A 179840-nucleotide genomic window follows, 5' to 3' on the forward strand; every position below is an offset into this window, starting at 1 on the left:
GCGGCGTCGACGACGACGGCCTCCACGTCGTAGACGGAGAGCAGGTCGAGCCCGTCGGCGGACTCGACGGTCGAGCCGGTGCCGACGAGTAAGAAGAGCGGGAGCTTCTCGTCGTGGCGGTCGCGGTCCTGGAGCATTCGCGTGACGTCGTTCGTCGCCGCGTCCATGTCGTACACCGGCTCCTCCGTCGGCCGGCGGGTGAAGTAGTGGTACTCCGCGTCGCTCTTAGCGTGCTCGTCGCGGATCAGCGGGAGCACGGCGCGCTCGACCGCCGCGCCGGCGACGTAGCCGTCCGCGGTGGCCGGGTGACGAACCACGATGGGGCGCGACTCGAGAACCGCGCGCCGGACGGCCTCGGCGGCGTCGAGCAGGCCCTCGCCGAGCCCGGCGACCGCCTCGTCGCCCGCGAGCGGCTGGAGCCCCTCGGGGCGGGCCTTCGCGGTGAGCGCCTCGGCGAGTCGGCGGCGGACCGCCTCGGCGTCCTCGCCCTCGAGCACCGCGAGCGCCTCCGTCTCGACCTGGATGTCGCCGCGACGGCGTTCGACTTCCCCGTCGATCCGGATCGCGTCGCCGACCTCGACCTCGGGGTACGCTCGGACGCCGGGCTCGACGAACGCGGCCGCGTCGACGACGCCGGTCGCGTCACGGAGCTCGAAGATCGTCGGTCCGCCCGTCTGGTGCGTGCTCACGACCTCGCCCTCCAGTCGGACCGTCTCGCCGACGGCGTCGGCGAGCGTTTCGACGTCGACGCGGTCGTACTCCGCGTCCGCCGTCGACACCGCCTCGGTCTCCGCCTCCTCGTTCTCGTTGCTCTCGTCGCTCCCGTCGCTGGCGTTCTCATCGCTCTCGTCGCTGGCGGTCTCGTCCGCGGCCGTTCCGGTCTCGGCGTTCGCGTCGTCGCTCGCGTCCGACGCGCCGGATGGCCCGTCTCCCGCGGTCTCCTCGGTCGCCTTAGACGTCTGCGCTGCGTCCTCGTCTTCCGAATCCACGTCCTCCGAATCCGTGGCATCCGCGTCCTCAGCGCCCTCGTCCTCATCGGGCACGTACTCGGTGTCGCCGTCCTGAACGAGCACCCCGCGGAACTCGCGATCGGTCTGGCGGATCGACCACGAGAGGTCGATGTTCCCGTTGTCCCGGACGCCTTTCACCTGGACGAACACGTCGTCGCCCGGCTCCCACTCGAGGCTGTCGAGCCGCCTGTCCAGCTCCGAGCGGTGGAGCAGTCCCGTGACGCCGGGCGCGAGGTCGATGAACACGCCGAACTCGGCGTAGCCGTCGACGACGCCGCGGTAGAATCGGTTCGCGACGAGCTGGTCCGGGCTGTCGCCGCGGAAGTCGAAGACCACGTCCTCCTGGTGTGAGCGGCAGATGCGGCCGTCGACGTCGACGCCACAGATGATACAGGATCCCATTTGCGTGTCTCGAGTGTCTCACGCCTAAAACGGTTGTCGAAAGCCGTCCGGACGGGGGCCGTTGGCACCCGTCACACCGGCGAGTCGGCCGGGAAGTGCTCGAAGAGTCAGCCGACGGGTGCGGCGTCGAGGAGCGACCGCACCGCGGACACGACCCGATACCCGACACCGTATCCGAAGGCCGCCGCCGGAAGCCCCGCCAGGAGCGTCCGGGCCGGCGTCGTTTCGTGGACGACGCGGAACCCCCACAACAGCAGAAGCGTCGCGTATCCGCCGCAAGCGACCCTGAGGACCGGAATGGGCGGCCCGGCGAGCGCCATGGGTGCGCTCGCGTACGCGACCACCTGTACGGTCTCGCTCACGCCGCCGCGCTCGCGAAACGAGATCCCGCCGTCGAACTCCAAGCTGGCGACCACGAGCGACACCGTCGCGACCGCGGCGGTCAAGTGGAGCCCCACGGGGGCCGCGAGCGCAGTGACGACCAACACGACGACGGCCGCCGAGAGCGCGGGGCTCCCGGCGATCCCCGGCACCGCGGTCGGGTCGGTTGCGACCCAGCCAAGCGTGAAGGCGGCGGCGACGGCCGCAGCGAACGTCAGTCCCGGCGCCTGGTCCCCGGGAGCGATGCCGTTCGCGAAGAAGCGTCCCGGTCTGACCAGCACCTCGACCCACGCGCGCGCCAGCCCCCGAAGGCCACGATCTCGCCCGCCCTCCGGGTTCTCGATCCACGAGTTCACGCGCGGTGGTACGGGGTCCCCGAATAACCGGGTTCCGGTTCGATCGCTCCCGACCCGTCGTTATCCGGACTGATAGCCGGCGGGTAAACGCTTATACCGTCCCCGGCGGAGCGGGAGACGAATGAGGGGGTATCGGGACGACGAGCGAGGGTTCGCACCGATGGCGGGGACCGGCGTGCTCGTCGGCATCGTGGTGTTGGTGCTGGCGGTCGTCGGTGCCGCGGTTTTCGGGCTCATCGACGGGGTCGCCCCGCCGGACGCCGAGTTCGAGGTCGAACGAGAGAACGGAAGCCTCGTCGTCACCGCGGTCGGCCCCGAGCCGATCCCGGCCGAGGAACTGTACGTCCGCGGCGAGGACCCCGACGACTCGGTGACGTTCGGAAACTGGCCCGGGGAGGGAGTCGTCCGTCCCAACGATCGAGTGTCGGTTCCCAATGCCACCGGCGACGAGTCCGTCGAAGTCGTCTGGGAGCCGGTGGCGTTCGACCGGAGCGAGACGCTCGGCAGCTACGAGCCCGAGGAGGACTCCGAGATCGACGAGTGGGCGGAGGAGAACGGCCCGTCGGCCGCTCCGGTCGCGGCGTGACGGACCGGCTCGTCGGATCGGGTCGGGGCGGTGTCACCTTCGGTTCAAGGCGGAGGCCCCTTCCTCAAGGAACGAGCGAAGCGAGTGAGTAGGGAGGGGAGGAGCCGACACATCCCAATCCAATCACACATCTTATAAATGTTACTTCGTATGTGAAGTTGTAATGGAGGTTGACCGAACAGTTCCCGTCAAACTCGACGTTCCCGACGACCGGCGGGACGACCTCCATCAGACCATCGAACAGTTCAACCACGCAGTCAACTACACCGTCCAGAACGGCAGGGACGAGTCAGGGTACTTCGTTCTCAACAAGTCCAAAATACACGACAAAGTGTACTACGACCTCAGAGACGAAACCGACCTTCCTGCCAACCTCTGTGTTCGCGCCTACTCGAAAGCCGTTGAAATGCTCAAGAGTACCGTCGCAGACTGGAAGAAAGGCAACAGTCGCCCCGTCCCTCAGTACACCCAACCATCAGCGGTGTATGACAAGCGAACGCTGACTATCAAGGACAGGTCGGCCACACTCTCAACCGTCAACGGTCGAGTCGCCGTGGACTACGTTCTCGGAGACTACCAGAAATCCTACCTCGATGACGACGACTATGAGAAGCGAATGGGGACGCTCCACTACCGCGAGGACGAGGATGCGTTCTACCTCCACATCGTCGTTCGGAAAGAGGTGGAATCGGCAGAGAGCGACAGCGTGTTGGGGGTGGACTTGAACCTGAAGAACGTCGCCGTCACAAGCACGGGACGCTTTTTCGATGGCGGCGACTTGTTGTGGGGTCAGAATCACTACTTCCGCGTTCGGAGAGCCTTACAGCACAAAGGCACTCGCTCCGCCAAACGGACACTCGAAGGAGTGTCGGGGCGAGAAAACCGCTTCGTGCTGAACCAACTCCACACGATTTCTCGCGGAGTAGTCGAAGAAGCCCTCGAACACGACTGCGGATACATCGCTGTCGAACGCCTCACCAACATCCGTGAGCACATGTCGAATCGGAATCGACAAGTGAAGCGTCAGATGCACAACTGGGCGTTCCGCCTCCTACAAGAACAAATCGAGTACAAAGCCCAAGAATACGGCATCGAGCTCGTCGCGGTGAATCCGGCGTTTACAAGCCAAACGTGTTCTCGGTGCGGTCATCAGTCGAGTACAAACCGCGATAGCAAGACTGGTTGGTTCGAGTGCAACGATTGCGGGCAGGAGTACGACGGTGATTACAACGCGGCGAAGAACATCGGAATGCGATTAGTAACTTTACCAGAGGGCAAACGCCCCTCTGGGTTGGGCCACGGTCAACTGGCCCTGAAGTCTGGGACGTTGAACGCGAGTGGCGAGTACACCGCCCACCGAGCTTCGGTCAGAGCGGGAGTCCACGGACAAGCCCCGTCCTCAAACGCGAGCGCAAGCGAGCGTTAGGGCGGGGTAGTTGACTCGGTCAGCTCATCGATCAGCGTGTCGAGATCGTAGGTCGCCGGCGCGCGCGACTCGTCGCGGAGGGTGGAGATGGTGAACGTCGAATTGGTTCGCTCGACGCCGTCTATCGCCTCGAACTCGCTGATGAGTCGTTCGACGGTGTCCGACGAGGAGAGCCGCGCGATGACGACGAAGTCGGTCTCGCCCATCGTGAAGAACGCCTCGGTGACCCCTTCGATGTCGAGGAGCCGTTCGGCGAACTCCTCGTGGGAGTCGTCGTAGTCGGCGAGCACCTCGACGATGACGGTGACGCCGAGCCCGAGCGCCTCGTGATCGAAGTCGTAGAGGTCGTTCTCTATCACCCCCGACTCTCGGAGGTTGTTCAGCCGGTAGTGGATCGTCGACACAGGGATGCCCGTGGCCTCGTGAAGCGCCTCCGGGCTCCCGGTTCCCAGATCCGCGATCGCCTTCAACAGTCGCACGTCGCGCTCGTCCATGTTCGGCGTTCGAGTTACGGATCCGTATATATTCCGACCGACATACTCGGAGTATAATTCAACATCGGCCGATCAATTCGGATCGATGTTGGAGATGCCTCATATGTATGTTTATTCATTCAAAATATCGTCCTCTGTAAGAGATTAGTTTAAATATATCCTCGTAAGTGGTTGTAGTATCCAATGTACTCGAAAGACCTCCTTTCATCTCCCACCGTCGCCGTCGGCGCGTTCCTGCTGCTCGCGACGCTGTGGGGCAGTTCGTTCGTCGCGATCGAGGCCGGATTGGCGTACTTTCCGCCACTGCTCTTCGCGGGGATTCGATACGCGCTCGCCGGAATCGCCGTGCTGGCGTACGCGACCGTCGTCTCCGACCGCTGGGTCCCACGTGGTCGCGACGAGTGGCTCGGCGTCGGCATCGCCGGCGGGTTCGTGATAGCGGCGTACCACGGCCTCCTGTACGTGGGCGAACTTCACGTCTCGGGGGCGATCGCCGCCGTGATCGTCAGTCTCTCGCCGGTGTTGACCGCCGCGTTCGCCGCGCTCCTGTTGCCCAACGAGCGGATCGGAGCCCTCGAGATAGCCGGGTTCGTCCTCGGCGTGGTCGGCGTCGCCGTGATCGCCGACCCCGGTGGAGCGGGGCTCGCGACCGCCGGCGGAGCGGGTTTCCTCGGCTTTCTCTCCCCGGAGTTTCTGGGCGTCGCGCTGGTGTTCCTCTCCGCGGTCTCCTTTTCGGTGGGAGCCGTCCTCCTGCGTCCGCTTCGAACGGACCTCCCGATCGCCGCGCTCCAGGGGTGGGCGATGGTCACCGGCGCGGGACTGCTCTTCGGCGGGGCGGCCGTCACCGGCGAGTCGCCCGCGTCGATCGTGTGGAACGCGACCTCGATGGTCTCGTTGGCGTATCTCACCGTCCTCTCGGGGATCGTCGGGTTCCTCCTCTACTTCGCGCTCCTCGACGCGGTCGGCCCGACCCAGCTCCACCTCGTGAGCTACGTCGAGCCGCTCGTCGCCGCCGTCGGGAGCTGGGTCGTGCTCGGACACCTGATCGGCGGGGAGGCGATCCTCGGGTTCGTCGCCATTCTCGCCGGCTTCGCCGCACTGGAGCGCCGCGAGATCGCCGCCTACCTCGCGACGCACCGCGATTTCGGGCCGATCCGGTCGTAGCGGCTCGGAGGACGCACTTGCCGTCGAAGCGCGTGGATCGACGCGACACGGACCTGCCGGTGTCGCCCTGCGAGGAATGCTCGGCGCCGGTCACCGCGTCCGATCCCGAGTACCCGATCTCACTCCGGGAGATCGCCCGTGATCCCCGTCCGGAGGTCACGACCGAGATAGTGGCCGACGAGTCCACAGAGGAGTCCGACTCCGCCGCCGACCGCGAGAAGCGGGAGCCCCCACTGGCCGAGGTAGTCGATTCCGATCGGGAGGAACCCGATTCCGAGCACGCTCGAGACGGCAGTTCCGGCCCCCGCGAGCGCCCCGGCGAGACCCGTTTCCACGTAGTTTGACGAGGAGAACGCCAGCCCGACGAGAAACGTCCCGAGCAGTACGCCTGCGACGGCGCCGATCGTCCCGCCGACGAGCGGAACCAGCCCGGCGAGGACGGTACCGACGGCGACGGCGACGACGGCGACGCCGAACGCCTTCAACGAGAACCAGCGACCGTCGACGCCGACCCGACCGCCTCCGCTCGACCCGGACACGGAACCCGCGTCCGCGGGGGCGGTCGAGTCCGTGGAAGCACCGGATCTACCTCCTGAGAGGTCGTCGTCGAGGAGGTCGTCGAGGTCGTCGAGCGGATCGCCCTCTCCGGCGTCGACCGCCTCTTCGGCGTCCCGCTCCTTGGAGGGTTGCATGTCTCCGGATCCGGTACGTGAGGTCTTGTGTCTTGTGCCGAGAGGGATCGCGCCGATTCACCGGAAATCAGGTGTCGACGGCGGCCCACGGTCGGGCCGTCCCCTCATATCGTGTCTTTCACACCCAGAACCCGCTCTTCCGCCTCGCGGCCGGGGTCCCACTCGCTGCCGTCACGGTCGGACTCGCGGTGGTCGGCGACGCTCCGCGCCATCGCCTCCTCGACGGGCGTCGACTCCCAGCCGAGGTCGGCGAGCGCGCACGTGTCGAGCAGGTGCGGGTACTCCCGGTACAGCGTGAAGTCGGATGGCTCGAGCCCGCCCGCCGCGAGGGCGTCCGCGCTCGCTGGCACGACCGTACACGTCGTGTCGGCGACCGCGGCTATCGTCTCCAGCGTCTCCTCGAGGGTGAGCGCTCGACGGTCACCGACGTTGTACGCCGCGCCGGGATCGCCCCGTTCGGCGACGACCCGGAGCGCTCGCGCCACGTCCTCGACGTACGCCCGGTGCCAGAGGTTCTGGCCGTCGCCGGGGACGACCACGCGGTCGCACGTGAGGACGCGGTCGATCCAGTAGTCGAGTCGCTCGGTGTGATCGTGGGGACCGTACACGATACACGGCCTGACGGCCATGGCGTTGACCCCGTCCTCGGCGGCGGCGAAGACCCCCCGGTCTCCCGCGGCCTTCCGGTTGCCGTAGGTCGCGTCGCTATCGTCGGTCGCCTGTTCGGACGTACACTCCTCGAGAGGCGTCTCGCCCTCGCGTTTCGGGACGTGCTCGGCCCCGTAGGCCGCCCCGGAGGAGACGTACACGTAGGCGTCGACGTCGGCGAAGAGATCGGTCGCGGCCTCGACGTCGGCGGGGTGGTACGCCACGCAGTCGATCACGACGTCGGGATCCGCCGACAGCTTCGCGGCCTCCAGGTCGCGGTCGTTCGTCCGGTCGCCGTCGACGTGCGAGACTCGATCGTCGTCCGCGAACGGGTCCTCGCGGTTCCCGCGGGTCAGCGTCGTAACTCGGTAGTCGTTCTCGATGAGATCCTCGACCGCGTGTCGGCCGATGAATCGCGTGCCGCCGATGACGAGCGCCGTGTCGGTCATACCGGTCCTCCGGCGGGCGACGGCAAAAGCGTGGCCGAAGCGGAAGCGAGGGTCGTTCCCGCGATCTCGCGGGCCGCGTCGAGGCTAGTCGTCCGCCTCGCCGTCGGTGTCGCGCGGGCCGTCGCCGCGCCACCGCCTGTACAGGAGGTACGCCACCACGAACCCGCCGCCCCAGTAGGCGACAGCGAGGAGGGCGATCCGGAGCCCCGTGAGGAGCTCCGTCGTCGGGATCCCTGCCATACGCCGACTCGGCGCCTCGGAGGGATAAACGCACCGAGAGAGGGACAACTACAGGGTACCGGAGTCCGTACCGCCGAGACATGAGCGAGATCCGTCGACGGCGACCGTGGCTCGCCGTGCTGTTAGCGCTGTTGATATCCGGGCTCGGCCACGCGTACCTCCGGCGGTGGGCCCGCGCGTTCGGCTGGTACGCCGTGATCACGGCGACGCTCGTCTTCCTCGTGCCGGACGCGGCCGTCGACCAGCTGCTGGCGCGGGAAACGCCGCCTGCCGTCGACATCGCGCCCGGTCTGCTCGCGGTGCTCGCCAGCGTCGTTGACGCGTACGTCCTCGCGATCCGGAACAACCGTCGCTACGACCGCCGACGGGGAGCCGCCGGCGCGCCCACGGGCGCGAATGGAGGTGAAGGGACCGGGACGGGAACCGGCACGGTCGAGCGGTCCGGAACGGACGGTGACGCGGCCGACGTCTCCGACACCGGATCCGGGGGGCACGAAAGAGGTGCGAGACGAACCGGCTCCGACGCCGGAACGAAGTCGCCGGGGGCGGTCCCGTCGACGATCGAGTGTCCCCACTGTGGCCGCGACACCGACGCGGATCTCGACTTCTGTCACTGGTGTACCGAGCCGATCGACGTCTCGGGTGGAGCGGCGGAGTAGCGCGGGGACCGCCGTCACTCTCTCACCGAAGCCGCGCCTCGACGAACGCGACCACGTCGGCGAGCTCCGCCTGCCCGATCCCGTGGCCGGTCGCGTACGTCTCGTAGGTCACGTCCGCACCGATCTCGGCGAGCCGGTCGGCTGCCGCCTCGGCCCTCGAATCGGGGATCACGCGATCGCCCGTGCCGGCACCGACGAAGACCGGTTTCCCCTCGATCCCCTCGGGAGTCAGATCGAGGTGCGAGTCGGGCAGGTAGCCGTGGAGCCCGACGACCCAGTCGTAGGAATCGGGGGTCTCCAAGAGCAGCGAGAGGCTCGTGATCGCACCCTGACTGAACCCGAGCAGCCCGATCCGGTCGGCGTCGAGGCCGTAGGCGTCGGTCGCGGCCGACACGCTCTCGTCGATCAGATCGAGGCTCCGGCGGAAGTCCTCGACGTGCGGCTGGCTCTCGTGGAGTCCGCCGCCGGAGAGGTCGAGCTCGTACCACGTGTAGCCTCCTTGGAGCGGGTCGGGCGCGCGGAGACTGATCACGTGAAGGTCGTCCGGCAGCGACTCGGCGACCGGAAGGAGGTCCTCCTCGTCGGCGCCGCGGCCGTGGAGCACGAAGACCGCCGGGGCGGGGCCGGCGTCGTGGTCGGGAGCGACGTGGACGTGTTCCAGCGGAAGATCGGTCATGTGGAGAGGTTCGACCGCTCGGCGGTTGTATCCGTCGACCGCGGCAGCGGCCGGCGTGCGTGCGGTCGGGGCGGGGTCGGAGGCGGCGTGCGGTCGGGGCGGAGTCGGAGGCGGCGTACGGTCCGGGCGGATCCGGCGATCACTCCTGGTAAGCGACCCGCACCTGCTCCCACTTGCCGACCTGCTCGAGGTGCGCCTGAAGCTCCTCGGCGTACTCCTCGAGGAGCCGTTCAGCCGCCTCCAGCTCCTCGTCGCTCGTGCCGCCGCCTCCGCCGCCGAGGCCGAGTGCTCCCTTGATCGAGTCGACGATCCCGCCGCCGCCGTCGCCGGAGCCACCGGATCCGCCTCCCGCGCCGGCCCCGCCGCCCATCGCGGCGACCTGCGACCGGACGTTCTCCAGTTCCGGCATGATCGCGGGGAGGTTCGAGGTGTCGGCGACGATCCGCGCCGCCTCGGGGTCACCGGAGTCCTCGATCTCGAACTCCGCCGCGGTCATGATCAGTCCCCACTCCTGACTGGAGAACCGGGAGGCCATCACGCGGTCGTTGAACTCGTTGTCGACGGTCATTCGCTCGCCGACGATCGCGTCGGTCCACTCACTCATACGAACGCCTTCGGCGCTATCGGTGAAAAACCCGTTCCCATCGCCGGGGAGCGGCCGAGACGTTTTACCCGATCGGCGGCGTCCCCACCACATGGTCGAACGCAGCCGTCGCGCGCTCGTCGGGTCGTGTGGTGCCGCCTCGCTCGCCCTCCTCGCCGGATGTGCCGGGTTGACCGGCGGAACGGGCGGAGGCGGTGAGGACGCGGAGCCGGTCGATCGAACCGGGCGGGAGACGGTCGAGGTCGCCGTCGGGGCCGGAAACGGGCTCTCCTTTTCGCCGGCGAACGTTCGGATCGATCCCGGGACGACCGTCGTCTGGGAGTGGACCGGCGAGGGCGGCGGCCACAACGTCGTCGACGTCGACGGGGCCTTCGAGTCCGAGCTGACCGACGAGGCCGGCCACACCTTCGAGCACGCCTTCGAGGAGGCGGGCGTTCACGAGTACGTCTGTACCCCGCACCAGACGCAGGGGATGCGTGGGGTCGTCGAGGTCGTCGAGTGAGGATCGAAGCGGTGACCGGACGTCCCGTCGCTCTCGGCTGATCGGTTCTGCGGCGGGACGAACCGCCCCCACCGCTCGAACGGGAAGCGAAGCGATTAGTCGCGGCCGCCGCAAGGTCGCGTATGGAGACGACGGAGACGTTCCGCGGGCTGGAGAGTCGCGCGTCCGGTCGGGTGTACGAGACGGCCGACCCGACGGAACTCCCGGACGACGCGGACCACCTCGAGGCGACCTACGACTACGACGCGATCGACCCCGAGACCTTCCTCGATGGAAGTGGCGGAAGCGTCGTCGACGACGGCGAGCCAGCCGTGGCGGGCCACTGGCGGTACGACGCGCTCCTGCCGTTCCCCGCGTCGACCGGACTCTCCGCCAGCGAGGGGTCGACGCCGCTGGTTCCGACCGAGCGGCTGGCCGACGAACTCGGCGTCGCGAGCGTGTACGTCAAAGACGAGGGGCGAAACCCGACGGGAACCGTCCTCGACCGCGGGCTCTCCGTCGCGATGACCGCGGTCGCGGGAGTCGCCGCCGACCGCGAGGTGGAGCCGCTGGCGTGTGCGAGCCCCGGCAACGCCGGGCAGTCGATGGCGGCGTACGCGGGGCGGGCGGACCTGCGGTCATACGCGTTCGTCCCGTCGCGGTGCGCGTTCTCGAACAAGGCGATGACGAACGTCCACGGCGGCGACATGCGGGTGGTCGGCGGGCGCTATCCCGACGCGGCCGCCGCCGTCGACGACCAACTGGAGACCGACTACACCGACCTCAACGAGTTCGCGACTCCCTACCGCCACGAAGGGATCAAGACGGTCGCGTTCGAACTCGTCGCCGACCTCGGGGACGCGCCCGACGCCGTCGTCGTCCCGACGGGCACCGGCGAGGTGCTCGCGGGCGTGTACAAGGGTTTCGCCGAGCTGGCGCGGATCGGCGCGATCGACGCGGTTCCCCGGCTGGTCGCGGCTCAAGCGAGCGGCTGTGCCCCGATCGCGGCCGCGATCGAGCGCGGGCTCGACGAGCCTGAGCCGTGGTCCACGCCCGACACGATCTGCGGCGAACTGGAGATCCCCGATCCCGCCGGCGGCCGCGAGGCCCTGGAGGCGATCGAGGAGAGCGGCGGGACGGCGGTGACGGCCGACGACGAGGACGTCCTCGCGAGTGCGGTCGCCGTCGCCCAGAACGAGGTGATCGAGATGGGCGCGGCCGGCGGGGCCGCGCCGGCGGGTGCGTGGGAACTCGCCGAGGAGGACTACTTCGACGGCGACGAGACGGTCGTCCTGCTCAACACCGACGCCGGACTCAAGACGCCCGACGTGTTGCGCAGCCACCTGATGGGACAGGGGGTCTGAGACCCCCGGCAGGTGTGGCTCGCGGAGTCTGTTTCCACGATCGGTGAGCTCCCTACGGCCGGCGAGCCCCCCCTACGGCCGGCGGGTCACGCCGACGGCGAGCGTCGCGAGCACGGCCAGCACCGCGGCGACGACTCCGAATCCGGGAGCCGCCTCTCCCGTTCCCGACGAGCCGTCATCGGCGCTCTGATCGCCCTCCTCGCTGCTCGCGTCGTACTCCTCGACCGCGTCCGCGATGGTCGCGGTCGTCTCCATCACGCTGCGGGGTGCCGGCTGGTTCAGCCACTGGACTTCGACCACGACCGCGTTCCCCTCCCGGCCGGCGGTCGTGCTCGCGTACGGCTCCTCGTCCATGATCGGCGCGTCGGGATCGTTGACGAGGATGAGTTCGGGATCCAGCTCGAGGACGACCTCGGCCGAGAGCTGCGGGTACCCCTCGTGCTCGGCGGCGGCGACGTTCTCGACCCCGCCGATCGTCATCAGCTCGTCGATGAAGGTGTCGCCGGCGGCGACGAACCCGCTCCCCAGCGGGTAGAGCGCGGCCGGCCGATCGAGGTCAGCGGTCCGGTTCCGGACCTCCTCAACGGTGTCGTTCATCTCCGCGTTGGTCTCGGCGGCGGCGTCACACTCGCCGACGAGTCGGCCGACCGTCTCGGTCTTGTCGGCGATGTCGTCGACGTTAGTCGCCTCGGGGAAGTGGTACACCGTGAGTCCGGCGTTCCGGAGCGCCTCGACCTGGTCTGCGGAGGCGTTGGGTGCCAACACCAGGTCGGGATCGGTGTCGACGACCCGCTCGACGCTGACGCCGAGTCCCGCCGCGGAGACGTTCGCCTTCCCTCCCGCGCCGTCGAGGTACGCGGCGTACTGGGTCACGCCGACGACGCGGTCGCGCGCGCCGATCTCCCACAGCGTCTGTGCGGCCGAGGGGTTCGTCGTCGCGATCCGCTCCGGTCGCTCCTCGAGCGCGATCGTCTCGCCCGTCGCGTCGGTCGTCTCGAGCGGGAACGAACACGCGGCGTCGTCCGTCTGGTGAGTCCCCGTCTGATGGATCCCCGTCCCGCGAATCTCCGTGGCCTCTCCCGTCTCGATCGTCGGCTGTGCGCCCGCCGCCCCGCCCGCGACGCCGCCCAGGAGGGCCGTCGTCACGAGCAGGGCGACCGTGACCGCGAAGCTGTCTCGCATCGACGTATCGACACGGGCGGTCCAATAAGTATTTACCTACTACAAGTTTTGTTGCCTATCGAATGCGAGTCCGGCGTCGAGCCGTCGCGTGGTCGACCGCGTTAGCGGCCGCGCTGGCCGTTGTCGTCGTCGTCAGCGCCGGTATCGGTCCGGTTCGGATCCCGCCCGCGGAGGTGCTGAAGATCGTCTTGAACGCGGCGGTCGTGCCCGCGGGCGTGGAGTTCGGCACGGCGGGCGTCGGGCCGCTCGCGCTCCCCGGTGTCGAGTTCGCCTACCGGTCGCCGTTCGCGTTCCCGGTCGACGACGTCCACCGCCGGATCGTGCTGCTCGTCAGGCTCCCGCGGATCCTGCTCGCGGCGCTCGTCGGGTTCTCGCTCGCGGCCGCGGGCACCGTGATGCAGGGGTTCTTCCGGAACCCGATGGCCGACCCGTCGATCATCGGCGTCTCCTCGGGCGCGGCCGTCGGCGCGGTGTCGTTCATCGTCTTCCCGGTCGCGCTGTCGACGACGCTGACGCTCCCGCTTCTCGGCGCGGTCGACGTGGGCGTCTCCTACGGGGCCGGCGTGAGCCTGTTCGCGTTCGTCGGCGCGCTGGTCGCGGCGTTCGGCGTGTACGCCATCGCGACCCGGCACGGCCGGACTCCGGTCGCGACGCTGCTCTTGGCGGGCGTGGCCGTCCAGACGTTCCTCGGCGCGGTCATCTCGTACCTCCAACTGCGCGCCGGCGAGTCGCTCCGACGGATCGTCGCGTGGCTGATGGGCCACCTCTCGGGGGCAGCCTGGAGCGAGGTCGCGGTCGCGGCGCTCGTCGTCCCGCCGCTTTTCGCGGTGCTTCTCGCGTACGCTCGCGATCTCAACGTCCTGCTGCTCGGCGAGGAGGAGGCCCGTGGACTCGGCATAGCGGTCGAGCGCACGAAGCGGATCCTGCTCGCGACGAGCGCGCTGATCACGGCCGCGGGCGTCGCGTTCGCGGGGATCATCGGGTTCGTCGGCCTGATCGTCCCGCACATGCTCCGGCTCGTCGTCGGTCCCGATCACCGAATACTGCTCCCGACCGCGGCGCTCTCGGGCGGGGCGTTCCTCGTCGCCGCCGACACCGCCGCCCGCTCCGGTACCGCCGAGTTGCCGGTCGGCGTCGTCACTGCCGCCGTCGGCGCGCCCTTCTTCGTCTACCTGCTGATGAACCGCGAGGTGTACGAGCTGTGAGCGGGGACGTCGGTCCCGCGGACGACGCCACCGCCGGCGTCGCCGCCGCGGACGACACCGGCGATGGCGACGCCGCGGACCGCCCCTCCGCCGGCGGTCCGCTCGTCGCCGTCCGCGATCTGACCGTCTCCTTCGGTGACATCGAGGCGGTCTCCGGGGTCGACCTGACCGTCGAGCGGGGAACGCTCGTCGGTCTCGTCGGTCCGAATGGCGCGGGAAAGACGACCGCGCTCCGAGCGATCACGGGGGCGCTCGAGGCCGACGAGGGCGACGTGCGTCTCGACGGCGACCCGACGTCGGAGCTGTCGGCCCGCGAGGTCGCTCGCCGGGTGGCGAGCGTGCCGCAGGAGACCGGGCTCTCCTTCGACTTCCCGGTCCGCCACGTCGTCGAGATGGGTCGAACCCCGTACCTCGGGCGGTTCGACGGACACGACGCCGAGGACGCGGCCGCGGTCGACGAGGCGATGGCCGCCGCCGGTGTCGAACGGTTCGCCGACCGGTCCATAACCGAGGTGTCGGGGGGCGAGCGCCAGCGCGTCCTCCTCGCGCGGGCGCTGGCTCAGGAGACGCCGACGCTGCTGCTCGACGAGCCGACGGCGAGCCTCGACGTGAACCACGCCGTGGCGACGATGGAACTGGTCCGCGACATCGCCGACGACGGCCGCGCCGCGATCGCGGCGATCCACGACCTCGACATGGCGGCCCGCTACTGCGACCGGATCGTCGTCATCGCCGGCGGCCGGGTCCGCGCCGACGGCCCGCCGGCGGACGTGCTCGACGCCGCGGCGGTCCGCGACGCGTTCGACGCGGAAGCGTTCGTCGGCCGGAACCCGGCGACCGGGACGCCCGCGGTCACGGCCTTCCCGCGGTCCGAAGTCGACTCCCGTCGGGTCCACGTCGTCGGTACCGGCCCGGACGCGGCGCGGGTCGTGGCGCGGCTCGCGGCCGCCGGCCACGAGACCTCTCTCGGCGTCGTTCCCGAGGGCGACGCCGCCGCCGTGGCCGCCGCGGACGCGAGCGCGAGGGTAGTGACCGTCCCGCCCTTCGCCGGCGTCGACGACGAGTCGCTGGCGGCGGCGAGCGAACTGGCCGCCGACGCGGACGTCGCGGTCGTCGTCGGCGGAGACGGGGGGTACTCCGACGGGACGGACCCCTACCGAATGGACTCATGCGATCGGATCGCGGGCGCGGTGGAGCGCGTCGTCGAGGTCCCGAGCGACGTCGCCGGCGAGGACTTGCTGGCCGCGGTGGCGGACGCCACGGCGTAGTCCCTCCGCCCGCCGCATCCCGCCGCGTCCGTCCCCGCGAAGCGTCACGCTTTATCCGACCGCCCCCCTCCGTCCGCCAATGAGCGTCCCCTGCGTCGCCGTCGAGCGCGAGCGCGGCGAGGCCGTCCGCGCGCGGCTCGCCGAGGTCGACCTCCTCGACGGCGACCACGAGATCGCCGTCGACGACGGGACCATCTACGTCCCGGTCACCGATCCGTCGGCGGTCCCCGCCGACCTCGCCGACCGGATCGTCGAGCGTGACGCGGCCGAGCGCGACCGGCCGCGGACGCCCGCCGACCTGCTCGGCTACGAGCCGTCACTGGAGCGGCTCGGCGACATCGTGATCGTCGACGAGGACGACGACGAGCGCGCCCGCGAGATCGCCGACGCCGTGATGGCCTCTGACCTGCCGTGTGCGACCGTCCTCAACCGGGCGTCGCCGATCGAGGGGGAGCTACGCGTCCGCGAGTGGGACGTGCTCGCGGGGAACGGCACCGAGACCGTCCACCGCGAGTACGGCCACGAGTTCGCGCTCGACGTCGCCGAGGTGTACTTCTCCCCGCGGCTCGCGACGGAGCGCCACCGCGTGATCGAGCGGGTGGGTCCGGACGAACGAGTCGTCGACATGTTCGCGGGCGTCGGCCCGTACGCGGTCCCGATGGCCGCTCGCGGTGCCGACGTCGTCGCCTGCGATCTCAACGAGGCGGCGATCGCGTACCTCGAGGAGAACGCCGAGCGCAACGGCGTGGCCGACCGGGTGACGGCGATCGCCGGCGACGTGCGCGAGACGACCGCGGCGTACGCGGACTCGGCCGACCGGCTCGTGATGAACCTCCCGCACTCCGCCGACGAGTTCCTCGAGACCGCGGTGTCGCTCGCGGGCGACGACTGCGTCATTCACTACTACGACATCCAACACGAGGACGACCCGTTCGGCCCCGGCGAGCGGGCGATCCGCGCGGCCGCGGGCGACGAGTACGAGGTCGTCGTGGAGACCGAACGCGTCGTCCGGTCGTACGCGCCCCACGAGTACAACGTCTGTCTCGACGTCCGGCTAACCCGGTCGTGAGTGGTGGTCGAACCGACGGCTGACGACGCACCGCCCGCGGTCAGTACGCGATCAGCGCGACCGCGACGACGGCCGCGGCGATCCCCGCCAGGTCGCTTATCTCAGGGGCGTTGCCGAAGACGAGGAAGCCGAGCGCCGCGGCAACGACGAAGTACATCGCCGTGATCGTCGTCGCGATCCCCGCCGAGCCGACCTGGAGCGCCGCGTAGTAGGCGACCGCCCCGACGCCGGAGGCGACGCCGGCGAGGCCCGCGAACCAGAGCGCGGTCGGGTCGTTGCCGAGGAACGCCGTCCCGCGATACCAGACGTAGACCCCGGCGACGGCGATGGCGACCGAGTAGGAGATTATCATCGCGATCTCGGGAGGCATCGACCGGGTCGCCACGTCGGCGAACAGCGCCCAGAACCCCCACGCGATCGCGCCGACCAGCGCGAGGAGGACGACCTGGTTCATCGACGGTCCCTACCCCTCGCGTCCTCGCTTCGGACGTATCTCGGTCGCAGGCGGTCCTCGATCGCGGCCGACGCGGTCGGCGGTGTGAGACGCATACGCCGACTGGAACCGGCGTCGTGAAAAGCGAACCGCGATCCGGTCGGTACCGGACGCGTGCGGTTCCCGAATCGGACCGGATCAGACCGGATCGGATCGGGCCATGCTGGATCGAATCGACCGGGTTGGATCGGATCCGCGTGGAGAACGCCGTCGTCCCCGAGCGACGGTCGGGGCGGACGGCTACGGCCCGTCACATGACGAGATCCGCGGCCGGGGAGGCGGGGCCAGAGGCGATCTCGCGCTTGGCACGTCGAGGACGTGGATCACACGTTGGCCGCGGTCGTTGCTGACAGCCGATGACCGATCGCCGGCGATTCGTGGGGAACGTCGCCGGCGGGTCGTCGCCGCCCGATACGGGCTCCGATCGGGCAGACACCGATGGGGAGCCGATCTCGCCGCCGAGAGGCGGCCGGTGTCTTTCGGCATCCGATGAATGTTCAACGTTGTATTTATGCTTTTTCCTTATATACGTATCAAGAAACGGAATACTGTGAAACGATCGAGTACGTATTACGCCGATTAGATCGGATATCGAACATCACTGGCGCGATTCGATCGGAGACGGTTCGGGGATCGGCGATCCCGTCGACGGCTCCGTTTCGGAACCCTTATTTTCGTCATCGGGGTATGAACGGATGCGCGCCGGGGTAGCTCAGCTGGCAGAGCGATTCCTTCGTAAGGAATAGGTCGAGGGTTCAAATCCCTCCTCCGGCTCTCGCTTCACTTCGTCCACCACGGGATTGTGACCGATAGCGGCGCTGATGTTTGGTTTTTTTTGGGTTTGGCTAAAGATAGATGGTGTATCCGTTCCCTGCTCGCGCCCTCCCGTCGGTCGGCGTTCGCTGAGGGAGAGGTCCTAGCGCCTACTTTCAGCCACTCAGAACGCACTCTCTACTGACGATTCCTACGGAATCGAGAGGAAGGGAAGCGGCGGGCTACGCCGAGAGTTCCTCGACGACCTCGCCCACCCGATCGATCGCGTCCTCGACGTCCCCGTCGTCGATCCCGAGGTTCGTCGTGAACCGCGTCGTGTACGTGTCGAACTCGCCGCAGCCGACGCCGGCGTCCGTACAGGCCTCGACGAGGTCGCTCGCCTCGATCCCGGCCGCCTCGGTGTCGGCGACGACGATGTTCGTGTCGGGTTCGGGAACCGAGACGCCGGGAAGCGCGTCGAGCCCGGCCGCGAGGGCGGCGGCGTTTGCGTGGTCCTCCGCGAGACGCTCGACGTTCTCCAGCGCGAGCAGGCCGGGCGCGGCGATCATCCCCGCCTGACGCATCCCGCCGCCGAACAGCTTGCGGACCCGCCGGGCCTCGTCGATGAACGCCTCGTCGCCGGCGAGGATCGAGCCGACCGGCGCACCGAGTCCCTTCGAGAGACAGAAAGTGACGCTGTCGATCTCCTCGAGCAACGAGGGAACGGACGTACCGAGCGCGACGCTCGCGTTGAACACGCGTGCGCCGTCGAGGTGAACCGGCACGCCGGCGTCGTGCGCGGCGGTCGCGGCCGCGTCGAGCCGCGCTTTGGGAACCGCGACTCCCCCGCGGTAGTTGTGGGTGTTCTCGAGGCTCAAGAGACCGGTCCCCGGCCGGTGGAGGTCCTCCTCGACGACCTCCCGCTCGACCTCCTCGGCGGTCGGGACGCACCGATCGCCGGCGTCGATCGTCCGGGTCTGAAGCCCCGAGAGCGCCGACGCGCCCGCGAGCTCCCACCGGTAGACGTGCGACTCACGCTCGAGGAGGATCTCCTGTCCGGGCTCGGTGTGGACGCTGATCGCGATCTGGTTCGCCATCGTCCCGCTCGGCGTGTAGAGGGCGGCCTCCGTGCCGACGGCCTCGGCCGCGCGGCGCTCCAGCTCGTTGACCGTCGGGTCGTCGCGGTACACGTCGTCGCCGACCTCGGCGTCCCGCGCCGCGTCCCGCATCGCTTCCGAGGGCTTCGTGACGGTGTCGGATCGCATGTCGATGAAGTCGTCCGTGGACATTCTTGTGCCGCCGTTTCGCGGCCGGCATCAAATAGCCCGCGCTCTCGGAACCGCCTCGTTTCCGGGATTCCGCGAGCGCGTCCTTCTTAACGCGGCCGGCCGTGTCACGCGACATGGCAACGGAAGCCGCACCCGACGACGGGTCCGACGCCCCGGACGCGTACGACGCCCTCCTCGAGCGCGCGAAGCGCTGGAACGCGGTCGGCAGCGCCGCGGGCGTCCTCGGCTGGGACCAGCAGGTGATGATGCCCGAGGGCGGCACGCCCGCCCGCTCGAAACAGCTCTCCGCGCTCTCGTCGGTCCGCCACGACATGCTGACCGACGACGAGACCGCCGACCTCCTCGCGGAGCTCTCGGACGCCGACCTGACCGACGAGGAGTCCGCGGTCGTCCGCGAGATCCGCCGAGACCACGAGCGCGCCGACGCGGTCCCCGGCGAACTCGTCGAGCGGATCTCCGAGGCGAGTTCCGAGGCGCTCGCGGCTTGGGAGGAGGCGCGGGCCGAGGACGACTTCGAGGCGTTCGCGCCGCACCTGGAGCGCCAGGTCGAACTCAAACGCGAGTACGCCGACCACGTCGCCCCCGACCGCGATCCCTACGAGGTCCTCTTCGAGGAGTACGAGCCGTGCCTCTCCATCGAGCGTGCGGAGGAGATCCTCGAGGAGCTTCGGGAGACGCTCGTCCCCGTGATCGACGCGATCCGCGAGTCCGACCGCGACCTCGCCGTCGACACCTTCGAGGGGACCTTCCCGACCGACGACCAGGAGGCGCTCGCGCGCGACGCCCTGGAGACGGTGGGATACGACTTCGACCGCGGTCGGCTGGACGTCTCCTCGCACCCGTTCACCTCCGGCAACCAGTTCGACTGTCGGGTGACGACGCGGTTCGACGAGTCCGACCCGCTCGCCGCGGTGGGGTCGACGATCCACGAGTTCGGCCACGCCCAGTACAACCTCGGGTTGCCGCGGGAACACTGGGGGACGCCGCTCGGGGAGTCTCGCGACCTCTCGGTCCACGAGTCGCAGTCGCGGCTCTGGGAGAACCACGTCGGCCGGAGCCGGGCGTTCTGGGAGCTATTCCTCCCGGCGTTCAAGGAGCGCTTCCCCGACACTGCCGACGCGACCGTCGAGGACGCCTACGAGGCCGTAAACCAGGTGTACGAGGACAACCTCGTCCGCGTCGAGGCCGACGAGCTCACCTACCACCTCCACATCGTCGTCCGCTTCGAGATCGAGCGCGACCTGGTCCGCGGCGACCTCGCGATCGAGGACGTGCCCGAGGTCTGGAACGACAAGTACGAGGAGTACCTCGGGATCCGACCCGAGAGCGACGCGGAGGGCTGTCTCCAGGACATCCACTGGAGCCACGGCAACTTCGGCTACTTCCCGACGTACTCGCTCGGCTCCGTCATGGCCGCACAGCTGTACGCGGCCGCCGAGAGCGAGATCGACGACCTGGAGGGGTCGATCGCCGACGGCGACTTCGACCCGCTCCGCGAGTGGCTCGGCGAGAACGTCCACCGGCACGGCTCCCGCTACGAGACGAACGAGCTGGTGAGGCGGGCGACCGGCGAGGACTTCTCCGCGGACGCGTTCCTCGCTTACGTCGATGAGAAGTACGGCGAGCTGTACGACCTCTAGGGCGCGTCTAGGGTCGCGTCCCGAACTCACTCCTCCTCGGCGACCCGCTCGCCGACGTCGAGCCCGTTCGCGAGCGCGGCGTGGAGCCGTCCCTCGCCGGCGATCCAGTCGCCGAGGACGTACAGCCCCTCGCGCGCCGCGGCGTCGACCGGGTCCTCCCCGTCGACCGGATCGCGGTCGAGTTCACCCTCCGGGATCGCGTAGCGCCACCCCTGGTGGTCCGTCCAGTCGGGGTCCAGCAGGCGGTCGTCGCCCACGATCTCGGCGGCGTGACCGGCCAGTTCGGCGACGTTGTCGGCGGGGTCGGCGTCGTAGCGCTCGGCCGACCAGTCGCCGCCGGCCTGGACGACGAGCAGCGACTCGCCGTCGGGGACGTGCCCGGCCTTACACTCCTCGCGGGAGATCCAGCCGACCTCGTGTTGTTTGTCCGTGTTGACGAGCCCGTAGTACGGTCGGTCGAGCGCGAACGAGTAGTGGAGGACCGCGGTCCAGACGGTGCGGTAGGGCACGTCGGCGGCGGCCGCCCGAAGCGACTCTCGGGCCGGCGACTCCCACTCGGCGTCGGCGAGGAGATCGGCGGTCTGCGGGGCCGGCGGGTTCACGAGGAGCACGTCGAAGGGTCCCCACGAGTCGCCGTCGGTGTCGACGAGGGTCCACGCGTCGTCGCGGTCGCTCCCGCCACCCCCTGCCCGCCGGATCGTCTCGACGCGAGTCCGTCGGTGGACCGTCGCGTCGGTCTCGCCGAAGAGCCGCTTCGCGATCTGGGTCAGTCCCTTCCGATAGCTCCACTTGTGTCCGTCGGCGTCGCGGCCGGGAGACACCTCGCCCGACTCCTCGAAGGTGTAGATCGGCTCCGTCACCTCGACCATCCCCTCGTCGTCGAGCACCTCGGTCACGAGGTCGACGACCCGCTCGTCGTCGGATCTGAGGTAGTTCGCGCCGTAATCGTACACGAGGTCGCGGTCGTCGTTCCGTCGGGTCGCGGCCCGGCCGCAGAGCCCGCCCGACTTCTCGAGAACGGTCACCTCCGCGTCCGGGACGGCCGAGTCGAGGACGTGGGTCGCCGCCGCCGCGGCCGCGCCCGCGCCGACGATTCCGATGGTGGTCATGGACGTGTGAGCGTACGGCCGCCGAGGGATAACGGTTGCCGAGGTCAGAAGGCGATCTCGAAGCGCGCCCCGCCGCCGTCTCCCTCGGTCGCCGAGACCTCCCACCCGTGTCCCTCCGCGATCTGCGCCACGATCGAGAGCCCGTATCCGGTCCCCTCCTCGCTCGTCGAGTAGCCGTACTCGAACACCTCCCTACGCACGTCCTCGGGGATCCCCGGACCGTCGTCAGCGACGTACAGCGTTCCGCCGTCGGGCGTTCTCCCCACGCTGACGGTCGCGTCGTCGCCGCCGTGGTCGACCGCGTTTCGAAAGAGGTTCTCCAGGAGTTCGCGGAACCGGCTCTCGTCGGCGTCGATCTCGCCCAGATCGCCGTCGATCCGCAGCGTGGCCCCGTCCGTCTCCACGTTCCGCCACGACTCGCGAACGACCGCCTCGACGTCGACGGCCTCGGTCTCGCCGATCGACCGGCCGTCCTTCGAGAGCGCGAGCACGTCGTCGACGAGGTCGTCGATCCGCGAAAGCGACTCCGCGATGTTGTCCAGTTCGGGGGCGTCGTGCTCCTCTCGCGCGATGTCCGTGTAGCCGATCGCGACCGAGAGCGGGTTGCGGATGTCGTGTGCGAGGATGTCCGCGAACTCGTCGAGCCGCTCCTTCTGGTCGCGGAGCTGTTCCTCCCGGCGTTTCCGTTCGGTGATGTCACGGATGATCCCCGTGAAGTACTGCTCTCCGTCGTACTCGTGTTCCCGGAGGCTGATGAGCGTCGGCACTTCGTGGCCCGCCTTGTGCTCGGCGGGCAGTTCGATCCCGTCCCAGTCGATGTTCCGATCGCCCGTCTCGACGTACGACGCGAGCGCGGCCATGTGGACCGGCTGGAGCCGCTCCGGGATGATCTTCATCTTCGAACTGCCGATCAGCTCCTCGGGCGCGTACCCGAGGATGTCCTCGACCGCCGCGTTGGCGTAGACGATCTCGCTCTCGGCGTCGATCGTCAACATTCCCTCCGAGGCGTTCTCGACGAGCGTCCGGTAGAAGTCGTCCGAGTCGGCGGGAGACGTGGAGGGATCCATTCGTCCTCTGGAAGTCCCTGAACCTCCCGACAGTTAACCTTTGATACCGGTCAGTTCGGGACGGCGGGACGAAGACGATCGGTTCGGGGCGGCGAGACGAACCGAATCACTCCGTGACGATCTCGAATCGGACCCCGGCCAGCTCCGCGGCCTCGTCGATCTCGATCTCCCAACCGTGTGCCAACACGATCTGGCGGACGCTCGCCATCCCCATCCCGATCCCCTCCTCGCCCGATTTCGTCGAGAATCCCGGCGTAAACACGTGATCGCGGTGTTCGGGGGCGATTCCGGGGCCGTCGTCCTCGTAGAAGATCCCGCGGTCGAACGCGCCGAACCGGACCTCGACGTCGTCGTTCCCGTGTTCGATCGAGTTGCGGACGACGTTCTCTAACAGCCGTCTCAAAGCGTCGACGTCCGCCTCGACGGACGCGTCGTCCACCGTGTACGAGGCGGACTCCGGCGGGTCGATCGCGGTCCAGACCGTCTCGAACAGGGCGTCGAGGTCGGCCGACTCGACGGTCGAGACGACCTCGCCGGTCCGGAGGGTGTCGACGAGGTCGCGCCGCAGGTGGTCGACCCGCTCCATCGCCCGCCGCGCGTGCTCGACGTGTTCCATCTCCCCGGTGTCGAGCGCCAGGTCCAGTCGACCGCGGACCGTCGAGACCGGTCCCTGGAGGTCGTGTGAAACGAAGCTGGCGAACTCGTCGAACCGCTCATTCCGACGTTTCAGCTCGCGCGTTCGCCGCTCGAGCTGTCTGGTTCGCCGCTCCCGTTCGCTCACGTCCTTCGCGGAGACGACGATCCGCGTCGCCGACCCGTCGGCGTCGGTGACGGGTCTAAACGTGCCCTCGACGGTCACCGACCCGCCGTCGTCCGTCGGGTGGACGGCGTCGTACTCCACGTACTCGCCGTCCGCGGCTCGGTCGATCCACCCCTCGACCGCCTCCCGATACTCGTCCGTCCACCACGGCGCCTCCGAGAAAGGTCGACCGACGAGGTCCTCGCGGTCGACGTCGACGTACCCGAGCGCCGTGTCGTTCACGTCGACGATGGTACCGTCGGGCTCGAGGAGACCGACGAGGAGGTTCGGGTCGTCGAAGATCGCCTCGAAGCGACGCTCCTTCCGTCGGAGCGCCGCTTTCCGGTCCTTCAGCTCGGTGATGTCCCTCCCCTCGGGGATGAGCAGGATCACCTCGCCCTCCTCGTTCGTGACGGGTCGGACCGAGAAGTCGACTATCGCCTCGCCGTCAACTCCGTGGATCGCGATCTCTTCGCGATAGAGGTCGCCGTTTCGGGCCGCCTCGACCCCTTCACGGGCCGATTCGCGGGCGTCCGGGGACGACTCGAACCACGGTCCCTCCCAGAGGGGATCGCCGACGACCGCGTCGCGTTCGGTGTCCGCGAACGAGAGCGCCGCCTCGTTGGCCTCGAGTATCGTCCCGTCGGGATCGAGCAGGCCCGTGAACTGGTAGGTGTTGTCGAAGATCGCCTCGAACCGACGCTTCCCGCGCTCGACCGCTCGCTGCGAGCGATATCGCTCGACGGCGTTCTCGATGCGGTTCGCCAACAGCGTGTACTGGTCCGTGCCGCCCTCCTTCTGGAGGTAGTCGGTCACGCCGGCGGAGACCGCCTCGCTCGCGATCTCCTCGCTTCCCTTCCCCGTGAACAACACGAAGGGGATCTCCGAACGTTCGTCGCGGACCGCCTCGAGGAGTTCGATCCCGTCCATCTCCGGCATGTCGTGATCCGAGACCACGCAGTCGACGTCGTCCTCCCGGACCGGCTCGAGGGCGTTCTCCGGGCTCGTCTCGGTTCGAACGTTCAGCCGGTCACCCTCGCGTTCGAGGAACTCCGCGGCGAGATCCGCGAACGCCGGATCGTCGTCGACGTGGAGCACCTGGATCGGACCGGTCACGACCGGCCGCTTGAGCGAGGATCCTAATAGGAGTTGTCAACTGATCGGGAGACGCGAGCCGCGTCACTTCTCGATGATGCTCTCCTCGACGGCCTCGCCGAAGTGCCGCGCGACGTCCTCGTAGTAGACGAGCGCCTCGTCGCCGACCTCGAGGTCGGTGACCGCCTTGCGCCCCTCGCTCGTGGCGACTTTCACGGTCTCGGCGTTCTGGATGAGCGTCTCGATCCGGTCGACCCCGTCGTCGGTCTCGACTTCCGCCTGGACCCGGAACATCGGCCGCTTCTCGATCTTCACGCGACCGACGATCGCCTCGCGGGTGTGCCCCTCCGTGTCGACGACCTGGACCTCGTCGCCGCTCGACAGCTCCGCGAGGTAGTTCGTGCCGCCCTCGGGGTTCCGCACGTAGGCGTGGACCGCGCCCGCATTCACGCGGAACGGGCGCGACTCGACGTACGGCGACTCCGCGGTCTCCGCGTGGACGAAGAAGAGCCCGCGCGACATCGACCCGACCAACATCCCCTCGGCGTCGTCCATCAGCGATCCGGTGTCGATACAGACCCGGTCGGCCATGCCGGTGGCCTCGACCGCGGTCACCTCGGCGTACCGGAGATCGAGCGTCTCGCGGTCGGCCGCGTCCCGGGCCTCGACCGCCCCGCGGATCTCGTCGGGCGAGTCCGAGTCGATGAGCACGCCGTCCGCGCCGATCTCGAGCGTCTCGAAGGCGGTCCGCGCCTCGGCGGCGGTCGTCGCGCCCGCGATCAGGTGGGTCTCCTCGCCGACGCGCGCGATCAGGTTCTCGAGGGGAATGATCGACCAGTCCTCGCCGACGATCACCGTGAAGTCGGCCGCCTCGGCCGCCTCCTCGGCGAACGCCTCGTACTCCGTGCCGAGCACGCGGACGTACGCGCCCTGCGCGCGGTCGTCGCGCCGCCGGAGCGTCGTGAGGTCGGCCGACCCGGAGAAGTCGTCGGGGAGGTCGATGGTGCCGTCGCCCTCGCCGCCCTTCCCGACGAAGCAGGCGTCCGCCTCCGCCTGCTCGTCGTCGCCGTCGACGACGTCGGCGTCCGCGAGGAACGCCGCCACGTTCACGTCGCCGAGCTCCCTGACGCGCGCGACGTCCGCCTCGTCGACGAGCACCCAGTCGGCTCCCGCCTCGATGGCGGCCGTGATCCGTCGCTTCCGCGCCTCCCAGTCGCCGACCGCGCCGTCGGCTTTGACCCAGACCGTGCGTGTCATTACCGGAACCTCACGGGGGCGATGCTTGAAAACTGCGGAAGGGACATGCGGGCGGTCGGATCGACGTTGCGTTCGATATCGTCACCGAAGCCGGATCTTCAGGCCTCGAGGAACCCGCCGGCCTCGAGCGCCTCCTCGACGGGGGCGTCGTCGTGGACGACCGCCGACACCGCGCTCGCGATCCCCTCTGGGTCGTCGTGCTGGAAGATCGACCGCCCCATCGAGACGCCGGCCGCGCCGCCGTCCATCGCGCCGCGCACCATCTCGACGGTCTCGCGGTCGGTCCCCTTCGAGCCGCCGGCGATGACGACGGGGAGTCGGGTGGACTCGGTGACGCGTCCGAAGGAGTCGCCGTCGCCGGAGTAGCCGGTCTTCACCACGTCCGCGCCGAGTTCCTCGGCGAGCCGCACCGCGTGCCCGAGCGACTCGGGATCCGTGCTGTCGACGCCCGGACCGCGCGCGTACGCCATCGCGAGCACGGGGAGTCCGAGCCGCGAGGCCTCGTCCGTGAGCTCCGCGAGCTCCTCTATCTGTTCGGGCTCGTGGTCAGAGCCGACGTTGATGTGGAACGAGACCGCGTCCGCGCCGGCGCGGACCGCCGCCTCCGCGCTCGCGGTGACGCGTTTGTCCTGTTCGTCCGGGCCGATCGTCGTCGAGGCGTTCACGTGGACGATGTAGCCCGCGCCGTTCTTGTTGTCGTGGACGCGCGGGGCGATCCCCCGCTGGGTGAGCACCGCGTCCGCGCCGCCGCTCGTGACGCCGTCTATCGTCGACTCGATGTCGACGAGGCCCTTCACGGCGCCCATCGTGATCCCGTGGTCCATGGGGACGATGAGGTATCGATCGTTCGTCGAGATCCGGTCGAGTCGTGCCGAGAGTCCTGCTGTCATTGTGGATCGGTCTTATGTGACCCTGTGTCAAAGGGAGGTAAGTCGGTTTCGTTCCGGGAGGAATTGGCTCCGATCCCGGCGGCGGGCCGGTCGCCGCCCGACACGGACCGCCACACCCGCCCCGCTCAGCGCGACTCCGCCGCCCCGGTGCGCGCCGCGTAGCCGCGCTCGGCGCCCGCCTTCAGCTCCCGCGAGAGCGACTCGAGCCGGTCGGCGACGGCCTCCGTCGACAGGTCCTCCTCGACGCCGTCGGCGACGATGTCCACGAGGGCGGAGCCGACGATGATCCCGTCCGCGCCGCCCGCGACGATGCGCTCCGCGTGTTCGCCGGTCGAGATGCCGAAGCCGACCGCCTTCGGCACGTCGTACTCGCGGAGCCGGTCGAGGCTCTCGGTCGTGCTGTCCGCCACGTCGCTCTTCGCGCCCGTCGTCCCGAGCCGAGCCTGGACGTAGACGTACCCCGAGACCCGACTCATGATGCGCTCGAGCCGCTCGCCCTTCGTGGTCGGGGCGACGATGAACACGAGGTCCAGCCCGAACTCGTCGCAGGCCTCCCGCAGCGGGTCGGCCTCCTCGGCGGGGAGGTCGGGGACGACGAACCCCTCCAGGCCGACCTCGGCGGCCTTCTCGACGAAGGCGCGGGGGCCGTCGCTGCTCGCGGCGTCGCCGCTCGTCTCCGAGGCGCTCCGCGCCTCGCTACCTCCGTACTGGTATATGAGGTTGTAGTAGGTCATACACACGAGCGGCGCGTCCACGTCGAGCTCCTCGACGAACGCGAAGAAGCGGTCGGGCGTCATCCCTCCCTCAAGCGAGCGCACGACCGCGCCCTGGATCGTCGGCCCCTCGGCGATCGGTTCGGAGAAGGGGAGCCCGAGCTCGATCACGTCGGCCCCGCCGCGGTCGAGCGCCTCGACGTACGCGAGCGACGACTCGTAGTCCGGGTCGCCGACAGCGAGGTAGGGGACGTAGGCCGGGCCGTCCGCGAACGCGGCGGCGATCGCCTCGCTGTTGCCGGTTCCGGGCGTTCGGTCCGCCATCTCAGATCCCCCCCGTGAACATCGACATGTCGGGTGCGCCTTCGATGTCGCGCTTGTCGGTCTCCTCGATGACGGACTCGAGGTCCTTGTCGCCGCGGCCGGAGACGGTCACGACCACCCGCTCGCCGAGGTCCTCGGCGTGCTCCTCGAGGTAGCCGAAGGCGTGGGCGGTCTCCAGCGCGGGAATGATCCCCTCGGTGTTCGAGAGCCGGTGGAACCCCTCGAGCGCGGCGTCGTCGTCGACCGCCACCGGCGTGACCCGTCCCTCGTCGACGAGGTACGCGAGTTCGGGGCCGACGCCGGCGTAATCGAGCCCTGAGGATACGGAGTGACTCTCCATGATCTGGCCGTGGGAGTCCTGGAGCAGCTTGGTTCGCGCGCCGTGGAGCACGCCCTCCTCGCCGGCGAAAAGCGACGCGGAGTTGGGTGCGACGCCGGCCTCCTCGTCGACCTCCAGCGTGGAGCCGCCCGCCTCGATCGCGTGGAGCGCGACAGACTCGTCGTCGACGAACCCCGCGAACGACCCCATCGTGTTGGAGCCGCCGCCCGCGCAGGCGACCACGTCGGTCGGTAGCTCGCCCGTCTTCTCGATCGACTGCGCGCGCGCCTCCTCGGAGATGACCGCCTGGAAGTCCCGGACCATCACCGGGAACGGGTGGGGACCGACCACCGACCCGATCACGTAGTGGGTGTTCTCGACGGTGGTCGCCCAGTCGCGCATCGTCTCCGAGATGGCCTCCTTCAGCGTGCCGCGGCCCGCGGTGACGGGATTTACCTCCGCGCCGTTGAGCTTCATCCGGAAGACGTTGGGGCGCTGGCGGTTGATGTCGCGCTCGCCCATGTAGATCTCACAGGGCATGTCGAGGTGGGCGGCCGCCATCGCGGTCGCGGTGCCGTGCTGGCCCGCGCCCGTCTCCGCGACGATGCGTTCCTTGCCCATGTACTTCGCGAGAAGCACCTGACCTAAGGCGTTGTTCAGCTTGTGTGCGCCGCCGTGGAGCAGGTCCTCGCGTTTGAGGTACACCTCCCGGTCGTAGCGCTCGGAGAGCCGCTCGGCGCGCTGAAGCGGCGTCGGTCGGCCGCCGAAGTCCGCGAGCCGCTCGCGGAACTCGTCCATGAAGCCGTCCTCGTTTCCGAGGACGTAGCGGTCGTAGGCGTCGGTCAGTTCCTCGATCGCGGGCATCAGCGCCTCAGGGACGTACTGGCCGCCGTAGCGGCCGAACTTCCCGTCGTCGCGGCCACGCTCGCGGCCCGGTCGCCGCGAGGGCTCCGGTGCGTCGGTCGTCGTGGGTTCCGTCTCGCTCATATACGTGTCTCCGGGGCGTCGTCGGTGGAGTGCGTGTCGGTTTCCGCTCGAGTCAGCTCTCGGGTATTCGCCTCGACGTCGCCGTCCATGATCGCGCTCCCGACGAGGAGCGCGTCCGCGCCGGCCGCCCGCATCCGGCGGACGTCCGCGGGGGAGGCGATCCCGCTCTCGGCGATCAGCGTCGCGTCGTCGGGGACTGCCGGCGCGACCGACTCAAAAGTCCCGAGGTCGACGACCAGTTCCGCGAGGTCGCGGTTGTTCACGCCGATGAGCTTCGCGCCCGCGTCGACGGCAGTCTCCAGCTCCTCGCGGTCGTGGACCTCCACGAGGACCTGGAACCCGCGGTCGCGCGCGGCAGCGAGCAGGTCGGGGAAGTCGTCGCCGACGAACCGGGCGATGAGCAGGACGACGTCGCTCTCGACGGCGTCGAGCTGCGACTCCGCCACGACGAAGTCCTTGCGGAGGACCGGCACGTCGACCGCCTCGCGCACGCGGTCGAGCGTCTCCGTGCTCCCGCCGAAGTGTTCGGGTTCCGTGAGTACGCTCAGCGCGGCCGCGCCGCCGGCGACCATCGACTCGGCCAGCTCCACCGGGTCGTCCTCGCGGGTACCTTCGGTGGTCGGACTGGTGGGTTTGACCTCCGCGATCACGGGGACGCGGTCGTCCGCCTCCGCGCGTTCGAAGGCGGCGCGCAGGTCGCGGGGGTCGACGGCGACGCGGTCCGAACCGGCCGGCTCGCCCGACTCGTCGCCTTCTCCCCCTCCGTCGTCGCCGCCTGCGCCCTCCTCGCCCTCTCGTGCCCTCTCGCGGGCCGCGGCGAGGATCGACCGTACCGCCGGATCCAACTCCGCTGTATCGTCCATTACTGTACACTAATGGACGTATTTGTACATAAGGCTTGTGGGGGCGGAGCCACCGACAGCGAGAAGTCCTCGGTCCGATCGGTTCCTCACTCCGTTTATCCGTCGCGGGGACCCACCGAAGCCCATGGCCACGAGCGGCACTTCCGGCGTCTTCGCGCGCGAGTACGACTTCGGACGAGCGGTCGAGATCGGGTTCGCCGGCGGGCGGGCGATCGCCGTCTCCTTCCCGGAGCGGGTTCCGGACGACGCGACCGGTGATCACGAACTCCTCGATCGGATCGGCGACGCCCTCGACGGCGACCCCGAACCGTTCGACGACGTCGAGATCGGGCTCACCGTTCCGACCGACCAGCGCCGGGTGCTCGAGGCGCTCCGCGAGCTTCCAGTCGGCGAGTCGTCGTCGCTGAGTCGACTCACGCGGCTCGCGGGGCTCGACGACAACGACGCCGAGGACCTCGAACTGGTGACGCGGGCCCTCCGCGAGAACCCGCTCCCGGTGATCCTCCCGGACCACCGCGTGGAGGGCGGCCCGTACGCGACCCCCGCTGACGTGCGCGAGCGACTCCGAGACGCGGAGGGGTTGTGACCCACGCGGAGGAATTGTGATCCGAGGCGCGGAGGGATCGTGACCGAACGCGCTCGGAGGCTGTAACGAGCGAGTACCGCCGGTCGGACAAAGTATACGGTCCTCCGGTCTGGAGTACACCCATGGACGACGCCGGGGCCGACGGCCGGCACGCGGGGGGCGCGTCCGGCGACGGGGAGGCGATCGATCCGCCGGAGACGTTCCGCGAGTCGGCCGCCGTCGCCGATCCGGACGTGTACGACTCGTTCGCGGCCGACTGGCCCGACGCGTGGCGGGCGGCTGCCGACCTCCTCGAGTGGGAGCGCTACCCGGAGACGGTGCTCGACGACGACGACCCACCCTTCTACGAGTGGTTCCCCGACGGCCGGCTCAACGCCGCGGCCAACTGTCTCGACCGGCACCTCGAGGACCGGCGCAACCGGCTCGCGATCCGGTGGTTCGGCAAGCGCGGCGAGCGTCGGTCGTACACCTACGCGGACCTCCACCGCGAGGTGAACGCCGCCGCGGCGGGCCTGCGGGATCTGGGCGTCGAGGAGGGCGACGTCGTCACGATCTACCTCCCGATGATCCCGGAGCTGCCGGTCGCGATGCTGGCGTGCGCGCGGATCGGCGCGCCCCACAACGTCGTCTTCGCCGGACTGTCGGCGGAGGCGCTCGCGACCCGGATCGACGCGGCCGACTCGGCGTATCTGATCACCTGCGACGGCTACTACCGCCGTGAGGACGCGTTCAACCAGAAGTCGCGCGCGGACAACGCCCGCCTCAAGGCCGACGCCGACCTCGAGGCGACGGTCGTCGTCGACCGCCTCGGCGACGCCCTCGAGACGCCCCTCGCCGCGGACGAACACGACTACGGGACGCTGGTGGACGCACACGACGGCGAGCGCGTCGACCCCGTCGCACGCGATGCGACCGACCTGCTGTTCGTGATGTACACCTCGGGGACCACCGGCCGGCCGAAGGGCGTCGAGCACGCGACGGGTGGGTACCTCGCACACGTCGCGTGGACGACCCGGAACGTCCTCGACGTGCGCCCCGACGACACTTACTGGTGTGCCGCCGACATCGGCTGGATCACCGGTCACTCCTACGGGGTGTACGGGCCGCTCGCGACCGGGACGACGACGGTGCTCTACGAGGGGTCGCCCGACTACCCTGACCGCGACCGCGTGTGGGACCTGATCGAGCGCAACGCGGTCAGCGTCTTCTACACCTCCCCCACCGCGATCCGCTCGTTCATGAAGTGGGGCGCGGAGTACCCGGACCGCCACGACCTCTCATCGATCCGCCTCCTGGGAACCGTCGGCGAGTCGATCACGCCGAAGGCGTGGCGCTGGTACCGCGAGCACGTCGGCGGGGGCGACGCGCCCGTCGTCGACACCTGGTGGCAGACGGAGACGGGCGCTATCGCCCTCGCGACGCTGCCGGGCGTCACGCCGATGAAGCCCGGGAAGGTCGGCCCGCCGCTGCCGGGGATCGACGCCCGCGTCGTCGACCGCGACGGCGACCCCGTCGAGCCGGGCGAGACCGGCTACCTGACGATCGGGTCGCCGTGGCCCGGCATGCTCCGCGGACTGCGCGAGGGCGAGGAGCGCTATCGGCGGGAGTACTGGACCGAGAGCGAGGACGGCTGGCACTACCGCACCGGCGACGGCGCGACCGTCGACGAGGACGGCTACGTGACGATCCTCGGTCGTGTCGACGACGTGATCAACGTCCGGGCCCACCGGTTCAACACTGCCGAGCTGGAGTCGGCCATCGTCTCGGTCGACGGCGTCACCGAGGCGGCCGTGGTCGGCGACGACGACGGCGGCGTCGTCGCGTACGTGACGACCCGCAGCGACGTCGATCCCGACGCCGCCCTCCGCGAGGCGATCACGACGGAGGTCGCCGGCGTCGTCGCCGAGGTCGCCCGACCCGACCGGATCGTCTTCACCCCCGAACTGCCGAAGACCCGCTCGGGGAAGATCATGCGCCGGCTCCTCGAGGACATCGCCCGCGGCGAGGAGTTCGGCGACGTGAGCGCGCTGCGGAACCCCGAGGTCGTCGGCGAGATCGAGTCGACGGTCCGCGAGGAATGAGTTTCGGTCTCAGACTGAAATACGAAACGAGACGAAGTTCTGAGGGGAGCATCAAAGGACGCAGAGGGCCAGAGGTCTCAGAAACTCTCTGGAACGGTCCGAGACGCCCCGGATAGGGAGGACACCACAAGAATTACCTTTCGCGTTTTCGAACAAACACGAAATCATGAGCGAGGCCCTCTCCGCCGACTCGTACGACGCGCTCGTGGCGGCGGCGGAGACGTATCGCGCCGCGGTCGTCGTCCGTCTGACGGGGGAGGCCGGCCTCCGGGCGGCCGAGATCCCGCGCGTCCGCCCCTGCGACCTCGGAGAGTCGCCGGCCGCCGAGGGGACGTTCCTCCTCGCGGTGCCGGCGGCTTCCGGGGCTATGAAAACCGAGGGCGTCGAGGCGTCGGACGACCCCGTCCCGATCGATCGCGAGACGGTCGTGCCCGCGTCGCTCGCGGCCGACCTTCGTCGGTACGCCGAGAGCGAGGGGCTCGCCGCGGAGGACCCCTTCGTCGGCGTCTCGACCCGCCGCGTCCAGATGTTGGTGCGCGAGACCGCCGATCGGGCTCGGGAGCGCCGCGACGACCCGGCGCTGTCGTCGGTCACGCCGCGGGACCTCCGGCGGACCTTCGCCCGGCGGCTCCTCGTCGACCGCGGCGTCGACCCGCACGTCGTCCGCGAGGCCGGCGGCTGGGAGACGATGGACGCGCTGGACGATCACCTCGATCCGCTCGACGGCGAGGCCGTCGCCACGGCCGTCGCCGGCGGCGGGCGCGACTCCCCGGACGTCGGCGGGGACGCGCGAGTCGACTGGACCGACCGCGGCGGCGACCGCGACGGCGACACGGACGACCGCCAGGGCGCGACGCTCACGCTCGTGCGCGCCTTCGAGGCGGTGGCCGAGGTTCCGGACCGAGAGGCCCTCTTCGAGACGGTCGTCGATCGGGCCTCCGAGACGGACCGGTGGCGAGAGGCGCGAATCCGCCGCGAGTCGTCCGCGTCGGAGTCGGAACCGGGCGACGAGAGAGCGGAGCGGAGCGTCGAGGACGACCGGTGGCTCTCCGTCCCGATCGGCCACTGGGAGACGACCTACGGGACGCTTCGGCTCCTCCCGGACGGCGCGCCGGCGGGCCCGGCGGAGCGTCGCGAGGCCGAGGCGCTCGGTCGGTGTCTCGGCTGGGCGGTCACGGCGGGGCGCTGGCGGGACCTCCTCCGCTCCGACGCGGTCACCGAGGTCGAGTTCCACACCGAAGCCGAGGCCGCGTTCCTCGCGTCGGCGAGCGCGGCGCTCAACTGCCGGATCGAGCTCGAGTCGACGGTCGCGGTGTCGGGATCGGCCTCGCGGTGGTACCTCTCCGTGACCGGTGCGGGGCCGCAGGCGGTCGCGGACGCGGTCGACGTCGCGGACGGTGTCTCCGAGCTTCGCGTGATCGAGACCCGCGAGGACGGCTGTGCGGTGTCGGCCCGCGCGACCGGCGGGTCGATCGTCCGCGCGCTGACGGGCCACGGCGCGGCCGTCCGGGAGGCGGTGGCCGAGGACGGCCGCGTACGGGTCGTCGCCGACCTCCCGGACGGGACCGACGTGCGGCCGATCGCCGACGACCTCCGGGAAGTCTTTCCCGACGCGCGGCTCGTGAGCAAGGAGTCGGTCGCGCGATCGCCACGGACGGAGTCGGCGCTCCGCGAGGAGGTGGTCGATCGGCTCACCGACCGCCAGTGGGCGACGCTGTCGGCGGCGTACCACAGCGGCTACTTCGACTGGCCGCGCGGCAGCACGGCCGAGGAGGTCGCGGACGCGATGGACGTCTCCTCGCCGACGTTCCACAACCACCTCCGGAAGGCGGAGCGGGCCCTCCTCGAGACGCTCTTCGAGGAACGCGACGCGCGGGATCGGCCGTGACTCCCCGGGAGGAGCCGCCTCGACCGTCGTATCCTTCACGATTTTTCCTATTTAGGGTGGTTGTTTATGTGGGGGTGTTCGGTGTATACGATCGTACCCATGACCGAGGACGACGGACAACTGGAAGCGCGGCTACAGGAACAGGAGGTGTTCGAGCCGTCCGATTCCTTCGTATCGGGGGCCAACGTGAACGACCCCGATATCTACGAGGAGTTCGAGGAGAACTGGCCGGAGTGTTGGGAGGGCGCGGCAGACCTCCTCGACTGGGAGACGGAGTACGACCGCGTGCTCGACGACGACGACCCGCCCTTCTACGAGTGGTTCACGGGCGGGGAGCTGAACGCCTCGGCGAACTGCCTCGACCGACACCTCGACGAGCGCGGCGACGAGGCCGCCATCGAGTGGGTCGGCGAGCCGGTCGACGAGGAGGACCGCACGTACACGTACGAGGAACTCCACCGCGAAGTCAACGAGTTCGCGGCCGCGCTGCGGGAGATGGGCGTCGAGGAGGACGACGTCGTCACCATGTACATGCCGATGATCCCGGAGCTGCCGGTCGCGATGCTGGCGTGCGCCCGCATCGGCGCGCCGCACAGCGTCGTCTTCGCGGGGTTCTCCGCGGACGCGCTCGCGACCCGGATGAACTCGGCGGACTCGGAGTTCCTCGTCACGTGTGACGGCTACTACCGCCGCGGCGACCCGCTCGACCACCTCGCAAAGGCCAACGAGGGTCTCGGAGACGTCGAACACGACACGGAGACGGTCGTCGTCGACCGACTCGGCCCCAACGGCGACGACTTCGGCCACGACCTGACCGACGACCAGTACGACTACGGCGACCTGGTGGCGGAGCACGCCGGCGCCGAGGTCGAGCCCGTGACGCGGGACGCCGAGGACATGCTCTTTTTGATGTACACCTCGGGGACGACGGGCAAGCCGAAAGGGGTGAAACACACCACCGGCGGCTACCTCTCGTGGGTGTCGTGGACCTCGCAGGCGGTGCTCGACATCAAGCCCGAGGACACCTACTTCTGTTCGGCCGACATCGGCTGGATCACGGGTCACTCCTACATCGTGTACGGGCCGCTCGCGCTCGGCACGACGACGATGATGTACGAGGGGACGCCGGATCACCCCGACCGCGACCGCCTCTGGGAGATAGTCGAGGAGTACGAGGCGACCCAGCTGTACACCGCGCCCACCGCGATCCGCGCGTTCATGAAGTGGGGCGAGGAGTACCCCGCCGCCCACGACCTCTCCTCGCTGCGGCTGCTCGGGACCGTCGGCGAGCCGATCAACCCGCGCGCCTGGAAGTGGTACTACAAGCACATCGGCGACGAGGAGTGTCCCGTCGTCGACACGTGGTGGCAGACGGAGACCGGCGGGATGATGATCACCACGCTGCCGGGCGTCAAGGACATGAAACCCGGCTCCGCCGGTCCGCCGCTCCCCGGCCTCGATGTCCAGATCCTCGACACGGCGGGCGAGGAGATCGAACCGGGACAGGCCGGCTACCTCACCGTCCAGAAGCCGTGGCCGGGGATGTTGCGGACCCTCTATAAGAACGACGAGCGGTTCATCGAGGAGTACTGGGCGGAGTACTCCGACACGGACAGCGACGACCCCGACGACTGGGTGTACTTCCCCGAGGACGGCGCGAAGATCGATGAGGACGGCTACATCACCGTGCTCGGCCGCGTCGACGACGTGATCAACGTATCCGGCCACCGGCTCGGGACGATGGAGATCGAGTCGGCGATCGTCGGCGTCGAGGGCGTCGCCGAGGCCGCCGTCGTCGGCGGCAACCACGACATCAAGGGCGAGGCCGTCTACGCGTACGTGATCACGGAGGACGGCTACGAGGGGAACGACGACCTCCGCGAGCGGATCGTCGCGGGCGTCGAGGACGCGATCGGCCCGATCGCCCGCCCCGAGCGGATCGTGTTCAGCCCCGATCTCCCGAAGACCCGGTCCGGGAAGATCATGCGACGCCTGCTCGAGAACATCGCCGACGGCGAGGCGATCGGCAACACCAGCACGCTCCGTAACCCCGAGATCGTCGAGGAGATCCAAGCCAAGGCGAACGACGACTGAGCCCGCCCTGCCCCGGCCCGGATCGTCCGGTCCGGCTCGCTATCGACGACGTGCGATTCGCGACTCTCGATTCACGATTCACGACGACCACCCGCGGAGACCGAACGGACCATACCATGACAGATAACGACACGCACGACCGAGCGAACGCCGTCGAGACCGACGGCGGCGTCGCGACCGGAGCCGCACAGGCACATCAGGAAACGAACTACCTCGACGCGGAGGTGAACCTCCTCGATCCGAGCACGCCGTACATGCGCGAACACCTCCGGATCGTCTGGACGGGGTTCGCCGTGTGGGTCCTCGCGGTGTGGGGCCCGGTGACGCTGACGCGACTCGCTCCCGGTCCGATGACGAGCCAGATGCCGATCCTGGGCTTCCCGCTCCACTACTTCCTCGTCGCGTTCGGGGCGCCGACCAGCGCGTTGATCCTCGCGTTCTGGTACTCGCGCAAGCGGGACGCGCTCGACGAGAAGTACGGTATCGATCACGCCACGACCGCGGAGGCCCCGAGCGGTGCTGAGGCCGCGGCGGCCGACGGGGGATCCGACGAATGACGGGGAGTTCCCTCCTCCTCCAGAGCGACCTCCTCCCGGAGGCCCTCGACATCTCGTTCAAGCTGGCACCGTCGATCCTCGTGATCGCGATGCTGGGGCTGTTCCTCACGATCGGGTTCGTCTTCCGCGTCGCCGACACCGAGAACATGTGGGTCGCCGGCCGGTCCATCGGGAACGTCGAGAACGGGATGGCGATCGGGGCGAACTGGATGTCCGCCGCCTCCTACCTCGGCATGGCGGCGTCGATCGCGCTCGCGGGGTTCTACGGGCTGGTGTACGTCGTCGGCTGGACGACGGGGTACTTCATCCTGCTCATCTTCCTCGCCGCGCAGCTGCGACGGTTCGGGAAGTACACCGCACCGGACTTCGTCGGCGACCGGTTCAACTCCGACACCGCGCGCGCCATCGCGGCGGTGACGACGTTCCTCATCGGCTTCGTCTACGCCATCGGGCAGGCGAAGGGGATGGCGCTCGTCGGCCTGTACATCTTCGGCGACTACGGGGGACTCATCCCCGGCCTGGACGGGTACCAGGTGATGGTCGTCGCGATGATGGTCGTCACCGTCGGCTACCTGACGCTATCCGGCATGCTGGGCGCGACGAAGAACCAGGCGGTCCAGTACGTCATCCTCATCCTCGCGTTCGTCGTCGGGCTGTTCGTCGTCGGCTACACGAACGGCTACTCGACGGTGCTGCCGCAGCTCGAGTACGGTATGTTGATCAGCGAACTCGGCAGCGAGTTCTCCGAACCGTTCGCCTCCTCGAGTTACTACCTCTGGGTCGCGACGACGTTCTCGCTCATCGTCGGCACCTGCGGGCTCCCGCACGTGCTCGTCCGGTTCTACACGGTCGAGAGCGAGCGGACGGCCCGCTGGTCAACCGTCTGGGGGCTCTTTTTCATCTGTATCCTGTACTGGAGCGCGCCCGCGTTCGCGGCGTTCGGGACCGACCTGTACACCCAGAACGTCGGTGCGACCTACGGCGACCCCGGCATGACGAGCGCGGCTAGCGAGGTCATCGTCGTATTGGCGGCACAGCTGTCCGGGCTCCCGGACTGGTTCGTCGGCATCGTCGCGGCGGGCGGTATCGCGGCGGCCATTGCGACGGTCGCCGGGCTGTTCATCGCCGGCTCGTCGGCGATCAGCCACGACATCTACACGAACATCATCAACGAGGACGCGACGCAGCGCCAGCAGATCCTCGTCGGCCGCCTCTCGATCGTCGCGCTGGGCGCGCTGACGACGCTGGCGGCGCTCAATCCCGCGTCGTCGATCGCCGCGCTCGTGGGGTACGCGTTCTCGCTCGCCGGCTCCGTCCTGTTCCCGATGTTCTTCCTCGGCATGTGGTGGGAGAACGCCAACCGGCAGGGCGCGCTCGCCGGCATGACGACCGGGCTGACGCTCTGGTCCATCCCGATGATCAACCAGATCGTCCCGACGTACATCGGCTCGCTCGAGGCGCCGCTGTCGGCGGGGCTGGCCCAGTGGATGCCAGCCATCGGCTCGGCGCTGATCACGCTCCCGGTCGTGTTCGCGGTCACCATCGTCGTCTCGATGGCGACCGACGAGCCGTCGCTCGAGACGAAGCGGATCGTCCGGCAGTGTCACAGCCCCGAGCCGATGGGCCAACAGGAGACCGCCGAGGACGTCGTCGCCGACGGCGGCGAGGAGATGGCGACGGACGGGGGCCGCGCAGCTGACGACGCGGCCGCCGACGCGGACCGCGCTGACGACGCGGCCACGGAGGAGTGATCCATGTACGAACGCATCCTGATCCCGACCGACGGCAGCGACGTCGCGGAGGCAGCAGTCGACCACGCGCTCGACCTCGCGGAGAAGTACGACGCCGAGGTCCACGCGCTGTACGTGGTCGACATCGACTCCGTGAACTACAGCCTTGGAACCGAACAGGTCGACCGGCTCAAACAGGGCCGGTTCGACGAGATGGAGGAGCTGAAAGAGAAGGCGGACGAGGCGACCGGCACCGTCGCCGAGCGCGGCGCGGAGCGCGACGTGGACGTCGTGGAACACGTCGCCGGCGGCCGCCCGCACAAGGTGATCGCCGACTACGCCGAGGACCACGAGATGGACCTCATCGTCATGGGAAGCCACGGGCGCGCCGGCGTCCGGCGCGCGCTCCTCGGGAGCGTCACCGAACGCACGCTGCGTTCGACGCACGTGCCCGTCCTCGTCGTGGACTACCTCGAGGAGGACTGAAACCGCGAGAGCGGGTCTCGCCCCGCGTCTGGGCGTCGATCCGTTTTCCGTCGCCGACGGGCTTCCCGCCGTCGACGCGTTTCTCACACCACCCCATCTCGCTTCCGGAACGCCGACGTACCCCGACCGACACGCTCACCCATGACCGAGACCGACCCGACCGATGACTCGGACGAGGAGCCCCTCGTCGACCGCCTCGGATCGCACGTCAGGGAGAACCGGACCGGCATGTTCCAGGACCTCGTGTTCGCGGTCGCGTGGGTGACGGTCGTCTCGCTGCTCTTCGATCACGTCTTCGTCGGCGCTCCGGAGTGGGCGTTCTACCTGGCGATGGTCGGCGGCGTTCCGGCGTACTTCGGCTTCTTCGCGTCGCTCGCGATCGCGAAACGGGGGAAGTGAGTCCCCGATCGCCCGATCAGTCGTCGGACGGCTCCGCGGAGGGGCCGTCGGCCGGCCCCTCGATGACTCCCTCCGTCCACGTTCCCCGTCGGAACCACGCGGCGCCGAGAAGGAAGGAGACGACGGCCGCCGTCGTGTACGCCCACCAGAGTCCCTCGACGCCCCAGCCGAGGCCCGTGTAGCCGACCTCGACGGCGGGGATGACGAGGGGACCGATCGTGAACCCGCCGAGCGTAACGCTCACGGCTCCGAACGCCAACAGCGCGGCGACGGGGATCCGGAAGATCCACCGCGAGAGAAGCGACAGGGCCATCGCGACCTTGGTGTGGCCCGCGCCGCGGAACCCGCCCTGGATCACCATCAGCCCGCCGAAGAAGGCCCACGAGAGCGCGACGATCCGCAGGAAGCCGATCCCCTCGGCGATCGTCGCCGGGTCGTCGACGAAGACGCCCATCGCGACGCCGGGGAAGGTCCAGACGAGCCCACCGGCGACCGCGAGCAGCCCCATCGTGCCCGCGGTGGCCGCGCGCGTGACGGCGGCCGCGCGCTCCGGGGTCCGCGCGCCGAGGTTCTGGCCCACGCCGGTCGCGGTCGCCTGCCCGACCGCACCGGCGACGCCCCACGAGATCGACATCAGCCGGACGCCGATGCCGTAGGCCGCGGTGGCGGCCGGCCCGAAGCGGGCGACGAGCGCCGCCATCGCGACCGCCGCGAACGACCGGGCCCAGCCGTCGAGCGTCCCCGGATAGCCCACGTCGATCAGCTTCCGGAGGATCTCCGGATTCGGGAGGAGGTCGCGGACGTACAGCTTCACGCCCCAGTCGCCGCGGATCAGGATCCAGATCCCGACCGCCGTCGCGAACAGTCGGGCGATGAACGTCGCGATCGCGGCCCCGCGGGTGCCGAGCGCGGGGACCGGCCCCCACCCGAGGATGAAGACGGGGTCGATGACGATGTTGAGCGCGGCGGAGATGGCGACGAGCCACATCGCGGTGCGGGTATCGCCCGCGCCCTGGAGCGACGCGCGGAACGCGAAGAAGAGGAAGGTGAGCGGCAGCGTGAGGAAGATCACCTCGATGTACGCGAGCGACTCCGTGAACACCGCGTCGCGCGCGCCGATCCAGTAGAGCAGCCGGTGGCGCGCGAGGAAGCCGACGACCGCCAGGACGATCGAGACGACGACCGCCAGCAGTACGGTCTGGCCGACGATCTCGTCCGCGCGCCGGTCCTCGCCCGCGCCGACGTGTTGGGAGACCAAGGCGATGGTCGCGGCGGTGAGTCCCATCGCGGTGGAGACGAACAGCCACGAGAGCGGGAACATGAGCGAGACGGCGGCGACGGCGTCGGTACTCACGCGACCCACCCAGAACATGTCCGCGAGGTTGTACAGCGTCTGGAGGAGGTTACCGAGCACCAGCGGCCACGCGAGGTCGAACAGCTTCGGGGAGATCGCTCCCGTCGTCATGTCGACCCGGGCGTCGTCGTTTCCCACGGGGTATCCTGTGCGCATTCTGGACCCCGTCGGACCTAACCTTTCGGGAGGCGGCGGGCGAGGCAAGCGAGGCCGAGGGAGCGAAGCGACCGAGGCCTCGTAGCGGAGCGGGGAGGAACGACCCGCGGAGCGTGGCGGTCCGGGAGGAGCGAAGCGACTGAGGCCTCGTAGCGGAGCGGGGAGGAACGACCCGCGAAGCAGGGCGGTTCGGAGAGGAAGCGAAGCGACGAGGCCTCGAAGCGGAGCGGGGAGGAACGACCCGCGAAGCAGGGCGGTTCATATGGACGAAGCGACCGAGGGTTCGTTCGCTTCGCTCACTCACTCTCGCTCACCTCCCGGAGACGGGTGCCGCGACCGCAAGGACGAGGACCCGCCCCGGCGTCGGGGTCGACATGGACGCGATCACCGCGACGATAGACGATCGGACCGAGGCGTATCGAGAGCGCCTGTTCGAGCTACTCTCACAGCCGAGCGTCTCGACGACCGGCGAGGGAATGGACGTCGCCGCCGACCTCGTGGTCGACGTACTCGAAGGGTCGGGACTCGACGCGGAACGGATCGAGACGGAGCGGTACCCCGTCGTCTACGCGGAGCGCGGCCCCGGAAGCGAGGGACGCGCTGGCGACGGCGAGAGAGGCGACGGAGGCGACGACGCGCCGACGATCCTGTTTTACGGTCACTACGACGTCCAGCCGCCGGGAGACGTGGACGCCTGGGAGTCGCCGGCGTTCGAGCCGACGGTCCGCGACGGCTCCATCTACGCCCGCGGCGCGGGCGACAACAAGGGTCAGTTCTCGGCCCACGCGTTCGCGGTCGACGCGCTCCTCGCGGCCGACGCGTTCCCGGACGTGACGGTGAAGCTGCTGATCGAAGGGGGCGAGGAGAGCGGCAGCGACGGCCTCCGTGAGTACCTCGAGGGGCAGCCCGCAGGTCTCTCCGACGTCGACCTCGTGTACGTCGCCGACGGGCCGCGCCACGCGGTCGCCGGTGAGGGCGGCGTCCGCTCGGGCGTCCCGACGCTGATGTACGGCAACCGCGGCGTCCTCTCGGTTCAGGTCGACCTGCGGACCGCGAACACCGACCTCCACTCCGGCAACTTCGGCGGACCGGTGCCTGGCGCGACGAACCGGCTCGTTGAGATCCTCGCGTCCATGCGCGCGGACGACGGCGACGGGATCGCCGTCGACGGCTTCCACGACGGGACCGCGATCACCGACGCGGACCGCGAGTTGGTGGCGCGGATTCCGGACGACAGCGAGGCGATCCGCGAGGAGCTGGACGTCGACCGCTTCGTCACCGAGGATCCCTACTACGAGCGGCTGTTGACCCGGCCGAGCATGACGGTGAACGGGCTCTCCGGCGGCTACCAGGGCGAGGGGATGAAGACCGTCCTCCCGGCGAGGGCGTCGGCGAAACTCGACTTCCGGCTCGTCCCGAACCAGGACCCGGACGCGGTCTTCGAGGCGGTCGCGGCCCACCTCCGAGAGCGCGAGCCGCGGGTCGAGGTGTCGAAACACGGCACGTTCCCGCCGATGAAGACGCCGGTCGACACGCCGATGGCGGAGCCGGTGTTGGACGCGTTGGAGACGGTGTGGGACGAGGGACCCGTCGAACTGCCCGTGCTGGGCGGGAGCCTGCCGGCCGCCTACTTCCGCGACGTGGAGGCGCTCGCGGACGTGCCCGTGCTCGTCGTTCCCTACGCCAATCACGACCAGGGGAACCACTCGCCGAACGAGCACCTCGACGTCGACTGCTTCGAGAACGGGATCCGGACGAGCGCGCGCGTCATCAGGTCGCTCGGCGACCGGAAGTGAGAAATCGGCGACGGCCGCCGATCAGCCGATCAGCCGACGGACCGTCCGCACCGGAAGGAACCGGTAGTCGTGATCGGGGGTAAAGCGGCGGAACGCCAGGCTGTTCGTCATCACCGAGACCGACGAGCCGGCCATCGCAAAGCCGGCGAGCGCGGGGTTCAACAGGCCGAGCGAGGCCACCGGGATCAGCGTCGCGTTGTACGCGAGCGCCCAGAACAGGTTCTGTCGGACCTTGGCGATCGTCGCCTCGGAGACCCGCAGCGCCTTGAGCACGTCACGGGGGTCGTCGCGCATCAGCGTCACGTCGGCCGCCTCGATCGCCACGTCGGTGCCGGACCCGATGGCGATCCCGACGTAGGCGGTCGTGAGCGCGGGCGCGTCGTTGACGCCGTCACCGACCATGGCGGCGCGGCTCCCGTCCGCCTGGATCGCCTCGACCGCGTCGGCTTTGTCCTCGGGGAGGACCTCGGCGCGGACCCGGTCGGGGTCGATACCCACCTGCTCGGCCACCGCGCGGGCGGTGCGCTCGTTGTCGCCGGTCAGCATCGACACCGCGATCCCGCGTTCCCGTAGCTCGCTCACGGTCTCGCGGGCGCTCTCGCGGACCGTGTCCGCGGTGGCGACGACCCCGAGGAGTTCGCCGGCCTCGTCGTCAGCGGCGTCTCCGTCGCGGGGCGACACCCGGGCCACGAGCATCGCGGTCTTCCCCTCGCGTTCCAGCCGTTCCATCGTCTCCTCGGCCGGCTCGGGATCGATACCGTTCTCGCGCAACAGCGCCCGGTTCCCGACGAGAACCGCTCCCTCGGGCGTTTCGGCGCGCACTCCGTGGCCGGGAACGTTCTCGAAGCCGTCGGGACCGTCGACCTCGATCCCGCGGTCGCGAGCGCCGGCGACGATCGCCTCGCCGAGGGGATGTTCGCTACCGGACTCGGCGGTCGCGGCCGCTCGAAGGAGCCGGGTCTCGGGGTCGCTCGCGGCGTGACCCGGGCTCGATTCGCGGTCGACGTCGGAATCGACGGCGACGCCGCCGTCCGGAGTCGCCGGAGGGTCGTCGTCACGGGTCGACGATGGACCACCGTCCCCGACCGGTCGCCCGTCGGCGAACGCGATCACGTCCGTGAGTTCCATCTCGCCGTGCGTGAGCGTCCCCGTCTTGTCGAAGACGACGGCGTCGACGTCGCGAACGCGCTCGAGGACGTCGCCGCCCTTGAACAGGACGCCGTTCGTCGCCGCGATGGTGGATCCGACCATCGTCGCGGCCGGAGTCGCGAGCCCGAGCGCACAGGGACACGCGATGATGACCGCGGAGGCGAAGACGACCATCGAGAACTCGAGGACGCTCACGCCGCCCGCCACGGGCCCGCCGCCGACCGGCCCCCACAGCGGGAGCCACTCGACGAACGCCGCGAGCGTCTCGGGGAACAGTCCCCACAGGACCGCCCAGACCAGCGCGTTGACGATGACGACCGGGACGAAGACGCTCGAGACCCGATCCACGAGCCGCTGGACGTCCGGCTGACGGGACTGTGCCTCCCGGACGCGCTCGACGATCTGACGGATCGCGGTGTCCTTTCCGACCTTCGTGGCCTCGACGAGCAGGACGCCGTTCTCGTTGACCGTCGAGCCGACCACCTCGTCGCCCGGCCCCTTCTCGACGGGGACCGACTCGCCGGTGAGCATCGACTCGTCGACCGCGGACTCGCCGTCGACGACCACGCCGTCGGTCGGCACCTTCTCCCCGGGGTGGACCTTCATCACGTCGCCGACCTCGATCTCCTCGACCGGGACGGTGCGTTCGGTCCCGTCGTCGTCGACGAGGGTCGCCTCGTCGGCGCTCATTCGGAGCAGCTCGCGCAGGGCGTCGCTCGCGCGGGCCTTGGAGCGCGCCTCCAGCCAGTTGCCGACGGTGATGAACCAGAGGATGAACGCGACCGCCTCGAAGTAGAGGTCGCCGACGAGCGCGACGCCCACGAGCGGTCCGACGAGCACGACCGTGCTGAACAGGTAGCCGGCCGAGGTGCCGATCGCGACCAGCGTGTCCATGTTCACGTCGCGGCCGTTCCGCCAGGCGCGCCACGCGCCGGAGAGGAACTCGCGGCCGAGCGTTCCCATCAGTACCGTCGCGATCGCGAACTGGACCCAACCGAGGTCGATCCCGGCGACCGTCTCGGGGACGCCGTAGAGTCCGAGCATCCCGCCCATCAGGTACCAGAACGGCAGCGTGAGAACGCCCCCGGCGAGCACGAGCCGGCGCTGGTGGGCGAGCTCGCGCTCCGCGGCGCTCTTCCGAGCGTCGTCGCCGGCGTCGCCGGACCCGCCGTCTCCCGACCCGCCGGCTCCGTCCCCCTCGCTCTCGCGGACCGGGTCGTATCCGGCGTCCTCGATCGCGGCGTACACGTCCTCCAAGTCGGCGTCGACCGGGTTGTACTCGACGCGTGCCTCGTCGGTGGCGGCGTTGACGTCGACGTCGACGACGCCCTCGACGCCGCCGATCGCCTCCTCGTTCGTCGCGGCGCAGGTCGAACAGCTCATTCCGCCGATCCCGACGGTGGCCGTCTCGGAGACCGGGTCGTAGCCCGCCTCGCGGATCGCTCCGTAGAGGTCCGCGAGGACGACACGATCGGGGTCGTACTCGACGGTCCCCTCGTCGGTCGCGAAGTTGACCGAGGCCGCCTCGACCCCGTCGAGGCCCTCCAACGCCTCCGTGACCGTCGACGAGCAGGTCGAACAGCTCATCCCTCCTATCTCGAGGTGCGCGGTGCGGGTGCTCATGTCGTGTGTACATACGTGGTCCCTACTCATGCGGATTGTGGTTACGATAGTGCCGATCTGACCCCCTCGTGACTTTCGAATGTGAAGCCAGACACGGGTTGCGGATCGGTCGATGAAACGACGGAGGGCATGGTGGACGCGTTCCGGCTCGCGGACCGAATTCACGGGCGGCTCCGAGGGGGTCACGGTTCACGTGCCGTTCCGAGGGGATCACGGACACGAACCCGGACGACGGTCCGGTCGGATCCGGTCCGGTCCGGTCCGGATCGCGACGCTCGGGGGCCGTATCCTCGATACACGGCGGATCGCGGGATACACACCAAACACTTATTGCCCGGTTCCGCCTCTGTAGGGTCGCGATGGCGACAGGCAAGGTCGACTTCTTCAACGACACCGGCGGTTACGGATTCATCGAGACTGACGACGCTGACGAGGACGTGTTCTTCCACATGGAAGACGTCGGCGGCCCGGACCTCGAGGAAGGCCAGGAGGTAGAGTTCGAGATCGAGGAGGCGGACAAGGGTCCACGCGCCAAGAACCTCACTCGACTGTAGCTCGCTCGGCAGCACCCGCTACCGACGACGTCGGACAGCTCTCGAAACGCGTCCCGCGTATATTACGAACCGTGAGCGGCCGCGCCGGCTCACGGATCGAGGGATTCCTCCGATCCGAACGGAAACGTCACCCCGGTCGCCTCGGTCGAGTACTCCCAGAGGCGGCGAGCGTCGGCGCGGTCGTAGGACGCGTCGTTCGACCGGCCGATCGTCGGATGCCCGCGCATGTTCATGAACCCGCCCGGCTCGACGTACGCACCGCCGTCGACGTCGGCGGTCGCGGCGTACAGCATGGGTTCGACACCCACCGCGGCGTCCTGGCCGAAGACGGCGTTCGCGAGCCGCATGCCGACCGTCATCAGGGGATTACCGCTCTCGCGAGCGGTGCGCATCTGGAGGTCGGTGTCGGCGTAGCCGGGGTGACACGCGACGCTTCGGACCCCGAGGTCGGCGGCGTCGATGCGACGCTGGAGCTCGTAGGCGAAGAGCAGGTTTGCGAGCTTGCTTCGACCGTACGCCTTCCACTTGCCGTACGACTCCTCCCAGTTGAGGTCGGCGAAGTCCATCTCGCCCTGCTCGTGTGCGCCCGAGGACTGGGTCACGATGCGGGCGGCGCCGGACCCCGTCCGGCTTGAAGCGGCGCTTCGCGCCGCGCTTTTCCCGTCGATCCCGTCAGCCGTGAGAAGGAGGTCGAACAGCCGGCCGGTCAGCGCGAAGTGACCGAGGTGGTTGACGCCGAACTGGGTCTCGAAGCCGTCCTCGGTCTCGCTCCGCGGGATCGCCATCACGCCCGCGTTGTTACAGAGCACGTCGACCGCGTCGTAATCCGCGGAGAGCCCCTCCGCGAACGACCGGATCGAGTCGAGCGAGGCGAGGTCACACTTGCGGACGTCGAGGTCGAGATCCGGGTCGGAGTCGGGATCGGCCGCCGCCGATTCCCGTATCTCCGTCGCTGCGTGTTCTCCACGGTCGACGCTTCTACACGCCATCACGACGGTCGCGCCCCTCCGGGCGAACGCTCGCGTTCCCTCGAAGCCGAGGCCGCTGTTGGCTCCGGTCACGACCACCGTCGTTCCCTCGAGGTCGGGCATATCCGCGGGGGTCCAGTCGGCCATGGGAGACGAAAGGGAGCCGGAAGGAGAAACCTGTCGCCGGTTCGATCGATCTCGGATGACCCGCGGCGACCGCGGACGACTGACGATTTAAGCCCCCGCGGCCCGGACACCCGACGTCCATGAGCTCCACCGACGCCGACGATCCGACGATCTACGTGGTCCGCAGCGAACCCGACCCGGACAGCGAGTACCACTGTAACGCCCTCGCGTCGTGGTTCCCCGAAGCGATCGAGATCGACTTCGTCGCCGGCGAGCGCGTCCCGGTCGAGGAGGCCGACGGCGTCGTCCTCACCGGGAGCACGGCCGGCGTCTACGAGGTCGAGGACCGCCCGTGGATCGCCGACCAGGAAGAACTCGTGTGCGACCTCGTCGATCGGGAGATCCCGACGCTCGGGGTCTGCTTCGGCCACCAGGTCGTGAACTCCGCGCTCGGCGGAACCGTCGAGAGGGTGGGAGAGACCACCGCACTCGTCGAGGCGGAACTCGACGACGACCCGATCTTCGAGGGCGTCTCCCCCGTCGTCGTCTCACTCCACGGCGACGCGGTGACCGAGTTGGGCGATGGTCTCGAGGTGATCGCCGCCGCCGACCACGCTCGGATCTTCGGAACTCGCCACCGAACCGCGCCGGTATGGACCGTCCAGTTCCACCCGGAGATCGAGGTCGAACACCGCGAACACCTCCGAGAGACGTTCGAGTGGGACGAACGCGAGTTCTCCTTCGCGGACCCGACCCCGGGACGTGTCTTCGAGAACTTCGAGCGGCTCGTGGCCGACGCGAATGAGGTTGGTGAAGCGGGGGGTGCGACCGAGGCGGCCGAGGTGGCCGATGCGGGTGAGGTGGCCGAAGCGGGCGAAACGAGGGAGTGAGCGGGCCACTCGGGATCGCTCGTGGATCCGTTCACGAGCGTATCGATCGCCGTTCGGTTTTCAGAACGCACGACGTGAAACGAGCGGGATGTCTTGAGAGCTTGTAGAACGGGTGTTTCGTGAATGATCACGGTGATGAAAACGGGATCGTTGCGGGCGCGGTGACTGTTTTCAAAGCCCCAGCCACGAGGACTCGCGTGACTCGCTGTGGTCCTCGTCGCTCGTTTCACTCGCTCCTGCGGTCCTTGCGTCGTCAGGCTTCGTCCTCGTGGCTGGGGCTTTGAGTCCCACCCGAATCACACAGCTCCGCACCTCACGCCTCCCCAACCTCCCGGCTCATTCCACTCGCCGCGTCCCTCGCGGGCTCCTCGTGCCCTCTCGGGCACTCGGAGGCGCGCCACCGCGATTGCTCTCTCCTTGGTCTCTACTGAACGATCGGAAGTGCGGAAAGCCATCGACTGCCGCGGATCTCGGCGGCGTCTCCCGCGGGGTTTTTGCCCGCCCGTCTCCCGGTAGCGGACATGCGCATCGAGAACAGCTTCATCCCGGTGGAGGGGGTCGGCGAGACGACGGAGCGCCGGCTTTGGGAGCGAGGCGTCCGGACCTGGGACGAGTTCGATCCCGCGGTCGACGTCGCCGGCGTCGGCTCCACCACGGCCGAGCGGATCGAGTCGTTCATCGCGGAGGCCCGGGCCCGCCTCGACGACGGCGACGCCGCGTACTTCGACCGACGCTTCCCGAGCGGCGAGCGCTGGCGGCTCTACGAGGACTTCCGCGAAGGGACCTGTTTCTTCGACATCGAGACCACCGGCCTCGACGAACACCGCGACCGGGTCACCACCGTCAGCTTCCACCAGGGCGGGGAGACGACGACCCTGGTGGCGGGCCGGGACCTCACCGCCGACCGCCTCCGCGAGCGGTTCCGGGAGGCCGACCTGCTGGCGACGTTCAACGGCGCGCGCTTCGACGTGCCCTTCCTCGAGGCGTCCTTCGGGATCGACGTCGACACGCCGCACCTGGATCTGATGTATCCGGCGAAGCGGATCGGGCTCTCGGGCGGGTTGAAACCGATCGAAAAGCAGATCGGCATCGACCGCGACCGCCCCGACATCTCCGGGCGCGACGCGGTCCGGCTCTGGCGCGAGTACGAGCGCGGCGACGACGAGGCCCTCCAGACGCTGATCTCGTACAATCGAGAGGACACGGAGAACCTACGGACGCTCGCTGATGCGGTCTGTGACTCGCTCCACCGAGACGTGTTCGCGCGGGCGATAGAAGGGTAGTCAGCTCGATTCGTTCGAGCCGTCCTCGGCGACCGCCGCGGCCGCCGCGTCGTCGCCCTCGACCCCCGCATCGCCGCCCTCGACCCCCGCGTCGTCGACTTCGGCGTTTGCGAGCGCCGTCTCGAGTCCCTCGATGCTCGATTCCGAGTCGTCTCGGGAGTCGCCGTCGCCAGCTTCCGGAGGTACGTCACCGTTCGCTTCGCTCCCGCTCGCAATGGGGTCGTCATCTATCGCTTCGGACTCGTCCTCGAGGTCGACGGCCGAGCCGATCTCGTCGTCGCTGTCCTCGTCCACGTTGTCCGTGGCGTCTTCGGCGTCTCCGTCCGCTTCCGCCTCTCCGTCCGACTCATCGTCCGCGATCGACTGAACCAACTTCATTTCGCCGCGAGCCCGCAGCGAGCCGTCGATCTCCGCGCCGTCGTGGATCACGAGATCGCCGGCGGAGACGTCACCGCGGACGTGAGCGTCCGCCTCGATCGTGACCGTCCCGCCGCGGGTCGTCACGTCGCCGTGGATCGTGGTCTCGGCACCGACGCTCACGTCCTCGCGGGCGCGCAGCGAGCCGAACACCTCGTTTCGCTCGCCGACGACGACCGACTCCGCACGGAGGTTGCCGTGGAGTCGGCAGTCGTCGCCGACGGTCGCGGGCGTCGAGACGCGCCAGGCGTCGTCGGAGATCTCCGCGCCGCGGGGGACGAGGAGCGGGTCGCGCACGTCGTCGCCGTCGGCGAGCGCCTCGGCCAGCTCGTCGGCCGCGTTCGTCTCGCCGACGCGCAACAGCTGAGAGAGCACGATGAAGTAGAAGACGAGCGTGGGGACGGGGTTCCGGATCACGATCCAGCCGTTGGCCTCGAATCCCTCCTCGATGTCCACGTCGTCGCCGATGTCGAGATCGCCGGAGACCATCAGCCGACCGGTGACCGTCACCCGCTCGCCGAGGTAGGCGTCCTCGCCGACGAGGACGTTCCCGTCGACGGAACACCAGGTGTCGAGCCGGCAGTCGCCGTCGGCCTCGATGTCGTCACCGACGTCGACGCGCTCGCCGATCGCGACGTTGCGGCCGCGGATCCCGAACTCGACCGTCGACTGCCCGCCCACGAGCACGTCGCCGTCGACGACCACGTCGTGCTCCTCGACGGTGGTCCCCGACGGGACCGAGAGCTCGTCTATCGGACCGCTCCCCCTCAGTGACACACCCGTGGGAAGTCCCCGCGGCGACATAAACGATAGGGGGGCGTCCGACGCCCGTCGGACGGCGGCGATGGGGGCGACCGCCCCGTGCGTGTGGATCGCTCTCGGGGCGACCCGCGGCCAGCGGGTTTTTCACTACGGGCCCGAAGTCCGAGACATGGGATTCGGATCGTACGACGAGAGCGAACAGGGGAGCCAGGACGTCGACACCGACGAGGACGGGGCCGTCAACGTCCACGAACACGACCACGACGGCGACGTGTCCGTCGAGGGCGGCGCGGACACCGACGCACTCGTCGACCGGCTCGGCGCGATGAAAGAGGACGAGGAGTAGGACGCGGATCCGGGGAGGTCGTACCGGTCTCCGCTCCGCATCGTTTTCGGATCGGAACGGATAGCTGTCCGTTCCATAGAGGTGCTTATAGAGCGGGTGTTTCGATGGAAATTGAGGTGAGTAGAACGGGATCGTTGCTGGCGCAGTGAACACCGCCAAAGCCCCAGCCGCGAGGACTCGCGCACCTCGTTGCGCGCTTCAGTCGTTCGCTCTGCTCTCTCCTTCCAGTGCTTACGTCGGTGAGCTTCGTCCTCGCGACTGCCCCTTTGAATCCCACTCCCACCCGACCGCACCGCAACCGTACCTCACGCCTCCCCAGCCTCGCTGCTCACTTCGTTCGCAGCGTCCCTCGCGGGCTCCTCGTGCCCTGTTGGGCACTCGGAGGCGCGCCACCGCGATCGCTCGTTGCTTCGTCTGTATTGAACAGTAGGGATCGAGCATCCGCGAGCGGAGCGAGCGGTTCACCGACGGAGCCGTCGAAGACGGCGGAGTCGGCTTTTTGCCTCCAGGGTTTTCGAGGAGCGGTTCCCGAAGCGAACGCAGTGAGCGAGGGTACCCGACGATGAAAAAGGTGGCTGTACTGAGCGAAACTGCCGCATGATCTCGTCGGTCGCGCCCCTTTTATCGGTCGACGGGATAGGACGACCATGAGCACGGACCTGACGTTCAACGAGGACGGCGTCGACGTCGTCTACGAGGGGATCGAGTTCGAACTCGAGAAGGACCTGATCGAGGAGGCCACGGGAAAGGGGTACCGCGACGTGACCGACCACGAGATAATCCAGATCGTCGCCGAGGAACCGGACCTCGACGGCGAGCCGGTCCGGGTCGGCGACGTGTTGTAGTCCTCGTCGGCCGCGTCGTCGATCCGGAGCGGTCGGATTTTATGCGCCCCGCGGTTCTCACGACGCGTGACGTCCGCCCTTCGTCCTCCCTCCCCGAGCGACCACGGCGATCGCGGCGGCCTCGCGGTCGTGCTCGCCGCCAACCTCCTGCCGTTGGCCGGCGTCGTCCTCCTGGGTTGGCGTGCGGCCGAGATCCTCGTCGTCTACTGGATCGAACTCGTCGTCACGGTCGCCGCCTACAGCGTCGTTGCCCTGTTCGCCGAGCGACCGATCGACCTCGAGGACCGCGAGTTCTACATCGTCGGCTTCTCCGAGAACTCCGAGATCGATTCGGACCGATGGAGCGGCGACCCCGAGCCGATCGGCGTCGTCGGCCGAGTCCTTCCCTCCGCGGTCGCCGACCGCGTGCCGCCGATCTACCGGCGGAACGTCCCCGTCGTCGCGCGCTCGCTCGGAATCGTCGGGTTCCTCGCGTTCGGGGCGATCGTCCTCGCCGACACGGTCGTCACCGATCCGGTCGCCGCGGCGTCGTCACCGGCGGTCATCGGCGCCGCGCTCGCGGTCTGCGTCTCGCAGGCGGCCGAGATCCGTCGGGAGTTCTTCGTCACCCCGCGCTACGAGGAGTGGTCGCCGTACATGGTCTTGGAGGCGGCACAGCGGGTCGTCACCTACTACCTCTGTATCGGCATGGTGGCGGTGCCGGTCTCGTTTCTCGGCCTCGTCCTCGTCGCGGGGGCGGTCGACGCGCTCGCCGTCGACCCGGCCGCTCTCGGACCGCTCGCCCCGGCCGACGTCGACCCGTTCGCGCTGGCGTACGTGATCCCCTTCGCGCTCGCGAAGGCCGCCGCGGACCGGTCGCGGCGGGTCGCGTTCGACGAGGTCGACCCCGGCGGGCTCGCGGGGTGGTTCGCGCCCGAGGACCCGCGGCCCGCGTGGCTGCGCGAGCAGGAGCGGGAGTGGTGAGGCGGGAGGATCGGCCCGCACCGACGCGGCCGCCCGGAAGCGCAACGCCGATACCGCGGGCCCCCGAACCGCGGGGCATGTACGAGGCGGTCCACGCGTATCCCGACGGCGACGCCACCGTCGCGCGACAGGCCATGACGGCGGCGCGGTACGGCTACGACGGGATCGTCGTCCGGACGCGATCCGCGCTGGAGCCGCCGGACGGCGCGGAGAGCGAAGCGGCCCCCACGTCCCCGGCGAGGGACCCGGACGCGATCGCCGACGAGTACGGGATCGACGTCGTCGACGCGGTCGAGGTCGACGCCGACGGCCCGAGAGAGGCCTCCGGCGCGGTCGGAAACCACCGCTCCGAGCACACGGTCGTCTGCGTCGTCGGGGGGGACGACCGACTGAACCGGTACGCGGTTGAGGAGCCGCGCGTCGACGTGCTCGCGCGACCGAACGCGGGATCGGGCGGATTCAACCACGTCCTCGCGAAGGCCGCCCGCGACAACGGCGTCCACGTGGAGTTCGACCTCGGCCCGGTCCTCGGGGAGACGGGCGGGAACCGCGTCCGGGCGCTCGCTGACCTCCGGAAGCTCCGCGAGATCGTGACCTACTACGACGCCCCGCACGTCGTCAGCGCGAACGCCGCCTCCCATCTCGAACTGCGCGCGCCCCGCGAGGTCGTCGCCGTCGCCGAGGAGGCCGGGTTCGATCCGGAGTGGGTCCGCGAGGGGCTGCGTGCGTGGGGTTCGATCGCGGAGCGGAACCGCGAGCGACTCTCCGGGAGGTTCATTGAGCCGGGGGTCCGACGTGGACGGTATGAAACGGAGCGTTGAGGATCACGCGGCCCGCTTCTCCGAGAAGGCCGCCGAGTACGACGACTCGAAGAGCGACGAGTACCACGCCTGTGCGGACCTCGTCGTCGACTACGCCGACCCTGACCCGGACGACGTGGTGGCCGACCTCGGCGCGGGGACCGGCGCGATCACGCTCGCGCTCGCGCCGGACGCGAAGTTCATCCTCGCTCGGGACGTCAGCGAGGGGATGATGGAGGAGGGGCGTCGGAAGGCCTCGGAGGCGCGGATCACGAACGTCGAGTTCGCCTACGGCGAGTTCCGGGAACCGAACCTCGACGGGCCGGACGGTCAGTCGGTGGACGTCGTCACCTCGAACTTCGCGCTGCATCACCTCGCGGACGACGAGAAGCGCGAGGCGATCCGCGTCATGGCCGCGACGGGCGCGCGCCGGATCGTTCTCGGCGACGTGATGTTCTTCGAGGAGCCGGACCCCGAGGAGCCGTACTACAGCCCCGAGGTCGACGACCCCGCGACGGTCGGGACGCTCGTCGAGGCGTTCACGTCGGTCGGCTTCGCGGTCGTGGCGGTCGAGCGCGTCCACGACCAGGTCGGCGTGATCGTCGCCGAGCGGATCGGCTCGGGCGACGAGGTGCCCGGTGCGGAGTGACCGGATGCGGAGCGATCGGATTCGAGGCGGCCGAATGCGGGGCGGCCGGGTGACGAAACCGTGAAACACCTCCCGAAACACCTCCGTCCGCGCTGGCGGTACCTCGCCGTCGGGATCGAGACGTGGCCGAACGCCGAGGTCGATCGCCGCGCGTTCCAGCGCGCGCTCTGGTACGGCGCCGGCAATCTGCTCGGCGACGCGGGCAGCGCCGACGCCGACCTGAAGCTGCTCTCCTTCTCGTTTTCGGGCGGTGCGGGCGAGGCAGTCGTCCGGGTCCGTCGCGGCCACGTCGAGGCGGCACGAGCCGCGATCGGCTGTGTGGGCATGATCGACGGCGACTCCGTCGGGATCCGCGTTCGAGGAGTCTCCGGGACGGTCCGTGCCTGTGAGGAAAGATATATGGGTCGTGCGGCCGCCAGTTCGACACAGCGAGACGTCGCGTTCGAGGACGCCGAGCGGTCCGCCGTCGTGCGTGGTGACGCGTGTGACGTACGGATCGAGTCTGGATACGTCGGCGCGGCGGCGTTCGACACCGAGTGATATCATGCAGGGCCAATCCCAACAACAGGCGTACGACCGAGGCATCACCATCTTCTCTCCCGACGGCAGGCTCTACCAGGTCGAGTACGCGCGGGAGGCGGTCAAACGCGGCACGGCGAGCGTCGGCATCCGCGCCGAGGACGGGGTCGTCCTCGCGGCCGACAAGCGCGCCCGTTCCCCGCTCATGGAACCCGCGAGCATCGAGAAGCTCCACAAGGCCGACGACCACGTCGGCGTCGCCAGCGCGGGCCACGTCGCCGACGCCCGCCAGCTCATCGACTTCGCACGCCGCCAGGCACAGGTGAACCGCCTGCGGTACGGCGAGGCGATGGGGATCGAGACGCTGACGAAGACGATCACCGACCACATCCAGCAGTACACCCAGATCGGCGGAGCGCGCCCCTTCGGCGTCGCGCTCATCGTCGGCGGGATCGAGAACGGCGAGCCGCGGCTCTTCGAGACCGATCCCTCCGGCACCCCCTACGAGTGGCAGGCGCTCTCCATCGGCTCGGACCGGAGCGATCTCCGGGACTACCTCGAGTCGGAGTACGAGGAGGGGATCTCCACGGACGAGGCGGTCGGGCTCGCGCTCGACACCCTCGCACAGACCAACGACGAGGGGCTCACCCCCGAGGGCGTCGGCGTCGCCACGATCACCGTCGACGACGAGCAGTACGCCGAGGTACCCGCCGAGGACCTCGAGTCGATCCTCGCCGATCGCGACCTGCTCGCGACCGACGAGGAGGACGGAGACGACGGCGAGTCGGCGGACGCTGACGAGGAGTAGGACGCCCCGAACCGACCGACTCCGACTCGGTCCGGTCGAAACGACCATTTTCCGGGACGCGAAACGGGACTCCATGAGCGACGGTGACGCGGTCGAAGCGGGCGGACCGGGACGAGGACGCGACGAGTCCCCGCTCCCGACCGGTTATGAATTGCGCGAGACGACGCCCTCGATCGACGCGTTCGTCCGTCTTCGCCGGGAGGCCGGCATGAGCGACCGGTCGCGCGAGGCGGTCGAGCGGGGGCTCCCGAACACGACGTACGGCGTCCACGTGGTCGAGACCGGATCGACGACCGAAACGACGGTCGGGATGGCGCGGATCGTCGGCGACGGCGGGTCGATCTTCCACCTCTCGGACATGGCCGTCGCGGAGTCCCACCAGGGACGGGGGATCGGGTCGGCGATGATGGACGCGCTCGTCGCGTGGCTCCGCGCAAACGCGCCCGACGGGGCGTACGTCGACCTCCTCGCCGACGTCGACGGCTTCTACGAGCGGTGGGGGTTCGAGCGGACCGCGCCCGCCTCGAAGGGGATGGGAATTCGGACCGAGGATCTGTGAGTGAGGACCGACCCGACGGGCCGTGAGGGAACCGCACTCGGGTCGGGAGAGTTATGCCGGCGGGGGCCGACCGACGACGCGTGCAGAAGACGGTACTCATCACCGGGTGTTCCTCGGGCATCGGCCGCGCGACCGCGCACGCGTTCAACGACGAGGGGTGGACGGTGTACGCCACCGCGCGGAACCCCGCGGACGTCGAGACGCTCGGCGAGGCGGGCTGTACGCTGGCGACGCTCGACGTCACCGATCAGGAGGACATCGACCGCGTCGTCGACCGCGTCCTCGACGAGGAGGGCGCGATCGACGCGCTCGTCAACAACGCCGGTTACGGCCAGTTCGGGCCGATAGAGGACGTCGAGACCGAGACGGTTCACGAGCAGTTCGACGTCAACGTGTACGGTCCCCACCGGTTGACGCGAGCCGTGTTGCCGGCGATGCGCCGCGAGCGTGACGGAACGATACTCAACGTCTCCTCGGTGGCGGGAAGGGTGTCGTTCCCCGGCGGCGGCGTCTACGCCGGATCGAAGTTCGCGCTCGAGGCGATGTCCGACGCGCTCCGAAACGAGGTCCGAGAGTTCGGCGTCGACGTCGTCGTCGTCGAGCCCGGTCCCGTCCGGACGGAGTTCTCGGACCGCGTCGCGCGTGAGGCCGACCCCGAGGAGAGCGACGGGATCGAGCGATCGGGAGCGTACGAGGACTTCTACGCGCTCTTCGAGGACGCGAAACTGATCGGCGGAGACGGGCCGGGAGCGGTCGAGCCGGAACTCGTCGCCGGGGAGATACTCAACGCCGCCAGCGCGACGAAACCGCCGGCGCGCGTCCAGCCCGGAACGCCCGCGCGCGTCGGCGTGCTCGCTCGATTCCTCCCCGACGCGATCCGCGACAAGGGGTTCGACCTGCTCCGGAGTTTCACCTCGTAGCCGGGTCGTCGCGGAGCCGTCTTCCAGTGTTCGTTCACACGGAGACTCGCCACCGTCCGGGAATTCGCGATCGTCCGGGGACTCACCGCTCGGGATCGATCGCGAACGGACTGTCTCCCTCCCGCCACTCCCAGCCGGGGAGCCGCGTCTGAAAGCCCGCGGCGAGCGCGGCGTCGAGGTCGTCCGCGCCCGCGGTTCCCGCGCCGGCTCCGTCCCTCTCGGCCGTGGCGTCCCGGTCGACGTGGACGTCCGCGAAGTGGAACGTCGCCTGCGCGAGCAGCGAGAGCGGCTGCCCGCCCGCGATGGCCGCCGCGAGCTCCCGGCCGAGGACCTCGTCGACGACGAATCCGGGGTAGTCGCCGGCGACGTCGAGGTCGCGGAGGAGCGCGGCGTACCCCGCCACGTTGACTCCGACCTCGCCGTCCGCGAAGACGGCATCGACCTCGCGGCGGTAGGTTCCTTCGTCGACTCGGTCGACCTCGGTGCCGAACAGCGTCCCGAGTCGATCGCGCGTGTCGTTGAGTATCGGGACGACGACGGGGGCTCGATCGCGGACGCGGGCGTGCTCCTCGCGGACCGTCTCGGGGGTGATGCGCATGAGCGGACCACGCCGGCAAGCGGTATCGGTTTTGCGAAGTCTTTTATAACGAAGGGAGTGTATTCCGAGACAAGCGGGTTTTCGCTGGCTGTTCCCGCAACGGTACATACGGACAGTACTTCCACTATGCCTCCCCCGTCACGGTCGAGCGCGAAGGCGACGTGCCGCGTATCGGTTCCATACGGCCCGGCGGCGGCGGCGATCTACGGCCCGCGGTGAGCTATGAGCCAAGTCGATAAGCAACTCGAGAACCTGAAGTCGACGATAGAACAGGAGGTCCCGAACGACGTGAGCGTCACGGACGTCAAATACGAGGGGCCGGAGCTAGTCGTGTACACCCGAGATCCGAAGCGGTTCGCGGGCGACGGCGACCTGATCCGGCGACTCGCCTCGAAGCTCCGCAAGCGGATCACGGTCCGCCCGGATCCCTCCGTCCTGTCCCCGCCGAAGCAGGCGGAAGGGGAGATCAGAGACGTCATCCCCGAGGACGCCGGCGTGACCGACCTCGATTTCCACGAGGACACCGGCGAGGTGGTGATCGAGGCCGAAAAGCCCGGCATGGTGATCGGCCGACGCGGCTCCACGCTGCGGGAGATCACCCAGGAGATCGGCTGGACCCCGGAGGTCGTCCGGACGCCGCCGATCGAGTCCTCGACCGTCTCGAACGTCCGCAACTTCCTGAAAAACGAGCGCGAGGAGCGCCGCGACATCTTAGAGCGCGTCGGCAGACAGATCCACCGCGAGGAGATGTCCGACGACGAATGGGTCCGGATCACGACGCTCGGCTGCTGTCGCGAGGTCGGTCGAGCCGCGTTCATCCTCTCGACGCCCGAGACGCGGATCCTGATCGACTGCGGGGACAAACCGGGCGCGGAGGGGGAGGTCCCGTACCTCCAGGTGCCCGAGGCGCTCGGCGCGGGCGCACACACGATCGACGCGGTCGTGTTGACGCACGCCCACCTCGACCACTCCGCGCTGTTGCCCCTGTTGTTCAAGTACGGCTACGACGGTCCGGTGTACACCACCGAGCCGACCCGGGACCTGATGGGGCTGCTCCAGCTCGACTACCTCGACGTGGCGGCCAAAGAGGGGCGCACGCCGCCGTACGAGTCCGCGCAGGTCCGTGAGACGATCAAGCACACGATCCCGCTGGAGTTCGGCGACGTGACGGACATCGCGCCCGACATCAAGCTCACCTTCCACAACGCGGGGCACATCCTCGGCAGCGCGGTGACGCACTTCCACATCGGCGACGGCCTCTACAACGTCGCCTTCTCCGGGGACATCCACTACGAGGACACCCGCCTCTTCAACGGCGCGGTCAACGATTTCCCGCGCGTCGAGACGCTGGTGTTAGAGTCCACCTACGGCGGCCGCAACGACTACCAGACCGACCAGGCGGACTCCGAGGAGGCGCTCAAACGCGTCATCAACGAGACGTACGAGGAGGGCGGCAAGGTCGTCATCCCCGCGTTCGCGGTCGGGCGGTCACAGGAGATCATGCTCGTCTTGGAGGAGGCGATGCGGGAAGGGGAGATCCCGGAGATGCCGGTCCACCTCGACGGGATGATCTGGGAGGCGACCGCGATCCACACCACCTACCCCGAGTATCTCCGCGACGACCTCCGGAACCGCATCTTCCATGAGGACGAGAACCCCTTCCTCGCCGAGCAGTTCAACCACATCGACGGCGGCGAGGACGAGCGCCAGGACGTCGCCGACGGCGAGGAGTGTATCATTCTCTCGACGTCGGGGATGATCGAGGGCGGTCCCATCATGTCGTGGCTCCGCCACATCGGGCCGGAGCCGGACTCGAACCTCGTGTTCGTCGGCTACCAGGCGCAGGGAACGCTCGGTCGTCGGATCCAGAACGGCTGGGACGAGATCCCCGTCTCCGACTGGGGCAACGGCGGCCGCGGCGACACCCTCTCGCTCGAGATGGGCGTCGAGACCGTCGACGGCTTCTCCGGACACGCCGACCGGCAGGGCCTGGAGAACTTCGTGAAGACGATGAACCCCCGCCCGGAGAAGGTGCTTTGCGTCCACGGCGACGAGCGGTCCGTCCAGGACCTCTCCTCGGCGCTGTATCACGACTACAACATGCGGACGTTCGCCCCGAAGAACCTGGAGACGTTCCGGTTCAAGTAGGGCGCCGGAGACGTGACGGGTCGGAACGTTCCGCGCCGTCACGTCGGCGCTCGCGGCTGGTATTTTAAGACCCGCCGAGCCGATGCCGATCCATGCGCATCGCGCTCATCGCTCACGACGAACTCAAAGACGAGATGGTGGCGTTCGTGGAGACGCACGCGGACGTGCTCGGCGAACACGAACTGGTCACGACGGGGACGACCGGGAAGCGGATCGGCGACGAGACCGGCCTGGCGGTGAACCGGCAGGCCTCCGGGCCGCTCGGCGGCGACCTCCAGATCGGGGCGATGGTGGCGAACGGCGAGATCGACGGGCTGGTCTTCCTGCGCGACCCGCTCACCGCGCAGCCGCACGAGCCGGACATCTCCGCGCTGTTGCGCGTCTGCGACGTGAAGGACGTGCCGGTGGCGACGAACCTCGCGTCGGCCGAACTGCTCGTTCGGGGGCTTCTCCTCGGGGAACACCCGATCGCCGAGGAGCTCTTAGACGAGGAGTCGCCGCTTCGCGACGACGGATCTCGAGAGTGATAACCGGGGGTGCGAGGTTTATGTCCGGGGCGTCGTAGCCGCGGTCGATGGAAGGCGATCCCGATCGGGCGACCACGAGCGAACCCGCCGCCGCGGGACCGGCGGACCCCCCCGTGACGCCGGCGTCCGCCGCCGTCCTCCTCGCGTGTCTCGTCACGGTCGCGGTCGTCCCCGGCGGGATCGTCGGGGCCGTCGGAGCGGCCGACGGGCCGGTCGCGGGAGGGGACGCGGATTCGCCCGAGGGAGCCGCCGAGCGCGAAGTGAGTCCGCTGACCGAGTGTTTCGCCGGCGAGGGGTACCCGCTGGCGATCGGCGACCCGCCGGCGACGATCGACGCGCTCGTTCACGTCTCCGTGCTCACCGACCCCGCCGCGGGCGACGAGTTCGGCGTCGAACTCGCCGGGACGCTCGAGGGCGACCCGGTCGTGACGCTCGCGGCGGGCGTCCGGCTGAACGCGCCCGGACTGATCGCCACCGGGATCGACCCGTTCGCGGCGTTCGACCTGTTGTACGCCTACGAGCTCCGGCTGCCGATGTTCGACGGGGGGATCGACGACACGACCTACGACGAGGACCGCCCGCCCGTCGGATCGGCCGCCGGAGCGGTTCCCTGTTGACCGCGGATCGGATCGTTCCGAGCCGCTCCGGGGCGATCGGCTCTCTCCCCCTTTCCTCCCCTCCCCTCCCCAACCGTCGACGACTTTATTTTCGTGACCGCGGGAACGTGGAACCGCATCATGTCCGACGAGGAGTTGGAGGACTTCACGATCCTGCGCGAGTTGGACGAACCGATCACCGAGGAGGAACTCGACGCCGCCGGCGAGCAGTCGGGCGAGGTGCTCGAACGGCTCCGCGAGGAGGGCGTCGGGATCGAGTGGGTCGATTCGGAGGTCATGACCGACGAGGACGGCGACGTGACCGGGACGTTCTGTCACTACCGCGCCGAGGACGCCGAGGCGATCCGCGAACACGCCGAACGGGCCGGGCTGCCGGCGACGCGTATCGACCGACGCGGGGAACCGCTCGAGGGCGAGTAATCCGCGACCGTTCCCCCGCGAGGACCGAGGCTGTCAGTCGGGGCGAACGCCGCGCACGAGCCCGACGAGCTCCCGTCTCGCGTCGTTCGCGTCCGTATCGAGTCGGTAGGCGCCGCCCGCGATCAGGTACGGCCCGGCCTCCCACACCGCGAGCAGCGCCTCGACCGGCACCGTTCCCTCGTCGAGCGCGCAACGACCGCGGAGGGTGACGAGTGTCGCCTCGGCAGCGTCGGGATCGTCGACCGCGATCGTCCGCTCGCCGCGGGGCTCGACGCCCTCGATGTCGCGCTCGGCGAGCCGGTCGCGGAAGCCCGCCTCGGCTCTGTTCTCGACGAGTCGCGTGAGCGCAGCGTTCGGCGACGTCTCGGGACGGATCCGGAGGCGACTCGCGAAGAAGAAGGGACGCGGTTCCGGCCGGTCGGCACGCTCGTACCGGACCGTGCTCGCGGTCACCGAGACGGGGCCGGCGGCGAACGGCCGGTCGGTCGTCTCGTCGACGCGTCGCCAACCGTCGAGGCGGTCGGCGGGGACGACCGGTGGCTCCATACCCCCTCTTTCGGCAGGAGTCAAGGTAAACGACGGGGGCGGTTCGGGACCGACCGGAGCGTTCGGGCCGCAGCGCGCTTCGGCTACGGAACCCCTCAGTGGTCGTCCTCGCGCCACTTGTGCTCGCACTCGGTACAGACGAAGAATCGCGTCTCGGACTCGTCGGCCGAGCGGATCTGTTGCATGTACCAGTACGCGCGGTCGTTGCCGCACTCCGGACAGTAGGCGGTCGTCTCCGGGAGCCCCTTGTCCTCGGCGTCGCTGACGTCGATGATCTCGGACTCCTCCTGTGACTGCGTCGTCCAGGCGTCCTCCTCGTTCTCCGCTTCGGCGCGATCAGTCTCGTAGCCGCACGCGTCACAGACCCAGTGGTCCTCGCCCTCGCCCGACTTCATCATCGAGCCGCACTCGTCGCAGAACTTCATGCCCGAATCAACGAGGGGCGACACATAAACGACGGGATTCCGCCGCGGGGGCCGACCGATCTCACTCGACGTGGTCGGCGAGGGCGAACCGGATCCGTTCCTCCTCGCTTCCCTTGGTCTCACGGCCGGTGACGACGATCTCGCCGATCTCGCCGGTCGATCCGACGTGGGTTCCCGCACAGGCCGTCCGATCGTAGGGATCGGCGGCGTCGGACGTGTCATCGACCTCACGGATTCCGCCGATCTCGACGATCCGCAGTTCGGAGATCGAGTCCGGAAGGAGGTCGATCCGAGTTCGGTCGGTGTCGAGCGTCGCCTCCGCTTCGACCCGATCCATCGCGTAACTCGTGACCCGGCGGTCGTCCTCCACGAGTTCATTGAGTCGCGTCTCGATCCGGGCGAGGTCGTCCGCGTCGAACCGGTCGTAGGCCGCATCGAGGTGGGCGCGGTCCGCGTACAGCTGGTTCCCGGTCGTGCGCGCGTCGTACTCCTCGAGGAGGAGCGCCGAGAGCAGGTGTTGTGCGGTGTGGTATCTCGCGTGCGCTCGACGGCGGTCCCAGTCGATCTCGCCGATCACGGTCGCGCCGGACTCGGGGAGCGGGACCGCCGAGCGATCGTCGTCTTCCGCGGTCCCGGCGGCGGGTTCGAGCGTGTGATAGACCGCGTCCGACTTCTCGACGTCGACGACCCGGAAGCGTCGATCGGGGTCGTCGGCGACTCGGAGCGTCCCGGTGTCGTGCGGCTGCCCGCCGCCGGTCGGGTAGAAGTGGGTTCCGTCGAGGGAGACCCGGTCCTCGAGGCTCCGTTCCACGGTCGCCTCGAACCGCCGGACCGTGTCGTCGGCGAGGTAGCGTTGCTCGGTCACGTGATCCGAGAGCGGTCGAGCGAGCATAAATCACCCTTTCAGACGGCCGATGCTAGATCGGCGGCGGGGAGCACACGATGATGGAGACCGATATCCGTCGCGACACACGAATCGCGCTCGAACCGCTCACCTCCCTCCCCCAACCGCCCACTTCCCACCTCTCGAAACAACTCCACAGCCACTCCACTGCCACCCCACAGCCACTCCACGCCACCCCACAGCCACTCCACCGCCACCCCACAGCCACTCCACTGCCACCCCACAGCGACCCCGCGACCGCACCTCACGCCTCCCCAACCTCGTCGCTCACGCTTTTCAAGCGTTCGCGACTCCCTCGCGCACGACTCGCGGCTTCGCCGCTCGCTTCGCGCACGCCACCGCGGTACTGCCTCGGATCCCTCGTCTCCGGTCGGTTTCTCGCCGTTCTCCGGGCGGTTCGTCGCGGCGGCTTCCGAAGCCCTCGTCGTAACGACTAAGAACGGAACGCCCCTCCGTTAGGCTAATGAATCACGAGTTTTTCGCCCGGGGTGGTCTCCGTGGGCGTCGAGATTAAGGAAACGGAGGTGGACGAAGCGGACTTCGAGGAGATGAAGCGATTCGTTCGGGATTACCTGGCGGCCAGCGTCGAGAGCGAGGACGACGGCGGCCGGATGCGGTGGTACCCGTGGCACTCGTCGGAGTACCGATTCAACCACATCCTCAACGTGGTCGACCTCGCCGGGGAGATCGCCGAGGCCGAGGGCGCGAACCTCGACGTGGTCAGAGTGGCGGCCGTGTTCCACGACGTGGCCAAACTCGAGGCCGACCAGGACGTCCACGCCGAGGCCGGCGCGCGCGTCACCCGCGAGTACCTCCGCAGCCGCGGAAACTACCCCGAATCGTTCATCGAGGAGGTGTGCGGGGCGGTCGTCGATCACTCCTACACCGGCGATCTGGCGGACGTCCCCTTGGAGAGTCGGTGTCTGATCGAGGCCGACGTGCTCGACAAGGTCGGCGCGAACGGCGCCGTGTTGATGCTGTTGCGGATGGGATACGAGTCCCGAACGCACATGGACGCCGCGAAGATGGTCGACCGGGTGCTCGACCGCGGCCGCGACCACACCGATCGGGTCGTCTCCGACACCGCGGAGAGCATCGCCCACCAGCGGATCAAACGCGTCCAGTGGATCCGCGAGTGGCTCGAGGAGGAGGTCAGCCGGATGGACGCGAACGGCGCCACCGAGCGCTGAGACGCTCCCTAACCGCCTCGAAGCGACCCCGTCGCTCCTAAGTCTCCGGATCCACCACGGGGAGCGTCCGCGAGAGGTACCGGCTCGCCTCCTCGCGGACCGCGCCGGTCCAGTCACGGTCCGTCGTCGTCGCCCAGCGCAGCATCGCGCCGGTCGCGAGCGTCTGGAGCGTCTCCGCGACGGCCGCCGGGTCGACGTCGCCGTCGGCTTCCCTCGAAGCGACGCCCTCGCTCGCGGCCGACTCGGCGGCGGCCTCGCGGACCGACCGCTCGAGGAACCGCCGGAACACGCGATCGCTCCGGTCGAAGTGCTCGCGGTACGCCTCGTCAGTCGCCGCCTGCGCGCGGAGTTCGACCATCGCGACGAGGAACCGCCCGTCGGGAGCGTGCTCGTCGTCGACGCCGCCGGGGTCGGTCATCGCTGCCACGTAGGCGTCGAGCCGCGCTCGGGGCGGGAGGTCGAAGGCGTCCCCCGCGACGGCCGCCTCGAAGCTGTCGAGCAGGAACTCGAGGAGGTCCACCAACAGCTCGTCCTTCCCGCCGTAGTGGTGGTACACGAGCGAGGGGCTCTTCTCGAACGCCTCGCCGATCCGCTTTATCGTGAGGTCGGCGTACCCGTGTTCACAGAGCGCACGGAACGCCGCGCCGAGGATGGCCTCCCGCGTGTCCGCCGGCTCCGCGAACGGGTCGTCCATGCGGAGTGTACCGCGGTGTGGTATATATCGGTCCTGATTGAACGTTCATTCAACACGCTTATGCCGCGGGCGTGAGAGACGAACCCATGACCCCACCACCGGCGATCGGAGCGCCGTCCCTCCGAAGTCGCGGCGTCGCGCTCGCGGCCTCCACCGCCACCGCCCTTCTCACGTCCCGTCTCCGCGTCTCGTTCGACGTTCGAGTTCCCGCCCTCCGGACACCGGTTTCCCGGCACTCGAGCGCCGGGGGTGAGCGGTGACGTCCCCGAGCGGACGCGCGGCCGTCGCGGTCGTCGTCGTCGCGGGCGCGCTCCTCGTCGCCGCGGTCGGGAGTTTCGCCGGCGTCGCCGCGCAGCCGGCGCCGACCCCCGAACCGATGACCTCCGCGGGGACGGCCTCCGTGGCCGCCGGTGACGCGGTCGATCAGTTCGGACAGGTCCGCGGCGAACCGGATCTCGAGGCGTACCTCCCGCAACCGACCGTCCCCACCGGCGGCGAGACGACGATCGAGGTCGACCTCCTCAACACCGGCGAGATGGACATCGGCAGCGACATCGACCCGCGCGTGACGACCGCGCGGAGCCTCACGCTCGAGGCGGAGGCCGAGGACGAAGACGACCCGATCGCGGTGACGACCGGTGAGGTCGCCGTCGGCGACGTGCCGCCCGGCACGCCCACCTCGGTCCCGATCGAACTCGCCGTCCCCGACGACGCGGCGGACGGCGAGTACGAACTCGACGTGACGGTCCGCTACAGTTACACCCGGACGATCGTCCCGAACGGGAGCACCAACTACGACTCCTCTCGGAGCGAGGAGCTCGACGTCACCGTCGTGGTCGACGACGGGGCGCGGTTCGCGATCGTCGACGCCGAGACCGACGCGCAGGTGGGCGGGACCGGCGAGGTCCGGACCACGCTGCGGAACGTCGGCGACGAGACCGCCCGCGACGCGATCGTCACCGGGAGCGCCTCGGGAAGCGGCGTCACCGTGGGCGCGAACGGCCCGCCGGACGTGTTCGTCGGTGACTGGGCTCCCGGGGAGAACCGAACCGTGACGTTCGACTCCTCGATCGCGCCCGACTTCGCCGGCGAGACCTACGTGTTGCGCTCGAGCGTCGAGTACCGCGACGGCGACGGGGGCGAACTCGCCTCGCCGTCCTCGCGCGTCGGCGTGACGCCGACCCCCGAACAGCGGTTCGCCGTCGACGGGGTCGACGGGAGTCTGGCGGTCGGCCACTCGGGGAACGTCACCGGGATGGTCGAGAACGACGGTCCGCTGGCGGTCGACGACGCCGTCCTCGTCGCCGAGTCGACGAGCCCCGGCGTGACGTTCCCCGAGAGCCGGTACGCGCTCCCGGACCTCGAACCCGGCGAGTCGGCCGAGTTCTCGCTCGACGCCGCCGTGACTCCGGAGGCCGACGCCGGCCCGCGACAGTTCCGATTCACCGTCGAACACGAGAGCGGCGACCGCGTCGCGACCGACGAGTCGACCGCCCGGATCGAGGTGGGTCCCGGCCAGTCGTTCGCGGTCGACGGCGTCGATTCGACCCTGGAGGTGGGCTACTCGGGGTCGATAGACGGGACGCTCACGAACGACGGACCGCGGACCGTCGACGAGGCGGTGCTGGTGGCCGAGCCGCAGAGCTCCCGCGTGACGCTCGGCGAGAGCCGGTACGCGCTTCCCGACCTCGCGCCCGGCGAGTCGACCGGTTTCTCGTTCGACGCCGACGTGAGCGGGCAGGCCGATCCGGGTCCCCGACAGGTCCGGTTCACCGTGGAGTACACGGGTGACGACGCGACGCTGACCGAGGAATCGACCGCCCGAATCGAGGTCGCCCCGCGGGAGCCGGAGTTCGCGATCGAGGCGGACGACCCGGTCGTGCCGGCCGGCGAGACGCGACGGATCACCTTCGAGATCACCAACCAGCGCCCCGAGACGCTCTCGTCGATCAACGCCGGGCTGTACGCCGACGATCCGATCTCGGCCGCGACCGACGAGGCGTTCGTCGACGAGCTCGAGCCCGGCGAGTCGAGGGAGATCTGGTTCGAGGTGTCCGCCGCCGGCAGCGCCGGCGTCCGGACGTATCCGGTCGAGTTGGACTTCCGGTACGACGACGAGCGCGGAAACGACCGGATCTCGGACGTGACCCAGTACCCGCTCGAGGTGACCGAACCCGTCGACGACGGCGGTGGCGGTCCCTCGATCGGCACCATCGTTTTCGGGCTCTTGGCCCTCGCCGTGCTCGTGGGCGGGGCGGTCTGGTACCGCGGGCGACAGTGACCCGATGACCGGACCCGAGCCGAGCCGATCTCCGGGAAGTCGACGTCCGCGGCGGCGGAGGCGACGGTGACCCTCGCCGATCGGGCCGTCGAGCGGGTCGACGAGCTCGCCACCGAGCGCCCGGTGACCGTCATCGTCGCGTTCCTGCTCGTGAGCGTCGTCGCGCTCGGGGGCGTCACGGCGATCTCGACGTCCGCGGGGGCCGACCAGTTCACCCAGGACATCCCGGCCCAGCAGGCGCTCGACGAGATCGACGAGGAGTTCGAGTCCTCGATCGGCGGCTCGGCCACCGCCGCACAGGTCATCGTCACCGAGGACAACGTCCTCTCTCGCGACGCGCTCGTGCGGATCCTCGAGACACAGGACAGACTGGAGTCGCGCTCGACGCTGCGCGTCGGATCGACGACCAGCCACGCGAACGCGATCGCCCGCCAGCTCGATCCGTCGGCCGAGACGTCCGGCGAACAGCGCGACGCGGTCGCGGCGGCGACGCCGACCGAACTCGCCGCGGCGATCGACGCCGCCGACGAGTCCGGCGCGGTGGCCGCGCAGGTGTCAACGGACTACAATCCGACCGCACAGCAGGCCGACAGCGCGATCGTCGGCGTCACCTACGACGTGCCCGACTCGGCGACGACCGCGCGGGTCGAGACGCTCCAGGTCCGGAGCGTCGAGGTCGTCGACTCCGTGCCGGGCATGGAGGCCGGCGAGAACGCGATCCTCTTCGGCGACGGGATCCTCCAAAGCGAGATCACCGCGCTCTTGACCGACACCGCGGTCATCGTCTTCCCCGCGGCGTTCGTGTTCATCCTCCTGTTCCTGCTTTTGGCCTACCGCGACCCGATCGACATGACGCTCGGACTCTCCGCGCTCGGGATGTCGGTGCTGTGGACGTTCGGGTTCATGGGGTACGCCGGGATCCCCTTCTCGGACTCGTTGATAACCGTCTTCCCGCTTCTCGTCGCGGTCGGGATCGACTTCGGGATCCACATCATCAACCGATATCGCGAGGAACGGTTGGACGGCCACGGGATCGGCGACTCCATGCGGACGACGACCGACCAGCTGTTCATCGCGTTCCTGCTCGTGACGATCACGACCGTCGTCAGCCTGATCGCCAACGTCGTGAGCCCGTTCGATCCGAACCGCGACTTCGGGATCGTCGCCGCCGTGGGGATGGTGTTCACGCTCGCCGTCTTCGGCGTCTACCTCCCCGCGGCGAAGGTGTTCGTCGACCGGTGGCGTGAGCGACTTCCCGTCCCCGACTTCGGATCGACGCCGCTCGGGACTGGGGGATCCCGGCTCGGGCGCGCGCTCCACGTCGGCGTCGACCTCTCGCGGGTCGCACCCGTCCTCGTCGTGGTCGTCGTGCTTCTCGGCGGGGCGCTCGGCGGCGCGTACGGGACCGGCGTCGACACCGAGTTCTCCGAGGAGGCGTTCTTCCCGGACGAACAGCGGCTGGAGACCTACAGCCAGCTTCCGGAGCCGCTCGCGCCGACCGACTACACGTTCCTCGACGTGCTCACCCTCTTCGAGGAGGACTTCGACCAGAGCTTCGTCGGCTCCGTGACGTTGTACATCGACCAGTCCGTCCGCGACGACGACTCGCTCGAGCTCATCGACCGGACCACCCGAAACCCGCCCGACACCTTCGCGACGACCGACGAGCGTCGCGCCCAGAGCACGAGCGTCGTCACGGTGATCGAAGAGCACGCCGAGAGCGACGCCGAGTTCCGCCGACTCGTCGAGCGGAACGACCGCCTCGGCACGGGCGTCCCCGACCGCAACGTCGACGAGGTGTACGACGCGCTGCTCGACTCCCCGGCGGAGGAGCGGGCGCGCGGGTACATCGCGGCCGACCGCGGGAGCGCCCGGATCGACTACACGGTCCGGCCGGGCGTCGAGAGCGCGCAGGCGGTCGGGGACGCGCGGGCGCTCGCGGAGCGGACGCCGCTGACCGCGGTCGCGACCGGGACGCTCGTCGTCAACGAGGCCGTGATCGACCTGCTCCTCGACTCGGCGGTTCGGAGCCTGATCGCGGCGTTCGTCTTCACGGCGGCGTTCCTGATGCTCTCGTACCGGTATCTGGAGGGGAAGGCGGTCTACGGGGTCCTCAACCTCGTCCCCGTCCTCGCGACCGTCGGGCTGCTCGCCGGGTCGATGTGGCTGCTGGACATCCCGCTGACGCCGATCAACGCGCCCATCCTCTCCGTCTCCATCGGGCTCGGAGTGGACTACACCGTCCACTTCGTCCACCGGTTCGTCGACGAGTACAAGGGTGGCGCGCCGCTTCAGGAGGCGCTCGACGTCACCATCGGCGGCACCGGCGGGGCACTCACCGGGAGCATGCTCACGACCGTCACCGGCCTCGGCGTGCTCTGGCTCGCCGTGATCCCGCTGATCCAGGAGTTCGGGGCCTTACTCGCGCTCGGCGTGTTCTACGCGTACCTCTGTTCGATCGTGTTGGTGCCGTCGCTGGTGGTTGTGTGGGACCGATACGGCTCACGCGTCGGGCTCGGGCTGGAGGCGACGCTTCGGGAGGAGGAATCGGAGCGCGAGACGGATCGGGACGGAACGTAGGGTCCGGAAGTCCCCTCGAACTCCCGTCGTTCGGATGCGAAATGGAACTGAACGGGCGGTCCCTTCGGGGCGCCTGTCGAGCGGAACGAACCGACCACATCCACTCGCCCACGTGTTTCAAGTCGGAGTACGGCCAATGTCCGGTATGGGTATCGTCCGGAACTCCGAACACAGCAACGGTGCGCCGACGATCGAGGGGACGGGAATCCGTGTGAAAGACATCGCCTCGGCGTACGAACACAGCGGCTACGACCCTGACGAGATCACGCAACTGTACCCTGACCTCACTCTCGGTGACGTCCATCGAGCACTCGCGTACTATTACGACCACATCGACGACTTCCGATCGGCATCGTCCGAACCAGCATCCGCATGACGCGGCCGCTGTACTGTGTATAGAACGTTACTGCTTATTTCGACGATGATCTGGATGATCGAGGCGAGATCGTTGTTGGCGCGGTGAACACGTCCAAAGCCCCGGTCGCGAGAACTCGCGCGGTTCGCTGCGGTCCTCAGTCGGTCGCTGGCGCTCCCTTCTTACGGTCCTTGCGTCGCCGTGCTTCGTTCTCGCGACCGCCCCTTTGAGCCCCACCCAACCGTCCCGCAACCGCACCTCACGCCTCCCCAACCTCGCTGCTCGCGGTTTCACCGCTCGCAGCGTCCCTCGCGGGCGGTTCGCGGGCCTCCGGCCCGCTCACCGGCGCGCCACCGCTTGAGGATCGCTCATTGCTTCGACTGTACTGACCGTGATGGAGCAACACGCATCAGCGACGGAGGACTCCGATGGATCCGATCCGGGATCCCGCTCAGTCGTCGGCGCGGGGCGTCGGCGGCGACCCGGAGAGCCGGTCGCGGTCGTGGGAGGCCTCGAAGTCGAGGTCCGGGCCGCGCGCGATGATGCCCGAGGGCGTCACGTCCGGATGGGTCGTGTAGTAGTGCTCCTTGATGTGGTCCATGTTCACCGTGTCGGCGACGCCCGGGGTGGTGTACAGATCGCGCAGGTACGGCCAGAGGTGCTCGTACTGGTGGATATACTGTCGGTTACACATGAAGTGGGTGTGGTACACCTGGTCGAACCGGACCAGCGTCGTGAACAGACAGAGGTCGGCCTCTGTCAGCGAGCCGCCGACGAGGTACCGCCGGTCCGAGAGGTGGTCGTCCCAGCGGTCGAGCGCGCCGAAGAGGTCGTCGATGGCGTCGTCGTACGCCTCCTGGGAGGTCGCGAAGCCGGCGCGGTAGACGCCGTTGTTGACGGGCTCGTAGATCTCGGTGATGGCCTCGTCGACCAGCTCGCGCGTCTCGTGGTCGTCGGGGAGAAGCGAGACGCCGTTAGCGAGGTCGTCGAAGGCGGTCGTCAGCATGCGGAGGACCTCGCGAGACTCGTTGTTGACGATCGTCTCCTCCTCGGTGTCCCAGAGCACGGGCACGGTCACCCGGCAGGTCGCGTCGGGGTCGGCCTCGACGTACAGCTCGCGGAGGGTGTCGCTTCCGTGGAGGTGGTCGGGCGTACACCCCTCCTTCTCGGGCGTGAACTGCCAGCCGTCCTCGCCGCGCCAGGGATCGACGACGCTGACGCCGACGCGTTCTCGAGCCCGAGCAGCGACCGCGCGAGCAACGTGCGGTGGGCCCACGGGCAGGCGTACGAGACGTACAGGTGATACCGCCCCGCCTCCGGCTGGAAGCGCTCGTCCGGCTCGGCGTCGACGTGCTCGGGCACCTCGCTGCCGGCGATCCAGCTCCGGAAGGTGCTCTCGCCGCGCTGGAACGCGCCCTCCTCGTCGGTCGATTCGTACGCGTCGGTTCGCCACTCACCGTCGACGAGCTGGTTCATACCCGAACGACGGGCTCGAGACCCATAACGAGGGCGGGGACGCACGCGTCACCGGGCGTGATCGTTGCCGCATGCCGACGGCTTTAACCCGGCCGGCGCGGTATACATCTCCGTCATGGCCGCACAGGCGATGGATCGCGTTCCGCGATCGTAACGAGGAGTTCTACGTGAGTACGGACAGTAACGGGCGAGCGACGGCCGCTCGCCGATCGACGGGGAGGGTACAGCGATGTTGACCGGCAGCGACGGCGAGGAAACCGAGCCGGACAGCGAGGTCCCGGCCGACGCGAACCCGATGGTCCGCGCAGGGATCGACGCGGCCGCGTTGAAGCCGGCCGAGTGCGAGGTCTCCCGAGCGGTCGATCTCCCGGTCGACCGCGTGGCGATCGACTACGAGGGTCGCGAGCACTTCCCGGACGCCGCGACGCTCGAGGCGATCGCCACCGAGAAGTCGCTGTACGTCACCACGCCCGTCCGCGCGGACGGGTTCGACCCGCTCGGCGACGACTCGCTGCTCGACCGGATCCCCGACCGGGCGCGCCGGCTGCTCGTCGCCGGTCACGGCGCGTACCTCGACGAGTCGGAGGCGTCGCGGGCGATCGCCCCGCGGTTCGGAGCCGCCCGTGAGGTCGCGCCGGACGCGTGGATCGGGACCGAGGGCGTCGAGCGGCTCGCGCTCGCAGCCGGCGGGACGCAGTACGAGCTGCTCTCGCGGTCGACGGAGCGGGACGCTCGGGCGCTCCGCGCCGCCGGGTTCGACGGCGAGATCGCCGTCTACGCCCCGACCGTGCTGACCGACGACGAGGACGCGGTCCTCGACGGGGTCGGCGCGTACGTCTCCCGGCGTCGGCCGGTCGCCCGGGCGCTCCCCGACGGAGGCGGCGAGGGGTCCGACGACGGGGGGAGCCCCCCGACGGACGCGACCGCCACGGGCCGGACCCGCGAGGTGCTCTCCGCGGCCGCGCGCGACTTCGCGCTCGTCGGCTCGCCGGAGACGGTCCGCGAGCGCGTCGACGAACTCCGGGACGTCGGCGTCGACCGCGTCGTCGGCTACCCCGCCCGCGGGATCGACGAGTTCCTGTCGTAGGGATCGCCCGCCGCCGGACCGTTTTTATCGCCGCTTCGAGAAGAGCCGTCCATGGCGGACTCGAACCCATCGAACGGTGTGGAGCCTTCGGATGCCACCGAGACGACGTCCGCGTCCGTGGCGGTCGTCGGCGGCGGCGCGGTCGGCGTCACCGCCGCACACGACCTCGCCGAGCGGGGCGCGACGGTGACGCTCTTCGAGCGCGACGACCTCGCGAGCGGCGCGTCCGGGCGGGCGGCCGGCGTCCTCTACGACGCCTACGCCGAGGACGTCGACGCCGCGGTCGGAGCCCGCGCGATGGAGCGGTTCCGCGCGTTCGACCGGACGCTGCCCGGATTCGACTTCTCGCCCTGTCCGTACGTCATCGCGGTCCGCGAGGGCGACGAGGACGCCGAGGCGGTGCCGGGGATGGTCGACCGCATGCGCGAGCACGGCCGCGACGTCTCGCTTCTCGAGCCCGCCGAACTCGGCGAGCGATTCCCGCTCTCGACCGACGACCTGGCGGTCGCCGCCGTCGGCGAGGGGGCGGGCTGGGCCGACCCCGGCAGCTACGTCGTCGCGCTCGGCGAGCGCGCGGCGCGGGAGGGCGTGACCGTCGAGACCGACGCTGCGGTCGAGCTCGTCGCGGGCGCTGGCGCGACGGTCCGCGTCGACGGGGAGGAGCGGGCGTACGACGCCGTCGTCGTCGCGGTCGGCGCGCACACCGAACGATTCCTCGAGGGCGGCGGGATCGCGGTGCCGGTGAAGCCGTACCGCGTCCAGGCGCTGACGAGCCGGGTCGCCTACGGCGGCCCGATGACGTACGACGCGACCGCCGGCGTCTACTTCCGGCCGCACCCGACCGGGCTGTTGGCCGGCGACGGGACCGAGCCGTTCGAGGCCGATCCCGACGCGTACGACCGCGAGGGCGACGACTGGTTCGTCGAGAGCGTCTCGGGGACGCTGCGCGAGCGCGCCGACCACGACCCCGAGGTCGAGCGAGCGTGGGCCGGGGTGTGTACGGCCACGCCCGACGGCGACCCGCTCCTCGGACCGGTCGCGGAGGACATCTTCGTCGCCGCGGGCTGGCAGGGACACGGGTTCATGCGCGCGCCGGCGACGGGGGAGATCCTCGCCGAAGGGACCCTCGCGTCGCTCTCGGGCGCGGCGGTAGACGATCCCGACTCGCCGTGGATCGAGGCGTTCGATCCGAACCGGTTCGAGGGCGACGAGACGTTCGAGATCGAGGAGGGGATGTCGGTGAGCAACCGGTAGTTACGCGTCGTCGTCGGTCTCGCTCTCCTCTCCTCCCTCGCCCTCCTCGATCACGTCGACCGACTCGGCCGCGCCGTCCTTCGGTATCTCGACCCGCAGCGTGCCGTTTCGGGTGAGCGTCGCGTTCGCGCCGTGGGGCGTCACGTCGGCGTCTGCGGGGAGTTCGGCGGTGCCGGAGAGGGTGAGCCCGCGGCCGGGGAACACCACGTCGAAGCCGTCGTAGAAGTCGCGGAAGCGGTCGAGCCGCACCTCGACCGTTCGGTCGAGGAACGTGACGTCCACGTCCTCGCCGCTCACGCCGGGAGCGTCGAAGACGACGAGGTAGGCGTCGTCGCTCTCGAGGAGGTCCGAGGAGAGGGGCCGTCGCTCCTGCATCCGGCTCCAGCCGCGGCCGACGCGCTCGAGCGCCTGCCGGAGGACCGACCGGCCGGTGTCGACGATGCGAGTCACGGGGCTACACCTCGATCTCCGATAAGTCGTCCCCGCCGCAGTACGGGCAGGTCAGGTCGGTGACGGCGTGGTCGTCAGGCACGTCGTAGGTGTAGTGGTTCTCGAACATGTCGAGCTCGCAGTCGTCGCTCTCGCATTTGACCTCCATCGTCGATGGCATTACCCGTCCGTTGGGTCGGCGAGGGCTTAAACGACGTGGCGGCGGCCGTCCGGTCGCGGGTGACCGCGCCGGCGGGAGGGTCGGCGTCGGCTCAGACGGCGAACCCTCTGAGTCGCTCGGGGACGACCGTGCGCTCGGCGAGGACGACGAGGGACGTCCCGACCGCGCCGCCGACGAGGAGGGCGTCGAGCCACCGGAGCAGCGGGAGCCCGAACGCGAGCGAGACCCCCACCAGCCACACGGGGAGCGCGAGCATCGCGAGAGTGATCCCGACGAGTGCGAGGGTCTCCCGACGGTCCTCGGGGAGCCGATCGCGGGCGAGCCACGTGGCCGGGCCGACGAGAAGCGCGCTCGCGAGCGCGACGACGAGGAGAACGGTCCACGGGACGTCGCCGGCCTCGAGGAGCCGGCCCGCGCTCAGGAGGGCCAAGAGCCCGACGGAGAAGTACGTGAGGAGGGTCGCGCGTCGAGGGGACATACACACCTGCTTGCTCTCGATCAGACATAAACGATCGGTGGTGATAGTACAGAAATACAATAATACATACATACATTTATACTGAAAGCCGAGCGATTAACGAAACATGCCCATCGGTATCGACGAGTTCGACTCGCGCGACCCGGAAGATCGCGACACGAACGCCGAGCGAGTCGTCCGGTTTCTGGTCCGCAACCGCGATAAGGCGTACAAGGCGGCCGAGATCGCCGAAGCAACCGAAGTCAGCGAGAACTCGATCCATCCGGTGTTGAACCGGCTCGCCGAGCGGGATCTGGTCCGGCATCGGGAGCCGTACTGGGCCATCGGCGACCTCGATGCGGTTCGTGAGGCGACGACGTTCGCCTCCACGGCGGGCTTCCTCGACGACGAACTCGGGCCGGAGAGCCGGGGGGAGTGGCTGGCGGCGGCGCGAGAGGAGAACGAAGAATAACGAACTGACAACCGGACCCTCTTCCCTCACGTTCCGCACGCGTTTTCCCTCTCGGCCGAGTACGGGGCTCCAACATGACCGACCCGGCCGATCTCTCCGTCACCGTCGTCGACGGCTACGTCGACGAGCCGGCGCACTTCGGGGTGCCGCCGTACATATCGACGTACCCGCGGTACGCGGCCGGCGCGCTCGTCGACGCGGGCGTTCCTGAGGACGCGATCACCTACCACACGATCGACGAACTCCGCGAGGATCGGAACAAACACGCCGACGTCGCCGACGCGGACCTCTTCGTCTACGTCGGCGGGATGACCGTCCCCGGCAGCTACGTCGGCGGCACGCCCGCCGAGCCGGACGAGGTGCGCGAACTCGGCTGGACCGCCGACGGCGTCACGCTGCTCGGCGGCCCCGTCCGATTCGGCGTCGGCGAGGAGAACGCCGGCGCACAGGACATGGAGCGCGACGACCTCGACTACGACTTCGTCGCCAAAGGGGACGTCGAGGCCGCCGCTCACGACCTCGTTGCGAACGGGCTCGAGGGGTTCAACAACCGTATGCGCGATAACGACGAGATCGACCGATGGGCCGAGAAGGGAGCGTTCGTCGTCGAACACCACCCCAACCACCCCGACTACCTCATCTGCGAGATGGAGACCTCCCGCGGCTGCGCGTACCGCTGTTCGTTCTGTACGGAGCCGCTCTACGGGAACCCGTCGTTCCGGGAGGCGCGCTCCGTCGTCGAGGAGGTGGACGCGCTCTCGGACCGGGGAGTCAAACACTTCCGGCTGGGCCGACAGGCCGACATCCTCGCGTTCGGCGGCGACGGCGAGGCCCCGAACCCCGACGCGTTGCGGGAGCTGTACGGCGGGATCCGCGAGGTCGCGCCCGACCTCGAGACGCTCCACCTCGACAACATGAACCCGGTGACGATCACCGACTACCCGGAGGCCTCCCGCGAGGCGATCCGGGTCATCGCCGAGCACAACACGCCGGGCGACACGGCGGCGTTCGGCCTCGAGTCCGCGGATCCGGTCGTCCAGGAGGAGAACAACCTGCTCGTCACCGCCGAGGAGTGTCTGGAGGCGGTCCGCGTCGTCAACGAGGAGGGCGGCTGGCGGCCGGGCGACCCGCCGGCCGGCGATCCCGGCGGGGTCGCGGGACCGGACCCTGACCGCCGGTACGGCCCCTCCACCGGCCCCGATGCCTCCCCGCGGCTGCCGAAGCTCCTGCCCGGAATCAACCTCGTTCACGGACTCGCGGGCGAGCGACCGGAGACGTACGAGCACAACAAGCGATTCCTCCAGTCGGTCTATGACGAGGGGCTCATGCTCCGGCGGATCAACGTCCGGCAGGTGATGGCGTTCGCGGGCACGGAGATGGCCGAGACCGGCGCGGAGATCGCTCAAGAGCACAGGGACAGCTTCCAAGCGTACAAACGCGAAGTGCGCGAGACGATCGACAACCCGATGCTCGACCGGGTGGTCCCGCCCGGCACCGTCCTCCCCGACGTCCACCTGGAGTACCACCAGGACGGGAAGACGTTCGGCCGCCAGCTCGGCACCTACGCCCTGCTCGTCGCGGTCCCCGGCGAGCGCGAGCTCGGGACCGCCATCGACGTGGCGGTCACCGACCACGGCTACCGATCCGTGACGGGCGTCCCCTACCCGCTCGACGTCAACGCGGCCTCGATGGACGAACTGACCGCGATCCCCGGGATCAACCGGAACACGGCGGGCGACGTCGTCGTCGGCCGACCCTACGAGAGCGTCGACGCGGTCGACGCCGGCGTCGCCGACCTCTCGCGGTTCGCGGTCGCCGGCGAAACGCGAGTCCCGATCCCCGGTCGCGATCGAGCCGGTTCCGGACCCGGACCGGCGTCCCGATCCTCGCTCGGTCGGGGAGACTGATGGCGTCGCCTGGGGCGGACGGGAGCGGATCCCCGACTCAATCGCGGTCGGCGGTCACCCGAATCGAGATCCTCGTCGACACCCGCGCCGCGACGGGCACGACGAACGCGTACCTCGTCGGCGGGCTCCTCGTCGACCCCGCGGCCCGGACGGACGAGTTGGACGCTGCCGTGGCGGAACGCGCCACGCTCCCGGGAGATCGCGGGGGGATCGAGGCGATCGCCGTCACCCACACGCATCCGGACCACGTCGGCGCGGTCGCCGACTACGCGGACCGGACGGGCGCGACCGTTCACGCGCACGCCGACCACGTCGATCGGTTCCGGGAGGCGACCGGCGTCGACCCGGACGCGACGTTCCGCGACGGCGATGCGATCGGGGAGACCGGCGTCCGCGCGCTCGATACGCCGGGGCACGCGCCGGACCACGTCGCGTTCGCGGTCGGGGATGTGGGCGGAGGGGGCGGGAGCGACGGAGGCGACGGCGACGGTGACGAGCCCGAACCGCCCGCCGAGGCGCTCGTCGGCGACCTCGCGGTCGCCGAGGGCAGCATCGTCGTGGGCGCGCCCGAGGGCGACGTCCACGAGTACCTGGCGAGCCTCGAGCGCGTCCGGGATCGCGGCTTCGCCCGGCTCCATCCCGGGCACGGGCCCGCTGTCGACGACCCGGACGCGACCTGCGAGCGGCTGATCGACCACCGCCTCGAGCGCGAGGAGCGGGTGCTCGCGGCGGTGGAGGCGGGCGCGAGCGACGTGGACTCGATCCTCGAGGCGGCATACGGAAAGGACCTGACCGGCGTCGAGGACCTCGCGCGGGCGACGGTCCGCGCCCACCTCGAGAAGCTCGCCGCCGAGGGGCGGATCGACGCGTCGTGGAGGGAGTAGCGGGCGTACCCCGGCCCCCGCGTTCGGTTCGGTCCGTCACGTCTGTCGGTCCACGGGCTCGACCGCCGCACGCTCGTCGGTCACGACGCCGTACTCCGCGTCCGAGATCGACGCCGGAGCCTCCTCGAAGTCGGCACCGTACCGCGAGGCGAGCGAGGCGCACACTGCGTCGCGGACACACGCCCTGACCGCCGAGCCGATCGGGGTTGCGGACCCGGAGAAGGCGGCTGGCTCCGGACCGTCGGTGTCCGCGCGCGCTCTCGTCGAACCTGACCCGGTCGCGTCCGCGCGCTCCGCCGGACAGCCGACGACGACCGCGTCGCTCGTCGTGCCGGGGAACCCGACCGTCGCGAGCAGCGTCGCCGCCTTCGCCTCGGCGACGACCGCGACGAGGTTCGCGAGCGCGCCCGGCGAGAGCGCCCGCTCCGACCCGACGAGGAGGTTGACCGTGCCGGTCGTCGGGGCGACGTCGTCCTCGGCGACTGAATCGACGTCCCCGTCCGATATCGGCAACGCAGCCGGGTTCGAGACGCCCGCGGTGGCCACCGCGGTCGCCCCGTCGAGCCGCGCGATCCGGGCGTGCCGCTGGTCGACGCCGGTCAGGAGCGCGGGAGCGTCGCGGTCGGTGAGGCCGTCGGTCGCGCGGTCGGCGAACCCGGCGTCCCGGACTCGCCCGTCGACGTACTCGCTGAGGTCCCGGCGTCCCGCGTCGTCCCACCCTTCCGGAACCGTCACGTTGTGGACGGCGTCGGCGACTCGAATGCCGCCGTCGAAGCCGGTCGAGAGGAATCGGGTCGCCCCGTCGACCCGTCGAAACCGACAGACGCCGTCGGCGACGTCGGCGCGGAACGCGGGCGAGCGGGGACTCATACGCCGAGCGATTCGAGGAGTCGCTCGTTCTCACGCGGGCGGCGAATCGCCGTCCGCAGGTGGTTGTCGAGCCGCGGGAACGACCGCGCGTCTCGGAGGACGACCCCGCGCTCTCTGGCGGTCGCGAGCACGTCGTCCGGATCGTCGCTCCCGGTGTCGAACAGGAGGAACGGCGCGTCGGAGGGATACACCTCCCACTCGGTCGCCAGGCGCTCGCGGACGCGTTCGCGTTCGGCGGCGACGCGCTCGCGGGTCCGCTCGACGAACTCCGTCCGCCGAAGGCAGTGGGTGCCGACCGCGGCCGCCGGCGTCGACAGCCCCCAGGGAAGCCGCCCGCGGTCGAGCCGCTCTCGCAGCGTTCCCGTCGCGACGAGGAAGCCCGCGCGCAGTCCGGGCAGGCCGAACACCTTCGTGAGCGAGCGCGCGACGACGACGCCCGGTTCGCCCGCGAGCGACCGCTGTGGCGTGAAATCGAGGAACGCCTCGTCGACGAACAGCGTCGTCCCCGCCCCCCGACAGCGCGCGGCGAGCCGGAGGAGATCGTCGCGGTCGGCGAGCTCTCCCGTCGGGTTGTTCGGCGTACAGACGACGACGAGCGCGTGGTCGGCCGGGTCGACGTCGAGGACCGCGTCGTGAGCGACCGATACCGGATTGCCGCCCTGGAGCCGGATCTCGCGGGCGTACTCGCCGAAGGACGGCTCGGGGACGACCGCGGAGTCGCCGTCGTCGAGGGCGACCGCGAACAGCAGTCGCATCCCGGCCATCGCGCCCGCCGTCGGGATCACCTCGACGGGGGCGCAGTCGACGTAGTCGGCGGCGGCGGCCCGGAAGGCCACGTAGTCGTCCGCTGGGTACCGCCCCGACGCCGAGAGCGCCGAGTCGTACACGGCCGTCACGCCGGGGGGCGTCTCCGGGTTCGTGTTCGCGCTGAAGTCGATCACGCCGGGGTCCGTGGCTCCGCCGTGGGGCACTCGTCCGATCTCGTCCAGCGCCTCCGCGTCCATGCCATCGATCCCGTCGCGAACTCCAAAAAACCCATCTACGATCGGTCAGGGGTTTACCAGCCGGCTCGCGAGTTCGAGGTCTCCCGGCCGGTTGACGTTGACCGCGAGCGAGTCCCGCTCGCGGACGACGATCCGGTCCGGACCGTCGTCCACGACGTTCAGCCCGGTCGGCGCGATGGGGGTCCCCGCGTGGTCGAACGAGGCGTCGACGCTCGCGCCGAGGTCGCGCTTGTACGCGGCGGGCACGCAAACCGTCACCGAGCGGACTGGGTCGTCCGAGCCGTCGGTTCCGGTCGAGGGAGCCTCCCTCGGGGGGACCGCCGCGTCGATCGCGTCGTCGACGTCGCGCCCGCGGAGCAGCGGGAGGTCGGCCGCGACGGTGACGGCCGACCCGTCGACCGCCGAGAGGCCGACCTCGAGGTCGGCGACGTACCCCTCTCCGCTCCCGTTGAGGACGGTACACGGCACCGCCGTCTCCTCGCCGAGTCTCTCACGGAGCGCGCGCCGGGTGTCGGGCGCGTGCGGCGACGCGACGGCGACGACGCGGGCGACGCGCGCGTCCGCCAGCGCGTCGAGGACGCGCGCGACCATGGGGCGGCCGTCGACCTCGACCAGCGGCTTCTCGACGTCGCCGCCGAGACGCGTCCCGCGCCCGCCACAGAGGAGGACCGCCGGGAGGCCCATCCCCTCCACCGCGGCGTCTCTCACGCGATCGTCCACGCCACCACCCCCGCGTGGAGCGCGACCGCGCGCCCGAGCTCGTTCGCCGCGCCGAGCACGTCGCCGCTCGCCCCGCCGAGCCAGGGGCGGACGCGGACGAGGAGGACGACGGCGACGACCGGGCCCGCGATCAGCGCCGCCGCGATCGCCGGGAGCGCGCCGGGCGGGGCCGCGAGCAGGACGGGGGCGACGACGAGCGCGACGAGGAGGAGCGACCGCGGGCCTACCTCGCCGACGACCGCCGACCCCAACCCCTCGTGGGCGGGCGTCCCGAGGCAGGCGAGGACCGCCATCCCCGCCTTCGCGCCGACCTCGGCCGCGAGGACGATCCGGAACGCCACGCTCGTGACGCGCGCGCCGCCGCCCGCGAGGCCCGTCGCGAGCGCGAGCGCCCCGAGGGTCGTGGCGAGCAGCGTGACGGCGAGCGCGAGCGCGCCGCCCACGCCGAGGTCGGCGTCTTTTAAGATCCCGAGCCGGCGGTCGGGGTCGTGCGCGGCGATCGCGTCGCCGAGGTCGGCGAGCCCGTCCGCGTGGGTGACGCCGGTCAGGAAGTAGATCGTGAGGAGGTAGGCGGCCGCGGCGGTCCACGGCGACGGGGCGAGGAAGGCGAGCCCCGCGACCGCGCCGACGACCGCGCCGACCACCGGAAACGTCCACGGGGAGCGCCGGAACGCGTGCCAGTCGGCGGGAGCGGAGCCGGGAACCGGGATCCGAGTCAGGAACGTGAGCGCGCCCCGAATCGCCGGTATCGGGCGGGCCGCCGGTATACCGTCGTCGTCGCCACCGCCGTCGTCTCCGCCACCGTCGTCTCCGCCACCGTCGTCTCCGCCACCGTCGTCGTCGCCACCGTCGTCTCCGCCACCGTCGTCGTCGCCACCGTCGTATCCGCCACCACCGTCGACGCCGCTCCCCGTCACAGCGCCAGCGACACCCCCGCGACGCCGAACGCAAGCCACCCGGCCCGCGAGACGACCCGAACGCCGGTCCGCGCCTCCGAGGCCGTCGGGAGCGATCCCGTCGGGAAGAGCGTGTACGTCTCCGGCTTCGCCAGCCGCACGCCGAGAACCGCCGCGAGCGACCCCATCGGCCAGCCGGAGTTCGGCGAGTCGGGGACGCCGGCCGCCGACCGGACGCGGCCGAGGATCGCGATCGGCCCGGTCCCGATCCCCCCTCCGCCGGCCGCGAGGATCAGGAGCGCGGTCGCCCGCGCCGGGAGCCACATGACGGCGTCGTCGAGCCGCGCGGGGGCCCAGCCGGCCCGCCGATCGCGGTACCCGAGCATCGAGTCGAGCGTGTTGACTCCCTTGATCCAGGCGGCCGCGCCGGCGGCGACGGCGAGCCCGCCCGCCGGTGCGACTCCGACGACTGCGGTGGCCGCAGCGCCGATAACGAACCCGCAAAGCGGCGCTATCAGGCCGTCAGCGAGGTTCTCCGCCGCGCTCTCCACGGTCGCGGATCGGACGTGGTCGGCCGACAGGTCCGTCGCGTCCCGCCCGGCGAGCGCGCGCAACTCGCGTCGCGCCGCCTCGAGGTCGCGCTCGGCGAGGTCGATAACGTCGCCGGCGACCGACAACAGCATCCGGTGGCTGGAGCAGGCGAAGAGGACGACTCCCGCGGCCACCGCGGCGGGGACCGGTGAGGGGGAGAGCGCGCCGACCGCGACGACGGGCGCGGCGAGGAGGGCGGCGAAGGCAATGGGGATGCCGGCTGCGAACCCGACGCCGACGAGTCGGGCGTCGGGGAGACGGGAGTCGAGCGACGCGACGGCGCGGCCGAGCCACGCGACCGGGTGGAGGCCGGCTGGCGGCTCGGAGAAGGTCCGATCGAGGGCGGCGGCGAGCGCGATCGCGCCGGCCGCCGCGAGCGTCACGGCTCGGCCTCCAGCTCGCTCCCAATCGCGTCGAGAGGGATCTCCGTCACGTCGAGGAAGCGCCCGCCGGCGTCGACTATCCCGCCGTCCGTCGCCGGATCGTCGCCGACGTGGACCAGTGCGGACGGCGCGACGCCGAGCGCCTTCGCGGCGGCCTCGAACGCCTTCGCGTGGGGCTTCCGCCAGCCGCAGCCGACGCTCGTCGTCACCGCGTCGAACTCCCCGCGGAGCCCGGCGCGTATCAGCGTCCGGGGGACCAACTCGGGGACCGCGCAGTTCGAGCAGATCCCGACCGGACCGCGGTCGGCCGCCGTCCGGACCGCCTCCAGTGCGCCCTCGCGGCGCGTGACGTCGGGGTCGAAGGCGGCGACGACCGCGTGTCGGACGACGTTGTCGGGGGCGTCGACGCCGCGGGAGCCGAGCGCCGCGGCCACGTGCGCTGGGAGGGGGACCTCTGCGCCCGTCGGGGCGTCGACGTGTCGCTCGCCGTACGCGACGTGCCAGTCGTCCGGGACGGCGACGTCCCGCGACTCGAGTTCGCGCGCGACGATCTCGGCCGGATCCGTCGGATACTCGACGTCGACGAGCGTGCCGAAGAGATCGAAGGTAACTGCCACGATACCCCCTGTAGGGCCAAACCGGGATTGAAGCTGTCGGTCGGGTCGCGGTTCGCGGGATTCAGGAGTTCGTGCCACCGAGGATCGGCCTCACAGCAACTGTGCGAGGTGGAGGTTGTAAAAGCGGTAGAGTCCGGAGACCCACGCGCAGAGCCAGAGGATCATGAATCCGGCGACGCCGACGCGGAGCCGGCCGCGCCACTTTCCCATGTCCTCGTGGAGCCCGTCGATGTCGGCGTCGGGGTCGTCGTAGGCGTCGGCCTCGCGCTTGGCCTGGAAGATCCGGACGATCCCGGTCAGCGCGAACGTCAACAGCGCGTACGCCTGAAGCCCCAGAAAGGCGTGGACGACGGCTCCGCCCGAGAACTGTCCGAGGAGCCGCGGCATCATCCAGGTCACGACGGGAACGGTCGTCAACAGGAGCCCGACGAGGATGTATCGCAGGTGACGGGTCAACACGTTCCACGTCACCACCTCGGTATCGATCATGATCCACGCGCCGTACAGGAGGAACGGGAGACTCGCCGTCACGGACAGCCCGGCCACCGCCGCGATCAGCGACTCGTCGACCATGGCTCCGGCTTCGGTCTCGGGCGCGTAAAACTCCCCGATCCGCGCGGGCGCGACGGCGTGTTCGATCCGGCGACGGGCCATCGAATCCCGAGAGGTCGCTCCCGCCGGCTGCCGTCGGACGAAAAACAGTTACCCTCCGGAGTGCGTACGTTCGGACGATGGAGGACACCTCGACGCAGTCGGAGCCGGACGGTCCCGACGGGGAGGCCGTCGAGGGCGGACGGGACCGGGAGGACGGAGGCGAGGGCGTCGACGACCTCGCCGAGCTTCGCGACCGCGTCGACGCCGAGTACGACTTCGACGACTTCGGGCCCGCGGACATGGCCCGGATGAGCGCCGACGAGTGGGACGCCGCCTTCGACCCCGAGACGTGGATCACCGGTCCCCGGTTGCTCGATCGCATCGAGGCGGAACTCAAGACCCGGATCGCTCGGCGCGAGGTGTTCGGGCTCTTAGAGCGCGTGCGCGAGGACGGCGAGGAGCGCGTGCTCGTCTACTCCGACGAGGGGTACGCCATCGTCCGCCCGAGCGGCGAGGTGACCGGTCGCGGGACGGTCCTCCGGGACGTCGAGCCGCTCGTCGCGCTCGCGGCGATGGAAGAGTACGACGTGGCCGATCCGCCCGAGGACTGGTCGCTTCCGCACCCCGACTCGGTTCCGGAGGGGTCCGGCGAGTTCGGGAACCTGATGATCCAGGTCGTCGCGGCGGTTCAGGTGGTCGCGGGCGTCGCCCTGCTCGGCGCGTCCTTCCTGACGGACCTCGACAGCATCGTCGGGCCCGCGATGGGGGCGGTCTTCCTCCTCGTCGGACTCTTCCTGTTCGCGATGGTCGCCAACGCGCGGCTCTCCGATCGGTTCCGCTCGGAGGAGTACCGCGACCGCCTGCGCGCCCTCCGGGAGGCCGAGGAGAGACCGGAGTTCGTCCCGCTCGACGGGGAGGGTCTGACCGAGGAGACCGACGATCGGTGAAACGCCCGAATTCAGGGGTTTCAACCCCCCTTACTATCCGCCCACCGATCGAGGATAGTCGGTGGGTTTAAGCGCACCCCGTCCTGAGTGAACCTGTATGAAAAGGCGGGAATTCGTGCGAACGGCCGGCGGCACGACCGCCGCGGTCGCAGCCTCGGCCGGGGCGACGGGAACGGCCGCCGCACAGGAGGTGCAACCGGACTGGCCGAGCGCCACGAACGGAAACGTGGGGTCGTACCTCGACGCGAGAGGACAGGACTCGGTGACCGTCTCGGTTGGTGCGGGTGACAGCGGTCTCGCGTTCGATCCGACGCAGCTCTGGGTCGACCCGGGAACGACTATCACCTGGGAGTGGACCGGAAGCGGCGGCGCACACAACGTCCAGGCCGTGGAGGGCGGCGGCCCGGCCTCCCTCGATAGCGGCGATCCCGTCGACCAGGAGGGATACACCTACGAGTACGAGGTCACCGAGGAGGACGCCGGAATCACCCACTACCACTGCGTGCCCCACACCGCGGTCGGCATGCACGCCGGTCTCGCCGTCGGCGGGGACGTCCCGACGGTCGAGACGGGCGGTGCGAACACCGGGTGGCCCGAGGACATCGCCGACGTCGGCATGCCGATCCACGCCCACTGGGTCGGCCTCTCGGCCGGGTTCGGGATCGTACTCACGATGGTGTTCACCTTCTACATGCTCAAGTACGGCGAGTCCGCACACACCGGACACGGAGGAAGCCGATGAGCTCGAGCGGCTCCTCGTACGGCGACATCCACCGGTATGAACCCGCCCGGGAGAGCACGGCCGCCGCCATCGCGATCGTCCTCCTCACGATCGTCGAGGTCGTGTTCGTCTTCTTATTCGTCTACGGACTCATGTTCTCCTGGGCGTCGACGGAAGCCGGGAACATGTTCATGGGCGCGTTACTCGCACTCATCTTTTTGGACCTGGCGTTCATCCTCCTGTTGTACCGCAAGGAGTTCCTCCCCGACGTGATGATCGTCAAGAAACGGCGCCGCAAGTGGGAGGACCTCTACACCCGCGAGGAGGACAAAGACGGCGTGGAACTGGAGACGGGAGACGCCTGGGAGACGGTCAAACGGGCGGTATACCCCTACTACAAGAAGTGATCAATCAATGAGTCTCAAAAAGAACGACGAGATGGACCACAACGCGTGGCTCAAACGGCAGGACCTGACGGTCATCGAGACCGCGTTCCTCACCACGCTCATCTGGGTCGACAAGCGGCTCCGCATCGTCGATTACCTCGAGCTGTTGGAGACGATGTACTACCGCGCGAACCTCCAGATGCCGAAGAGCCACACCGAACAGTACGACCTCGACAACAAGTTCTGGTACTGGTACCCGCTGTACTCGCTCGGATCGCTTTCGATCATCGCCTACCTCGTCGCGGCGGTCTCGGGTGCGATGCTTGGGTTCTACTACTCCCCGTCGACGGCCGGAGCCGCCGCACAGGGCGATCCGACGGCCGCGTACGACTCGGTCGTCATGATCCTCCAGGACGTCCAGTTCGGGTTCATGCTCCGGTCGATCCACAGCTGGGCGGCCCAGTTCATGGTCGCGGCGGTGTTCCTCCACATGCTGCGCGTCTACTTCACGGGCGCGTACAAGGAGCCGCGAGAGGTCAACTGGATCCTCGGGGTCGTGCTGATCGGATTGACCCTCTTCTTCGGGTTCTCCGGGTACGTCCTCCCGTGGAAGCAGCTGTCCTTCTGGGCGGCACAGATCGGCGTCGAGATGGCGCTCGCGACCCCGATCGTCGGGGAGTGGGCGGCCCAACTCCTGTTCGGCGGGTTCACGCTCGGACAGGCGACGCTCGTGAGAATGTACATCCTGCACGTGTTCGTGCTCCCGTTCGTGGTGACGTCGCTCATCGCGCTCCACGTCGGCATCGTCTGGGTGCAGGGTATCGCGGAGCCGCACTAAGCCAATGACCGACGACAACGAACCCATGACGGACGGTGGAACCGACGAGGACGCGCGCACCGACGGCGGCCCGCCGGCGACGGTGCCGCCGGACGACGAGACGCCCACGTGGAGCGAGCGCAAGGAACGCTCACAGGGGCTCGCACAGCTCACCTACCAGTACTTCGAGCGATCCCGCCGCGAGGACGAGGACCTCCGAGCGGAGTCGACGTACGTCGAGCGCGACGTGTTGGGCTTTCCCGCATGGCCCCACGAGACGATCCGCAACCTCGCGATCACGAGCTTCTTCATCGGGATGTTGATCTTCATCGCGGCGCTGATGCCGCCGCACTTCGGTCACCCGGCCAATCCCGGGTCGACGCCGGCGATCATCCTGCCCGACTGGTATCTCTACTGGTCGTTCGGGCTGTTGAAGCTCAACCCGCTGAACCCCCAGCTCGCGGTGCTCGACGGGAACATCCTGCTCGGAAACGAGTTCCTCGGGATCATCGCCCACGGGATCGTCTTCGGAGCGATCGGGCTCGTGCCGTTCCTGAACAAGGGGAGCGCCCGCCGGCCGGTCGAGGAGCCGTTCTGGGCGGGCGTCGGCGTGACCGGCGTCGTGCTGTCGCTCACGCTGGCCGCGCTCGCGATCCAGAACTTCTTCCCGTTCGAGCTCGACCTGCTCGTCACGCTGACGTTCCTGCTGCCGGTGCTCTGCGGGATCATCACCTACGCCGTCCTCAAGACGATGCGCGAGGGGTACATGTACGACCTCAACCGCCGGTACTACATGCTGCGCCCGCCGAAGTAACGGCCGACGACCGCGTCACTCCTCCCGTTCGTTTCCATGTCCGACACCGACGACCCCGTCGACCGCGACGATTCAGCCGACCGAGACGACTCCGCCGACCGAGACGACTCCGCCGACCGAGACGACTCCGCCGACCGAACCGAGCCTGCTGGCCGCGACGAGTTCGGCGAGCACGACGGCCGTCAGGCGGTGGACGCGACCGGCGATCCGATCGCGGTCGACGACGAGGACGACCCGCGGAACGAGCCGGTCGGACCGCGGGTCGGTCCCAACGGTCGCGAGGTGGTCGTTCCGCTCCGGCTCTACAAGACCGTCACCGCACTCTCGACGCTGGCGGCCGTGGTGACGTACCTCGTCGGGTTCGTCCTCATCGACGCCGCGACCCTCCAGGTGAGCGTCGTCCGCAGACTCATCGTCTTCGCGCTTGGTCGCGTCGGGATCTCGCTCGTGGCCGACACGCTGACGGCGCTACTCGCCATCGTCGGCGTCGCCTCCATACTGCTCGGAACGGCGGTGTACGTCCTCGGCACGCGGTTCCGCGCTCAGGGAATGGGAAAGCCTCAAGAGGACTCCAACGAAGGGTAATACAATGGCAGACGAGTTCATGAAAGGACTGGCCCTGTTCTCGCTCGGGGCTCTCGGCTGGATCACCTTCGGCGCGTGGTACCGGACCCCCTCGTACTACGAGGTCGTTCAGTTGGTGAACGCACCGGAAGGCGTCGAGACGGTGTACGGCGAGATCGGCGTTCTCACCGGCGACGTGCTCTACTGGCTGATGATCCTCGGCCCGCTCACGTTCTGGGTACTCATCCCGATCAGCCGGCAGCTGCGGAGCAACATCGGCGGCGACGCCACGAACTGACGCGCCGCTCTTCTCCTTTCGGTTCTCTCGTTTCGACGCTCCGTGGAGCGTCGACTTTCTTCCGTGATCTCGTCGTGCTCCGATCGTTCCGGACCGATTCTCGCCTGAAACGGTCGTTCTGTCTTGCGTGCTTATAGAGCGGGCGTTTCGTGAATTCTAGAGGTAATAAAAAAGAGATCGTTGCTGGGACGGTGATCACGATCGCGGAGAACATCTCCAAAGCCCCAGTCGGCTCCGGTTGAGGGCCTCGCTGCGGTCCTCGTCGCTCACTATGTTCGCTCCTGCGGTCCTTACGTCGGCCGTCTTCCCGGAGCCGGCTGCCCCTTTGAGCCCCACCCCGCCCCGCACCTCACGCCTCCCCAGCCTCGCGGCTCGCTCCGCTCGCCGCGTCCCTCGCGGTCGGGTTCGCGCCCTCCGGGCGCTCACCGGCGCAGGGCGAGAGCGAAGCTCTCGCTTGAAGCCGGCGGCAGAGCCGCCGGCGACAGCGAGGCGCTACGCGCCTCTAGCAGCCGGCGCAAAGCGCCGGCGACGCCACCGCTCCGGCGATCGCTCGTTGCTTAGGCTGTATCGACTACGAAGGGCCATCCATCGAAGCGGCAGAGTCCGTCTCTCGTTCCAGCCTCGCTCGTGCGGTCGAGGCTCCGATCTGCGAAGGTCGCGAGGCGAGCGACTCGAGCCGACCGCTCGCGGTCAGAAGTGCTCGATCCGCGTCGAAGGGGGCCGATCGATCCGGAGGTGATCCTTCGGGAGACTCACGAAACGGCGCAGCGAGAAGGGGATCCGCTCCTCAAGCGACGATCGCCTGGTTCCAGAACCCTTCGACGAGGAAGAACAGCGAGTAGTACGAGGCGTACAGCAACACGAGCCCCGAGGTGACGATCGCGCTCTTGGGCGCTTCGACGGTCATATCGTTGCGGGCCTCGACGTTGCGGGCCTCGAACTCGAACACGTCCGCGATCACCATCGTCACGACGAGGAACGAGAGGATCGTCCCGCTGGTCGGCGCGTGAACCGCGAACAGGAAGCTCAACAGCGCGAGCCCGAAGTTCGTGAATACGTGCGGACCGTACTGTTCGACGGCGTCCCCTTCCTCCGCCTGTTCGACGTGGTGCCGGTGTCCGAGGTGCCGGGTCGCCAGATTCGCGAGCGCCATCACGAGGATCGCGTACGGCAACGCCGGCCCGACGGCCGACAGCCAGCCGAACGGAACGAGGAACTGCAGTGGATCCATACCGATCCCTCCGTTCACGAGTTATTAGAACCTTTCCGATCAGCGCTCGATCCCGACCGCTGGTGACGGGGCGATCGAAGCGTTTCGACCCGGTCGACGATCTCGATCCGAACCGGTCGTCCGGGGGTCACGGTGCCTCGGCGGTCGCCGTCGACGACGATCGAGACGGTCTCGGCGTCGCGCCGGATCGAGACGGCCGTTCCGTCGGGGACGACCCACGTGTCGCTTCGGGTCGTGAACGGAGCGATCGGGACGACCGCGATCCCTCCGCCGGGCTCGATCAGCGGTCCGCCCGCGGCCGCGGCGTATCCGTCGCTACCGAGCGGCGTCGCGACGACGACGCCGTCCGCCCGGAACGCGACCTCCCGATCGACGGCGAGATCGACCGCATACTCCGAGATGCGTGCCGGTTCGTCGGTGACGAACCCGACGTCGAAAACGGCTTTGTGGACCTGATAGCCGTCGATATCGACGGAGAGGACGGGGTGGTCGACGCGACGTGCGTCCCCGCCGAGGACCTCGCGGATCGCGTCTCGGAGGGCCGCCGGATCGACCGCGTGTCGTCCCTCGCGGACGGGGAGGACGGGTGCGTCGACGCGTTCGGCCGGGATGGAACCGACGCCGTCCGCGGACGCGGAGTCGACGAGGACGTCTCGGATCGCCTCGTCGCCGACGGCGACGATCGCGTCCGCAGCGGTGGAGTCGTCCGTCCGCCCGCCGGCCGCGCGGACGGCGCGCTCCACGCGGTCGACGACGGACTCGTCCGCGCCGACGACGGCGACGCGAGACACCGGATCTCCCATACGGAAGGGGCTCCGCGCGGCACGATGGAAAAACCCCCGATTCCGATCGGAACCGTTCGGACGCACGCCACGTCGATCGACGTGGCGGGTTCTCCGCTTCCCGAATCCTCAAGCGGGGGCGCTCGCATGAGTGACTCATGACAACGTGGATCGGAGAGACGTTCACGAGCGACGCGGGATGGGACCACCTCGAGACGCTCGTCGACATCGGGAACCGGATGGCGGGAAGCGACGGCGAGCGCCGCGCCGCCGAGGAGACACGCGACGCGCTGGACGCGGTCGGAGCGCGCAACGCGCAGCTGGAGTCCTTCGACATCCAAGGATGGGAACGCGGATCGTCCGCGGTCCACGCCGGCGACACGACCCAGGACAGCATCGCGCTCCCGCGGAGTCCGTCCGGCGAGGCCACGGGCGAGTTGGTCGACCTGGGGTACGGCCTCCCCGAGGATTTCGAGCGGGCCGACATCGAGGGGAAGGTCGTGATGGCCGCCTCGAACGTCCCGGACTACTACGACCGGTTCATCCACCGGCGGGAGAAGTACTACTACGCGGTCGAGGGCGGCGCGGCCGCCTTCGTCTTCCGGAACCACGTCGAGGGGTGTCTTCCCCCGACCGGGAGCGTCGGGAGCGCCGAGGCTCCGATCGGCGAGATCCCCACCGTGGGAGTCTCAAAGGAGGTCGGCTCGCGACTCTCTCGACGCTTCGAGGGTGATGACGTGACCGTCGAGGTCGACGCCGACGCACACGACGCGACCAGCTACAACGTCCACGCCGACCTCGGACCCGACACGGAGGAGGCGGTCCTTCTAACGAGCCACGTCGACGCCCACGACATCGCCGAGGGCGCTGGCGACAACGGCGCGGGCACCGCGATCGTTCTCGAGGTCGCGAAGGCGCTCGCCGCGCGCGAGGACGAACTCGACACGCGGGTCCACTGTCTGGTGTACGGCGCCGAGGAGGTCGGGCTGGTGGGGTCGAGCCACGACGCGGCCGAGCGCGACCACGACGCGATCAAGGCGATCGTGAACAACGACGGGGTGGGTCGCGGCCGGACGCTGAAGTTCTACACGCACGGCTTCGACGACCTCGACGACGCCGCCGAGGCCGTCGGCGACCGGTTCGACCACCCCGCCGGCACCGTCCCACGGCTGGGTCCCCACAGCGACCACTGGCCGTACGTCCAGTGGGGCGTTCCGGGCTACCACGTGATGAGCGAGACGGGCGACGAGGGGCGCGGCTGGGGGCACACCTTCGCCGACACGCTCGACAAGCTGGAGGTCCGGAACCTGCGCGAGCAGGCGATCCTCCTCACCGAACTGGTCGTCGACCTGGCGGACGGCGACACCGAGATAGACCGGCGCGACCCCGAGGAGATCGCGGAGCAGCTGGAGGAGGAGGACCTCGCCGCGGGCATGAAGGTCATCGGCGACTGGCCGTACTGAGCCTCGCCGTCGTCTTCCTTCAGACCGCCGGAACGAGCGGGAGGAGCACCGAAGCGGTCTCGGCGGCCGTCTCCGCCGCCTCGAACGTCGAGTCGTACACGTGGTTCAAGAGGAGGTACGTGACGACGCCGAGTATCAGCGACAGAAGCCACGCGCTCGCGGCGACCCGGCCGACCCGCGCGTGGGGGACCTCGTTCCTGAGCTCGCGCTCGGAGTGGGTGAGCCCGAGCAGCAGCGCGTAGAGGACGACGGGCACGGAAACCACCGACAACACGATGTGGACCGCGAGCATGATCAGGTACGCGTAGTAGGCCGGGTCCGGGCCGACGAAGTACTTCGTCCCGCCGCCGGCGACCTTCGGCAGGTACATCCCGAGGAAGACGAGGATGAGCGCGAAGGAGGTCGTCATCGCGGCCGCGTGTTTTCTCACCTCGCCGTTGCGGATCCAGTACCACCCGAGCGAGAGCGTGGCGACCGTGACGGTGTTGACGGCGGCGATCGCGTGAGCGAGCAGGTCGACGGTCTCGCGGGTCAACTCCGGGAACAGCGCCTGGAATCCCGGAACGAGGAAGACGCCGCCGACGGCGGCGTACCCGACGATCGTGAGGAGGACGGTGAGCGCGCCGGCCGGCTCCGTGAGGCGGGCGCGCACGCTGGCGGCTGCCATGCGATCGGATCGGGACGGGACGCTAATCCGTCTTCGGGTTCCGGGTCGGATCGACCGGGAGAACGTGTACGCGACACTCCCTCCGGTGGCGGTCGTCAGATCCCGACGCTAATCTTCTTAGGTACTGCCGTACAATGACAGGCATGTAACCAGTGCCGGAACACCGTTGTCACGTCTTGATCGGTTCGTCACTGGTGTTACTGACGATCGGAATAGGGTATTTCGTTATATACCAGACGGCACTGGCGGACTTCCTGGTGATCGTCGCAGGCCTTCTCCTCGGATGGGTGTCGTTCTTCTATTGTCTGTCGAACGCGTCGTTTTGGAGGTAGTTCACGTCCGTATCGAAGCGTTCAGATCACGTCGGTCGCGGTCGCGACCTCGATGGCGGCCTCCTCGTTGATCCCGCCCTGGAGGATCGTGTAGCGGTCGCGGATCTCGTGGGCGCTCGTCAGCGCGGCGATCAGCTCCTCGTCGTCGACGCCGAGTTCCGCGGCGGTCGTCGGCGCGTCGAGTTCGGAGAGCGCCTGGCGGATCGCGGCCCACTCGCCGTTCTCGCCGCTGTGGAGGTACTCGGTCAGGATCGAGGCGACGCCGACCTGGTGGCCGTGGAGCGCCTTGCCGGGTGCTATCCGGTCGAGCTGGTGTGAGATGAGGTGTTCCGCGCCGGAGGCGGGCCGCGAGGAGCCCGCGATCGACATCGCGACGCCGGAGGAGACGAGCGCCTTCACGACCACCCACGACGACTCCTCCAAGCCGGGCCGGATCATGTCCGCGTTCTCGACGAGCAGCTCCGCGGTCATCTCCGAGAGCGCGCCCGCGTACTCGCTGTACTCGACGTTCCGCAGGCGTCGGGCGAGCCGCCAGTCCTTCACGGCGGTGTAATTCGAGATGATGTCCGCACAGCCCGCGGTGGTGAGCCGCCAGGGGGCCTCCGCGAGCAGTTCGGTGTCGGCGACGACCGCGAGCGGGGGATCGGCGGCCACCGAGTGACGCGTGTCGCCCTCGGGGATCGACGAGCGCCCGGAGACGATCCCGTCGTGGGAGGCGACCGTCGGCACGGAGACGAACCCCACGTCGAGGTGGTCGGCCGCCATCTTCGCGATGTCGATCGGCTTGCCGCCCCCCAAGGCGATCAGGTAGCCCGGGTCCACCGCCTCCGCGGTCGCTTTCAGTTCCTCGACTGCGTCGAAGGAGGCCTCGTCGACGACGGCGGTCGCGGGGTCCTCGAACTGCGCGCGCACCCGGTCGCCGGCGATCCCGTTCGGCGTCGGGCTGGTGACGATCAGCGGCCGTCCGGTGAGGTACAACTCGCCGACCGCCGTCCCGAGGTCGTCGACGACGCCGTGGCCCACGAGCACGTTCCGCGGGAGCTTGATCCACGTGGACTTCTCGAACATACGGGTCGCTCACGCCGGCGAGTGAAAGCCGTTGTCCATGCGAGCGAACGGGTCCCAATCGGAACGAGCGGCGTCGTCAGGAGGGGCCGCCGCGCCTCAACCGCCGGTCGATCACCACGCGAGCACCGTCGTCGCCGCGTCGAAGAGGAAGTAGACGCCGAACCCACCGAGCACGACCGCCGACGCGACCGCGACGACCGGGCCGACGGTTTGAACCCGCTTTTCGGCCGCGGCGAGGCTCGCGGGGAACAGCGTCACCCAGCCGAGTACGCCGAGGAAGAACCCGCCGAGGAGCGTGGGCGATCCGGTCGCGACCACCAAGCTCCCGGCGAGGTCGTCGCCGACGAGCGGCAGCGGTGCGAGGACGTCGAGCTCGCCGGGGCGCAACATCCCCACCCCGACGGTGAGCCAGAACAGCACCTGAAACGGGTTCGTCAACGCCAGCACGAGCGCCTTCCGGTATCCCTTCCCCTCCTCGACCATGGGGTCTTCGCCCGCCGTGGGTCGGAAGGAAGCGCGCGCACCTCGAGCGGCTCCGACCGCGAAGTAACACATCAGACAGCCGCCGACGGCGACCATCGCGGTCTGGAGCCGCGGGACCGACTGGACGAACGAGACGACGCCGAGGTACGCGAGCACGAAGAACAGGAAGTCGGCGGTCGCCGCTCCGAGACCCGCGCGGGTGCCGGCGGTCCACCCGCGCAACACCGCCTCCTCGGCGATGACCGCGTTCATCGGACCGGGCGGCGCCGCGAGCGCGAGCCCGAAGACCGCGCCGACGGCGAGAGTGGCGACCGTGTTCACGTCAGCATACAGGACGGTTCGCGTGAAAAACCTCGCGGCCGAGGGTTCCTTCGCCGACTACTCCTCTGCTCCCGCCGCGTCCACGCGGATCGAGCGGGCGACCTCCGCCGGGAGGCTCTGTTCGCCCTTCGGCGTCCGGACGGTCACCATCCCGAACGGCGCGACGTCGACGACCTCGATCGTCGTTCCGGGAGTGATCCCGGCGTCGGCGAGGTACTCGAGCTCGTCGTCGTCGCGGTCGGAGACCCGTGCCACGACGACCCGATCGCCCTCGGGGTGATCCGAGAGCCGCGGACCGGTTCCCTCGTCGATGGGCTCGAGGTCCGCGCCGGGGATCGGGTCCCCGTGGGGGTCGACGTCGGGGTCGCCGAGGGCGTCGGCGACGCGGCGTTCGAACTCCTCGGAGATGTGGTGTTCCAACGCGTCCGCCTCCGCGTGGACGTCGCTCCAGTCGTAATCCAACTGGTCGGCGAGGAACGCCTCGAGCAGGCGGTGGTGTCTGACGATCTCGAGCGCGACCGCCTCGCCGTCCGCCGTGAGTTCGACCCCTTGGTAGGGCTCGCGGTCGACGAGCCCGCGGTCGGCCAGCTTGCCGAGCATGTCGGTCACGGTCGGCGGGGTCTTCTCGAGGTACTCGGCGACGGCGGACGTCGAGACGGGCGCGCCCTCCTCGGCTTGGAGGACGTAGATCGCCTTGAGATAGTCCTCCATCACGTCGCTGAGCATTTATATGCGTTTGCGCGAGGCGGGCCAAATACCTACCGGGAGCCGTCGCGTCGCGACGCGTCCGTCGGCAGCCCCAACGCGGCGAGGTCCACGTGCTCGCGGAGCAGGTCGGCTGCCCGGTCGGTCGGATCCTCCGTCCCCGCTCCGCCGACCGTCGCCCCGTCGGCCGCCGCCTCCGTCACCCCGGCGTGCTCGCGGACGTGGGCGAGGAATCCCCTTCGAATCGCCTCGTTCTCGAACAGCCCGTGGAGGTAGGTCCCGAGGACGTCGCCGGCGGCCGCCCCGAGTCCGACGCCGCTCCGGTCGCCGTCGGAACTCGTGAAGGGGGTCGAGAGCGCTGTCGCCGACGATGACGACGCCCCGGCGTCCGGGTCGCTCCGTCGCGTCTCGCCCATGTGGATCTCGTAGCCGGCGACGTCGAGGGGGGCGTCTCCGGTCGCTCGCGATCCCTCGGCCATCTCCACGAGGTCGGTCGCGCCCGGATCCAGCCGGAGATCGGCCGCGACGACCCGTTTCGCCTCCGAGAAGACCGTCTCGACCGGGAGCAGTCCGAACCCGTCGACGGCGTCCGGCGCGTCCGGATCCGCGCTCTCGACGGCCGCGTTCGCGATCCGCTCGCCGAGCAGTTGGTAGCCGCCACAGAGGCCGACGACGGGTCCGTCGAACGCGCGGAGGGCGTCGTCGAACCCCGCCTCGCGACAGGCGCGGAGGTCGTCGACGGTGTTCTTCGTCCCGGGGATCACGACCGCGTCGGCGTCCGCGAGGTCGTCGTCGAGCGGTGCGAACGCGACGCGGACGCCGGGCTCGGCTGCGAGCGGCTCCACGTCGGTCGCGTTCGATATCCGCGGGAGCCGCGGGACGGCGACCGTCACCGCTTCCGCGTCCGCGACGCCGTCGTCCGCGCCGAGAACTCTCCGCTCGCCCGGATCGGGGAGCGCGACGCTGTCCTCCTCGGGGAGTCCGGGGTCGTCGTACGGGAGCACGCCGAGGACGGGGACGCCGGTCCGCTCCTCGAAGGCCTCGATGCCCGGATCGAGCAGGCTCCGGTCGCCGCGGAACTTGGTGATGGCCGCGCCGACGACGCGGTCGCGGAGGTCCGCGGGGAGCAGTTCGAGCGTCCCGACCAGCGCGGCGAAGACGCCCCCCCGCTCGATGTCGGCGACGAGGAGTATCTCGGCGGTCTTCGGTTCGTTCTCGTTTTCGAACAGCCGTGCCGTCTCCACGTTCGCGAGGTCGCGGTCGCGGAGGTTGATCTCGGCTATCGACCCCGCTCCCTCCGCGACGATCACGTCGTGGTCGGCGGCGAGCCGGCGGTGGGCCGCCGCGGCGGCCTCCCGCGCTTCCATCCACCGGTCGCCGTAGTAGTCGGTCGCGGTGGCGTGTGCGACCGCCCGGCCGTTCACCACCAGCTGGCTCTCGCCCTCGCCGCGGGGCTTGAGGAGGACGGGGTTGTGGTCGGTCTCGGGCGCGACGCGGGCGGCCCGCGCCTGGACGTACTGGGAGACGCCGACCTCGCCGAACGCCGCGTCGACACCCGCGCCGGGCGAGGTCGGGACCGCCCGCGCGTTGTTCGACATGTTCTGGGCCTTGTACGGAGCGACGTCGACGCCCGCGTCCGCGAGGTGCCGACAGAGCCCGGCGACGACCGTGGACTTGCCGACGTGGGAGGCGGTGCCCGCGACGAGGAGGGTTCGGGCCGTGGCGTGGGGGTCGCCGCCCGGATCCGCGGTCGCGTCCGATCCCGACCCGGACCCCATATCAGTACTCCGTCCCCTTGCGAGCGCGTTGGCCCGCGTCGATCGGGTGTTTCTCCTTGCCCACGCGAGTGATCAGGTCGGCGACGTCCGCGAGGTACGCCGGCCGCTCGTGGCTCCCCGTGAGCACGAGTTCGAGCCCGTCGGGCTTCCGGTCGATCAGGTCGAGTACCTCGTCGGGCTCGATCAGGCCGCGGTCGGCGGCGTAGAGGACCTCGTCGAGGATCAGCATGTGGACGCCGGCGTCGGGGTCGGCGTCGAGCGGGATCGGATCGTCGAGGTCGGCTTCGGCCGCGGCGTCGACGAGGTCGCGTGCGCGCTCGAACCCGGCCCTCGCGTCCCGTTCGTGGTCGTCCTCCGCGGAGCCGTCGGCCATTCCGTGCCAGCCGTAGTGGCCGGTGTTCTCGAAGGAGAAGCCGGGCAGCGACCGGATCGCGTTGTATTCGCCGCGGACGGCCTCCACGGAGTCCGCGCCGCCCTTCATGAACTGGAGCATGTGGACGCGGTGCCCGTGGCCGACCGCGCGAGCGCCCATCCCGAGCGCGGCCGTGGTCTTCCCCTTGCCGTCGCCCCACCAGGCCTGGACGAGCCCGAACTCCTCGGGCGCGCTCGCCTCGATCGGCTCCGCGTCGGGTGTGACCCCTCGACCGGGGGTGTTCCGTCGGACCGCGTCCCGGTCGTCCGCCCGCTCCTCATCTGTTCTCCGCCCGTCCGTCGCCTCCTCGTCCGCCGTCCGTTCCGTCGTCTCGTCGCTCATACGCCTCCCTGGGAGTCGGCGCCCTTGAATCGGGGCGGTTCGCGTCGCGCCGGTCGCGGACCGGTCACTCGTCGTGGATGAACACCAGTCGCCGGTCCTCGGTGTTACAGATACAGAGTTCGATCCCGTCGCGCGTCGCGCCGATCCGCTGCCAGCCGTGGTCGCTGACGAAAAGCGTCTGGAACACGCCGAGGTCGCACTCGGGGTTCGGACAGCCGACGCCGGCCGCGTTCTTGTACACCGTCGTGCCGCCGCCGGAGCCCTGCCGGACCAGCCCGTCGGTCAACGAACGGAACTCCTCTCCTGACATCGCTCCCGCCGTGTCATCCTCGCTCATGGTCTCGAATTCGCGGCCCACGGTATAAAAACGACCCGCCGCCGGAAGGGCCCGGAAACCGGGGCCGGTCGGTGCCGTCGGAGCGCCGGGCCGATCAGTGTCCCCAGCGACGGCCGTCCTCGTCGTAGCGGGCGTCCGTGATCCGGCCGTGTTGGTCCCGCGTGATCGACACCTCGGCGGCCCCGAGGTTCTCCTCGAGCTGGTCGACCGTGCGCGCGCCGACGATGGGGACGCAGGTGAACTCCTCCTGATCCATGAGCCAGCGCAGCGCCACCTGCGCGGGGGTGGCGTCGACCTCGTCGGCGACCGCGCGGACCTCCTCGAGCACCTTCCAGCCGCGCTCGGAGAGGTAGAAGCGCTCGAACCGCTCGTCGAAGCTCCCGCGGGAGCCGTCGGGAGCCCGCACCGACTTCGGGTCGTCGGGGTCCGCACGCTCGTACTTGCCCGTGAGGAAGCCACCGGCGAGCGGCGAGTACGGACACACCGCGAGGTCCTGGTCGGCGACGACCGAGAGGTACTCCTCGACGTCCTCGTAGTACCCCGCGTGAAACAGCGGCTGGGTCACCTCGAAGCGCTCGTAGTCGTTCACGTCGGACTTCCAGAGCGCCTTCGTGAGCTGCCAAGCCGCCATCGTCGACGCGCCGAGGTAGTTCACCTTCCCCGACTCGACGAGGCCGTCGAGCGCCGACAGCGTCTCCTCGATCGGCGTCTCCTCGTCCCAGCGGTGGATGTAGTACAGGTCGAGGTAGTCGGTGCCGAGCCGGTCGAGCGTCCCCTCGATCTGGTTGCGGACGTGGGTTCGCGAGAGCCCCGAGCCGTTCGGGTTCGCGTCGTCGAAGCCGAAGTACACCTTCGAGGCGAGCACGTACCTCTCGCGGTCGCGCTCCGCGAGCCAGTTTCCGACGTACTCCTCGCCCGTCCCGTTCGGGTCGCCGTAGACGTTCGCCGTGTCGATGAAGTTGCCGCCGCGGTCGGCGAACGCGTCGAGCAGATCGTGGGCCTGCTCCTCGTCCGTCTCGAGGACGCCGCCGGTCCTCCGCCCGAACCGCCACGTGCCGAAACAGAGTTCGGAGACGCGGGTTCCAGTCGACCCCAGCCGTCGGTAGTCCATGCGAGGGGATCCGCGGCGCGAACCAAAAGCGTGGCTCACCGGAGCGGACGCGTCACTCCCGGTCGTCCGACTCTCCGTCGCTCGACTCTCCGTCCGCCGACTCGTTCAAGCGGAGCGCCATCTCCAGCTCGAAGCTCTCGGCGTTGGAGGTCTCGAAGCCGATCTTCTCGTACAGCGACACCGCGGCGCGGTTCCACCGTTCGACGGTGAGCCACACCTTCTCCACGCCCTCGGCCTGTCCGTGGCCGAGCAGGCCGCTGATGAGTCGCGTCCCGATCCCGGCCTCCTGATACGTCTGGTGGACGAAGATCGCGAGCTCGTAGGCGTCGTCGTCGGGGACGAGCGTCGCGTGACCCGCCACCTCGCCGTCACACCAGGCGACGACGTTGAGACAGTCGTCGGTGAGGATGGCCTCGAGCCACTCGCGGACCCGCTTTTCCCCGCCCGGCGGGATCCCCTGTGCGCGGTCCGACGGGTCGAAGGCGGTGTACATCGACACCAGCGCCTCGTCGGTCTCCTCCGTGCCGTCGTAGGCGCGTATCTCGACCTCGCGCCCCTCGCGGTCGGCGAACGCGATCGGTGGCGGCTCGAACCGGTCGACGGCCGCTTCCGGGTATCGGCGGTCGTTCATCTGACCAGCGTGACCGACGTCATGCTGTTCAACAGAACGAACTCGGCGATCGGGCCGATCGTGATCTTCCCCATCGGGCTGGTCTGTCCGCCGCCGAGGACGATCTCGTCGAACCCCTCCCGCTCGGCGACGTCCACGAGCCGGCTCCCCGGATCGCCCTCGAGGTGTCGGACCTCCGCGTCGATCCCGGCGTCCGCTATCGCCTCCTCGGCCCGCCTCGTGATCTCCTCGATCTCGGCGGCGGAGTCCGGGTTCTCCACGACCGCGACGGTGAGGTCGTCGCCGGCGACCGCCGCCCGGTCCACCGTCCGCTCGAGCGCCCGGATCGAGTCGTCGCTTCCGCCGATCCCACAGAGCACCTTCATGACTCCCACCTCGCGCGCCGGTTTCAAAAGGGTTCGGCGTACGGACGGGACGCCACCGCGACGCCGTCCTCCCCGCCTCTCGCAACACTCCCGTCCTCTCACACCGCTTCAACCTCTCGCAACGCCTCCTCCCTCTCACGTCGCCTCCGCCGGCCACCCACAACCCTTTCATTCGCCCGTCGAGTGTGGTCGTACATGACCGACCCTTCCGGCTCCCCGGCCGACCCCTCGACGGACGATGGGGCGGCGGATCCGGGCGAGCGCGGCGACGGGGACGGAGCCATCGACGGCTCCGACGACTCCGGAACCGATGCGGGCGGAGACGACGCGAACGCCGAGAATGTCGCCGACACCGAGGAACGAGACGTGGCCGAAGCCGAGGACGTGCCTCGAGACGTGCGCAAGTACGAGCGGTTCAAGAAGATGGACGGCGCGCGCTACGAGCGCGTCAACGACTTCCTCCGCGATCGGACGTACGTCACGGCCCGCGAGTGGGCGATCGCGCGGCTCTGTGCGGACTTCCGCACCGAGACCGGCGTCGAGATGACGAAGATCGGGGAGAACCTCCCCGAACTCGTCCCCTTCATGACCGACACCTACACGCCGCAGGCGGTCAACCAGGCGCGGTACTCCTTCGAGGAGAAGGTGACGAAGGCGGGCGCGACGTTCCTCTACGGCGCGATGTCCGGATTCTTCACCGCGGAGGACTTGGACGAGATGATGTACGAGGTGACGGAGGTGGCAAAGTTCCTCTTAGAGGTCGAGGGCGTCGACCTCGCGGTCGCCGACGAACTGGACGCCGAAGACCGGATCAGCGAGGTGATGCGCGAGGTCCGAACCTCCTCTGCGACGCTCCGCGGCGAGGAAGTTCGCTGTCCGGAGTGCGGTCACGTTCACGAGCCGGAGGAGTAGCCATGGATCGATTCCCCGAGGCGCTCGACGGACTCCCCGACCCGGTCGTCGTCGTCGACACCGACGGCGTCGTCCGCGCCGGCAACGACCGCGTCGAGGCGGTGCTCGGCTACGACTCCGCCGAAGTTGAGGGGTCTCGCTTGGCCTCGCTCCTCTATGACCCGTACGGCGGCGACTCCGACGACGACCTCGATCGGTACGTGACCGACCCCGAGCCGCGGTCGATGACGGCGAGCCTCGATCTCGTCGCCCGTCGAGCCGACGGGAGCGAGGTCCCGGTGACGGTCAGTCTCGGACCCTTCGAACGGGACGGCGAGACGTACCTCGTCGTCACGATGGTCGACGTCAGGGAACGACGCGAGAGACAGGTCGAACTCCACCGTCGGACGCGAGCGCTGGAGGCGCTCCACGAGGCGACTCAGGACCTGCTGAAGACGACCGATCGGGTCGTCGCCGCGGAGGCGGCCGTCGAGTACGTCGAGGACGTCCTCGGGCATCCGATCGCGGCGCTCTGGCTGTACGACGAGGAGGCGGACGCCCTCGAACCGGTCGCGTGGACGGACGCCGCCGACGAGGTGGTCGGCGATCACCCGCGATTCACCGGCGACGAGCCGAGCATCTCCTGGGAGGTGTTCGAGTCCGGCGATCCGGAGTACGTCGTCGACACCCACGCGGAGCCGGACCGATACAACCCCGACTCGCCGATCCGGAGCGCGCTCGTCCTCCCACTCGGTCGCTACGGCGTCATCGACATCGGCTCCACGCGACGCGACGCCTTCGACGAGTCGGACCTCGCCGTCGCGCGCCTCTGGGCCGCGACCGTGACGATGGTGTTCGTCCGGATCGAGCGCGAACGCCAGCTCCGGGTGCGCGAGGACGAGATCGCCCGCGAACGCGACCGGCTCGAGGAGTTCGCCGGACTCGTCTCACACGACCTGCGGAACCCGCTCAACGTCGCGCGCGGAAACCTCGACATGGTTCGAGACCGACTCGAGGAGGCGGGAGAGCGACCGGGGGAGATCGAGACGGTCGCTCGGTCGCTCGACCGGATGGACTCGCTCGTCGACGACATGTTGACGCTCGCCAGACAGGGCGAGGGGATCGACGAGACGGAGTCGCTGACGCTCTCGACGCTCGCCGAGGAGTGCTGGGCGAACGTCGACACCGCGGACGCCTCGCTCGTCGTCGGCGACGACCTGCGCTTCCGGGCGGACCGCAGTCGGTTACGGCAGGCGATCGAGAACCTGATCGCCAACGCCGTCACTCACGGCGGCGACTCGGTCGCGATCGAGATCGGTGCCCTCGCGGACGGAACCGGGTTCTACGTCGCAGACGACGGCCCGGGCATCCCGGAGGAGTTCCGCGAGGACGCGTTCTCCGCGGGCGTCTCGACCGACCCCGAGGGAACCGGGTTCGGGCTGAAGATCGTCGCCGAGGTGGCCGACGCACACGGGTGGTCCGTCTCGCTCGCCGACGAAGCGGACGGCGCGCGCTTCGAGTTCCGCGGCGTCGACTCGGCGGCCGCGGTCGCGGAGCGCGCGGAGTGATCCGGTCCGAGGGCGGATCGTCGACGGACGCCCGAGATCAGTCGTCGGCGGTGCCCGCGGCCGGGCCGACGACGTCGTCGTAGCCCGGGACCGTCCCGTCGTCGTTCCAGCCCCGGATCGCGTAGTACTCGGAGAGACCCTCGTCGAACCCCTCGATCTGGTCGACGTACGGGAGCGTGTCGTCGTCGCGGTCGAAGCCGCGAGCGTTGTTGAACGACCGCTCCATCTCGACGACTCGACCGCCGGCGGCGATGAGGTCCTCGTAGTCGGCGTCGAGGAGCGCCGCGAGCCGGTCGTCGGTGACGACGCCCCGCGAGAACTTACAGATGACAGCGGAGTCGAGGATCGCGTTGCGATTCTCCTTCTCGACGATCTTCGGCGGCTTCCCGTCGAGCCCGCTCGGCTCGAAGGCGTCCTCCTTGCTCACGAGCGGGTACTCGTACGGGTAGAACTCGGCGTACATGTGGTCCGCTCCGCGGTTCGAGGTCGCGAACGCGAGCCCCTGTCCGTTGAGGGAGCGACCGTCGTGCGCCGAGAAGGTCATGCCCTTCACCGTCCAGTCCTCCGCGCCGAACTCCTCGTGGGCCCGGTGGATGCCCTCCGCGAGCTTATCGCCGACGCCCTCGCGGTAGGCGATCTGCTCGACCACGGAGCGGACGAGCTCGGCGTTTCCGAACTCGTCCTCGCTCTGGAGGAACATCGAGACCACGTTGCCACAGGAGATGGTGTCCATGCCGAGCTCGTCACAGAGCTGGTTGGCCGCCATCACGTCGACCATCTCGTCGACGCCGGCGTTGCTGCCGAACGCCATCACCGTCTCGAACTCCGGTCCCTCCGTCTCGATGCCGCGCTCCTCGTCGCGGGTCGGCAGCTTACACGCGAACGCACAGTTCGAGCAGGTCCCCTTCTTGTACTTCTTCTCCTCGACGCGGTCGCCGGAGATGCCCTCGGCGCCCTCGAAGGACTGCTCGGAGAAGTAGTAGGTTGGGAGCGCCTCCATCGCGTTCGACAGCTCGGTCACGCTCGTGGTCCCCTGCCGTTTCATGATCGAGTCCGAGGTCGCCGCCTCCCGGTGGATCTCCCCCGCGTCGGCGGGCCAGTCGAGTTCGATCTCGGCGTCGGCGTCGCCGTCGAACGTGAGCGCCTTCACGCCCTTCGCGCCGAGGACTGATCCCAGTCCGCCCCGGCCGAACGCGCGCGTCTCGGAGGTCATGATCGACGCGAATCGGACGCCGTTCTCGCCCGCCGGACCGATACACGCCAGGTGTTCCGGTTCCAGGTCGTGTTCCGTCTCGACGTACTCCGACACCGCCGGCACCTCCGCCTGCTCGAGTTCCGGAACCTCCTCGAACTCGACGACCGGGTCGCCGTCCTCGTCGGCCTCGCGGACGTGAAGGGCGAGCAGGTCGTCGCTCGCGCCTCGGATCTCGACGGCGGCGTAGCCCGCACCCGTGAAGTTCCGCGAGAGGAACCCGCCCGCGTTCGAGGAGAACATCCCGTTCGTGAGCGGCGAGACGCTCGTCGCCGCCATGCGTCCCGTGTACGAGGTCGTGGAGTACTGCATCGGGCCCGTCGAGAAGTAGATCCGATTCTCCGGGCCGAGCGGGTCGGCGTCGAACGGGACTCGCTCGTAGGCGAGCCGGGTGTTGAGCCCTCGCCCCCCGATGAACTCCGAGAGCAAGTCGTCGATCGGCTCCGTCGTGACCGTCCTGTTCGTCAGGTCGATCGAGAGGAGTTCCCCCTGTGCGTGTTTCATGTCTGCCCCTACGTCGGCCGGGCGATAAAAGTTCAGGTACCTCGCGATTCCGGTGACCGATCCCGGGAGATCGCGGCGAGTCGGTCGCCGTCAGTCCCCTCTCGTCAGCTCGTCGACGACTTCGTCGCGCCGCTCCTCGCTCTCTCGGAGTTCCGTGGCGAACTCGTCGACGCGCGCTTTGAGCCCGTCCCGGACGTCGTCGGGGGTGAACTCCTCGGACATCGACAGCAGACGGACGAACGCCCGCAGCTCCTCGTCGGTTATCCGTTCGAACTCGTCGTCCTCGATCTTCGCTATCACCTCGTCGACGTCGATCTGCCCGACCGGATCGACGTTGAACTCGACCCGGACCATCCGGTAGTCGGACCCCGCGAGCCGCTGTTCGGACTTAGCGACGCCCTCCGAGAGCATGTCCTTGAACGGAGTGACGTATCCCATCGTCCCCAGATGGAGGAACGCGAGCATGTCGGTTATCCCCCGCGTGTACGCCTCGCGGTCCTCGTCGTCGGGGTCGAAGACGGTCTTCCGGTCGCGGTCCTCTAAACACTCGTAGAGGATGCTGAAATCGAGGACCGCGTTGCGGACTCGGCGACGGATCCGGTTGCGCTTCTGTTTTCGGGAGTGCTCGGTGTAGTCGGTCTTGCGACCGAGGAGGAAGTCGCGGTCCGAGGGAGTCAAGATCCCGCGAGGTCGATCGGCGTCCGCCGCCGTTTCGAGCGACGGGGGTAGCTCGTCTTCGGACATACCCGGAAACCGGGGCTCAGCGGATTAATGGTTGTGGTCGGAAAAGCGGTCGACCCACTGAGATCGGCGTTTCGCCGCGTCCGAGACCGCTCTCGGCCGCGGTTCGGTTGCCGCGCTTCCGGCCGCCGGGATCGGCGGGTCTACGGCCGATCGGCACCCAGTGCCGAGACGACCTCGGCTAAGAGCTCGACGCCGACGTCGAGCGCCCGCTCGTCGATGTCGAACGTCGGCGTGTGGTGGCTGGTCGGGTGGTCCGCGCCGACGATGACGTACAGCGACCGGCCGCCGTTCTCGTGGACCCGGTCCATCAGGAACGTCGCGTCCTCGCTCGCCTCGAGCGGGGCCTCGGGGACCACCTCGTCGATCGACGGCACCGCTCGGGCGACGCTCGCGACGAGCTCCGCGAGCGTCGGGTCGCCGTCGACTCGGATCGACTCGCTGATCCGGCGGATCACCACGTCGCACTCGTGAAGCTCCGCGGCCGCGTACAGGACCCGCTCCAGCTCCGTGCGCATGTACTCCATCAGCGCGGTCGTCTCGCCGCGGACCTCGCCGTCGAGGGTGATCTCCTCGGCGATCACGTTGCTCGCGCTGCCGCCCTCCACGCGCCCGAAGTTCACGCGGGTGAGCCCGTCGCCGTGGCGCGCGATCCCGTAGGCGTTCTGGACCGCCGTCGTCATCGCCTGCATCGCGTTCGTCCCGCCGCTCGGCTCCTTGCCGGCGTGCGCGCTCGCCCCCTCGAAGGTCGCGTTGATGTGGGCCATCGCGAGCGGCCGGGTCGCGTTCGCGACCAGCGTGCCCGTCGGTCGACCGAGTCCGAGGTGAAACGCGAGCAGCTCGTCGACGTCGTCGACGTACCCGCCCTCGGCCAGCGGCTTTCCCCCGCCGGCGACCTCCTCGGCCGGTTGGAAGAACACCTTGAACGTCCCTCGAAAGTCGCTCGCCTTCACCGCCTCGAGCACGCCGAGCGCGATCGCGGCGTGCGCGTCGTGGCCGCAGGCGTGCATGTACCCCTCGTTTTCCGATCGGAACCCCTCGTCCGCGGGTCGGTGGCCCGCCGCCTCCGACTCCGGGATCGAGACGCCGTCCATGTCGACCCGCAGGGCGACGGTCGGTCCCTCGCCGTTGCGGACGGTCGCGACCGCGCCGGTGTGCCCGTCCGCGGTCAACTCGAGCAAGTCGGGGTCGACGCCCGCCTCGGCCGCCCGGTCGCGCCACTCGGCAAGCGTCTCCGCCGGCGGGAGCGCCATGCGGTGCTCCGAGGAGAGCGCTTCCCGCCCGATCGCGAGGTCGTCGACGCCGATCCGCCGGAGTTCCTCGACGATCCGGGCAGTCGTGCGGAACTCACACCAGCCGGGCTCCGGATGCCTGTGAAACGCTCGTCGGATCGACGGGAGTCGGTTCCGCACGTCGTGAGACATTGGTTCCCCGGTGGTATACCGCGAACGAACATAAGTGGTTCACTCGGTCGAGCGATCGGATCGCTCAGATCGGTCGACCGCTGCTTACCTCGAGGCCGCCGTCTCGGCGGTGACGTGGTCGATCGCGTCGACGATGACGTCGAGCGCGGTGTCGGCCAGGTCGCGGGTCAACACGAGCGGCGGCAACAGGCGCAGGACGTTACCGTGGCGGCCCGCCGTCCAGACTAAGACGCCGTGTTCGAAGCAGTACTGCTGGATCGCTTTCACCGCGTCGCCGTCGGGGTTCCCGTCCTCATCGACGAACGCCGCGCCGATGAACAGGCCGCGGCCGCGGACCTCGCCGAGGCGGTCGTTCCCCTTGCCCGCGCTCCGGAGCCGCTCCCGGACGTGCTCGCCGAGGTCGCGGGCGTGTGCGAGGAGATCGTGTTCCTGGATGTACTCGATCGCGCGGGTCCCGGCGCGCATCGCGACGGTGTGTCCCCGGTAGGTGCCGGCGTGGCCGCCGGCGTCCCACGTGTCGAGGTCCTCGTGGTAGATCGTCGCCGACAGCGGGAAGCCGACGCCGCCGAGCGCCTTCGCGGTCGTCATGATGTCGGGGGTGACGCCGTGCCACTCGCTGGCCCACCACTGGCCAGAGCGGCCGAGCCCGCTCTGAATCTCGTCGAACATCAGCGGGATGTCGTTCTCGGTGGCGATCTCCCGAAGTCCCTTCAGGAAGCCCTCGGGCGGGACGATGACGCCGCCCTCGCCCTGGATCGGCTCGACGAAGATACCGGCGGGGTTCGCGAGCCCGCCGTAGGGGTCCTCGATGATCTCCTCGACCTCCTTCAGCGCGCGGGCACACGAGTCGCCGTCCTCGTCGCGGTCGATGAAGGGCGAGGGGTACTTCGCGTGGACCACGTCCGGGATCAGGGGCGTGTAGTCGTCCTTGAACCCCTTGTTCGCGGTGAGCGCCATCGCGCCGGAGGTCGCGCCGTGGTAGCTCCCGCGGAACGCGATCAGGCCGTCGCCGCCGGTGTTGTACTTCGCGAGCTTGATCGCGGCCTCGACCGCGTCGCTCCCCGTGGGGCCGCCGAAGACGACCCGGTTCTCTCCTTTGAGGCCGGCCGGCGCGATCTCGTCGAGCTTCTCGATCAGGTCGAGGCGCGCTTCGGTCGGGAAGTCGACGGTGTGGACGAGCTTGTCGGTCTGTTCTCTGACAGCCTCCAGCACGTACGGGTTCGAGTGGCCGACGTTCAACACGCCGATGCCGGCGAACATGTCGATGTAGGTGTTGCCATCGACGTCGCGGACCGTCGCGCCCTTCCCGGCGTCGAAGGCGATCGGGATGTTCCCCGGGTACTTGACCGCGCTGCTGTCGATGCGCTCCTGTTTCTCGAGCAGTTCTCGGCCCTTCGGGCCGGGAACGGAGTCGACGTTCGGCGCGTCATCGAAGTGGATCTCCTCGATCGGTGGTCCTGCCGTCATACGTCCATCCACGGCGGTGGCCGTTATATAGATTGTCCACGGATACGGGAAACACCGTACACGGAAATCGATACCAGAATGATCGATCGGACCACGGAGCGGACCACCGGTCGGGCCGTGAACCGGTCACCGATCGGGCTGTCGGTCGAAGACGTCGAGGACGCGGTCGGCATCCGTCTCGGCGAGCCGGGGGATCCGAAGCTCGCGGTCGCGCAACTCGATCACGAGCGTCTCGGTGTCGACCCGCTCGTCGAGGCGGTCGCACTCGACCCGCAGCGCCTCCTCGTCCCAAGGCTCGATCCGCCACAGCGCGGCTCCGCAGAGCCGATCGTACCCGACGAGTGCGGGGCCGCCAGCGACCTCGTCGTCGGCGACGCGATACTCGACCGGACCGTACCGGATCACCGAGTCGACCGCGACGGCGACCGGCGGGACCGCGGCCGCGAGGAGGACGAGCCCGACGACGGTTCCCCACGCCTGCCCGAGCGCGAACAGGATTGCCACGAGGAGGGCGAGGACCGAGAGGTACCACGGACCCGGATGCGTCGCGGGCCAGACCGGCTCGCCGAACAGCCGCCCGGCGATCGAGGGCCGGATCCGGCAGTCGGCGTCCGAGAGGTCGTCCTCGATCGGGTCGCGGGTCGGGGGATCGCGCGACCAGCCGAGGATCCCGTCCGCGGATTCGTCGATCGCGGCGAGGCGGTCGCCGTACAGCCCCGCGAGGTCGAACGCGAACTTGACGCACACCGCGCCGACGAGCACCGGCACCCCGAACGCGACCGGGTCGGCCGCCTCCGTCGCGGTCGCGTCGCCGTCGACCCCGATCGCCTCCGCGACGACGGTCACCGTGAGGATCCCGCCGACGAGCACCGTCGCGAGCCGGAAGAAGACGCCCGAGACCGCCGTTCCGGCGCTCTCCTCACGGTAGCCGCCGCGATGGAAGTAGTCGACGGCGGTCGTCCCGGCCTCCGAGAGGAAGACGACGATCACGGCGAGCGCGACCGTCTCGAGGGAGGGGCCGGAGAGCGAGTCGGCTCCGACGAACCCCAACACGACGCCCCCGAGGACGAACCACGTGGCCCCGAGGATCGGCGCGACCACGACGAGCGAGAGGACCGACGAGAGGTAGATCCGGACGCCGGTCCGCGGGACCGACAGCGCGAGCGGCTTCGACGCAAGCGCGCCGAGCACCACCCCGCTCGTGTCGAGGTCGCTCGGTCGGCCGGCGAACAGCCCACGGACGACGGCGAAGAGCGCGGCGATGCCGAGTTCGAACCAGTAGAGCGCCACGAGCGCCGCGGCGTTCCAGCCGAGCGCGACGACGCCGACGAGCGGCAGCAGGTTCGCGAGCGCGACGGCGACCGCCTCGGATCGGGTCGATCCCGCGGGTCGATGGAGGGCGACCACGGGAGCACCTGTGTGCGTCTTCGGATATAGTTCGTTCGAGACGGACCGGTCCGTCCACTCCGTTTCGAGCGCGCGTTCACCGACGAAACCGCGTCGTAACCGGGTTACCGGGCGTGATCTCCCTTCGTCTCGGCTCCGGTCGGTACGGCGCACGGTTCTCCGAACGGAAACGGTTATTCGAACCCGCGACGCTCCTCGGTACGTGAAACGAGACGTGTTCTGGTCTCCGGTTACCGGGGTTGGAATGGAGTCCCTCCACCTCATCGAGGACGCGGCGGGCGTCTCCGCCGAGAGCGTCGTCATCGGTTCGGTCGATGGCGAACCGTTCCGAGTCCGCTACGAGATCGAGTGCGACCGAAACCACCGCGTTCAGCGAGTGAACGTCACCGCTCTCGGCAGGGAATCGACATCGATCACGCTTCGAGCCGACGGGAGCGGCAACTGGACCGACGGTCGAGGGAGGGAGGTCCCGTCGCTGGACGGCTGTATCGACGTGGACGTTTCAGCGACGCCGTTCAGCAACACGCTCCCGATCCGACGGTTGGAACTCGACCGGAACGAGTCGGCGGAGATACGGGTCGCGTACGTCTCGGTACCGGACCTACGAGTCAAGGCCGCCTCCCAGCGATACACCTGTCTCGATCCGATCGACGGGGACGGCGGACGGTACCGATACGAGAACACGTCCAGCGGCTTCACGGCCGAGTTGCCGGTCGATCGGGACGGTCTCGTCATCGACTATCCGGAGCTGTTCGACCGGGTCCCGGCCGGATAACCGCGAGCGATCCGGAGCTATTCGCGGGCCTCCGGGTTCAGCGTCGTCTCGGGGACGCCGCCCTCGTGGACGGTCCGGACGTTTTCCGCGGCCGCCCGGCTCATGTTCTCGAGCGCGTCGTGAGAGACGCCCGCGTTGTGTTGGGTGAACACCGCCGACTCGCACGCGAGGAGCGGGTCGTCGGGCTCCGGCGGTTCGGTCTCGTACACGTCGACGCCCGCGCCCGCGATGGTTCCCTCGCGGAGGGCGCGAACGAGCGCGTCCTCGTCGACGACGCCGCCGCGGGCCGTGTTCACGAGGACGGCGTCCGCGGGGAGCGCGCCGATCTCCGCCTCGCCGATCGCGTGATACGTCTCGTCGGTCAGCGGCGCGTGGACGCTGACGTCGTCGGCGCGTTCGAAGAGTTCGATCGGTTCGTCGACCAGCGAGACGTTCTCCGGGAGGTCCGCGGGGTCGACGTACGGGTCGAACGCCACGCAGGACACCCCGAAGCCCGACAGCAGCGTCGCGACCCGTCGCCCCGCGTTGCCCGCGCCGAACAGCCCGAGGGTCCGGCCGGACAGGTCGTGACCGCGGAAGTCCGCGCGTCGCCAGTCGGCCTCTCGGGTCGCCCGGTCCGCGGGAACGACGTTCCGTTTCGCGGCCAGAAGTAGCGTCACCGCGTGTTCGGCCACCGAGTTCGTGTTCTCGCCGGGCGTGTTCGCCACGAGCACGCCGTGCTCGGTCGCGGCCTCGACGTCGACGTTGTCGACGCCGGTCCCGTGTTTGGCGATCACCTTCAGCCGGTCCGCGGCCGCGATCAGCTCCGCGGTCACCGGTCGCGTCCGCGTGATGATCGCGTCGTAGCGGTCGATGTCGGCCAGCAGTTCGTCCTCGTCGGCGTAGTCGGCGCGGCTCGTACAGTCGGCGACGTCGGCGAGCGACTCCGGTCCGACCGGGTCGATGGTCGGCGGGAGCAGCACGTTCCACCGTGTCATTGCGCCTCGGTCGTCGAGGACACGTATAGGCGCGTGCCTTCCGGAGATATCTGGCGACGGTCGCCACGCGATCGACCGGCCGTCGCGTCGGCCACGCGGTCCGGCCGGCCGCCGGTCGAGTCGGCTACTCGGTCCGCTCGACCTCGATCCGGCCCTGGAGGTCGCGCTTCGAGGCCGGACTGATCGTGATCCCCGCCGACTCCAGCCCGGACTTGGCCGCCCGGGCGTACCGCGATCGGAGCTCGAAGAGGTCGCGACCACGCGGGTCGTGGACCCAGTAGTGTATCCGGACCCCCACCGCGTCGCCCCCGAACTCCTCGACGTACGCGTGCGGGGCGGGCTCCTCGAGGACGCCCTCGATCCCGTTCGCGGCCGTCTCGAGGACCCGGATCGCCTCGCCGACGTCGTCGTCGTAGGCGAGGTCGACGCGATCGACCACTCGGGACCGGTCCCGGGCGTACGGCCGCTCGATGGCCTGTTCGGTCAACACCGTGTTCGGGACGGTCACCAGGCCGCCGTCCGGCGTGCGGACGCGCGTGATGCGGAGCGTGATCGACTCGACCGTCCCCTCGCCGGTCTCCCACTCGATGTAGTTCCCGACGTTGAACTCCGGGTCGACGACGAGGACGGTCCCGCTGACGAGCGACCCGATCACCGTCTGGGCCGCCACGCCGACCGCCAGCGTGGCGGCGGCGACGACGAGCGCGGAGTCGGCGATCAGGTCGCCGTACCCGGCGACGCCCGCGCCGACGAGGAACGCGACGACGAGGACGAGCAGCCTGAGGTAGCGGGATATCGCCTCCCGGAGCGTCGGGTTGTTCCGGTTGCGGCGATGGATCGCCCGGGAGACCATGGGCTCGACGAGGACCCATCCGAGAAACGTCACGACGAGGAATCCCGCGATGAACCACCCGGCGCGGGTCAGGACCGGCCAGTAGTCGACGAGGCCCTCCGGACCGGGTTCGGCCGTCGAAGCGATCCCCCCTCCGAGGACGACGGCGATGGCTGGGCCCATACGTCCCTCCGACGGTCGCACCCTACAAAACACCCCTCGCCGAACCGGCGGGGGACCGCCTCGAAAACCCTTAAGGGAGTTGCCGCTCCCCCTCGAACGTGACGGACGAGAAGGCGAGGATGCTGAACGGGGACCCCTACGACGCCTCAGATCCCGAACTCGCGGTCGAGCGCGAGCGCGCTCGCGACCTCACGGCGCGATACAACGACACGGCCGCCGGCGAGGACGGAACGCGGCGGGAGCTGCTCGCCGACCTGTTCGGCTCCGTGGGAGAGAACGTCGCGGTCGAACCCCCGCTCCGGTGTGACTACGGCTACAACGTCCACGTCGGCGACGGCTTCTACGCCAACTTCGACTGCGTCCTCCTCGACGTCCGCCGGATCGAGATCGGCCGGAACTGCCTGATCGGCCCCGGCACGCACGTCTACACCGCGACGCACCCGATCGACCCGAGGGAGCGCTCCGAGGGGCTGGAGTCCGGCGAGCCGGTGACGATCGGCGACGACGTCTGGATCGGGGGGAAAGCGGTGATCAATCCCGGCGTGACGGTCGGCGACGGCTCCGTGATCGCTTCCGGCGCGGTCGTCGTCGAGGACGTTCCCGCGGGCGTCGTCGTCGGCGGGAACCCGGCGACGGTCGTTCGGGAACTCGACGGCGGGGAATGACTCGGCGGCGAGGAGGAGCGACCTGACGACGGGAAGTGCTGACGACGTGGTGTGGCCCCCTCAGTCGCCCGTGACCGCGAACCGGGAGGCGTCGCTCTCGGCGGTCGGCGCGGTGAGAAGCGAAACGCCGACGGTGAGAACCGCGGACAGGACCATCAGCCCGAGCGCCACGTCCCACCCGCCGGCTCCCGCGACCGCGACGGTCCGCGGGAGCGTCGGGACGACGGGGAGCACCGACGACAGCACCACGAGCAGGTAGGCCGCCTGCGGGACGGCGATCCCGACGGCCATCCCGTCGCGGGTGGTGCGGTCCCAGTAGAGCGCACAGAGGGTGGGGAGCGACAGCAGCGCGAACCCGGAGAAGGCGGTGTCGCCGACCTCGATCAGCGTTCCGGGACGGAGGAGGCTCGCGAGGAACGCGAGCGTGGCGAAGGCGACGACGCCGGTCCGGGCGACCCACGCCTCGCGGCGCGCGGAGGCGTCGGGGGCCACGAACGGCCGGTAGAGGTCGCGCGTGAAGTACGACGAGCCCGAGAGCAGCATCGAGTCCGACGAGGACATCATCGCGGCCATCGCGCCCGCGATCACCAGCGCGGCGAACCACGTCGGCGTGTACGCGTTCAACACGACCGGGAGCACGTTCGCCCCCTCGGGCACGTCGACCGGCATCCCGACGGCCCACGCGCCGAGCAGGAACGCGGGGAAAAAGAGGAGCAACACGAGGACGGGCCACAGCGCGAACGATCGCTTGAGCACGGTCCCCGACTCCGCGACGAAGAAGCGTTGATTGATCTGCGGGAACATCGTCACCCCGAACGCGATCGTGATCGCGGTCGAGACGATGAACCCCGGCGTGTAGATCCCGCCGCCGAAGCTCCCGAACTCGGGGCGGGCCGCCAACATCGCCCCGGTCGCCGCGCCGACGCCGCCGACGGCCGAGACCACCCAGGCGGCGGCGACCCAGACGACGGAGAGCATGAACAGCCCCTGTATCGTGTCGGTCCACGCGACGCCGCGCATCCCCGCGAGCGTCACGTACGCGATCATGAACGCGGTGACCAGCGCCGCGCCGCCCCAGTAGGGGACCGCGCCGCCGGTCAGCCCGACGAGCGCCTCGCCCGCACCCATCTGCTGGAGCATGACGTACGGGAACAGCCACAGCAGGCTGACCCCGGCGACGAGCGCGCGGAGCCCCGGGGAGCCGAAGCGGTCGCCGAGCATCTCGCCGAGCGTGACGTACCCGTTCCGCTCGCCGATCAGCCACTGTTTGTAGCCGACGACGTACCACAACACCGCGAACAGCACGCCATCGAGCGTCCCCATCACGATCAGCCACTCCGGACCGGCCGCGTACGCGAGGTTCGGCCCCCCGAAGAAGGTGAACGCCGAGAGCAGCGTGGCGAACGTCGTGAACAGCAACACCAGCGTGCCGATCGACCGGTTCGCGAGGTAGTAGTCCTCCGCGGTCGACTCCGTGAGCCGGTAGGCGACGAGGCCGATCGCGAGCGCCGCCACCAAGTAACCGACCACGACCGTGAGCCCGATCCCCGCAGTCATCGGCGGTCACCCCCGTCGACCGTCGCGTCGGCTTCGCCCGCCCGTTCCGCGGCGTCGATCCCCATTCCGCGCTCCCACGCGCCGCTCCGAACGAACGCCCGGAACGCGAGCGCACAGAGCCCGAGCCACCCGACGTGCCACCAGATCCACGCCGGCAGCCCGGCGACGACGCGGTCCGATCCCCACAGCGGCCACGGGACCGCGAACGCGACGAGGAGCGCGAACGTCGGTATCCAGAGGAGGTCTCTCGAACGTCTCACCGGTTGGAGCGATCCAGGAGTCGATCCGACTAAACCCTGTTCCTCGGCGGCAATACCTGACGACGACCGGTGGCTGCCGGCCACGTTCGACGACGATCCGTGGGTCGACAGCTATTTTTCCGGACCGATCCTACCCGAAACGGGACGGCGAACCGCCGTCCGTTCACATCACCATCACTCATCACATGAACGACACAGCCAAATACCTGATCCGGGCCACCATCGCGGCCGACGGCGTGGTCGAGCGGAGCGACGTCGTCGGCGCGGTGTTCGGACAGACGGAGGGCCTCCTCGGCGACGAGCTCGACTTGCGAGACCTCCAGGAGTCCTCGAAGGTGGGCCGGATCGACGTGGAGATACGCTCGGAGAACGGGCAGTCCTTCGGCGAGGTGACGGTCGCCTCGAGCCTCGACAAGGTCGAGACCGCGATCCTCGCGGCCTCGCTCGAGACCATCGACCGCATCGGCCCCTGCGGTGCCGCCGTCGAGGTGACGAGCATCGAGGACGTGCGCGCGGCCAAGCGCCGGGAGGTCGTCGAGCGCGCGAAGGAGCTCGTCGCGAGCGGCTTCGAGGAGACGAGCCTCGGCAGCGACGACGTGTTGGAGGAGGTCAGGGACGCCGCCCGCATCGAGGGGATCGTCGACTACGAGGGGCTGCCCGCCGGCCCGCGCGTCGGCGACTCCGACGCGGTGATCGTCGTCGAGGGACGCGCGGACGTCTCGACGCTGCTCGAGTGCGGGATCAAGAACGCGGTCGCCGTCGAGGGGACGAACGTCCCCGACGCAGTCGCGGAGCTCACGCGGTCGCGGACGGTCACCGCGTTCCTCGACGGCGACCGGGGCGGCGAACTCATCCTCCGCGAGCTCGCGCAGGTCGGCGAGGTCGACTACGTCGCGTTCGCGCCGCCCGGCGAGTCCGTCGAGGACCTCGATCGCGGTGCCGTCTTCGAGGCGCTCCGCGGGAAGGTCCCCTACGAGACGCTCGCCGACGCGCCGAACCTCCGGGAGGCGGCCGGCAGCGCCTCCGAGACCGACGCGGATGACGAGACGGACGCCGCCGAGGCCGCCGACGCGCTCCGATCCGATAGTTCGCCCGCGACCCCGGAGCCGACCGAGACGCCCGATCCGACCGAGACGTCCGATCCGACCGAGATCGACGGCGCGAGCGATCCGGACGAGTCCGAGGGATCCGACGACGGCGAATCGAGCGAATCGAGCGAGGGGGCCGACTCCGCGTCCCGAACCGGCGCCGACAACCCCGACGACGTGACCCCGGCCACCGTCGACGAAGACGACCCGACCGACCGATCGAGCGATGCGGGCGACGCGGAACACGCGATCGGCTCGAGTCCCGACGACGACGAACCCAGGTCGCTCGAGGAGCACGTTCAGGAGGTCGTCGACCGCGAGAGCGGGCTCGCAAGGCTGCTCGACGACGACCTCGGGATCCTCGAGGAGGTCGAGGCCGACGACGTGTTCGACGCGGTCGAGGGCGCGGCCGAGCCACCCCACGCCGTCGTCGTCGACGGCCGGATCGACCAGCGACTGCTCGACGTCGCCGCCCAGCGCGGCGTGAGCCGGCTGTTCGGCGTCGAACTCGGGGAGTTCGTCAAACGACCGATCGGCACGCGAGTCTCGACCGTCGGCGACCTGCCGATCGAGGCCTGATCCGGTCGTCGGTTCGGACGACGCGTCGTTCTCGGACCGCTTCCGCCGCTCACAACAGCCCGATCGCGCCGAGCAGCGCGAACAACGCGTCGCCGTAGGTGACCGAGACGACCAGCCCGGCCGCCATCGGCACGACGAACGGCATCCCCGGCGAGACGCGGACCGTCTCGCTGGCCGTGACGACTTCCAGCCCTCCGCGGAGCGTCTCGGCGTCGGTCCCGTACGCGCCGTGGTCGATCTCGGCGAGGAACCGCTCCGCGGCCCACGGGTCGTCGAGATCGCAGTCCACTTCGACGACGGTGCCGCCGTCGGTCGCGGGGCCGACGTGGGTTCCCCCGTCGGTCGGGTCGAACGTCTCGCCGACGCTCTCGGGGTCGCGGAGTCGGTCGGGGTCGTTGCGAAGGTCAGCGAGCGTCAGCCCCCGCCAGCGGAGGTACATCCGGAGCGCGTCCAGGTCGAGCCCGCTCCGGGTCGTTCCCTCCGCGTCCTCGAACAGTCGGCCGTGGCGTTCGGGGAGCGAGCCGGTCGACACCGGCCGCGCGAGGAACATCGTCGGCGAGACGCGGCCGTGCGCGAGGTTGGCGACGGCGAGCCCGACCGGGTAGGCCAGCCCGAGGAGCACCGTGTTCGTGAGGATCGTGAGCGAGAAGACGCCGAGGGCGGTCTCGACGAGCGGGAGGGAGAACCCGGCGACCTCGTAGGTCGGGAACGTCGGGAAGACGATCGCGAGCGCGATGAGCGCCTTCGCGTCGGCCCCGCCGAACGCGCCGAGGTACCAGAACGCGTAGCCGAGCGGCGCGACGAAAAGCAGGCTGACGGCCACCCGGACGAGGAACCACCGACCGTCGAGCCCCGCGAAGGGCCACAGCAGGGCCGCGTCCCAGAGGAGCAACAGCGCACCGAAGGCGTACAGCGGCGGCCAGACCCGGTTGGGGAGCCGCCGGGTCCGGACGTCTCGGACCGCCGCCCAACAGAAGACGGGGACGACGATCAGACGGAGCGCGTCCGGCAGGGTCGCGAACATGTCGACACGGCCGGGGCGGGGAGAATTAGGCGTTCGGGTTCGGCTATCGCGATCGATACTCGACCGGCGGAGGCGGGTCGCTCCGATCGCGTCCGCCCCGTATCACTCCCGGCGGGTCGGCCCCGCGTCGCGGTGGAGGTACATGTACGCTAACACCGGGAGGATGGTGAACACGAGCGTCGCGAGGAACCACGCCAGCGCCCGGTCGCTTCCGCGCGCCTTCGCGTCCCGGTAGATCCAGACGGCGACCGCGAGGACGATCCCGTACACCGCCCCGTAGTAGAGCACCGACCGGAACGTCGCGACCTGGAGCAGGGCCGGATCCATACGCGGCCTGCGGGAGCCGGAGAAAAGAGCGTCACGGTCGCGAGCGCGGACGACGCCTCCGGGTTCAGCCTACCGCCAGGGGCGCGACTCCTCCGTCAACTCGCCCGCGAAGTTCCGCCGCATCGCCACCGCGGGGTCGTCGAGGTTCGCGAGCGCCCACATGAGCTTCACCTTCGCGGTTCCGGGGAGAGTGTCGCCCGCCTCGATCACGCCCGCCTCGATCAGGTCGCGGCCCGTGTCGTACACGCGGTCGCACACGCGCCCCTCGAGACACTGGCTCGTCATGACGACGACCGTCCCGTCCTCGACGAGCGACTCGACCCGCGGGATGAGGTCGGTGTGGACGTGGCCGAGCCCCGTCCCCTCGATCACGACGCCGGCTTTTCCCTCCAGGTAGTCCCACGCCGCGGGGTCCATCCCTGGCGTGAACTTCACGAGCTCCACCTCCGGCTCGAGGTCGGTCGCGATGGATGGGTCGGCCTCGGCCGCGTCGTCGCCCTCGTTTCCGTCCCTCACGCGAGGCGCGGGCTCGCGGTTCCAGGTGATCGCCGCCTCGGCGACGTCGCCGTCGGCTCCCGCCTCGGTGGCGGTCTCGTAGTCCACGAGGCCGAGCGGCTCCGCGCCGACCGTCTCGAAGGCGTCGCGCCGGGAGGTGTGGTTCTTCCGCACGCGGGTGCCACGGTGGAGCGCGCAGACGTCGTCGGAGGGGCTCGCGTGCATACATACGAGCGTCTCCGCGTGGTCGGCCTTCGCGGCCTCCACCGCGCACACCGCGTTCATGACGTTGTCCGAGGAGGGCCGGTCCGCGGAGCGCTGGCTCCCCGTGAACACGACGGGGACGGGGACGTCGAGGCTGAACGCGAGCGCCGAGGCGGAGTACTGCATCGTGTCCGTCCCGTGCATCACGACGACGCCGTCGGCCCCGGCCGCGACCTCCTCGCGGACCGCCTCGGCGAGGTCCCGCCAGATGCCGGGCTCCATGTTCTCCGAGAGAATGTTGGCGACGACGCGCCCGCGATAGTTCGCGCGCCCCGCGAGGTCGGGGACCGCCCGCAACACGTCCTCGGCATCGAACCGGGCGGTGACCGCGCCCGTGCGGTAGTCCACGGTCGATGCGATGGTCCCGCCGGTGGAGATGAGCGCCACCGTCGGCAGGTCGTCGTCGAAGGTGATCTCGCTCGACTCGCCCGCGTCGCCGGCGTCGTCGACGTCGCGAGCGCCCGACTCCAGCACCTCGACGTCGGCGTTCTCGCGGTCGACGCCGACGTTGTACCCACCCTCGAGCTTGACGACGAGGTGCTCGCGCGTCGTCGAGGGCAACAGCACGCCCTCGTTCGTGACGTCCCCGCGCTCGACGCGGACGCGATCTCCCGGTTGCATGTGTCCCGGTTCCCGGTCGGCGGACTTGAATCCAGCCGTTCGCGATCGGTGGGGGCGACGCCGACGGCCGGACTTGTCCCGGCGCGCGCGGACGCGACGCAGGCCGACGGCTCAGATCGGGAAGTCGGCCTCGGGACCGACGACGCGGTCGGGGTCGGGCGGGGCGCGCCAGTCGGTGGTGCGCTCGAGCAGCTGGACGACCATCCGCCCCGTCACGCCCCAGACGGTGTAGCCGTCGACGTGGAAGTAGTGGACGCGGTGGTCGCCGTACTCCGGGTGGCCGATCCGCCGTTCGGACTCGTAGTTCCGGGGATCCGTGAGGTCCGCGACGGAGAGAACGGCGACCTCGGCGACCTCCGACTCGTCAGGGACGTACTCCCGATCGGGCGCAACCCCGACGAAGGGGCGGACCGCGTAGGCGCTGCTGGTCCGCGCGTCGTCGATGCGGCCGACGACGTCGACCTCGTCGGGCCGCATGCCGACCTCCTCGTTCGCCTCCCGGAGGGCGGTGTCGGTGAGGGTCCGGTCGACCGGCTCGCGGCCGCCGCCGGGAAAGCTCATCTGGCCGGGGTGTTCCCCGAGGTGTTCGGCCCGCTTCGTGAACAGCAGGTGGGCGTCGCCGTCGCGTTCGATCACCGGGGCCAACACGGCCGCCTCGCGGCGCCCCGCGAGCGACCGCGACGCGTGACGGCGAAGCCCCGACAGGTTCATGCCGGAGTGTAGGACCTGCGGAGGAGTTAACCTTTCTCCGATTCCGCCGTCGGCGAGCGCGGTCGTTTCAATCCGCGAGAACATCCGTCGACTGATATGATGGATACCATAGGTTTAAGGGGTGACCTTTGAATCGTTAATCGATCACCGATCATGAGACACCGACGAACTCTCGCGGCGTTGCTGATCGTCGTCGTGACCGCGGGCTGTATGGGGGCCGTCCCCGGACTCGGGGGCGCCGGACCGATCGACCAGACGCCGGACAGCGCCGAGGCGGTGTTCCACGTGGACGCCGACGGACTGGAGGGCGACCCCGCGACCACGACGATCGTCGAGAGCCTCTCGGAGGAGAACCCGTCCGTGGAGGGGCCCGAGGAGGTCGGAAGCGACTTCGAGGACGAATTCAACGTCGCGCCCGGTGACGTGAGCGAGGTGCTGGTGTTCACCGAGGACGTCGAGACCGCGGGCGGGTACGGCGAGCAGTCCGTCGGGCTCATCGTTCACGGCGAGTTCGACTCCGAGGAGGTCATAGACGGCATCCGAAACCAGTCGACCGACCTCGAGGAGGTCGAGTACAACGACCACACGCTGTACGCGGGGCCCGATCAGAGCCTCGCCGGCGACACGGCGGCCGTCGCCGTGCTCGACGACGGCCAGATCGTCATCGGCGACCGGGCCTCGGTCGAATCGGTCGTCGACACCACGACCGGTGACGCGGACGCGCTGAGCGGAGACCTCAGAGACGAGTACGACGCGGCCACCGACGGCGCGCTCGTCGCGGGCGTGACGGAGTTCCCGGGCGAGGAGCTCTCCGGGCAGTCGGTCGGTGCCGGCATCGACACCTCCGTCCTCGAATCCGTGACGCTCGCGTCCTACGGGTATCGGACCGACGACCAGACGGTGTCCACGGAGCTTCGGCTCCACACCGAGAGCGCGTCCGACGCGCAGGACCTCCGGGACGTGATCGCCGGCGCGCTCGTCGCCGCCGGCGACACCGGGTACGAGGACCTCGACGCCGAACTGGACGAGATCGAGGCCGAACAGGACTCCGACGACGAGTCGATCGTCGTCGTCGGCTACGAGGGTAACGCCGAGGACGTCGCGGGCGTGATAGAGACGTTCCTCTACGCGTGATGGAGACCCTCCTCTACTAGCGTCGACGCTCCGGCTCGCCATCCGATGATACGCGACACGGCCGTGTTCCTCTGGACGGAAGCGTACGCGGCCAGACGACGGCTCGCCGCCCTCTTCGTCGGCTTCGCCCTTCTTCCCGGCCTCCTCGTGGTCGGCACCGCCGGCTTCGATCAGACGCTTCCACAGGACGTCCCCGTGGGCGTCGCGCCGGCGGAGGCGGAAACGACCGCGGACGACCTGACCGTGACGCGAGGCGGGGTCGCGCTGCTTGGCACGCCGGTCCAGTACGAGACGGAGGAGGCGGCCCTCCGCGGGCTCGACCGCGAGGAGGTGTACCTCGTCGTCCTCGTCCCGCCCGACGTCCTCGACGACGACTCGACGACGGAGTTCCGAATGATATGGCACGGCTCTGCGGTACCGCTCATCGAGGCGATCGGACTGCTGGAGGCCGTGTTGAGCGTCGAACTCTCGTCGTTTCTCCCCGGCGAGGTCGACGTCACCCACGAGCAGCGCGGAGTGCAGTTGACGCTCTCGGAGTACCTCATTCCGACAGGCATGACCCTGTTCGTGTTGGTCGTCGGACTGCTCTTCGTGCCCTACGACGTGATGACCGACCGACCGGTACTCGATCGGGTCCGTCACCAGTCTCGGTTGGAGGCGTTCGTGGCCGCGAAGCTCCTCTTTTACACCCTCCTGACGGGATCCGTACTCGTCGCCGTCGCAGTCGCGAACGTCCCGATGGAGTACCGGATCACCCCGTTACGCGTTGAGACCGCGACCGCGGTGGGGCTGTTGTTCCTCTCGACGGCGGCGGTCGGTACCGGGATCGCGTTCCTTCTCGGGTTGGGACGCACCGCGCTGTTCGTCAACCTCGGCGTGTTGATCGGGGTCGTCGGGTTCGGCAGTCTGCTGTACCCGGTCGGGTTCTTCTCGTCGACGCGGATGGCGATCGCGCGGAGCCTCCCGCCCCACTACCTCGCGATCGCGATCAGGGGCCACCTCGTCCGCGGCGACGGGTTCGGCCTGTACGCCGACTGGTACCGGTTCATCGGCGTCTACGTCGTCGGCTGTCTCGGCTTCTGTTGGAGCTGCGTCCGGACCTACGAGTGGAGGCGCTGAAGATGTCGGACCGCGCCGCGTCCGACCGTCTCACCCGCCTCCGCGACCGGATCGAGGATCGCCTCGGGCGAATCGGTTCGCGGGGGCGATACCGGGACTCCTCGTCGGACCCGTCGGCCCCGCTCGTCCGGTTTTGCGGCGTCTCGAAGCGATTTGGACCGGTGACGGCGCTCGACGGGATCGACTGTCGGTTCGATCGCGGCAGGATCCACGGCGTCGTCGGGCCGAACGGATCGGGAAAGACGACGTTTTTCGAGCTGCTCCTCCGATTGCGACATCCGACGGCCGGAACCGTGATCTCGCCGCCGCCGGCGGCCATCGGCTACTCGTTTCAGGAACCGCAGTTCTACCCGAACCTCACGGCCGAAGAGAACCTCTCGGTCTTCGCGCGGCTTCACGGCGACGTCGACCCCGAGTGGCGTCGCTCCGTGACCGAACGGCTCCGGCTCGACAGGGTCCGACACCAGCGAGCCGCGGCCCTTTCGGGCGGTTTTCGAAAGAAGCTCGACGTCGCCATCGCGTTCGTCTCCGAGCCGGAGTTGATCGTTCTCGACGAGCCGCTCGCGGGGATCGACCGGCTCTCTCGGAAACGCGTTCTCGAGCTGATCGTCGAACACGTCGAGAAGGGAGGAACCGTCCTCATCTCCTCACACGATCGCGGGCGTGTCGATCCGATCTTGGACTCCTCGCTCGCGCTGTACGACGGTCGCGTCGGTCGACCGGAGTGAGAGTCGACCGCGACGACTGGGAGCGGTCGACTCCTCTCTCCGCACGCGCCTTCGGACCTTTTAAGCCCGCGACCCGCCGTGTGAGGAACAATGAGCGACGACGACCAGGAGCTCGGGATCACCGAGTCCAAGTCACACAACACCGGCGAGTGGTACGCCGAGGTCGTACGGAAGGCGGGGTTGGCCGACTACGGCCCCGAGGGAATGAGCGGGTTCATCATCACGCGGCCGCGGGCGTACGCCGTCTGGGAGCGGCTCCAGGGGTTCCTGGACGCGAAGTTCAAGGACACCGGGGTTCAGAACGCATACTTCCCGATGTTCATCCCCGAGTCCTACCTCGAACGCGAGAAGGACATCGTCGAGGGGTTCGACCCCGAGGTGGCGTGGGTGACCGAGGCGGGCACGAAGGAGCTGGAAGAGCGGCTCGCGGTGCGGCCGACCTCCGAGTCGATCATCACGCCGTACATCTCCCAGTGGGTGCGGAGCCACCGTGACCTCCCGCTGCGGGTGAACCAGTGGTGTTCGGTCGTGCGCTGGGAGGCGACGGAGACGAAGCCGTTCTTCCGGACGAAGGAGTTCCTCTGGCAGGAGGGCCACACCGCCCACGCGACGAGCGAGGACGCCTGGGACGAGACGATGACCCGGCTCGACCAGTACGAGTCCGTCTACGAGGACTTCCTCGCGATCCCGGTTCTCAAAGGGCAGAAGCCCGCCCACGACAAGTTCCCCGGCGCGGACACGACGACGACCGTCGAGGCGCTGATGCCCGACGGCAAGTCCGTCCAGGGCGCGACGTCCCATCACCTCGGACGGTCGTTCGCCGAGGCGTTCGACATCACCTTCTCCGACGCCGAGGAGGACGAGCGGACGGCCCACACGACCTCGTGGGGCCTCTCCTGGCGCGCGCTCGGCGCGTTGATAATGACTCACTCGGACGAACAGGGACTCGTGCTCCCGCCGACGGTCGCGCCGACTCAGGTCGTCGTCGTCCCGATCTGGCAGGAGGACACCAAAGACGACGTGCTCGCGTACGCCGAGGGCGTCGCCGACGACCTCGATGACGCCGGGATCCGCGTCGAACTCGACGATCGCGACGAGCGCAACCCCGGATTCAAGTTCAACGAACACGAGCTGAACGGGATCCCGCTGCGGATCGAGATCGGTCCCTACGAGGTCGAGGACGACGAGCTGACCTTGAACCACCGGCCCGACGGCGAGGAGCACGTCGAGGCCCGCGAGGGCGTCGCCGAGACCGTCCGCGACCACCTCGATACGGTGTACGCGAAGCTGTACGCGGCCGCCGAGGACACCCTCGACGGGGAGGTTCGGGAGGCGGACGACCGCGCCGGGATCCTCGGCACCCTCGGCCAGCACGGCGGCTACGTGAAGACGCCCTGGTGCGGCGACGAGGCCTGCGAGGAGCCGATCAAGGAGCCGATGGCCGCGGAGATCGTCATGGTCCCCTTCGAGGACGACGACCCCCTCGTCGGGGAACGCGGCGACGGGGAGGGCGACGCCGCCGGGAGCGACGACGACGCGAGCCACGGGGAGACGTGCGCGATCTGCGGCGACCCGGCCGAGCGGACGGCGTACTTCGCGAAGTCGTACTGAGCGAGCCGCCCTCGGCTTTCACTCGATCTCCGCGCGGGCCGGCGGTTCACCCGGCTCGACGCAGTCGGCCGATTTAATCGGGTTTGATCGGGCTTGATCCGGAACGAAGGGTGTGGGTGTATTTAGGCGTCGGTCGCCGATCGGGAGGTATGAACCGACGGATCACGTTGCTCGTCGCCGCGCTGGCGGTCGCGGGGCTGATCGCGATGGTCCCGCTCGGAGCCGCGGTGACCGGCGGGCCCGGAGTCTCTCCCGCGACCGGCGACGGCGCGGGTACCGACGGGGGTATCGACGAGTTCGCACAGGCCGGATCGGAGGGCGGTACGAACGCCTCCGACGGAGCCACTGCGGACGACCTCAGTCCCGGCGAACGGCTCTCCGGCGTCATCGGCGTCCAGGGGGCCGAAGTCGACGGCGAGGTGTCCTCGCGCTCCTTCGAGATCCGGCTCGCGGACGCCGAGACCGACGAGGAGCGCGCGGCGGTGATCGCGGCGCAGCTCGAGCGGAATGGGGAGCGGCTGGCGGAGCTGCGGGAGCGGCAGCGGGAGCTCCGGGAACGCCGGGAGGCCGGGAACGTGAGTTCCGGCGCGTATGCCGCGCGGCAGGCGGCGATCGGGACGCGCGTGGCGACCGTGAATCGAACGACGAACCGGAGCGCCGAGGTCGCCGCGGACCTGCCCGAGGAGGCGCTCGCCGAGCGGGACGTCGACGCCGACCGTATCCGAACCCTCCGTGAGAGCGCGAGCGAGCTGAGCGGTCCCGAGGTCGCGGCGATCACCAGGGAGATCGGCGGCAACCGCACCGGCGCGCCGATGGGTCCCGACCGTCGCGGTCCGCCCGGATCCGGGATCGGTGCTCCGGACGGCTCGGCCGACCGCGGTCCGCCCGACGGTCTCCCTGGGAGCGGTCCGTCGGAAGCCGACGCCCCGGAGGGCGGAGAAAACGCGACCGGACCGCGAAACGGGTCGATCGCCGATCCAGGAGGGGCCGAGAACGCGACCGCCGAAAGCGACGACGCCGAGAACGCCGGTGACGAGTCGAACGGCGATGGATCCGACGTCGACGGGGCGGACGACGGAGGCGCGGATACCGACGAGGCCGAGGCGGACGGTGCCGGCGGTAACGGCGGCGCCGACGCCGGGTCTGACGAGGACGACGACGCCGGGACTGACGAAGACGCCGACGCCGGGACTGACGAAGACGCCGACGCCGGAACCGACGACGGCGAGGGTGCCGAAACCGACGACGGCGACGCCGGAGGCGGTTCCGGTTCGGAGTCCGGGACCGACCCGGAATCGGATACTGGAGACGGGGCGAGCGGTGGTGACGGGGTGAGCGGTAGTGACCGCCGCGGTGGCCCGTAGCGCACTCGCGTCGGCGACGGACGGCCGGAGTCGACGGCAGACATGAGAAGCGATTTAGCACGCCCCCGTGTCGTGTTCCCCGTGCAGCGAACGACGATTTCCGCGACGCTCGCCTGGCGTCTCCTCGCCGTCGGTCTCCTCGTCGGTGGCCTCCTCGCCGGCGCGTCCGGTGGCGTCGCGGGCGTCGCGGGGGACCCCTTCGCCCAACAGGAGGAGATCGACCCCGACGACGTCCTGATCACCGTCGACGTCGACGCCGACGGCGACGCGGTCTGGACGATCGAGTACCGGGTCCGACTCTCGACGAGCGATGAGGAACGGGCCTTCGAGGAGTTCCGGACGGACCTCGAGGCGAACTCCGAGGCGTACACCGATCGGTTCCGCGGCCGGATGGAGACGACGGTCAACGAGTCCTCGTCGGCCACGGGCCGAGACATGAGCGTTTCGAACGTGTCGGTGGCCGCGGAGCGGCGGGAGATCCCCCAGGAGTACGGAGTCGTCACCTACCGGTTCCGCTGGGACGGGTTCGCGACCGTCGAGGACGGACGGATCGCGGCCGGCGACGCGATCGACGGCATGTTCCTCGACGAGGAGAGCTCGCTCATCGTCTCGTGGCCGGACTCCCACGACTTGGAGTCGGCCTCGCCCGCACCGGCGGAGACGCGCGACGGGTCGGTCGTCTGGGTCGGACCGGTCGATTTCGCCGGGGACGAGCCGCGGATCTCGATGGCCCCCGACTCCGTCGTGGACTCGATCCCGAGCGGACTGCCGGCCCTCGCCGTGGTCGGCCTCCTCGCCGTCCTCGGCGGAGTTGCGGCGTACTTCCGACGCGATCGGGAGTCGTCGTCCTCGCCGGCGACGGGACCGACGCCGGTCGAATCGGGGACGACCGCCGGCACCGCCGCCGCGGACGACGACCCCGCGACGGAGTCGGTCGCGGCCGACGCCCCCGACGAGCCGGACGCTCCCGACGAAGCCGACGACGGCACGACTGACGACGGCGCGATCGATGACGAGGCGGACGTACCGCCGGTCGACGCGGAGCTTCTGAGCAACGAAGAGCAGGTGCTCCGGCTCCTCGATCGCGAGGGTGGTCGAATGAAACAGAAGCGGGTCGCCGACGAGCTCGACTGGACTGCCGCTAAGACGAGTCAGGTTGTGACCGGACTCCGCGACGAGGGTGACCTGGAGGGGTTCCGACTGGGCCGCGAGAACGTTCTCACGCTGCCGGAGGAAGGGGACGGCGGCGACGGCGACGAGGACGACGGGAACGGTCGGGCGTAGCGACGACGCGATCAGAGGTGTTCGCGCGCTGCCGCCGCCGCCTTCCGCCCGCTCTCCAACGCGCCCTGGATCGAGGACCACTCAGTGTACTCGCCCGCGAGGACCACCGGTCCCTCGGGATCGTCCGGATCGGGAAGCGTCGCGTGGACGCCCGGCGGTTGGGCGAACTGCGCGAAGGGGATCCGATCGACGGCGACGGTCTCGAGGCTCTCGAACCCGCGCTCGGGGTACCACCCGGAGAGCGCCTCTCGGGCGTCCTCGCGGAGGTCGTCGGCGTCGCGCTCGAGTGCCGCCTCGCCGAGGAACGTCGCCGCGAGAAGCGGGCGATTCCGCGGCGCGTACTCGGTCGCGACCTCCGAGATCGGCACCACCGCGTTCGGCGACTCGCCCGCCGCGTTGAGCAGGATCCGCTTGCCGGTCGAAAACGACGAGCGCTCGGGGAGTGAGAACCACGCGGTGACGTTGGGGACTCCCGACTCGGGGATCGACCCGACGCCGGTCAGCTTCCGCGCCTCCGGCGGCGTGGTCGCGACGACGACGCACCGCGCGTCGAGGGTCTTCCCGTCCGCGAGCTCGACGCGCGCGCCGTCCGCCGGGCCGCCCGATCCGAGCCGGAACCGGCCGCCCGAGCCGACGTCGACCGCCTCGACGTCCTCGCCGGTGTGAACCTCGACGCCGGCGTCCGCGGCGCGCTCGGCCAACTGTTCGGGTATCGCCGCCATTCCCTCGGCGGGGACCGCGATCGACCCGCGGCTCATCGCGCGGAAGGTGTACTCGAAGACGGTCTCGGCGGTCGAAAGCGATCGGTCGAGCGTGATCCCGCCGTAGAAGGGCTCGACGAAGTTCTCGACGTAGTCGCTCGAGAACCCCCAGTCGGAGAGGTACTCGCGGATCGTCGCGTCGGAGCCGGAGCCAGCGAAGAACTCGTCTTCCGCGCGCTTCGAGAGGTCGTATCGGAGCGCGAGCGTCCGGAGCTTATCGGAGAAGGGGACCTCGTGGTTGAGCGCGGACTCGATCACGGCGGTCGGCTCGCGGAGCGGGTCCGAGAGGACGGCCCGCGAGCCCGGTCGGCAGATCGTCGCACCGGGCGAGAACGTCCGGAGGTCGAGCGCCCCCGTGTCGAGTTCTCGCGCCACGGCCGGGTAGCTCGTGAAAAGCACCTGAAAGCCCCGGTCGAGCGTGAACCCGTCGACGTCGCGGGAGCGGACCCGGCCGCCGACGCGCGGCCGCCGTTCGAGAAGCGTCACGTCCGCGCCCGCCTCCGCGAGCCGGGCCGCCGAGACGAGCCCGGCGAGCCCGCCACCGACGACGATGGCGTCTGCGTCCATGATCGCCGTATCGGTCCGGCGGGTAATAAGGGACCACGCTTCGGCCGAATCGGGCGTTCGCGTCCCTCGATCGACCGCTCGCTCCACCCTCGACGACCTCGAGACTCCGCGCTACCAGTCGTACTCCTCGCGGGGGTCGACCGCGTCGCGCTCGCGGTCGAAGACGTGCTCGCCGTCGACGAAGACGTGTCGCGTTCGACTGTCGTTCTCGTGGAAGACGCCGTCCCAGACCGCCACGTCGGCGTCGGTGCCGACCGCTATGGTGCCGACGCGGTCGTCGATACCGAGGATCTCGGCGGGGTACCGCGTCACCGCCTCGAGCGCTTCCTCCTCGGGGAAGCCCTCGCGGACCGCGAGCCCGACGCAGACGTCGAGGTGCTGTTGGGGCAACACGGGCGCGTCGGTCTGGATCGCGACCTTCACGCCGGCTTCGTGGAGGATCGCCGGCGTCTCGAAGGTGATGTTCCGCAGTTCGTACTTCGCGCCCGAATACAGCGACGGCCCGACAACCGCCGGCACGTCCCGCTTCGCGAACTCCTCCGCTATCAGGTGCCCCTCGGTCGCGTGCTCGATCGAGATCTCGTCGATCCCGAATTCCGCCGTGATCCGGAAAACGGTCATGATGTCGTCGGCCCGGTGCGCGTGGACCCGGAGCGGGAGCCCCTCGGTGAGCACGCGCGAGAGGTTCTCCATGCCGAGGTCGCGCTCGAACGGTTCGTCCTCGGCTCGGGCGTGTTCGCGCCGGTCGACGTAGTCCTCCGCCTCCATCAGCGCCGAGCGCAGCGTGGCCGCCACGCCGGGGCGCGTCGACGGCTGGCGGTTCTGCTCCTCGCCGTGGAAGCGCTTGGGGTTCTCGCCCATCGCGGCCTTCATCCCGTCCTCGCGGATCAGCATGTCGTCGGCGGTCAGTCCGTGGGTCTTCATCGAGCAGATGATCCCGCCGATCACGTTCCCGGAGCCCATCCGCGCCGAGACCGAGGTCACGCCGTTCTGGAACGCGTGTTTCAGCTCCTCGTCGCGGGGATGAAACCCGTCGAGCGCGGTGACGTGCGGGGTGACCGCGGCGGTCCCCTCGTTGTAGTCGCGGTCCTCGGGTTCGCCCCACTCGGCCACCCCGGCGTGGCTGTGGGCGTCGACGAGCCCCGGCGTGACGTGATGGCCCTCGACGTCGAGGACGGTCGCCTCCTCGGGCGGGTCGACGTCGCCGACGGCGACGATCTCCCCGTGGTCGATGACGACGGTTCCATCGATCGTTCCTCGCTCCGTTGCCGTGTGGACGGTTCCGCCGACCAGCGCGTACATGCGGCCGGCTTCGGCGGCTCGATATATAAACGGTTCAGGACGCCGCTTCTCCACCGCGCCTCGAGGGGGACCGGTTCGCATGCGAACGATGATCTCACACGCGCTCGGCCCTCTCGCATCGCTTTTCACGCCGGACTGCCCACTCCGGGTAATGAGTTACCGGATCGGTCTCGTCGGTAAGCCCTCGGTGGGTAAATCGACGTTCTTCAACGCGGCGACGATGAACGACGTGCCCGAGGGAGCCTATCCCTTCACGACGATCGATCCCAGCGTGGGCGAGGCGTACGTCCGCGTGGAGTGTGCGGCCCCGGAGTTCGACGAGACGTGTACCCCGAGCGTCGGCGTCTGTCGCGATGGCACGCGGTTCGTCCCGATCGAACTCGTCGACGTGGCCGGGCTGGTCCCGGGCGCACACGAGGGGCGCGGGCTCGGCAACCAGTTCCTGACCGACCTCAACGAGACGGACGCGTTGGTCCACGTCGTCGACTTCTCGGGGACGACGGACATCGAGGGCGAGCGGACCGAGGGACACGACCCCCGCGAGGACATCGACTTCCTCGAGGAGGAACTCGACGCCTGGTACCTCGACGTGCTCTCGAAGGGTCTCGAGAAGTACGAGACGCGTTATCAGGGCTCCGAGGCCGCCATCGAGGAGGAACTGGCCGAGCAGATGTCCGCGTTCGGGATCACGAAGGACGAGATGAAGCAGGTCATCCTCGCCGAGGGGCTCGAACTCGAGCCTGAGACGTGGGACGGTGAGGACCGCGAGGAGCTCGCCCGCGAGATCAGGAAACGCACCAAGCCGATGGTCGTCGCGGCCAACAAGACCGACACGCCGGAAGCCAGGGAGAACTGGGCCGAGATCACGTCGGACCCCGACTACGACCACCTCTCGTTCGTCCCCGCGAGCGCCCACGCCGAGAAGGCGCTCAAGAACGCGGACGAGGCGGGCGTCGTCGACTACACCGCCGGCGACGACGACTTCGCGATCGTCGGCGACGTCTCCGACGAGCAGGCGGCGGGCCTCGACGCGATCCGCGACCACGTGACCGAGTACGGCGGGACCGGCGTCCAGGCGGCGCTCGAGGCCGCCGTCTTCGACGTGCTCGGCTGTATCGCGGTGTTCCCCGGCTCCGCGAACGGGTCGAAAGACGAGAAGGGCGTCTTCCGCGACTGCTTCCTTCTCCCCGAGGGCGCAACGACGGAGGACTTCGCGTACCACATCCACTCCGACATCGGCGAGGGACTGCTCCACGGCACGGACTGCCGGAGCGGCCGACAGGTCGGCACCGACCACGACCTCTCCCACCGCGACGTGATCGAGTTGATCTCGACCAAACAGGCCGCGCCGTAGGTCCTCGGACCGCCACGAACCTTCTCAGCGACCGTCGACCTCGCCGATCGGGACCGCCCCGTCCGCGAGGTCGGCGATCCCGAGCCGATCGAGGAGGGAAGCGGTCGGCCGGCCGTTCTCGTCCCACTCACGGACCGCGTAGTAGCGGTCGAGGAGGTCGTCGAACGCGTCGGGATCGAGTTCGTCCGGGTGACTCGAGGTGCCCTCGTCGCCCTCACCGTCGTTCCCGCGGTCCCCCGCTATCGCCGGCGGCAGCGCGTCGTCCTCGCGGCCGAACCCTTCCCGGACGTTGTACAGCCGCGTGAGCGTCCACACCCGCTCGCCCAGGGCCGCCAAGTCCACGGGGTCGTGGTCGTACCCGCGGGCGGCGAGCCACTCGGCGGCGATCGCGGGGTCGAACACGCCCTCGAGGAAGTCGTCGCCGACGAGACACCACAGCGCGGCCCGCCGGTCCTGCTCGGCCGCGACCGCGGCGGCGACGTCGTCGGGGTCGCGCGACGAGGGAGCCATCGCGTCGGCCTCGACCGGCCGGGCCCGTCGGTGACACGCGCCGCGGTCGCTCGTGGCGTACGCCAGCGCCATCGACGTCGCCCCGCGGGGATCGTACGAGGAGAGCTCCATCCCCTTCACCGTCGGGATCAGGTCCTCGCCCCCGAACCGCGTCGCGGCGGCCGCGACGCCGTCGGCGAGGGCGTCGTCGAGCTGGGTCTCCCGGCCCGCGATCTCCTCGATCGTCGACCGCGCGGCCGCCTCGTCGCCGAAGGCGACCTCCCGGTCGATCAGCCCTTCGTCGCCGGCTCGGACCGCCCAGGCGACCGCGTTACCCGCGGAGATGACGTCCATCCCGAGACGGTCGCAGACGCCGCCCAGCGCCGCCACTGCGTCGAAGTCGTCGATTCCGAGGCCGGCCCCGAGGACGATCGGCGTCGCGCCGCGCGGGACGCTGTCGGCGACCGGCGCGCCGCTTTCCACTCTCTCTCCCTCCGGGATCCGGAACCCGCCGGGAACCGGATCGCCCTCGCGCTCGCGGCCCGTCGCGCGCTCGGCGGCGCGTTCGATCCCGATCCCCTCCGCGCCCTCGAAGCGCCGGTCCTGCCAGCCGCGGGTCGGGAGCACGCCGGCCTCGTTCGCGAAATCGACCGTCTCAAGGGTGTCGCCCGCGGCCAGCCAGCGCCCCGCGTCGCTGTCGGCGAACGCCGCCTCGTCGCGCTCTTTGAGGGCCGCGAGCCGCCCGGGCGGCTCGGGCGGCGGATCACGGGCGACGACCGCCTTCAGGCGTTTCGTGCCCATCACCGCGCCCGCGCCGCCCCGGCCGGCGTGGTGGTCGCCGCCGTCGGAGGAGATCGTCGCGTACCGCACCGTGTTCTCGCCCGCGGGGCCGATACAGGCGACGGCCGCGTCGGGGAATCGGTCGTCGGTCGCCGCGGTGTCGAGACCCCACAGATCGCCCGCGGGTTCGACGCTCGCCTCGCCGCCCGAAAGCGAGAGGACGACCGGGTCGTCGGCCGCGCCGGTGACGATCACGCCGAGGTGCGGGCCGAGCGAGGCTGCGAGCCGGCCGGGGAACGTCCCGCCGCCGTAGGAGTCGAGGAACGCGCCCGTGAGCGGCGACTTCGTGATCGCCGCGTACCGCTGTTCACCGGGGGTGTAGCCGGTCAGCGGTCCGGTCATGAACGCGAGGGGGTTCGCGGGCGACTCCGGATCGATCCCGCCGCCGGCCGCGTAGAGGTAGCGCGCGCCGAGGCCCTTCCCGCCGACGTACCTCGCGAGCCACTCCTCGGGGACCGGTTCGCTGTCGACTCGGCGGGTCGAGAGGTCGATGCGGAGGATCCGGTCCGGTGGGTCCATCGTCCCCGTTAGCCGCCGAAACGGGATTAAACCCCACGGTGTCGGCGAGCGGTCGAAGGGCGTGGGGCTCCGGGCCGGGTCGTTCCTGCCGGAACCGACGCGCTTTCGACGCCGGACCCCGATCGTGGATCGGACCCACCATGAACGTCGTCGACGCGCTCGACGCGGCGGAGGGCACGACCTGTCTCGTCGGAGCCGGCGGGAAGAAGACGACGCTGTACGCGCTCGCCGCGCGGCTCGACCGGGCGGTCCTCACCGCGACGGTCCGGATACCGATCTTCGACCGCCAGGTCGCGACGGTCCGGACGGCGAAGGACCCCGTGGCCGAACTCGACGCGCTGCGCGAGGCGAGTCCCGAGCGCGACGATGGGAGCGCGACGTTCCCGCTCGGACTCGTCCCGGAGCGGGAGCGCGACGACCGGTATCGCGGATACGACCCCGAAACGGTCGACCGGCTCTCGGCCGCCCACGACGGCCCCGTGCTGGTGAAAGCCGACGGCGCGCGCACGCGGCTGCTCAAGGCCCCGAACGACCGCGAGCCGCAGGTGCCCGCCGGAGCCGACACCGTCGTGCCGGTGGCGAGCGTCCACGCGGTCGGCGAGCCGCTCTCGGAGGCGGTCGTCCACCGACCCGAACGCGTGGCCAACCTCGTCGACGGGGTCGAGACCGGCGACGAGATCACGCCGGAGCTGGTCGGGCGCGTCGTGGCACACGAGGACGGCGGGCTGAAGGGGGTCCCCGCCGACGCGACCGCGGTTCCGCTCTTGAACATGGTCGACGACGACGCGGACGAGGCGGTCGCTCGAGAGGTCGCCGCGGCGATCCACGAGCGCGCCGACGTGCCGCGCGTCGTCCTCGCGCGGATGCGGGAGCCGGCGGTCGTCGCGATCGTGGAGTAGTCGGTGGACCGCGGAGTACTCAGGTTCCCGGCGGTCCGTGGACCACGGTGTCGTCGCCGGTCCCGGAGTCGCCGCCCGTCCCGGAGTCGCCGGACGTGTCGCCGGTCCCCTCCCTCTCGTCAATCGGCAACACGCCGACCGCGTCGGTCATCCAGCAGCCGTCGTACCCGCCCCCGTATCCGGTGAGCGACGCGTCCGTCGCGTTCACCTTCCGCATCCGGAACTCGTAGCGACCGGTCGCGGAGCCGTTCTCGTACGTGACGACTCCCACGGTGGCGCGGTCGCCGTCGATTCCCGTCAGGGAGTACGACACGGCGTCGTGGGACAGCATCGGCGCGTAGTTCGGCCCCTCGAAGAGGTCGACGAACTGCGGGAAGGTGCTCACCGCCCGCCGGTTCCGGGGCGACGCGAACCGCCTCGTCGTTCGGATCCCGTCGTTCGTCGCCGGGTCGTTGTACCGCAGCGCGTTCAGCTGGATCTGGACGACGTGGAGCGGCGCGCGCTCGCAGGTCGGCTCGAGTGACGTCGCCCGCGCGGCCGCGGATCCGTTGGGGTCGCTCCCGCTCCCGTCACCTCCCCCCGTGACCTCGATCGACCCGCCGGTGTCGATCACGCCCGTGTACGTCCCAGAATCGCCCAAGTCGACCGATTCGGTCTCTCCGTCCCCGGATGACGCGATCGCGGACGAATCGCTCGAATCGACCGGCTCCTCACCTCCGTCGACGACGCCTTCTCCCCCCGTCGGCGAGTCGTCGCTCGGATCGAGGCGATCGCCGACGCCGTCCGTGAGCGACGGGCCGGTCAGCGACGCGGCGCCCGCGATCGTCGCGATCAGGACCACGACGACGACCGCGACCGCGACTCGGTTTCGGGACGCGTCGCGCTTGAGTCCCCGAGCCGAGCCGGCGCCCGCGTCGGCGCCGGATCCGGAGGCGTCGCCCGCGGCGGTCGGCTCGCTTCGGCTCGTCGTGACCTCCGGCGTCGTCCGATCGGGCGGGACGCGGAGCCGGGAGTCCGACGACGGCGACGAGCCGGCCGCGAGCGCGGAGCCCTCACTCGGGACGTTCCCGCTCGAGTCGGCCTCGATCGGACCGTTCCCCTTCGGATCGCTCTCCGGAGAGGCGGACTCGCCCGAAGTGTCGGCCATCGACGGGGTACCGGCCGCCGGATCGCGCGGATACGACTCGGATCGGGCGGCCACCTCGAGGAACCGCTCGCTCACCGAGTCGGCGTCGGCCGGCGAAAGCCCGTAGAGGAGGCGGCGGCGGAGGTCCGCCGCGGTGACGACGTCGTCGGACGGCGGATGGGCGTCGATCGCTTCCGGGTCGGCGTCGATCGCTTCCGAGTCGGCGTCGTGAACCGTCACGATCGAGAGGTCGACGGCGTCCTCGTCCGTCGTCGCTTCCCGCAGTTCGGCGACGAACGCCGCGAGGTCGTCCGGATCGAGGGCGTCGAGGGCGGTCTCGAACTCGTCGAGGGGGATCGGCGCGGGACCGGTCACTGGCGGACCTCCATGCGATAGCGATCGTATGTCCCGTGTTCACTTCCCACTTCCGGCGGCGAGAGCGAGACGTCAGAGACGGTCGATCGAGTGCGCCGAGACGTCGACGTCGGTTTCGCCCTCGGTCACGAAGTCGGCGAGGACCTCGCCGGTGGCGCTCGCGAACTTGAACCCGTGGCCGGTGAATCCGGTGCCGACGGTGACGGAGTCGTAGTCCGGCACCCGTCCGAGCACGAAGTCCTCGTCCGAGGAGTACGACTGGATACAGGTCCGCAACGCCACGGTGGGGCCCGCGCCGGCCGGGAAGAACTCCTCCGCGAAACGCCGGTGGAGCTCCTCCTCCGCGGCGGTCGGCTCGCGGTCCATCCGATCGGGTTCGACGACCTCGCGGTGGTCGCCGGAGTACCCGAACTTGAACCCGGGGACGTCGTGGACCGGGAAGCCGTACCCGCCGCCGTCCTCGCCGCGGAGCACGAACACCGGGAAGCGATCGGGCGAGAACAGCTCGGGCTCCTCTGGCTGGAGCCACGCCATGAGCGCGCGGACGGGAACCGCGTCGTCCGCGACCGAGGGGAGCAGTTCGGCGGTCCACGCCCCGGCGGTCACGACGAGCTCGTCCGCCTCGTAGCGACCCTTGTCCGTTCGGACCCGGACCCCGTCCGTCGTCTCCGACCAGTCGATGACCCGCTCGCGGGCGCGGACCGTTGCCCCCTCGGCGTGGGCCGCTTCGACGTGGGCGGTCACGCAGCGCTCGCAGTCGAGGTAGCCGCCCTCGGGCTGGAAGACCGCCTCGAAGTCGGGCGGCAGGTCGTAGCCGGGAAATCGCTCGTTGACCTCGGCCGCCGAGAGCTCCTCGTAGTCGAGGTCGTGGGCGTCACACGCCTCGCGGGCGTTCGCGACCACGTCCGTGCCCGGCGCGCCCGCGTGGATCGACCCGGTGGTCGTGAGGAGGTCGCGGCCGGTCCGCTCCTCCAGTTCGCGCCAGCGCTCGTAGGCGCGCTCGACGAGCGGCACGTACTCCGGCCCCTCCTGTTGAGCCTTCCGGATGATCCGGGTGCTCCCGTGTGAGGACCCCATCGCGTGGGGCACGTCGTACCGCTCGATCCCGAGCACGTCGAGGCCGCGGCGCGCCAGTTCGTAGGTCGTTGCGCTGCCGACGCCGCCCACGCCGACGACGATCGCGTCGTACCGGTCGTTCCCGCTTCGTGTCCGGCTCATGGTTCCGACAGGCGGAGGAGGTGGAAAGTCCCCCGAGATCCGGCGGTTCCATCCGGAAACGAACGGCGAACGCCGAGCGACGCGGACGAGAGTATATTACCCTTCACGCCGGAACGGAGGTATGGAACGGATCGTCGAGGTGGTTCCGGAGGCGGGGTTACACGCGAGGCCGGCCTCGAAACTCGTCAAGACGGTCAACGGCTTCGACGCGGACGTGTCGGTCGGCCGCGCAGAAGACGACGAGGACGACCTCGTCCGCGCCGACAGCATGCTCGCGGTCACCGGGCTGAACGTCGAACACGGCGAGTCGGTCCGCCTCGTCGCCGAGGGGCCGGACGCCGAGGCGGCGCTCGATGCGATCGAGGACCTGCTGATGAGTCCGGTCGAGGGCGACGGCGGGAAAGACGAAGACGGCGAGGACCCGCACGGAGGCCCGGAGTGACCGGAGTGACAACGCTGGCCGGGATCGGGAGTACGCCCCGTTCCGGGGTCGGCGTCGCGCGCTGGTACCGTCCGGAAGCGAACCTGACGCTGCCGAACCGGCCGGACCCCTCCGCGGTCGATCCCGAGGTCCAGCGCGAGCGGTTCGCGTCCGCCCGAGAGGCGGCCCGCGAGGGGATCCGACGGGCGCGCGACCGGGCGGCCGAGCGTGCCGGCGAGGAGGAGGCGGCCGTCTTCGACGCCCACGAGGCGTTCCTCGACGACCCGGGACTCGTCGACGACGTCGAGAGCGCCATCGACGACGGAACCCTCGCCGAACACGCGGTCCGAGACCGCTTCGATGAGGCCGTCGAGCGGTTCGAGAGGATGGACGGCCGGATGGCCGAGCGCGCGGACGACCTCCGAGACGTGTGCGACCGACTGTTGCGCGCGCTGCTCGACGCTCCGACGGCGACCGATCTCGCGTCGCTCCCGGCGGGCACCGTCCTGCTCGCCGAGCGGCTCACACCGAGTGAGACGGCCGATTTGGACCCGGAGACGGTCGCGGGGATCGCCACCGTCGCGGGCGGCCGGACCTCCCACGCCGCCATCATCGCACGCTCGCTGTCGATCCCGGCGGTCGTCGGCGTCGGCGAGGCGCTCGCGGAGATAGCGGACGGTACGGAGGTCCTCGTCGACGGCGAGGCCGGGGAGATAGTCGTCGATCCCGACGAGAGCCAGCGAGCGGCGGCTCTCAACGACGACGCGTCCGTCGTTCCCGAACCCGTCTCGACCGCCGACGGCCGACCGATCGAGGTCGCCGCCAACGTCGGGAGCGCGGCGGAGCTGTCGCCCGCGCGTGACCGCGGCGCTGACGGGATCGGGCTGTTCCGGACGGAGTTCCTCTTTCTCGACCGCGAGTCGCCGCCGGACGAGGAGGAGCAGTACGAGGCGGTCGTCGCCGCGCTCGAGGCGTTCCCGAATGACCGGGTCGTCGTGCGAACCCTCGACGTCGGGGGCGACAAGCGGGTCCCGTACCTCGATCTCCCGGAGGAGCCGAACCCGTTCCTGGGACGACGGGGAATCCGGCTGTCGCTCGAGGAACACGCGGACCTCTTCGAGAGGCAGTTACGCGCGCTGTTGCGGGCGGCGGCTCACGGAGGCAACGAGGCTGCCGCGGGCGACCTCGCGGTCATGTTCCCGATGGTCTCGCGGATCGAGGAGGTCGAGGCCGCGCTCGACGCGGTCGAGTCGGTGGCGGCCGACCTCGCGGACGAGGGCGTGGAGCACGCGGTCCCGGAACTCGGCGCGATGGTCGAGACGCCCGCCGCCGCGTTCCTCGCGGACGCGCTCGCCAACCGGCTCGACTTCCTCAGCGTCGGGACGAACGACCTCGCCGGCTACGTGATGGTCGCCGACCGCGAGAACGACGGGGTCGCCGACTACCACGACCCGCTCCACCCCGCGGTGTTGCGGGCGATAGACCGGACGACGAGAGGGGCCGAGGGAACCCACGCCTGGGTCGGGATGTGTGGCGAGATGGCCGGCGACCCCGCCCTGACCGAGCTGTTGGTCGGGCTCGGGCTCGAGGAACTGAGCATGAGCGCGGTGACCGTCCCGGCGGTCAAAACCCGCGTTCGGGAGGTCGACTCGGCGGCCGCACGCGACCTGGCCGAGGAGGCGCTGGCCTGTGAGACGCGCGGGGAGGTCCGCGAGGTAGTGGGCCTCGACGGCTGAGGCGTTCGATCCGTCCGATCCGACCGGTCAGACCTTCGAGATATCGGCCGCCGCCTCGGCCTGCTCGCGGACCGACTCGAGCGTGGCGCTCGGGTCGGTGGCGGCGACGGCGGCGTTGACCGCGCCCTCGAGCACGGGCGCGTCCGCGACGACCGCGTCGACGTCGGAGAGTTCGATGGCGACCTCGGCGTTCATCACCGCGCTTCCGAGGTCGACGAGGACGACGACGCCGTCGACGCCGTTGGTTTCGTCTCCGTCTCCGTCGGCGTCACCAGCCGCCTCGCCGGCGGCGGCTGCGAGGGCGTCCTCGATGTCGGCGGGAACGGTCCCGATCCCTCCCTGACCGTCGCCGCCGACCGCCTCGATCCGCGTTTCGCCCGCCATCTCCGCGGCGATCTCGACTATCCCCTCCGCGGCCCGCTCGCTGTGGGAGACCACGACGAGTCCGACGCTCACTTCGAACCCTCCGGGGACTCATCTTCCGCCTCCGCGTCGTCCGGGATCGTCGGCGAGGTCGCGTCGACGTCCGGAACCTCGCGGTCGAGCCGATCGGCCGCGACCGCGAGCAGTTCCTCGAGGATGAACAGCGTGCTCGTCGCACCGGGATCCTGGTGGCCGACCGACCGCCACCCGAGGTACGACGCGCGCCCCTTGCGCGCCCGGATGGGGACCGTGAAGGCGACGCCGCGCTCGGCCGCGTCGACCGCCTTCGCGAGCGCGTCCAGCGGCGGGAGGTCGTCGACCTCGATCGACTTCTTGAACGTGTGGACCGCGGGCGTCAGCGCGTCGACCATCGTCGCGTCGCCGATCCGGGCGTCGCCGCGCTCTTCGACCTTCTCGAGGTACGTCTCCGCGAACGCGACGGCGGATTCCTTCGTGAGCCCGCCGTCAAGCTCGGCGGCCGAGAAGACGAGCGAGCCGCCGAAAAGCGGCCCCGACGCGCCGCCGACCTCGGACATGAGCGTCTTGCCGACGGTCTTCGCGACCGTCTCCGGGTCCGGATCCCCGAGGTCGCGCGCGGCGCCCGCGGCCTCCGCCCACCCGCGAGCCATGTTCCCGCCGTGGTCGGCGTCGCCGATGGCGGAGTCGAGGTCGGTCAGGCGGTCGCGTTCCGTCTCGATCCGTTCGGCGACGGCCTCGACGGCCGCGACGACCGCCTCGCCCTCCTCGCCAACCGCGCTCTCTTCGTCTTCCGCCTTATCCCCGCTCATGAGACGGTGAGTGCGGGAGTGTCGGTCGCCGCGTCGAACAGCTCCTTCAGTTCGTCGTCGACGGCACACACCGTGACGGAGGCGCCCGCCATGTCGAGTGAAGTCATGTAGTCGCCGACCCACGCGTCGTGGACCTCGAGGTCGTTCTCGCCGAGCAGTTCCTGGAGTCGGCGGTTGACGACGAACAGTTCCATCTGAGGCGTCCCGCCCATCCCGTTGACGATCGTGACGACCTCCTGACCCGCGTCGAGGTCGAGGTCCGCGAGGACCGATTCGGTCAGCTTTTCGGTCACCTCGTCCGCCGACATCACGCCGGTCCGCTCGGTTCCCGGCTCGCCGTGGATCCCGATCCCGAGTTCGATCTCGTCGTCGCCCAGGTCGAAGGTCGGTTCCCCCTTCTCGGGGGTGACACACGAGGTGAGCGCCATTCCCATCGTGGCGACGTTGTCGACGACCTTCTCGGCGACGCGCTTGACCTCGGAGAGGTCGCCCCCCGCCGCGGCCTTCGCGCCCGCGGCCTTGTGGACGAGGATCGTCCCGCAGACGCCGCGGCGACCGGAGGTGTAAAGCGAGTCCTCGACGGCCACGTCGTCGTCGACGACGACGCTGTCGACGGTCGCGCCCTCCATCTCCGCGAGTTCGATGGCCGTCTCGAAGTTCATCACGTCGCCCTCGTAGTTCTTGATGACACAGAGGACGCCCGCGTCGCCGTCGCAGGCGGCGATCAGTTCCTCGAACTCGTCGGCCGTCGGCGAGGAGAAGACGCCGCCCGCGGCCGCTCCGTCGAGCATGCCGTCGCCGATGTACCCCGCGTGAGTCGGCTCGTGGCCGCTCCCGCCGCCGGTGACGACCGCGACCTTCCCGTCGACTGGCGCGTCCTCGCGCACGAGCGCCTGCGTGTCCGGGAGTCTGCGGAGCCTGTCGGGGTGTGCGGCGGTCATCCCGTCGAGCATCTCGTCGACGACGTCGTCCGGATCGTTGATGAGTTTCTTCATGAACGATCAGAATGTCACTCCGAGATCAATTAAAGATAGTGGAGAGATCGGAGCCCGATCGGCGTATGCGGGCGTTTTATCCCGGTCTATGCCGATCATTACACGAGCAGACCGTATGAACGAACCCCCCACGGATCCGTTGGCCGACTCCCCCGTCGAGGTCGTGTACTTCCCGGGCACCGCGAACGGGTCCGACGCCGCGCCGCCGCCGGCCGGCGAACTCTCCGTCGGGAACGTCGAGACGCTCCCGTCGATCGCGGCGCTCGAGGAGCGCGGTATCTCGGGGGTCGACTGCCTGGTCTCGGCTTTCCGACTGTCCGACGGGACCGCCGTGGACCTCCTCGACGCCCTCTCCGTGCGCGCCGACCCGCCGCCGGTCGTGCTCGTCGTCCCGGTCGAGGACGGGTCGGTCCCCGTCGAGGCGGTCGAGTCTCCCTTCGACGCGGTCGTGCCGATACGGCTCGAGGCGGACTCCGCCGACGCCGCGGACCGTGTCGACCGGGCCGTCCGCCGGGCGCTCCCGCCGCGATCCCCGCGGATCGATCCGACCTTCGCCCGGCGGCTCGGCGACGACGCCGGCGGCGAATCCGACGCCGATCCTGCTGCCGATATGGAGTCCGCCGCCGCGTCCGGATCCGCCACCGACCTCGGTCGCGACGAATGGAAGACTCGGGTCCTCGACCAACTGTTCACCGAGATCCCGCTTCACATGTTCGTGAAAGATCGGCGGGCGCGGAACGTGATGGTGAGCGAGGCGATCGTCGGCAGGCGGATCCATCGGCTCAGCGACGAGTACCTCGGTAAACGCGACGTCGACGGCGTCGTCCCCATCGACGAGGCCAGGGAGCCGTACCTCGACGACCTCTCGGTGCTGCGAACGGGCGATCCGATCCTCGAGAAGGAGGAGCACTACCCCACCAGCGACCGGTGGTATCTCACCTCCAAGGTCCCCCTGCGTGATGACGACGGACGAGTGATCGGTCTGGTCGGAGTCGCCCAGGAGATAACCGCTCAGAAGCACCGCGAGCGCCAACTCGAGACGGTCAATCACCTCGTCCGACACACGATGCGAAACGACCTCAACGCCATCTCGGGGTGGATCGAGATGCTGCGGGAGGCGGACGACGGCTCCGCGGATGGAAGCCCCATCGACGGAGTGTCGACCGAACGCGAGGCGATCCTCGATCGCGTCCAGCGGATCGCCGACGACCTGTGCGGCAAGATCGACAAACAGCAGGCGGTCGTCGACGTGCTCACCGCGCCGAGCGAGGCGGAACCGCGCGACCTCTCGTGGATCGTTCGCCGGGAGGTGGACGCCCTCGCCGAGGAGCACGGCGCGGCGACGATCCGCGCCGACGTCGCAGACGGCGTGTCCGCGGCCGCGACCGACGACGTGGGGCGGGCCCTCGTCGAACTGGTCGAGAACGCAGTCGTCCACGCGGAGCGGGCGGACCCGCGCGTCGAGGTGATCCTGGAGAACGGCGGGAACGGCGGGGAAGAGGCGGTCTTACGCGTTCTCGACCGCTGTCCGCCGATCCCGATCGACGAGCGGGAGATCCTCACGGGGACGAGACCGATCGACCAGCTCAACCACAGCTCCGGGCTCGGGCTGTGGATGGCGAGGTGGATCGTCGAGAACGCCGACGGGGCGATCGACTTCCAGATCCGCGAGGGCGGCGGCAACGAGGTCGTCGTGACGCTGCCGCGCGAGGCGTGAACTCCGGCCGCGACCCCGAGCCGATCCCGTCGTCGGGACCACGGGGAGATATATATCCTCCGAGCGAGTGAGTCATGATAACATGGCTTTGTACGACCGGATCCTGGTTCCGACCGACGGCTCTCCGAAGGGGAACCGCGCCGTCGAGCACGCGCTCGCGCTCGCGGCCGTCCACGACGCGGACGTTCACGCGCTGTACGTGGTCGACACGGCGAGCTACGCCGGGACCGGCATGGAGGCCACCTGGACGGGGATCGACGACCTGCTCCGCGAGGACGCCGACGAGGCGGTCGCACGGGTCGAGGCGCTCGCGGAGGGGACCGGAGTCGCCGTCGAGACGAGCGTCGTCGAGGGGTCGCCGGGCCGAGAGATCGTCCGCTACGCGGCCGACGCCGGCTGCGACCTGATCGTGATGGGAACCCACGGCCGCGGCGGGATCGACCGCCTGCTGCTCGGAAGCGTCGCCGAGCGCGTCGTGCGCCGCTCGCCGGTTCCGGTGTTGACGGTTCGGCTGGGCGAGGAGGCGCAAGCGACCGGGGCGGCCGAGGACGCCGGGACGACGGAGTCCTGACTACCGGGCCGCGTCCCGCAGGTGCTCGCAGTCGCCGGCGTGGACCCGTGCCCGGCCGTCGTCGGTCTCGACGACGAGCGCGCCGGGCGGCTCGACGTCGACCGCCCGCCCGGTGATCGCTTCGCCCACCGTCTCGACCCGGACCCGCCGCCCGAGCGTGCTCGCTCGCTCGCGCCACGCCGGGAGGATCGCGTCGGGATCGGCTGCCAACTCGGCGTACCGCTCCAGCAGCCGGGCGAGGAACCGGCCGCGGTCGACGTCCTCGCCGCGTTCGGCTCGCAGCGAGGTCGCACCCGCCGGCAGCGTCTCCGGGTCGAGGTTCGCGTTGACGCCGATACCGACGACGAGCCAGGAGACGCGGTCCGCCTCGCCCTCCATCTCGGTGAGGATCCCGGCGAGCTTGCGGCCGCCGCGGCCGACGGAGTCGGCGCGACTCTCCCCGTCGCTCCCGCCCGCGTCGACCACGAGCACGTCGTTCGGCCACTTGATCGTCGCGTCCACGCCGACCTCCCGGGTGGCGTCGGCGACCGCGACCGCGGCCGCAAGAGTGAAAAGCGGCGCGCGAGCGGGGGTCACGTCGGGCCGGGTCAGAAGCGAGACCCACACGCCGCCGCTCGGCGCGACCCACTCGCGCTCCAGCCGCCCGCGACCGCCGGACTGTGCGTCCGCGACGACGGCCACGTCGACCCCGCCCTCGGCCGCCAGAGACCGCGCACGGTCGTTCGTCGAGGGGAGGCTGTCGTGGTACTCGATGGCGTACGGGGCGTCGAGCCCGAACTCGATGCCCGCCGCGCAGTAGGTGGGGTCCGCCGGCGCGACGTAGCCGTCTCCGGTCGATTCGACCGCGAACCCCTCCTCGCGAAGCGCCTCCACCGCCTTCCAGACGGCCGCGCGGGAGACGCCGAGTTCGTCGGCGAGTGCCGGCCCCGAGACCGGTCCCGACTCGAGCGCGGAGAGGAGCGCGCGACGCGTGTCCATGTCGCCGAAGTGCGGTCGGCTCCGGAAAGCCGTTCCGGGTCGCGTCGAGTCGTCACCAAGCCGCCACCGAGTCGTCACCGAGCCGCCACCGAGTCGTCGCCACGGGGACGACGAACCGCTTTTTTCCGGGGGGTCGCTATCGGATCGCATGTACGGACTCGTCCTCGGCGGGACCGCCTCGGGCGTCGGGAAGACGGTCGCGTCGCTCGCCGTCTCCCGCGCGCTCGCCGACGCCGGCTACGACCCGGTCCCGGCGAAGGCCGGCCCGGACTACATCGACCCGAGCCACCACGCCGCCGCGCTCGGCCGCCCCTCCCGGACGCTCGACACGTGGATGCAGGGCGTCGAGGGCGTCCGGCGCAACCTCCGCCGGGCGAGGGCGGGCATGGAACGGAGCGCGCCCGCCGATCCCGACGCCGTCGCCGTCGTCGAGGGAATGATGGGGCTGTACGACGGCTCCGCGACGTCGACGGCGGCGACCGCGACGGCTCTCGACGTCCCGATCGTCCTCGTCGTCGACGCGGGCACGGGGATGCAAAGCGTCGGCGCGACCGCGCTCGGGTTCCGCGAGTACGCGGCCCATGCCGACCTCCCCGGCCACGTTCGGGAGCACGTCGACGACCCCCGGATCGACGTGGTCGGCGTCATCGCTCAGAAGGCGCACACGGGCCGTCACGCCGACGGGATCCGCGAGGCGCTTCCGGACGGGATCGACTGGTTGGGACACGTCCCGCCGACGGACGATCTGGAGATCCCCGACCGACACCTCGGGTTGGAGATGGGCGACGAGACGCCGATCCCCGAGGCCGCGATCGCGGAGGCGGCGGAGACGATCGACGCGGGGGCGGTGGCGCGGGTCGCCGAGGCGGTCGCGCCGCCGAAATCGGCGGAGGAAGCCGCTCGCTCGGATCGCGAAACCGGCGACGACCGCCCGATCGTCGCGGTCGCCGCGGACGACGCGTTCCGGTTCGTCTACCCCGCCACCCGCGAGCGGCTCCGCGAGCTGGCGACCGTCGAGACGTTCGCGCCGGTCGCCGGAGACGACCTCCCCGACTGCGACGCGGTCTACCTCCCCGGCGGCTATCCCGAGAACCACGCCGCCGCGCTCTCGTCGTCGCCGGCGCTGTCGACGCTCGCCGACCGGGCTGCGGACGGCCTCCCGGTGCTCGGCGAGTGCGGCGGGCTGATGGCGCTGTCGGCGTCGCTGACGACGACCGACGGCGAGACCCACTCGATGGCCGGGATCCTCCCAGGCGGCGTCCGGATGCACGACCGGTACCGCGCGCTCGACCACGTCGAACTCCGCGCGACGGGCGACGGCGTCACCGCGGCCGCGGGCGAGCGCCACCGCGGCCACGAGTTCCACTACTCGAGTCACGCGTTCGGCGAGGGTGGCGACGCGATCGTCTCGCCCGACGCGGACGCCCGCTTCGCCTTTGAAGTCGAACGCGGCGAGGGGATCGACGGCGACCGCGACGGGCTCGTCGCCCACCGAACCGTCGGGACCTACGCGCACCGCCACCCCGCGAGCGGGGCGTTCGACCGGCTCGTCGCGTCGGCCGCGGAGTACGCGAACGGGAGCTGAACTGAACCGGGCTGAAACGAGGCGGACGAGGGGGCGAGGAAATAGGGCGGAGGTGGGGAGACAGAGCGGAGGTGGGGAGACAGAGCGGAGGCGTCAGTACGCCGCGTCCCACCGCGCCGCTTTTCGGCGGTTCTCGCAGTCGAGACACTCCACGGCGTCCATCGTGTCGATCGCGACGTTCGTTCCCTCGCAGTTCCCGCAGAAGTAGCCGTACCGGCTCTCGTGGTCGGCGTCGGCGTACGCGACGTAGAAGGGTGCCTTCGAGCCGCGCTCGCCCTCGTCGAAGGCGACGTACACCGTCTCGCCGTCGGCCGTCTCGTAGATCCCCTCTCGAAGGCCCCCCTCGCGGCCGATCCGCTTGCGGTAGAGCCGCTCCTCGAACGCCTCGCCGCCGATGTCGACGACGCGCTCGCCCGAGAGCTCGTACCCCTCGCGCTCGTAGAAGGCGGTGCCGGCCTCGTTGTCGACGAGGACCTTCCCCTCGATGCTGTCGACGTCGCGCTCGCGCAGTTCGGTCTCGACGCGCTCGAGCAGCGCCGATCCGATCCCCGACTCCCGATGGTCGGGATGGACGTGGAGCCAGTCGATCTCGCCGACGCGCTCGCGGCGGTCGACGACGTAGCTCTCCGCGAACGCGACGACCTCGCCGTCGACGACCGCGACCGGACAGACGGTGTCCGGGTCGACGACCTTCTCTCCCACGTCGTCGGCACCGTACCAGTTCTCGACGGCCTCAGCCAGCAGCGCCTCGTCTACGGCGTGGCCGTAGGATGCGGAAAGCGACGCTAGCGCTACCTCGCGGATCGATCCGACGTCGTCGGCGGTCGCGGCTCGAAGTTCCATACCGAACCACGTCACCGAGACTACAAAAAGTTCCGCGACGGGATGACCCGTCGCATCGCCTCGTATCGCTTCCCGTTCTCTCGCGGCGTTCTCACGAGATGGAGTACGCGGCCGCGGCCATGAGGAGCATGGTCAACGCGAGCGCGAGCCCCATCAGGTACGTCAGAGAGCGGTTCTCCCAGCGCAGGTGCTGGAAGTACGCGACGATGAGGACGGTCTTGACCACGGAGATGATCATCGTCCCGGCGAACGCCTCCCAGTACGAGAAGCCGAAGAACTCGACTTCGAAGAGAACGAAGTTCAGGATCGCCGCGAACAGGAGCGCGAAGTATATCGCCGAGTACAGTTTGACGGAGTCGGACGACATTTCTTAGCGTGACCTTCGTCCGCGTGCTTAAAGAAGTATCCATCCAGGGGACCGACATCGACCTCGACGCGGTGGTATCCGGTGACCGGGAGGCCGCGACGCCGGCGGCCCGAAACGCCTATGCCCGCGACGCGCGGAACTGTCGTCGATCCATCGAGGGAGACCGTGGACCCGCTCGAACCAGACGACGACCTGCTCGAATCGCTCTACGTGGTGAACAAGGTCGCGAAGCGACTCGCCGACGAGGCGACCGCCGCCTACGACCGCGGCGACGTCACCGAGAGCAACGTCGCCTCCGCGCGGAAGGACGCGCTGTACCGGACGAAGACGGAAGTGTTGAACCGGATCGTCGCCGGTGACCCCGCGGCCGTGACCGGGGAGTACCACGCGGTCCACGGCGACGTCTGGCTGCTCGTCACCGTGAACGGCTGGGAGTTTCACCAGCCGCCCCACGCGTTCGGGAGCGACCTCACCGACCGGATCGAGACCGCCAACTCGCTCGAGGAGCCGCGGGACGTGCCGTACGTCCGCGACGCCAGCGTCGAGCGGTCGGACCGCTCGCTCGAGGAGGCCCTCCGGGGACTCGCCGACCGCGGGGTCGACGCCAACGACCACCTCGCGCGGCCGACGATAAGCGGGGAGCACGACCGGCTCGTCGACGTGCGGTGGGCGTGTCTGCGGTAGGTTTCCGGGGAAAAACGCCGCCTACTCCGGAGTCGGCGCACCCGTCTCGAGCTCTGGAAGCCCGGCCTCGATCTCCTCGCGGCGGTCCTCCAACCAGTCGGGCAAGACGAGCCGCTCGCCGAGCGACGATCGCGGCTCGTCGACGTCGTAGCCCGGCTCGGCCGTCGCGAACTCGAAGAGCACGCCGCCGCGGGTGCGGGCGTACACCGACCGGAACCACTTGCGGTCGATCACCTCGCTCGGGCGAAGGCCGTGTTCCTGAAGCAGCCCCCGCCACGCCTCCTGTTCCTCGTCCGTGACGCGGTACGCGACGTGGTGGACGGTCCCCGCGCCGGGGGTCCCCTGCGGGGTCGCGGGGTCAGTCACCACGTCGACGACGAAGCCGCGATCGCCGGCGGCCTCGAACCGGCGGCGGTGGCCCGCCTCGTCGCCGTCGGTCTCCTCGTACCCCATCGTCTCCAGGAGGTCGATGGTGGCGTCGGCGTCGGCGAGCGAGAGTTCGACCGAGAAGAACCCGCGGATCGCGTGCTCGGCGGGAACCGGGCCTGCCGGTGGCTCTCCCGCCGGAGCGTCCTCGCGGCCGACGACCTCGAGCGGGAGCCCGTCTGGGTCGGCGAAGGAGACGACCGAGTCGCCGAACCGCTCTCGCCTCTCGACGTCCACGCCGCGCTCCGCGAGCCGCTCGGCCCAGTAGTCGACCGACTCGGCCGGCACCGTGAACGACACCGTCGAGGCCTGTCCGGTGCCGACGCGGCCGGACCGGGCCCCGACGTACGGGAAGAACGTCATGCTCGTCCCCGGCGAGCCGGCGTCGTCGGCGTAGAACAGGTGGTAGACGCCCACGTCGTCCTGGTTGACGCTCCGCTTGACGAGCCGAAGTCCGAGCGTCTCGGTGTAGAAGGCGTGGTTGGCGTTCGGATCGCCGGCGATCGCGGTCACGTGGTGGATGCCGGGCGTCTCGAGGGGCTGCCGTTGGTTCATGCCCGACACTACGTTCCGGTAGTACTTGTACACGCGCGGACGGGAGCGAAACCGGCTGACACCGGTGTTACCCGGACGATTCGAGCGGCCGTCGGTCGGCGGTTCTCGACTACTCGACGATCTCGATCGCGCCGTGCATCCCGTTGGCCTGGTGTGGCGTACAGTAGTACAGTTGGATCCCGGCCTCCTCGAACGTCCGCTCGAAGGTCGTCCCCTCCTCGCCGATCGCGTCGCCGCTGTCGAAGGAGGCGTCGGAGCCCTCCGCGGAGGCGACGTTGTGTGCGCCGCCCTGGCCGGTCCACTCCCAGACGACCGTCGTGCCGGCGTCGATCCGGATCGCGGCGGGGTCGAACGCGAATCCGACCTCGCCGGCGCCCACGTCGACGACGACCTCGTCCTCGCCGGTGTAGTCGGCGATCGTCCCCTCGTACAGACGCGCCTCGTTCTCGGAGAGGTAGTCGTCGATCTCGCTCGGCACGTCGTCGGCGGGCTCGCCCGCGGAGCCGTCCCCGCCGCTCCCGCCGTCACCGCCGCCACCGCCCGAACAGCCCGCGAGCGCACCGGTGGTCAGAGCCGCGCCGGTTCCGACGACGTACCGCCGTCTGGACAGCTGTCGTGTCATCGACCGATCGTAGGGGTCGAGGACATACAAACCCCTTGGTACCTCCCATTTCGTGGGAACGCGTTTCCACCGAGCTATCACATAAATACAACACACATTCTGCCCTTGAGATCCGACGACCTTCCCGCGGTCGCGGTCGCCGTGAACCGAAGCGGGTACTTAAGCGCCGTCGCCGTCTGAGCCGATCCATGCGGGAGGACGAACTGGCGACGCGGGTCGTCGAGCACTACGAGGCCGTCCACGACGAGCCGGAGATTAGACTCGAGGAGCCGTACGACGCGGAGGGGCGTCGCGGGGTCGTCGACGTCCACGTCCGGCTCCGGACCCCCGAGACGGTCGACCACGCCATCGAGCTCAAGTCCGACGCCGCCGTGCGCCGTGCCACCGGCGCGAACGAGGTCCTCAGACAGTATCGTCGGATGGAGCGGTACTTCCACGCCGACGAGACCCACCAGCTCCGCCCGAAGCTGGGGCGGTCGGGTCCGGGAGCGCGCTATCTCCTGTTTTTCGCGCCGACGCCGACCTGCGTTCATCACGTCGCGACCCACCGCACCCTGTACGGCTCCGTCGAACCGACCGGAAGCGTCGGCGACGTGCCGATCGCGCGGACCGTCGGCTTTCTCACCGGCCTCGACGGCGACCCGGCCGACCTGGGATATCTCTCGGTCAACGGCGAGGCGTCGTTCGGTTCGCCCGCGTTCTTCGCGTCGGTTCCCGGGGGATCGCGGCTCGCGGAGAGCCTCGAACGAGTCGACGACGACCTCGTGGCCTTCGGGGACGAACGGAGCACCGACGACTGACGCCGCCGGCAGGGCGTCGGTCCGAGGTTAGAGACCGAGCTCCCGGCCGAGCACGACGTGTTGGATCTCGCTCGTCCCCTCACCGATCTCCATCAGCTTCGCGTCGCGGTAGAACCGCTGGGGCGCGAAGTCGGTGGTGTAGCCATAGCCACCGAGCGTCTGGACCGCCTCCTCCGCCACCTCGCGGGCGGCCTCGCTGGCGTCGAGCTTCGCGAGCGCGGACGCCTTCGTGACGGGTTCGCCGGCGTCGTATCGCGTCGCCGCCTTGTGCGTCAACAGTCGTGCGCGCTCGATCTGGCGGTACATGTGGACGATCTTGTCCCGGATCGCGTCGAACTCCGCGATCGGTTTGCCGAACTGCTCGCGCTCGCCCGCGTACTCCTTGGCGGCCTCGTAGGCCCCCTGTGCGAGCCCCACGGAGAGCGCCGCGATGGATATCCGGCCGCCATCTAAGGTCGCCATCGTCTGTTCCCACCCCTCGCCCTCCTCGCCGAGCAGGCGGTCGGCCGGGAGCCGGAGGTCGTCGAACCGGATCTCGCAGGTGGGCGAGCAGTTCAGCCCCATCTTCTCCCAGACGGTCGTCACCTCGAAGCCGTCGTCGTCGGGGTCGACGATGAACGTCGAGATGCCGTCGTAGCCGGCGTCGGGGTCGGTGACCGCCTTCACTAACACCGAGTTCGCGACGCTCGCGTTCGTGATGAACTGTTTGGTCCCGTTCAGGACGTACTCGTCGGCGTCGGCGTCGTACTCGGCGGTCGTCTCCATGTTCGAGGCGTCCGAGCCGCTTTCCGGCTCCGTCAGCGCCCACGCGCCGATCCCGTCGCCCGTCGCGAGTGGACGGAGCCACTCCTCCTTCTGGGCCTCGGTGCCGAACGCCTCGATCGGCTTCGCGCCGAGGGAGGTGTGGGCCGCGTAGGAGAGCCCGATCCCACCGGAGACGCGGCCCAGCTCCTCGGTCACCAGCGCGTACGTGAGCTGGTCGCCGCCGAGTCCGCCGTACGCCTCGCTCACCGGGACCCCCATCACGTCGAGGTCGGCGAGCGACGCGAACACCTCCTCGGGAAACCGGTGCTCGTCCTCGATCTCCTGGGCGATCGGGCGGATCTCGGAGTCACAGAACTCCCTGACGGTGTCCCTGATCATCCGATGTTCCGCGGACGGCTCGAACTCCATGACGGCAGATTCTCCGGCCGCGAGCATAAACGACACGACGATCACGATCGATCGCCTTGGATAGATCGCCTCGATCAGATCGCCTCGATCAGATCGCCTCGATCAGATCGCCTCGATTCGGATCGCTCGCGATCCTTTATCAGTTGCGGGCGCGTGAGCCGGACTATGGAGTTCCGCCGACTCGTCCGCGGGACGGTGAGCTGGCCCGAGCTGGAGCGGGTCGTTCGCGAGTTGGCGGACCGCTACGACCGCGAGGGCGTGCGCGTCGAGTTCCTCGACGCCGACAACTGGCTGTCGATCCCGTTCGTACTCGACGACGACCTCTTCGTGAAGGTGATCACGAAACAGAACACGCTCGTCCACACGCTCTTCACCACCGGACGCAACCTCGGGGCCTTCTCGGCCGGCACCGAGGGGTTCTTCGAGCGCCACGAGACGCCCTACGAGATGGCCCGTCACGAGCTCGAGGCCACTCGGAGGGTCCGCGAGATAGGCGTGAACGCGCCGGAGCCGATCGAGGCGTTCGAGGTGGACGGGTTCGGGGTCCTCGTGTTGGAGTACCTCCCCGAGTTCCGCACGCTCGACGAGGTCGACCACGAGCGGGAGCGCGAGCTCGCGCCGGAACTGTTCTCCACCCTACGGCGGATCCACGACGCCGGGCTCGCCCACGGCGACGTGCGCGCGGAGAACGTCCTCGTGCTCGACGGGGAGGTGTACGTGATCGACGCGACGAACGTGAGCGAGGACGGCCGGACGGACGCCCGCTCGTACGACCTCGCGAGCGCGCTCGCCGCGTTGGAACCGCTCATCGGCGCGACGGCGGCGATCGATGCGGCGCTCGCGAGCTACGACGTCGCGGAGCTGCTCGCGGCCCGGCAGTTCCTGGACTTCGTCGCGATCCGGCCGGACCACGACTTCGACGCCGCCGAGCTCAAAGGCGAGATAGAAAAGCGCGCCAGCGCGGAGCCGGAGACCACCTCGGAGGCCGGGCGCTCGACGTAGTCGGCGATGGCGTCGACTCCCGGCGATCGCTCCTCGAGGGATCCTCCGACGATCACTCCCCGAGCGACTCACGTAGCACGTCCGCGACGCGCTCGATCGGCGGACCGCTCAACGGATCGGCGGCGACGACTCGTTCGCGGGGGCGACCGACCGGCCGAGCCACGCGCTCCGTCTCGACGAGACCGGCGTCGATCAGCCGGCGCTTGATCCGGGTGAACGTCGAGGGACTCCCCAGCCCAGCGTCCTCGCAGGCGCGTCGGAGGGTCCGGTCGTGCGTGCGGTGGCGCGCGCCGACGACGTACGCGCGGGTTCGCGGGCCGACGGGGTCGGTGGCGGAGAGATCGGGACCCGGATCGAGCAGGCGGACGGCATCGGTGGCGACCGCCCGACCGCACCGCTCCTCGAAGGCGGCGTACACGCGACACCGGCTCGGCGTGTCGATCCGGTACGGATCGGCATCCGAGACGGTTCTCTCGTACCGATCTCGAAGCGTCGGATCGTCGCCGACGCGACGCCACCGTGCGTCCTCCTCGCCGGCGACGCCCACGAGGACGCAGCCGGTCTCGTCGCCGGCGAGGAGGGCGTTCGGCTGAGGATCCGCGAGGGTCAGGAGATCGATTACGTCCGCAGTCGCGAGCGCGGCGAGTCGACTCGCGTCGCGGAATCCCTTCGTGACCGAATCGAACGCGGCGGAACTCGCGAGCACGGTGAGCGAGGGAAGTCCCGCCCGCGCCGCGATCGGCTCCGGACCGTCACTGGCGGCGGATCGAAGCGCGTGGAGATCGGGATCGACGAGGTCCGGGGCCGCCTCGCGGTACGTCTCGACGACTGCCGACAGCAGCGACGGCCCCGGGTCGACGAGCAGCGGGTCCGCGAACGCCCCGAGCGACAGCGAGCCCCCCGCGATCGGGATCGCCGGATCGCGAGGCATGGCTCACGGTTCGCGGCGGTCGGATTAAACGCGACGGTGCGAGGGATCGTGACGGTGCGGGGTAGCGGCGACTCGGGAAATCGCGGCGATTCGGGAAATCACGGCGACTCGGGAAATCGCGCCGACGTCGCTACTCCTGGACGTAGACGGCGCCCTTCATCCCCACCGCCTCGTGGGGCGTACAGACGTACGTGTGGACGCCCGATTCCTCGAAGGCGTGCTCGAACGTGTGGCCCGCCTCGCCGACCGTCTCGCTCTCGAACGCGCCGTCGACTTCGGAGACGTTGTGGTCGCCGCCCTCGCCGGTCCACTCCCAGACGACCGTCGTGCCGGGCGTGACAGCCACCGCGGCCGGGCCGAACGAGAGTCCGTCCGCGGCGCCGACCTCGACCGTCACTTCGTCCGCGTCGGTCCGGTCCACGGTGGCCTCGTAGTTTCCCACGCCCTCGAACCAGCCGTCGTAGTTCGGCTCCTCCGAGAGGTAGTCTGCGTCCCCGCCGCCACCGTCTCCCCCGGAGCCGTCGCTTCCACCCGATCCGTCCCCGTCGTCGCCCCCGCCGTCTCCGCCACCCCCGTCGCCTCCGTCGGAGCCGCTGGTGGCTCCCCCGCCGGAACAGCCGGCGAGGAGCGTCGAGACGCCGATCGTCGCGGTGGTTCCGATGAACGTCCGCCGGTCGAGTGTGTCTCGGCTCATACGGCTTGACGTAGCGACCGTTGAAAGATACCCTCCGCGGAGATTCCCGTGGCGTGGTGCGGGTGACCGAACAGTTCGGGTCGGACGGATAAACGACGGATCGCGACGGCGAGACGTGAGGCGGGTCGTCGGACGCCGCTTCCGGCTCGTTGGGCTCGGATCGACGTACAGAACTACCGGCCGACCTACGGCGTTACCATGGGCGATGACGCGGACGGCGACACGGACGCCGAGGGACGGCTCAAACGGCAGTGGGACGACCTCAGGCTGTTGAACCAGGTAATGCGTCACGACATCCGCAACGATCTCCAGCTGATCGGTGCGTACGCGGAGCTCCTCGAGGGGCACGTCGACGAGGACGGAGCGGAGTACCTCGAGATCATCAGGGAGAACACGCAGAGCGCGGTCGATCTGACCACCACGGTACGGGACCTCGCACAGGTCATGCTTCGAGACGAGGTGGAGACCGACGGCGTCCCCCTCGACCGGATCCTCTCTCAACAGATCGAGGAGGTCCGCTCGGCGTACTCGTCCGCGGTGTTCACCGTCGAGGGATCGTTCCCGAACGCGGAGGTCGTCGCGGACGAGATGTTGAGCTCCGTCTTCCGCAACCTCCTGCGGAACGCGGTCCAACACAACGACGAGACGCCGCCGAAGGTGGAGGTATCCGCCATCGTCGCGCGCGACGGCGACGGCAACGCCGCCGGCGGCGACGACGTCGTCGAGGTGCGCATCGCCGACAACGGGCCGGGGATCTCGGAGAACCAGCGCGAGGAGATATTCGGGAAGGGCGAGAAGGGGCTCGACAGTCCGGGCGCGGGGATCGGGCTGTACCTCGTCCGGTCGCTCGTCGAGAGCTACGGCGGGACGGTTCGGGTCGAGGACAACGAGCCGAAGGGGGCGGTCTTCGTCGTCGGACTCCGGATCGCGACGTGACCGGCGTGGATCCGTCGATCGCGGGTCCGACCGCGTCTGTCACTCCTCGTCGTACTCCATCGCGACGGAGTTGATACAGAACCGCTTGCCGGTCGGCTCCGGCCCGTCGTCGAAGACGTGTCCGAGGTGTGAGTCACACGAGGCACACCGAACCTCGGTTCGACGCATCCCGTGACTCGTGTCGAGCGTCGTCGTCACCGAGTCCGCCTCGGCGGCGTAGAAGGCGGGCCAGCCGCAGCCGGACTCGTACTTCGTCTCGGCATCGAAGAGGACCTCGCCGCAGGCCGCACAGCGGTACTCGCCGTCCTCGGGGAGGTGATCGACGTACTCGCCCGAGAAGCGCGCCTCGGTTCCACTCTCCCGGAGCACGCGGTACTCCTCCTCGGAGAGCCGATCGCGCCACTCCTCGTCGGTCAGGCTCTCGAGGTCGTCCGCGTCGATCGACGTCGCGTCCGTGTCGCTCATGAGCGGGAGTAGGGGCCGCGTCGGTAAGGCGGTTGTGGCGGGGGCGTTGCGGATCTCGAAACGCTCTGCCCGTTACCGATCCACGACCGTGGGTACCCATCCGTCTCCGTGACCCGAGGGATTCAAGATACTGCCGAACGCCTTCTCCGACGATGCGTCAGGACCACCTCATCACCGCGACCCAGCTCTCGCGGGATGACATCGAGGCGGTGCTCGATCGGGCTCGCGAGGTCGCCGCCGACCCCGAAGCGTACGCGGACCGGCACGCGGGGACGATGCTCGCGCTCTGTTTCTTCGAACCGAGCACCCGCACGCGGATGAGCTTCGACTCCGCCGCGAAGCGGCTCGGGATCGACACGATCGACATGGGCGACGTCGACTCCTCGTCGGTCTCGAAAGGGGAGTCGCTCGCGGACACCGTCCGCGTCATCGAGGGGTACGCCGACTCCATCGTGTTGCGACACCCGAGCGAGGGCGCGGCGACGCTGGCCGCGGAGTTCGTCGACGTCCCCGTGATCAACGCCGGCGACGGCGCGGGCCAACACCCCTCCCAGACCCTACTCGACCTCCACACGATCCGGGAGAATCACGGTCTCGACGACCTCACCGTCGGTATCATGGGCGATCTGAAGTACGGACGGACGGTCCACTCGCTCGCGACCGCGCTGACCAACTTCGACGCCCGTCAGCACTTCATCAGTCCAGAGTCGCTTCGGCTGCCCCGGTCGGTCCGGTTCGACCTCCACGAGACCGGCGCACAGGTGCGCGAACACGACGACCTGGAGGCGGTCCTCCCCGAACTCGACGTGCTGTACGTCACCCGAATCCAGAAGGAGCGGTTCCCCGACGAGAACGAGTACCACCGCGTCGCCGGCGAGTACCGGATCGACGCCGACACGCTCGAGGCCGCCCCCGACGACCTCACCGTCATGCACCCGCTGCCCCGCGTCGACGAGATCGCCCCCGACGTCGACGACACCGACCACGCCCGCTACTTCGAACAGGCGCACAACGGGATCCCGGTCCGGATGGCGCTTCTCGACACCTTACTGGAGAACGCGGAGGCGGACGAGGGGATGGAGGTGGACCGATGAGCGACCACGAGCTGCGCGTCTCGAAGATCCGCGACGGCACCGTGATCGACCACGTCGAGGGGGGTCAGGCGCTCAACGTCCTCGCGATCCTCGGCATCGACGGCTCCGAGGGGCTCGGCGTCTCCGTCGGAATGAACGTCCCCTCCGACCGGCTCGGTCGGAAGGACCTCGTCAAGGTGGAGGGTCGCGAGCTCTCCCAGTCGGAGGTCGACGTCCTCTCGCTCATCGCGCCGGAGGCGACGATAAACATCGTCCGGGAGTTCGAGGTCGTCGAGAAGAACCGCGTGACTCGTCCCGACCGCGTCGCGGGCGTGCTCTCGTGTCCGAATCGGAACTGTATCACCAACGCCGACGAGCCGGTCGAGACCCGGTTCGAGGTCGTCGCCGACGGCGTCCGCTGTGACTACTGCTCGACGGTCCTGCGGTCGGACATCGCCGACCACATCGACGTGTAGTTCACGTCCGATGGTCCGCTGATCGCTCGTCCACGCGCGGCCGATCGTCGGTAGTTTTTAACGCCCGCCGGTCGACCGTACGGGCATGGGAACGAAAGCGAAACTCGTCGTCGTACTGTCACTCGTAGTCCTCGCGTACGTCCTCCTCTCCGGCGATAAACAGCCGGTCGAAGTGGAGTAAGGGACTCACGGAGGCGTCGCCGCGGCCTCCACAGGGGCATCGCCGCGAACGCGCGATCGCTCGGGCGCAAGCCCGCCGCTTTTACCCGTCACCCGCGTAGCGACGCGCATGTACGGGGTCGTCACGCGGAACGCCGACGAGGTCGAGATGGAGCCGTTCGACCTCGGGTTCTACGAGGTAAAGGACGTCACGGGGCGGGCGGCCGCGCCCCTCCCGAACGCCGTGAACATGGTGTCGTGTTTCGGCGACAACGCGGCCGCGAGCGAGAACCCGGAGCTCGTTCCGGTCGACGACCGCGGCGAGCCGGCAACCCGCGACCGCGAGTACTTCGACTGGGCGTACGTCTGCCCGACCCACCCGGAGTACCGCGAGGGGCTGCTCGAGATAATCGAGGACTGCGCCGCCGAGAGCGACGACGTCCGCCTCGACGACGTGGGGTTCCCGCGGGAGGGGTTCTGCCGGTGTGACCGCTGTGAGCGGCTGTTCGCCGAGAGCGACCGCGAGGAGCGGGCCGACTGGCGCGCCGACGTCATCACGGAGTTCGTCGCCGAGGCCGCCGACCGGATCCCCGGTCGGACCCTGCTCACGCTGTACCCCGACCCGTATCCGGGACATCTCCGCGCGCGCTCCGGGCTCGACGTCGACGCCCTGACGGCGCACGTCGACGAGTTCGTCGTCCCGCTGTACGACACCGAGTACGCGACCACCTACTGGCTGGAGTCGATCCTCCGCGGGTTTCGCTCGCGGCTCGGCGGCGACTACGACCTCCACGGCGCGCCGCCGGAGACGCCCGTCTCGGCCGAACTCTACGCCGTCGACGTCGACGTCGACGAGCTGATCCACGCCGCCGAAGTGGCGGAGACGTACGCGAAGGACGTGTTCTTCGGCTACGACGCCAACAACGCGGCCGCCGCGCTCCGCCGGAAGGACGCCGACGGCCGCGAGGGGAAGGTCCACCGGCCGGAGTAGATCGCGATCAGTCGGCGCGCCGCGGAAGCAGCGACTCGAGCCGGTCCGCGAGGCCGGTCCTGTGGACCGTCTCGGTCTCGACGTCGGTTCCGCCGGTCCCCAGCTCCTTGAAGCCCGTGCCGGTCGGGACGAGAACGACCGACTCCTCGGCGGAGACTTCTCCCCGATCCGCGAGACGCGAGACGCCCGCCAGCGTCGTCGCGGACGCCGGTTCGACGCAGAAGCCGCCCTCGACGGCGAACTGACGCTGCGCGGCGCGTATCTCGTCGTCGCTGACCGAGACGACCGCGCCGCCCGTGTCGCGGACCGCGGCGAGCGCGCGAGCGCCGCTCGGCGGGTCCGGGTTGCCGATCGAGTGGGCGATCGTCTCGCCGGTCTCGTCGGGCGAGAGGGGCGTCGGGTCCGTCGATCCGTCCTCGAACGCTCGCGTTATCGGGTCGGAAGCGGCGGTCTGGACGAGATACAGGCGCGGCGGCTCGTCGATCACGCCCGCGCGCTCGAGGTCGCAAATCCCGAGCCAGATCCCCGAAGCGAAGCCGCCGGAGCTCGCCGGCAGCGCGATCACGTCGGGCGTTTCGGGGGCGAACTCCTCGCAGATCTCGAACAGCGCCGTCTTGTACCCGCTGATGCGGGCCGGATCGTCGCTCACGAGCGCGGCGATCGGGAGCCAGTCGGACAGTTCGAGCGCGTCCTCGTACAGTGCGCCGTACTCGCCACCGACCCGGATGATGGTCGGCTCGTACTGGGCGATGAGCTCCAGTCGTACCCGCGAGATGTCCTCGGGGACGAACACGATACACTCCCGGTCGAGGCTCGTCGCGTGGGCGGCGGTGCTTATCGCCATGTTCCCGTACGAGACCGTGCCGACGACGTCGTCGCCGGCATCGATCGCGTGGGGGACCGCCACGGCGCTCCCGCGGTCCTTGTACGATCCGGTCGGATTCTCCCCCTCGTCCTTGACGAAGACCCGACCGCCGGCGACGTCGTCGAGGCCGGAGGTTCTGACGAGCGGCGTGCCCCCCGCGGCCCGCGCGACGCCGGCCGGCCGATCGATCGGTAACAGCGACTCGTACCGCCACATCCCGAGTCGGTCGCGGCGTTCGTCCCACGCGGCGGTCGTCGGCTCCGCGTCGATCCAGAGCGGCTCCCCGCAGTCACACCGGACGCGAAACTCGTCGTCGTACCGCGTTCCACAGCGGTAACAGGTCTCGATGACGGACATGGTGACCGTGGAATCGCCGATGAGGTATGCGTTTCCTCTCTCTCCTTGACACGTGAACGAGGGTTTATCAGTGGGCACGGACGAGAGGCAAGTGACCGGCCGCCGGTGTGTGACACCGCTGGTCGTCTCGCGTTCGCGCGGGGCGGTCACCTTTCAACGTCCACACCGTAGCGGCGGTCGCCCTACAACCGCCAGCCGACGGCTCGCCGAGGGCGGCCCGTCACCTCACCGATCGACCTCGCCCATGATCGTGTCCAGGCTTCCCAGCGAGGCGATCAGGTCCGGTATCGCCTCGCCGTTGGCCATCTCGGGGAGCGCCTGAAGGTTCGAGAAGGAGGGGCCGCGGATCTTGAATCGGGCCGGTTCGTCGGTCCCGTCAGATCGGATGTAGATGCCGAGCTCGCCCTTGGCGGCCTCGACCGCGCGGTAGATCTCGGTGTCGTCGTCGGGCCGCAGCGTCCGCGGGACGTTGGCCTGGATGTCGCGCTCCTCCTCGGGCCACTCTTCGAGTAAGTCGATACACTGCTCGATGATCCTCGCGGACTCCTCGACTTCGCCCATTCGGACCAACAGTCGCGAGTAGTTGTCACAGCCGTCCTCGGTCACCACGTCCCAGTCGAGTTCGTCGTAGTAGCCGTACGGGTCGTCGCGACGCAGGTCGTAGTCGACGCCCGACCCTCGAAGGACCGGCCCGGTACAGCCGTAGTTCTTCGCGACCTCCGGCGGGAGGACTCCCGTGTCGATCGTCCGCAACTGGAGGATCTCGTTGCGGGTGAGCAGGTCGTGGTACTCCTCCAGTCGCCGCGGAAGCCCGTCGAGGTACTCGCGGATCTCCGAGAAGAACGCCTCGCGGGGCTCCGGCAGGTCCCAGACGACGCCGCCGAGTCGGAAGTAGTTGAACATCAGCCGCTGGCCCGTCAGGTCCTCGAGGATCTCCTGGACGCGCTCGCGCTCCTGGATGGCGTACATGAACGTCGCGGTGAAGTCGCCGATCACGTCGAGCGCGTACGCCCCCATCGCCAGCATGTGCGAGAGGATCCGGCTGAACTCCGCGCTCATCGTCCGGACCACCTGCGCGTACTCGGGAACCTCGATGTCCGCGAGGTCCTCTGCGGCACGCGCGTACGCCCACTCGTTGAGCAGTCCGCCGCCGCCCCAGTCCCAGCGGTCGGGGTACGGCATGATCTGGTGGCGGTACGTGCCCGACTGGGCCATCTGCTCCTCACAGCGATGGATGTAGCCAATGTCCGGCTCCACGTCGAGTACGTCCTCCCCGTCGAGTGTGACCTGGAGGTGGAGGACGCCGTGGGTCGCCGGGTGGTGCGGCCCGACGTTGAGGAGCATGGTGTCGCTCCCGGTCGCCGTCGACGACCCCGGCTCGACGGGCTCGTTCTCGGAGAGCGTGACGATCTGCGGACGATCCTCGTCGTAGTCCATCGAGAGGGGATGACCCTGCCACGTCTCGGGGAGGAGGATCCGCCGCAGGTCGGGGTGGTCGTCGTACTCGATCCCGATCAGGTCGTACGCCTCCCGCTCGTGCCAGTCCGCCGTGCGGAAGACCGCCTCGCCCGACTCCGAGGTCGGATCCGCTTTATCGGCCGGTACGACGACGCTGACCTCTCGCGTCGGGTCGTCGAACGAACGGAGGTGGTAGATCGTCTCGTACCGGTTCTCGTACTCCTGGGCGGTCACGCAGGCCAAGTGGTCGTAGCCGGCCCGCTCTTTGAGCGTCGAGAGGGTCTCCTGAACCGCGTCCGGTCGAATTCGGACCGCGGGTGCGTTCAGATGCGTCTCGCGTCCGACGATCAGCTCCTCGATCGTCGAGAACGGGTCCGGCTCCGGGTCGGCTCCGACCGCCTCGCTCGCCGCGTCGATCGACATGCGTGGAACGACGCGTCCGGTGTACCCGGAGCTTCTGCCGGATGAGAACGGGCATTTATATACATTCGGTCGACACTGCTCGGCGTGAAGTACCTCCGGGTCGAGCTTCGGTATCCTCGAGAACTCATGCACCCGATGCATCGGCTCGTCGATGAGTCCGACGCCGTCGAGCGCGACGTTCTCGTTCACGGAACGGTGTTCGACGAGCCCGAGGACACTTTCCTGTTCTACGTCGAGGGAGACATCGACGTGTACACCGAGGCGCTCCGGGGGGTCGACCGGATCCGGGAGTTCCAGGTCACGCGAATCGACGAGACGGGCTCCTACGTCCTTCTGACACAGCGACGCGACGAGGTCGACGACGCGACCTTCGATCCGCTCCAGCGGACCGGCGTCGTGGTCGTCCCGCCCATCGACTTTCGCCCGGACGGCGTCGCCCGCCTGACGATGGTCGGCAACGGCGGTCCGCTTCGGAAGGCGCTCGCGGACCTTCCCGACCCGATCGAGACGACGGTGCTCCGAGTGGGGGAGTACGACTGGCGACAGGCGGTCTTCGATCCCGATCTGACCGACCGGCAGTTCGACGCGCTCGCGGCCGCCGTCGAGAGCGGGTACTACGAGTCGCCCCGGGAGGCCACCGTGGAGGAGGTGGCCGAGCGGATCGACGCCGCGCCGAGCACTGCCTCCGAACACCTGCGGAAGGCCGAGTCGGCGGTGATGGCCGCGTTCATGGAGTTGCGCGAGGTGTCGTGAGTGCTCGATCGACGGGGCCCGTCGGTCCGGCGTCGTCAGTGGACCGTCCGGTCGTCGCTCGTGTCGATCTCCTCGATCGGGTCGGCGTTCCCGAACTCGGGCGTCGGCCCGTCGTCCGGAGCCGCCCACTCGACCGCATTCCGGAGCACCCGCCGGACGTCGTCGTCGTAGTAGATCGGGTACGTCTCGTGGCCCGGCCGGAAGTAGAACACCCGGCCGTTCCCGCGCCGGTAACAGCAGCCGGAGCGGAACACCTCACCGCCCGCGAACCAGGAGGTGAACACGAGCGAATCGGGCTGCGGGACGTCGAACCGCTCGCCGTACATCTCCGTCTCCTCCAGTTCGACGTACTCGCCGATCCCGTCGGCGATCGGGTGGCCGGGCTCGACCGTCCACAGCCGCTCCGTCTCGGCCGCCTCGCGCCACTTGAGCGAGCAACTGGTTCCCATCAGCCGCTTGAAGATCTTCGAGTAGTGCGCGGAGTGAAGCACGAGCAGCCCCATTCCGTCGAGGACGCGCTCGTGAACGCGGTCGACCACCTCGTCGCGGACCTCGTCGTGGGCGGCGTGACCCCACCACGTGAGCACGTCGGTGTCGTCGAGGACGTCCTCCGTGAGCCCGTGATCCGGTTCCTCGTCGAGGGTGGCGGTTTGGACCTCGTGGCCGGCCGCCTCGAACACCTCGGCGAGCACTGCGTGGATCCCGTCAGGATAAACCTCGGCGACGTCGTCGCTCTCGCGCTCGTGGCGGAACTCGTTCCAGACCGTGACGCGTGCCATGGATGGTTTCCCGGCCGGACCGACTTGTAGGCTCGTATCTCGAGACGCGCGTTCTCGGGTCGACGGAACTGCCGCTCGCGGCGGCAAGGAATGGGGCCGGAGGGACGAACCAAACTCGCGATTAGCCCTATGTCGGTACGCTGAGACGGCCGCGTTCGGTGGCGTTGTCATGAATCGTCCTCGTCCTCGCCGATCCCGGCAATATCCAGGTCCGCGGTGTACTCCTCTCGCCGTTCTGCCATTTTCCGGTGACGGTCCGCCTTGTCGTAGTAGCGCTTGATCGTGTCCGGGTCCGCGTCGACGCGCTCGCTGATCACCTCGATCGGGAGCCCGCGGTCGCAGTGCCACGTGAGCGACCCCGTCCGGATGTGGTGGGGCGCTCGCGAGGAGGGGCACTTCGAGGCGTGGGTTCGCTGCGTGAACGTACAGCGCGGCCGACGTCGCCCGTGTGGGCATTCCATGTAGAGACACGGCTGTGTCCCCTGATACGTCCACGAACGGATCGTCGTGTCCGTGACGCGGCCCTGCCGGCCCGAGAACAGCGGCTCGCGACCGTAGTCGTCGCGCTTGTCCGACCGCTCGCGAGCGACGTACGTGTCGAGGGCGTCGACGACCGGATCCGAGATGCGCACGACGCGCTCGCCCTGCTCGTTGTTCTTGAGCGGGGTTCCCGACTCTGGCCGGTGGTTGAAATCGAGGTAGCCGTTCTCGGGGTCGTAATCGCTGAGGTCGAGGCCGACGACAGCGCCGAGCCGGCAGCCCGTGTTCCAGAACACCTCGAGGACCGCGTGCGGCGGGGTGCCGAAGTGTGCGGGGCTGTTTCGGTAGAACTCGAGGAGCTTCTTCGCGTCCTCGGTGTCGAGCATGGTGTCGCTCGTCTCCTGTGACCGGGTGAGCTTCGGGACGTGGACCTTGTCCGGGAGGTCCTCGTCGACGGCCTCGATCGTCGCGAGGTACTGGATCACCTGCGAGACGGCGGTCATCTTCCCCTTCACGGTCGCCGGGGCGTTCCCCTCGGCGCGGAGGTGGCGCTCGTACTCGTCGAAGAGCCAGCCGGAGAGGTCGCCGACGCGTTCGACGCCCCGTTCCTCACACCAGTTGACCCAGCGCGTGAGACGGTTGTCGTAGCTCCGGATCGTCTTCGCGGAGTTCTCCATCGACCGCTTCTCGAGGAACCGGTCGCGGGCCTGCCGCGGGGAGAGGTCGGACGGGTCCGACGGGGATGCGGTGCTGCTCACCGCGAGTCCCCCATGTTCTCCACCTGGTCGCTCACCGGATCGAACTCCCAGCCGATGCTCCCGCCGTAGAGGTCGCCGTAGGCGTCGACGACGTCGGTCGCCGTCGCGTGGTCCGACCGTCCCGTGTGGTCCGGATCGGGATGGTTCCGAGTTCGGTCGCGCTCTCGGTCCTGGATCAGCTGGAGGAGGAGCGCGTTCTGTAGCTCGAGGGCGTCCGCGATGCGGGCGAGATCGTCGTCGCGGTCGCGACCGCCGTCAGTGACCAGTCGGGTCTGACCTGTGGCGTCCTCCTGATCGTAGGGCTCGGGACTCTCTCGGTGTTCCTTCTTGGAGATCCTCCATCGAGCCTCCAAAGAGGAGGTCAGATGCGCCCAGAACCCGACGTACGGATAATCGTCGTTCACGACTCCATCGGGATGGACCTGGTTGAGAACGAGAGATGTCGTAACGACGCGCGCGGTGTAGGCCGCCGAATCGACCGCTGCCCCGGACAGAGTCGGGCGATCGATCTCGTTTCCGGATCGATCACTCGCCATCGTCGACCTCCACGGGGTCGGCCTTCCGCGAACAGGCCTTACAGTCGCGCCCGTCTTTCCACGTGTCGCCTTCCTCGACGGGCGTCGTTTCGTTCATCTTCCCGTGCCGGTACTTCCCGCAAAGTGATCGTCCCGTTTCCTCGCGATAGATGTGGAACAGCTCGGAGTTCACGGTGAGCGGCGCACCCGCCCAAAACAGACCGTGATCGGGTTCGCTTTCGACTTCCTCGCCGCCGTCGGGGATGAGAACGTGCTCGACCTTCGCTTGGTGGCCGGTCTCGCCACGGTGATCACCGGCGTCACGGGCGGCCCCGTTCAGCGTCTTCGCGTCGCCGTGCCACGAGCACTCGGGGCACGTCGCTCGGTGGCTCATTGGTCCACCTCGAAGACGCGAGCGTTCTCTCCTTGCGGCTTGATCGAGACCTGGTTCGGTGCGAGTTTCGGATTTTGTGGTGACGAGAGTTCGTCGGCGTTCCCGAAGTGCGACGAATCGATCATCGGGTAATAGGCATCGAGCGACCCACCGCCCGACTGGAAGTGCTGGATCGTCGCCCGAGGAGTCCGAAACACGACCTGTCCGGTGAAAGACCGAAGTTCCATCGGGATCCAGAGGCCGTTCTCGGACGAGAGATGGAGTGTGTCGCTCGTGGGCTCTCCGCCGTCGGCCGCCACGCGAGCCACCGTCGTCTCCGACGGCTGGTAAATGGTCCCGTCGAAGTAGCGATCCTGTAGCACGCGACCGACTTCAGCCACGTCGATGTAGGGTTCGGTCAGCATCTCCTGAACCACATCGCTTACCGGAGCGCCGCACCGGGAGTCGTCGTAGTACTCCTCGATCGCGTCGAACAGCACTCGCTCCGCGTTCGGGATGTCTTCGCCGCCGTCGGTCACGAGTTCGCGTTCGCCGGCGTGGTAGCGGAGGTCCTCGACGAGCGCGATCGCGCGGTTCGGATCCAGATCGCGCCGGAATCGGTCGCAGAGCTCGAGTTCGTCGACGACGCGCTCGTCCTCGCGGATCGCGAGCCGGGCCACGATCTCGCCGTCCGACCCGTGCCGGCGGTCGACCAGGTCGTAGAGCGACTGGATCACGGCGCGGTGGTCCTCGAGGAGCCGGGCGGCGCGGTCCCGGTCGGCGTACGCGAGCACCGAGCCGTGGCGGTTCCGGCGCACTTCGACCTCGACGGTGGGGCTCACGCGTCCTCACCTCCCGTTTCGAGGGCGGTGTCAAGCGCGTCGCGGGCCGTCGCGAGCAGCTCGCGGCCGCGGTCGGTGACGCGGTAGGCGTTGGTGCGGCCGTCGAACCGCTCACTCTCGATCAGGCCCTCGTCCTCGAGGTCGTTCAGGTTGGTGTAGAGCCGGCCGTGGTTGATCTCGCCGGAGTACCGGTCGTCGAGCCGGCGTTTCAGCGTCAGGCCCTTCGGGAGTTCGTCGCCCTCGACCTCGGCGGCGACCAGGAGGAGGTCGCGCTGGAAGCCGAGCAGGTCGTACCAGGTGGGGCCGTCGCGGGTGGTCCCGTCGCGGGCGGTCTCGTCGCGGTTCGTCTCGGTCGTCGGCTGGGTGTGTGCGTCGCTCATGGGAGTGTCGTCAGCAGTCATCGGTCGGTTGTCGCGCGCGATGCCGGTCGCGCCGTGGGTCGTGGGCATACGTCGGGGTCGCCCCGACGCGCGGTTTAGCCTGACTCGCCCGGTTCCGAACGGTTCCGGTCGGTCTCGACCCCGGCGCAGTGCCGGGGTTTCGGCTGTTCCGAACGGTGTTCCGGATGGGTGGTCGGTCGGGTCGATCATCGGTCGTCGGGGTAGAGATCGACCTCGCCGCGGAACTCGCGGAGCGTCGTCTGGGCGACGTCGTGGCTCGCGCGGTCGGCCCGCACCAGCGTCGCGAGCGCCGCCGGGTATTCGTCAGTCAGGATCGATGCCGCGTCTCGGACGGGAGTTTCAAGCCCCCGCGTCGTATCGACTTGCATGGGTTTCGTGTTGCGGCACGGAACCCCACACGGGCCGGCTGTTGGCGCAGCGCGGCCCGCGTCCTTCTCAGGCACGGCGCGTCGTCGACGTCGACGACGACCGAGTGGGTCCGTGAGCGTAGCCTGTGGGTTCGGGGGTATTAAAATCTTCTACTAATCAGTTACATCTATGCTACGTATAAGTGGCTACAGAATATCGTACCAACACGACTATGGAACTGTTCTGAGCACTGCCGGTCATGCGAAAGCCGGCGGACTGGATGCAAATGCCAACTGACGACCGCATCCTCGAAGTCCTTGAAAGTGGATTTCGATTCACGCCGGCAGTGATCGCCGAGAACATCGACAAATCTCGGACCCACGTCAGCCGACGACTTTCCGATCTTACTGACTACGGGCTCGTAGAGAAGCCAAAACGTGGCTATTACGAGATCACCGATCTTGGTCGGGAGTACCTTGCGGGCGAGATTGACGCCAGCGAGATTGAAGCGAATGAGGACTGATGGAAAAGCACGCAGCGTAGATACAGATGCTAGCTGACGGTCGCATTCCAGAAATTCTCGAAAGAAGTTCCACCTCACGTCGGTGGAGATCTCAGATTACAATGCACAATACTATACTCGGAATTATTGTCTTCCATAAACCCCAAGACCTACCGTGTATTGGAGTGCCGTATGGCAAAATCCGAGGGGTTCCAGAATGACATGTGCGTAACTACGCACACGTCTGCACGCGCCCTGGTTCTCCTCGGTCATGAAGGGAAGCTTTCGACAAAGGAACTCAATACCCACTTGTCGTGTAGTTACTCGACAACGCGGCGACGTCTTCTCCGCCTAGCTGAATTGGGAATGGTAACAAGGCAAAAAGAAGGAAGAAATCACATTTGGGAGCTCAGCAACAGTGGAGACACGATCGCAGAGGGCCCTCCGGATGAGGAAGAGTTTGTTGAGGTGATTACAGAGGTTGTGGCTGAACTTGCCGCTCGTGTTGAGTCAGAGTGTGACACACCTGTCTTTTCAGATGATGTCGTTGGCTGGCTAGAAGATCGCAGTCTTCCCGAGGAGGTATCAAGGCCAGAATACGCGTACCGAATTGCGGTATATCGGCGTTTGCTTCGAAGTCTTCTGTACCAACTTCATCGACCTGAGTATAAGGGTTATCTCTCTCCGCTCACACTGGACAGCGCATGGCGAACACAGTTTGCTGAGGCACTGCAAGCCACTAGTGATTCCGGCTTTGAAACGACTGCAGTTGATGAGATCATCTCACCTGTTCCAACGTGGGTTGACCGCGTACTCTTTGCTCTACACCGACCAATCAAATCGTATAATGACCCAGCAACTGGCCTAGCAGAGATCTATGAATCACTCGTATCACAAAATGCTCGACGTGATCTTGGCCAGTTTGCGACACCGAAATATATTGGTCAGTTCCTAGCTTCTTGGGTCGTCAAAAGCCCCGAAGACACGGTCCTCGATCCAGGAATAGGTGCTGGGCAACTTGCTTCGCAGGTTTTGAAACAGAAAATAAGGATGGGGGCAACAGAACCGATCGCGGATATCACTGGTGTGGATATTGATGAAACTGCAGTCTCGATGGCTGCGGTAACATTAAAACTGGTAGACGGAGAAGGAAGTGCAGAACTCAGCCATACGGATTTCATCGAATATACTCCTCGATCGTTCGCAAATGATAGCTACCAGACAACAACAGTTGACGGTGTCATCGCGAATCCACCATATTCCCGGCATCAGGCTGTTGAAGACGAGCAAAAAGAACGATTCAATAGTATTATTGCAGCGGAATCTGGCTATGAGTTATCCTCTCGAACACCGCTATATGGCTATTTTCTCGCCCACGCCACACAATTCCTAGATCAGGGTGGCCGGCTAGCCGCTATTGTGCCATCCAAATTCCTAGATACGGAGTTCGGACGTGACCTGAAACGGTTCCTTCTTCAAGAGTTCCGTATTCGTGGAGTTATCCAACTAGAGGACGAGATCGACGTTTTCAATGGTATCAAAATCCGTCCGGCACTATTGCTCCTCGAAAAGGGGAATCCTGGTGAAGAGACTACAACGAGTATTCTGAGCCTGAAACAGTGGCCAAGTAAAATCGATGCGACAGAGCTACTTGAAACAGATTCTGATAAGATTCCGGAGGTAGAGGAGTCAACAACGCTTTCCCAGCATCTTCTATCACCGACTGAGCGGTGGACACACTATCTCGAAGAAAGTGACACCCTAGATCAGGAAGCGATGACCGCATTTGAAGAGATTGCAGATATTAATAGAGGGATCGCTACAGGAAATAATGATTACTTCTGCCTCACTGCCTCAGAAGTATCTGAGCTTGGACTATCTACAGAATATTTGGTGCCGATTATACGGTCAGCGCATGGGCTCCGACTTCTTGATCTTAAATATAACGACTGGAAACAGTGGCTGGATAATGATCGGCCTGTCTGGTTACTATATTGTTATTCAGACCGAGATATCGTTGAAAAAGATGAGATTGAAGACGAGAATATAGTCAAGTATCTAAATCGAGGTGAAGAGGGAGAGACGACTGACGGGTATCTCGTTTCAAAACGAAATCCATGGTATCGGGTTGAGAAGCAGACCCCAGCGCCAATCCTAGCGAAGTACATGAACCGAACGGGATTCCTATTCATCCGAAACCATGCCGAACTTCGGTGCCTCAACAACCTTCACACGATTACACCAAAGAACGATTACACAGAGACCCAGATACAAGCGCTCCTAGCTTATCTTAACAGCCGCGTTGTGAATAAACACCTCAGCAAGTACAGTATGGACTATCAGGGACTCCAAAAGGTTGAAATCAACCAGCTTAATGATGTCCCCGTAATAAACCCGTTAGATCTTGACGATGATACTATTCAGACATTAAGTAAATGGTATAAGCGACTACGCCAAGTCCGTCGACGGAAACTAGATGATGAACAAATACTTGATGAAATCCATCAAGTGCTAGAACCGATCCTTCTCTGGGGGGACGAACCTTAGGGGTGAGATGTATCGAGAAAACTCACCCATTGAGAATTATGGTGAACTGCATACCAGAAACCCTGTAACTCATTCTTAATAGATTTATATTCTGATAGAAGCAGCCTAAGAGCTTCCCAGAAATTCTCACTATGGGTTGGCTCCTCAAGATGTGTGACTTCGTGTGCTACGAGGTATCGAAGATGAGTAATAGGGAGGAACGCACACCTAAGATTAAAATTGAGAGTGTCTTGGCCCGAACAACTTGCCCACTTCGTCCGTTGTGACCTGATTGTTATCTGTTCATAATTCTGATTAAGTTGTTGGCAGAAGTGGTCCGCAATGGTCCTTATAGCGGTAGCAAGCGCTTGTTTAACCTTCTTTTTGAAATATGCTATCGTAGAATTATCAGAAGGAGCTGTCAGAACAAGTCGATTAGAATCAATTTTGACCTCATGATTACCTGTTTGCTCATGTATCGCGTAGGATTTTCCCCATAGTGTGAAATTCTCCGTGATCTTCCCATATTTATCTAAAATAGATTGGAGTTCGTCCTGCTGTGATTCATACTTTGAGGCAATCCATTCTTGTTCGTTTGTAACAACAGTATGTCCAGGTATTTCTGGGGGTACGATGACAGCGAGTGTTCCATCTGGATTGAGCGTTAGCCGTGGATACAAAACATCACGCTGATCGATAGAATAAGGAATCGTATCGCCAGTTGATAGCGTCACCGACTGGGGTTCGGTACTCACAGTGGCATACTTAAATTCCCTCGTATTTTTAACCTTACCAATATTGGATATAGCCAATGGCTGACTCAGATGGGGAAACTGTCACCTTTACTATCGACAGTCGACTCCTCGAAGAACTAGGTGAAAATCTAGTTACGCGAAACCATGTTGCTGTAGGGGAGTTGGTCAAAAACTCATATGATGCAGATGCGACAGAAGTGATCCTAGAATTTGAGGAGGTAACAGCCAAAGATACTTCGAATAGTGAAATCGCAGTTATTGATGACGGGAATGGGATGACACTTGAGGAGGTACGAGATGACTTTATGCGGATCGCGACGACCAGTAAGCTACGTGATCCAGTTTCAGATAAATACGGGCGTGAGAAAGCCGGAGACAAAGGGATTGGCCGTTTTGCGTGCCGTCGTCTCGCAAATGTTCTTAATATTGAAACGACCGCCAAAATCGAAGACGAAGTCTACCAGCGAACAACACTAAATATAGACTGGAGGGATTATAAAGCAGATCAGCAAATTGAGGAGGTTAGTTTTCCGGTAACAGTAGAGGAAGTTACTAGCCAAGAAGAACCAGACATCTCCACCGGAACAACACTTCGTCTCAGAGATCTACAAGAGTCTTGGACAAAGAGAGATTTCGATACACTCCGTCGAAACATGGTTACCCTGGCAGTTGTAGAAGAGCAGGATCGTGGTCCCGATTACGAGTACGATCCTGGGTTTGAGATTACGTTTCGCGCTCCAGAATTTGACATGGGGGAAGGAACTCTTACTGAGCAGATTCACAACGCAAGTTGGGGTTTCTTGGAGGGGGAAATCGGTAAAAATGGAAAAGTGTTATTAGAATTAGATGCGAATATTATTGGAAGTCAATCTTATTCATTTTCTCACAATTCACCTGGACTGGCTGGAACGAAGTTTGAGATCTCGTATATCCCTCTTGATACTAAAGAGCACTACCGGGATCCTCAGACGCTGAGTTTGAAACGGGCAAGAGATATCTCAGATAACCATAGTGGTGTTCGCGTTTACAAAGGCGGATTTCGTGTTTTCACATACGGTGGGCCGAATGACGACTGGCTTGGGATCGATCAAGACAGAACGACGCATAAAGGCCGCAGCCCAGATGAAACGTTCGAGGGACTTCGTAACAACTTAGATTTACACACAGATTTCAACAAAGCTCTGTTAGCTGGCCCAAATAATCGGAATTTGGTAGGACGAGTGATGATTAGCTCGGATGCAGACCTGACGATGGCCTCAAATCGGGAAGACTTCCAAGAGAATGAGGTTTTCGAGGAACTTCGAGAAATCATCCGTTTGAGCCTTCAGTGGATGACTCTACAGTGGAGTCATTACAAAGCAGTAAAATCACGAAAGCAGTTGGAGGAAGAGACAGAAAAATTCCTTGACGAAACCCAAGACGATGAGAGTGATTCTACCGGTGAAGGTGGTGGCGATTCAGCCGATGACAGTGGACGCAGATCGACCAGCGAAGCCGGAGATACAACTATCGACAAAAATCAAAAAGATTCTGCTGGCAAGGACGATGAGTCAGAGGTTAACAAAACGAGCGAAGAACAAGACAAAGAGCCAGTAGATAGCGCACTAGATTTATTAGAAGGTGTCGCAGATACGGCAACTGACACCGTTCCGGAAGACGACCGACAAGTATCGGACGAAGCCGTAGAAACTGCAACAAAAGTCGTCCGCAGTACACTTGAGCAAAAAGAGCAAGAAATCGATTTCTTCCGATCTGCGTTCTCCGTAAACCAGGTTGTCTTCTCTTTCTCACACGAACTTCGTTCGATGGTTAATAACCTTGGAAGTACTGCTGCCGAAATTGAGGCAGTTATGAATAATGTCCCCGAAGATCAACACGCTCAGTTCGAAGATATCATCGGTAATCTGCGCAAGATGGAAGATCGATTCAAAAGCCAGATGGAACTATTTGGTATCTTCATGGAAACCGGGAATCGAAAAGATGTAGAAGAGCAGGCCATCTCAACGATCGTTGAGGACGTTCTGGAAGCAACAGAATATATTGCGGAGTACTATAATGTCGATTTTTCAACAGATATTCCAAGACTACTTTATACGCCACCAATGTATAAATCAGAGCTGTATTCGATCGTGATTAATCTGGTTACGAATGGTATCAAAGCTGTCGGTACATCTGGGGGAGAAAATAACCAGATCCACATAGAAGGCAAGAATACTGATGACGGGATTCAGATTCGGGTTTACGATAACGGAGTCGGGATTCCCGACAGCGCCCGCGAAGAAGCATTCCAACCATTGGTCTCTGATCCGGTCAACAATATATACGAAGATCTATCCAAAGAGATGCCAGAGGAGTTGTCTGAACAGCTCGGGAGAGGAACTGGGTTGGGATTAAGTATTGTACGAAACATCGCTGAAAAATATGGTGGTCAGGCCCGTTTTGTCGATTCAGATGACTGGTCCACTTGTGTAGAGGTGACCCTCAATGAGTGAATATACAATTTGGTGGATTGACGATTCAGAGGACCGAGCAAAGGATGCGGATAGATTGAGCGATTTTGCTCCTGAGCTATCTGTCCAATTTAGCGGGCCCAGCGAAGCAGTAGATCGGTTAGACGAGGCAGATAATTTATCAGAAGTTGATCTCGTACTTATTGATTGGAAACTAAATGAGCATGGTGACTTTCTGGGGAAAGGGCTCACAATGGCTGGGAAGGTTAGCGAAGAGCTCCCAGAAACGCCCCTCTATGGATTTAGTAGTGAAGTTTCAGAGTTGAGAGCTACCGCAACACGAGAGCAATTTGAGGAAACCTACGATGTGAGTGAGCTTCAGTCAAAAGAAGGCGCCCTCAACATCAAACTTGATTTAGATTCATATACTGAAATCAAAAATGTAAGAGGAGAAGGATTACAAGAACTTATCAAACTGCTTGATCCGCCTGAAGCTGCTATTGAGGATTTGAAGAGTATTATTCCTCGGGAATATACAGATGGTCTGAAATCTGATCCAAAAATTAATGGAGGAAGTATAATAGAATTTGGAGAATGGGTCCGTAATCGTTTCTTAGAAACACCGGGGCCGTTGTGGGATGACGACTGGACTGCGACTAAGATCGGACTCCAACCAGACGCTCTCAGTGGATACACAGACGAACTTAACGGTACGAAGCACGGTGACGCAACGTATTCCGGTATATTTTCACACCGTAAGAGCAGACGATGGTGGTCAACCCAAGTTATTGATGCTGTTGTTGCTCTTGCTAAGAACAGAGATGTTCGACTCGGAGAACTGACGACAGTTGGAGAAGTGGTTCTGGGGGAGTCAGAAAAAATATCAGTCTGTGAAGTATGTGGTGAGGACTACCCGGACATATTGGCTGCCGGCAGAGATGGGGAAGATGCTGATGCACCCGTTCACCTAGGATGTAGTCACATACACCATACCCGCGAAGGTACATTCGAGGACTATCGTATCGCTGATCGACTGAAATAATGCCTAACATGCCTTCTCCCGATGAACTCCTTCCGGACCCCGACGAGCTTTATGAACATCTAGTGGATCAGCTTAGTTTCCTCCAAAATCGAGGTGGAAAAATATCCCGCAATAAAAGAAATTTCCGTAAAACATTATCCACACTTGAGGAAGAAGACCCTGAAGATTGGACTTTAGACATTAATCCCAATTGGATTGTTCAAATAGAAACACCCGATTACCTATCGAGAAACGACTCAAAACGCGACTTTGCAATTCAAGACGGGCTCGCAGTTGTGGGCGGTATTATCAAGGCAGAGGAAAACCAATTCAAAGAATATTCTCTACATCTTACTCTCATAGCACATCGAAATTCTGAGGTCCGCGGTCATCACGCGGGCGCGCCATGCTGTTGGAACCACGGAAGTGATGAGTGGAAGTTTCGAGTGGCCAAACGATATCACTTTGACATTGACGTTGGAGATGACGATACGGAAGATAAACCAATCGCACACCTCCAATCTGGTGGGAACTTCAAAAAAGAGAACCTCCCGAAAGAAATCGATTCTGACGCCATACATTACTGTTCCACACCATTAGACAAGCCACGGTTGCCCCATCCGCCGATGGATCCAATACTCGTCCTACAGTTGGTTGCTGATCAATACGAATGCCCAAGCGACATTCGTAGCGAATATTGGGAATCCCAAATTTTCGAAGCCGAATCAATGTTATGGGAACGATATTACTCTCGTATTTCTGAACACGTTTCGAATAACGACCGAACAGATCTATTTGACTCACTCATATCAAATGGTCGGATGGATTAAATGAATGTGACTGTGTAAATCTCCGTGAAATTCTAAAACCGGGTCACATCCTTTTTGGCTCGAAGTTCATCACCAACCGCTCTTTCACGTCCTTCGCCGACCCGCGCTTCCCGCTGTTGATGAATCGCTTCTCGTCGCGGTCGAGCACGTACACGTCCTCGAAGCACTCCGGCAGGTCCTCGTACGAGCAGATCCAGTCGCCCTCCAACGCCGCGAGCCCGTCGACGAGCGCCCCGTGGTCGATCGTGTTCACGAGGTAGTAGTCCTCGTAGCCGACGTAGGGCGGGTCACAGTAGAACACCGTGTCCGCCCCGTCGTACTTCTCGAAGACGTCGGCCCAGTCGAGGTTCTCGACGACCACGTCCGAGAACCGCTCCGCGAACTCGTCGAGCCGGTCGACCTTGTTCGCGTACGACAGCGCCCGACTCGACACCTTCGAGGTCCCGAACCCGGCCGGCCCGTCGTACTTCGCGCCCCACTGCGTGTACCGCAGGTAGAAGAACTGCCCGGCGCGCTCGATCGCGTCGCTCGGCCGGTAGCCGTGGAAGAACTTGTGCGCCCACTCGTCGTGGAGCTTCCTGGAGTACGGCGTCCGGTCGAGCCACTCGATCAGCTCCTCGGAGCGGTCGCGGAGGACCTCGAAGAACTGGACCAGGTCGCCGTCGCGGTCGTTGTACACCTCGACGTCGCTCGTGTCCGGGTCCTTGTTCGCGAGGACGCCGGCCGCACCCCCGAAGACTTCCACGAAGCAGACGTGCGCCGGAACCTGCTCGAGGATCCACGACGCGAAGCGACTCTTCCCGCCGGGGTAGGGGAAGACGGCGTCGGGCATCACCGACCCCCATCGAGCCGTCTCCCGACCACGCCGGCGACGCGCTCGACCCAGTTCGGGACCATGTCGTCGGGCACGCTGTCGCCCTCACAGAAGACGTCGCCGACCTCCAGCGAGCCGTCGACGAACCACACGTCGAGCTGCCAGTCGTACTGGTTCGCCGCCTCGATCTCGATGCGGAGCGTGGAGTTCGCGTCGACGCTGACCTCCGCGAGCACGTAATTAGGCCCTCGGTGGCGGCCGTTCCCCTCCGCGGCGAGGTCGATGTCGAACTCCTTCGTCCGAGCGCTGCTGCCGTGTGCCGATTGCTTCGAAGCCATACCGAGCGCTGGTCGTCGGTGCCGGTTTAGCCTGACCCGCAGGGTTCCGATCGGTTCCGGACGGGTGATAAGTACGTGCCGTCCCCGAGTTAGCCGAGTTCCGGACGGTGTTCCGGATGGTCGACGACGTCGGCGTACTCCTACGCTGAGTCACCCGTTCGGCTCGCCGAATGCGGACCGCCTCTCGGTCACTCCGGTTGGTACGGGTCGCTCTTGACGTTCGTCTCTCGGTCCCCGTCGTACCCGTCGAAGTCGCTGAACGTCCCGCTGCGCTGTTGGACGACCCGCACACGGAGGGTCCTGCCGTCTTCGATCTGCCAGCGGAGTTTGTCGCCATCGTCGATCTCCAGCTCTCGACGGATGTGGGCGGGAATGTTCGCTTGGTTCCCCGAGACCTTGCTCTCGGAATCAACTCTCTCGCTGCTCATACGCGGGAATATAGCGCCTCTGCCGATAAGTGTAGTGTACCTCCACGCTACGTTTCGGTATCGTGGCCTCGTGTTCCGCGTTCAGCAGGCCGTCTGCGTCTGAGTCTCCGAATCAGAGCTCGGGAGTCGATTCGGAGTGATCGACGCCGACGAGGGAGTACCGCTTCGTCCCCCTGTCCCACTCGACCTCGATCAGGTTGTAGTGCTCCAGCTTCGGCAGGTGGTTCTCCCGGAGGTACCGAAGCGTCACCGGGTCGTCGTGGCGCTCCTCGTACCGGGCGTACAACTCCTTCTGAATGAGCCCGCCCTCCGCCTCGACGAGGACCTCGTGGAGCGCGCGCTGGTGTGTGTTCAGCTTCGAGATCGTCTTCTGTCGCACCTCTTGCTCGGCGTTCCGGACCGCATCCTCGACGAGACGCTCGGGGATCGCGGCGAGTCCCTCCTGGCTGGCCATGCGCACGGCGACCCGGAGCGCCGTGATCGCCTGGCGCGCGTCTCCTTCGGAGAGACGCGCGATCCGCGCGAGCACGTCATCGTTGACGGCCCCTGGACCGAGTCCGTCGCGAGCCCGCCTGGAGAGGATCTCCGTGATCGTGTCCTCGCCGTAGGTATCGAACCGCACGCGGTAGGCGACGCTGATCCGCGAGGTGATCCGATCGTCGAGGTCGGCGAAGAGGTCGATCTCGCGGTTCGCGATGCCGATCCACGAGAGCCCGCGGATCTCGTGGAGGTCGTAGAGCACCTCGGTCCCACGGAGCTGGTCGGCCTCGTCGAGGATGACGACGCCCGGCCCATGGAGGTTGCTCTTAATCAGGTCGATAAGCCGGCTCGTCGACGAGGATCTGGGGAGCGTTGCGCCGACCAAGCCGCGTGCGATCTGGTCGAGGACCCTGTTTCTGGTATGATCTTGCCAGCAGTTCACGTAGGCGTAGGGGACCTCGAGGACCTCCCGCCGGAGTTCGCGAACGGCCGCCTTCGCGACGGTCGTCTTCCCGACGCCGGAGGGACCGAACAGGAAGACGTTTTCGGCGCGGAAGCCGTCCTCGATCGGTGCGAGCGCGTCCGTCACCTCGTTCATGTGTCGATTCCGGCCGACGATCGGGTCGGGCAGGTGATCATCCCTGAACACCTCCCCATCACGGAGCATGTCTGACCCCGAGACGGCGATGGGACATAAGCGGAACCCCCAGTGTTCCGAACGGTTCCGGATGGGTTCAAACTGCCCCGAATCCTTTTGTGTATCACCGCTGTATCACAGAACATGAGCGTCGACACGGACTCCGGTGACGATCGGATGGAGAAGATCAACGTTCGAGTTCCCGAGAAGCTCCTCACCCAGATCGAAGAGGAGTGGGAGCGCCGCGGGTATTCGAGCAAATCCGAGGCGATCCGTGACGCACTTCGAAACTGGGTGAATCCCCCGGCAACGCTTTCGGAGGAGACGCTCGAGGACTTGGAGAAGAGCCGCGAACAGGCGGAACGCGGTGAGACCTACGATGCGGATGAAGTGCGGGAACGTCTCGGACTCGACGGCGACGAATGACAGAGGTCGAGTACACCGAGCAGGCGGTCGAGCATCTCGAAGGGCTCGATCCGCAGGTCGCCGATCGGGTGATGAACAAGGTCGACGAAGCGACCGAGTGGACGGATCACCGACTCGAGCCGCTCACGAACTACCCGTACTATAAGCTCCGCGCCGGCGACTACCGTGCGATCATCACGTGGGACCGATCGAAGGACCTCCTCCGTGTCGAAGCGGTGGGTCATCGTCGGAACATCTACGACCGCCATCTCCCACCCTGATAGAGAGTCGACTTGTCACATCACTCAGTTTCACAAGGTCGGCTGAAAGAGACACGATAGCGAAAACATGCCGGGTTATGGAGGACAGTACGTCGTCGGCGAAACGTATCGTAGCTCCTCGGATCCGCAAAAAGACGAATTTCAGGCGTGGCTGAATGGACCGATCGACAACGGGATCCGGAACAGTGGCGGCATCCGCGCGATCGTGAACTCGAGGACTGGAGAGCGCGAGTTCCTCGTCTTCGTCTCCAGTCAAGAGCGAGGAGGCCCGCAGAATCCGTGGGAGGACGTGATCAACCGCGAGGAGGGGATCGTCCGCTACTGGGGAGACGCGAAAGCCCGGCACAACCCCGATCCGGAGAGCGCGAACGGAAACAGGTGGGTGAAGACCGATTTCTGTGAGACCTACGCACAGGACGATCGTAAAGACGCTCCGCCCGTCCTCCTCTTCGAGAAACCGCGCTCGGGGGAAGTCACCTTCCAGGGCGTCTGTATTCTGACGGAGATCAGCATCGAGCGCTACAAGGACGGCGACGACACCGTCGTGAACTACCTCTTCGACCTCGCGATCCTCGATGCCGACACCGTCGACCTCGAATGGATCCATCGAAAGTCACGGACCGGCGTCGACGTCGGTGGTCCCGGCGCGTGGGACGAATGGGTGGACAGTGGACGCGTTCAGCGATACTCGATCTACAAAGATCGGATCCGTTCAAAGGACGCACAGCTCCCCGATTCCGACTATCAGCCCCTCCTCGACGACATCCGAAGCCGGCTCGATGACCCCAAGAAGGGCGAAAAGATGGAATATCTCGTTCAGTACCTCCTCGAGACCCTCCCGAACTTCAGCCAGGTAAAACAGACTCCGGCGAGTGGCGATCGTGGCGTAGATCTCGAGGGGCGAATCGACCTCCTCCCGGATGCCCCACTGGGTTCGACCGACACCGGGATCGAATTCAAAGCGCAAGTCAAGAACAAAGGATCGAGCGTCTCAGGCAAAGAACTGAGCCGGCTCGCCTCGCGTGTCGAAGACGGGGAGATCGGCCTGTTCTTCACGACGTCACACTACACGAAACAGGCTCAAGAGGAGAATCTCTCCGCGTATCCGAACCGGCTGTTCTCCGGTGGAGATATCGTGAAACTCCTCGCTCAGACGGAACTCGTCGACCATCGAACACTCACTGATCGTGTCGTTGAGGATATCGAGAAGGAAGTAAGTGGATAGTACCTGAGCGTTTTCTCACGTTATTACACTCGCCAAGGCGTATCGGCGGTGTTCAGATAAGGATTGAAAGGTGAGGCGGTGCGTTTTCAAAGTGATCTATGCCCGAAAACGCCCGCCTCGGCGGCTGTTTAGACGAGAT

At 68.3% G+C, this 179840-nt stretch carries 180 protein-coding genes, 1 tRNA gene and 1 pseudogene (1 of these 182 only partly in view); 87 read left to right on the forward strand and 95 right to left on the reverse strand.

The window, feature by feature from the left end; all coding sequences use genetic code 11:
* Nucleotides 1–1412, reverse strand: the 5' portion of a protein-coding gene (locus FN829_RS08960; protein WP_142986638.1) for a DHH family phosphoesterase. It extends 739 nt beyond the left edge of the window; the window shows 1412 of its 2151 coding nt (coding positions 1–1412); it begins with the start codon at nucleotides 1410–1412; the stop codon falls past the left edge of the window.
* Nucleotides 1413–1519: 107 nt separating this feature from the next.
* Nucleotides 1520–2149, reverse strand: a complete 630-nt coding sequence (locus tag FN829_RS08965; RefSeq protein ID WP_142986639.1) for a YIP1 family protein — start codon at nucleotides 2147–2149, stop codon at nucleotides 1520–1522.
* A gap of 121 nt (nucleotides 2150–2270) precedes the next feature.
* Between FN829_RS08965 and FN829_RS08970 the strand changes: the two genes are divergently transcribed.
* Together FN829_RS08970 and FN829_RS08975 are read left to right on the forward strand one after the other, a co-directional pair.
* Nucleotides 2271–2735, forward strand: coding sequence for a type IV pilin (locus FN829_RS08970; RefSeq protein ID WP_142986640.1), 465 nt, complete (start codon nucleotides 2271–2273; stop codon nucleotides 2733–2735).
* 163 nt (nucleotides 2736–2898) lie between these two features.
* Nucleotides 2899–4161 carry an RNA-guided endonuclease InsQ/TnpB family protein gene (locus FN829_RS08975; protein ID WP_221929829.1) on the forward strand — a complete coding sequence of 421 codons (1263 nt, stop codon included), beginning with the start codon at nucleotides 2899–2901 and terminating at the stop codon, nucleotides 4159–4161.
* Here the strand turns inward: FN829_RS08975 and FN829_RS08980 are convergent.
* Nucleotides 4158–4655, reverse strand: a complete 498-nt coding sequence (locus tag FN829_RS08980; RefSeq protein ID WP_142986641.1) for an Lrp/AsnC family transcriptional regulator — start codon at nucleotides 4653–4655, stop codon at nucleotides 4158–4160. The genes FN829_RS08975 and FN829_RS08980 overlap by 4 nt on opposite strands.
* A gap of 183 nt (nucleotides 4656–4838) precedes the next feature.
* Here FN829_RS08980 and FN829_RS08985 point away from each other — a divergent pair, with 183 nt between their 5' ends.
* Nucleotides 4839–5819: a DMT family transporter gene (locus FN829_RS08985; RefSeq protein WP_142986642.1), complete on the forward strand. Its 981-nt coding sequence runs from the start codon at nucleotides 4839–4841 to the stop codon at nucleotides 5817–5819.
* 119 nt (nucleotides 5820–5938) lie between these two features.
* On the opposite strand, the gene FN829_RS08990 is transcribed toward FN829_RS08985, so the two are convergent.
* The 3 genes from FN829_RS08990 to FN829_RS15900 all read right to left on the reverse strand — a co-directional run bounded on the left by FN829_RS08990 (nucleotide 5939) and on the right by FN829_RS15900 (nucleotide 7848).
* A complete protein-coding gene (locus FN829_RS08990; RefSeq protein ID WP_142986643.1) occupies nucleotides 5939–6511 on the reverse strand; it encodes a hypothetical protein in 573 nt (190 codons plus the stop codon).
* A 104-nt stretch (nucleotides 6512–6615) separates the two neighbouring features.
* Nucleotides 6616–7608, reverse strand: coding sequence for an NAD-dependent epimerase/dehydratase family protein (locus tag FN829_RS08995; RefSeq protein ID WP_142986644.1), 993 nt, complete (start codon nucleotides 7606–7608; stop codon nucleotides 6616–6618).
* A gap of 84 nt (nucleotides 7609–7692) precedes the next feature.
* Nucleotides 7693–7848, reverse strand: a complete 156-nt coding sequence (locus FN829_RS15900) for a hypothetical protein (protein ID WP_185955726.1) — start codon at nucleotides 7846–7848, stop codon at nucleotides 7693–7695.
* An 80-nt stretch (nucleotides 7849–7928) separates the two neighbouring features.
* Between FN829_RS15900 and FN829_RS09000 the strand changes: the two genes are divergently transcribed.
* On the forward strand, nucleotides 7929–8507 hold the full coding sequence (locus FN829_RS09000) for a zinc ribbon domain-containing protein (protein ID WP_142986645.1): 579 nt from the start codon (nucleotides 7929–7931) through the stop codon (nucleotides 8505–8507).
* 22 nt (nucleotides 8508–8529) lie between these two features.
* Here the strand turns inward: FN829_RS09000 and FN829_RS09005 are convergent, their stop codons facing one another.
* Together FN829_RS09005 and FN829_RS09010 are read right to left on the reverse strand one after the other, a co-directional pair.
* A complete protein-coding gene (locus FN829_RS09005; RefSeq protein WP_142986646.1) occupies nucleotides 8530–9183 on the reverse strand; it encodes an alpha/beta hydrolase in 654 nt (217 codons plus the stop codon).
* A gap of 139 nt (nucleotides 9184–9322) precedes the next feature.
* Nucleotides 9323–9787 (reverse strand): DUF5799 family protein, encoded by a 465-nt coding sequence (locus tag FN829_RS09010; RefSeq protein ID WP_142986647.1) that lies wholly within the window; start codon nucleotides 9785–9787, stop codon nucleotides 9323–9325.
* 91 nt (nucleotides 9788–9878) lie between these two features.
* Between FN829_RS09010 and FN829_RS09015 the strand changes: the two genes are divergently transcribed.
* Both FN829_RS09015 and FN829_RS09020 read left to right on the forward strand, forming a co-directional pair.
* Nucleotides 9879–10289 carry a halocyanin domain-containing protein gene (locus tag FN829_RS09015; protein WP_142986648.1) on the forward strand — a complete coding sequence of 137 codons (411 nt, stop codon included), beginning with the start codon at nucleotides 9879–9881 and terminating at the stop codon, nucleotides 10287–10289.
* 122 nt (nucleotides 10290–10411) lie between these two features.
* Nucleotides 10412–11632, forward strand: a complete 1221-nt coding sequence (locus FN829_RS09020; RefSeq protein WP_142986649.1) for a threonine synthase — start codon at nucleotides 10412–10414, stop codon at nucleotides 11630–11632.
* Nucleotides 11633–11704: 72 nt separating this feature from the next.
* Here FN829_RS09020 and FN829_RS09025 read toward each other — a convergent pair whose 3' ends face one another.
* Nucleotides 11705–12814: a PGF-CTERM-anchored ABC transporter substrate-binding protein gene (locus tag FN829_RS09025; protein WP_142986650.1), complete on the reverse strand. Its 1110-nt coding sequence runs from the start codon at nucleotides 12812–12814 to the stop codon at nucleotides 11705–11707.
* 62 nt (nucleotides 12815–12876) lie between these two features.
* Here FN829_RS09025 and btuC point away from each other — a divergent pair, with 62 nt between their 5' ends.
* The 3 genes from btuC (at nucleotide 12877) to FN829_RS09040 (ending at nucleotide 16356) form a co-directional block, all read left to right on the forward strand.
* Complete coding sequence (btuC, locus tag FN829_RS09030) at nucleotides 12877–14019, forward strand: vitamin B12 ABC transporter permease BtuC (protein ID WP_142986651.1); 1143 nt, start codon at nucleotides 12877–12879, stop codon at nucleotides 14017–14019.
* Entirely contained in the window at nucleotides 14016–15287 is a 1272-nt protein-coding gene (locus FN829_RS09035; protein ID WP_142986652.1) for an ATP-binding cassette domain-containing protein, read from the forward strand. The genes btuC and FN829_RS09035 overlap by 4 nt, the downstream gene beginning before the upstream one ends.
* A 79-nt stretch (nucleotides 15288–15366) precedes the next feature.
* Entirely contained in the window at nucleotides 15367–16356 is a 990-nt protein-coding gene (locus tag FN829_RS09040; protein ID WP_142986653.1) for a class I SAM-dependent methyltransferase, read from the forward strand.
* Nucleotides 16357–16396: 40 nt separating this feature from the next.
* On the opposite strand, the gene FN829_RS09045 is transcribed toward FN829_RS09040, so the two are convergent.
* Complete coding sequence (locus FN829_RS09045) at nucleotides 16397–16810, reverse strand: EamA family transporter (RefSeq protein WP_142986654.1); 414 nt, start codon at nucleotides 16808–16810, stop codon at nucleotides 16397–16399.
* A 740-nt stretch (nucleotides 16811–17550) separates the two neighbouring features.
* On the opposite strand from FN829_RS09045, the gene FN829_RS09050 reads away from it, so the two are divergent.
* Nucleotides 17551–17623, forward strand: a tRNA-Thr gene (locus tag FN829_RS09050).
* Between the two features lie 221 nt (nucleotides 17624–17844).
* On the opposite strand, the gene FN829_RS09055 is transcribed toward FN829_RS09050, so the two are convergent.
* Nucleotides 17845–18891, reverse strand: a complete 1047-nt coding sequence (locus FN829_RS09055) for a threonine aldolase family protein (protein ID WP_142986655.1) — start codon at nucleotides 18889–18891, stop codon at nucleotides 17845–17847.
* A gap of 113 nt (nucleotides 18892–19004) precedes the next feature.
* Here FN829_RS09055 and FN829_RS09060 point away from each other — a divergent pair, with 113 nt between their 5' ends.
* Complete coding sequence (locus FN829_RS09060) at nucleotides 19005–20531, forward strand: carboxypeptidase M32 (RefSeq protein ID WP_142986656.1); 1527 nt, start codon at nucleotides 19005–19007, stop codon at nucleotides 20529–20531.
* Nucleotides 20532–20557: 26 nt separating this feature from the next.
* Here FN829_RS09060 and FN829_RS09065 read toward each other — a convergent pair whose 3' ends face one another.
* From FN829_RS09065 to trpC, 8 genes are all read right to left on the reverse strand, one after another.
* Nucleotides 20558–21640, reverse strand: a complete 1083-nt coding sequence (locus FN829_RS09065; protein WP_142986657.1) for an NAD(P)/FAD-dependent oxidoreductase — start codon at nucleotides 21638–21640, stop codon at nucleotides 20558–20560.
* 44 nt (nucleotides 21641–21684) lie between these two features.
* The gene (locus FN829_RS09070) at nucleotides 21685–22707 is read right to left on the reverse strand and encodes a two-component system sensor histidine kinase NtrB (RefSeq protein WP_142986658.1); all 1023 of its coding nucleotides are present in this window, start codon (nucleotides 22705–22707) and stop codon (nucleotides 21685–21687) included.
* A 106-nt stretch (nucleotides 22708–22813) separates the two neighbouring features.
* Nucleotides 22814–24622, reverse strand: coding sequence for a PAS domain-containing protein (locus FN829_RS09075; RefSeq protein ID WP_142986659.1), 1809 nt, complete (start codon nucleotides 24620–24622; stop codon nucleotides 22814–22816).
* 63 nt (nucleotides 24623–24685) lie between these two features.
* Nucleotides 24686–25858 carry a 3-dehydroquinate synthase II gene (locus FN829_RS09080; protein WP_142986660.1) on the reverse strand — a complete coding sequence of 391 codons (1173 nt, stop codon included), beginning with the start codon at nucleotides 25856–25858 and terminating at the stop codon, nucleotides 24686–24688.
* A 98-nt stretch (nucleotides 25859–25956) separates the two neighbouring features.
* Nucleotides 25957–26748 (reverse strand): 2-amino-3,7-dideoxy-D-threo-hept-6-ulosonate synthase, encoded by a 792-nt coding sequence (locus FN829_RS09085; protein ID WP_142986661.1) that lies wholly within the window; start codon nucleotides 26746–26748, stop codon nucleotides 25957–25959.
* A 125-nt stretch (nucleotides 26749–26873) separates the two neighbouring features.
* Nucleotides 26874–27785, reverse strand: coding sequence for a tryptophan synthase subunit alpha (trpA, locus tag FN829_RS09090; protein ID WP_142986662.1), 912 nt, complete (start codon nucleotides 27783–27785; stop codon nucleotides 26874–26876).
* A gap of 1 nt (nucleotide 27786) precedes the next feature.
* On the reverse strand, nucleotides 27787–29091 hold the full coding sequence (gene trpB / locus FN829_RS09095; protein ID WP_142986663.1) for a tryptophan synthase subunit beta: 1305 nt from the start codon (nucleotides 29089–29091) through the stop codon (nucleotides 27787–27789).
* Complete coding sequence (gene trpC / locus FN829_RS09100; protein ID WP_142986664.1) at nucleotides 29088–29954, reverse strand: indole-3-glycerol phosphate synthase; 867 nt, start codon at nucleotides 29952–29954, stop codon at nucleotides 29088–29090. Before trpC ends, trpB begins: the two co-directional genes overlap by 4 nt.
* A 124-nt stretch (nucleotides 29955–30078) precedes the next feature.
* Here trpC and FN829_RS09105 point away from each other — a divergent pair, with 124 nt between their 5' ends.
* The 8 genes from FN829_RS09105 (at nucleotide 30079) to FN829_RS09140 (ending at nucleotide 39775) form a co-directional block, all read left to right on the forward strand.
* Complete coding sequence (locus FN829_RS09105; RefSeq protein WP_142986665.1) at nucleotides 30079–30540, forward strand: MGMT family protein; 462 nt, start codon at nucleotides 30079–30081, stop codon at nucleotides 30538–30540.
* A 122-nt stretch (nucleotides 30541–30662) separates the two neighbouring features.
* Complete coding sequence (acs, locus tag FN829_RS09110) at nucleotides 30663–32621, forward strand: acetate--CoA ligase (RefSeq protein WP_142986666.1); 1959 nt, start codon at nucleotides 30663–30665, stop codon at nucleotides 32619–32621.
* A gap of 166 nt (nucleotides 32622–32787) precedes the next feature.
* Nucleotides 32788–34509, forward strand: a complete 1722-nt coding sequence (locus tag FN829_RS09115; protein WP_142986667.1) for a bacterio-opsin activator domain-containing protein — start codon at nucleotides 32788–32790, stop codon at nucleotides 34507–34509.
* A 99-nt stretch (nucleotides 34510–34608) separates the two neighbouring features.
* Nucleotides 34609–36603, forward strand: coding sequence for an acetate--CoA ligase (acs, locus tag FN829_RS09120; protein WP_142986668.1), 1995 nt, complete (start codon nucleotides 34609–34611; stop codon nucleotides 36601–36603).
* Nucleotides 36604–36719: 116 nt separating this feature from the next.
* Nucleotides 36720–37160 (forward strand): DUF4212 domain-containing protein, encoded by a 441-nt coding sequence (locus tag FN829_RS09125; RefSeq protein ID WP_142986669.1) that lies wholly within the window; start codon nucleotides 36720–36722, stop codon nucleotides 37158–37160.
* Nucleotides 37157–38911: a VC_2705 family sodium/solute symporter gene (locus FN829_RS09130; protein ID WP_142986670.1), complete on the forward strand. Its 1755-nt coding sequence runs from the start codon at nucleotides 37157–37159 to the stop codon at nucleotides 38909–38911. Before FN829_RS09125 ends, FN829_RS09130 begins: the two co-directional genes overlap by 4 nt.
* 3 nt (nucleotides 38912–38914) lie before the next feature.
* Nucleotides 38915–39376 carry a universal stress protein gene (locus FN829_RS09135; RefSeq protein ID WP_142986671.1) on the forward strand — a complete coding sequence of 154 codons (462 nt, stop codon included), beginning with the start codon at nucleotides 38915–38917 and terminating at the stop codon, nucleotides 39374–39376.
* 141 nt (nucleotides 39377–39517) lie between these two features.
* On the forward strand, nucleotides 39518–39775 hold the full coding sequence (locus FN829_RS09140; RefSeq protein ID WP_142986672.1) for a hypothetical protein: 258 nt from the start codon (nucleotides 39518–39520) through the stop codon (nucleotides 39773–39775).
* 16 nt (nucleotides 39776–39791) lie between these two features.
* On the opposite strand, the gene FN829_RS09145 is transcribed toward FN829_RS09140, so the two are convergent.
* Nucleotides 39792–41285 carry an MATE family efflux transporter gene (locus tag FN829_RS09145; protein ID WP_303646230.1) on the reverse strand — a complete coding sequence of 498 codons (1494 nt, stop codon included), beginning with the start codon at nucleotides 41283–41285 and terminating at the stop codon, nucleotides 39792–39794.
* A 374-nt stretch (nucleotides 41286–41659) separates the two neighbouring features.
* Between FN829_RS09145 and FN829_RS09150 the strand changes: the two genes are divergently transcribed.
* Nucleotides 41660–43081: a M20/M25/M40 family metallo-hydrolase gene (locus tag FN829_RS09150; RefSeq protein ID WP_142986673.1), complete on the forward strand. Its 1422-nt coding sequence runs from the start codon at nucleotides 41660–41662 to the stop codon at nucleotides 43079–43081.
* A gap of 21 nt (nucleotides 43082–43102) precedes the next feature.
* On the opposite strand, the gene FN829_RS09155 is transcribed toward FN829_RS09150, so the two are convergent.
* Entirely contained in the window at nucleotides 43103–45853 is a 2751-nt protein-coding gene (locus FN829_RS09155) for a heavy metal translocating P-type ATPase (RefSeq protein WP_142986674.1), read from the reverse strand.
* Between the two features lie 359 nt (nucleotides 45854–46212).
* Here FN829_RS09155 and FN829_RS09160 point away from each other — a divergent pair, with 359 nt between their 5' ends.
* Nucleotides 46213–46407 carry a cold-shock protein gene (locus FN829_RS09160; RefSeq protein WP_095635894.1) on the forward strand — a complete coding sequence of 65 codons (195 nt, stop codon included), beginning with the start codon at nucleotides 46213–46215 and terminating at the stop codon, nucleotides 46405–46407.
* Between the two features lie 89 nt (nucleotides 46408–46496).
* Here the strand turns inward: FN829_RS09160 and FN829_RS09165 are convergent, their stop codons facing one another.
* Complete coding sequence (locus tag FN829_RS09165; RefSeq protein WP_142986675.1) at nucleotides 46497–47522, reverse strand: oxidoreductase; 1026 nt, start codon at nucleotides 47520–47522, stop codon at nucleotides 46497–46499.
* 119 nt (nucleotides 47523–47641) lie between these two features.
* On the opposite strand from FN829_RS09165, the gene FN829_RS09170 reads away from it, so the two are divergent.
* Both FN829_RS09170 and FN829_RS09175 read left to right on the forward strand, forming a co-directional pair.
* Entirely contained in the window at nucleotides 47642–48391 is a 750-nt protein-coding gene (locus FN829_RS09170) for a type 1 glutamine amidotransferase (protein WP_142986676.1), read from the forward strand.
* Nucleotides 48392–48912: 521 nt separating this feature from the next.
* On the forward strand, nucleotides 48913–49674 hold the full coding sequence (locus FN829_RS09175) for a ribonuclease H-like domain-containing protein (protein ID WP_142986677.1): 762 nt from the start codon (nucleotides 48913–48915) through the stop codon (nucleotides 49672–49674).
* Here FN829_RS09175 and FN829_RS09180 read toward each other — a convergent pair whose 3' ends face one another.
* Complete coding sequence (locus tag FN829_RS09180) at nucleotides 49675–50868, reverse strand: polymer-forming cytoskeletal protein (RefSeq protein ID WP_142986678.1); 1194 nt, start codon at nucleotides 50866–50868, stop codon at nucleotides 49675–49677. It lies immediately after the preceding gene.
* A gap of 154 nt (nucleotides 50869–51022) precedes the next feature.
* On the opposite strand from FN829_RS09180, the gene FN829_RS09185 reads away from it, so the two are divergent.
* The 9 genes from FN829_RS09185 to FN829_RS09225 all read left to right on the forward strand — a co-directional run bounded on the left by FN829_RS09185 (nucleotide 51023) and on the right by FN829_RS09225 (nucleotide 57262).
* Nucleotides 51023–51199 carry a DUF5786 family protein gene (locus FN829_RS09185; RefSeq protein WP_142986679.1) on the forward strand — a complete coding sequence of 59 codons (177 nt, stop codon included), beginning with the start codon at nucleotides 51023–51025 and terminating at the stop codon, nucleotides 51197–51199.
* 647 nt (nucleotides 51200–51846) lie between these two features.
* A complete protein-coding gene (locus FN829_RS09190) occupies nucleotides 51847–52044 on the forward strand; it encodes a DUF5800 family protein (protein WP_142986680.1) in 198 nt (65 codons plus the stop codon).
* Nucleotides 52045–52110: 66 nt separating this feature from the next.
* The gene (locus FN829_RS09195; protein ID WP_142986681.1) at nucleotides 52111–53007 is read left to right on the forward strand and encodes a DUF6498-containing protein; all 897 of its coding nucleotides are present in this window, start codon (nucleotides 52111–52113) and stop codon (nucleotides 53005–53007) included.
* Nucleotides 53008–53084: 77 nt separating this feature from the next.
* Complete coding sequence (locus FN829_RS09200; RefSeq protein WP_142986682.1) at nucleotides 53085–53828, forward strand: RNase P subunit p30 family protein; 744 nt, start codon at nucleotides 53085–53087, stop codon at nucleotides 53826–53828.
* Nucleotides 53812–54456: a class I SAM-dependent methyltransferase gene (locus FN829_RS09205; protein WP_142986683.1), complete on the forward strand. Its 645-nt coding sequence runs from the start codon at nucleotides 53812–53814 to the stop codon at nucleotides 54454–54456. The genes FN829_RS09200 and FN829_RS09205 overlap by 17 nt, the downstream gene beginning before the upstream one ends.
* 60 nt (nucleotides 54457–54516) lie before the next feature.
* A complete protein-coding gene (locus FN829_RS09210; protein WP_142986684.1) occupies nucleotides 54517–54996 on the forward strand; it encodes an Rpp14/Pop5 family protein in 480 nt (159 codons plus the stop codon).
* 4 nt (nucleotides 54997–55000) lie between these two features.
* Nucleotides 55001–55783: an archaeal proteasome endopeptidase complex subunit alpha gene (gene psmA / locus FN829_RS09215; RefSeq protein ID WP_142986685.1), complete on the forward strand. Its 783-nt coding sequence runs from the start codon at nucleotides 55001–55003 to the stop codon at nucleotides 55781–55783.
* Between the two features lie 73 nt (nucleotides 55784–55856).
* Nucleotides 55857–56342, forward strand: a complete 486-nt coding sequence (locus FN829_RS09220; protein ID WP_142986686.1) for a GNAT family N-acetyltransferase — start codon at nucleotides 55857–55859, stop codon at nucleotides 56340–56342.
* Nucleotides 56343–56395: 53 nt separating this feature from the next.
* Nucleotides 56396–57262 carry an SDR family oxidoreductase gene (locus FN829_RS09225; RefSeq protein WP_142986687.1) on the forward strand — a complete coding sequence of 289 codons (867 nt, stop codon included), beginning with the start codon at nucleotides 56396–56398 and terminating at the stop codon, nucleotides 57260–57262.
* Nucleotides 57263–57344: 82 nt separating this feature from the next.
* Here the strand turns inward: FN829_RS09225 and FN829_RS09230 are convergent, their stop codons facing one another.
* Nucleotides 57345–57860, reverse strand: coding sequence for a hypothetical protein (locus tag FN829_RS09230; RefSeq protein ID WP_142986688.1), 516 nt, complete (start codon nucleotides 57858–57860; stop codon nucleotides 57345–57347).
* 222 nt (nucleotides 57861–58082) lie between these two features.
* On the opposite strand from FN829_RS09230, the gene FN829_RS09235 reads away from it, so the two are divergent.
* From FN829_RS09235 to FN829_RS09250, 4 genes are all read left to right on the forward strand, one after another.
* Complete coding sequence (locus FN829_RS09235) at nucleotides 58083–60008, forward strand: beta-CASP ribonuclease aCPSF1 (protein WP_142986689.1); 1926 nt, start codon at nucleotides 58083–58085, stop codon at nucleotides 60006–60008.
* Nucleotides 60009–60100: 92 nt separating this feature from the next.
* The gene (locus tag FN829_RS09240) at nucleotides 60101–60535 is read left to right on the forward strand and encodes a methylglyoxal synthase (protein WP_142986690.1); all 435 of its coding nucleotides are present in this window, start codon (nucleotides 60101–60103) and stop codon (nucleotides 60533–60535) included.
* A gap of 47 nt (nucleotides 60536–60582) precedes the next feature.
* On the forward strand, nucleotides 60583–61152 hold the full coding sequence (locus FN829_RS09245; RefSeq protein ID WP_246066480.1) for a DUF7332 family protein: 570 nt from the start codon (nucleotides 60583–60585) through the stop codon (nucleotides 61150–61152).
* A gap of 120 nt (nucleotides 61153–61272) precedes the next feature.
* The gene (locus tag FN829_RS09250; RefSeq protein ID WP_142986691.1) at nucleotides 61273–61572 is read left to right on the forward strand and encodes a DUF4242 domain-containing protein; all 300 of its coding nucleotides are present in this window, start codon (nucleotides 61273–61275) and stop codon (nucleotides 61570–61572) included.
* 33 nt (nucleotides 61573–61605) lie between these two features.
* Here the strand turns inward: FN829_RS09250 and FN829_RS09255 are convergent, their stop codons facing one another.
* The 3 genes from FN829_RS09255 to FN829_RS09265 all read right to left on the reverse strand — a co-directional run bounded on the left by FN829_RS09255 (nucleotide 61606) and on the right by FN829_RS09265 (nucleotide 63408).
* Complete coding sequence (locus FN829_RS09255; RefSeq protein ID WP_142986692.1) at nucleotides 61606–62118, reverse strand: hypothetical protein; 513 nt, start codon at nucleotides 62116–62118, stop codon at nucleotides 61606–61608.
* A gap of 95 nt (nucleotides 62119–62213) precedes the next feature.
* The gene (locus tag FN829_RS09260) at nucleotides 62214–62543 is read right to left on the reverse strand and encodes a transcription factor S (RefSeq protein WP_142986693.1); all 330 of its coding nucleotides are present in this window, start codon (nucleotides 62541–62543) and stop codon (nucleotides 62214–62216) included.
* Between the two features lie 61 nt (nucleotides 62544–62604).
* Entirely contained in the window at nucleotides 62605–63408 is an 804-nt protein-coding gene (locus tag FN829_RS09265) for an alanyl-tRNA editing protein (protein WP_142986694.1), read from the reverse strand.
* A gap of 527 nt (nucleotides 63409–63935) precedes the next feature.
* Between FN829_RS09265 and FN829_RS09270 the strand changes: the two genes are divergently transcribed.
* Nucleotides 63936–64637 carry an HD domain-containing protein gene (locus FN829_RS09270; protein ID WP_142986695.1) on the forward strand — a complete coding sequence of 234 codons (702 nt, stop codon included), beginning with the start codon at nucleotides 63936–63938 and terminating at the stop codon, nucleotides 64635–64637.
* Nucleotides 64638–64674: 37 nt separating this feature from the next.
* Here the strand turns inward: FN829_RS09270 and FN829_RS09275 are convergent, their stop codons facing one another.
* Entirely contained in the window at nucleotides 64675–65331 is a 657-nt protein-coding gene (locus FN829_RS09275) for a TetR/AcrR family transcriptional regulator (protein WP_142986696.1), read from the reverse strand.
* Nucleotides 65332–65587: 256 nt separating this feature from the next.
* Here FN829_RS09275 and FN829_RS09280 point away from each other — a divergent pair, with 256 nt between their 5' ends.
* The 3 genes from FN829_RS09280 (at nucleotide 65588) to FN829_RS09290 (ending at nucleotide 70568) form a co-directional block, all read left to right on the forward strand.
* Complete coding sequence (locus FN829_RS09280) at nucleotides 65588–67612, forward strand: COG1361 S-layer family protein (RefSeq protein ID WP_185955727.1); 2025 nt, start codon at nucleotides 65588–65590, stop codon at nucleotides 67610–67612.
* 66 nt (nucleotides 67613–67678) lie between these two features.
* Nucleotides 67679–70192, forward strand: coding sequence for an efflux RND transporter permease subunit (locus tag FN829_RS09285; protein WP_142986698.1), 2514 nt, complete (start codon nucleotides 67679–67681; stop codon nucleotides 70190–70192).
* A gap of 145 nt (nucleotides 70193–70337) precedes the next feature.
* Entirely contained in the window at nucleotides 70338–70568 is a 231-nt protein-coding gene (locus FN829_RS09290; protein ID WP_142986805.1) for a DUF433 domain-containing protein, read from the forward strand.
* Nucleotides 70569–70998: 430 nt separating this feature from the next.
* Here the strand turns inward: FN829_RS09290 and FN829_RS09295 are convergent.
* A pseudogene (locus FN829_RS09295) lies at nucleotides 70999–72023 on the reverse strand (glutathione S-transferase family protein).
* A 295-nt stretch (nucleotides 72024–72318) separates the two neighbouring features.
* On the opposite strand from FN829_RS09295, the gene FN829_RS09300 reads away from it, so the two are divergent.
* The gene (locus tag FN829_RS09300) at nucleotides 72319–73110 is read left to right on the forward strand and encodes a DUF7388 family protein (protein ID WP_142986806.1); all 792 of its coding nucleotides are present in this window, start codon (nucleotides 72319–72321) and stop codon (nucleotides 73108–73110) included.
* 51 nt (nucleotides 73111–73161) lie between these two features.
* Entirely contained in the window at nucleotides 73162–74364 is a 1203-nt protein-coding gene (locus FN829_RS09305; RefSeq protein ID WP_142986699.1) for an NAD(P)/FAD-dependent oxidoreductase, read from the forward strand.
* Here the strand turns inward: FN829_RS09305 and FN829_RS09310 are convergent, their stop codons facing one another.
* The 3 genes from FN829_RS09310 to FN829_RS15910 all read right to left on the reverse strand — a co-directional run bounded on the left by FN829_RS09310 (nucleotide 74365) and on the right by FN829_RS15910 (nucleotide 75452).
* Complete coding sequence (locus FN829_RS09310) at nucleotides 74365–74814, reverse strand: Hsp20/alpha crystallin family protein (RefSeq protein ID WP_142986700.1); 450 nt, start codon at nucleotides 74812–74814, stop codon at nucleotides 74365–74367. It abuts the gene before it with no gap.
* A 4-nt stretch (nucleotides 74815–74818) separates the two neighbouring features.
* Complete coding sequence (locus FN829_RS15905) at nucleotides 74819–74974, reverse strand: DUF7559 family protein (protein WP_185955728.1); 156 nt, start codon at nucleotides 74972–74974, stop codon at nucleotides 74819–74821.
* Between the two features lie 91 nt (nucleotides 74975–75065).
* Nucleotides 75066–75452 carry a hypothetical protein gene (locus tag FN829_RS15910; protein ID WP_185955729.1) on the reverse strand — a complete coding sequence of 129 codons (387 nt, stop codon included), beginning with the start codon at nucleotides 75450–75452 and terminating at the stop codon, nucleotides 75066–75068.
* Between the two features lie 106 nt (nucleotides 75453–75558).
* Between FN829_RS15910 and FN829_RS09320 the strand changes: the two genes are divergently transcribed.
* From FN829_RS09320 to FN829_RS09330, 3 genes are all read left to right on the forward strand, one after another.
* Nucleotides 75559–75903, forward strand: coding sequence for a TrmB family transcriptional regulator (locus tag FN829_RS09320; RefSeq protein ID WP_142986701.1), 345 nt, complete (start codon nucleotides 75559–75561; stop codon nucleotides 75901–75903).
* 74 nt (nucleotides 75904–75977) lie between these two features.
* Nucleotides 75978–77810 (forward strand): radical SAM protein, encoded by a 1833-nt coding sequence (locus FN829_RS09325; protein ID WP_142986702.1) that lies wholly within the window; start codon nucleotides 75978–75980, stop codon nucleotides 77808–77810.
* A complete protein-coding gene (locus tag FN829_RS09330) occupies nucleotides 77810–78694 on the forward strand; it encodes an MBL fold metallo-hydrolase (protein ID WP_142986703.1) in 885 nt (294 codons plus the stop codon). The genes FN829_RS09325 and FN829_RS09330 overlap by 1 nt, the downstream gene beginning before the upstream one ends.
* 36 nt (nucleotides 78695–78730) lie before the next feature.
* Here the strand turns inward: FN829_RS09330 and FN829_RS09335 are convergent, their stop codons facing one another.
* The 7 genes from FN829_RS09335 to FN829_RS09365 all read right to left on the reverse strand — a co-directional run bounded on the left by FN829_RS09335 (nucleotide 78731) and on the right by FN829_RS09365 (nucleotide 84348).
* Nucleotides 78731–79564: an adenosylcobinamide amidohydrolase gene (locus FN829_RS09335; RefSeq protein WP_142986704.1), complete on the reverse strand. Its 834-nt coding sequence runs from the start codon at nucleotides 79562–79564 to the stop codon at nucleotides 78731–78733.
* On the reverse strand, nucleotides 79561–80568 hold the full coding sequence (locus tag FN829_RS09340; RefSeq protein ID WP_142986705.1) for a threonine-phosphate decarboxylase: 1008 nt from the start codon (nucleotides 80566–80568) through the stop codon (nucleotides 79561–79563). The genes FN829_RS09335 and FN829_RS09340 overlap by 4 nt, the downstream gene beginning before the upstream one ends.
* Before the next feature lie 45 nt (nucleotides 80569–80613).
* Nucleotides 80614–81288 carry an NTP transferase domain-containing protein gene (locus tag FN829_RS09345; RefSeq protein ID WP_246066482.1) on the reverse strand — a complete coding sequence of 225 codons (675 nt, stop codon included), beginning with the start codon at nucleotides 81286–81288 and terminating at the stop codon, nucleotides 80614–80616.
* The gene (cobS, locus tag FN829_RS09350; RefSeq protein ID WP_142986808.1) at nucleotides 81273–82037 is read right to left on the reverse strand and encodes an adenosylcobinamide-GDP ribazoletransferase; all 765 of its coding nucleotides are present in this window, start codon (nucleotides 82035–82037) and stop codon (nucleotides 81273–81275) included. Before cobS ends, FN829_RS09345 begins: the two co-directional genes overlap by 16 nt.
* A gap of 164 nt (nucleotides 82038–82201) precedes the next feature.
* Nucleotides 82202–83158 (reverse strand): CobD/CbiB family cobalamin biosynthesis protein, encoded by a 957-nt coding sequence (locus FN829_RS09355; RefSeq protein ID WP_142986706.1) that lies wholly within the window; start codon nucleotides 83156–83158, stop codon nucleotides 82202–82204.
* A complete protein-coding gene (locus tag FN829_RS09360; protein WP_142986707.1) occupies nucleotides 83155–83775 on the reverse strand; it encodes an HAD family hydrolase in 621 nt (206 codons plus the stop codon). The genes FN829_RS09355 and FN829_RS09360 overlap by 4 nt, the downstream gene beginning before the upstream one ends.
* A 90-nt stretch (nucleotides 83776–83865) precedes the next feature.
* The gene (locus tag FN829_RS09365) at nucleotides 83866–84348 is read right to left on the reverse strand and encodes a DUF7321 family protein (RefSeq protein WP_142986809.1); all 483 of its coding nucleotides are present in this window, start codon (nucleotides 84346–84348) and stop codon (nucleotides 83866–83868) included.
* A gap of 158 nt (nucleotides 84349–84506) precedes the next feature.
* Here FN829_RS09365 and FN829_RS09370 point away from each other — a divergent pair, with 158 nt between their 5' ends.
* From FN829_RS09370 to FN829_RS09400, 7 genes are all read left to right on the forward strand, one after another.
* Nucleotides 84507–85316: a DUF7319 domain-containing protein gene (locus tag FN829_RS09370; protein ID WP_142986708.1), complete on the forward strand. Its 810-nt coding sequence runs from the start codon at nucleotides 84507–84509 to the stop codon at nucleotides 85314–85316.
* A 97-nt stretch (nucleotides 85317–85413) separates the two neighbouring features.
* Nucleotides 85414–86058 (forward strand): halocyanin domain-containing protein, encoded by a 645-nt coding sequence (locus FN829_RS09375; protein WP_142986709.1) that lies wholly within the window; start codon nucleotides 85414–85416, stop codon nucleotides 86056–86058.
* Nucleotides 86055–86444, forward strand: coding sequence for a DUF7318 family protein (locus FN829_RS09380; RefSeq protein WP_142986710.1), 390 nt, complete (start codon nucleotides 86055–86057; stop codon nucleotides 86442–86444). Before FN829_RS09375 ends, FN829_RS09380 begins: the two co-directional genes overlap by 4 nt.
* 7 nt (nucleotides 86445–86451) lie before the next feature.
* Entirely contained in the window at nucleotides 86452–87261 is an 810-nt protein-coding gene (locus tag FN829_RS09385; RefSeq protein ID WP_142986711.1) for a cytochrome b, read from the forward strand.
* Between the two features lie 4 nt (nucleotides 87262–87265).
* Complete coding sequence (locus FN829_RS09390; protein ID WP_142986712.1) at nucleotides 87266–88054, forward strand: cytochrome bc complex cytochrome b subunit; 789 nt, start codon at nucleotides 87266–87268, stop codon at nucleotides 88052–88054.
* 210 nt (nucleotides 88055–88264) lie between these two features.
* Nucleotides 88265–88639, forward strand: coding sequence for a DUF7315 family membrane protein (locus tag FN829_RS09395; protein WP_394348706.1), 375 nt, complete (start codon nucleotides 88265–88267; stop codon nucleotides 88637–88639).
* Between the two features lie 4 nt (nucleotides 88640–88643).
* The gene (locus FN829_RS09400) at nucleotides 88644–88916 is read left to right on the forward strand and encodes a DUF7314 family protein (protein ID WP_142986713.1); all 273 of its coding nucleotides are present in this window, start codon (nucleotides 88644–88646) and stop codon (nucleotides 88914–88916) included.
* 787 nt (nucleotides 88917–89703) lie between these two features.
* Here the strand turns inward: FN829_RS09400 and FN829_RS09405 are convergent.
* Together FN829_RS09405 and FN829_RS09410 are read right to left on the reverse strand one after the other, a co-directional pair.
* A complete protein-coding gene (locus tag FN829_RS09405; RefSeq protein WP_142986714.1) occupies nucleotides 89704–90147 on the reverse strand; it encodes a DUF7313 family protein in 444 nt (147 codons plus the stop codon).
* A gap of 14 nt (nucleotides 90148–90161) precedes the next feature.
* On the reverse strand, nucleotides 90162–90950 hold the full coding sequence (locus FN829_RS09410) for an NAD(+)/NADH kinase (RefSeq protein WP_142986715.1): 789 nt from the start codon (nucleotides 90948–90950) through the stop codon (nucleotides 90162–90164).
* A 137-nt stretch (nucleotides 90951–91087) separates the two neighbouring features.
* Between FN829_RS09410 and FN829_RS09415 the strand changes: the two genes are divergently transcribed.
* Nucleotides 91088–92392: a M28 family peptidase gene (locus FN829_RS09415; RefSeq protein ID WP_142986716.1), complete on the forward strand. Its 1305-nt coding sequence runs from the start codon at nucleotides 91088–91090 to the stop codon at nucleotides 92390–92392.
* 19 nt (nucleotides 92393–92411) lie between these two features.
* On the opposite strand, the gene FN829_RS09420 is transcribed toward FN829_RS09415, so the two are convergent.
* The 10 genes from FN829_RS09420 to FN829_RS09470 form a co-directional block, all read right to left on the reverse strand.
* A complete protein-coding gene (locus FN829_RS09420; RefSeq protein WP_142986717.1) occupies nucleotides 92412–93059 on the reverse strand; it encodes a DUF420 domain-containing protein in 648 nt (215 codons plus the stop codon).
* Nucleotides 93060–93412: 353 nt separating this feature from the next.
* Nucleotides 93413–94459, reverse strand: a complete 1047-nt coding sequence (locus FN829_RS09430; protein WP_142986719.1) for an NAD(P)-dependent glycerol-1-phosphate dehydrogenase — start codon at nucleotides 94457–94459, stop codon at nucleotides 93413–93415.
* A 111-nt stretch (nucleotides 94460–94570) separates the two neighbouring features.
* Nucleotides 94571–95263 (reverse strand): LysE family translocator, encoded by a 693-nt coding sequence (locus tag FN829_RS09435; protein WP_142986720.1) that lies wholly within the window; start codon nucleotides 95261–95263, stop codon nucleotides 94571–94573.
* Nucleotides 95264–95320: 57 nt separating this feature from the next.
* On the reverse strand, nucleotides 95321–95989 hold the full coding sequence (locus tag FN829_RS09440) for a metal-dependent transcriptional regulator (protein ID WP_142986721.1): 669 nt from the start codon (nucleotides 95987–95989) through the stop codon (nucleotides 95321–95323).
* A 32-nt stretch (nucleotides 95990–96021) separates the two neighbouring features.
* Nucleotides 96022–97746, reverse strand: coding sequence for a cobyric acid synthase (locus FN829_RS09445; RefSeq protein ID WP_142986722.1), 1725 nt, complete (start codon nucleotides 97744–97746; stop codon nucleotides 96022–96024).
* Nucleotide 97747: 1 nt separating this feature from the next.
* A complete protein-coding gene (locus FN829_RS09450) occupies nucleotides 97748–98500 on the reverse strand; it encodes a cob(I)yrinic acid a,c-diamide adenosyltransferase (protein ID WP_142986723.1) in 753 nt (250 codons plus the stop codon).
* A gap of 64 nt (nucleotides 98501–98564) precedes the next feature.
* Nucleotides 98565–98837, reverse strand: a complete 273-nt coding sequence (locus tag FN829_RS09455) for a DUF7385 family protein (RefSeq protein WP_142986724.1) — start codon at nucleotides 98835–98837, stop codon at nucleotides 98565–98567.
* Between the two features lie 94 nt (nucleotides 98838–98931).
* Entirely contained in the window at nucleotides 98932–99948 is a 1017-nt protein-coding gene (locus FN829_RS09460) for an aldo/keto reductase (protein ID WP_142986725.1), read from the reverse strand.
* 52 nt (nucleotides 99949–100000) lie between these two features.
* A complete protein-coding gene (locus FN829_RS09465; RefSeq protein ID WP_142986726.1) occupies nucleotides 100001–100579 on the reverse strand; it encodes a GNAT family N-acetyltransferase in 579 nt (192 codons plus the stop codon).
* Nucleotides 100576–100944, reverse strand: coding sequence for a universal stress protein (locus tag FN829_RS09470; protein ID WP_142986727.1), 369 nt, complete (start codon nucleotides 100942–100944; stop codon nucleotides 100576–100578). The genes FN829_RS09465 and FN829_RS09470 overlap by 4 nt, the downstream gene beginning before the upstream one ends.
* Nucleotides 100945–101139: 195 nt before the next feature.
* Here FN829_RS09470 and FN829_RS09475 point away from each other — a divergent pair, with 195 nt between their 5' ends.
* Together FN829_RS09475 and FN829_RS09480 are read left to right on the forward strand one after the other, a co-directional pair.
* Nucleotides 101140–101856, forward strand: coding sequence for a DUF5806 family protein (locus tag FN829_RS09475; protein ID WP_142986728.1), 717 nt, complete (start codon nucleotides 101140–101142; stop codon nucleotides 101854–101856).
* A 2-nt stretch (nucleotides 101857–101858) separates the two neighbouring features.
* Nucleotides 101859–103403: a sensor histidine kinase gene (locus FN829_RS09480; protein ID WP_142986729.1), complete on the forward strand. Its 1545-nt coding sequence runs from the start codon at nucleotides 101859–101861 to the stop codon at nucleotides 103401–103403.
* A 37-nt stretch (nucleotides 103404–103440) separates the two neighbouring features.
* On the opposite strand, the gene FN829_RS09485 is transcribed toward FN829_RS09480, so the two are convergent.
* The 5 genes from FN829_RS09485 to FN829_RS09505 all read right to left on the reverse strand — a co-directional run bounded on the left by FN829_RS09485 (nucleotide 103441) and on the right by FN829_RS09505 (nucleotide 110198).
* Nucleotides 103441–105159, reverse strand: a complete 1719-nt coding sequence (locus FN829_RS09485; RefSeq protein WP_142986730.1) for an aldehyde ferredoxin oxidoreductase family protein — start codon at nucleotides 105157–105159, stop codon at nucleotides 103441–103443.
* Nucleotides 105160–105249: 90 nt separating this feature from the next.
* The gene (locus tag FN829_RS09490; protein WP_142986731.1) at nucleotides 105250–105903 is read right to left on the reverse strand and encodes a hypothetical protein; all 654 of its coding nucleotides are present in this window, start codon (nucleotides 105901–105903) and stop codon (nucleotides 105250–105252) included.
* A gap of 140 nt (nucleotides 105904–106043) precedes the next feature.
* Nucleotides 106044–107324, reverse strand: a complete 1281-nt coding sequence (locus tag FN829_RS09495; RefSeq protein WP_142986732.1) for an amidohydrolase — start codon at nucleotides 107322–107324, stop codon at nucleotides 106044–106046.
* Nucleotides 107325–107408: 84 nt separating this feature from the next.
* The gene (locus FN829_RS09500; RefSeq protein ID WP_142986733.1) at nucleotides 107409–108791 is read right to left on the reverse strand and encodes an aspartate aminotransferase family protein; all 1383 of its coding nucleotides are present in this window, start codon (nucleotides 108789–108791) and stop codon (nucleotides 107409–107411) included.
* Nucleotides 108792–108917: 126 nt separating this feature from the next.
* Nucleotides 108918–110198, reverse strand: coding sequence for a DUF6498-containing protein (locus tag FN829_RS09505; RefSeq protein WP_142986734.1), 1281 nt, complete (start codon nucleotides 110196–110198; stop codon nucleotides 108918–108920).
* A gap of 202 nt (nucleotides 110199–110400) precedes the next feature.
* On the opposite strand from FN829_RS09505, the gene FN829_RS09510 reads away from it, so the two are divergent.
* Nucleotides 110401–110973, forward strand: a complete 573-nt coding sequence (locus FN829_RS09510) for a putative glycolipid-binding domain-containing protein (protein ID WP_142986735.1) — start codon at nucleotides 110401–110403, stop codon at nucleotides 110971–110973.
* Between the two features lie 17 nt (nucleotides 110974–110990).
* Here the strand turns inward: FN829_RS09510 and FN829_RS09515 are convergent, their stop codons facing one another.
* The gene (locus tag FN829_RS09515) at nucleotides 110991–111950 is read right to left on the reverse strand and encodes a hydroxyacid dehydrogenase (RefSeq protein ID WP_142986736.1); all 960 of its coding nucleotides are present in this window, start codon (nucleotides 111948–111950) and stop codon (nucleotides 110991–110993) included.
* A 124-nt stretch (nucleotides 111951–112074) separates the two neighbouring features.
* The gene (locus FN829_RS09520; RefSeq protein ID WP_142986737.1) at nucleotides 112075–112965 is read right to left on the reverse strand and encodes a mechanosensitive ion channel family protein; all 891 of its coding nucleotides are present in this window, start codon (nucleotides 112963–112965) and stop codon (nucleotides 112075–112077) included.
* A gap of 98 nt (nucleotides 112966–113063) precedes the next feature.
* On the opposite strand from FN829_RS09520, the gene FN829_RS09525 reads away from it, so the two are divergent.
* Complete coding sequence (locus FN829_RS09525; RefSeq protein WP_142986738.1) at nucleotides 113064–113630, forward strand: sugar O-acetyltransferase; 567 nt, start codon at nucleotides 113064–113066, stop codon at nucleotides 113628–113630.
* Between the two features lie 60 nt (nucleotides 113631–113690).
* On the opposite strand, the gene FN829_RS09530 is transcribed toward FN829_RS09525, so the two are convergent.
* Both FN829_RS09530 and FN829_RS09535 read right to left on the reverse strand, forming a co-directional pair.
* A complete protein-coding gene (locus tag FN829_RS09530) occupies nucleotides 113691–115187 on the reverse strand; it encodes a sodium:solute symporter family protein (RefSeq protein WP_142986739.1) in 1497 nt (498 codons plus the stop codon).
* Nucleotides 115184–115447, reverse strand: a complete 264-nt coding sequence (locus FN829_RS09535) for a hypothetical protein (protein ID WP_142986740.1) — start codon at nucleotides 115445–115447, stop codon at nucleotides 115184–115186. Before FN829_RS09535 ends, FN829_RS09530 begins: the two co-directional genes overlap by 4 nt.
* Nucleotides 115448–115632: 185 nt before the next feature.
* Here FN829_RS09535 and dnaG point away from each other — a divergent pair, with 185 nt between their 5' ends.
* Nucleotides 115633–117114 carry a DNA primase DnaG gene (dnaG, locus tag FN829_RS09540; RefSeq protein ID WP_142986741.1) on the forward strand — a complete coding sequence of 494 codons (1482 nt, stop codon included), beginning with the start codon at nucleotides 115633–115635 and terminating at the stop codon, nucleotides 117112–117114.
* A 49-nt stretch (nucleotides 117115–117163) separates the two neighbouring features.
* On the opposite strand, the gene FN829_RS09545 is transcribed toward dnaG, so the two are convergent.
* The 4 genes from FN829_RS09545 to FN829_RS09560 form a co-directional block, all read right to left on the reverse strand.
* A complete protein-coding gene (locus tag FN829_RS09545; protein ID WP_142986742.1) occupies nucleotides 117164–118138 on the reverse strand; it encodes an A24 family peptidase in 975 nt (324 codons plus the stop codon).
* A 102-nt stretch (nucleotides 118139–118240) separates the two neighbouring features.
* Entirely contained in the window at nucleotides 118241–118465 is a 225-nt protein-coding gene (locus tag FN829_RS09550; RefSeq protein WP_142986743.1) for a hypothetical protein, read from the reverse strand.
* Nucleotides 118466–118534: 69 nt separating this feature from the next.
* On the reverse strand, nucleotides 118535–119845 hold the full coding sequence (gatD, locus tag FN829_RS09555; RefSeq protein WP_142986744.1) for a Glu-tRNA(Gln) amidotransferase subunit GatD: 1311 nt from the start codon (nucleotides 119843–119845) through the stop codon (nucleotides 118535–118537).
* Between the two features lie 111 nt (nucleotides 119846–119956).
* On the reverse strand, nucleotides 119957–120556 hold the full coding sequence (locus FN829_RS09560) for an NUDIX hydrolase (protein WP_142986745.1): 600 nt from the start codon (nucleotides 120554–120556) through the stop codon (nucleotides 119957–119959).
* Nucleotides 120557–120709: 153 nt separating this feature from the next.
* On the opposite strand from FN829_RS09560, the gene FN829_RS09565 reads away from it, so the two are divergent.
* The 6 genes from FN829_RS09565 to FN829_RS09590 all read left to right on the forward strand — a co-directional run bounded on the left by FN829_RS09565 (nucleotide 120710) and on the right by FN829_RS09590 (nucleotide 127796).
* Nucleotides 120710–121690: a hypothetical protein gene (locus FN829_RS09565; protein ID WP_142986746.1), complete on the forward strand. Its 981-nt coding sequence runs from the start codon at nucleotides 120710–120712 to the stop codon at nucleotides 121688–121690.
* 45 nt (nucleotides 121691–121735) lie between these two features.
* Nucleotides 121736–122809 carry an ABC transporter permease gene (locus tag FN829_RS09570; protein ID WP_142986747.1) on the forward strand — a complete coding sequence of 358 codons (1074 nt, stop codon included), beginning with the start codon at nucleotides 121736–121738 and terminating at the stop codon, nucleotides 122807–122809.
* A 161-nt stretch (nucleotides 122810–122970) separates the two neighbouring features.
* Complete coding sequence (locus tag FN829_RS09575) at nucleotides 122971–123537, forward strand: ABC transporter ATP-binding protein (protein ID WP_185955730.1); 567 nt, start codon at nucleotides 122971–122973, stop codon at nucleotides 123535–123537.
* Between the two features lie 90 nt (nucleotides 123538–123627).
* On the forward strand, nucleotides 123628–125148 hold the full coding sequence (gene proS / locus FN829_RS09580) for a proline--tRNA ligase (protein ID WP_142986749.1): 1521 nt from the start codon (nucleotides 123628–123630) through the stop codon (nucleotides 125146–125148).
* A gap of 149 nt (nucleotides 125149–125297) precedes the next feature.
* Nucleotides 125298–126512 carry a DUF7096 domain-containing protein gene (locus FN829_RS09585; protein ID WP_142986750.1) on the forward strand — a complete coding sequence of 405 codons (1215 nt, stop codon included), beginning with the start codon at nucleotides 125298–125300 and terminating at the stop codon, nucleotides 126510–126512.
* Nucleotides 126513–126593: 81 nt separating this feature from the next.
* Nucleotides 126594–127796 (forward strand): DUF7345 domain-containing protein, encoded by a 1203-nt coding sequence (locus FN829_RS09590; RefSeq protein ID WP_246066483.1) that lies wholly within the window; start codon nucleotides 126594–126596, stop codon nucleotides 127794–127796.
* A gap of 11 nt (nucleotides 127797–127807) precedes the next feature.
* Here FN829_RS09590 and FN829_RS09595 read toward each other — a convergent pair whose 3' ends face one another.
* Nucleotides 127808–129211, reverse strand: coding sequence for an NAD(P)/FAD-dependent oxidoreductase (locus FN829_RS09595; RefSeq protein ID WP_142986751.1), 1404 nt, complete (start codon nucleotides 129209–129211; stop codon nucleotides 127808–127810).
* 24 nt (nucleotides 129212–129235) lie between these two features.
* Complete coding sequence (locus FN829_RS09600) at nucleotides 129236–130426, reverse strand: amidohydrolase family protein (protein ID WP_142986752.1); 1191 nt, start codon at nucleotides 130424–130426, stop codon at nucleotides 129236–129238.
* Nucleotides 130427–130577: 151 nt separating this feature from the next.
* Here FN829_RS09600 and FN829_RS09605 point away from each other — a divergent pair, with 151 nt between their 5' ends.
* Entirely contained in the window at nucleotides 130578–131780 is a 1203-nt protein-coding gene (locus tag FN829_RS09605; RefSeq protein ID WP_142986753.1) for a redox-regulated ATPase YchF, read from the forward strand.
* Nucleotides 131781–131804: 24 nt separating this feature from the next.
* Here FN829_RS09605 and FN829_RS09610 read toward each other — a convergent pair whose 3' ends face one another.
* A complete protein-coding gene (locus FN829_RS09610) occupies nucleotides 131805–133628 on the reverse strand; it encodes an aldehyde ferredoxin oxidoreductase family protein (protein WP_142986754.1) in 1824 nt (607 codons plus the stop codon).
* A 140-nt stretch (nucleotides 133629–133768) separates the two neighbouring features.
* Between FN829_RS09610 and yqeC the strand changes: the two genes are divergently transcribed.
* Nucleotides 133769–134527 (forward strand): selenium cofactor biosynthesis protein YqeC, encoded by a 759-nt coding sequence (gene yqeC / locus FN829_RS09615; protein WP_142986755.1) that lies wholly within the window; start codon nucleotides 133769–133771, stop codon nucleotides 134525–134527.
* A gap of 19 nt (nucleotides 134528–134546) precedes the next feature.
* On the opposite strand, the gene FN829_RS09620 is transcribed toward yqeC, so the two are convergent.
* On the reverse strand, nucleotides 134547–136028 hold the full coding sequence (locus FN829_RS09620; protein WP_142986756.1) for a hypothetical protein: 1482 nt from the start codon (nucleotides 136026–136028) through the stop codon (nucleotides 134547–134549).
* Nucleotides 136029–136100: 72 nt separating this feature from the next.
* Nucleotides 136101–137246 (reverse strand): N-methyl-L-tryptophan oxidase, encoded by a 1146-nt coding sequence (gene solA, locus FN829_RS09625; RefSeq protein WP_142986757.1) that lies wholly within the window; start codon nucleotides 137244–137246, stop codon nucleotides 136101–136103.
* A gap of 121 nt (nucleotides 137247–137367) precedes the next feature.
* On the opposite strand from solA, the gene FN829_RS09630 reads away from it, so the two are divergent.
* The gene (locus FN829_RS09630; protein ID WP_142986758.1) at nucleotides 137368–137688 is read left to right on the forward strand and encodes an HPr family phosphocarrier protein; all 321 of its coding nucleotides are present in this window, start codon (nucleotides 137368–137370) and stop codon (nucleotides 137686–137688) included.
* 5 nt (nucleotides 137689–137693) lie between these two features.
* The gene (ptsP, locus tag FN829_RS09635) at nucleotides 137694–139403 is read left to right on the forward strand and encodes a phosphoenolpyruvate--protein phosphotransferase (protein ID WP_142986812.1); all 1710 of its coding nucleotides are present in this window, start codon (nucleotides 137694–137696) and stop codon (nucleotides 139401–139403) included.
* Nucleotides 139404–139430: 27 nt separating this feature from the next.
* Here the strand turns inward: ptsP and FN829_RS09640 are convergent, their stop codons facing one another.
* From FN829_RS09640 to dhaK, 3 genes are read right to left on the reverse strand one after another with little or no spacing between them, the layout of a single operon-like run.
* On the reverse strand, nucleotides 139431–139859 hold the full coding sequence (locus tag FN829_RS09640) for a PTS sugar transporter subunit IIA domain-containing protein (protein ID WP_142986759.1): 429 nt from the start codon (nucleotides 139857–139859) through the stop codon (nucleotides 139431–139433).
* A complete protein-coding gene (dhaL, locus tag FN829_RS09645) occupies nucleotides 139856–140614 on the reverse strand; it encodes a dihydroxyacetone kinase subunit DhaL (protein ID WP_142986760.1) in 759 nt (252 codons plus the stop codon). The genes FN829_RS09640 and dhaL overlap by 4 nt, the downstream gene beginning before the upstream one ends.
* Nucleotides 140611–141609, reverse strand: a complete 999-nt coding sequence (gene dhaK, locus FN829_RS09650; protein WP_142986761.1) for a dihydroxyacetone kinase subunit DhaK — start codon at nucleotides 141607–141609, stop codon at nucleotides 140611–140613. Before dhaK ends, dhaL begins: the two co-directional genes overlap by 4 nt.
* Nucleotides 141610–141724: 115 nt before the next feature.
* Between dhaK and FN829_RS09655 the strand changes: the two genes are divergently transcribed.
* On the forward strand, nucleotides 141725–143326 hold the full coding sequence (locus FN829_RS09655; RefSeq protein WP_142986762.1) for a PAS domain-containing sensor histidine kinase: 1602 nt from the start codon (nucleotides 141725–141727) through the stop codon (nucleotides 143324–143326).
* 82 nt (nucleotides 143327–143408) lie between these two features.
* Nucleotides 143409–143897, forward strand: coding sequence for a universal stress protein (locus FN829_RS09660; RefSeq protein WP_142986763.1), 489 nt, complete (start codon nucleotides 143409–143411; stop codon nucleotides 143895–143897).
* Here FN829_RS09660 and FN829_RS09665 read toward each other — a convergent pair whose 3' ends face one another.
* Complete coding sequence (locus FN829_RS09665) at nucleotides 143898–144875, reverse strand: biotin--[acetyl-CoA-carboxylase] ligase (RefSeq protein ID WP_142986764.1); 978 nt, start codon at nucleotides 144873–144875, stop codon at nucleotides 143898–143900. It abuts the gene before it with no gap.
* Nucleotides 144876–145023: 148 nt separating this feature from the next.
* On the opposite strand from FN829_RS09665, the gene FN829_RS09670 reads away from it, so the two are divergent.
* Nucleotides 145024–146460 (forward strand): cobyrinate a,c-diamide synthase, encoded by a 1437-nt coding sequence (locus tag FN829_RS09670; protein ID WP_142986765.1) that lies wholly within the window; start codon nucleotides 145024–145026, stop codon nucleotides 146458–146460.
* Between the two features lie 93 nt (nucleotides 146461–146553).
* Here the strand turns inward: FN829_RS09670 and FN829_RS09675 are convergent, their stop codons facing one another.
* A complete protein-coding gene (locus FN829_RS09675; protein WP_142986766.1) occupies nucleotides 146554–147303 on the reverse strand; it encodes a GNAT family N-acetyltransferase in 750 nt (249 codons plus the stop codon).
* Nucleotides 147304–147394: 91 nt separating this feature from the next.
* Entirely contained in the window at nucleotides 147395–147670 is a 276-nt protein-coding gene (locus FN829_RS09680) for a cytochrome C oxidase subunit IV family protein (RefSeq protein WP_142986767.1), read from the reverse strand.
* A gap of 165 nt (nucleotides 147671–147835) precedes the next feature.
* Between FN829_RS09680 and FN829_RS09685 the strand changes: the two genes are divergently transcribed.
* Nucleotides 147836–148354 carry a hypothetical protein gene (locus FN829_RS09685; protein ID WP_142986768.1) on the forward strand — a complete coding sequence of 173 codons (519 nt, stop codon included), beginning with the start codon at nucleotides 147836–147838 and terminating at the stop codon, nucleotides 148352–148354.
* 21 nt (nucleotides 148355–148375) lie between these two features.
* Here the strand turns inward: FN829_RS09685 and FN829_RS09690 are convergent, their stop codons facing one another.
* Nucleotides 148376–149335, reverse strand: coding sequence for a VOC family protein (locus FN829_RS09690; RefSeq protein ID WP_142986769.1), 960 nt, complete (start codon nucleotides 149333–149335; stop codon nucleotides 148376–148378).
* Between the two features lie 109 nt (nucleotides 149336–149444).
* The gene (locus FN829_RS09695; RefSeq protein ID WP_142986770.1) at nucleotides 149445–149957 is read right to left on the reverse strand and encodes a halocyanin domain-containing protein; all 513 of its coding nucleotides are present in this window, start codon (nucleotides 149955–149957) and stop codon (nucleotides 149445–149447) included.
* Nucleotides 149958–150145: 188 nt separating this feature from the next.
* On the opposite strand from FN829_RS09695, the gene FN829_RS09700 reads away from it, so the two are divergent.
* Nucleotides 150146–150757 carry a hypothetical protein gene (locus FN829_RS09700; protein WP_142986771.1) on the forward strand — a complete coding sequence of 204 codons (612 nt, stop codon included), beginning with the start codon at nucleotides 150146–150148 and terminating at the stop codon, nucleotides 150755–150757.
* Nucleotides 150758–150784: 27 nt separating this feature from the next.
* Here FN829_RS09700 and FN829_RS09705 read toward each other — a convergent pair whose 3' ends face one another.
* Nucleotides 150785–151930: an acyl-CoA dehydrogenase family protein gene (locus FN829_RS09705; RefSeq protein ID WP_142986772.1), complete on the reverse strand. Its 1146-nt coding sequence runs from the start codon at nucleotides 151928–151930 to the stop codon at nucleotides 150785–150787.
* A 165-nt stretch (nucleotides 151931–152095) separates the two neighbouring features.
* Between FN829_RS09705 and FN829_RS09710 the strand changes: the two genes are divergently transcribed.
* Complete coding sequence (locus FN829_RS09710) at nucleotides 152096–152932, forward strand: RIO1 family regulatory kinase/ATPase domain-containing protein (protein WP_142986773.1); 837 nt, start codon at nucleotides 152096–152098, stop codon at nucleotides 152930–152932.
* Between the two features lie 52 nt (nucleotides 152933–152984).
* Here the strand turns inward: FN829_RS09710 and FN829_RS09715 are convergent, their stop codons facing one another.
* Both FN829_RS09715 and FN829_RS09720 read right to left on the reverse strand, forming a co-directional pair.
* Nucleotides 152985–153863, reverse strand: coding sequence for a transcriptional regulator TbsP domain-containing protein (locus tag FN829_RS09715; RefSeq protein ID WP_142986774.1), 879 nt, complete (start codon nucleotides 153861–153863; stop codon nucleotides 152985–152987).
* 130 nt (nucleotides 153864–153993) lie between these two features.
* Nucleotides 153994–154557, reverse strand: coding sequence for a halocyanin domain-containing protein (locus tag FN829_RS09720; RefSeq protein WP_142986775.1), 564 nt, complete (start codon nucleotides 154555–154557; stop codon nucleotides 153994–153996).
* Nucleotides 154558–154755: 198 nt separating this feature from the next.
* Here FN829_RS09720 and FN829_RS09725 point away from each other — a divergent pair, with 198 nt between their 5' ends.
* Nucleotides 154756–155493 (forward strand): sensor histidine kinase, encoded by a 738-nt coding sequence (locus FN829_RS09725; RefSeq protein WP_142986776.1) that lies wholly within the window; start codon nucleotides 154756–154758, stop codon nucleotides 155491–155493.
* 39 nt (nucleotides 155494–155532) lie between these two features.
* Here the strand turns inward: FN829_RS09725 and msrB are convergent, their stop codons facing one another.
* Complete coding sequence (gene msrB / locus FN829_RS09730) at nucleotides 155533–155958, reverse strand: peptide-methionine (R)-S-oxide reductase MsrB (RefSeq protein ID WP_142986777.1); 426 nt, start codon at nucleotides 155956–155958, stop codon at nucleotides 155533–155535.
* Nucleotides 155959–156110: 152 nt separating this feature from the next.
* On the opposite strand from msrB, the gene pyrB reads away from it, so the two are divergent.
* From pyrB to FN829_RS09745, 3 genes are all read left to right on the forward strand, one after another.
* Entirely contained in the window at nucleotides 156111–157052 is a 942-nt protein-coding gene (gene pyrB, locus FN829_RS09735) for an aspartate carbamoyltransferase (protein ID WP_142986778.1), read from the forward strand.
* A complete protein-coding gene (gene pyrI / locus FN829_RS09740) occupies nucleotides 157049–157507 on the forward strand; it encodes an aspartate carbamoyltransferase regulatory subunit (RefSeq protein WP_142986779.1) in 459 nt (152 codons plus the stop codon). Before pyrB ends, pyrI begins: the two co-directional genes overlap by 4 nt.
* Nucleotides 157508–157796: 289 nt before the next feature.
* On the forward strand, nucleotides 157797–158657 hold the full coding sequence (locus FN829_RS09745; protein WP_142986780.1) for a hypothetical protein: 861 nt from the start codon (nucleotides 157797–157799) through the stop codon (nucleotides 158655–158657).
* A 7-nt stretch (nucleotides 158658–158664) separates the two neighbouring features.
* On the opposite strand, the gene FN829_RS09750 is transcribed toward FN829_RS09745, so the two are convergent.
* Nucleotides 158665–159879, reverse strand: a complete 1215-nt coding sequence (locus FN829_RS09750; protein ID WP_185955732.1) for a threonine synthase — start codon at nucleotides 159877–159879, stop codon at nucleotides 158665–158667.
* Nucleotides 159880–160104: 225 nt separating this feature from the next.
* On the reverse strand, nucleotides 160105–161760 hold the full coding sequence (locus FN829_RS09755) for an NADH-quinone oxidoreductase subunit D (RefSeq protein WP_142986781.1): 1656 nt from the start codon (nucleotides 161758–161760) through the stop codon (nucleotides 160105–160107).
* Between the two features lie 84 nt (nucleotides 161761–161844).
* Here FN829_RS09755 and FN829_RS09760 point away from each other — a divergent pair, with 84 nt between their 5' ends.
* Nucleotides 161845–162513: a helix-turn-helix domain-containing protein gene (locus FN829_RS09760; RefSeq protein ID WP_142986782.1), complete on the forward strand. Its 669-nt coding sequence runs from the start codon at nucleotides 161845–161847 to the stop codon at nucleotides 162511–162513.
* 35 nt (nucleotides 162514–162548) lie between these two features.
* On the opposite strand, the gene FN829_RS09765 is transcribed toward FN829_RS09760, so the two are convergent.
* The 7 genes from FN829_RS09765 to FN829_RS09795 form a co-directional block, all read right to left on the reverse strand.
* A complete protein-coding gene (locus FN829_RS09765; RefSeq protein ID WP_142986783.1) occupies nucleotides 162549–163292 on the reverse strand; it encodes a ThuA domain-containing protein in 744 nt (247 codons plus the stop codon).
* A gap of 167 nt (nucleotides 163293–163459) precedes the next feature.
* Complete coding sequence (locus FN829_RS09770; protein WP_246066493.1) at nucleotides 163460–164449, reverse strand: tyrosine-type recombinase/integrase; 990 nt, start codon at nucleotides 164447–164449, stop codon at nucleotides 163460–163462.
* 77 nt (nucleotides 164450–164526) lie between these two features.
* On the reverse strand, nucleotides 164527–165066 hold the full coding sequence (locus FN829_RS16160; RefSeq protein ID WP_246066484.1) for a hypothetical protein: 540 nt from the start codon (nucleotides 165064–165066) through the stop codon (nucleotides 164527–164529).
* Nucleotides 165056–165439 carry a hypothetical protein gene (locus FN829_RS09780; RefSeq protein WP_142986785.1) on the reverse strand — a complete coding sequence of 128 codons (384 nt, stop codon included), beginning with the start codon at nucleotides 165437–165439 and terminating at the stop codon, nucleotides 165056–165058. Before FN829_RS09780 ends, FN829_RS16160 begins: the two co-directional genes overlap by 11 nt.
* Entirely contained in the window at nucleotides 165436–166260 is an 825-nt protein-coding gene (locus tag FN829_RS16165) for a hypothetical protein (RefSeq protein ID WP_246066485.1), read from the reverse strand. The genes FN829_RS09780 and FN829_RS16165 overlap by 4 nt, the downstream gene beginning before the upstream one ends.
* The gene (locus FN829_RS09790; RefSeq protein ID WP_246066486.1) at nucleotides 166257–166709 is read right to left on the reverse strand and encodes a helix-turn-helix transcriptional regulator; all 453 of its coding nucleotides are present in this window, start codon (nucleotides 166707–166709) and stop codon (nucleotides 166257–166259) included. Before FN829_RS09790 ends, FN829_RS16165 begins: the two co-directional genes overlap by 4 nt.
* A gap of 137 nt (nucleotides 166710–166846) precedes the next feature.
* Nucleotides 166847–167029, reverse strand: coding sequence for a hypothetical protein (locus FN829_RS09795; RefSeq protein ID WP_142986786.1), 183 nt, complete (start codon nucleotides 167027–167029; stop codon nucleotides 166847–166849).
* Nucleotides 167030–167268: 239 nt separating this feature from the next.
* Here FN829_RS09795 and FN829_RS09800 point away from each other — a divergent pair, with 239 nt between their 5' ends.
* Both FN829_RS09800 and FN829_RS09805 read left to right on the forward strand, forming a co-directional pair.
* Nucleotides 167269–167532, forward strand: a complete 264-nt coding sequence (locus FN829_RS09800) for a winged helix-turn-helix domain-containing protein (protein ID WP_142986787.1) — start codon at nucleotides 167269–167271, stop codon at nucleotides 167530–167532.
* Between the two features lie 171 nt (nucleotides 167533–167703).
* Nucleotides 167704–170058, forward strand: a complete 2355-nt coding sequence (locus tag FN829_RS09805) for an N-6 DNA methylase (protein ID WP_246066487.1) — start codon at nucleotides 167704–167706, stop codon at nucleotides 170056–170058.
* Here FN829_RS09805 and FN829_RS09810 read toward each other — a convergent pair.
* Nucleotides 170055–170792: a M48 family metallopeptidase gene (locus FN829_RS09810; RefSeq protein ID WP_246066488.1), complete on the reverse strand. Its 738-nt coding sequence runs from the start codon at nucleotides 170790–170792 to the stop codon at nucleotides 170055–170057. The genes FN829_RS09805 and FN829_RS09810 overlap by 4 nt on opposite strands.
* A 56-nt stretch (nucleotides 170793–170848) precedes the next feature.
* On the opposite strand from FN829_RS09810, the gene FN829_RS09815 reads away from it, so the two are divergent.
* Genes FN829_RS09815 through FN829_RS16170 form a run of 3 tightly spaced genes read left to right on the forward strand, consistent with a single transcriptional unit; the run spans nucleotide 170849 to nucleotide 175093 of the window.
* Nucleotides 170849–173284 (forward strand): sensor histidine kinase, encoded by a 2436-nt coding sequence (locus tag FN829_RS09815; protein WP_142986788.1) that lies wholly within the window; start codon nucleotides 170849–170851, stop codon nucleotides 173282–173284.
* Nucleotides 173277–174284, forward strand: coding sequence for a response regulator (locus tag FN829_RS09820; RefSeq protein WP_142986789.1), 1008 nt, complete (start codon nucleotides 173277–173279; stop codon nucleotides 174282–174284). Before FN829_RS09815 ends, FN829_RS09820 begins: the two co-directional genes overlap by 8 nt.
* 8 nt (nucleotides 174285–174292) lie before the next feature.
* Complete coding sequence (locus FN829_RS16170) at nucleotides 174293–175093, forward strand: hypothetical protein (protein ID WP_246066489.1); 801 nt, start codon at nucleotides 174293–174295, stop codon at nucleotides 175091–175093.
* Between the two features lie 43 nt (nucleotides 175094–175136).
* On the opposite strand, the gene FN829_RS09830 is transcribed toward FN829_RS16170, so the two are convergent.
* The 4 genes from FN829_RS09830 to FN829_RS09845 form a co-directional block, all read right to left on the reverse strand.
* Nucleotides 175137–175925, reverse strand: coding sequence for a DNA adenine methylase (locus tag FN829_RS09830; RefSeq protein ID WP_142986790.1), 789 nt, complete (start codon nucleotides 175923–175925; stop codon nucleotides 175137–175139).
* The gene (locus FN829_RS09835) at nucleotides 175925–176245 is read right to left on the reverse strand and encodes a hypothetical protein (protein ID WP_142986791.1); all 321 of its coding nucleotides are present in this window, start codon (nucleotides 176243–176245) and stop codon (nucleotides 175925–175927) included. Before FN829_RS09835 ends, FN829_RS09830 begins: the two co-directional genes overlap by 1 nt.
* Nucleotides 176246–176433: 188 nt before the next feature.
* On the reverse strand, nucleotides 176434–176673 hold the full coding sequence (locus FN829_RS09840; RefSeq protein WP_142986792.1) for an AbrB/MazE/SpoVT family DNA-binding domain-containing protein: 240 nt from the start codon (nucleotides 176671–176673) through the stop codon (nucleotides 176434–176436).
* Between the two features lie 112 nt (nucleotides 176674–176785).
* The gene (locus FN829_RS09845; RefSeq protein ID WP_142986793.1) at nucleotides 176786–177820 is read right to left on the reverse strand and encodes a Cdc6/Cdc18 family protein; all 1035 of its coding nucleotides are present in this window, start codon (nucleotides 177818–177820) and stop codon (nucleotides 176786–176788) included.
* 114 nt (nucleotides 177821–177934) lie between these two features.
* Between FN829_RS09845 and FN829_RS09850 the strand changes: the two genes are divergently transcribed.
* From FN829_RS09850 to FN829_RS09860, 3 genes are all read left to right on the forward strand, one after another.
* Nucleotides 177935–178216, forward strand: a complete 282-nt coding sequence (locus FN829_RS09850; RefSeq protein WP_142986794.1) for a ribbon-helix-helix domain-containing protein — start codon at nucleotides 177935–177937, stop codon at nucleotides 178214–178216.
* Complete coding sequence (locus FN829_RS09855; RefSeq protein WP_142986795.1) at nucleotides 178213–178476, forward strand: type II toxin-antitoxin system RelE family toxin; 264 nt, start codon at nucleotides 178213–178215, stop codon at nucleotides 178474–178476. The genes FN829_RS09850 and FN829_RS09855 overlap by 4 nt, the downstream gene beginning before the upstream one ends.
* A 67-nt stretch (nucleotides 178477–178543) precedes the next feature.
* The gene (locus tag FN829_RS09860; RefSeq protein WP_142986796.1) at nucleotides 178544–179701 is read left to right on the forward strand and encodes a restriction endonuclease; all 1158 of its coding nucleotides are present in this window, start codon (nucleotides 178544–178546) and stop codon (nucleotides 179699–179701) included.
* Nucleotides 179702–179840 lie beyond the last annotated feature (139 nt).

The sequence above is a fragment of the Halorubrum cibi genome (assembly GCF_900182635.1).
GTDB lineage: Archaea > Halobacteriota > Halobacteria > Halobacteriales > Haloferacaceae > Halorubrum > Halorubrum cibi.

What these genes read in the sequence shown, in the direction of transcription:
- FN829_RS09805 (WP_246066487.1), top strand. Translation starts at nt 167,704, where the DNA reads ATGGCAAAATCCGAGGGGTTCCAGAATGACATGTGCGTAACTACGCAC.
- FN829_RS09275 (WP_142986696.1), bottom strand. Translation starts at nt 65,331, where the DNA reads ATGGACGACCCGTTCGCGGAGCCGGCGGACACGCGGGAGGCCATCCTC.
- FN829_RS09840 (WP_142986792.1), bottom strand. Translation starts at nt 176,673, where the DNA reads ATGAGCAGCGAGAGAGTTGATTCCGAGAGCAAGGTCTCGGGGAACCAA.
- FN829_RS09010 (WP_142986647.1), bottom strand. Translation starts at nt 9,787, where the DNA reads ATGAGTGAGTGGACCGACGCGATCGTCGGCGAGCGAATGACCGTCGAC.
- FN829_RS09155 (WP_142986674.1), bottom strand. Translation starts at nt 45,853, where the DNA reads ATGAGCACCCGCACCGCGCACCTCGAGATAGGAGGGATGAGCTGTTCG.
- FN829_RS09680 (WP_142986767.1), bottom strand. Translation starts at nt 147,670, where the DNA reads ATGTCGTCCGACTCCGTCAAACTGTACTCGGCGATATACTTCGCGCTC.
- FN829_RS09830 (WP_142986790.1), bottom strand. Translation starts at nt 175,925, where the DNA reads ATGCCCGACGCCGTCTTCCCCTACCCCGGCGGGAAGAGTCGCTTCGCG.
- FN829_RS09495 (WP_142986732.1), bottom strand. Translation starts at nt 107,324, where the DNA reads ATGTCTCACGACGTGCGGAACCGACTCCCGTCGATCCGACGAGCGTTT.
- yqeC (WP_142986755.1), top strand. Translation starts at nt 133,769, where the DNA reads ATGAACGTCGTCGACGCGCTCGACGCGGCGGAGGGCACGACCTGTCTC.
- FN829_RS09795 (WP_142986786.1), bottom strand. Translation starts at nt 167,029, where the DNA reads ATGCAAGTCGATACGACGCGGGGGCTTGAAACTCCCGTCCGAGACGCG.
- FN829_RS09835 (WP_142986791.1), bottom strand. Translation starts at nt 176,245, where the DNA reads ATGGCTTCGAAGCAATCGGCACACGGCAGCAGCGCTCGGACGAAGGAG.
- FN829_RS09720 (WP_142986775.1), bottom strand. Translation starts at nt 154,557, where the DNA reads ATGAGCCGAGACACACTCGACCGGCGGACGTTCATCGGAACCACCGCG.
- FN829_RS09480 (WP_142986729.1), top strand. Translation starts at nt 101,859, where the DNA reads ATGGATCGATTCCCCGAGGCGCTCGACGGACTCCCCGACCCGGTCGTC.
- FN829_RS09780 (WP_142986785.1), bottom strand. Translation starts at nt 165,439, where the DNA reads ATGAGCCACCGAGCGACGTGCCCCGAGTGCTCGTGGCACGGCGACGCG.
- dnaG (WP_142986741.1), top strand. Translation starts at nt 115,633, where the DNA reads ATGAACGACACAGCCAAATACCTGATCCGGGCCACCATCGCGGCCGAC.
- FN829_RS09715 (WP_142986774.1), bottom strand. Translation starts at nt 153,863, where the DNA reads ATGCCTCGCGATCCGGCGATCCCGATCGCGGGGGGCTCGCTGTCGCTC.
- FN829_RS09450 (WP_142986723.1), bottom strand. Translation starts at nt 98,500, where the DNA reads ATGAGCGACGAGACGACGGAACGGACGGCGGACGAGGAGGCGACGGAC.
- FN829_RS09745 (WP_142986780.1), top strand. Translation starts at nt 157,797, where the DNA reads ATGTACGGGGTCGTCACGCGGAACGCCGACGAGGTCGAGATGGAGCCG.
- FN829_RS09255 (WP_142986692.1), bottom strand. Translation starts at nt 62,118, where the DNA reads ATGGAGCCACCGGTCGTCCCCGCCGACCGCCTCGACGGTTGGCGACGC.
- FN829_RS09445 (WP_142986722.1), bottom strand. Translation starts at nt 97,746, where the DNA reads ATGGGGTCCGGGTCGGGATCGGACGCGACCGCGGATCCGGGCGGCGAC.
- FN829_RS09370 (WP_142986708.1), top strand. Translation starts at nt 84,507, where the DNA reads ATGGAGGACACCTCGACGCAGTCGGAGCCGGACGGTCCCGACGGGGAG.
- FN829_RS09380 (WP_142986710.1), top strand. Translation starts at nt 86,055, where the DNA reads ATGAGCTCGAGCGGCTCCTCGTACGGCGACATCCACCGGTATGAACCC.
- FN829_RS09340 (WP_142986705.1), bottom strand. Translation starts at nt 80,568, where the DNA reads ATGGACGCGGAGGCGCTGGACGAGATCGGACGAGTGCCCCACGGCGGA.
- FN829_RS09755 (WP_142986781.1), bottom strand. Translation starts at nt 161,760, where the DNA reads ATGTCGATCGACGCGGCGAGCGAGGCGGTCGGAGCCGACCCGGAGCCG.
- FN829_RS09085 (WP_142986661.1), bottom strand. Translation starts at nt 26,748, where the DNA reads ATGACAGCAGGACTCTCGGCACGACTCGACCGGATCTCGACGAACGAT.
- FN829_RS09185 (WP_142986679.1), top strand. Translation starts at nt 51,023, where the DNA reads ATGGGATTCGGATCGTACGACGAGAGCGAACAGGGGAGCCAGGACGTC.
- psmA (WP_142986685.1), top strand. Translation starts at nt 55,001, where the DNA reads ATGCAGGGCCAATCCCAACAACAGGCGTACGACCGAGGCATCACCATC.
- FN829_RS09105 (WP_142986665.1), top strand. Translation starts at nt 30,079, where the DNA reads ATGGCCACGAGCGGCACTTCCGGCGTCTTCGCGCGCGAGTACGACTTC.
- FN829_RS09305 (WP_142986699.1), top strand. Translation starts at nt 73,162, where the DNA reads ATGGCGGACTCGAACCCATCGAACGGTGTGGAGCCTTCGGATGCCACC.
- btuC (WP_142986651.1), top strand. Translation starts at nt 12,877, where the DNA reads ATGCGAGTCCGGCGTCGAGCCGTCGCGTGGTCGACCGCGTTAGCGGCC.
- FN829_RS09245 (WP_246066480.1), top strand. Translation starts at nt 60,583, where the DNA reads ATGGAAGGCGATCCCGATCGGGCGACCACGAGCGAACCCGCCGCCGCG.
- FN829_RS09025 (WP_142986650.1), bottom strand. Translation starts at nt 12,814, where the DNA reads ATGCGAGACAGCTTCGCGGTCACGGTCGCCCTGCTCGTGACGACGGCC.
- FN829_RS09665 (WP_142986764.1), bottom strand. Translation starts at nt 144,875, where the DNA reads ATGGACACGCGTCGCGCGCTCCTCTCCGCGCTCGAGTCGGGACCGGTC.
- FN829_RS09565 (WP_142986746.1), top strand. Translation starts at nt 120,710, where the DNA reads ATGAGACACCGACGAACTCTCGCGGCGTTGCTGATCGTCGTCGTGACC.
- FN829_RS09240 (WP_142986690.1), top strand. Translation starts at nt 60,101, where the DNA reads ATGCGCATCGCGCTCATCGCTCACGACGAACTCAAAGACGAGATGGTG.
- FN829_RS09335 (WP_142986704.1), bottom strand. Translation starts at nt 79,564, where the DNA reads ATGAGTCCCCGCTCGCCCGCGTTCCGCGCCGACGTCGCCGACGGCGTC.
- solA (WP_142986757.1), bottom strand. Translation starts at nt 137,246, where the DNA reads ATGAGCCGGACACGAAGCGGGAACGACCGGTACGACGCGATCGTCGTC.
- FN829_RS09695 (WP_142986770.1), bottom strand. Translation starts at nt 149,957, where the DNA reads ATGACACGACAGCTGTCCAGACGGCGGTACGTCGTCGGAACCGGCGCG.
- FN829_RS09130 (WP_142986670.1), top strand. Translation starts at nt 37,157, where the DNA reads ATGACGGGGAGTTCCCTCCTCCTCCAGAGCGACCTCCTCCCGGAGGCC.
- FN829_RS09475 (WP_142986728.1), top strand. Translation starts at nt 101,140, where the DNA reads ATGACCGACCCTTCCGGCTCCCCGGCCGACCCCTCGACGGACGATGGG.
- FN829_RS09585 (WP_142986750.1), top strand. Translation starts at nt 125,298, where the DNA reads ATGAACCGACGGATCACGTTGCTCGTCGCCGCGCTGGCGGTCGCGGGG.
- FN829_RS09205 (WP_142986683.1), top strand. Translation starts at nt 53,812, where the DNA reads ATGAAACGGAGCGTTGAGGATCACGCGGCCCGCTTCTCCGAGAAGGCC.
- FN829_RS08990 (WP_142986643.1), bottom strand. Translation starts at nt 6,511, where the DNA reads ATGCAACCCTCCAAGGAGCGGGACGCCGAAGAGGCGGTCGACGCCGGA.
- FN829_RS09165 (WP_142986675.1), bottom strand. Translation starts at nt 47,522, where the DNA reads ATGGCCGACTGGACCCCCGCGGATATGCCCGACCTCGAGGGAACGACG.
- FN829_RS09710 (WP_142986773.1), top strand. Translation starts at nt 152,096, where the DNA reads ATGGAGTTCCGCCGACTCGTCCGCGGGACGGTGAGCTGGCCCGAGCTG.
- FN829_RS09230 (WP_142986688.1), bottom strand. Translation starts at nt 57,860, where the DNA reads ATGCGCATCACCCCCGAGACGGTCCGCGAGGAGCACGCCCGCGTCCGC.
- FN829_RS09225 (WP_142986687.1), top strand. Translation starts at nt 56,396, where the DNA reads ATGCCGGCGGGGGCCGACCGACGACGCGTGCAGAAGACGGTACTCATC.
- FN829_RS16160 (WP_246066484.1), bottom strand. Translation starts at nt 165,066, where the DNA reads ATGGCGAGTGATCGATCCGGAAACGAGATCGATCGCCCGACTCTGTCC.
- FN829_RS09655 (WP_142986762.1), top strand. Translation starts at nt 141,725, where the DNA reads ATGAACGAACCCCCCACGGATCCGTTGGCCGACTCCCCCGTCGAGGTC.
- FN829_RS09570 (WP_142986747.1), top strand. Translation starts at nt 121,736, where the DNA reads ATGATACGCGACACGGCCGTGTTCCTCTGGACGGAAGCGTACGCGGCC.
- FN829_RS09005 (WP_142986646.1), bottom strand. Translation starts at nt 9,183, where the DNA reads ATGACCGATCTTCCGCTGGAACACGTCCACGTCGCTCCCGACCACGAC.
- FN829_RS09375 (WP_142986709.1), top strand. Translation starts at nt 85,414, where the DNA reads ATGAAAAGGCGGGAATTCGTGCGAACGGCCGGCGGCACGACCGCCGCG.
- FN829_RS09470 (WP_142986727.1), bottom strand. Translation starts at nt 100,944, where the DNA reads ATGAAGGTGCTCTGTGGGATCGGCGGAAGCGACGACTCGATCCGGGCG.
- FN829_RS09750 (WP_185955732.1), bottom strand. Translation starts at nt 159,879, where the DNA reads ATGTCCGTCATCGAGACCTGTTACCGCTGTGGAACGCGGTACGACGAC.
- FN829_RS09515 (WP_142986736.1), bottom strand. Translation starts at nt 111,950, where the DNA reads ATGACACGGTGGAACGTGCTGCTCCCGCCGACCATCGACCCGGTCGGA.
- FN829_RS16170 (WP_246066489.1), top strand. Translation starts at nt 174,293, where the DNA reads ATGCCTTCTCCCGATGAACTCCTTCCGGACCCCGACGAGCTTTATGAA.
- FN829_RS09610 (WP_142986754.1), bottom strand. Translation starts at nt 133,628, where the DNA reads ATGGACCCACCGGACCGGATCCTCCGCATCGACCTCTCGACCCGCCGA.
- proS (WP_142986749.1), top strand. Translation starts at nt 123,628, where the DNA reads ATGAGCGACGACGACCAGGAGCTCGGGATCACCGAGTCCAAGTCACAC.
- FN829_RS09320 (WP_142986701.1), top strand. Translation starts at nt 75,559, where the DNA reads ATGCCCATCGGTATCGACGAGTTCGACTCGCGCGACCCGGAAGATCGC.
- FN829_RS09300 (WP_142986806.1), top strand. Translation starts at nt 72,319, where the DNA reads ATGGTCCGCGCAGGGATCGACGCGGCCGCGTTGAAGCCGGCCGAGTGC.
- FN829_RS15905 (WP_185955728.1), bottom strand. Translation starts at nt 74,974, where the DNA reads ATGCCATCGACGATGGAGGTCAAATGCGAGAGCGACGACTGCGAGCTC.
- FN829_RS09600 (WP_142986752.1), bottom strand. Translation starts at nt 130,426, where the DNA reads ATGTACGCGCTGGTCGGCGGAACCGTCCACACGGCAACGGAGCGAGGA.
- FN829_RS09410 (WP_142986715.1), bottom strand. Translation starts at nt 90,950, where the DNA reads ATGGGAGATCCGGTGTCTCGCGTCGCCGTCGTCGGCGCGGACGAGTCC.
- acs (WP_142986668.1), top strand. Translation starts at nt 34,609, where the DNA reads ATGACCGAGGACGACGGACAACTGGAAGCGCGGCTACAGGAACAGGAG.
- FN829_RS09330 (WP_142986703.1), top strand. Translation starts at nt 77,810, where the DNA reads ATGGCGTCGCCTGGGGCGGACGGGAGCGGATCCCCGACTCAATCGCGG.
- FN829_RS09490 (WP_142986731.1), bottom strand. Translation starts at nt 105,903, where the DNA reads ATGTCCGAAGACGAGCTACCCCCGTCGCTCGAAACGGCGGCGGACGCC.
- FN829_RS09800 (WP_142986787.1), top strand. Translation starts at nt 167,269, where the DNA reads ATGCGAAAGCCGGCGGACTGGATGCAAATGCCAACTGACGACCGCATC.
- FN829_RS09420 (WP_142986717.1), bottom strand. Translation starts at nt 93,059, where the DNA reads ATGGCAGCCGCCAGCGTGCGCGCCCGCCTCACGGAGCCGGCCGGCGCG.
- FN829_RS09400 (WP_142986713.1), top strand. Translation starts at nt 88,644, where the DNA reads ATGGCAGACGAGTTCATGAAAGGACTGGCCCTGTTCTCGCTCGGGGCT.
- FN829_RS09060 (WP_142986656.1), top strand. Translation starts at nt 19,005, where the DNA reads ATGGCAACGGAAGCCGCACCCGACGACGGGTCCGACGCCCCGGACGCG.
- FN829_RS09415 (WP_142986716.1), top strand. Translation starts at nt 91,088, where the DNA reads ATGACAACGTGGATCGGAGAGACGTTCACGAGCGACGCGGGATGGGAC.
- FN829_RS09070 (WP_142986658.1), bottom strand. Translation starts at nt 22,707, where the DNA reads ATGGATCCCTCCACGTCTCCCGCCGACTCGGACGACTTCTACCGGACG.
- FN829_RS09820 (WP_142986789.1), top strand. Translation starts at nt 173,277, where the DNA reads ATGAGTGAATATACAATTTGGTGGATTGACGATTCAGAGGACCGAGCA.
- FN829_RS09160 (WP_095635894.1), top strand. Translation starts at nt 46,213, where the DNA reads ATGGCGACAGGCAAGGTCGACTTCTTCAACGACACCGGCGGTTACGGA.
- FN829_RS09405 (WP_142986714.1), bottom strand. Translation starts at nt 90,147, where the DNA reads ATGGATCCACTGCAGTTCCTCGTTCCGTTCGGCTGGCTGTCGGCCGTC.
- FN829_RS09465 (WP_142986726.1), bottom strand. Translation starts at nt 100,579, where the DNA reads ATGAACGACCGCCGATACCCGGAAGCGGCCGTCGACCGGTTCGAGCCG.
- FN829_RS09135 (WP_142986671.1), top strand. Translation starts at nt 38,915, where the DNA reads ATGTACGAACGCATCCTGATCCCGACCGACGGCAGCGACGTCGCGGAG.
- FN829_RS09325 (WP_142986702.1), top strand. Translation starts at nt 75,978, where the DNA reads ATGACCGACCCGGCCGATCTCTCCGTCACCGTCGTCGACGGCTACGTC.
- FN829_RS09815 (WP_142986788.1), top strand. Translation starts at nt 170,849, where the DNA reads ATGGCTGACTCAGATGGGGAAACTGTCACCTTTACTATCGACAGTCGA.
- FN829_RS09080 (WP_142986660.1), bottom strand. Translation starts at nt 25,858, where the DNA reads ATGACACGCACGGTCTGGGTCAAAGCCGACGGCGCGGTCGGCGACTGG.
- FN829_RS09675 (WP_142986766.1), bottom strand. Translation starts at nt 147,303, where the DNA reads ATGGAACTTCGAGCCGCGACCGCCGACGACGTCGGATCGATCCGCGAG.
- FN829_RS09550 (WP_142986743.1), bottom strand. Translation starts at nt 118,465, where the DNA reads ATGGATCCGGCCCTGCTCCAGGTCGCGACGTTCCGGTCGGTGCTCTAC.
- FN829_RS09125 (WP_142986669.1), top strand. Translation starts at nt 36,720, where the DNA reads ATGACAGATAACGACACGCACGACCGAGCGAACGCCGTCGAGACCGAC.
- FN829_RS09015 (WP_142986648.1), top strand. Translation starts at nt 9,879, where the DNA reads ATGGTCGAACGCAGCCGTCGCGCGCTCGTCGGGTCGTGTGGTGCCGCC.
- FN829_RS09055 (WP_142986655.1), bottom strand. Translation starts at nt 18,891, where the DNA reads ATGTCCACGGACGACTTCATCGACATGCGATCCGACACCGTCACGAAG.
- FN829_RS09670 (WP_142986765.1), top strand. Translation starts at nt 145,024, where the DNA reads ATGTACGGACTCGTCCTCGGCGGGACCGCCTCGGGCGTCGGGAAGACG.
- FN829_RS08995 (WP_142986644.1), bottom strand. Translation starts at nt 7,608, where the DNA reads ATGACCGACACGGCGCTCGTCATCGGCGGCACGCGATTCATCGGCCGA.
- FN829_RS09530 (WP_142986739.1), bottom strand. Translation starts at nt 115,187, where the DNA reads ATGACTGCGGGGATCGGGCTCACGGTCGTGGTCGGTTACTTGGTGGCG.
- FN829_RS09630 (WP_142986758.1), top strand. Translation starts at nt 137,368, where the DNA reads ATGGAACGGATCGTCGAGGTGGTTCCGGAGGCGGGGTTACACGCGAGG.
- FN829_RS09485 (WP_142986730.1), bottom strand. Translation starts at nt 105,159, where the DNA reads ATGAAACACGCACAGGGGGAACTCCTCTCGATCGACCTGACGAACAGG.
- FN829_RS09545 (WP_142986742.1), bottom strand. Translation starts at nt 118,138, where the DNA reads ATGTTCGCGACCCTGCCGGACGCGCTCCGTCTGATCGTCGTCCCCGTC.
- FN829_RS15910 (WP_185955729.1), bottom strand. Translation starts at nt 75,452, where the DNA reads ATGTCCCCTCGACGCGCGACCCTCCTCACGTACTTCTCCGTCGGGCTC.
- FN829_RS09765 (WP_142986783.1), bottom strand. Translation starts at nt 163,292, where the DNA reads ATGGCACGCGTCACGGTCTGGAACGAGTTCCGCCACGAGCGCGAGAGC.
- FN829_RS09845 (WP_142986793.1), bottom strand. Translation starts at nt 177,820, where the DNA reads ATGCTCCGTGATGGGGAGGTGTTCAGGGATGATCACCTGCCCGACCCG.
- FN829_RS09145 (WP_303646230.1), bottom strand. Translation starts at nt 41,285, where the DNA reads ATGCGCACAGGATACCCCGTGGGAAACGACGACGCCCGGGTCGACATG.
- FN829_RS09020 (WP_142986649.1), top strand. Translation starts at nt 10,412, where the DNA reads ATGGAGACGACGGAGACGTTCCGCGGGCTGGAGAGTCGCGCGTCCGGT.
- FN829_RS09140 (WP_142986672.1), top strand. Translation starts at nt 39,518, where the DNA reads ATGACCGAGACCGACCCGACCGATGACTCGGACGAGGAGCCCCTCGTC.
- FN829_RS08975 (WP_221929829.1), top strand. Translation starts at nt 2,899, where the DNA reads ATGGAGGTTGACCGAACAGTTCCCGTCAAACTCGACGTTCCCGACGAC.
- FN829_RS09290 (WP_142986805.1), top strand. Translation starts at nt 70,338, where the DNA reads ATGGGTATCGTCCGGAACTCCGAACACAGCAACGGTGCGCCGACGATC.
- FN829_RS09175 (WP_142986677.1), top strand. Translation starts at nt 48,913, where the DNA reads ATGCGCATCGAGAACAGCTTCATCCCGGTGGAGGGGGTCGGCGAGACG.
- FN829_RS09365 (WP_142986809.1), bottom strand. Translation starts at nt 84,348, where the DNA reads ATGGTCGACGAGTCGCTGATCGCGGCGGTGGCCGGGCTGTCCGTGACG.
- FN829_RS09690 (WP_142986769.1), bottom strand. Translation starts at nt 149,335, where the DNA reads ATGAACCAACGGCAGCCCCTCGAGACGCCCGGCATCCACCACGTGACC.
- FN829_RS09520 (WP_142986737.1), bottom strand. Translation starts at nt 112,965, where the DNA reads ATGGGCCCAGCCATCGCCGTCGTCCTCGGAGGGGGGATCGCTTCGACG.
- FN829_RS09455 (WP_142986724.1), bottom strand. Translation starts at nt 98,837, where the DNA reads ATGAGCGAGGATGACACGGCGGGAGCGATGTCAGGAGAGGAGTTCCGT.
- FN829_RS15900 (WP_185955726.1), bottom strand. Translation starts at nt 7,848, where the DNA reads ATGGCAGGGATCCCGACGACGGAGCTCCTCACGGGGCTCCGGATCGCC.
- FN829_RS09850 (WP_142986794.1), top strand. Translation starts at nt 177,935, where the DNA reads ATGAGCGTCGACACGGACTCCGGTGACGATCGGATGGAGAAGATCAAC.
- FN829_RS09440 (WP_142986721.1), bottom strand. Translation starts at nt 95,989, where the DNA reads ATGCTCAGCGACGTGATGGAGGACTATCTCAAGGCGATCTACGTCCTC.
- FN829_RS09260 (WP_142986693.1), bottom strand. Translation starts at nt 62,543, where the DNA reads ATGAAGTTCTGCGACGAGTGCGGCTCGATGATGAAGTCGGGCGAGGGC.
- FN829_RS09500 (WP_142986733.1), bottom strand. Translation starts at nt 108,791, where the DNA reads ATGACGGCAGGACCACCGATCGAGGAGATCCACTTCGATGACGCGCCG.
- FN829_RS09725 (WP_142986776.1), top strand. Translation starts at nt 154,756, where the DNA reads ATGGGCGATGACGCGGACGGCGACACGGACGCCGAGGGACGGCTCAAA.
- trpC (WP_142986664.1), bottom strand. Translation starts at nt 29,954, where the DNA reads ATGGACGATACAGCGGAGTTGGATCCGGCGGTACGGTCGATCCTCGCC.
- FN829_RS09000 (WP_142986645.1), top strand. Translation starts at nt 7,929, where the DNA reads ATGAGCGAGATCCGTCGACGGCGACCGTGGCTCGCCGTGCTGTTAGCG.
- FN829_RS09705 (WP_142986772.1), bottom strand. Translation starts at nt 151,930, where the DNA reads ATGGAGTTCGAGCCGTCCGCGGAACATCGGATGATCAGGGACACCGTC.
- FN829_RS08970 (WP_142986640.1), top strand. Translation starts at nt 2,271, where the DNA reads ATGAGGGGGTATCGGGACGACGAGCGAGGGTTCGCACCGATGGCGGGG.
- FN829_RS09250 (WP_142986691.1), top strand. Translation starts at nt 61,273, where the DNA reads ATGTCCGACGAGGAGTTGGAGGACTTCACGATCCTGCGCGAGTTGGAC.
- FN829_RS09220 (WP_142986686.1), top strand. Translation starts at nt 55,857, where the DNA reads ATGAGCGACGGTGACGCGGTCGAAGCGGGCGGACCGGGACGAGGACGC.
- FN829_RS09605 (WP_142986753.1), top strand. Translation starts at nt 130,578, where the DNA reads ATGAGTTACCGGATCGGTCTCGTCGGTAAGCCCTCGGTGGGTAAATCG.
- trpB (WP_142986663.1), bottom strand. Translation starts at nt 29,091, where the DNA reads ATGAGCGAGACGGAACCCACGACGACCGACGCACCGGAGCCCTCGCGG.
- FN829_RS09460 (WP_142986725.1), bottom strand. Translation starts at nt 99,948, where the DNA reads ATGGACTACCGACGGCTGGGGTCGACTGGAACCCGCGTCTCCGAACTC.
- FN829_RS08985 (WP_142986642.1), top strand. Translation starts at nt 4,839, where the DNA reads ATGTACTCGAAAGACCTCCTTTCATCTCCCACCGTCGCCGTCGGCGCG.
- FN829_RS09040 (WP_142986653.1), top strand. Translation starts at nt 15,367, where the DNA reads ATGAGCGTCCCCTGCGTCGCCGTCGAGCGCGAGCGCGGCGAGGCCGTC.
- msrB (WP_142986777.1), bottom strand. Translation starts at nt 155,958, where the DNA reads ATGAGCGACACGGACGCGACGTCGATCGACGCGGACGACCTCGAGAGC.
- pyrI (WP_142986779.1), top strand. Translation starts at nt 157,049, where the DNA reads ATGAGCGACCACGAGCTGCGCGTCTCGAAGATCCGCGACGGCACCGTG.
- FN829_RS09860 (WP_142986796.1), top strand. Translation starts at nt 178,544, where the DNA reads ATGCCGGGTTATGGAGGACAGTACGTCGTCGGCGAAACGTATCGTAGC.
- trpA (WP_142986662.1), bottom strand. Translation starts at nt 27,785, where the DNA reads ATGGCGGACCGAACGCCCGGAACCGGCAACAGCGAGGCGATCGCCGCC.
- FN829_RS09660 (WP_142986763.1), top strand. Translation starts at nt 143,409, where the DNA reads ATGGCTTTGTACGACCGGATCCTGGTTCCGACCGACGGCTCTCCGAAG.
- dhaK (WP_142986761.1), bottom strand. Translation starts at nt 141,609, where the DNA reads ATGAAGAAACTCATCAACGATCCGGACGACGTCGTCGACGAGATGCTC.
- pyrB (WP_142986778.1), top strand. Translation starts at nt 156,111, where the DNA reads ATGCGTCAGGACCACCTCATCACCGCGACCCAGCTCTCGCGGGATGAC.
- gatD (WP_142986744.1), bottom strand. Translation starts at nt 119,845, where the DNA reads ATGCAACCGGGAGATCGCGTCCGCGTCGAGCGCGGGGACGTCACGAAC.
- FN829_RS09200 (WP_142986682.1), top strand. Translation starts at nt 53,085, where the DNA reads ATGTACGAGGCGGTCCACGCGTATCCCGACGGCGACGCCACCGTCGCG.
- FN829_RS09790 (WP_246066486.1), bottom strand. Translation starts at nt 166,709, where the DNA reads ATGCCCACGACCCACGGCGCGACCGGCATCGCGCGCGACAACCGACCG.
- acs (WP_142986666.1), top strand. Translation starts at nt 30,663, where the DNA reads ATGGACGACGCCGGGGCCGACGGCCGGCACGCGGGGGGCGCGTCCGGC.
- FN829_RS09770 (WP_246066493.1), bottom strand. Translation starts at nt 164,449, where the DNA reads ATGGAGAACTCCGCGAAGACGATCCGGAGCTACGACAACCGTCTCACG.
- FN829_RS09190 (WP_142986680.1), top strand. Translation starts at nt 51,847, where the DNA reads ATGAGCACGGACCTGACGTTCAACGAGGACGGCGTCGACGTCGTCTAC.
- FN829_RS09390 (WP_142986712.1), top strand. Translation starts at nt 87,266, where the DNA reads ATGACCGACGACAACGAACCCATGACGGACGGTGGAACCGACGAGGAC.
- FN829_RS09150 (WP_142986673.1), top strand. Translation starts at nt 41,660, where the DNA reads ATGGACGCGATCACCGCGACGATAGACGATCGGACCGAGGCGTATCGA.
- FN829_RS09045 (WP_142986654.1), bottom strand. Translation starts at nt 16,810, where the DNA reads ATGAACCAGGTCGTCCTCCTCGCGCTGGTCGGCGCGATCGCGTGGGGG.
- FN829_RS09115 (WP_142986667.1), top strand. Translation starts at nt 32,788, where the DNA reads ATGAGCGAGGCCCTCTCCGCCGACTCGTACGACGCGCTCGTGGCGGCG.
- FN829_RS09235 (WP_142986689.1), top strand. Translation starts at nt 58,083, where the DNA reads ATGAGCCAAGTCGATAAGCAACTCGAGAACCTGAAGTCGACGATAGAA.
- FN829_RS09560 (WP_142986745.1), bottom strand. Translation starts at nt 120,556, where the DNA reads ATGAACCTGTCGGGGCTTCGCCGTCACGCGTCGCGGTCGCTCGCGGGG.
- FN829_RS09430 (WP_142986719.1), bottom strand. Translation starts at nt 94,459, where the DNA reads ATGTTCGAGAAGTCCACGTGGATCAAGCTCCCGCGGAACGTGCTCGTG.
- FN829_RS09700 (WP_142986771.1), top strand. Translation starts at nt 150,146, where the DNA reads ATGCGGGAGGACGAACTGGCGACGCGGGTCGTCGAGCACTACGAGGCC.
- FN829_RS09170 (WP_142986676.1), top strand. Translation starts at nt 47,642, where the DNA reads ATGAGCTCCACCGACGCCGACGATCCGACGATCTACGTGGTCCGCAGC.
- FN829_RS09065 (WP_142986657.1), bottom strand. Translation starts at nt 21,640, where the DNA reads ATGACCACCATCGGAATCGTCGGCGCGGGCGCGGCCGCGGCGGCGGCG.
- FN829_RS08980 (WP_142986641.1), bottom strand. Translation starts at nt 4,655, where the DNA reads ATGGACGAGCGCGACGTGCGACTGTTGAAGGCGATCGCGGATCTGGGA.
- dhaL (WP_142986760.1), bottom strand. Translation starts at nt 140,614, where the DNA reads ATGAGCGGGGATAAGGCGGAAGACGAAGAGAGCGCGGTTGGCGAGGAG.
- FN829_RS09855 (WP_142986795.1), top strand. Translation starts at nt 178,213, where the DNA reads ATGACAGAGGTCGAGTACACCGAGCAGGCGGTCGAGCATCTCGAAGGG.
- FN829_RS09385 (WP_142986711.1), top strand. Translation starts at nt 86,452, where the DNA reads ATGAGTCTCAAAAAGAACGACGAGATGGACCACAACGCGTGGCTCAAA.